The 174,751-nt window shown below is 71.6% G+C and carries 158 protein-coding genes, 2 pseudogenes and 1 riboswitch; of the genes and pseudogenes, 76 read left to right on the top strand and 84 right to left on the bottom strand.

Translation table 11 applies throughout. From position 1 onward, the window contains the following. Positions 1–143: 143 nt before the first annotated feature. Entirely contained in the window at positions 144–1,373 is a 1,230-nt protein-coding gene (locus tag AB0K36_RS10420) for an MBL fold metallo-hydrolase (protein WP_364591079.1), read from the bottom strand. A 247-nt stretch (positions 1,374–1,620) separates the two neighbouring features. On the opposite strand from AB0K36_RS10420, the gene AB0K36_RS10415 reads away from it, so the two are divergent. Together AB0K36_RS10415 and AB0K36_RS10410 are read left to right on the top strand one after the other, a co-directional pair. Then, positions 1,621–2,217, top strand: a complete 597-nt coding sequence (locus AB0K36_RS10415) for a carboxymuconolactone decarboxylase family protein (protein WP_364591076.1) — start codon at positions 1,621–1,623, stop codon at positions 2,215–2,217. Between the two features lie 114 nt (positions 2,218–2,331). Continuing rightward, positions 2,332–2,952 carry a TetR/AcrR family transcriptional regulator gene (locus AB0K36_RS10410; protein ID WP_189465010.1) on the top strand — a complete coding sequence of 207 codons (621 nt, stop codon included), beginning with the start codon at positions 2,332–2,334 and terminating at the stop codon, positions 2,950–2,952. 142 nt (positions 2,953–3,094) lie between these two features. On the opposite strand, the gene AB0K36_RS10405 is transcribed toward AB0K36_RS10410, so the two are convergent. Both AB0K36_RS10405 and AB0K36_RS10400 read right to left on the bottom strand, forming a co-directional pair. Further along, a complete protein-coding gene (locus AB0K36_RS10405; RefSeq protein ID WP_364591073.1) occupies positions 3,095–4,120 on the bottom strand; it encodes a DUF6745 domain-containing protein in 1,026 nt (341 codons plus the stop codon). A 64-nt stretch (positions 4,121–4,184) separates the two neighbouring features. Continuing rightward, positions 4,185–4,511 (bottom strand): DUF8820 family protein, encoded by a 327-nt coding sequence (locus AB0K36_RS10400; RefSeq protein ID WP_005308854.1) that lies wholly within the window; start codon positions 4,509–4,511, stop codon positions 4,185–4,187. 186 nt (positions 4,512–4,697) lie between these two features. On the opposite strand from AB0K36_RS10400, the gene AB0K36_RS10395 reads away from it, so the two are divergent. Genes AB0K36_RS10395 through AB0K36_RS10375 form a run of 5 tightly spaced genes read left to right on the top strand, consistent with a single transcriptional unit; the run spans position 4,698 to position 9,942 of the window. Beyond that, complete coding sequence (locus AB0K36_RS10395; RefSeq protein WP_364591070.1) at positions 4,698–5,657, top strand: STM4015 family protein; 960 nt, start codon at positions 4,698–4,700, stop codon at positions 5,655–5,657. Further along, a complete protein-coding gene (locus AB0K36_RS10390) occupies positions 5,654–6,799 on the top strand; it encodes an STM4014 family protein (protein ID WP_364591067.1) in 1,146 nt (381 codons plus the stop codon). Before AB0K36_RS10395 ends, AB0K36_RS10390 begins: the two co-directional genes overlap by 4 nt. A gap of 52 nt (positions 6,800–6,851) precedes the next feature. Further along, positions 6,852–7,658 carry an STM4013/SEN3800 family hydrolase gene (locus AB0K36_RS10385; RefSeq protein ID WP_364591109.1) on the top strand — a complete coding sequence of 269 codons (807 nt, stop codon included), beginning with the start codon at positions 6,852–6,854 and terminating at the stop codon, positions 7,656–7,658. Next, positions 7,655–9,034 (top strand): STM4012 family radical SAM protein, encoded by a 1,380-nt coding sequence (locus AB0K36_RS10380; protein ID WP_364591064.1) that lies wholly within the window; start codon positions 7,655–7,657, stop codon positions 9,032–9,034. Before AB0K36_RS10385 ends, AB0K36_RS10380 begins: the two co-directional genes overlap by 4 nt. A gap of 8 nt (positions 9,035–9,042) precedes the next feature. Next, positions 9,043–9,942 carry an STM4011 family radical SAM protein gene (locus AB0K36_RS10375; RefSeq protein WP_364591061.1) on the top strand — a complete coding sequence of 300 codons (900 nt, stop codon included), beginning with the start codon at positions 9,043–9,045 and terminating at the stop codon, positions 9,940–9,942. Between the two features lie 112 nt (positions 9,943–10,054). Here AB0K36_RS10375 and AB0K36_RS10370 read toward each other — a convergent pair whose 3' ends face one another. The 3 genes from AB0K36_RS10370 to AB0K36_RS10360 all read right to left on the bottom strand — a co-directional run bounded on the left by AB0K36_RS10370 (position 10,055) and on the right by AB0K36_RS10360 (position 14,713). Further along, positions 10,055–10,846, bottom strand: coding sequence for an SGNH/GDSL hydrolase family protein (locus AB0K36_RS10370; protein ID WP_435877826.1), 792 nt, complete (start codon positions 10,844–10,846; stop codon positions 10,055–10,057). 170 nt (positions 10,847–11,016) lie between these two features. Then, the gene (locus AB0K36_RS10365) at positions 11,017–11,934 is read right to left on the bottom strand and encodes a M23 family metallopeptidase (protein WP_364591057.1); all 918 of its coding nucleotides are present in this window, start codon (positions 11,932–11,934) and stop codon (positions 11,017–11,019) included. Between the two features lie 2 nt (positions 11,935–11,936). After that, a riboswitch (cyclic di-AMP (ydaO/yuaA leader) is annotated at positions 11,937–12,112 on the bottom strand. 510 nt (positions 12,113–12,622) lie between these two features. Next, positions 12,623–14,713 (bottom strand): alpha-galactosidase, encoded by a 2,091-nt coding sequence (locus tag AB0K36_RS10360; RefSeq protein WP_364591055.1) that lies wholly within the window; start codon positions 14,711–14,713, stop codon positions 12,623–12,625. Between the two features lie 199 nt (positions 14,714–14,912). Between AB0K36_RS10360 and AB0K36_RS10355 the strand changes: the two genes are divergently transcribed. Continuing rightward, on the top strand, positions 14,913–15,725 hold the full coding sequence (locus AB0K36_RS10355) for a tyrosine-protein phosphatase (RefSeq protein WP_364591053.1): 813 nt from the start codon (positions 14,913–14,915) through the stop codon (positions 15,723–15,725). A 10-nt stretch (positions 15,726–15,735) separates the two neighbouring features. Here AB0K36_RS10355 and AB0K36_RS10350 read toward each other — a convergent pair whose 3' ends face one another. From AB0K36_RS10350 to AB0K36_RS10265, 18 genes are all read right to left on the bottom strand, one after another. Further along, positions 15,736–15,900, bottom strand: coding sequence for a DUF6126 family protein (locus tag AB0K36_RS10350; RefSeq protein WP_189464988.1), 165 nt, complete (start codon positions 15,898–15,900; stop codon positions 15,736–15,738). A 14-nt stretch (positions 15,901–15,914) separates the two neighbouring features. After that, complete coding sequence (locus AB0K36_RS10345) at positions 15,915–16,508, bottom strand: helix-turn-helix domain-containing protein (protein ID WP_364591049.1); 594 nt, start codon at positions 16,506–16,508, stop codon at positions 15,915–15,917. Between the two features lie 65 nt (positions 16,509–16,573). Beyond that, positions 16,574–17,968: an aspartate aminotransferase family protein gene (locus AB0K36_RS10340; protein WP_364591046.1), complete on the bottom strand. Its 1,395-nt coding sequence runs from the start codon at positions 17,966–17,968 to the stop codon at positions 16,574–16,576. Positions 17,969–18,012: 44 nt separating this feature from the next. Continuing rightward, the gene (gene hpnH / locus AB0K36_RS10335) at positions 18,013–19,032 is read right to left on the bottom strand and encodes an adenosyl-hopene transferase HpnH (RefSeq protein WP_364591043.1); all 1,020 of its coding nucleotides are present in this window, start codon (positions 19,030–19,032) and stop codon (positions 18,013–18,015) included. Positions 19,033–19,037: 5 nt separating this feature from the next. Further along, the gene (locus AB0K36_RS10330) at positions 19,038–19,679 is read right to left on the bottom strand and encodes a phosphorylase family protein (RefSeq protein WP_364591040.1); all 642 of its coding nucleotides are present in this window, start codon (positions 19,677–19,679) and stop codon (positions 19,038–19,040) included. After that, positions 19,679–21,703 (bottom strand): squalene--hopene cyclase, encoded by a 2,025-nt coding sequence (gene shc, locus AB0K36_RS10325; protein ID WP_364591037.1) that lies wholly within the window; start codon positions 21,701–21,703, stop codon positions 19,679–19,681. Before shc ends, AB0K36_RS10330 begins: the two co-directional genes overlap by 1 nt. 135 nt (positions 21,704–21,838) lie before the next feature. Next, on the bottom strand, positions 21,839–22,915 hold the full coding sequence (locus AB0K36_RS10320; protein WP_364591106.1) for a polyprenyl synthetase family protein: 1,077 nt from the start codon (positions 22,913–22,915) through the stop codon (positions 21,839–21,841). A gap of 38 nt (positions 22,916–22,953) precedes the next feature. Next, the gene (gene hpnE / locus AB0K36_RS10315; protein WP_364591034.1) at positions 22,954–24,339 is read right to left on the bottom strand and encodes a hydroxysqualene dehydroxylase HpnE; all 1,386 of its coding nucleotides are present in this window, start codon (positions 24,337–24,339) and stop codon (positions 22,954–22,956) included. Then, a complete protein-coding gene (locus AB0K36_RS10310) occupies positions 24,336–24,488 on the bottom strand; it encodes a hypothetical protein (protein ID WP_364591031.1) in 153 nt (50 codons plus the stop codon). Before AB0K36_RS10310 ends, hpnE begins: the two co-directional genes overlap by 4 nt. Then, positions 24,485–25,438, bottom strand: coding sequence for a presqualene diphosphate synthase HpnD (gene hpnD / locus AB0K36_RS10305; protein WP_189464962.1), 954 nt, complete (start codon positions 25,436–25,438; stop codon positions 24,485–24,487). The genes AB0K36_RS10310 and hpnD overlap by 4 nt, the downstream gene beginning before the upstream one ends. Then, positions 25,435–26,355 carry a squalene synthase HpnC gene (gene hpnC / locus AB0K36_RS10300; protein WP_364591028.1) on the bottom strand — a complete coding sequence of 307 codons (921 nt, stop codon included), beginning with the start codon at positions 26,353–26,355 and terminating at the stop codon, positions 25,435–25,437. The genes hpnD and hpnC overlap by 4 nt, the downstream gene beginning before the upstream one ends. Positions 26,356–26,775: 420 nt before the next feature. Then, complete coding sequence (locus AB0K36_RS10295; protein ID WP_189464956.1) at positions 26,776–27,570, bottom strand: ABC transporter ATP-binding protein; 795 nt, start codon at positions 27,568–27,570, stop codon at positions 26,776–26,778. Next, a complete protein-coding gene (locus AB0K36_RS10290; protein WP_364591025.1) occupies positions 27,563–28,492 on the bottom strand; it encodes an ABC transporter permease in 930 nt (309 codons plus the stop codon). The genes AB0K36_RS10295 and AB0K36_RS10290 overlap by 8 nt, the downstream gene beginning before the upstream one ends. 88 nt (positions 28,493–28,580) lie before the next feature. Next, positions 28,581–29,426 (bottom strand): glycosyltransferase family 2 protein, encoded by an 846-nt coding sequence (locus AB0K36_RS10285; RefSeq protein ID WP_435877829.1) that lies wholly within the window; start codon positions 29,424–29,426, stop codon positions 28,581–28,583. A gap of 35 nt (positions 29,427–29,461) precedes the next feature. Next, positions 29,462–30,241: a CDP-alcohol phosphatidyltransferase family protein gene (locus AB0K36_RS10280; RefSeq protein ID WP_189464947.1), complete on the bottom strand. Its 780-nt coding sequence runs from the start codon at positions 30,239–30,241 to the stop codon at positions 29,462–29,464. Beyond that, on the bottom strand, positions 30,219–31,280 hold the full coding sequence (locus AB0K36_RS10275) for an iron-containing alcohol dehydrogenase family protein (protein ID WP_364591019.1): 1,062 nt from the start codon (positions 31,278–31,280) through the stop codon (positions 30,219–30,221). The genes AB0K36_RS10280 and AB0K36_RS10275 overlap by 23 nt, the downstream gene beginning before the upstream one ends. Further along, the gene (locus tag AB0K36_RS10270; protein ID WP_189464941.1) at positions 31,268–32,005 is read right to left on the bottom strand and encodes a phosphocholine cytidylyltransferase family protein; all 738 of its coding nucleotides are present in this window, start codon (positions 32,003–32,005) and stop codon (positions 31,268–31,270) included. Before AB0K36_RS10270 ends, AB0K36_RS10275 begins: the two co-directional genes overlap by 13 nt. Continuing rightward, positions 32,002–33,813: a DUF5941 domain-containing protein gene (locus AB0K36_RS10265; protein WP_364591103.1), complete on the bottom strand. Its 1,812-nt coding sequence runs from the start codon at positions 33,811–33,813 to the stop codon at positions 32,002–32,004. The genes AB0K36_RS10270 and AB0K36_RS10265 overlap by 4 nt, the downstream gene beginning before the upstream one ends. A 259-nt stretch (positions 33,814–34,072) precedes the next feature. Between AB0K36_RS10265 and galE the strand changes: the two genes are divergently transcribed. The 4 genes from galE (at position 34,073) to idi (ending at position 38,386) form a co-directional block, all read left to right on the top strand. Continuing rightward, positions 34,073–35,056 (top strand): UDP-glucose 4-epimerase GalE, encoded by a 984-nt coding sequence (gene galE, locus AB0K36_RS10260; protein ID WP_364591015.1) that lies wholly within the window; start codon positions 34,073–34,075, stop codon positions 35,054–35,056. A 143-nt stretch (positions 35,057–35,199) separates the two neighbouring features. Next, positions 35,200–36,141, top strand: coding sequence for a cation diffusion facilitator family transporter (locus AB0K36_RS10255; RefSeq protein ID WP_364591012.1), 942 nt, complete (start codon positions 35,200–35,202; stop codon positions 36,139–36,141). 246 nt (positions 36,142–36,387) lie between these two features. After that, a complete protein-coding gene (locus tag AB0K36_RS10250; RefSeq protein WP_364591010.1) occupies positions 36,388–37,635 on the top strand; it encodes a bifunctional class I SAM-dependent methyltransferase/N-acetyltransferase in 1,248 nt (415 codons plus the stop codon). 157 nt (positions 37,636–37,792) lie between these two features. Next, positions 37,793–38,386: an isopentenyl-diphosphate Delta-isomerase gene (gene idi, locus AB0K36_RS10245; protein ID WP_364591007.1), complete on the top strand. Its 594-nt coding sequence runs from the start codon at positions 37,793–37,795 to the stop codon at positions 38,384–38,386. A gap of 30 nt (positions 38,387–38,416) precedes the next feature. Here the strand turns inward: idi and AB0K36_RS10240 are convergent, their stop codons facing one another. Next, on the bottom strand, positions 38,417–38,893 hold the full coding sequence (locus AB0K36_RS10240; RefSeq protein ID WP_364591004.1) for an ATP-binding protein: 477 nt from the start codon (positions 38,891–38,893) through the stop codon (positions 38,417–38,419). Between the two features lie 133 nt (positions 38,894–39,026). After that, positions 39,027–39,710, bottom strand: a complete 684-nt coding sequence (locus AB0K36_RS10235) for an HdeD family acid-resistance protein (RefSeq protein ID WP_435877825.1) — start codon at positions 39,708–39,710, stop codon at positions 39,027–39,029. Positions 39,711–39,792: 82 nt separating this feature from the next. Between AB0K36_RS10235 and AB0K36_RS10230 the strand changes: the two genes are divergently transcribed. Further along, positions 39,793–40,563: an enoyl-CoA hydratase/isomerase family protein gene (locus AB0K36_RS10230; protein WP_364591002.1), complete on the top strand. Its 771-nt coding sequence runs from the start codon at positions 39,793–39,795 to the stop codon at positions 40,561–40,563. A gap of 16 nt (positions 40,564–40,579) precedes the next feature. On the opposite strand, the gene AB0K36_RS10225 is transcribed toward AB0K36_RS10230, so the two are convergent. From AB0K36_RS10225 to AB0K36_RS10215, 3 genes are all read right to left on the bottom strand, one after another. Continuing rightward, complete coding sequence (locus AB0K36_RS10225; protein ID WP_364591000.1) at positions 40,580–41,221, bottom strand: DJ-1/PfpI family protein; 642 nt, start codon at positions 41,219–41,221, stop codon at positions 40,580–40,582. 20 nt (positions 41,222–41,241) lie between these two features. Beyond that, on the bottom strand, positions 41,242–42,258 hold the full coding sequence (locus AB0K36_RS10220) for a GlxA family transcriptional regulator (RefSeq protein WP_364590997.1): 1,017 nt from the start codon (positions 42,256–42,258) through the stop codon (positions 41,242–41,244). A 114-nt stretch (positions 42,259–42,372) separates the two neighbouring features. Further along, entirely contained in the window at positions 42,373–42,984 is a 612-nt protein-coding gene (locus AB0K36_RS10215) for a TetR/AcrR family transcriptional regulator (protein ID WP_364590994.1), read from the bottom strand. Between the two features lie 163 nt (positions 42,985–43,147). On the opposite strand from AB0K36_RS10215, the gene AB0K36_RS10210 reads away from it, so the two are divergent. The 4 genes from AB0K36_RS10210 to AB0K36_RS10195 all read left to right on the top strand — a co-directional run bounded on the left by AB0K36_RS10210 (position 43,148) and on the right by AB0K36_RS10195 (position 47,849). After that, a complete protein-coding gene (locus AB0K36_RS10210; protein ID WP_364590992.1) occupies positions 43,148–44,107 on the top strand; it encodes an alpha/beta hydrolase family protein in 960 nt (319 codons plus the stop codon). 173 nt (positions 44,108–44,280) lie between these two features. Next, positions 44,281–45,144 (top strand): SCO6745 family protein, encoded by an 864-nt coding sequence (locus tag AB0K36_RS10205; protein WP_364590989.1) that lies wholly within the window; start codon positions 44,281–44,283, stop codon positions 45,142–45,144. A 91-nt stretch (positions 45,145–45,235) separates the two neighbouring features. Beyond that, positions 45,236–45,367 (top strand): LPFR motif small protein, encoded by a 132-nt coding sequence (locus AB0K36_RS10200; protein ID WP_268247290.1) that lies wholly within the window; start codon positions 45,236–45,238, stop codon positions 45,365–45,367. A 79-nt stretch (positions 45,368–45,446) separates the two neighbouring features. After that, positions 45,447–47,849 (top strand): Tex family protein, encoded by a 2,403-nt coding sequence (locus AB0K36_RS10195; RefSeq protein ID WP_364590986.1) that lies wholly within the window; start codon positions 45,447–45,449, stop codon positions 47,847–47,849. Positions 47,850–48,014: 165 nt separating this feature from the next. Here AB0K36_RS10195 and AB0K36_RS10190 read toward each other — a convergent pair whose 3' ends face one another. The 3 genes from AB0K36_RS10190 to AB0K36_RS10180 form a co-directional block, all read right to left on the bottom strand. Continuing rightward, on the bottom strand, positions 48,015–49,652 hold the full coding sequence (locus AB0K36_RS10190) for an ABC-F family ATP-binding cassette domain-containing protein (protein ID WP_364590984.1): 1,638 nt from the start codon (positions 49,650–49,652) through the stop codon (positions 48,015–48,017). 30 nt (positions 49,653–49,682) lie between these two features. Next, a complete protein-coding gene (locus tag AB0K36_RS10185) occupies positions 49,683–50,216 on the bottom strand; it encodes a TrmH family RNA methyltransferase (RefSeq protein ID WP_364590981.1) in 534 nt (177 codons plus the stop codon). Between the two features lie 117 nt (positions 50,217–50,333). Beyond that, entirely contained in the window at positions 50,334–51,359 is a 1,026-nt protein-coding gene (locus AB0K36_RS10180; protein ID WP_364590978.1) for an oxidoreductase, read from the bottom strand. A 62-nt stretch (positions 51,360–51,421) separates the two neighbouring features. Here AB0K36_RS10180 and AB0K36_RS10175 point away from each other — a divergent pair, with 62 nt between their 5' ends. Then, the gene (locus AB0K36_RS10175; protein WP_364590975.1) at positions 51,422–52,381 is read left to right on the top strand and encodes an FAD-dependent oxidoreductase; all 960 of its coding nucleotides are present in this window, start codon (positions 51,422–51,424) and stop codon (positions 52,379–52,381) included. 584 nt (positions 52,382–52,965) lie between these two features. On the opposite strand, the gene AB0K36_RS10170 is transcribed toward AB0K36_RS10175, so the two are convergent. From AB0K36_RS10170 to AB0K36_RS10145, 6 genes are read right to left on the bottom strand one after another with little or no spacing between them, the layout of a single operon-like run. Further along, positions 52,966–53,823, bottom strand: coding sequence for an ABC transporter ATP-binding protein (locus tag AB0K36_RS10170; RefSeq protein WP_364590972.1), 858 nt, complete (start codon positions 53,821–53,823; stop codon positions 52,966–52,968). Next, positions 53,820–54,869, bottom strand: a complete 1,050-nt coding sequence (locus AB0K36_RS10165; protein ID WP_364590969.1) for an ABC transporter ATP-binding protein — start codon at positions 54,867–54,869, stop codon at positions 53,820–53,822. Before AB0K36_RS10165 ends, AB0K36_RS10170 begins: the two co-directional genes overlap by 4 nt. Before the next feature lie 7 nt (positions 54,870–54,876). Next, positions 54,877–55,728: an ABC transporter permease gene (locus tag AB0K36_RS10160; RefSeq protein WP_364590966.1), complete on the bottom strand. Its 852-nt coding sequence runs from the start codon at positions 55,726–55,728 to the stop codon at positions 54,877–54,879. Next, positions 55,725–56,678 carry an ABC transporter permease gene (locus AB0K36_RS10155; RefSeq protein WP_364590963.1) on the bottom strand — a complete coding sequence of 318 codons (954 nt, stop codon included), beginning with the start codon at positions 56,676–56,678 and terminating at the stop codon, positions 55,725–55,727. The genes AB0K36_RS10160 and AB0K36_RS10155 overlap by 4 nt, the downstream gene beginning before the upstream one ends. 11 nt (positions 56,679–56,689) lie before the next feature. Continuing rightward, positions 56,690–58,330, bottom strand: a complete 1,641-nt coding sequence (locus AB0K36_RS10150) for an ABC transporter substrate-binding protein (protein ID WP_364590960.1) — start codon at positions 58,328–58,330, stop codon at positions 56,690–56,692. 42 nt (positions 58,331–58,372) lie between these two features. After that, complete coding sequence (locus AB0K36_RS10145) at positions 58,373–59,539, bottom strand: C45 family autoproteolytic acyltransferase/hydrolase (RefSeq protein ID WP_364590957.1); 1,167 nt, start codon at positions 59,537–59,539, stop codon at positions 58,373–58,375. Positions 59,540–59,652: 113 nt separating this feature from the next. On the opposite strand from AB0K36_RS10145, the gene AB0K36_RS10140 reads away from it, so the two are divergent. Then, positions 59,653–60,567 carry a MurR/RpiR family transcriptional regulator gene (locus AB0K36_RS10140; protein ID WP_364590954.1) on the top strand — a complete coding sequence of 305 codons (915 nt, stop codon included), beginning with the start codon at positions 59,653–59,655 and terminating at the stop codon, positions 60,565–60,567. A 247-nt stretch (positions 60,568–60,814) separates the two neighbouring features. Here the strand turns inward: AB0K36_RS10140 and AB0K36_RS10135 are convergent, their stop codons facing one another. Both AB0K36_RS10135 and AB0K36_RS10130 read right to left on the bottom strand, forming a co-directional pair. Further along, positions 60,815–62,569: a BCCT family transporter gene (locus tag AB0K36_RS10135; protein ID WP_364591097.1), complete on the bottom strand. Its 1,755-nt coding sequence runs from the start codon at positions 62,567–62,569 to the stop codon at positions 60,815–60,817. A gap of 112 nt (positions 62,570–62,681) precedes the next feature. Continuing rightward, positions 62,682–63,968: a M14 family zinc carboxypeptidase gene (locus AB0K36_RS10130; RefSeq protein ID WP_364590951.1), complete on the bottom strand. Its 1,287-nt coding sequence runs from the start codon at positions 63,966–63,968 to the stop codon at positions 62,682–62,684. A 369-nt stretch (positions 63,969–64,337) separates the two neighbouring features. Here AB0K36_RS10130 and AB0K36_RS10125 point away from each other — a divergent pair, with 369 nt between their 5' ends. Continuing rightward, positions 64,338–65,363, top strand: coding sequence for a LacI family DNA-binding transcriptional regulator (locus AB0K36_RS10125; protein WP_364590948.1), 1,026 nt, complete (start codon positions 64,338–64,340; stop codon positions 65,361–65,363). Positions 65,364–65,401: 38 nt separating this feature from the next. On the opposite strand, the gene AB0K36_RS10120 is transcribed toward AB0K36_RS10125, so the two are convergent. After that, complete coding sequence (locus tag AB0K36_RS10120) at positions 65,402–68,176, bottom strand: glycosyl hydrolase (RefSeq protein ID WP_364590945.1); 2,775 nt, start codon at positions 68,174–68,176, stop codon at positions 65,402–65,404. A gap of 241 nt (positions 68,177–68,417) precedes the next feature. Here AB0K36_RS10120 and AB0K36_RS10115 point away from each other — a divergent pair, with 241 nt between their 5' ends. From AB0K36_RS10115 to AB0K36_RS10100, 4 genes are all read left to right on the top strand, one after another. Next, positions 68,418–69,722 (top strand): ABC transporter substrate-binding protein, encoded by a 1,305-nt coding sequence (locus tag AB0K36_RS10115; RefSeq protein ID WP_360034205.1) that lies wholly within the window; start codon positions 68,418–68,420, stop codon positions 69,720–69,722. A gap of 108 nt (positions 69,723–69,830) precedes the next feature. Further along, on the top strand, positions 69,831–70,778 hold the full coding sequence (locus AB0K36_RS10110) for a carbohydrate ABC transporter permease (protein ID WP_189464861.1): 948 nt from the start codon (positions 69,831–69,833) through the stop codon (positions 70,776–70,778). Further along, positions 70,775–71,683: a carbohydrate ABC transporter permease gene (locus AB0K36_RS10105; protein WP_189464860.1), complete on the top strand. Its 909-nt coding sequence runs from the start codon at positions 70,775–70,777 to the stop codon at positions 71,681–71,683. The genes AB0K36_RS10110 and AB0K36_RS10105 overlap by 4 nt, the downstream gene beginning before the upstream one ends. A gap of 50 nt (positions 71,684–71,733) precedes the next feature. Next, positions 71,734–73,134 carry a GH1 family beta-glucosidase gene (locus tag AB0K36_RS10100; RefSeq protein WP_364590940.1) on the top strand — a complete coding sequence of 467 codons (1,401 nt, stop codon included), beginning with the start codon at positions 71,734–71,736 and terminating at the stop codon, positions 73,132–73,134. Here the strand turns inward: AB0K36_RS10100 and AB0K36_RS10095 are convergent. After that, positions 73,109–73,984 carry an oxygenase MpaB family protein gene (locus AB0K36_RS10095; protein ID WP_364590937.1) on the bottom strand — a complete coding sequence of 292 codons (876 nt, stop codon included), beginning with the start codon at positions 73,982–73,984 and terminating at the stop codon, positions 73,109–73,111. The two genes, AB0K36_RS10100 and AB0K36_RS10095, sit on opposite strands and share 26 nt — an antisense overlap. Positions 73,985–74,156: 172 nt before the next feature. Between AB0K36_RS10095 and AB0K36_RS10090 the strand changes: the two genes are divergently transcribed. The 3 genes from AB0K36_RS10090 to AB0K36_RS10080 all read left to right on the top strand — a co-directional run bounded on the left by AB0K36_RS10090 (position 74,157) and on the right by AB0K36_RS10080 (position 76,946). Further along, a complete protein-coding gene (locus AB0K36_RS10090) occupies positions 74,157–74,615 on the top strand; it encodes a GNAT family N-acetyltransferase (protein ID WP_189464851.1) in 459 nt (152 codons plus the stop codon). Between the two features lie 120 nt (positions 74,616–74,735). After that, positions 74,736–75,737 (top strand): sphingomyelin phosphodiesterase, encoded by a 1,002-nt coding sequence (sph, locus tag AB0K36_RS10085; protein ID WP_364590933.1) that lies wholly within the window; start codon positions 74,736–74,738, stop codon positions 75,735–75,737. 132 nt (positions 75,738–75,869) lie between these two features. Beyond that, positions 75,870–76,946 (top strand): S1 family peptidase, encoded by a 1,077-nt coding sequence (locus AB0K36_RS10080; RefSeq protein WP_364590930.1) that lies wholly within the window; start codon positions 75,870–75,872, stop codon positions 76,944–76,946. Between the two features lie 81 nt (positions 76,947–77,027). Here the strand turns inward: AB0K36_RS10080 and AB0K36_RS10075 are convergent, their stop codons facing one another. Next, complete coding sequence (locus tag AB0K36_RS10075) at positions 77,028–77,507, bottom strand: macro domain-containing protein (protein ID WP_364590927.1); 480 nt, start codon at positions 77,505–77,507, stop codon at positions 77,028–77,030. 407 nt (positions 77,508–77,914) lie between these two features. Here AB0K36_RS10075 and AB0K36_RS10070 point away from each other — a divergent pair, with 407 nt between their 5' ends. Continuing rightward, positions 77,915–78,646: a MerR family transcriptional regulator gene (locus AB0K36_RS10070; RefSeq protein WP_364590925.1), complete on the top strand. Its 732-nt coding sequence runs from the start codon at positions 77,915–77,917 to the stop codon at positions 78,644–78,646. 64 nt (positions 78,647–78,710) lie between these two features. Beyond that, positions 78,711–78,986 carry a DUF2087 domain-containing protein gene (locus tag AB0K36_RS10065; RefSeq protein ID WP_364590922.1) on the top strand — a complete coding sequence of 92 codons (276 nt, stop codon included), beginning with the start codon at positions 78,711–78,713 and terminating at the stop codon, positions 78,984–78,986. A 42-nt stretch (positions 78,987–79,028) separates the two neighbouring features. On the opposite strand, the gene AB0K36_RS10060 is transcribed toward AB0K36_RS10065, so the two are convergent. Genes AB0K36_RS10060 through AB0K36_RS10045 form a run of 4 tightly spaced genes read right to left on the bottom strand, consistent with a single transcriptional unit; the run spans position 79,029 to position 84,747 of the window. Further along, a complete protein-coding gene (locus tag AB0K36_RS10060; protein WP_364590919.1) occupies positions 79,029–81,203 on the bottom strand; it encodes a 3-hydroxyacyl-CoA dehydrogenase NAD-binding domain-containing protein in 2,175 nt (724 codons plus the stop codon). A gap of 36 nt (positions 81,204–81,239) precedes the next feature. Next, positions 81,240–82,454: an acetyl-CoA C-acetyltransferase gene (locus AB0K36_RS10055; protein ID WP_364590916.1), complete on the bottom strand. Its 1,215-nt coding sequence runs from the start codon at positions 82,452–82,454 to the stop codon at positions 81,240–81,242. A 20-nt stretch (positions 82,455–82,474) separates the two neighbouring features. Next, positions 82,475–83,617, bottom strand: coding sequence for an acyl-CoA dehydrogenase family protein (locus AB0K36_RS10050; RefSeq protein WP_364590913.1), 1,143 nt, complete (start codon positions 83,615–83,617; stop codon positions 82,475–82,477). Next, positions 83,614–84,747: a CaiB/BaiF CoA transferase family protein gene (locus tag AB0K36_RS10045; RefSeq protein ID WP_364590910.1), complete on the bottom strand. Its 1,134-nt coding sequence runs from the start codon at positions 84,745–84,747 to the stop codon at positions 83,614–83,616. The genes AB0K36_RS10050 and AB0K36_RS10045 overlap by 4 nt, the downstream gene beginning before the upstream one ends. A 246-nt stretch (positions 84,748–84,993) precedes the next feature. Between AB0K36_RS10045 and AB0K36_RS10040 the strand changes: the two genes are divergently transcribed. Further along, positions 84,994–86,193 carry a saccharopine dehydrogenase family protein gene (locus AB0K36_RS10040; RefSeq protein ID WP_364590907.1) on the top strand — a complete coding sequence of 400 codons (1,200 nt, stop codon included), beginning with the start codon at positions 84,994–84,996 and terminating at the stop codon, positions 86,191–86,193. A gap of 604 nt (positions 86,194–86,797) precedes the next feature. Beyond that, on the top strand, positions 86,798–87,283 hold the full coding sequence (locus AB0K36_RS10035; RefSeq protein WP_364590904.1) for a phospholipase: 486 nt from the start codon (positions 86,798–86,800) through the stop codon (positions 87,281–87,283). Positions 87,284–87,344: 61 nt separating this feature from the next. On the opposite strand, the gene AB0K36_RS10030 is transcribed toward AB0K36_RS10035, so the two are convergent. Beyond that, positions 87,345–88,040, bottom strand: a complete 696-nt coding sequence (locus AB0K36_RS10030; protein ID WP_364590901.1) for an endonuclease V — start codon at positions 88,038–88,040, stop codon at positions 87,345–87,347. A gap of 72 nt (positions 88,041–88,112) precedes the next feature. Between AB0K36_RS10030 and AB0K36_RS10025 the strand changes: the two genes are divergently transcribed. Further along, complete coding sequence (locus AB0K36_RS10025; RefSeq protein WP_364590898.1) at positions 88,113–88,412, top strand: YciI family protein; 300 nt, start codon at positions 88,113–88,115, stop codon at positions 88,410–88,412. A gap of 18 nt (positions 88,413–88,430) precedes the next feature. Here the strand turns inward: AB0K36_RS10025 and AB0K36_RS10020 are convergent, their stop codons facing one another. Beyond that, positions 88,431–89,534 carry a beta propeller repeat protein gene (locus AB0K36_RS10020; RefSeq protein ID WP_364590895.1) on the bottom strand — a complete coding sequence of 368 codons (1,104 nt, stop codon included), beginning with the start codon at positions 89,532–89,534 and terminating at the stop codon, positions 88,431–88,433. Between the two features lie 204 nt (positions 89,535–89,738). Here AB0K36_RS10020 and ssgD point away from each other — a divergent pair, with 204 nt between their 5' ends. The 4 genes from ssgD to AB0K36_RS10000 all read left to right on the top strand — a co-directional run bounded on the left by ssgD (position 89,739) and on the right by AB0K36_RS10000 (position 94,692). Next, positions 89,739–90,155, top strand: a complete 417-nt coding sequence (gene ssgD / locus AB0K36_RS10015; protein ID WP_189464814.1) for a spore wall synthesis regulator SsgD — start codon at positions 89,739–89,741, stop codon at positions 90,153–90,155. A gap of 392 nt (positions 90,156–90,547) precedes the next feature. Next, positions 90,548–92,191, top strand: a complete 1,644-nt coding sequence (locus AB0K36_RS10010; protein WP_364590892.1) for an ABC-F family ATP-binding cassette domain-containing protein — start codon at positions 90,548–90,550, stop codon at positions 92,189–92,191. 464 nt (positions 92,192–92,655) lie between these two features. Continuing rightward, positions 92,656–93,630: an acyl-ACP desaturase gene (locus AB0K36_RS10005; RefSeq protein WP_189464809.1), complete on the top strand. Its 975-nt coding sequence runs from the start codon at positions 92,656–92,658 to the stop codon at positions 93,628–93,630. A gap of 150 nt (positions 93,631–93,780) precedes the next feature. Next, positions 93,781–94,692 carry a chitosanase gene (locus AB0K36_RS10000; RefSeq protein WP_364591094.1) on the top strand — a complete coding sequence of 304 codons (912 nt, stop codon included), beginning with the start codon at positions 93,781–93,783 and terminating at the stop codon, positions 94,690–94,692. Positions 94,693–94,804: 112 nt separating this feature from the next. Here the strand turns inward: AB0K36_RS10000 and AB0K36_RS09995 are convergent, their stop codons facing one another. Both AB0K36_RS09995 and AB0K36_RS09990 read right to left on the bottom strand, forming a co-directional pair. Further along, a complete protein-coding gene (locus AB0K36_RS09995) occupies positions 94,805–95,056 on the bottom strand; it encodes a WhiB family transcriptional regulator (RefSeq protein ID WP_364590889.1) in 252 nt (83 codons plus the stop codon). A gap of 69 nt (positions 95,057–95,125) precedes the next feature. Then, a complete protein-coding gene (locus AB0K36_RS09990; RefSeq protein WP_364590886.1) occupies positions 95,126–95,935 on the bottom strand; it encodes a VOC family protein in 810 nt (269 codons plus the stop codon). 267 nt (positions 95,936–96,202) lie between these two features. Between AB0K36_RS09990 and AB0K36_RS09985 the strand changes: the two genes are divergently transcribed. Next, entirely contained in the window at positions 96,203–97,075 is an 873-nt protein-coding gene (locus tag AB0K36_RS09985; RefSeq protein ID WP_364590883.1) for a hypothetical protein, read from the top strand. Here AB0K36_RS09985 and AB0K36_RS09980 read toward each other — a convergent pair. Beyond that, entirely contained in the window at positions 97,072–98,064 is a 993-nt protein-coding gene (locus tag AB0K36_RS09980; protein ID WP_364590881.1) for a multicopper oxidase domain-containing protein, read from the bottom strand. The genes AB0K36_RS09985 and AB0K36_RS09980 overlap by 4 nt on opposite strands. Before the next feature lie 276 nt (positions 98,065–98,340). Here AB0K36_RS09980 and AB0K36_RS09975 point away from each other — a divergent pair, with 276 nt between their 5' ends. From AB0K36_RS09975 to AB0K36_RS09930, 10 genes are all read left to right on the top strand, one after another. Continuing rightward, a complete protein-coding gene (locus tag AB0K36_RS09975; RefSeq protein ID WP_364590878.1) occupies positions 98,341–100,752 on the top strand; it encodes a ThuA domain-containing protein in 2,412 nt (803 codons plus the stop codon). A 53-nt stretch (positions 100,753–100,805) separates the two neighbouring features. Further along, the gene (locus tag AB0K36_RS09970; protein WP_364591091.1) at positions 100,806–102,971 is read left to right on the top strand and encodes an OmpL47-type beta-barrel domain-containing protein; all 2,166 of its coding nucleotides are present in this window, start codon (positions 100,806–100,808) and stop codon (positions 102,969–102,971) included. Positions 102,972–103,169: 198 nt separating this feature from the next. Then, a complete protein-coding gene (locus AB0K36_RS09965) occupies positions 103,170–103,859 on the top strand; it encodes a hypothetical protein (protein ID WP_364590875.1) in 690 nt (229 codons plus the stop codon). Positions 103,860–104,072: 213 nt separating this feature from the next. After that, positions 104,073–105,095, top strand: coding sequence for a 3-oxoacyl-ACP synthase III family protein (locus AB0K36_RS09960; RefSeq protein ID WP_364590872.1), 1,023 nt, complete (start codon positions 104,073–104,075; stop codon positions 105,093–105,095). After that, positions 105,092–105,847 (top strand): glycosyltransferase family A protein, encoded by a 756-nt coding sequence (locus AB0K36_RS09955; RefSeq protein ID WP_364590869.1) that lies wholly within the window; start codon positions 105,092–105,094, stop codon positions 105,845–105,847. The genes AB0K36_RS09960 and AB0K36_RS09955 overlap by 4 nt, the downstream gene beginning before the upstream one ends. A gap of 324 nt (positions 105,848–106,171) precedes the next feature. Then, positions 106,172–107,647, top strand: coding sequence for a class I adenylate-forming enzyme family protein (locus tag AB0K36_RS09950; protein ID WP_364590866.1), 1,476 nt, complete (start codon positions 106,172–106,174; stop codon positions 107,645–107,647). Further along, positions 107,644–108,768 carry a cytochrome P450 gene (locus AB0K36_RS09945; protein WP_364590863.1) on the top strand — a complete coding sequence of 375 codons (1,125 nt, stop codon included), beginning with the start codon at positions 107,644–107,646 and terminating at the stop codon, positions 108,766–108,768. Before AB0K36_RS09950 ends, AB0K36_RS09945 begins: the two co-directional genes overlap by 4 nt. Beyond that, positions 108,765–109,679, top strand: a complete 915-nt coding sequence (locus AB0K36_RS09940; RefSeq protein WP_364590860.1) for an NAD-dependent epimerase/dehydratase family protein — start codon at positions 108,765–108,767, stop codon at positions 109,677–109,679. The genes AB0K36_RS09945 and AB0K36_RS09940 overlap by 4 nt, the downstream gene beginning before the upstream one ends. Positions 109,680–110,275: 596 nt before the next feature. Further along, positions 110,276–110,485 carry a hypothetical protein gene (locus AB0K36_RS09935; protein WP_364590857.1) on the top strand — a complete coding sequence of 70 codons (210 nt, stop codon included), beginning with the start codon at positions 110,276–110,278 and terminating at the stop codon, positions 110,483–110,485. A 487-nt stretch (positions 110,486–110,972) separates the two neighbouring features. After that, positions 110,973–111,458, top strand: a complete 486-nt coding sequence (locus AB0K36_RS09930) for a WapI family immunity protein (protein ID WP_364590854.1) — start codon at positions 110,973–110,975, stop codon at positions 111,456–111,458. A gap of 289 nt (positions 111,459–111,747) precedes the next feature. Here the strand turns inward: AB0K36_RS09930 and AB0K36_RS09925 are convergent. The 3 genes and pseudogenes from AB0K36_RS09925 to AB0K36_RS09915 all read right to left on the bottom strand — a co-directional run. Continuing rightward, a pseudogene (locus AB0K36_RS09925) lies at positions 111,748–112,032 on the bottom strand (transposase); the annotation flags it as partial. Positions 112,033–112,102: 70 nt separating this feature from the next. Next, a complete protein-coding gene (locus AB0K36_RS09920) occupies positions 112,103–112,684 on the bottom strand; it encodes a S1 RNA-binding domain-containing protein (RefSeq protein WP_364590851.1) in 582 nt (193 codons plus the stop codon). Positions 112,685–112,934: 250 nt separating this feature from the next. After that, entirely contained in the window at positions 112,935–113,399 is a 465-nt protein-coding gene (locus AB0K36_RS09915; RefSeq protein WP_364590848.1) for a DUF5958 family protein, read from the bottom strand. A gap of 731 nt (positions 113,400–114,130) precedes the next feature. Here AB0K36_RS09915 and AB0K36_RS09910 point away from each other — a divergent pair. From AB0K36_RS09910 to AB0K36_RS09900, 3 genes are all read left to right on the top strand, one after another. After that, on the top strand, positions 114,131–114,616 hold the full coding sequence (locus AB0K36_RS09910; RefSeq protein ID WP_364590845.1) for a hypothetical protein: 486 nt from the start codon (positions 114,131–114,133) through the stop codon (positions 114,614–114,616). Positions 114,617–115,618: 1,002 nt separating this feature from the next. Then, positions 115,619–116,161, top strand: a complete 543-nt coding sequence (locus tag AB0K36_RS09905; RefSeq protein ID WP_435877822.1) for a TetR/AcrR family transcriptional regulator — start codon at positions 115,619–115,621, stop codon at positions 116,159–116,161. Continuing rightward, positions 116,158–116,745 (top strand): DUF2867 domain-containing protein, encoded by a 588-nt coding sequence (locus AB0K36_RS09900; protein ID WP_364590839.1) that lies wholly within the window; start codon positions 116,158–116,160, stop codon positions 116,743–116,745. Before AB0K36_RS09905 ends, AB0K36_RS09900 begins: the two co-directional genes overlap by 4 nt. 58 nt (positions 116,746–116,803) lie before the next feature. Here AB0K36_RS09900 and ligD read toward each other — a convergent pair whose 3' ends face one another. Then, the gene (gene ligD / locus AB0K36_RS09895; RefSeq protein WP_364590836.1) at positions 116,804–117,817 is read right to left on the bottom strand and encodes a non-homologous end-joining DNA ligase; all 1,014 of its coding nucleotides are present in this window, start codon (positions 117,815–117,817) and stop codon (positions 116,804–116,806) included. A gap of 54 nt (positions 117,818–117,871) precedes the next feature. Between ligD and AB0K36_RS09890 the strand changes: the two genes are divergently transcribed. Continuing rightward, positions 117,872–118,942, top strand: coding sequence for an ATP-dependent DNA ligase (locus AB0K36_RS09890; RefSeq protein ID WP_364590833.1), 1,071 nt, complete (start codon positions 117,872–117,874; stop codon positions 118,940–118,942). Here AB0K36_RS09890 and AB0K36_RS09885 read toward each other — a convergent pair. From AB0K36_RS09885 to AB0K36_RS09810, 16 genes and pseudogenes are all read right to left on the bottom strand, one after another. Then, a pseudogene (locus AB0K36_RS09885) lies at positions 118,931–120,164 on the bottom strand (lytic transglycosylase domain-containing protein). The gene AB0K36_RS09890 and the pseudogene AB0K36_RS09885 overlap by 12 nt on opposite strands. Beyond that, positions 120,161–120,997 (bottom strand): hypothetical protein, encoded by an 837-nt coding sequence (locus tag AB0K36_RS09880; RefSeq protein ID WP_364590830.1) that lies wholly within the window; start codon positions 120,995–120,997, stop codon positions 120,161–120,163. Before AB0K36_RS09880 ends, AB0K36_RS09885 begins: the two are co-directional and overlap by 4 nt. 20 nt (positions 120,998–121,017) lie before the next feature. Then, entirely contained in the window at positions 121,018–121,545 is a 528-nt protein-coding gene (locus tag AB0K36_RS09875; protein ID WP_364590827.1) for an Rv1363c family protein, read from the bottom strand. A gap of 83 nt (positions 121,546–121,628) precedes the next feature. Then, positions 121,629–122,237, bottom strand: a complete 609-nt coding sequence (locus tag AB0K36_RS09870) for a hypothetical protein (RefSeq protein WP_364590824.1) — start codon at positions 122,235–122,237, stop codon at positions 121,629–121,631. A gap of 28 nt (positions 122,238–122,265) precedes the next feature. Then, on the bottom strand, positions 122,266–122,757 hold the full coding sequence (locus AB0K36_RS09865) for a hypothetical protein (RefSeq protein WP_364590821.1): 492 nt from the start codon (positions 122,755–122,757) through the stop codon (positions 122,266–122,268). Continuing rightward, positions 122,754–124,028: an MCE family protein gene (locus AB0K36_RS09860; RefSeq protein ID WP_364590818.1), complete on the bottom strand. Its 1,275-nt coding sequence runs from the start codon at positions 124,026–124,028 to the stop codon at positions 122,754–122,756. The genes AB0K36_RS09865 and AB0K36_RS09860 overlap by 4 nt, the downstream gene beginning before the upstream one ends. Then, positions 124,028–125,116 carry an MCE family protein gene (locus AB0K36_RS09855; protein ID WP_364591088.1) on the bottom strand — a complete coding sequence of 363 codons (1,089 nt, stop codon included), beginning with the start codon at positions 125,114–125,116 and terminating at the stop codon, positions 124,028–124,030. Before AB0K36_RS09855 ends, AB0K36_RS09860 begins: the two co-directional genes overlap by 1 nt. A 128-nt stretch (positions 125,117–125,244) precedes the next feature. Beyond that, the gene (locus tag AB0K36_RS09850; protein ID WP_364590815.1) at positions 125,245–126,354 is read right to left on the bottom strand and encodes an MCE family protein; all 1,110 of its coding nucleotides are present in this window, start codon (positions 126,352–126,354) and stop codon (positions 125,245–125,247) included. Further along, entirely contained in the window at positions 126,351–127,394 is a 1,044-nt protein-coding gene (locus AB0K36_RS09845; RefSeq protein WP_364590812.1) for an MCE family protein, read from the bottom strand. Before AB0K36_RS09845 ends, AB0K36_RS09850 begins: the two co-directional genes overlap by 4 nt. Then, a complete protein-coding gene (locus tag AB0K36_RS09840) occupies positions 127,391–128,422 on the bottom strand; it encodes an MCE family protein (protein ID WP_364590809.1) in 1,032 nt (343 codons plus the stop codon). Before AB0K36_RS09840 ends, AB0K36_RS09845 begins: the two co-directional genes overlap by 4 nt. Then, on the bottom strand, positions 128,419–129,657 hold the full coding sequence (locus tag AB0K36_RS09835; protein ID WP_364590806.1) for an MCE family protein: 1,239 nt from the start codon (positions 129,655–129,657) through the stop codon (positions 128,419–128,421). The genes AB0K36_RS09840 and AB0K36_RS09835 overlap by 4 nt, the downstream gene beginning before the upstream one ends. Further along, on the bottom strand, positions 129,654–130,457 hold the full coding sequence (locus AB0K36_RS09830) for an MlaE family ABC transporter permease (protein ID WP_364590803.1): 804 nt from the start codon (positions 130,455–130,457) through the stop codon (positions 129,654–129,656). The genes AB0K36_RS09835 and AB0K36_RS09830 overlap by 4 nt, the downstream gene beginning before the upstream one ends. A gap of 3 nt (positions 130,458–130,460) precedes the next feature. Continuing rightward, positions 130,461–131,306, bottom strand: a complete 846-nt coding sequence (locus AB0K36_RS09825) for an MlaE family ABC transporter permease (RefSeq protein ID WP_364590800.1) — start codon at positions 131,304–131,306, stop codon at positions 130,461–130,463. Continuing rightward, a complete protein-coding gene (locus tag AB0K36_RS09820; RefSeq protein WP_364590797.1) occupies positions 131,303–132,286 on the bottom strand; it encodes an ABC transporter ATP-binding protein in 984 nt (327 codons plus the stop codon). The genes AB0K36_RS09825 and AB0K36_RS09820 overlap by 4 nt, the downstream gene beginning before the upstream one ends. A gap of 236 nt (positions 132,287–132,522) precedes the next feature. Beyond that, positions 132,523–134,037 (bottom strand): DUF6801 domain-containing protein, encoded by a 1,515-nt coding sequence (locus AB0K36_RS09815; protein WP_364590794.1) that lies wholly within the window; start codon positions 134,035–134,037, stop codon positions 132,523–132,525. Positions 134,038–134,159: 122 nt separating this feature from the next. Beyond that, positions 134,160–134,729 (bottom strand): PraA/PraB family alkane oxidation protein activator, encoded by a 570-nt coding sequence (locus tag AB0K36_RS09810; RefSeq protein ID WP_364590791.1) that lies wholly within the window; start codon positions 134,727–134,729, stop codon positions 134,160–134,162. A 510-nt stretch (positions 134,730–135,239) separates the two neighbouring features. Here AB0K36_RS09810 and AB0K36_RS09805 point away from each other — a divergent pair. Both AB0K36_RS09805 and AB0K36_RS09800 read left to right on the top strand, forming a co-directional pair. Continuing rightward, positions 135,240–136,457, top strand: coding sequence for a PucR-like N-terminal domain-containing protein (locus AB0K36_RS09805; RefSeq protein ID WP_364590788.1), 1,218 nt, complete (start codon positions 135,240–135,242; stop codon positions 136,455–136,457). Positions 136,458–137,260: 803 nt separating this feature from the next. Beyond that, complete coding sequence (locus tag AB0K36_RS09800; protein WP_159684097.1) at positions 137,261–137,518, top strand: hypothetical protein; 258 nt, start codon at positions 137,261–137,263, stop codon at positions 137,516–137,518. A gap of 47 nt (positions 137,519–137,565) precedes the next feature. Here the strand turns inward: AB0K36_RS09800 and AB0K36_RS09795 are convergent, their stop codons facing one another. After that, positions 137,566–138,000, bottom strand: a complete 435-nt coding sequence (locus tag AB0K36_RS09795; RefSeq protein WP_364590785.1) for a YchJ family protein — start codon at positions 137,998–138,000, stop codon at positions 137,566–137,568. A 115-nt stretch (positions 138,001–138,115) separates the two neighbouring features. Here AB0K36_RS09795 and AB0K36_RS09790 point away from each other — a divergent pair, with 115 nt between their 5' ends. From AB0K36_RS09790 to AB0K36_RS09765, 6 genes are all read left to right on the top strand, one after another. Next, positions 138,116–139,906 (top strand): hydroxysqualene dehydroxylase, encoded by a 1,791-nt coding sequence (locus AB0K36_RS09790; RefSeq protein ID WP_364590782.1) that lies wholly within the window; start codon positions 138,116–138,118, stop codon positions 139,904–139,906. An 88-nt stretch (positions 139,907–139,994) separates the two neighbouring features. Next, positions 139,995–141,341: a 6-phospho-beta-glucosidase gene (locus AB0K36_RS09785; RefSeq protein WP_364590779.1), complete on the top strand. Its 1,347-nt coding sequence runs from the start codon at positions 139,995–139,997 to the stop codon at positions 141,339–141,341. 102 nt (positions 141,342–141,443) lie between these two features. Then, on the top strand, positions 141,444–142,511 hold the full coding sequence (locus AB0K36_RS09780; protein ID WP_364590776.1) for an NAD-dependent epimerase/dehydratase family protein: 1,068 nt from the start codon (positions 141,444–141,446) through the stop codon (positions 142,509–142,511). Further along, complete coding sequence (locus AB0K36_RS09775) at positions 142,505–143,191, top strand: glycosyltransferase family 2 protein (RefSeq protein WP_364590773.1); 687 nt, start codon at positions 142,505–142,507, stop codon at positions 143,189–143,191. The genes AB0K36_RS09780 and AB0K36_RS09775 overlap by 7 nt, the downstream gene beginning before the upstream one ends. Next, a complete protein-coding gene (locus tag AB0K36_RS09770; protein WP_364590770.1) occupies positions 143,188–143,838 on the top strand; it encodes a TIGR04282 family arsenosugar biosynthesis glycosyltransferase in 651 nt (216 codons plus the stop codon). Before AB0K36_RS09775 ends, AB0K36_RS09770 begins: the two co-directional genes overlap by 4 nt. Then, entirely contained in the window at positions 143,835–144,482 is a 648-nt protein-coding gene (locus AB0K36_RS09765; protein WP_364590767.1) for a class I SAM-dependent methyltransferase, read from the top strand. Before AB0K36_RS09770 ends, AB0K36_RS09765 begins: the two co-directional genes overlap by 4 nt. Before the next feature lie 310 nt (positions 144,483–144,792). On the opposite strand, the gene AB0K36_RS09760 is transcribed toward AB0K36_RS09765, so the two are convergent. After that, on the bottom strand, positions 144,793–147,222 hold the full coding sequence (locus AB0K36_RS09760) for a bifunctional serine/threonine-protein kinase/ABC transporter substrate-binding protein (protein ID WP_364590764.1): 2,430 nt from the start codon (positions 147,220–147,222) through the stop codon (positions 144,793–144,795). 380 nt (positions 147,223–147,602) lie between these two features. Further along, on the bottom strand, positions 147,603–148,460 hold the full coding sequence (locus AB0K36_RS09755) for a helix-turn-helix domain-containing protein (RefSeq protein WP_364590761.1): 858 nt from the start codon (positions 148,458–148,460) through the stop codon (positions 147,603–147,605). Positions 148,461–148,605: 145 nt separating this feature from the next. Between AB0K36_RS09755 and AB0K36_RS09750 the strand changes: the two genes are divergently transcribed. Continuing rightward, entirely contained in the window at positions 148,606–149,244 is a 639-nt protein-coding gene (locus AB0K36_RS09750) for an NADPH-dependent FMN reductase (protein ID WP_364590758.1), read from the top strand. On the opposite strand, the gene AB0K36_RS09745 is transcribed toward AB0K36_RS09750, so the two are convergent. After that, positions 149,132–149,626, bottom strand: coding sequence for a hypothetical protein (locus tag AB0K36_RS09745; RefSeq protein ID WP_364590755.1), 495 nt, complete (start codon positions 149,624–149,626; stop codon positions 149,132–149,134). The two genes, AB0K36_RS09750 and AB0K36_RS09745, sit on opposite strands and share 113 nt — an antisense overlap. Further along, positions 149,626–150,771, bottom strand: coding sequence for a molybdopterin-dependent oxidoreductase (locus tag AB0K36_RS09740; protein WP_364590752.1), 1,146 nt, complete (start codon positions 150,769–150,771; stop codon positions 149,626–149,628). Before AB0K36_RS09740 ends, AB0K36_RS09745 begins: the two co-directional genes overlap by 1 nt. Before the next feature lie 114 nt (positions 150,772–150,885). Here AB0K36_RS09740 and AB0K36_RS09735 point away from each other — a divergent pair, with 114 nt between their 5' ends. The 3 genes from AB0K36_RS09735 to AB0K36_RS09725 are packed head-to-tail and all read left to right on the top strand — an operon-like array spanning position 150,886 to position 154,777. Then, positions 150,886–152,316, top strand: a complete 1,431-nt coding sequence (locus AB0K36_RS09735; protein WP_364590749.1) for a glycosyltransferase 87 family protein — start codon at positions 150,886–150,888, stop codon at positions 152,314–152,316. Further along, entirely contained in the window at positions 152,313–153,608 is a 1,296-nt protein-coding gene (locus AB0K36_RS09730; protein ID WP_364590746.1) for an MFS transporter, read from the top strand. The genes AB0K36_RS09735 and AB0K36_RS09730 overlap by 4 nt, the downstream gene beginning before the upstream one ends. Beyond that, the gene (locus tag AB0K36_RS09725; protein ID WP_364590743.1) at positions 153,605–154,777 is read left to right on the top strand and encodes an anhydro-N-acetylmuramic acid kinase; all 1,173 of its coding nucleotides are present in this window, start codon (positions 153,605–153,607) and stop codon (positions 154,775–154,777) included. Before AB0K36_RS09730 ends, AB0K36_RS09725 begins: the two co-directional genes overlap by 4 nt. A 141-nt stretch (positions 154,778–154,918) precedes the next feature. On the opposite strand, the gene AB0K36_RS09720 is transcribed toward AB0K36_RS09725, so the two are convergent. Both AB0K36_RS09720 and AB0K36_RS09715 read right to left on the bottom strand, forming a co-directional pair. Continuing rightward, positions 154,919–155,155 carry a DUF397 domain-containing protein gene (locus AB0K36_RS09720; protein WP_364590740.1) on the bottom strand — a complete coding sequence of 79 codons (237 nt, stop codon included), beginning with the start codon at positions 155,153–155,155 and terminating at the stop codon, positions 154,919–154,921. Further along, on the bottom strand, positions 155,156–156,016 hold the full coding sequence (locus tag AB0K36_RS09715) for a Sco1979 family transcriptional regulator (RefSeq protein ID WP_364590737.1): 861 nt from the start codon (positions 156,014–156,016) through the stop codon (positions 155,156–155,158). A 126-nt stretch (positions 156,017–156,142) separates the two neighbouring features. Here AB0K36_RS09715 and AB0K36_RS09710 point away from each other — a divergent pair, with 126 nt between their 5' ends. Genes AB0K36_RS09710 through AB0K36_RS09700 form a run of 3 tightly spaced genes read left to right on the top strand, consistent with a single transcriptional unit; the run spans position 156,143 to position 157,399 of the window. Continuing rightward, on the top strand, positions 156,143–156,631 hold the full coding sequence (locus tag AB0K36_RS09710) for an ATP-binding protein (RefSeq protein ID WP_364590734.1): 489 nt from the start codon (positions 156,143–156,145) through the stop codon (positions 156,629–156,631). Positions 156,632–156,636: 5 nt separating this feature from the next. Then, positions 156,637–157,095: a hypothetical protein gene (locus AB0K36_RS09705; RefSeq protein ID WP_364591085.1), complete on the top strand. Its 459-nt coding sequence runs from the start codon at positions 156,637–156,639 to the stop codon at positions 157,093–157,095. A gap of 10 nt (positions 157,096–157,105) precedes the next feature. Beyond that, entirely contained in the window at positions 157,106–157,399 is a 294-nt protein-coding gene (locus AB0K36_RS09700; RefSeq protein ID WP_189464680.1) for a hypothetical protein, read from the top strand. Between the two features lie 165 nt (positions 157,400–157,564). On the opposite strand, the gene AB0K36_RS09695 is transcribed toward AB0K36_RS09700, so the two are convergent. Continuing rightward, positions 157,565–159,136 (bottom strand): FAD-binding oxidoreductase, encoded by a 1,572-nt coding sequence (locus AB0K36_RS09695; protein ID WP_364590731.1) that lies wholly within the window; start codon positions 159,134–159,136, stop codon positions 157,565–157,567. A 69-nt stretch (positions 159,137–159,205) separates the two neighbouring features. Between AB0K36_RS09695 and AB0K36_RS09690 the strand changes: the two genes are divergently transcribed. Next, positions 159,206–159,802: a TetR/AcrR family transcriptional regulator gene (locus AB0K36_RS09690; RefSeq protein ID WP_364590728.1), complete on the top strand. Its 597-nt coding sequence runs from the start codon at positions 159,206–159,208 to the stop codon at positions 159,800–159,802. Positions 159,803–159,841: 39 nt separating this feature from the next. Here the strand turns inward: AB0K36_RS09690 and AB0K36_RS09685 are convergent, their stop codons facing one another. Continuing rightward, positions 159,842–160,921 (bottom strand): helix-turn-helix domain-containing protein, encoded by a 1,080-nt coding sequence (locus AB0K36_RS09685; RefSeq protein ID WP_364590725.1) that lies wholly within the window; start codon positions 160,919–160,921, stop codon positions 159,842–159,844. A 249-nt stretch (positions 160,922–161,170) separates the two neighbouring features. Here AB0K36_RS09685 and AB0K36_RS09680 point away from each other — a divergent pair, with 249 nt between their 5' ends. The 5 genes from AB0K36_RS09680 (at position 161,171) to AB0K36_RS09660 (ending at position 166,388) form a co-directional block, all read left to right on the top strand. Beyond that, entirely contained in the window at positions 161,171–161,818 is a 648-nt protein-coding gene (locus AB0K36_RS09680) for a helix-turn-helix domain-containing protein (protein WP_307709490.1), read from the top strand. Between the two features lie 78 nt (positions 161,819–161,896). After that, complete coding sequence (locus tag AB0K36_RS09675) at positions 161,897–162,427, top strand: hypothetical protein (RefSeq protein WP_005309191.1); 531 nt, start codon at positions 161,897–161,899, stop codon at positions 162,425–162,427. 3 nt (positions 162,428–162,430) lie between these two features. Beyond that, positions 162,431–163,618 carry an MAB_1171c family putative transporter gene (locus AB0K36_RS09670; RefSeq protein WP_364590721.1) on the top strand — a complete coding sequence of 396 codons (1,188 nt, stop codon included), beginning with the start codon at positions 162,431–162,433 and terminating at the stop codon, positions 163,616–163,618. Further along, complete coding sequence (locus AB0K36_RS09665) at positions 163,615–165,060, top strand: FAD-dependent oxidoreductase (protein WP_364590718.1); 1,446 nt, start codon at positions 163,615–163,617, stop codon at positions 165,058–165,060. Before AB0K36_RS09670 ends, AB0K36_RS09665 begins: the two co-directional genes overlap by 4 nt. A 56-nt stretch (positions 165,061–165,116) precedes the next feature. Further along, complete coding sequence (locus tag AB0K36_RS09660) at positions 165,117–166,388, top strand: ROK family protein (protein WP_364590715.1); 1,272 nt, start codon at positions 165,117–165,119, stop codon at positions 166,386–166,388. A 278-nt stretch (positions 166,389–166,666) separates the two neighbouring features. Here AB0K36_RS09660 and AB0K36_RS09655 read toward each other — a convergent pair whose 3' ends face one another. From AB0K36_RS09655 to AB0K36_RS09645, 3 genes are all read right to left on the bottom strand, one after another. Then, positions 166,667–168,202: a 3-hydroxyacyl-CoA dehydrogenase gene (locus tag AB0K36_RS09655; protein ID WP_364590713.1), complete on the bottom strand. Its 1,536-nt coding sequence runs from the start codon at positions 168,200–168,202 to the stop codon at positions 166,667–166,669. A 155-nt stretch (positions 168,203–168,357) separates the two neighbouring features. Continuing rightward, positions 168,358–169,125: a CoA-transferase subunit beta gene (locus tag AB0K36_RS09650; protein ID WP_364590710.1), complete on the bottom strand. Its 768-nt coding sequence runs from the start codon at positions 169,123–169,125 to the stop codon at positions 168,358–168,360. Positions 169,126–169,202: 77 nt separating this feature from the next. After that, positions 169,203–170,120 (bottom strand): CoA transferase subunit A, encoded by a 918-nt coding sequence (locus tag AB0K36_RS09645; RefSeq protein WP_435877827.1) that lies wholly within the window; start codon positions 170,118–170,120, stop codon positions 169,203–169,205. Between the two features lie 133 nt (positions 170,121–170,253). Between AB0K36_RS09645 and AB0K36_RS09640 the strand changes: the two genes are divergently transcribed. The 4 genes from AB0K36_RS09640 (at position 170,254) to AB0K36_RS09625 (ending at position 174,703) form a co-directional block, all read left to right on the top strand. Then, positions 170,254–171,171, top strand: coding sequence for a LysR family transcriptional regulator (locus tag AB0K36_RS09640; protein WP_364591082.1), 918 nt, complete (start codon positions 170,254–170,256; stop codon positions 171,169–171,171). 198 nt (positions 171,172–171,369) lie between these two features. Beyond that, positions 171,370–172,593, top strand: a complete 1,224-nt coding sequence (locus AB0K36_RS09635; RefSeq protein ID WP_364590704.1) for an acetyl-CoA C-acetyltransferase — start codon at positions 171,370–171,372, stop codon at positions 172,591–172,593. 276 nt (positions 172,594–172,869) lie between these two features. After that, a complete protein-coding gene (locus tag AB0K36_RS09630) occupies positions 172,870–174,222 on the top strand; it encodes an MFS transporter (protein ID WP_364590701.1) in 1,353 nt (450 codons plus the stop codon). Between the two features lie 19 nt (positions 174,223–174,241). After that, positions 174,242–174,703, top strand: a complete 462-nt coding sequence (locus tag AB0K36_RS09625) for a MaoC family dehydratase (protein WP_364590698.1) — start codon at positions 174,242–174,244, stop codon at positions 174,701–174,703. Positions 174,704–174,751 lie beyond the last annotated feature (48 nt).

The following is a 174,751-nucleotide window of genomic DNA, read 5'->3' as shown; positions in this document are numbered from 1 at the left end:
GGGGCAGAGCCCCCGGAACACCGCGCGCAGCGCGGTGGCGGGTCCGGGCGGAGCCCGCCACGCGGCGGAGCCGCACATCGGTACAGCGGGAAGGGGCGGGTAGGGGAACAGCCGCCGCAGGCGCTACGCCGGCCCCGCGCCCGTCAAGCCGTCGGCGCCGTCTCCGGTGAGCCCGACTCCGGCGCCGCGTCACGCGCCGGCTTCGCCGCCGTCGCCTCCGCGGTCGCCGTGAGCGCCGACCAGCCTTCCGCCGGCACGGTGGACACTCCGCGCCACCACGGCACGGTGGGCACGGTCTCGGCCGTGGGTTCGAACGGTTCCCCGGGCCGCGGCAGCGCGATACGCGCTCCCGCCTCGGCCGCGGCCGCGACCGTGCCCTCGCCGGGCTCCGCCCACGGGTGCGGCGCCAGGTTGAACGTGCCCCAGTGGATCGGCAGCATCACACCGGACGGTGTGCCGCCCTGCAGGTCGAGATGGGCGCGCATACCTTCGGCCGGGGTCATGTGGATGTCGGGCCAGTACTCGGAGTACGCGCCGATCTGGATCATCGTCGCGTCGAACGGCCCGTGCTCGGCGCCGATGTCCTGGAAGCCGTTGAAGTACCCGGTGTCGCCGCTGTGGTAGATCCGGTGTTCGGGGCCGGCGACGGCCCAGGAGGCCCACAGGGTGTGCTGCTGGTTGCGCAGTCCGCGGCCGCAGAAGTGGCGTGCCGGGGTCGCGGTCAGCCGGATGCCGCCGATCTCCGTGGTCTCGTTCCAGTCGAGCTCGCGCAGGCGGTCCGGGGACACGCCCCAGCGTTCGAGGTGGGCGCCGACGCCGAGCGGCACGGCGAAGAGGGTGTCGGTCGAGGCCAGGGCGCGGACCGTGGGCAGGTCGAGGTGGTCGTAGTGGTCGTGGGAGATCACGACGACGTCGACACTGCCGAGGGCGGCGAGCGGCGCGGGCACCGGGTGCAGGCGCTTGGGTCCGGCGAAGGTGAAGGGGGAGCACCTCTCTCCCCAGACCGGGTCGAAGAGCACCCGGCGGCCGTCGATCTCGGCGAGGACGCTGGAATGCCCCATCCAGGTGAGCCGGAGCCCTGAGGCGGCGGGCCTGGTGAGGTCGGTGGCGGTGGTGGTGTGCAGCGGCACCGGGCGGGCCGGGACGCGGCGGGTCCTCGCCTCCTTGGCGAAGTACGTCCTGGCGAACTCCACCATGGAACCGCTGGACGGCCTCGTGCGCGTCCCTTCGGGGTTCTGGAAGACGCCGTCGGCGAAGTTGGGCGAGCTGTGGATGCGCGCCAGGCGCTCGCCGGCCGGGTCGGCCCCGAAGGCGGCAGGCCTCAGTGAGCGCAGCCGGGACCTCAGCGAGTGGGGGGAACCAGCGCCGGACACGGCACCTCCTGATGCTCGGGGTCATTCCATTATGTGCATTTCAAGACGGAAAGGAGCGGTCTGTGAGGCCGCCCTGACCCGGTCGGCCACCAGCCACTCCGTCATGACCAGCCAACGCCCGCCACGGTGCCGGTGTTCCTGAACGGTGCCCGTGTGGCCGGATCCGGTGCCGGTCCGTGTCACGTTTCCGGGCGTGCGCTCCGTCGTAGTGGTGACAGCACACGGCTTCCCCCATGAGGAGCACGTCATGGCCCGTATTTCCCTCGACCCGCGCCGCTCACTCTTCCTGCGCGCTGCCCAGTGGTACTCGAAGCGCGCCTACGGCAAGATCCTCGACCCGGTCCGCGCGCTGGGGCACAACCCCAGGGTGCTCCGGGCGGATCTGCGCTTCGAGATGGCGGTGGGCAGGTGGAACAAGCTCGACGCGGATCTCAAGGCGCTCGCGGTGATGGCCTCCGCCGCCTCGATCGGCTGCAGCTGGTGCATGGACTTCGGGCACTGGGAGAACAGGCAGCGCGGGATGGACGCCCGCAAGGTGCGCGATGTGCCCATGTGGCGGGAGAGCGACGCGTACACCCCGCTGGAACGGGACGTCATGGAGTTCGCGGAGGCCATGACGGCCAACCCGCCGGAGATCGACGACGATCTCGCCGGGCGGCTGGTCGCCGCGCTGGGCGAGGCGGCGTTCGTGGAGCTCACGGCGATGGTGGCGGTGGAGAACCTGCGGTCCAGGATGAACACCGCGCTCGGCCTGACCAGCCAGGGCTTCAAGGACCACTGCGAGATCCCGGCGCGGGAACAGGCCGCCGCGGGGGCCGCCGCCGGGGAGGTCCCCGCACGCTGACGGATGGCGGCGGCACCGGCCGGCGCACGGGGGCCGGCCGGTCGCAGAGGCCGCCTGAGGCAGCTCCTGTACAGGGCTGGACTTCATCCAAGATCAGCTGTGTACTGTGACGCCGTGGCCAGAGTTCGGTTGAGCGTGGCGGAGAGGCGCGAGGAGATCCTCGGCGCCGCCGTCGAGCAGATTGAGGTGCGGGGCGTGGCGGCCGTACGGATCGCCGACGTCGCCGACGCGCTGGGGGTGAGCAGCGCCCTGGTGCTCTACCACTTCTCCACCAAGGAGAAGCTGGTGGCGGCCGCCTTCACCTACGCCGCCGACGCGGATCTGGCCCATCTCCGCAGGCTTCTCGGGCGGCGTACCACCGCGCTGCGCCGGCTTCGCTCGGCGGTGCGCTGGTACGCCCCGACCGGGCAGGCCAAGGGCTGGCGGCTGTGGATCGACGCCTGGGCGGTCTCGCTGCGGGAGCCTGCCCTGCGGGACGTGTCCCGTGCGCTGGACCAGCAGTGGAAGTCCGCACTGACGGAGGTCATAGCCGAGGGGGCGGCCGCCGGCGAGTTCCCCTGCGAGGATCCCGCGGCGGCGGCCTGGCGGCTGACGGCGTTCCTCGACGGACTGGCCGTCCAGATGACGTCGTACGCGGGTTCGCTGTCCCGGGCGGCCATGCTCCAGTGGACCGACGAGGCCCTCGCCCGGGAGCTGGGCATCGACCACGCCGAGCTGACGGCCACGGCGCGCTGAGTCACCGGCCGCGCCCGGGGCGGTGACGGCGGACCGGGACGGCGACGGTGACGACGGCGAATCGGACGGCGAGACGGCGGCTCGGGACGGTGACGACGGCGGCTCGGTACGGCAACGGTGACAGTGACGACGGCGGCGCGCCTCAGGTCTGCCGCACCGGTTCGTAGACGGCGGCGTCCAGCCCGAACGTCCAGGCGACGCCCTCCTTCGCCGTGCGCGTCGTGGGCGGCACACGCAGCCAGTACGTCCGGTGCGAGCCGTCGGGCTCCGGCGTGGAGTTGACCACCTCGACCATCACCACGTCCTCGTCGTCCGCGAGCGCGATCCGCCACAGGATGCCGGTCTCGTCGCGGTGCACGGGCTCGGCGCCGGACTCCGCGAGATACCGGTCGTAGCCGTAGTACTCGAGCATCACGCGGCGCAGTTCCGCGTTCTCCTCGTCGCGTATCCGTTCCGGGGTCAGGGCCGTGAGCTCGCGGAGGAACTCGGCGGGCACGGGCATGCCGCGCCATGCGTAGAGGGCGAATCCGTCCGGGAACACGAGCGCGGGGCCTTCGCCGTTGTCGAGCCGGCCGGCCTCGTCGCGGTGCAGCCGGGCCGGCCGTTCGCAGATGACGACGGCGTTCTCGAAAGGCCACCACCAGCCGGCGTGCTCCGCGACCCGTGCCAGGCCGGTCAGTCGGTCGCTGCGGCCGTCGAAGGCGGCGAGCCACGCGGCGTCGTGCTGTCCGAGGACCGCGTCGAGCAGGACGCCCCGGATCCTCGTCTCCTCCGCGGCACGGTCGGCGGCGCCCTCCGGCGCCTTCTCGAGCAGCGCTTCCACGACGCCGGTGCGTATGCGCTCGGCCAGGGCGCGGGTGCTGTCCCACAGGAGCGCTCCCGTGCCGCTCCACAGCGAGGTCCAGCCCCCGGGTCCCAACTCGTCGTGGACGCGGCGCCGTTCGTCCGCCCAGGGGCGGGTACGCACCTCGTCGCGGACGGAGCGCCCCGGGGCCTGAAGCTTCTGGACGGCGTTCACGCCCGAGAGGGGCGAGTCCGCCCAGACGATCCGGTCGGGCGCGGTGAGCCCCGCCGCACGGTAGGCGAGCCGCACGCCCTCCTCCGCGGCGGACCGGTCCGCCGGTCCTGTCGCCGCCGCGATCGCCCGCCACTTGTCCGCATACTGCATGTGAAGTCCCGTCCCCTGTTGTCGTTCTGTCCGTCGTGCCCCGCCGCCTGCCGCCCGCCGCGGCTCAGTCTGCGACGATCCGCACCGCTCCCGGCAGGTACTCCCGCTGGCGCACGACCCGGTACCACCCCTTCGGCAGCGGTATCGCCGCGTGCTCCTCGTGCACCACCCGGCCCCCTTCCGGAAGGTGAAGGAGCATCGGGCCGAACGGCCCCGGCTCACGCACCAGTCGGCCGGGCCCCGTCACCGCGTGGGCATGGCCCGTGACCTCGCCGAGTGCGAGCACCATCCGGCCGCGTGCGTCCCGTGGCTCGCCCGGCGCGTCGGTCACGTGCGGTGGCACGGCGTGCTCCGCGACGGACACGATCAGGACGTCCCCCTGCCGGTACATGGCTCTCCCCTTCCCGCCGGCCGCCCACTGCGTCCGACCTGTTCCCGACGTTAAGGGGAGGGTCTGACAACGGCGGCGGGGCCGCCATCGCGGGCCCGGCCGCCCCGCGGGCGGAGTTGTCAGTGGCCCTTGGTAGAACTGCTCACACGTCAGCCGATCAAGCCGCACCGGTGTCTGGAGCCCGTCATGACCATCTCGAACCATCTGCAGGAGTGGTACGGCCTGCCCGCGTTCGACTTCCCCGACTCCGAGGCACAGTCCACGTCCGGGACCGCGCTGCCGGCGCCGGACGGTGTCGCCTGGCGGATCTCCGTCGACTCCTACGAGAGCGAGGAGGAGTGGGAGGAGGCGTTCGCCCGCTTCGCCGCGACGGTGGACACCACCCGGGTGCGCGCGCTGATCGTCGGCTCGTGGAGCGACGCGTACGACTCCGGTCCCGGAGAGGTCATCTCGGCGCTGCTCGGCGCGAAGGAGAAACTGCCGCGGCTGCGCGGGCTGTTCGTCGGCGACATCACGTTCGAGGAGTGCGAGATCTCCTGGATCAACCAGGGCGAGGTGACCCGGCTCCTCGACGGCTTCCCGCAGCTCGAGCACTTCGGTGTGCGCGGCGGCCAGGATCTGGTGTTCCCGGCGGTGAAGCACGAGCGGCTGGAGACCCTGGTCGTGGAGAGCGGCGGTCTGGACGTGGCCGTGGTCCGCGGTATCGCGGCGAGCGACCTGCCGGCGCTGGAGAATCTCGACCTCTGGCTCGGCACGTCGTGGTACGGCGCGAACGCGGACGTGTCGGACCTGGAGCCGTTCCTGTCGGGGACCAGGCTGCCGAGGCTGCGGTATCTGGCGCTCCGTAACAGCGAGATACAGGACGAGATCGCGGTGGCGTTCGCCGGCGCTCCGGTCGTGGCCCGCCTGGAGATGCTGGACCTGTCGATGGGCACCCTCGGCGACGACGGCGCGGAGGCGCTGTTGAACGGCCAGCCGCTGACGCACCTCAAAAAGCTCGATCTGCATCACCACTTCATGAGCGAGGCGATGGTGCAGCGCCTGTCCGACTCCCTCGTGCCCGCCGGGGTGGAGCTCGACGTCTCCGGGTCGGAGGGCAACGGTTCCGGCGACAGGGAAGACCGCTACACGGCCGTCGCCGAGTGACCGGCTCCGCCCGCCGTCCGTCCGGTCCTCCGCTCGCGGTCGTCGGCAATCCGGCCAATCGCCGTGTCGCCCTCTTCCAGGACGCGCTGTGCGGTGCCGGAGCGCCCGCCGCGCGGGTGGTGCCCTGGCTCGACGTCCTGCGCGGCCGGGCGGAGTTCCGTCCGGGCGAGCTGGTGCGGATCGACTCCCCTGGCGAGGACGCCGAGGTGGAGCGGGCGCTGCGCGGCGTCGACGACCCGACCCGTGTGGAGGGTTCGAAGCTGTGGTACGAGCGGTTCACCGCCGCCGTACGGGACATCGCGGTCCGGGCCGAGGCGGGCGGGGCACGGCTGCTCGACGATCCGGCGGAGCTCGCCGTGCTGTTCGACAAGCGGCTGTGCCATGGGGAGCTGCTCACGGCGGGCGTAGCGGTGCCCCGGTCACCGACCTCGGGAGCCGCCGCGCCCCCCGTGCGCGGCTGGGACGACGTGCGCTCGCTGATGGCGGCGACCGGCATGCGGCGGGTGTTCGTCAAACCGGCGCACGGCTCGTCCGCGTCCGGGGTGATGGCCCTCGAGACGGCGGGCGGGGGACGCGTGCAGGCCACCACGTCGGTCGAACGGGACGCGGAGGGACGCCTGTTCAACTCCCTGCGGGTGCGACGTTACGGCTCCGAACGCGAGGTCGCCTCGCTGGTCGACGCGCTCGCACCGGACGGCCTGCACATCGAGCGCTGGTTGCCGAAGGCCTCGCAGCACGGCCGGGTCGCCGATCTGCGGGTCGTGGTGGTGGCCGGCCGCGCCACCCATGCGGTGGTGCGGACCAGCCGCTCCCCCATGACGAATCTCCATCTGGGCGGCCTGCGCGGTGATCTCGCCGGGGCCCGTGCCGCGACGGAGGCGGCGGGCGGCAGTTGGGCCAAGGTCCTGGCGGTCTGTGAACGGGCCGCCGCCTGCTTCCCCGGCGTCTCCCGCGTCGGCGTCGATCTGCTGCCGGCGACGGGATGGCGGCGTTTCGCCGTCGGGGAGGTCAACGCCTTCGGGGATCTGCTCCCGGGGCTCACCGGACTCCCCGGCAGCGGCGCGGAAGGCCAGGACACTTATGCGGCGCAGGTCGCCGCCGTACTACGCGGGACGAGGAACCACCGAAGTGCAACACCCTGACATCACCGCCGGACGCGGCCGGGACGCCGCAGCCCCGTCCGGAACCCCCGACATGAACGAGGTCGTGGGGCGGGACGACCTGCTGCTCGTCACGCTCGACACCCTGCGTTTCGACGTCGCCGCCGAACTGGCTGCCGCCGGCCGGCTCCCGAACCTGGCCCGTCATCTCCCGGGCGGCGTCTGGGAGAAGCGGCACGCGCCCGGCAGCTTCACGTACGCCTCCCACCAGGCGATGTTCGCCGGGTTCCTGCCCACGCCGGCCGAACAGGGGCCCCATCCGAGGCTGTTCGCCGCCCGTTTCGCCGGCAGTGAGACCACCGCGGGACGCACGTTCGTCTTCGACACCCCCGACCTCGTCTCCGCCCTGGCCGGGGCCGGCTACCGCACCGTATGCGTCGGCGGAGTCGGATTCTTCAACAAGCAGGGCCCGCTCGGGTCCGTGCTGCCGGGGATGTTCCAGGAGAGCCACTGGGAGCCCTCGTTCTCCGTCGCCTCACCGACGTCCTTCGAGGCGCAGGTGGAACGGGCGGAGCAGGTCGTGGCCTCCCTGCCGCGCGAGCGCAGGCTGTTCCTGTTCGTCAACGTGCCCTCCCTGCACCAGCCCAACTGGTTCCACCTGCCGGGAGCGACCCGGGACGACGGTGACTCCCGGGAGACGCACGCCGCGGCGCTCGAGTACGTCGACCGTCACATCGGGCGGCTGTTCGCCGCCGCGAGCAGCCGCCGCAGGTGTTTCGCGATCGTCTGCTCCGACCACGGCACGGCGTACGGCGACGGTGGTTTCACCGGCCACCGCCTCGGCCACGAGGCCGTCTGGACCGTCCCCTACGCCCACTTCTTCCTTGAGGCCTCCGCATGAGCACCCCCGCGTCGCGCCCCGTGACAGCCCCGGCGACAGCCCTCTCCGGCCCCGGCTCTCCGCGCCCGTACCAGAGCTACGTCTACGCCTATCCGCACAAGACGGCCTACCGGCCCCTCGAGGACCGGCCGGCGCTGCGCGCACTGTGGGCACGGGAGCCCAAGGACGCTCTCTCGCTGTATCTGCACATTCCGTTCTGCGAGGTCCGGTGCGGTTTCTGCAACCTGTTCACCAGGATCGGCGCCCCTGACGAGCTGACCGGGCGCTACCTCGACGCACTCGACCGCCAGGCGGTCGCCGTGCGCGAGGCCCTCGGGGACGGCACCCCGGTGCGGTTCGCGGCGGCCGCGTTCGGCGGCGGCACGCCGACGTTCCTGACGGCCGCGGAACTGGAGCGGCTCTGCGACATCGCGGAGAAGCGGATGGGCGCCGACCTGACCGCGGTGCCGTTGTCGGTGGAGACGTCGCCCGCCACGGCGACCGCGGACCGGCTGGCCGTGCTCGCCGAACGCGGCACGACCAGGGTCAGCATCGGCGTGCAGAGTTTCGTCGACGCGGAGGCGAGGGCCGCGGTGCGACCGCAGCGCCGTGCCGATGTGGAGGCCGCCCTCGGACGGATACGGGAGGCGGGGATCCCCGTCCTCAACATCGACCTCATCTACGGCATCGACGGTCAGACCGAACGAACGTGGCTCTCGTCGCTCGACGCCGCCCTCGGCTGGGAGCCGGAGGAGCTGTATCTCTACCCGCTCTACGTGCGCCCGCTGACCGGTCTGGGCCGGCTGGGCGCGGCGGGCGACGCCGCCTGGGACGAGCAGCGGCTGCGTCTGTACCGCGCGGGCCGCGACCATCTCCTCGCCCGCGGGTACGAGCAGGTGTCCATGCGGATGTTCCGCCGCAGGGGCGCGCCCCCCTCGGCCTCCGACGACCACGCCTGCCAGACGGACGGCATGATCGGTCTGGGCTGTGGCGCCCGCTCCTACACCTCGGCCCTCCACTACTCCTTCGACTACGCCGTCGACATGGGCCAGATACGCCGCATCATCGACGACTTCACGACGACGGAGGACTTCTCCCGGGCGGAGGTGGGCCGGCGGGTCGACGAGGACGAGGCACGCCGCCGGCACCTGCTCCAGTCGCTGCTCCAGGCCGAGGGGATGGACGTGGCCGGCTACCGCGAGCGGTTCGGCGTGGTTCCCGCCGGCCATTTCTCCGCGGAGCTGGAGCGGTTCGCCGCCCGCGGCTGGCTCGACACGGCCGCCGCGCCCGGGCGGCTGAGGCTGTCGCCGGAAGGGCTCGCTCATTCGGACGCCCTGGGCCCCGAGCTGTTCTCGCCCGCGGTCCGGGCGGCCATGGCCTCGTACGAGCTGAAGTGAGCGGGTCCATGGATCTGACCGTGCTGTACCGGGGCCCGTTGTCGTCCTGCGACTACGACTGCCCCTACTGTCCGTTCGCGAAGCGCCGCGACAGCCGGGAGCAGCTGCGCGCGGACCGTGCCGCGCTGGAGCGCTTCGCGGGGTGGGCCGCCGCGCAGACCGGAGACCGGCTGTCGGTCCTGTTCACGCCGTGGGGAGAGGGCCTGGTCCGCTCCTGGTACCGGCGGACGCTGACGGAGTTGTCGCACGTGCCGCACATCCGCCGGGTCGCGATCCAGACGAATCTGAGCTGCCGGACCGACTGGCTGGCGGAGGCGTCTCCGGAGACCCTCGCCCTGTGGTGCACGTACCATCCCGGCCAGACGCCTTATGACCGGTTCATCAGCAAATGTCGGGATCTGATACGGCGGGAGATCCGTTTCAGCGTGGGCATCGTCGGCTTCCCCGGCCATCTCGAGGAGGCGCGCAGGCTCCGCGCCGACCTGCCCGGCCATGTCTATCTGTGGGTGAACGCGCCCGAGGGACACGAGCTCTCCGACGCGGAGGCACAGGCCTGGACGGAGCTGGATCCGCTCTTCCCCTACAGCCGCCACCCGCACCGTTCCGCGGGCCTGCCGTGCCGCACGGGCGAGAGCGTCGTCTCGGTGGACGGCGAGGGGACCGTGCGCCGCTGCCACTTCGTCCGCGCGGAGCTCGGCAATCTCTACGACGGCTCGTACCGCCGCGCACTGCGCCCCCGGGCCTGCCCCCTCGCCGTGTGCGACTGCCACATCGGGTACGTCCACCTGGAGACGCTGCCGCTGTACGACGTCTTCGCCGGCGGAGTCCTCGAACGGATCCCGTCGCCGACTCCCCCGGCGTCCCCGTCCGCCCCTCCTCGGCCAGGACCGGTCCGGCCGTTCAGGTGACCGGTCGGGGCCCATGTCGTCGCCCCGCACCCACATCGGTGCGCCGCCGGGCCGCTCCGCGCGGAGCATGGAGTAGTCGGCCGGTTCGACCCGTACGGGGTCGCCGTGGACCTCAGAGCGGCAGCAGGTCGGGGCGCTTGGCCTCCACATGATCACCGGAGCTCTCGCCGCGGAGCCGTCGCCCGATCCAGGGCACCAGATACTCGCGTGCCCACTGGATGTCGTCCCGGCGCACCTCGAACGTCCCTCGCGGGGGCAGCGGCGGCCACGGCTGATCGGGATCGGCGGGCACCTCGATCCCGAGGACCTGTGCGGCGCGCAGCGCGACCCTGGTGTGCCCCTCGGGTGACAGGTGGAGCCGGTCGGCGTCCCAAGCACGCCGGTCCTGGACGGACTTGAGCGACCACAGGTCCAGCACGGGGCAGTCGTACCGGTCGGCGATGGCCCGTACGTGGGCGGTGTACGTGGCGATCTTGCCGCGCAGATGCCGCAGGACCGGCACGTCCCGGGTGTCGAAACCGGTGGTCACCATGACGGTGCCGACGGAACCGGCGAGGTCGGCCACCGCGCGTTCGAAGCGTTCCGCGACGTCGTCGGGGTCGGAGCCGGGCCGGATGATGTCGTTGCCGCCGGCGCAGAAGGTCACCAGGTCCGGCGCGAGCTCGCGTGCCCTCGGCACCTGCTCCTCGACGATCTGGTCGAGGAGGCGGCCGCGCACGGCGAGGTTGGCGTACCGGAAGGAGTGCTCCGGCATCCGGTCGGCGAGCAGGACGGCGAACCGGTCCGCCCATCCGACGAATCTCCCGTCGGGGCCCGGGTCCCCCACGCCCTCGGTGAAGCTGTCACCGATCGCCGCGTACGACCCGAATGCGCCACTGTTCTCTGTTCTCGAATCGTCTGCCACGGGAGCACATCTTTCCTGCATGGATGTGACCTACGCGACCGTAAGGAGGGGTTGACGCGCCGTGATCTTTACCACCCGTCACGTTTCGGCCACACCGGAATACGCGGAAGCCCCCGCTCCACCTGAAGCGGAACGGGGACTTGCCGGCGAACGGCGTGCGGCGGGACGGCTCAGAGGGAGACGCCGTGCTCGCGCAGGTAGGCCAGCGGGTCGATGTCCGAACCGTAGGAGGGGCCGGTGCGGACCTCGAAGTGCAGGTGCGGACCGGAGGAGTTGCCGGTCGAACCGGACAGCCCGATCTGCTGACCACCGGTCACCGACTGGCCGCTGGAGACGGCGAGCGAGGAGAGGTGGGCGTACTGGGAGTAGGTGCCGTCCGTGTGCTGGATGACGACCTCGTTGCCGTACGCACCACCCCAGCCGGCGGAGACGACGGTACCCGCGCCGATGGCCTTGACGGAGCTGCCGGAGGCGGCGGCGAAGTCGACACCGGTGTGGTAACCGCTGGACCACATGGCACCGGAGGCCCGGTACTGGGTGGTGACGCCCGCGTCCACGGGGGCGCTGAAGCCGGAACCGGACGAAGCGGGCGCGGCCTCCTTGGCGGGAGCCTTCGCCTGCGGAGCCTCGGCCTCCGGCGCGGCGGACCGCGAGTCGTCGCGCGACGGGCGGGTCTGCGACTCGGAACGGGGCTCCGGGTCGTTCTTCGCCTTGTTCTTCGCGCCGATCGTCAGCTCCAGACCCGGGTGGATCAGCGACGGGTCGGCACCGATGACACGGCGGTTGTCGTTGAAGAGCTGCTTCCAGCCTCCGCGGACGTCCTGCTCCTCGGCGATCTTCGACAGGTAGTCCCCGGCGACGACCGTGTACGCCTTCGGGGCCTTCTTGGCGGCCGGGGCGGCCGCAGGCGCGGAGGCCGGAGCAGCGGCGGTCTTCTCCGTCACGGCCGGGGCCGCCGCCGGGGCGGCGTTGGCCGTGGTGGCGCCGAACAGCGGGAGCGCGATGGCGGCGCCACCCGTACCGGCGACGACGAAGCCGCGGGTGATCGGGTTGGTCTTGGGACGGCGGTGCTTACCCTTCGCGGGCATGGCGCATTCCTCTCCGGCGCCTACGAGGTGAGCTGTCGGGTTCGGGCTGGAGATGCCCGGTCGCGCACTTGGTGCGACTTCACCCCAAGCCGTCCGGATTATCCGGATACGGCGTACTACCTGGGTCCCCCGCTCCTGCCACGCGTGGATAGGTTCGAATTCCGGGCGGCGGCAGGATTAGGCGGTCCGTCCGGATTGAGCGTGACCGTAGGCGAGTCGGGCAGCGTGGGACAAGCCGCGATTTTCCACGATCAATGACCGCAGCCCCGCCCCCTGCGGATTCCCGGTCACCCTCCGTCGACAAGAGAGGGCCAATCACCTTGCCGGCAACGGAATTCACCTCAGCACCCCGGCCACGGAACGTCACGGATATGACGCTGCTCACGAGCCGGAACCCATCTCCCCTTGTTACGGGGCACGTTATGCGCAACCCGCCATTTCGGACAGAAGCAGCATTTAGACATCTAGTCCCGCACTTGCCCATCAAATCCCGCCACCCTTGCCCCACTTCGCCGCCTGGTGACGAGAGCCGTGAGACCGGTCACTTCCAGCTGCCCGGCCAGGGGCTCCTTCCCGTCTCCTTCCCCCTCGCCTTCCACGCGGCCGCCGTTTCCGTCACCGTCGGCCGCCGGGCCCGTTTCGCAATTCCCGCCGGTCCCTTACCGGTAAGGCGAATTGAGGCCGGTGATCACATTCGCCGTAGCCGGATCACCTTGGCGTCGAAATCGCCCTTCAGCCCGGTGTGAATTCCATGGTGAAGCAGCACCCCGCCCTGGTGGACCGTTCCGGTGTCCACGCACACGTAGGCCGCCGTCGCCTCGATGCCGCGCAGCCGGAGCGCCGGCGGCCGCTCGCCGTAGCGCTGGGCCTGGAGCAGCGCGAGCACCACCGTCTCCTCGCCCCGTACGTACTGCACGGCGCTGAGACCCCCCTCGGGGGCCCGCAGCCGGTACAGCTCGCCGTGCTGGACCAGCGGCCTGATCTCCTTGTAGAGCCGGACCCAGTCGCGTGCCTCTGCCAGCTCCGCCTCGCTCCATGCCGCGAGGTCTCCCCCGACGCCCAGCACCCCGGCCATGGCGCTCACGAACCGGAAGCGCAGACTGCTGCGGCGACCGTTGAGCTGGACGTTGGGGCTGTCGGTGACCCAGGCCGCCATGACCCGGGCCGGGTGCAGCTGGCTGAAGCCGTGCTGGACGGCCAGCCGGTCCAGCGGGTCCGTGTTGTCCGATGTCCACACCTGGTCGGTGCGGGCGAGGACCCCCAGATCGATCCTGCCGCCCCCACCGGAGCAGGACTCGAAGGCGACCGTGGGATGCGCCGCCCGCAGCCGGTCCAGCAGGCCGTAGAAGCCTTCGACGTGCTCGGTCCAGAGCTTCTGCGGGTACGGCTCCCCGGGCCAGCCCGCATCGGTGAAGCAGCGGTTGAAGTCCCACTTCACGTAGTCGACGGGCGTGCCCGAGAGCAGTGTGTCGAGCTGCTGCCACAGGTACGCCCGTACGTCTTCGCGCGCGAGGTTGAGCACCAGCTGGTTGCGGAACTCGGTTCTCGTCCGCCCCGGATGGTGCTGGACCCAGTCGGGGTGCGCCCGGTAGAGGTCACTGTCCTCGTTGACCATCTCCGGCTCCACCCAGATGCCGAACTGCATACCGAGCGCGTGGACTTCGGCGGCCAGCGGTCCCAGCCCCTCGGGGAAGCGGTCCGGGTTCGGCGTCCAGTCGCCGAGCCCGGACCGGTCGCCGGTGCGCTGCCCGAACCAGCCGTCGTCCACGACGAACAGCTCGACCCCCATCGCGGCGGCCCGCCGGGCGAGCGCCGACTGCTGCCGCTGCGAGATGTCGAAGCCGGTGGCCTCCCACGAGTTGTAGAGCACCGGCCGCACCCGGTCGGCGCCGGGAATCACGTGGGCCATCTGCCATGCGTGCCACGCCCTGCTCGCCCCGCCGAAGCCCCCCTCGCTCCGGAGTCCGGCGAAGACGGGTGAGGTGTACGTCCCGCCCGGGGCGAGCCGCAGGAGCCCCGAGTCGTCGTGTCCCGCCCCTCCGGTGATCTGTACGGCCCCGTCCGGCAGCCGCTGCACGGAGATCCGCCACGATCCGGACCAGCCGAGGGCGCAGCCGTACACCTCGCCGTGCTCCTCGGTGGCGCCTTCCGCGTCCAGGGCCACCCAGGGCAGGTGCTGGTGACCGGTGTGACCGCGCCGGCTGCCGATCGCCGTCTCCCCGTACGGGAGCGTGTCGCGCACGAGGCGCGACTCGGCGGCCCAGCGGCCGTGCAGCTGGGAGAGCCGCCATCCCTCCCGCAGCGGCAGCGTCCAGGCGGCGGCATCGGCCCGCAGCAGTTCGAGGTCCGGCCCGGTGCCCTCGTGGGCGACGGTGACCCAGCGTTCGATCACATCGCTGTCGTCGCGCATGCGGTAGTGGAGAGTCAGGCCCAGGCCCACCAGCTCGTCACGGAAACGCAGCCTCAGCTCGTCGTCCTCGGCGGTCCAGCCGGCGAAGGCCCATTGCGTGCCCCGGACGCCCTCGGTCCTGACCGACAGTGCCGGGCGCACGAAGCGCGGGCCGCCTTCGACGGGGTACTCCTCGCGGCCGTCGAGCGGCGACTCGAAGGGACGGTACGGCGGTGGACCCTCGGCCGCGAGGGCCTCCGCGGCGGCGGCCGTGATGCGCCCGCCCCAGTGGAGGTGCACCACCTCGTCCGTGTCGGTGAGGTGGAGGGCGTAGCTGCTCGCGGGACCGGAGAGGACCCAGGTACGCCCTTTGCCAACGTTCTCGATCATCTGACCCCTCGGATACTCACAGGTCCGCACAGGCCCGCACATCATCCGCCGGGGGGACCGCGGTGGCAACGGCGCACAGGGGTGGCCGGCCACCGTGCGGGACGGCCAGGATGATTGGCCGTTGAACGTGTGTCGTATGGTCGAGGCCGCGCCATCGCCCGGCGAACAGCGCCGGCGACTGTCCTCCGAAGGAGTCCCCGTGACGCAGCAGCTGCCGCAGGTCCCCTCTACTGAGCCCGAGCTGACCGGGGTCCGTAACTTCCGGGACGTGGGCGGCCTGCCGACGACGGACGGGCGGCGGGTGCGGCCCGGCAGGCTCTTCCGCAGCGGCCACCTGGCACACGCGACGGCGGCCGACGCCGCGTTCCTGTCGACCCTGGGCCTCCACACGGTCTTCGACTTCCGCAACGCGGCGGACCAGAGGCTCGAGGGTCCGGACATCGATCTGCCCGGGGTGCGCAACGTGAATCTGCCGCTGAGCGATCCCGCGGACGGCGCGGAGTTCTGGAAGATGGTCCGGGACGGGAATCTGGACGAGCTGAAGTCGATCCTCGCGGACGGCAAGGGCGCCGGACGGATGATCGCGTCGTACCGGATGATCATCAAGGAGCGGACGGCGGAGCACAGCCGGGTGCTGCACGCCCTGGCCGAGGACAGCGTCCCCGCCCTGATGCACTGCGCCGCGGGCAAGGACCGCGCCGGCCTCTCGATAGCGGTGTCGCTGCTCGCCGTCGGCGTGGAGCGCGACGCCATCGAGGCGGACTACCTCAAGTCCAACGACCCGCACCGCCGTTACAAGGTCCGGCGCAGTGGCAACGGTCCTGACGCGATGTCACCTGAAGTGATGGAGCTGCTCAGCCCGCTCTTCGACGCCCGTGCCGAGTACCTGGCCGCGGCCTTCGACGCGATCGAGGAGAACTGGGGCACGACGGAGCGCTACCTCACCGAGGGCCTGCGGCTGTCCCCGCAGACCCGTGAGCGTCTGCGGGACCGGCTGCTCGAGCAGGGCTGAGGCCCGCCTGTCACTGGTTCTGGCCGCCCACCAGGAACAGGAGGTAGAGGAACCCGGCGATGACGTGGCCGGCGATGAGGTAGGCGAAGAGCCGGATCACCAGTCCGCGGGGGAAGCGCTCCTCGCGCGGGCTCTCGTCGCCGGTGGTGCGCTTGTCCAAGGGGTCGTACGACATGCGGAACACGTTCCTCACCGGTCGGGGACGGGGTGCAGTTCGGGGGCCTGCAGCAGGGTGTGCACGAACAGTATTTCCGCCCCCTCGGGGCCGGCTGCCGCGATGCGGTGCGGGGTGAGCGAGTCGAAGTGCGCGCTGTCACCGGCGGCCAGCTCGTGGACGGCGTCCCCGAGGCCGAGCCGCAGCCGCCCGCTCACGACGTGGAGCCACTCCTCGCCGGGATGCACCCGTACGAGGTCGCCCTGCACACCGTGCGGCACGAACACACGCAGCGCCTGCATGGCCCGTCCCGGGTTGCCGGCCTGGTGGTAGTCCCAGCCGGCCGCCGCCACGGGCTCGCGGTCGCGGCCGCGGATGACCGGATCGCGTTCGGCGGGCTGTTCGCCGAGCAGCTCGGCGACCGTCGTACCGTAGATGCGGGCGAGGGCGAGGAGCATGGGCAGCGAAGGCTGCCGCTGCCCCGTCTCGAGCCGGGAGAGATGGGCGGGCGAGAGGCCCGCCCGCTGGGCGGCGACCTCGAGGGTGAGTCCACGACGGCGGCGCAGGTCGCGCAGCCGGGGCGCCATGTCGGGCAGCCCCTCGTCCGTCGGCTCGGCAGAGGTGGTCATGCCTCCATTGGGCCAGAGTATTGCCTGTGAGGCAAATTCCTTTGCCTCACAGGCAAAAGGGCCGGTCAGCGGTTGGCGACCGCCTGCTTCATCAAGGTCTTGCCGAAGTCCCACATCAGACCGCCCCCGCCGTGCGCGTCCTCCATCACGGCTTCGAACGCGCCGACGAAACGGTCGACCTCCGCCTCCCCGATGATCAGCGGCGGGATCAGCTTGATCACCTCCATGTGGTCCCCGGAGACCTGGGTGAGGATCCGGTGCCTCTGGAGCAGCGGCACGACCACCATCTGCGCGAACAGCCCTTTCCGGGCCGCCTGGAGAACGGTCCAGCGACTGCGCAGCTTGATCGACTCCGGTCGCCCGAACTCGATGCCGATCATCAGCCCGCGACCGCGCACGGCGTGCAGCAGCTCGTACCGGTCGACGAGCGACGCCAGGCGGGCCCGCAGCAGCTCGCCCGTCACCCGCGCGTTCTTCACGATGTGCTCGTTCTCCAGCACCGACAGCACGGCGAGCCCCGCCGCCATCGCCTGGGCGTTGGAGCCGAAGCTCGCGGAGTGCACCAGGACCCGGTCCATCGACGAGTAGACCTTCTTGAAGATCCAGTCCCTGCCGAGCGTCGCGCCGACGGGCACATAGCCTCCGGACAGCGCCTTGGCCACGCAGACGAGGTCGGGCTCGACACCCGCCTCGTACTGGAAGGCGTAGAAGTCTCCGGTGCGCCCGAGGCCCGTCTGGACCTCGTCCGCGATCAGCAGCGCCTTGTACTTGTGCAGCAGCTCCTGGGCGCCCCGCAGGAATCCGGGGGGTGTCGGATGGACGCCCTTGCCCTGGACCGGTTCGACGATGAACGCGGCCACGTCGCCGCGCACCAGCTCGCGCTCCAGTGCGCCGAGATCGCCCATGGCGACGGCGGTGTCCGGCAGCAGCGGGGAGAAGCCGTCGCGGAACCCGTCCTCGCCGTTGACCGAGAGCGCGCCGGTCGTCAGCCCGTGGAAGGCGTGCGTGCAGTACAGGATCCTGGGCCGGCCCGTCACGTACCGGGCGAACTTCAGCGCCGCTTCGACGGCCTCCGCCCCGCTGTTGCCGAAGTACACCCGGTCCAGGTGCGGGGTGTGCTCGAGCAGCTTCTCCGCCAGCAGCCCGGGCAGCGGCTGGCAGTCGAACCGGACCAGGTCGGCGAGCGAGGCGTCGATGACGTCGTGCAGCGCCTTGTTCACGACGGGGTGGTGCCGGCCGAGGCCCATCACCCCGAAACCGGCGAGCATGTCGAGGTAGTCGTTGCCCTCGGTGTCGTAGAAGTAGGCCCCCTCCGCCCGGTCGTAGACCTTGTCGAACCCGATGGTGCGCAGCATGCGCGGCAGTTGGTGGTTGAGGTACCGGGCGTGCAGCTCGTAGCGCTCGTCACCGCGCCGCGCCAGCAGTTCCGCCAGATCGAAGCTCTTGGGCTGCTCGGTCATTGCTCGGCTCTCCTGGTCCAGAGTGTCGGTCGGTCACATGCCGGTCACCGGGTCCCGGAGACCGTCTCGCGGGCGGCCCGGAGCGATTCCTTGAGCGACCCCATGGTGGCGAGGACCGCGGTGGGCTCGTAGCCGCAGTGGGCCATGCAGTTGGCGCAGCGCGGGTCCTTGCCGCGACCGTACTTGTCCCAGTCGGTGTCCTCGACGAGCTCGCGGTAGGTGGGGACGTAGCCGTCGCTCATCAGGTAGCAGGGGCGCTGCCAGCCGAAGAGGGAGTAGTTGGGGATCGCCCACGCGGTGCAGGGGAAGTCGGCCCTGCCCTCGAGGAAGTCCAGGAAGAGCGGAGAGTGGTTGAGCCTCCAGCGTCGCCGGTTGCCGCCGGCGAAGGCCTTCCTGAACAGTTCCCTGGTCTGCTCGACGCCGAGGAAGTGCTCCTGGTCGGGCGCCTTCTCGTAGGCGTAGGCGGGCGAGATCATCATCTCGTCGACCTTGAGGTCGTCGTTGAGGTAGTTCAGGACCTCGATGACCGTCTGCGGGGTGTCGGTGTTGAAGAAGGTCGAGTTGGTGGTGACCCGGAAGCCGCGGCGCTTGGCTTCCTTGATCGCCGCGACCGCCTCGTCGAACACGCCCTCCTTGGCGACCGATTCGTCGTGCCGCTCCCGCAGTCCGTCGATGTGCACGGCGAAGGCGAAGTACGGGGAGGGCGTGAACTTCTCGATCTTCTTGCGGAGCAGAACGGCGTTGGTGCAGAGGAACACGTACTTCCGGCGGGCCACCAGCTGACGCACGATCTCGTCGATCTGGGGGTGCATCAGCGGCTCACCGCCGGCGATCGAGACCATCGGGGCACCGGACTCCAGTACCGCGCCGACCGCCTGCGCCACCGGCATCCGCTGCTTGAGCACCCCGGCGGGGTGCTGGATCTTGCCGCAGCCCTCGCACGCGAGGTTGCACGCGTAGAGCGGTTCGAGTTCGACGATCAGAGGGAACTTGTCGCGCTTGCGGAGCTTCTGTTCGAAGAGATAGGTCCCGACCCTGACGGTCTGGCGGAGCGGCATGGCCATCTGGCTCACCTCCTGGGGAGCAGCAAAGAACGGTGCCATTCAAGAAATGCGGGCATTACGGCACGAAGAACACGGAAGGCTGATATTCCACCGCGAAGTGTGCCGATACGTACCAGTTCATGTTCCGGGGCGTCCACGACCACCCGGACGGCCGCAACGGGACGCGGCCCGGTCTCCATGGCGCTGTTCAGGGTCGCCGCGGACTCCATGTCCGCCGCGATCGCGCCGGCCGCGAGCAGTTCCGCACGCTCGTGGCCGCGCACGACGTGATCGACGCCGGTCAGCGGGCCCCGGTGCACCGTGTGCCCGGGGACCGCCCTGGCCACGGCCTTCACCAGCAGGTCCGTGTCGGTGCAGGAGGTGGAGAGCCCGCCGAGCCGGGCCTCCTCCACGACCACGAGGTCTCCCGGGTGCATGCCCGGGGCGAGCCCCGCGCAGAAGCCGGACGCCACGACCGCCGCCTCCCGGAAGGGCTCGGTGCCGCACGCGGCGCGCACGGCACGGCCGGCGTTCGCCGGCCCCATGCCGGTGCGCAGGACGGTCGCGCCGCTCCCGCGGCGCCGGTCACCGGCCCGCAGCGCGAACTTCTCGATGCCGAGCGCGCAGGCGATCAGCAGCGGGACGGCCGGCTCCTGTGGGTCCCCCATCAGCCCCCCTCACGGGCGGCCGCACGGCCCACGGGCGGTTCCCCGTGGAGGAAGCGGCCGAGCGCGGTGAGGGGGAAGACCTGCCGGTACAGGTGGTAGTTGATCGAGAAGTCCCAGGGGAAGCCGGTACCCGTGAAGTACGGCTCGTCCCAGGAACCGTCCGGCCGCTGGGTCCGCGCCAGGTAGGTGACACCCCGCTCGACGGCCTTGCTCTCCCGCTCACCCGCCGACAGCAGGGCCAGCAGCGCCCAGCCGGTCTGGGAGGCCGTGGAGGCACCCCGGCCGATCGACTGCTCCTCCCGGTAGGAGCGCAGGTCCTCGCCCCAGCCGCCGTCCTCGTTCTGGACGGACTCGAGCCAGCTGACCGCCCGGCGGACCGCCGGATGGGAGGCGGGCAGCCCCGCGGCGATCAGGGCGGGGACCACCGCCCCCGTGCCGTACACGTAGTTGACTCCCCAGCGGCCGAACCAGGCACCACTGGCCTCCTGTTCCTCCAGCAGCCACCGCACGCCGCGCCGGGTGCGCGGGTCGCCGGCCATGCCCTCGTGGGCGAGCATCTCGACGACGTGCGCGGTGACGTCCGCCGACGGCGGGTCGATGACCTCGCCGAAGTCGCAGAACGGCAGCCGGTTCGGGAACGGGCTGGTGTTGTCGGCGTCGAACGCTCCCCAGGCCCCGTTCCGTGACTGCATGCCGAGGTTCCAGCGCGTGCCGCGGGCCACGGCCGCCTCTACCCGCTCCGGGTCCGGATGCTTCACCCGCCGCAGGGCGAGGACCACCTCGGCCGTGTCGTCGATGTCGGGGTAGTTGTCGTTGTGGAACTCGAACGCCCAGCCGCCGGGACCGAGTCCGGGCCTGCGCACCGACCAGTCGCCGGGCCGCACGATCTGCTCGCTCAGCATCCAGTCCGCCGCCTTCACCAGTGCGGGGTGGTCGGCGGGCAGACCGGCGTCGGCGAGGGCGATGGTGGCGAGGCAGGTGTCCCAGACCGGGGACTGGCAGGCCTCGATCATCCGTACGGGGAGTCCGTCCTCCTCGTGGTGGACGGCGAAGCGGTCCAGCGACTCGAGTCCCGCCCGCATGACCGGGTGCTCGAGGTCGTAGCCGAGCAGATGCAGGGCGATCACCGAGTACACGGCCGGCGGCTGGATGCCGCCCCAGCAGCCGTCGTTCTCCTGCCGCTCGATGATCCAGCGGGCAGCGGCGTTCATGGCCGCCCGGCGCAGCCGGCGGGGCGCCACCTTGTGGTAGTGGTGCAGCGCCTTGTCGGCGCGCTGGAAGAAGCCGTCCCAGCTGGCCGCGGGGGCGAACCGCCTCTGCGGGTTGGGCCTCTCCGGGTCGGTGTGCAGCTCGTCGAGGGCGAACGGCGCGGGCCGTACCGGCCGCTTCGCGGAGACGACGGTCAGGGGCACGATGGTCTGCCGCGCCCAGCAGCCGAAGTCGTAGATGTTCAGCGGGAACCACTTGGGCAGGAGGACCAGCTCCGGCGGCAGCTCGGGCAGGTCGTCCCACTTCCACCAGCCGAACAGGGCGAGCCAGATCCGGGTGAAGACCCGGGCCGCCGCGATGCCGCCCCTGCTCCTGACCCAGGAGGCGGCTCGCTGCATGTGCGGGTCGTCCGGGCGGTCGCCCGCCAGCCGCAGGGCCACGTACGCCTCGATGGTGGTGGAGAGTTCGCCCGGGCCGCCGTAGAAGGTCGCCCACGTGCCGTCGTCCCGCTGCCGCCCGCGGATGAAACGGGCGGAGGCCTCTACGGTCGCCGCGTCCTGGATGCCGAGGAACTGCCGCAGCAGCAGGTCCTCCGCGTCCATGGTCACGTTGGTCTCGAGGTCGCCCTTCCACCACCCCTGGGCGTCCTGCCGTGCGAGCAGATGCTCGACGGCCCGTTCCGCGGCACGTCCGGCCGCTTCCCGTACGTCGGTGCCCGGCGCGGTGGTCCGGGCGGCGGTCGTCGTGGTCGTGTCGCCGGCAGTGGCAGCACCGGCCCGGACGGGCCCGCTGCTTCCGTCGGTCGTCGCTGTCATTGGTTCCCCTTCGTTGCAGTGGTCTCTGCTGAGCTGGGGTCTGACGTCGGCCGGTGACGATGACGTCACCGGCCGGCGACGCGCTTCATATGGTGCGGCTGTTGCTCCGGTCGGTCCTTGCGATGGTGATGGCGATCATCTCTTTCGTACGACGACGAAGTCCGCGAGCGCGACGAGCTGCGCGCGGACCCGTTCCGGCATGTCGACACCGTCGAGGGCCTCGATCGCGACGGCATGCTGACGGCGTGCCTCCTGGGAGGTCCACTCCCGGCCGCCGGCCTCCTCGATCAGGGCCGCCCGGGTGGCGAACTCCTCCTCGGAGAAGCTGTCGAAGTCGCTGCTCTTGGCGTCGGCGGCGAGCAGTTCGCCGAGCCGCTCGGAGGCCGGACCGCCGGCCGCGAGCGCCGCGACGACGGGCAGGGACTTCTTGCGCTGGCGGAGGTCGCTCCAGGTCTGCTTGCCGGTGGCGACCGGGTCGCCCCAGATGCCGAGCAGGTCGTCGACGGCCTGGAAGGCGAGCCCGAGGTGGTGGCCGTACGCCTCCAGCGTGTCGGCGGTCCTCTCGTCGGCCCCGCCGAGCACCGCCCCGATGGAGACGGCGCAGGCCAGCAGCGCGCCGGTCTTGTTGCCCTCCATCTCCAGGCACTCCTCGACGGTGACCCGCTCGCGGTGCTCGTAGGAGATGTCCTGGGCCTGGCCGTCGATGAGCTTGCGGGACGCGGTGGTGAGCCTGCGGGCGGCCCGGCCCGCCTCCACGGTGCCGCTCTCCAGCAGCACTTCGTTCGCCAGCGCGAACAGCGCGTCGCCGACCAGGATCGCGAGGGCGGGCCCGTGCACCTTCCAGACCGTGTCGCGGTGGCGGCGCTGTTCGTCGCCGTCCATCAGGTCGTCGTGCAGGAGCGAGAAGTTGTGCACCAGCTCCACGGCGACGGCCCCGGGAATGCCGACCTCGGGCGCGGCGCCCGCCGCCTCGGCGGACAGCAGCGCGAGCGCCGGGCGTACGGCCTTGCCGCCGTCGCCCTCGGAGGGCCGTCCCTGCGCGTCGATCCAGCCGAAGTGGTAGGCGGCGACGGTGTCCATGGGCGGCGCGAGCCGCTCCACGGCGGCGCGCAGCACCGGCGTGGACAAGGTCCGCCCGCGCTCCAGCAGGGCGGAGATGTCGACGCTCTCCGCGCTCTGTGCGGTGTCGTCAGCCGGGTACGCCGAGTGCACTGTCGGCACGCTTTCTCCTCTGGTTCCAGTACTGGTGCTCACGCCGCCTCCTTGAGGGGATGTTCATGGCGGCGGCCGAGCGCGGAGAGCGCAGCACCCGCGGCACTGAATCCGCTGCGCACGGCGCCCTCCATGGTCGCGGGCCAGCCGGTGGCAGTCCACGCGCCAGCAAGGTACAGGCCGTGGGCGCGTGTGTGCGCGGCCGGCCGCAGCCTGCCGACGCCGGGGGACGGCGCGAAGGTCGCAGTACGCTCCCGGGTGACGAAGAAATCCCGTACCCCGGCACCGCGTGCGGCGGGCAACAGCCTTTCCAGCTCCGGCAGATACCTCTTCCGCAGGACGGAGACGGGTTCGTCGATCTCGTTCTGCGCCGCGGACTGGGAGACCGCGAGGTACTGGCCCTCCTTGGCGCCCGACGCGTCCGTGCGGTCGAAGACCCACTGGACCGGCGTGCCGAGCGCGGCGAAGAAGGGCCGGCGCAGCACCCTGCGGTCGTAGAGCACATGGATGTTGAGGATGGGGGCGGTGCCGATGTCGAGCAGCCGGTCGGGGTCCTCCAGCGCGCCGGTGGGGAGCAGTGCGTGGGCCTCGCGCTGCGGGACGGCCAGCACGACGGTGTCGGCGTCCAGCTGCTCGCCGTCCACGTCGACCTGCCAGCGCCCGTCCGCCGGCCGGCTGATCCGCCGTACCCGGGTGGAGAGTTCGGTGCGCACCCCGGCCGAGTCGAGGGCCTTGCGGGCGAGCGTGTCGTGCAGTTCGCCGAGCGGCACATGGGCCCAGCCGATGTCGGCGGCGCCGGGCTCGGAGAGCAGCCCTGTCTTGAACACCATCGCCGCGAGACCCAGGGACGCCTGCGGTGCCCGGGCGTTGAGGGTCGCGACGCCGACGAGGTCCCACAGGGCGGCGACGGCGCGCGGCGACTGGCCGTGACGGCCGAGCCAGGTGGCGAAGTCGACGCCGTCCAGTGCCGGGTCGGTGGGGTCCAGGCCTTTCAGCGCGAGCGCGGCACGCCCGACGCCCGCCCGCTCGGCCAGGGACAGGTGCGGATAGCCGGCGAGGCTCCCGGCGAGGTGCAGGGGTACGGGCAGCGCGGAGCGGCGCAGGCGGCCGAGCCTCGGCCCCTTCCTGGCGGCGACGTCGAGTACGGGTACGTCCAGGCGGTCCTGGACCGGGGCGAGGTGCGCTCCGTCGATCCGGTCGAGGAACCAGCGGTAGGCGGTGCAGCAACGCAGGTACACGTGCTGGCCGTTGTCCACGGTGAGCTCGCCGCGGCGGAACGAGAACGCGAGCCCTCCGAGCCGTGGTCTGCCCTCGAGCAGGGTGACCCGGACCCCCGCGTCGGCGAGCTGGAGCGCCGCGGTGACACCGGCGATGCCGCCGCCGACCACCACCGCGTGCCGGGAGTCCATGCCGTCGGGCGTCATCCGCGTGCCTCCCTTGTCGACCGTACGGCGCGGGGCACGAGACGTGCCGCGGCCGCCACCGTCAGTGACGCGGCGGCGGGCCGGCCGGTTGCCCGCCGCGCGGGGGCGAGCAGCCGCGCCGGGTCCGTGATGTCCGTCGGGGAAGTCACCGGCGCCCTCCGTGGGTCTGGCGGCCGATGTGGCGGGCGTCCAGGCCGGACAGTCCGCGCACGGCGACGTACGCCTTCTCGCGTCCCGGCAGGGAGACCCGGCCGCGGAGCACGGCGTCCGGGTCGCGCTCGATGCGGTCGAGGAGGCGGCGGTAGATGCCGGCCATGGCCGCGACGCAGGCGCCGCTGCGACGGTCCAGCATGGGCAGCAGCCGGTAGCCCTCCGCGAACAGGGCGCGGGCGCGCCGTACTTCGAAGTGGACCAGGCCGGCGAAGTCGGAGCCGGGCGGCGGTGTCGTGCCGTGGAAGCCCTCGGAACAGCCGAACTTGGCGAGGTCGTCGGCGGGCAGGTAGGTACGGCCGTTGGCCGCGTCCTCGGCGATGTCCCTGAGGATGTTGGTCAGTTGCAGCGCGAGGCCCAGCGTGTCGGCGTACTCGGCGGCGCGGTCGGCTCCGCGCGCGCCGGGCTGGGTGCCGAACACGCCGAGCGAGAGCCGCCCGATCGCGCCGGCCACGCACCGGCAGTAGGCCTTGAGGTCGTCCCAGGTCTCGTACGTCTCGCCGCGGACGTCCATCAGCACGCCGTCGATGAGTTCGTCGAGGCCGCCGAGCGGCAGCGGGAAACGGCGTGCGGCGTCGCAGAGCGCGACGGCGACGGGATCGGTGTCGTCCTCGTCGACGGCGCCCTGCCGGATGCGCTCGAGCAGCTCGCGCGTGGCCTCCAGCCGGTCCTGCTTGGCCTCGGGCTTCAACGTGCCGTCGCCGATGTCGTCGACGCGCCGGGAGAACGCGTACAGCGCCGACATGGCCTGGCGCTTGTGCGGCGGCAGGAGCCTGATGCCGTAGGCGAAGTTACGGGCCTGCTGTCCGGTGACGGCCTCGCAATAGCTGTACGCGGCCTGCACCGGCGCGGTCGGCACCTGGGTCGGTCCCTCCATCGTCCGGCTCATCCCTCTCTACGCGCTCTTCGCAAGACGGTCCCCACTTCACGCAGCAGCCTGGGCCTTGTCGCTCTGGGCGGTGCGGGCAGCACATCATGTCCGGCGGCGGCGAGCGCGGCGAGCGCGGCACGCCCACCGCCGACGAAACCCGCCAGCAGCAGCCGCAGCCGCCCGTCGACGGAGCCGACCAGCCCGATGCCCTCGTCGAGGAGCGCGCGCGCCCGCTGCGCCTCGTAGGCGATCAGGGCGCGCACCGAGGCGCCCGTGGTCGGTGCGGCAAGGTCGGCCTCCGTGATGTGGAAACGTTTCATGTCCTCGGCCGGCAGGTAGATCCGGTCGCGGGCGAGGTCCTCCGCGACGTCCTGGAGATGTTCGACGATCTGGAGACCGGTGCACACGGCGTCGGAGCGGCGCAGCCGCTCGGGGCTCGCCGTGCCGGTGATGCCGAGGACGAGCCGGCCCACCGGGTTCGCCGACAGCTCGCAGTAGGCGAGGAGGTCGTCGTAGGTCTCGTAGCGGCGTACCAGCTGGTCCTGCCGGTTGGCGGCGATCAGGCCGAGGAACGGCTCGGGCGTGAGCGAGCGCCGCGCGACGGCGGGCCGCAGTGCGCGCAGCAGCGGGTGGCGCGGGGCGTCGCCGGAAAGGTCGAAGACGCGGCGCAGGTCGGCCTCGAAGGCGTCGAGGAGGGCGAGCCGGTCGTCGGCCAGGTCCGGTCCGACACCCAGGTGGCGGGCGTCGGCGCCGCCGGGCGCGAGGTCGCCGTCGCCGATGTCGTCGACGAGCCGGGCGTAGCCGTAGACGGCCATGAGGTCGTCGCGCCAGGCGCGGGGCAGGAAGAACGGGGCGACGGGGAAGTTCTCGTCGGCGGCCTTGTCGAGGGTGCCCCGGGCCGGGTCTTCGGCGCGGGGGTGCACGGTGCCCGTCACTGCGCGCTGCCGGGAACGGAGACGGCGATGGGCTCGCGGAGCTGGAGATTTCCCGTCATGGCCATCACATCTCCCGTTCTACACTGCCGACTCAATACATCCCATTTCGGACACGCCGCCGCATACTGCGCCGCTTGCCGACCGTCCGGCGATCAAAGGCCTGACCGGGCGGATCGCGGCATATCACCCCACTTGCCGCGATTCGGTCCCGGTACAGCTTACGTTGTACAACGCCGAACGACGCCCCGGGGTGCCGTACAGAACGGAACAACACCGCGTTCGGGTCCAACCTTCCCGCATCGCGGGCAAGTTGACTGCCCGTCGACGGACCGGTGCGCCGCCCCCGCGGAAGGACGGCGGCAAGCGGAAGGCCCTCGCCGGCCGACCGGCGAGGGCCTTGCGGGCGGTGGGGAGCGTGGGCTACCTGCCCGTCTCCTTCTCGTACGCCTTGATGACCTCGTCGGTCGGACCGTCCATCAGGAGTTCGCCCTTCTCCAGCCACAGGACGCGGTCGCAGGTGTCCCTGATCGACTTGTTGCTGTGGCTGACGAGGAAGACCGTGCCGGCCTCCTTGCGGAGCTCCCTGATGCGCTGCTCGGAGCGGATCTGGAACCGGCGGTCGCCGGTGGCCAGCGCCTCGTCGATCATCAGGACGTCGTGGTCCTTCGCCGCGGCGATGGAGAAGCGGAGCCTGGCCGCCATGCCGGAGGAGTACGTGCGCATGGGCAGGGTGATGAAGTCGCCCTTCTCGTTGATGCCGGAGAAGTCGACGATCCCCTGGTAGCGCTCGCGGATCTCCTCGCGCGACATGCCCATGGCCAGGCCGCCGAGTATGACGTTGCGCTCGCCGGTCAGGTCGTTCATCAGGGCGGCGTTGACGCCGAGCAGCGAGGGCTGGCCGTCGGTGTAGACCTTGCCGCTCTCGGCCGGCAGCAGACCGGCGATGGCGCGCAGCAGGGTCGACTTGCCGGAGCCGTTGGTGCCGATCAGGCCGATCGCCTCGCCGCGGTACGCGGTGAAGGTGACGCCGCGCACGGCGTGGACCTTGCGCACACCGCGCGCCTCGCCCTTCTCCCGGCGCACGATCCGGCTCAGCGCCGCGGTGGCGCTGCCCTTGCCGCCGCTGCCGGCGTTGACCCGGTACACGATGTGCACGTCGTCGGCGATGACCGTCGGGACACGCGCCCCGGCTCTGTTGTCGATGTTCTCAGCCACGGCCGTACCGCTCCTCAGCCTTCCAGAAGTACACGAAGCCCGCGAAGCCGACCAGGAGAGCCCAGCCCAGGCCGGCCGCCCAGACGTGCGAGGGCAGGTTCTCGGAACCGTAGCCGTCGATCAGCGCGAACCGGATGAGGTCCATGTAGACGGCGGCCGGGTTGTACATGAGAACGTCCGCGATCCAGGCCGGCTTGTCGGCGAGCATCACCGGGATGGAGAACATCACGCCCGAGGCGTAGAGCCACGTGCGCATGACGAACGGCATCAGCTGCGCCAGGTCGGGGGTCTTCGAGCCGAGCCTCGCCATGATCAGGGCCAGGCCGGTGTTGAACACGAACTGCAGCACGAGCGCGGGGAGCACCAGCAGCCAGGACAGGGACGGGTAGCTGCCGAAGCCGACCACCACCGCCAGCAGCACGATCATCGAGAACATCAGCTGCTGGAGCTGCTGAAGCGCGAACGAGATCGGCAGCGACGCCCGGGGGAAGTGCAGCGCGCGCACCAGCCCCAGGTTGCCCGAGATCGCCCGCACACCCGCCATCACCGAGCTCTGGGTGAACGTGAACACGAACACACCGGTCACCAGGAACGGGATGTAGACCTCGGTGCTGAAGCCCCGGTCGGCGTCGAGGATCAGGCCGAAGATCAGGAAGTACACCAGCGCGTTCAGCAGCGGCGTCGCCACCTGCCAGAGCTGGCCCAGCTTCGCCTGGCTGTACTGGGCCGTCAGCTTGGCCTGCGAAAAGGCCAGGATGAAGTGGCGGCGGCCCCACAGCTGCCTGATGTACGAGGCCAGGCCCGGGCGGGCGCCGCTGACGGTCAGGCCGTACTTGGCGGCGAGCTGCGACGGAGACAGGCCGTCGTCCGGCGACGGCGTGGGGCTCGTCGCGATGGCACCGTCATGGGTTGTGTCACTCACAAGTTGAAACTTTCGTGTTCAAGATGCGCGGCAGTTCGGGGCGCGGCCTGGACGGCTCGTCGCCCCGATGCTCTCAGAACCGAGCTTGTCAGATGACAGGAGGTCGGCCCAGCCTGGTGAGACGCCACACCGTACGCCACTTCATCGGGCGGCGCGGTCCGCAGGGGGTGCGCCATCCCTCCCGGAAACCGCCGAACCACGCCTTGAGCGCCGGCAGCGTCGGGCGCCGCAGGAGGGTGAGGAGCACCCACACCCCCACGTAGACGGGCACCAGGGGCAGGGGCAGGTTCCGCCGCGCCACCCACACCCGGTTGCGGGCCACCATCCGGTGGTAGACCGCGTGCCGGGAGGGGGGCATGGTCGGGTGGAGGAGCACCATGTCCGCGCGGTACTCGATGGACCAGCCGGCGTCCAGAGCGCGCCAGGCGAGATCCGTCTCCTCGTGGGCGTAGAAGAACTCGTCGGGCAGCCCGCCGACCTCGGCCAGCACCTTCGTGCGCACGGCGTTGGCACCGCCGAGGAAGGTGGTGACCCGCGAGGAGCGCATGGGGTCGGAGGCGCGCAGCCTCGGGACGTGGCGGCGCTGGGTGAGCCCGGTCTCGGGATCGGCGATGCGGAAGCTGACGATGCCCAGTCCCGGGTCCGCGTCGAAGGCCTCCCGGACCAGCTGGGCGGTGCCCGCCTCGGGGAGCAGTCCGTCGTCGTCCAGGAAGAGCAGGACGTCGACGTCGGAGCCGCCGGGTCCGAAGGCCTCGATGCCGACGTTGCGGCCGCCGGGGATCCCGAGGTTCTCCGGCAGGTCGATCGTGCGCACCCCCTCGGGCACGTCCACCACGGGAGCACCGTTGCCGACCACGACCACCTCGATCGGGTCGCCGTCCTGCTTGGCGACCGAGTCGAGGAGGGCGCGCAGCTCGTCGGGCCGGGTCCCCATCGTGATGACGACGGCGCCGAGCTTCAGCGGGGCGGTCACTTCAGCCTGCTCGAAGCGAGGACGGACACGAGGTGGAGCAGCGTCTGGAGCAGCGCGATCCCGGCCAGCACGGCGACGCCGAGGCGGGAGAAGAACAGGTCGCCCCGGGCCTCGTCGAGGACGGCCAGCACCAGGATGAGCAGGGACGCCTCGATGCCGAGGACCAGCCGGTGGAACTTCAGCGCGGCGGCGGCCCGGCGGGCGAGCGCCATGCCGGAGGAGCGCGGCTCGGCGGCCGCCTCCTTGACCGGCGGCAGTCCGCCCTGGTGACGGGCGACACCGACCAGGTCGGTCTCGGCCTTGATCAGGATCGCGCCGAGTGCGGCGAGGGTCCCCAGGAAGGCCCACAGCCAGTCGGTCCGGCCGCTGCCCCACAGGTCCGCGGCGCGCAGGCCGAAACCGACCAGGACCGCCGCGTCGCACAGGTAGGCGCCGACGCGGTCCAGGTACACGCCGGACAGCGAGAACTGCTTCTTCCAGCGGGCCACCTCGCCGTCGACGCAGTCGAGCAGCAGATAGAGCTGGACCGCCACGACGCCGAGTACGGCCCCCCATATGCCCGGCACGAGCAGGGCGGGAGCGGCGAGGACACCGGCGAGGGTCATCACGTAGGTCAGCTGGTTGGGCGTGACCTTGGTGGTGACGAGGAGGCGGGTGATGCGCAGGGAGATCTCTCGCATGTAGAGGCGGCCGCCCCAGTGCTCACCGCTGCGCCGGTCCTTCACACCCGCGGGGTGAACGACCGGGCGGAGTTCAGCTACTGATGGTCTTGGCATAGTCGGCGTACGCGTCCCTGATCTGGTCGTGGTTGAGGTCGAGGTGCTCGAGGATGGTGAAGCGGCCGGGGCGGGTCTGCGGCGCGTACTCCACGGCGCGCACGAACTCGTCCGCGGAGAAGCCGATCTCCTGCGGGAGCACGGGCAGGCCGTGCCGGCGCAGCACCTCGGAGAACAGGCCCGCCTGCTCGCTCGCACCGCGCAGGTGCATGGCGAAGGCCGCGCCCAGTCCGCACTGCTCGCCGTGGCTGGCGGCGCGCTTGGGGTAGAGCAGGTCGAAGGCGTGGCTGATCTCGTGGCAGGCGCCGGAGGAGGGCCGGGAGTCGCCGCTGATCGACATGGCGATCCCGGACAGCACCAGGGCCTCGGCGAGGACGGTGAGGAACTCGTCGTCGCCGACGCCGCCGGGGTGGCGCAGCACGGACTCGCCCGCGGTGCGGCCCATGGCGGCGGCCAGGCCGTCGATCTTCTCGCCGGTGAGACGGTGCGAGAGCTCCCAGTCGGCGATCGCGGAGATGTTGGAGATCGCGTCGCCGATGCCGGAGCGGACGAAGCGGACGGGCGCCTCGCGGATCACGTCGAGGTCGATGACCATGGCGATGGGCGTCGGGACGCCGTAGGAGCCGCGGCCGTTGTCGTTGTCGAGCGTGGAGACGGGCGAGCACAGGCCGTCGTGCGAGAGGTTGGTCGCGACGGCGACGAGCGGCAGGCCGACCCGCGCCGCGGCGTACTTCGCCACGTCGATGATCTTGCCGCCGCCGAGGCCGACGACCGCGTCGTACCGCTTGCCCCGGATGTCGTCGGCGAGCTTCACCGCGGCGTCGATGGTGCCGCCACGGACGTCGTACCAGTCCGCGCCGGGCAGCGCCGGGGCGAGCCTCTCGCGCAGCTTCTGGCCGGAGCCGTCGCTGATCGCGAAGGCGAGCCGGCCGGACGCGGAGATCCGCTGGTCGGCGAGGAGACCGGCCAGGTCGTCCAGCGCGCCGCGATTGATGTCGACGACGACCGGGGACGGGATGAGCCGGGTCAGTACTGGCACGCGATCCCACGGCCCTTCGCGAGGTCGTCGTGGTTGTCGATCTCGACCCACTTGACGTCGCCGATGGGAGCCACGTCGATGGTGAAGCCGCGGTTCACGAGCTCCTGGTAGCCGTCCTCGTAGTACAGGTCGGGGTCCCGCTCGAACGTCGTCTTGAGCGCGTCAGCGAGGTCCGCGGCGGCCTCCGGCTCGATGAGCGTGACGCCGATGTACTCGCCGGTGGCGGTGGCCGGGTCCATGAGCTTGGTGATCCGCCGGACGCCCTTGGCGCCCTCGGTGATGACCTTCATCTCCTCGTCGGCGAGCTGCTTCACCGTGTCGAGGGCGAGGATGATCTTCTGACCGTCGCCACGGGCGGCGAGCAGGGTCTTCTCGACGGAGACGGGGTGCACGGTGTCGCCGTTGGCGAGGATCACGCCCTCGGCGAGGACGTCACGGGCGCACCACAGGGAGTAGGCGTTGTTCCACTCCTCCGCCTTGTCGTTGTCGACGAGGGTGAGCTTCACGCCGTACTTCGCCTCGAGCGCCGCCTTGCGGTCGTACACGGCCTCCTTGCGGTAGCCGACGACGATCGCGGCCTCCGTGAGCCCGATCTCCGCGAAGTTGCCCAGCGTCAGGTCGAGGACCGTGGTCTCCCCGTCCACCGGCACGAGGGCCTTCGGAAGCGTGTCGGTGTAGGGGCGAAGACGCCGTCCGGCACCGGCTGCCAGTACGAGGCCGATCATGCGGGTTCTCCTTCGTCATGTACTGCGGGTGCCTGCGAGGACACCCAGAAGCGGATGCTCTCGACCAGCACCAGGACCGCCACGGCCACAGCGAGGACCGTCAGCGCGACGGTGATGTCCGCGGGCAGCAGGAAGGCGAGCACAGCGACTGCCAGGACCCGCCCCTCGTGCCCGCCGATCGCCCGGACCAGCCAGTGCGGCGGCGCGCCCGTGCCACCGCGGATGCGGTACACCGTGTCGTAGTGATGGTAGGCGACAGCCGCTACCAGCCCGAAAGCGGCGGGCAAGGCCCCGTTCACCTCGGCGTGGGCGGCGATGAGCAGGATCGTGCCGTACTCGGCGGCCCGGAAGACAGGGGGGACGAGCCAGTCGAGGGCGCCCTTGAGGGGCCGGGCGACGGCGAGCCCCGAGGTGGCGGCGTACACAAGGGCGGCGACCAGCGTCCAGACGCTGCCGAAGCCGGTGAACGCGGCGGTCGCCGACAGCGCGGCGGCGCCCACGGCGGCCGACGCGAGCGGCGCGATGCCCGGCAGCTTCCGTGCCGCGCGGGAGGTGGCACGGGCGACGGCCTCTGCCGCCGGCCCGGAGTCGGCGAGGTCGGCGAGCGCCTGGGCCGCACGGTCCGTGCGGTGCGCCTTGCGGGTCAGCGAACGGAGCACCCGGCCGGCGGTGGTGTAGCAGGCGGCGAGGGCGCAGCCCACGAGCAGGGCGTAGAAGACGATGCGCGGGGTGGCCACGGCGGTGAGCACGGCGATCATCGCCCAGCGTTCGCCGATCGGCAGAACTATCATCCGGCGCAGCCAGACCGTCCAGCCGACGCTGTCGAGCTTGCTGGACAGGGCGGCCGTGGGACTCGTGTTGGCCGTCGCGTCGTGGTTCGCCTCGTTGAAGGAGAAGTCGACGACGTGCCGGCAGGTCTGGAGCACCATCGCGCCGAGCGCGAGCGCCCATACGTCGTCGCCGCCGCGGGCGGCGCCGAGGGCGAGCCCCGCGTAGTAGGCGTACTCCTTGGCCCGGTCGAAGGTCGCGTCGAGCCAGGCGCCGAGCGTCGAGTACTGCAGGGAGTAGCGGGCGAGCTGCCCGTCGGTGCAGTCCAGGACGAAGGAGAAGAGCAGCAGCAGACCCGCGGCGATGTAGCCGGCGCGGGTGCCGGTGGCCGCGCAGCCGGCCGCGACGAGCGCGGTGAGCAGCGACGCGGTGGTCACCTGGTTCGGCGTCAGTCCCCGGCGGGCGCACCAGCGCGCGAGGTAGCGGGAGTAGGGGCTGATGCAGAAGGTGGTGAAGAATCCGTCACGCGCCTTCACGGCGGAGCGCAGGCGCACCGCCTCGTCGTCGACCTCTTCGACGGCGGCGCGCGTCCGGTGCCGTTCCTCCGCGTCGGAGGGCACGGCGGCGACCAGCGAACCGAGCTCGGGGTGATGGACGGACACACCCCGGGCCTCGAGCTCGGCGGTCACACCGTCGACGACGCCGTCGCCGGCGACGGCCCCCGCGCCGGCCGGCACGGTGGCGGAGACGGCGAGCACGGCGCCGGTCAGCGCGGCGCGTCCGGCCGGCTGGGCGGTGAGCGCGCCGGTGACGGCGGCGGTCGGGAAGCGCGGGTCGGTCAGCGCCAGCCGCAGGGCGTGCACATGACCCACGAAGCGCGGGTCGACCACGGCGACCCTCTCGGTACCGGGCACGGCCTCGATCAGGGCGGCGGTGTGCTCAGGGCCGTTGGCGACCCGCACGTCGAAGCCCAGCGACCGCAGATCGCCCTCGAGCGACGACCCGGGTACCGGCGGACCGGTGAGGATGGCGGTCGACAGACGAACTCACTCCTTGGCGCTGACGGTGCTGGTCCACGGCGGCTCGGCCCGGCACACGGGCGGCGGCACGTCGGCAGAGGCTATCGGATGTACGGAAGCGGGAGTTCACCGGCCGTTTACGCCCTGGCGGCCCGCCGGGATCATCATTGTCGATCCCTGCCCCGCCCTCCAAACCGCGGCCCTGGAGAGCGCCCGGGAGCCCGGCGGGGAAGGCCGGGACCGGCCGGGGCGCGGCCTGCCACACCATAGGGTGACCGTCATGACGTGGCTGATCACAGGTGGAGCGGGGTACATCGGGGCGCATGTCGTGCACGCCATGACGGCGGCCGGCGAACGGGTCGTCGTGCTCGACGACCTGTCCTCCGGATTCCCCGAGCGGCTGCCGGCCGGTGTGCCGCTCGTCCGCGGGTCGGTGCTCGACCGGGACGTGGTGGAGCGCACACTCGCCGAGCACGCGGTCACGGGTGTGGTGCACCTCGCCGCGAAGAAGCAGGTCGGCGAGTCCGTGGAGCAGCCGCTCAGGTACTACCGGGAGAACGTGTACGGGCTGACGGTGCTGCTGGAGGCGGTGGTGGCGGCCGGTGTGCGGCGCTTCCTCTTCTCCTCCTCCGCCGCCGTGTACGGGGTGCCCGACACCGGACTCGTCGCCGAGTCGGCGGCGTGCAGGCCGATCAACCCGTACGGGGAGACAAAGCTCACGGGTGAGTGGCTGGTGCGGGCGGCCGGCCGCGCCCACGGGCTGTCGACCGCGTGCCTGCGTTACTTCAACGTCGCGGGTGCGGCCGCCCCCGAGCTGGCGGACGTCGGCGTGTTCAACATCATCCCGATGTTCTTCGACCGGATCACCCGCCAGGAACCCCCGCGGATCTTCGGCGCGGATTATCCGACCCCGGACGGGACCTGCGTCCGCGACTACATCCACGTCGCCGATCTGGCCGACGCGCACCTCGCGGTGGCACGGCGGCTGGCCGGACGGGACGGCGGCGGAGATCTCACCGTCAACATCGGCCGCGGGGTCGGCGTCTCGGTCCGGGAGCTCGCCTCTCTGGTGGGCGAGGTCACCGGCCGCCGTATCGATCCGGTGGTGGAGCCGCGCCGGCCCGGGGACCCGGCGACGGCGGTCGCGTCCGTCGAGCTGATCGGCAAGGAGCTCGGCTGGTCCGCCTCGCACGGGGTGCGCGACATGGTCGCGTCCGCGTGGGCCGGCTGGCTGGCCAGACACCCCGAGATGACCCCGCACTGATCTCCCCGGCGCTCTGACCTGCAAGCATTTCCGCAGGTCAGAGCATATGACAACGGTGTTCAGTGCCGTGTTGCCCGATACCCCCCTCCCGTAGTTGACTGGGCCACGGCCGAGCGACGCGTACCAGAGCGAAGGGCATCGACATGGGGGCAGGGCACGACCACGGGCACACTCACGGCGGGCCTCCGCCCACGGGCACCGCGGCCGCCGCCCACCGGAGCCGGCTGCGGATCGCCCTCGCCATCACGCTCGGCGTGATGGTGCTGGAGATCGCCGGCGGGCTGCTGTCGGGCTCGCTGGCCCTGCTCGCCGACGCGGCCCACATGGCGACGGACGCGGTGGGCCTCGGGATGGCCCTGCTCGCGATCCACTTCGCCAACCGGCCGGCCGGGGTGAACCGCACGTTCGGGTTCGCCCGTGCCGAGATCCTCGCGGCGCTCGCCAACTGTCTGCTGCTGCTCGGCGTCGGCGGCTTCCTGCTCGTGGAGGCGGTGCAGCGGTTCATCGAACCGGCGGAGACCCGGGGCGGCCTGACCGTCGTCTTCGCGGTCGTCGGCCTGGCGGCGAACATGGTCTCGCTGACGCTGCTGATGCGGGGCCAGAAGGAGAGCATCAACGTCCGCGGCGCCTACCTCGAGGTGATGGCGGACGCGCTCGGCTCGGTGACGGTCCTGGTCTCCGCGGGAATCATCCTCGCGACCGGCTGGCAGTACGCCGACCCGATCGCCTCCCTGGCCATCGGCGTGATGATCGTGCCGCGCACCCTGCGGCTGCTGCGGGAGACGCTGAACGTGCTGCTGGAGTCGGCCCCCAAGGGTGTCGACATGGAGGAGGTACGCGCGCACATGCTGGCCCTGCCCGGGGTGGCGGACGTGCACGACCTGCACGCCTGGACGATCACCTCCGGGATGCCGGTGCTCTCCGCGCACGTGGTCGTGAGCCAGGACGCGCTGGACTCGGTGGGTCACGAGAAGATGCTGCACGACCTCCAGGGCTGCCTCGGTGAGCACTTCGACGTCGAGCACTGCACCTTCCAGCTGGAGCCGGTCGGGCACGCCGAGCACGAGGCGAGACTCTGCCACTGAGCGGGACCGCCCCTGCTAGGGTTTCCGCGGACGCAGGCGTCCCACGACCCTTGAAAGGAGCTGAGGTTGATGACCGTCGTAGCGGAGTCCCCCTACGCCTGGCGGCGTGGTGGTACCCCCAGCCCCGCGCGCGCCCGGTCCTTCCTCATCCTCCGGGCTTCCGTCCGACCCTGATCCGATCCCGTCCGGTATCCGCCGGTCCGATCGCGCACGTCGGCCGGAGCCCCGTGAACAAGGGTTTCCACGTTGTCCGACAACGCTTTGCACGACGCTTTCTTCGCCCTGCACCACGGTCTTCCGCGGCAGGGTCCCGGCTCCGACGACACCTCTCTGAGGCTGCTCGCGGCGGCGGGCCCCCTGCCCGCGCGGCCGCGCGTGCTCGACCTCGGCTGCGGTCCGGGCCGCTCGGCCCTGCTCCTGGCGGAGCGGGCCGGCGCACTGGTGACGGCGGTCGATCTGCACCAGCCGTTCCTGGACGAACTGCGGCACACCGCCGTGGCGCGCGGCCTCGATGACACGATCGTCACCGTCAACGCCGACATGGGCGCACTCCCCTTCCCCGACGGGTCGTTCGACCTCGTCTGGGCGGAGAGCTCCGCCTACAGCATCGGCTTCGACACGGCGCTCGAGAAGTGGCGGCGGCTGCTCTCCCCCGGCGGCAGCCTGGTCATGACCGAGTGCGAGTGGACGTCGGCCGCCCCCTCCCCGGAGGCCCGCGCCTTCTGGGACGCGCACTACGTGTTGCGCGGTACGGCCGACAACTGCTCGGCGGCCGTCGCGGCCGGCTACACCGTGCTCGGGCTGTACCGGCAGCCCGAAAGCGACTGGGACGAGTACTACGGCCCCCTGGGTGAGCGGGCCGACGCCGCGGATCCCGGTGCCCCGGGGATGCCGGAGGCGCTGGCCGCCACCCGCGCGGAGATCGCCATGCGCAGGAACCACGGCGCGGAGTTCGGCTACACCGGCTACGTGCTCCGCCCCGTCGATCCCCGCTGGCGTACCCGGCCGGAGACGGCGGCGGACATCCCGGCCGTACGCGCGGTCAACGCCGCCGCGTTCGCCACCCCCGAGGAGGCGGCCCTCGTGGACTCGCTCCGCCTGGACGCCGAGGCGTGGCTGCCGGGGCTGTCGTACGTGGCGGAGGCCGAGGACGGGTCGGTCGCCGCGTACGCGCTGCTCACCCGTTGCCGGATCGGCGGCACACCCGCGCTGGCCCTGGCGCCGGTCGCGACCGCGCCCCGCCACCAGCGGCAGGGGGCGGGAACGGCGGTCGTACGGGCGGTGCTCGACGCGGCGAGGTCACGCGGTGAAGGACCGGTCGTCGTCCTCGGACATCCCGGGTACTACCCGAGGTTCGGCTTCGAGGTCGCGGCGAAGCACGGGATCAGGACATCTTTCGAGGTACCGGAGGAGGCCCTGATGGTGCTGGCGCTCGACGGCTGCGAGGACGTGCCGAAGGGCATGGTCCGCTACCCGGCGGCGTTCGGCGTCTGACCGGCTGTCCGCCCCGACCCTGCCGGCAGGGTCGGGGCGGACATGCCAGGAGGCCACCGAAGTACGGACAAGCCGCTTTTGTACGGCAGACTGAGCGGGGCCCAGGGGCCTTCCTCCGGAAGGACCGCAGGGCCGAGAACCGATGCGAAGGACGGTTATGCCGATCACACCAGCCACCGCGGCGACCAGTTCGTCGAACGGCACATCACCAGCGATCCTGCTCGAGCTGGTCGACGAGGAGGGCAACACCATCGGCACGGCGGAGAAGCTCTCCGCCCACCAGGCGCCCGGTCAGCTGCACCGCGCGTTCTCGGTGTTCCTCTTCGACGAGCAGGGGCGGCTGCTGCTGCAGCGCCGCGCGCTGGGCAAGTACCACTCCCCCGGTGTCTGGTCGAACACCTGCTGCGGCCACCCGTACCCGGGTGAGGCGCCGTTCGCGGCGGCCGCCCGGCGCACCTACGAGGAGCTGGGGGTCTCCCCCTCGCTGCTCGCCGAGGCCGGCACGGTCCGCTACAACCACCCGGACCCGGAGTCCGGGCTGGTCGAGCAGGAGTACAACCACCTCTTCGTCGGGATGGTGCAGAAGCCGGTGCTGCCGGATCCGGGGGAGATCAGCGAGACGGCTTTCGTCACGCCGGACGAGCTGACCGAGCTGCACGGCCGGGCGACGTTCTCCGCCTGGTTCATGACGGTGCTGGACGCGGCCAGGCCCGCGGTCAGGGAGCTGACGGGGCCGGCCGGAGGCTGGTGAGAGTCGTCGCCCGCTCCACGGCGCGGCGCCTCATACGGGCGCCGCGCCGTCCTGGAACGCGGGCACCAGCGGCAGCTCCGCCCAGATGATCTTTCCGCCGCTCGCGGTGTGCTCGACGTCGCAGATGCCGCCGGCCTCCCGGGTGATCTCGCGGACCAGGAGGAGACCTCTGCCGCCCGTCTGCGCGGCGTCGGTCTCGAGAGCCTTGGGGCGGTAGGGGTGGTTGTCCTCGACCGAGACCCGCACCCAGTGCGTGCCGATGGCGACCTCGACGGCGACCTCGGGCGAGAGCAGAGCGGCGTGCCGCACGGTGTTGGTGACCAGCTCCGACACGATCAGCAGCAGGCCCTGCACCACGTCGTCGGCGACCGGGACGCCCTGACGGGCGAGCAGGTCCCGCACGGCGTGCCGGGCCTGCGGGACGGACACGTCGAGTGCGGGAGCGGTGAACCGCCAGACGCCCTCGTACGACAGCGGCCGGGCCGGCACGCTCCCGCGGCTCTCCATAGTCCGGCACCCACCTTCGGCTCGTCCCACTGACCTTCGGGTAACAAGTGTTGGTAGTCAGTTGGTCCGTGCCGTACCGCTGAACGGAAGTGAACGCCGATCGACGCGTTTTGACCGGGTGCGTATGACAGCGTCAGTTGTGTGACTGGTCGGAACCGTCTTCTGCCCGCTTCCCCGGATCGATCGTTTCAGCACTCTTATCAGCGTTTTCCCGGCTCTCCCGCGGCCCCTGCCCCTGCTCCGTGACCATGCTGACGACCCGCCGGCCGCCGACCCCCATCGCGATCAGGCCCAGACCGTCGAAGAGCAGCGCCAGCGAGAAGAAGGTGCCGAGGACGTAACGGCTGCTCTCCGGCCAATCGGCCAGCACCAGCACACCCAGCAGCAGCCCGAAGGCCCCCTGCACGAGGGTCCAGCCGAACTGCGGTCCGCGGACCACCATGCTGCCCACCAGCCGGAAGAGTCCGCCGGTAAGGAACAGCAGGGCGGCGAACATGGTGAGGCCCGCCGCCGCGGTCTCCGGGTGGCGGATGACGATCGCGCCGGCCGCGATGTTCAGCGCGGCGACCACGACGGCCAGCCAGAAGAAGTTGCTGCCGCGCGACTCGACCGCGTGGAGCAGGCCGACGATCCCGCAGATCAGCAGCAGCCAGCCGAAGAGGAGCATCGAGGTGAGGGTCGCGACGCCGGTGTAGACCAGGCCGACCAGACCGCCCGCGGCCAGGATCGCGCCGAGCGCGGCCAGTCTCCCGAAGCCGCGGCGAAGGCTCTTCTCCCGGCGGCGGTGGTCCATGTCGTCGTACGCGGTACCAACCATCAAACGCCTCCTCGGCGAACCCCCGTGTCAGCGGCACCCCTTCTTGATCATAGGTTCGGGCCTGCCGGATAGCATCCGGCGCATGGAGTCCTCGCACGCGCGTCCGCCCCGGCTCAGGCACACCGTCACGGACGGAGTCGCCACCGTCGTGATCAGCAATCCCGCCAAGCGCAACGCCATGACCGCGGACATGTGGCGGGCCGTGCCGGAGCTGCTCGGGGAACTCGCGATGGACCCGGCCGTACGGGCGCTGATGCTGACCGGCGAAGGCGAGACGTTCTGCGCGGGGGCGGACATCTCGTCGCTGCGGCTGCCCGGCGAGGACCCGCAGGCACTGGCGGTGCGAGCCGAGGAGGCTCTCGCCGCGTTCCCCAAGCCGACGCTCGCCGTCGTACGCGGCTACTGCGTGGGCGGCGGCTGTCAGCTCGCCGCAGCCTGCGACCTGCGCTTCGCCGAGCGCGACACGCTGTTCGGGGTCACTCCGGCCAAGCTGGGCATCGTCTACCCGGCTGGTTCGACCCGCCGGCTCGCCGCGCTGGTGGGTCCGGCCGCGGCCAAGTACCTCCTGTTCTCCGGTGAGTTGATCGGCACGGAGCGGGCGCTGCGGACCGGGCTCGTCGACGAGGTGCTGCCGGGGGACGAACTGGGCCGGCGGGCGGCCGACTTCACCAGGATCCTGGTGTCGCGCTCGCAGCTCACGCAGTGCGCGGCGAAGGAGTTCGCCGCCGGCCGTACCGACCGGGACGCGTACTGGGCGGAGCAGGCGCGCGGCAGCGGCGACACCGCGGAGGGCGTCGCCGCCTTCCTCGAGCGGCGTGCGCCGCGCTTCTCGTGGGCGCCGGGAGCCGGCTGACGCCGGCCGCACCTGCCTATCGGAGGACGAAGCGGCTCTTGGCGCGGAACTCCTCCACCAGGTGCGCGGGGGCCTTCAGCGGCGAGCCGGCGTCGTAGGGCGGCTGCGGGTCGTACTCGGTCAGCAGCTGCACGGCTCGGGCATGCTCGTCACCGGCCAGCCTGCCGACCAGGGTGAGGCCCATGTCGATGCCGGAGGAGACGCCGGCGGCCGTGACGTACTTGCCGTCCGTCACGACCCGGCGGCCGGTCGGCCTGGCGCCCAGCCGCTCCAGCTGGTCCAGGGCGAGCCAGTGGGAGGTCGCCTCACGGCCCTTCAGCAGTCCGGCCGCGGCGAGCAGCAGCGAGCCCGTGCACACCGACGTGGTCCAGGTGCTGGTGGCGTCCACCGCGCGCAGCCAGTCCAGCAGGGTCTCGTTCCCCATCTGGGCGTCCTGGCCGGGGCCGCCGGGGACGAGGACGATGTCCGGCGCCGTCACCTCGTCGAAGGTACTGGTGGCAACAAGCGAGAGCTGGTCACGGTCGTTCGCCACGGGACCCTTCCGTTCGGCGACGAAGACGACGTCGGCGTCAGGGAGGCGGCAGAGCATTTCGTAGGGGCCGACGGCGTCCAGTGACGTGAAACGGTCGAAGAGCAGGACGGCGATCTGCGTGGGCACGGGCGTTCCCTTCGTAGGGTTCAGCGGGCGGATCGTACGGGTCCGCGGAAGCGGCGGCGGTACTCCGCCGGGGCCACGCCGAGGGCCTTGACGAAGGCCCTCCGCATCGCCTCCGGGGTGCCGTATCCGCAGGCGCGGGAGATCTTCGTGACTCCGTCGGCGGTGTCCTCCAGGAGCCTTCTGGCGTGCTCGAGGCGCACCCGTTCCACGTAGCGGCCGGGTGTCGTGCCCGTCTCGGCCTGGAAGGCGCGGGCGAAGTGCCGGGGCGACAGGCCCGCACGGTCCGCGAGCGACTCGACGCAGAGGTCGGCCTCGGGGTGCTGGGTGACCCAGTGCTGCACGGAGCGCAGCGGTTCGCGGCGCGCGGTCTGGGCCGCGAGCTGGGCGCTGAACTGCGACTGGTTGCCGGGACGCCGCAGGAAGACGACCAGATGGCGGGCCACGGTGAGGGCGACGTCCCGGCCGAGGTCCTCTTCCACGAGTGCCAGCGCCAGGTCGATGCCCGCAGTGACGCCCGCGGAGGTGGAGAGTCTGCCGTCCCGGACGAAGATCGGGTCGGGCTCGACCGCGACCTCCGGATAGGCGCCGGCGAGGTGGTCGCATGCGGCCCAGTGGGTGGTGGCGCGCCGCCCGTCGAGCAGCCCGGCCTCCGCCAGGAGCAGCGCGCCGGTGCAGACGGACACCAGGCGCGCGGCATGCGGCGCCCGGTCGCGGAGCCAGTCGATCAGGCGCGGATCAGGGCGGCGGGTGCCCTCGCCGCCGGGGACGAGAAGCGTGTGCGGCGCGGGTTCACCGGCGAGGTCCCCGTCAGGGACCAGCGTGAGACCGCTGGAGGTCCGGACCGGCGAGCCGTCGAGCGAGGCGGTACGGATCCGGTACGCGGACCGGTCGCCACAGGCCCGGCGGGCTCCCTCGAACACCTCGACCGGTCCCGTCACATCGAGGCTCTGCACGTCGTCGAAGAGGACGACGAGCAGTGTCCGCCCCGTCGTCGGCCGCTCCACCGGTTCTGCTGTCGGCTCCGTCACGAGCCCCATCCTTCTCGCGGCGGGGCCGCGTCCGCAATGACGAGAAGCCCACCTTTCCTGCCATCACCGCCGACGGGCCGGTCCCCGCACCCTGGCGCATGAGCCACGCCGAATCGCTCTGGTCTACCCCGCCTCGACGCCGGGTGACTGCGATGGGCGCAGCCCCCGGAGGAGCAGTTCGATCAACCGGCGGGGGTCGTAACGGGGGTCGCTGTCCCGTCCGATGCAGAGGTTCCCGATGCCGCGCATCAGTTCGTAGGGCCGCACCCCGGGTCTGACCTCGCCGGCTTCGACCGCGGCGTCGAGCAGTTGGGCGCAGACAGGCATCAGGCGGTCGAGGAAGTGGGTGTGCAGCGCGGCGAAGCGTTCGCTGTCGGACTGCAGGGCGTCGGCCAGCCCGTGCTTGGTGACGAGGAAATCGACGAAGAGGTCGATCCACCGGCGCAGTGCGTCGAAAGGGGAATCGGTGTCGGCCAGCAGCTTGGGGCCGGCCTCGGCGCATGCCTCGATCTGGTGGCGGTAGACGGCCGTCACGAGGTCCGCCCGGGTCGGGAAGTGACGGTAGATCGTGGCCATCCCGACGCCCGCCCGGGCCGCGATCCGGCGGATGGGCGCATCGACGCCGGAGGTGACGAACTCCTCGGCGGCGGCGGCGAGCACTGTCTGCTGGTTGCGCAGGGCGTCGGCCCGCTTTCCCCGGGTCTGCTCTCCTCCGGACCGGTCCGCAGTGGGCACGACGCTCTCCTTCCCTTGACCGTTGACGAAGCGGAACAGTGCTCCGTATATTAAACGGAACAGCGCTCCGCTTCAGGATAGCCGAAGCCGGGCGCTCCGGACCGCCTCGCCCGCCTGGCTGATCGAGGGCGGCGGCAGAGGCCATCGAAGGGACATCTGCGTCATGAGTGAACCTGCTCGCACGACCGACACCTTGAGTTCTCCGACGCCCGTGCTCTCGGTCAGCCCGGTGGTACTGCCGGCTCCGGGCCGTGCCGTGGACCTGGAGGTGCGGGTCTCCGCCCCGGTGACCGGGAGCGAGCTGCCGGTCGTCCTCCTCTCGCACGGTCTCGGCTTCTCGAACAACCTCTCCTCACTGAACGGCTACGCCCCCCTCGCGAACTTCTGGGCAGCGCACGGGTTCGTCGTGATCCAGCCGACGCATCTGGACTCCAGGACGCTGAGCTCGCTTCCCGACACCCCCGGGGCACCTCCGCACTGGCGCTCACGGGCCGAGGACATGAAGCGCATCCTGGACCAGCTCGACGTGGTCGAAGCCGCCGTCCCGCAGCTCCTCGGGCGCCTCGACCGGAGCCGGGTCGCCGTGGCCGGGCACTCGATGGGCGGGCACACCGCGAGCCTGCTCCTGGGGGCACGGCTCACCGATCCGCACGACGGAACGACAGTGGACCTGGCCGAGCCCCGGATCACGGCGGGTGTGCTGCTTGCCGCGCCCGGCAGGGGCGGTGACGCCCTCACCGGGTTCACGGTCGAGAACTACCCGTTCTTCCTGACCACGGACTTCTCCGAGATGACGACGCCGGCGCTCGTGGTCGCGGGCGACAAGGACGACTCCGCCTTCCTGACGGTCCGAGGACCGGACTGGCACGCCGACCCCTACGCACTCTCCCCTGGCCCCAAGTCCCTGCTCACCCTGTTCGGCGCGCAACACGGGCTCGGCGGAGTCTCCGGATACGACGTCGCCGAGACCACGGACGAGAACCCCGAGCGGGTCGCCGCCGTCGCCGGGCTCACCTGGGCCTACCTGCGCAGCGAGCTCTACCCCGGGGACTCCTCCTGGCAGGCGGCGCGAGACGCGCTGGCCGCCGACCCCGACCCGTTCGGGCGGGTCGAATCCAAGTAGTCCCAAGAGACGCCGCCTCCGCGCCGGTCAACGCCACCGTGCGGCCTGACCGTCCTTCTCCCCGCCTACCGCCGGCCTCCCTCCGTACTGGTTCGCGGTACGGTGCGGCCCCCCTTCCTCTCTCCCGTTCCCGCCGACTTCCCTCCGTACCGACCAGTCGGTAACGTGCGGCCATGACTTCTCTGCATCCGCGCGCGGGACGCCGCTGCCACAACGCCGTCAACCCGCTGCACTCGACGGTCTACTTCTCCCCCGACTTCACCGCCGAGATGGCACGGATCGGTGTCGAGGACCCCAGAGCGGCCTACTTCGCGGGACGCGGCGCCGCGATGGGCGCGGTCGGACCGGGTGCCGTGGCCGCCGCGTTCTACAACTTCAACCACGAGCTGATCGCCAAGCATCTGCCGGCCGTGTGGGACACCGCCTCGCCCGAGGCGGTGCTCGCGGCCCGGCTGCGTGCCGTTGACACCACTCTGCGGCGGCTGCTCGGCGACGACGCCGTCGCCTCGGCCGAGATGGCGGAGGCGGCGGCTCTCGCGCTGCGCGCGGCCGAAGCGTGCACCCGGCACGCCCGTCCGCTCTACGCGGCCCACGCAGACCTGCCCGTCCCGGCCGAGCCGCACCTGGCGTACTGGCACGCGGCGACCCTGCTGCGCGAGCACCGTGGCGACGGACACCTCGCGGCGCTGCTCGTGGCCGATCTCGACCCGCTCGAGGCGCTGGTGAGCCACACCGCCACGGGCAAGGGCATGGCGCCGCGCTGGATCCTCGCCACCCGCGGCTGGGGACGGACCGACTGGGAGGCCGCGCAGTCGCGGCTGCGGGAGCGTGGGCTGATCGACGCGGACGGCGAGTTGACGGAGGCCGGCACCGCGCTGCGGGCCGAGCTGGAGGAGCACACCGACCGGCTCGACCGGGCACCGTACGAGCACCTGGGCGCGGAGGGCGTCGAGCGTCTCACGGAACTCGGCCGCGGCTTCCTGACGACGGCGGCGCTCGCGGGCGCGTTCCCCGAGGACCTCACGGGCAAGGGCTGAGACACCGGGACGGGGGCGAGCGGGGACGTTTACGGAGAGGCGATCCCGGCTACCCGACGTAGTCCAACGCCCCCGTCACTGGAGGTCAATTGTGCTCAGCGCGATAGCAGACGCACTTCGTACGGTCGGCTCGGCGATCGCCACCGTGGTGACGCTGCCGTTCCGGCTCCTGGCCCGGCTCTTCGGCGGAGCGTCACGCGGCGGCAGGACACGGCGCGTCTGAGGCACGCGACACGGCCCCCGGCCACCCGGCACAATGCACTCTCAAGCACAGCGAGCACGAGAAGGCGAGTCGGGAAACCGTGACGACGTCCATCGAAGGCAGGATCGCCGAGGAGCTCGGCGTACGTGAGCGGCAGGTGAAGGCGGCCGTCGAGCTGCTCGACGGCGGGTCGACCGTGCCGTTCATCGCTCGCTACCGCAAGGAAGCGACCGAGATGCTCGACGACGCGCAGCTGCGCACGCTCGAGGAACGGCTGCGTTATCTCCGGGAGCTGGAGGAACGGCGGACCGCGATCCTGGAGTCCGTGCGCGAGCAGGGCAAGCTCACGGACGAGCTCGAGGCCCGGATCGGGGCCGCCGACACCAAGGCGCGGCTGGAGGACATCTACCTGCCCTTCAAGCCCAAGCGGCGCACCAAGGCGCAGATCGCCCGTGAGGCGGGGCTCGAGCCACTGGCCGAGGGCCTGCTGAGCGACCCGTCGGTCGACCCGCTCGCGGCCGCCGCGGCGTTCGTCGACGCGGACAAGGGCGTCGCGGACGCCCCCGCCGCCCTCGACGGAGCGCGCGCGATCCTGACGGAGCGTTTCTCCGAGGACGCCGACCTCATCGGCGAGCTGCGCGAGCGGATGTGGACCCGCGGCCGGCTGGCCGCCAAGGTCAGGGACGGCAAGGAGGAGGCGGGCGCGAAGTTCGCCGACTACTTCGACTTCTCCGAAGGCTTCACCGAGCTGCCTTCCCACCGGATCCTCGCGATGTTCCGCGGTGAGAAGGAGGAGGTCCTCGACCTCGTCCTGGAACCGGAGGAGCCGACCGACGGGCCCTCGTCCTACGAGGGCATCGTCGCGGCCCGCTTCGGTGTCGCGCAGCGCGGGCGGCCCGGCGACAAGTGGCTCGGCGACACCGTGCGCTGGGCCTGGCGCACCCGGATCCTGGTGCACCTCGGCATCGACATGCGGCTGCGGCTGCGTACGGCCGCCGAGGACGAGGCGGTGCGGGTCTTCGCGGCCAACCTGCGCGACCTGCTGCTCGCCGCCCCCGCGGGCACCCGCGCCACCCTCGGTCTCGACCCCGGCTTCCGTACCGGGGTGAAGGTCGCCGTCGTCGACGCGACCGGCAAGGTGGTCGCCACCGACACGATCTATCCGCACGTTCCCGCGAACAAGTGGGACGAGTCGCTCGCGAAGCTGGCCCGTCTCGCCAAGGAGCACGCCGTCGAGCTGGTGGCGATCGGGAACGGCACCGCGTCCCGCGAGACCGACAAGCTGGCCGGCGACCTGATCACCAGGCACCCGGAGCTGAACCTGACCAAGGTGATGGTGTCCGAGGCGGGCGCCTCCGTGTACTCCGCGTCGGCGTTCGCCTCGCAGGAGCTGCCCGGTCTGGACGTGTCGCTGCGCGGCGCCGTCTCCATCGCGCGCCGGCTGCAGGACCCGCTGGCGGAGCTGGTCAAGATCGACCCGAAGTCGATCGGCGTCGGCCAGTACCAGCACGACCTGTCCGAGGTGAAACTGTCACGGTCGCTCGACGCGGTGGTCGAGGACTGTGTGAACGGCGTCGGCGTCGACGTCAACACGGCGTCCGCGCCGCTGCTGTCACGGGTGTCGGGCATCGGCGCCGGACTGGCGGAGAACATCGTCGCGCACCGCGACTCCAACGGCCCCTTCCGTTCCCGCAAGGCGCTGAAGGACGTGGCGCGGCTCGGCCCGAAGGCGTACGAGCAGTGCGCGGGCTTCCTGCGCATCCGCGGCGGTGACGACCCGCTGGACGCCTCCAGCGTGCACCCGGAGGCGTACCCGGTGGTGCGGCGGATGGTGAAGACGACCGGCGGAGAGGTGGCGTCCCTCATCGGCAACACGTCGGTGCTGCGGTCGCTGCGGCCCGCCGAGTTCGTGGACGAGACCTTCGGCCTGCCGACCGTGACGGACATCCTGCGGGAGCTGGAGAAGCCCGGCCGCGACCCCCGTCCGGCGTTCCGGACGGCCACCTTCAAGGAGGGCGTCGAGAAGATCGGCGACCTGGCCGCGGGGATGGTGCTGGAGGGCGTGGTGACCAATGTCGCCGCGTTCGGCGCCTTCGTGGACGTCGGTGTCCACCAGGACGGTCTGGTGCATGTGTCGGCGATGTCCCGGAACTTCGTCAAGGACCCGCACGACGTGGTCAAGTCGGGCGACGTGGTGAAGGTGAAGGTGCTCGACGTCGACATCCCGCGCAAGCGGATCTCGTTGACGCTGCGGCTGGACGACGAGGCGTCGGCGCAGCCGACGGAAGCGGGAGCGCCCCGGCGCGAGCGCGGCGGGCGTCCCCCGCAGCAGCGCCAGGGCGGAGGCGGCGCCGCCCGCGAACGCCGTGGTGCCGGTGGCGGGGGCGGCAACGGCGGTGACCGCCGTGGTACCGGCACGCCGCGCCAGGCCCCGGCCCCGTCGAACAGCGCGATGGCGGACGCGCTCCGCCGCGCGGGCCTGGTGGACCCGAAGAGCCGCTGACGTGCGCCCGGGGCCGGGGGCATCCCCGGCCCCGGGAGCGGCCGTCCCGCGCCGGGCCGCGCCGGAGCGACCGGGCCGGCGGGAGCGTGTGACGGCGGCATCGTCGGGGCGACCGGCCCGGACGGGGACGGGGCGCGCGGGCCGGGGCGTCAGGGGGCCGGGGCGTCAGAGTTCGGTGATCTTGCCGTCGGTCACCTCGACACGGCGGGTGACATGGACGGCGTCCAGCATCCGGCGGTCGTGGGTGACCAGCAGCAGCGTGCCCTTGTACGAGTCGAGCGCCGCCTCGAGCTGTTCGATGGCGGGCAGGTCGAGGTGGTTGGTCGGCTCGTCCAGCACCAGGAGATTGACGCCGCGTCCCTGGAGCAGGGCGAGCGCCGCACGGGTCCGCTCCCCGGGTGACAGGGTCGTCGCCGGACGCATCACGTGGGCGGCCTTGAGCCCGAACTTGGCCAGCAGGGTGCGGACCTCGGCCGGCTCCGTGTCGGGGACGGCCGCGCAGAACGCGTCCAGCAGCGTCTCGGTGCCGTAGAAGAGCCCGCGGGCCTGGTCGACCTCGCCGACGACGACACCGGAGCCGAGCGACGCGTGTCCCGCGTCGAGGGGAAGGCGGCCGAGCAGCGCGGCGAGCAGCGTCGATTTGCCGGAGCCGTTGGCGCCGGTGACGGCCACGCGGTCCGCCCAGTCGATCTGCAACGACGCCGGGCCGAACCGGAAGCCGCCGCGCCGCACCTCCGCCTCGCGGAGGGTCGCGACCACCGAGCCGGAGCGCGGGGCGGCGGCGATCTCCATCCGCAGCTCCCACTCCTTGCGGGGCTCCTCCACCGTGTCGAGCCGCTCGATCATGCGCTGCGTCTGACGTGCCTTGGCGGCCTGCTTCTCGCTCGCCTCGCTCCGCATCTTGCGGCCGATCTTGTCGTTGTCGGTGGCCTTGCGGCGGGCGTTCTTGACGCCCTTGTCCATCCAGTTCCGCTGCATCTGGGCGCGGCCCTCGAGAGCGGCCCGCTTGTCGGCGTACTCGTCGTACTCCTCGCGGGCGTGCCGGCGGGCGGTCTCGCGCTCGTCCAGGTAGGCCTGGTAGCCACCGCCGTAGAGGGTGATCTGCTGCTGGGCGAGGTCCAGCTCGAGGACCTTGGTGACGGTCCTGGTGAGGAACTCGCGATCGTGACTGACCACGACCGTGCCGGCCCGCAGGCCTTGGACGAAGGTCTCGAGGCGCTCGAGACCGTTCAGGTCGAGGTCGTTCGTCGGCTCGTCGAGCAGGAACACGTCGTAGCGGGACAGCAGCAGCGAGGCGAGACCCGCGCGCGCGGCCTGGCCGCCCGACAGGGACGTCATCGGCAGGTCGAGGTCGACGGTGAGGCCGAGCGACCCGGCGACCTCCTCGGCCCGCTCGTCCAGGTCCGCGCCGCCGAGGTCGAGCCAGCGCTCCAGGCCGGTGGCGTAGGCGTCGTCCGCTCCCTCGACGCCGTCGGCCAGGCCCTGGGCGGCGGCGTCCATGGCGGTCTGGGCGGCCGCGACGCCGGTGCGCCGGGCGAGGAAGGCCCGGACGGTCTCCCCTTCGCGGCGCTCGGGCTCCTGCGGAAGGTGGCCGACGGTCGCGGTCGGCGGGGAGAGCCGCAGCTCGCCCTGTTCCGGCCGGTCGAGTCCGGCGAGCAGACGCAGCAGGGTGGACTTGCCCGCTCCGTTCACGCCGACGAGACCGATCACGTCGCCGGGTGCGACGACGAGGTCGAGCCCGGCGAACAGCGAGCGGTCGCCGTGTCCGGCGGCGAGGTCCTTGGCGACGAGGGTTGCAGTCATCAGGGAGTGAATCCTAGGGCTTCTTGCGGGTCAGAGGAGTCCGGCGAGTTTGTACAGGGCGAGGGAGCCGGCGACGGCCACGTTCAGGCTCGAGCCGGTGCCGATCATCGGGATCTCCACGCATTCGTCGAGCAGGTCGAGCGCCTCCGGCGGAATCCCGTGCTGCTCATGGCCGAGGACCACGACGGTCGGCCCGCGCGCCGGCGCGAGGTCGGCGAGGCGTACGGCCTCGTCGGCCAGTTCGACGCCGACGATGCGCGCTCCCCGCTCCCGTTGCCGGGCCAGCCATCCCAGCGGGTCGCCGGTCCGGTGGGTGCACACCGGTTTGCGCAGGGTGTTGCCCCGGGCCAGTGCTTCGGGTACCCACGGGAAGCGCGGGACGGTGATGCAGGCGCCGACCGCGTCGCAGGTGCGGGCGAGAGTGCCCAGGTTCGCGCCGTGCAGGGGCCACAGGGGTGCCGCGTAGAGATGGTCCCAGCAGGAATGGGCCCGCGGGCGCCGGCTTCGGCGCAGCTCGTCCGGGGCACGGGTGCGGAAGGCGGGTCCGCCGCTCCTCGCGCTCATGGGCGCGGGGAGGCGGACCTCCGGTTCAGGGACGCACACGTGCGAGGCGTGTGATGTACGTGACGTGAGTGATGCATGCGTCGGCGATTCAGCGGCTCGCCCGGGCCTCTTGTCGGATCATCGCGCCACCGGCGTGACCAGCACGCCCCCCATGGTCCGTGCCACGACGAAGGATCGTCCCTTGACCGCCTTGGCGTCCAGTGGAATTCGGTGCGTCCCGGGCTGCAGCGTGCCGTCGAACAGCTCCCGGACACGGGTGCGGTACAGCGCGTCGAGACGGTAGGCCACCAGCCGGACGCGGCATTCCGACGCCACCTCGACCACCGCCTCCCGGCCCTGCGCCCCGAGTCTCCGCAGGCGCCGCTGCCCGACCGGGCTCCGGTCCAGGGCCAGTTCGATCTGAGCAACCAGCAGCGGGACGATCGGCGCGAGCCCGTCCACGTACTCCACCTGCGTGCCGGCGTGGGCGAACGCCTCCCGCACCGCGGACCGGTCCGCCTCCGTGACCGCACGGCCGAAGGCGACGACCTGGTACGCGCCGAGCTCCTCGGCCGGAACACCGGCCGCGTCGTGGGCGATGTCGGCGCCGATGCCGATGGACCGCAGGGCGGCGGCGAGCTTGGCGAGGACCGCGACGCGCGCGCCGATCAGCAGGACGCGGCGGCGGGCCGCGGCCTCCTCCCGGCCCGGCAGCAGCTGCTCCAGCGCCGCCCGGTACTCCTCGCCCCGGAATCGGAAGGGTCCGATGCCGTGGTATCCGTTGAGTTCCAGATCGGCCGTACCGTCGGTCTGCCAGGCGAAGTCCCGCCAGACGACGTCGTCGCCGTCGCGCTCGATGACGGCGGTGACGGCCCCGCACTCGAGCCCTTCGCATTCCGGGCAGCCGTAGATCACATACCTGCCGGCGCTCAGCGGTGCCTCCGCGTCGAGCAGGAACCGGCGGAGATGGTCGGTGAAGACGGCGGGAGGGATGTCGGAGGCCAGCGGCGAGACCGCGTCGAGGTCACTGAGCCGGTGGAGCAGCGGCCGGCCGTCGACGATGAAGTCGGTGAAGTCCCGGTGCACTTGGTAGGCGCCATCGGCGAGGACTCCCCCGGTCCGCATCGCCGGCGCCAGCCCGAAGGTCGCGTACTCGGCAGACATGTCGTGAGTCTGCCCAATCGCGCGGTCTTCTGAGCATGAACGCCATGGGTTACGGTCCCGGCATGAACGGCGACGTACTGGTGCTGGGCGGCGGGGCGGTGGGACTGACCACGGCCATCGTGCTGGCGGAGAGCGGCAAGCGGGTGCGGGTGTGGTCCCGGGATCCCGCCGGCATGACCACGTCGGCGGTGGCGGGCGGGCTGTGGTGGCCGTATCGCATCGAGCCGGAGAAGCTGGTCGGCGAGTGGTCCCTGGAATCGCTTCGGGTGTACGAGGCGCTGGCGGACCGGCCGGAGGAGACGGGCGTACGGCTGGTGCCGGGCGTCCATGCGGAGACCCGGCTCGCGGAGCTCGGTCCCTGGGCCGCGAGGGTCGAGGGAATGCGGGAGGTGGGCGGCGACGAGCTGCCGCCGGGATTCGCTTCCGGTCTGAAGGCCCGGATGCCGCTGATCGACATGCCGGTCCATCTCGATTGGCTGCGGCGGCGGCTGGAGGCCGCGAGCGGCACCGTGGAGGCGCGCGAGGCCGGCTCCCCCGCCCGGGCGCTGTCGGAGAGCGGGGCGTCCGTCGTGGTCAACTGCACCGGTCTCGGCGCCCGCGAGCTGGTACCCGATCCGTCCGTACGGCCGGTGCGCGGGCAGTTGGTGGTGGTGGAGAACCCGGGCGTCGAGGAGTGGTTCACCGCGGTCGACCACGCGTCGAGCGCGACGACGTACCTCCTTCCGCAGCCGGGGCGGCTGCTGTTGGGCGGCACCGCCGAGGAGGACTCCTGGGACCTGGTGCCCCAGGAGGCCACCGCGGCGGCCATCGTCGAGCGGTGCGCACGTATCCACCCGGAGGTCGGCCGGGCCAAGGTGCTCGGGCACCGGGTGGGTCTGCGGCCCGCACGGGACACCGGTGTGCGGATCGAGTCGGAGCGCCTGCCGGGTGGGGCGCTGCTGGTCCACAACTACGGCCACGGCGGCGCCGGCATCACCGTCGCCTGGGGTTGCGCGCAGGCGGCGGCCGCGCTCGTCGGGTAGGCCGCGTCCCGGGCCTCCGGGGCGGCTTGGTGGCGAGCGTGGTGGCCAGGTGCGCGCCGAGGACCGGTGAGGACGATCAGGTGCGGAGCCGGATGACACGGCCGCGCCGAGCGCGGGCACCCGCCCGGCAAAGAGCCCTGATTTTTCCCTTTCACCCCTTTTTACGGCATGTGCGGAGCGTTACTCTGGTAGTGGCCTACGAGGCGAGCGAGGGAGTTCGACCGGAGTAGCCGACTTCGGCGGAGATAGCCGCCGGGGCCGACGTCGACGGTCGGGCTGAGAGGTCCGAAGGTCCAAGGACCGGAGGACGACCCCCATCACCTGATCCGGACAATGCCGGCGCAGGGAGCCCGTCTCGTAGGTTCTCGCATGTCGCGGCCCGAACGGCGGGCAGCCGGCCATGGTCCTTGGACCGGTTTCGGCCCGGCAGCGCGGAGGGAGCCGCTTCGTCGTTCCGGGCGAGGGATGCGCGCCCGGGTAGTGGCGTTTGCCGCGCGACGCTGTGGGGAGCGGTCCCGGACGTAGGTCACCCGGGCCGGACCGCGCACCGCGACCGCCCGGCGCGTCCCTGGGCCGGCCGTCTCTCAAGCCGCCTCCGCCTCCGCCGCCTCGGCCCGGGCACGGACCACGTCCGAGGGGTCCCAGTCCTGGTGCGGGACGGAGGTGAGCAGCAGCCGTGTGTACGCGTGCCGCGGTGTGCGCAGCACACGGTCCGTCGGCCCCTGTTCGACCACGGTGCCCCTGCGCATGACGACGGTCTCGTCCGTGATGTGCTGCACCACGGCGAGGTCGTGGCTGACGAAGACCAGGGCCACACCGGTGTCCTCCCGGATCTCGGCGAGGAGTTGGAGGATCTGGGCCTGGATGGACACGTCGAGCGCCGCGACCGCCTCGTCGAGCACCAGGATGCGCGGGTCGACGGCGAGGGCGCGTGCGATGGCGAGTCGCTGGCGCTGTCCGCCGGAGAGCTCGTGCCGCCTGGCCTCGGCCTCGCGGGCGCCCAGGCCGACCCGGTCGAGCAGTGACCGGATACGGTCCTCCACCGCGGGGTGCCCGTGCAGCCGCAGGGCGGTGCGGAGGCACTGGCCTGCGGTGAGCCGAGGGTCGAGGGAGACGTAGGGGTCCTGGAAGACCATCTGGATCTCGCGTGCGCGGGCCAGCCGGTCGCGCCGGGAACGCCCGCCACGGCGCGCGGAGTGCCGGTCCCGGCCGTTCACGGTGACGCTGCCCGCGTCCGGTCTCTCGAGACCGGCGAGCATGCGGGCCACGGTGCTCTTGCCGGAGCCCGACTCGCCGACGATGCCGACGGAACCGCCCTCCGGCAGAGTGAAGGAGATCCGGTCGGCCGCGGTGAGAGTGCCGCCGCCCGGCAGCCGGAAGGTCTTGCGGAGCCCTTCGACCACGAGCAGGGGCGCGCCGTCCTGGGGGCTGTTGCCGTTCATGGTGTGCTCCTGACGGCCGCTACGGCCGGTTGTACGGGGTCCTCGGCGGTGCCTGCCGCCGGATTGCCGAGCGGACCGCCTGGGAGCGGTTCGCCGATCCGGCGGCAGGCGGCCGTGCCGCCGCCGGCGAGGGGCAGCGGCTCGGGCGTCCAGGTTTCGCACGCGGGCTCGCTGTGGGCGCAGCGTGCCGCGAAGGGGCAGCCGGGGAAGGCGTCCGCGAGCGACGGGGGCCGGCCGGGGATCGGGCGGATCGCCCGGGGTGTCCCGCCCAGTTCGGGCGAGCAGTCCAGCAGGCCCCTGGTGTACGGGTGCCGGGCGTCGGCGAACAGGCGTCGCGCCTGCTGTTCCTCGACGACACGGCCCGCGTACATCACGTACACCCGGTCGCAGTAGGCGGCGGCGAGATGCAGGTCGTGGGTGATGAACAGCATGCCCAGCTCCCGCTGTTCGCGCAGCTTGCGCAGCAGGGCGAGGATCTCCGCCTGGGTGGTGACGTCCAGGGCGCTGGTGGCCTCGTCGGCGAGCAGCAGACGCGGCTCGGCGGCGAGCGCGCCGGCGATGACGACACGCTGCAGCATGCCTCCGGACATCTCGTGCGGCCGTTGCCTGACGCGACGTTCGGGGTCGGGCAGGCCGACCGCGTCGAGGAGTTCGACCGCGGTCCCCAGCGCTCGGCGCCTCTCCTTCCCGGAACCATCACCGGGGCGGACCAGCCTTTCGACGAGGAAGTCACCGACCCGGCGCACGGGGTTGAGGGCGGAGCGCGGGTCCTGGTGGACCATGGCCACCGTGCCGGCACGGTGCTCACGCAGGCGTGTGCCGGTCATCGACAGTACGTCCGCTCCGTCGACCAGCACCCTCCCTTCCGTCCGCGCGCCGTCGGGCAGGATGCTCAGCGCGGCCTTGGCGGTGGTGGACTTTCCCGAGCCGGATTCACCGACGAGGCCGACGACCTCGCCGGTGCGGACCTGGAGGGACACCTCCGCGAGCAACGGGCGGGCGGCGCCCGGCAGATGGACGGTCAGGTTCTCGATGTCGAGCAGCATGGCGCGGCTACCTCCTGGATCCGAGCCGGTCGGCGGCGCGGACCCCGACGACGTTGAAGGCCACCACGACGGCAGCGATGGCGGTGCCCGGCACCAGCGCGGGCAGCAGGGCGCCCTGCACGATCGCCGACTGCCCCTCCTGCACCATCAGCCCCCAGTCGGAGCTGGGCGGCTGGGCGCCGAAGCCCAGATAGCTGAGCGTCGCGAGGCTCATGAGCGCCTCGCCGAACAGGACGACGAGGTAGCCGGCGATCGACCGTGCGAGATTGGGGACGAGGTGGCGCACACAGATCCGCGCACCTCCCATGCCCTGCACCCGGTAGGCGTCGATGTACGGCTTCGCCCGCTCGGAAAGGGCGACGCTGCGGGTGTACTTGGCGATCGTGGGGGCGAAGGCGAGCCCGAGTCCCAGCACGGACGTGGTCATACCGGCGCCGAACACGGCGATGATCAGGACGACGAACAGCAGGCCGGGGAAGGCGTACATCACGTCCGTGGCCCGCGACACCAGTGTGTCCACCCAGCCGCCGCGCCAGGCGGCCAGGGTGCCCAGCGCGACACCGAGGACGGACGCGAACGCGAGCAGCAGGACCGGTGCTATCAGGCTCGTCCGAGCGCCGTACAGCACGCGGGAGAGCAGGTCCTGGCCGGAGGCGTCGGTGCCGAGCGGATGTTCCGGGCCGGTACCGACGAGGGACGACGAGAGGTCGACGGCGTCCGGCGGGTACGGGGCGAGCAGCGGGGCGAACACGGCGGCGAGGACCACCAGTCCGAGGAAGCCGGCCGCCACCGCCGCTCCGGCGGAGCGGCGGGTGCGCTTGCCGACGGGCAGCAGCCCGCCGGCGGGGAGGGCGGTCATGCGGGACTCCTCACGGCCTCGAGACGGGGGTCGAGCAGCGGGTGCACCAGGTCGACGACGGTGGTGACCACGACATAGCCGGTGACCATCAGCAGCAGGACCGCCTGGGCGACCGGGAAGTCATGGCTGTTGATCGCGCCGACGAGCAGCGAGCCGATGCCGCTCAGCCCGAAGACGGTCTCGATGGCGACGGTTCCGGCGAGCATTCCGGCGGTGACCAGGCCGCACATGGTGATGATCGGGCCCAGCGCGTTGCGCAGGACGTGCCGGCGGACGATCTCGCGCTCCGGGATGCCGGAGGCGCGGGCGACGGCGACGTGGTCGGCCGCGCCCGCGTCCACCATGGCCTGGCGGGTGACCCGGCTGATGACGGCGAGCGCTCCGAGCGCCATGGCGACGGCGGGCAGGGTGAGGTGGTGGAGCGTGCCGGCGAAGCCTTCGCCGCTGCCGGTCACCGGGAACCAGCCCAGCTGGACCCCGAACAGCGCGACGAGGGCTATGCCGCCGACGAACGAGGGGACGGACGCGGCGAGGGTGGTGCCGCCGACGACCGCGGAGTCCACCCATCCGCCGCGGCGGACGGCTGCGAGGATCCCCGCGCCGACGCCCAGGACCACGAAGAGGACGGTGGCGTAGGCGACGAGGGCGAGGGTGGTGGGGAACCGCGCCGCCAGCAGATCGGCGACCTGGTCCCCGTACTGGAAAGAGCGTCCGAGATCGAGGTGGAGGCAGTCCCAGAGCCAGCGGCCGTACTGGACGACCAGCGGCTCGTCGAGGTGGTACTGCTCCCGGACGGCGGCCAGCCGCTCGGGGGTGAGCTTGTCGCGGCCCCCGGCCAGGAAGACGGCGGGGTCACCGGGGGCGGCGTACACGGCGGCGAAGATCACGAAGGAGGCGGCCAGCAGTGTGGCGAACAGTCCTGCGAGCCGTCGCCCGATTGCGGCGATCATGGTGGCTCAGCTCACTTCGCACCGAGGGCTGCGGCCCAGGGGTAGTAGAGGTACGCCATGGACGCCGGCGGGCCGGTCAGCTTGTCGTCGATGACGAGGGCCGTGGGCATCTGCGCGACGGGGATCCACACCGCGGCTTCGCTGAACCGGCGCTGTACATCGATCACGAGCGCGGCGCGCTTCTTGTCGTCCAGCGTCCGCATCGCCTCCTTGACCTTGCTGTCGTACTCCGGACTGCGGTATCCGACCCAGTTGTTGGAGCTGTCGGAGAGGCCGTTGTCGTAGAAGCCGATGGGGTCGCTCTTGGAGATGTACCAGTCGGCGACGAGCACGTCGATGCCGGCGCGGGCCTCCTTGTCGCCGTAGAACTCTCCGTACTCGGCGGGCGGGACGGTCTTGATCTGGCCCTTCAGGCCGATTTGCTGGAGCGCGGCGCGGACGGCGTTGGCGATGACCAGGCGGCCCTGGCTGCTGTCCGTGCCGATGACGATCGGCTTGTCGGGAGCCGCCTCGGCGTTCTCCACGAGCTTCTTCGCCTCGGCGATGTCGTCGGCGCCGGGCCGGGCCGGGGCGCCCGTGAGCTGCTCCTGGGCGGCGGCGAAGGCTCCCTTCTCGTAACCCCAGGCGCCTGATCCGACGGGGGTGGCCCACGGCTCCACGAGACCGCCGTAGCCGGAGCGGGCGATGCCCGCGCGGTCCAGGGTGAGCGCGAGTGCCCTGCGGATGTCCGGGTCGGCGAGGCCGCCGCGTTCCGTGGGGATCAGGGCCAGGGCGGCGGTGCTCGGTCCGTAGTGCTGGTCGAGTCCCTTGGTGCCCCGCAGGGCGGCGGCCGTGCTGATGGAGTCCGCGTACGTGCCGTCGGCGGCGCCCGTCTTCAGCGCGTTCACCATGGCGCTGTCGTCGGCCCAGCGGAAGACGACCTGCTGGGTGAGGGGCTTCTCGCCCCAGTAGGTGTCGCTGCGGTTGATGACGATCGAGTCGCCGGACTTCCAGTCGCCGAGCCGGTAGGGGCCCGAGCAGGCATCGGGCTGTCCGGGGGTGCCGAAGTCCTTGCCGGACTTCTCGACCTGCTCGCGGTTGTAGACCAGTCCCGCGTCACCGGCCAGCGCCTTGGTGAACAGCGCGTCCGGCTGCTTGAACGTGATGGTGATCTCGAGGTCGCCGGTCGTGGTCATCCCGGCGACGTTGTCGAACTCGTCGGACTGCTCCATGTCCGGCCGGGCGTGGCGCTGGAGACTGAACAGGACGTCGTCCGCCGTCATCGCGGAGCCGTCGTGGAAGGTGACGCCGTCGCGCAGGGCGAGGACGAGGGTCCTGGCGTCAGGTCGGGTGGCCTGCCGCACCAGGGAGGGCTGCACGGACATGTCGGGCTGGAGCTGGTACAGCCGCTCGCACACGTTGCTGAGGACGGTGCGGCCGGCGCTGCCGCCCTGGGTGTCCAGGTCGAGGGAGTCCGGCTCGTCCTCCAGCAGCCAGTTGACGGTGGGGACTTCGCCCTTGGCCTTCGCGGTGGTGGGTGTGAGTGTGAGCTGTGCGGCGTCGGCGGTGGCGCCGGATCCCGCCGGGCGGGTGGTGTCGGCGCCGCTGCACGCGGTGGTGAGGGCCATCGCCCCGGCGAGGCCGGCGGCGGCGACGGTGGTTCTGAGCTTCATGCTGGGCTCCTGAGCGGGGAACGAGGAAGAACGGAAACAGCGTCAGTTCGGGGCGTGGGGGCCGTCGTAGAGATTCCAGGGCAGGTGTTGGTAATCGCGGTCGCAGGGCGTGCCCGCCGTGACGTGGTAGTCGCCGGTGGTGAGGTCGACGCACGAGGAGACGAGCGTCTGCCACTGCTTGACCTGCGGTCTTCGGGGGTCGATGTGGGTGCACAGCGACTCGGGCCGGCCCAGGTGGTCCGACATCGCCTGCTTGATGAGCTTGCGCGACTCGTCCGCGCCGGTGGACCCCCGCAGCAGGCGCAGACCCTCCTCCGCCCGGGGAACCCGCACCAGGGAGTCGGCGGCCATCGGGCGGTAGCCCGCGGCGAGGGCGGCGGGGACGCCTGCCTGGTAGTGGTTGCCGTGCACCAGCAGGCCGTCGGTCGGGTACATCCAGCCGTGTCCGGCCGGCGTGGTCTCCAGATCGATGGCGAATCCCTCGCGACATGTCAGCAGGGCGTTGCTGGCGATGTGCGCGCGGGTGCGGCAGAGCTCGTCGAGGGCGTCGGTGATCGTGGAGCGGTCGAGGACGCTGCGCCGGATCACGGTCTGCGGGATGCCGACCGTGTCGTCGAAGCGGCCGCCGAGCCCGTTGGCGTTGAGCGCGATGCCGGCGGAGTTGGCGCCCTGGCGGCCGACCTGTCCGGCCTCCACCTGCATGACGACGGTCGGTTTCGGCGGCTGGATCACGCGGATCATGACGACGGTGTCCGCGACCCCGGCGCGCCAGTCCCAGTTCTGGCCCGCCCATACGTGGCCGTCGCCGCTGGCGGGGCCGTACGCGGCGAACGAGGTGCAGCCGTCCGGCGGCTCCTCTTCCGGGACCCGCGCGCCGGGGCCGTCGTGCTCCCGCATCCGCGCGAACGAGTCGTCATAGATGACCTCGCCACGGGCGTTGAGTGCGAGGACGTCGAGCAGGCCGACTCCGGCGCCGTCGGCGATCCCCTGCATCTCCTCCAGGAGGTGGGGTGCGTAGTCACGGACGGGCTCGAGCCAGCGGGCCGCCCGGGAGGTGACCTGCTGCCAGGTGAGCCCGGAGGACGATCCGAACGCCTCCGCGTAGTAGGCGAGAGCGGTCCCGATCTGTGGCGCGACCGCTGCTCCGTACTGGCGGCCGCGCTCGACGGGGGTCCCCGACACTTCGATGACGGGAAGGGCGTGTTTCATCGCGAGGACTCCTCGGGACACATGCGTGCTGTAATGTTCGTTCCGAGAACACGAGATCCTGGAACGGAATACACAAGAGCGTAACGGCCGTAACGTAGGAGTCAATACCTGTAATGAAGAATCCAGAATCCGGCAGCGCCGCACCCGGCGGTCTGACCCGCCTGCGCGCCACGGTGCGCGACCAGTGGGACGAGCTGTCGGCCGCCGAGCGCACCGTCGCGCAGTACCTGGTCAGCGCGCCCGCCGAGCAGGTGATGTTCGCCAGCGCCCAGGAGCTGGGGACGGCCAGCGGCACCAGCAACGCCACGGTCGTGCGCGCCCTCCAGCGCCTCGGTTACGCGGGTCTGCCCGCGCTGAAGCGGGAGCTGGCGGCGGACTTCACCTCGGCGCTGGCTCCCGAGGTCCGGCTGAAACAGCGCATCGCGCACGTCGGCCAGGATCTGCAGACCATCTGGAACGACGTCTTCGACGAGACCCAGGACCGCATCGACCAGTGCCGGCGCCTCACCGGGACCGACGCCCTCCAGCAGGCCGTGGCCGCTCTCGCCGACGCCCGCGAGGTGTTCTGTTACGGGGTCGCCGCGTGCGAGCTCGCGGCGCGGCATCTCGCCCTGGCTCTCGGCCGCATCGGCCGCCGCGCGCGGTTCGTGGGCGCCACGGGGTTCGCGCTCGCCGATCCGCTGCTGTCACTGGCGCAGGGCGACACGGTGGTCATCTTCCAGCCCGGCCGGCCGCTGTCCGAGCTCACGGTGCTGGTGGAGCGGGCGCGGTCGGTGGGGGCGAAGGTCGTCTTCGTGACGGACGAACTGGGCGAGGCCTTCGAGGACCGGGTCGACGCGATCCTCACCGCTCCCCACACACCGACCGGCATCACCAACGAGGCGCTGACCGGGCTCGTCGTCGCCGACGCGCTGCTGCTGGCCCTCACGACCCTGGACGAGACCCGTGCGGTCGAGCACTCGCACCAGCTCACGGCCCTGAGGGAACAGCTGCTTCCCCCGCGCGAGCAGCGCTCCAGAAAAGCCTGACGGCGGGCATGACGGCGGCGATCGGTGAACAGGGCGTCGGCGGGCAAGCCGAGGGCGGAGCCACCGGAAGGCCGCGGAAGACGGCCGGGCACGTAAGCGGTGGAAGACGGCCGGGCAGCCGGAAGGCCGTGGGTCACGAGTGCGTGTTTCACGCACCGTGACCCACGGCCTTCCCGCTCGGCCGCGGTCGTATCCCCGGACGCCGGACCGGTGACTCCTCGTCAGCCCGATGCGTCAGCCCGATCCGTCAGCCCTCCTCCGGCCGGTCCTTGCGTCGTTCCGGGTCCTCGTCCGACTCCGGCGGGGTCTCCTCCTCCACGGGGATCTGGCCCGCCTCCGGGCCGGTTCCCGGACCGATGCGGATCTCGAACTCGCCCGCGTACTTCTCGTGCCCCGCGATCACCGCGGTCTCCACCGCCTCCTCGGCGATCTCGCCCCGGACGATCAGCGGGTCCTGGCGCAGGTCGCGCATGAGGGCCACACACATGCCGATCATCACCAGTACGAAGGGTGCCGCGACAAGGATGGTCAGGTGCTGAAGACCGGCCAGCGCGTCGCCCTTCCCCTCACCGACGAGCAGCATCACGGCGGCCACCGCGCCGGTCACCACGCCCCAGAAGATGACGACGACCCGAGCCGGTTCGAAGGTGCCCTTCTGGGAGAGCGTGCCCATCACGATCGAGGCCGCGTCGGCGCCCGACACGAAGAAGATGCCGACGAGGATCATCACCAGCAGGCTCATCACCGAGGCGATCGGGAACTCCTGGAGCACACCGAAGAGCTGACCCTCCGGTGTCGTCTCGTCGCCCAGTTTGCGCTGTTCCTGAAGCTTCATCGCGGTGCCGCCGAAGACGGCGAACCAGACCAGGCTGACCGTGCTCGGCACCAGGATGACGCCGCCGACGAACTGACGGATGGTACGGCCGCGGCTGATGCGCGCGATGAACATGCCGACGAACGGCGTCCACGAGATCCACCAGGCCCAGTAGAAAACCGTCCAGCTGCTCAGCCAGTCGGCGACGTCACCGCCGCCGGTCGCCGCCTCGGTCCGGCCGGCGAGCTGCGGCAGTTCTTCGAAGTAGGAGGCGAGCGAGGTGGGAATCAGATCCAGTACGAGGATGGTGGGGCCGGCGACGAAGACGAACAGGGCGAGCACGATCGCCAGCACCATGTTGGTGTTGGACAGCCACTGGATGCCGCGCTCCACACCCGACACGGCCGAGAAGACGAAGCACACGGTCAGCACCGCGATGATGGAGATGAGCAGTCCCGTACCGGCCTTCTCCATCCAGCCGAGCTCCTGGAACCCGCTGCCGATCTGCAGGGCGCCGAGGCCCAGCGACGTCGCGGAGCCGAAGAGCGTGGCGAAGATCGCCAGGACGTCGATCACCCGGCCCGGCGCCCCCTCGGCCCGCTTCTTGCCCATCAGCGGCTCGAAGACGGCGCTGATGTTCTGCCGCCTGCGGCGCCGGAAGGTGCTGTAGGCGATGGCAAGGCCGACCACCGCGTAGATCGCCCATGGGTGCAGGGTCCAGTGGAAGAGCGTGGTGGCCAGCGCGGTCTCCATGGCGTCCGCCGAGTCGATCGGGTCGGTGCCCGGCGGCGGCGTCGTGTAGTGCGCGAGCGGTTCGCTCACTCCGTAGAACATCAGGCCGATGCCCATGCCCGCGCTGAACATCATCGCGACCCAGGAGACGGTTCGGAACTCCGGTCCCTCGTGCTCCTGTCCGAGCGGGATCCGGCCGTAGCGGCTGATGGCGAGCCAGAGGGCGAAGACGACGAAACCCGATGCGGCCAGGACGAACGCCCAGCCGCCGTTGTGCATCAGGCCGTTCAGCAAGGTGTCGGAGGCGCTCTCCAGCGTCTCGGTGAACACCGAGCCCCAGAACACGAAGGCGAGCGTGAGCACCGCCGTCACGCCGAACACCACCCGGTCCGTGACGGGTGCTCTGTCTTCGTGCGGATGGCGGCCCGGTAGCGCCGCCTTGACGGGATACCACAGCCGTTTGCCCGGCTTTTCTACGTCGCGCGACACGGGGCACCTTTCATGATTCCGCGGAGCCTGATTTCACTCCCCGCTACCCCCTACCACACGAGTCACTCTCCTCCCGGTATCAACAGGCTTCCACCGGTTCTCCCGTGGTGATGCGATAGGCCGCACGGGTGTCGAGCAGCAGCGGGACCAGATTCCGCAGGGACTGCCGCAGCGGTACGACGGCGCCGTCGGCGACGGGCCGGGCGAAGACCCCGTGGAGAGCCAGTTCGTCCTTGACCGCGGCGTACCGGCCGGCGTCGAGACGGTAGGCGCACGGCGGGTCCGCGATCGTCTCGTCCGGTCCCGCCGGGTCGTTGTCGGCGCCGCCCAGGTACACCGGCCCGCGGTCCGCGAAGCCCGCGCGCCGGGCCGCTGTGGTGGCGGCCTCGATCCGGCCGAGCCGGTCGGCGCTGAAGGTGAACAGCCCGCCCAGAGCCGCGAGCTGGCTGTCGACCCGGCGGCGGTGATTGAGCGCGGGGTCTGCCTTCTCCTGCGGGGTCAGTGCGTCGACGCGGCTCTCGATCAGCAGTCCCACGGCGTGCTTGACGCCGCTCGCGTTGCGCAGGATGCGCTCCTGTCCGTCGCCGGCGGTCTGCCGGAGCGGCTCGCCGGTGACGGGGTCCGTCCAGATGCCGTACGTGCCGGTGGAGTGGCCCGCACGGTGCGCGGCCGGACGGACGTACGTCCCGGACAGGGTCCGCGCCTCATGGTGCACGGCGGCGTCGGTGTTGAGGTTCCGGGGCCACAGGTCGAAGAGGTCCTTGTCGTAGTAGGGCGGCGTGGCGCCGTACTCGTGCAGGTCGTAGATGATGTCCGGCCGCCGGTCGCGTACGACCGCCGCGACGGCCCGTCCTTCCGCCGTCCTCAGCGCGATGTGGTCGCGGTTGACGTCGACACCGTCCGCGTTGCCACGGGTGCCGGCGGCACGGCCGTCGGGGTTGGCGGTGGGCAGGACGAGCAGGCGGGTGCGGGACAGCAGCCGGCGGGTCCCGTCGTCCCGGGCGAAGGCGAGGTCGCGGACCGTGGTCAGACAGGCTTCGCGGCCCGCCGGCTCGTCGCCGTGCTGACTGCAGATCAGGAGCACGGTGTGCGCGGACGTCTCGTTCCCCAGGTGGACGAGCCGCAGCGGGCGGCCCTGTCCGGTCGTGCCGATCCGCTCCACGGACATCCGCCGGCTGCCGCGGTCGACGGCGGCGAGGAAGGCCCGTTCCTCGTCCTCGCCGGTCCACCGCGCGCCGCCGCTGTCCTCGAAGCCCGTGCGGGGCGTGGTGTGCGCCGCTTCGGCGGGGCCGGTGACCAGCGGCACCGCGAGCGCAGCGGCGGCTGCCGTCAGGGCGAGCGTGCGGACACGGATTCGGGACGTCATCGGATACTGCCTCCGGGGATCCGGTCCGGTACACGTATCGGCATGGCCCGGGAAACGTACTCCGGCCGGCTGCGCCGCGACAGGGGGCGGTCAACGTCGGCTGCTCGCGGTGTGCTTGGGACAGGCGGGGCCCGTCCGGCTCGCGGCAGATGTCCCGCCCTGGAACAGTCTGCAGGTCTTGGCCCGGTATGGCCGGCATCCGCGCCCGGACGGTTCGCCGTGCCGCCGGGCCGGCCCGTCCACGCACCAGAGCCGGCACCCGATCTGGGAGCGCTCTCAGACTGTCGGCCGGGGCGGATATCCTGTCGGTATCGGATCATGCCACCGACCGGCGTGCCGGAGCACCGGAGCAGACGAGGAGCGCCCGCCTTGACCGAGCAGACCACGGGGTCCCGCCCCACCCTGGAAGCCGTCGCGGCGCGCGCTGGCGTCTCCCGTGCCACGGCCTCCCGGGTCGTCAACGGCGGTGCGGGCGTGCGCGCACCCCTGGTCGACAAGGTGCGCAAGGCGGTCGAGGAGCTCGGGTACGTACCGAACCACGCGGCGCGCACCCTGGTCACCCGGCGCAACGGCGCGGTGGCGGTGATCATCGCGGAGCCGGAGTTCCGGATCTTCTCCGACCCCTTCTTCGAGCAGCAGGTCCGCGGGATCAGCCGCGAGCTCACGGCGCACGACTCCCAGCTGGTGCTGCTGTGGGTGGAGGGCCCCGGGGACCATGACCGGATCGCCCGCTACCTCGGCGGCGGCCACGTCGACGGCGCGCTCGCCTTCTCCCTCCACAACGACGACCGGCTGCCCGCGCTCATCGGCAGGACGAAGATCCCGACGGTCTTCGGCGGGCGTCCCGCCGCCGGTTCCGACCTCGCCGTGCCGTACGTGGACGCCGACAACCGCGGCGGCGCCCGGGAGGCGGTGCGCCACCTGGTCTCGCTGGGCCGCAGGAACATCGCGCACATCGCCGGCCCCCGCGACCAGACCTCCGCACTGGACCGCATAGACGGCTACCACGACGTCCTGGTGGACGCCGACCCCGGTCTCTTCTGCCAGGGTGACTTCACCGAGGAGAGCGGCGCGCGGGCGATGGCCGAGCTGCTCGACCGCCGCCCGGACGTGGACGGCGTCTTCGTCTCCAACGACCTGATGGCGTCGGGCGCGCTGCGCACCTTGCGTGAGCGCGGCGTCCGGGTGCCGGAGGACGTGGCCCTGGTCGGGTTCGACGACATGGCCTCGGTCGTCGGGACGACCGAGCCGGCCATGACCACGGTGCGCCAGGACGTCGAGGGCATGGGCAGGCTGATGGTCCGGCTGCTGATGCGGCTGCTGAACGAGGCGGGCGGCGACGCCCCCGCCTCTGTCATCACCCCGACCACACTGGTGCGGCGGGCATCGGCCTGACTTCCGACACCCGCCGCGTTCCTGTGGGGGGGAGCGATTCAGCTGTAGGGGATCACCAGCACCGACTTGTCGGTGCCGGTCTGGAGCTTTGCGGTGCCGTTGCCGATGGCGCTCCACACCTCGAGGCGTACGGTGCCGCCGTCGAGGTTGCCGAGCGCCCCGGTGGAGGCCTTGAGGCCACGGGAGTGCGCGTACTCCTCCCAGCCGGTGACCGGGTCGGTCGCGAAGTAGTGGTACGTCTCCGTCCGCTCGAAGGTGCCGTCACCGGTGAGGTCGTAGCTGATACGCGCCTGCTGGCCGAGTCCGACCGTGCTGCCCGCGTCGACCTGGAGACGGAACGCGGTGGAAGCGCCCGCGGTGAGGGTGCCGTTGACGCCCCGGATCTCGTAGACGAGCGGCTGGTGCGGTGTGCCGTCGTGGTTGGCGCCGCCGGCGGAGGCGATGGTGTCGCTGCCCGCCGTGCCACCGGTGGCCGTGGTCAGCGCGCCTCCGCTGCGCAGCTGGAAGGTGTTGCCGGTCGGCGGCTCCGGGTCGGGGTCGGGCTCGCCGCCGGTGCCGGTGCCCGTCGCGGTGGAACGGGCGGGCACGGAGAGGGTCTTGCCGTCGGAGAAGGTCACCGTGCGGGCCGTGGCGCCGTGGTTGTGCGCGGCGTAGATCCGGGTGGTGCCCTTGGTGAAGGCGGCGGACGTCGGGATGTTGCCGGTCACCGTGGTGTCGGGCGCGCCCAGCCGGTCCAGCGTGGAGATCCAGTGGTACGTGTGGGCCTTGGACTCGCCCTGCTCGGGGGTGTAGCCGGCGTGGCCCGCGTCCCACTTGGCCTTGGCGGCCGCGGGGTCGGCCAGCGACTGGAACTCCCAGAGGATGTCGCGCCATTCGACGGCCGGGCCGCCGTTCTCACGCTCCATCTCGGCGATGTTGCGCCGGATCGCGGCCTTCTCCCCACCGAGGTGGAGCGAACCGCCGGTCACGGGGAGGACGTTGATGCCGTGGATCTCCTCGGGGTTGGCGGTCCACCAGGTGGCGTAGGCGGCACCGCTGCCCCAGACCATGCCGGCCGTGTCGTGGCCGAAGGAGGACGGGAAGACCTGCTCGTCGGCGTCGAACCAGTACTGGGCGATCGACTCCGCCTCCGTGGTCAGCAGATACGTGCCGAGATCCCGGAGCGAGGTGTCACCGGTGGCCGAACCCCACAGGACGAGGGCGGCGCTGAGGTTGGTGGACTCGGAGGAGGACTCCTGGTTGTTGCCGGCGGCGAAGCCCTGGTGACCGGAGGCCCAGCTGTGCCCGGCGTAGATGTCGAAGCCGCGCAGGAAGGGGAAGGCCGTGTCGGTGCGGCTCGGGTTGGCGGCGTCCCGCACCAGGGTCTTGACCATCCCGCCCCAGGCGGAGTCGGCGGCCCAGGCCTGGTCGTACTGAGCGACGATCGCCGCGGCGTACACGTAGTAGCTGTAGTGGAAGTGGTGGTCGTTGAGTTCGGTGTCGCTGCCGTAGGAGGCCGGGTAACCGGTGAGGGTCTTCCAGTCCCTGTCGTAGCTGAACTCGTTCGCGCCGCCCGCGGTGAACCAGTCCTGGAGCCTGCCCTTGATCAGGCCGAGGAGCTTGTCGCGGGTGCCGGTCTCACCGATCTGCTCGGCCACGGGCACGAGCTGGGCGAGCCGGCCCAGCGCCTTGCCGGTCCAGTACGTGTCGGTGGCGCCGGAGAACGGGTCGGAGGCGTTCGCGACCTCGTTCAGGTAGCCACGCAGCCGGGCCGTGTCGACGGCGTCCGACTTCGGCAGGGCCGGCAGCACCGGGGATGCCTTCTGGCTGGTGGTGAAGGAGGCGGACTCCCGCACCTTCATGGTGCCGCGCGGCGAGACGTAGGTGTGGCTCGTGAGCGGGTCCGTCGTGTTCAGCCACTGGTGGCGGTAGAGGGCCTGGAGCGTGCCGCGCTCGGTGCCCTCCTTGGCTTCCGTGGTGAGCGTGTACGTGGCCTTGACCGTGCCGCCGGTGTAGCTCCACGCGGCCTGGGAGCCGGTGACGAAGCTGTAGGCGTACTTCTTGTACGTCGCGAGCGCCCCCGTGGAGGGCAGGACCGCCACGGAGAAGTAGTCCTTGGAGCCGAGGCCCGCGGTGACGGTGGATCCCGAGACGTTCCAGTCGCTGCCGGTCGGGGCGAAGAGGGCGTAGTGGTGTCCGGCGACGGTGATGCCGAGGACGTTGCCCTGGTCGGCGAAGACGGCGGGTGCGGCGGCGGTGGTGATCTGGGCGTTCCCGCCGGAGCCCTTGGCGTATACGAACGGCATGCCGTGGCCGATGGTGGTCCGCAGGGTGCGGGTGCCGTCGGACCAGTAGGGGGTGACGGTCCAGTCGGACCAGTCGTCGGCCTTGGTGTCGGGAGAGTTGAGGCCGGTCAGGCCGATGGTGAGGTCACGCTTGTGGGCGAACTCGTACTGGCGGCCGTCGCCGACGATCGCGGGGGCGGTGGGGTAGCCCACGTCGAGCCCGCCGGCGGTGGCCTGGTAGGTGAGGGGGTGCCCGTACATGGGGGTCGAGTACGGGTTGTCGCCGTAGCGCTGGAAGGCGAGGGAGGACCACCAGTCGTTGGTGGGCACCGGCCGGCTCTTGGCCGCGGCGGTCACCTTGGGGGTGACCGGTGCTCCGGTGTTGGTGGTCGGTCCGGACGTTCCGGCGGGTCGGGTGTCGGAGTAGCTGCCGGAGCCTATGGGGACGGTGGCGGCGGCCGCGGGTGCGGCGGCCGGGCCCAGGCCGACAGCGGCCAGGGCTGAGGCCAGGACCAGCGCGGCGGCCGGCCTGGTGCGGGGGGCTGGCATGAACGGCACCTCAAGTCATCACGGGTAGGGGTGGCTGAGAGCGCTCTCAGATGGCCGAAACGTAAAACCCCCGAAACACAAGTGTCAATAGACCGAACACAGCCGGGAGTTGATCCCCGAGTCCAGACCGTTATGTCTTCGAGTCTTGACGCGAAGAGTCACCGGAGGGCACGCTCCAAGCGCATATTTGAGAGCGCTCTCAAACGCTCTCGTCCCACCCCGAAGCCAAGGGAGGCTTCCCATGCCCATAGCCAGAGCCGCCAAAAGGGCCGCCGTCCGCCTGGGTGCGGTCGCGCTCGCCGGGGCCCTGCTCGCCGCCTGCGGGTCCGGCTCCTCGGACACCGCCTCCGACGGCGAGGGCGGGAAGGTCACGCTCACCGTCGACCTCTTCGGTTCCTTCGGCTACAAGGAGGCCGGCCTCTACGCGGAGTACCAGAAGCTTCACCCGAACATCACGATCAAGCAGACCGACACCGAGGACGAGGCCGACTACTGGAAGTCGCTGCAGACCCGGCTCGCCGGCGGCGGCGGTCTCGCCGACGTCCAGGGCATCGAGGTCGGCCGGATCGCGTCGGTCACCCAGCAGCAGGCCGACAAGTTCGAGGACCTGAAGAAGTACGGCGCCGACAAGCTGAAGAGCCAGTTCGCGGACGCCAAGTGGGCCGCCGCCACGACGAAGGACGGCGCCGTCCTCGGTCTCGGCACCGACGTCGGCCCCGAGGCCATGTGCTACCGCACCGACCTGTTCAAGCAGGCCGGGCTGCCGACCGACCGCGAGGAACTCGCGAAGAAGTGGTCGACCTGGGACGGCTACCTCGAGCTGGGCAAGCAGTACAAGGCCAAGGCCCCCGCCAAGAGCGCCTGGCTGGACAGCGTCGGCAGCCTGTTCTCCATCATGATCGGCCAGGAGGAGGAGCGTTACTACGACGCCTCCGGAAAGCTGATCTGGGAGACCAACCCGGCTCTGAAAACCGCGTGGGACACCTCGGTCAAGGCGGCGGAGGGCGACCTCAGCGCCAAGCTCGACCAGTGGTCACCCCAGTGGAACCAGGCCTTCGCGGCCGGTTCCTTCGCCACCATCCCCTGCCCCGCCTGGATGCTCGGCTACATCAAGGGCCAGGCCGGTGACGCGGGCAAGGGCAAGTGGGACATCGCGAAGCTGCCCGGCGGCGCGGGCAACTGGGGCGGCTCCTACCTCTCCGTGCCGCGCGCGGCCAAGCACAAGAAGGAGGCGTACGAGCTGATCCAGTGGCTCACCGCCCCCGAGCAGCAGGCCAAGCTCTTCCAGAAGCAGGGCAACTTCCCCTCCTCCACCGGCGCGATCGAGAAGGTCGCCGGCGCCACCGACCCCTACTTCTCCGGCGCGCCGATCGGGCAGATCTTCGGTGACGCGGCCAAGGCGGCCCCGGTCCAGGTCCTCGGTGTGCACGACCAGAACGTCAACCAGCAGATCACCAACGCGCTGAGCGAGGTCGAGCGCAAGGGCATCTCGTCCGAGAAGGCGTGGGGGAACGCGAAGAAGGGCGTCGAGAACACCATCGGCTGACGCCCGCAGAGCAGCTCCTTCGGGCCGGTCCGCATCCCGACCACTCCCCGCACCGGCCCGGCCCGAAGGCCCCCGCCCCGTACCGACTCATCCTCGAAGGGCCGCACCGTGACCCTCACCGCTTCCGCGAAGCCGGTCTCGCCGCCCCGGCCGCCGGCCGTGCGGCGCGCCTGGCGCAAGGTCTCGCCGTACGCCTACATCGCCCCGTTCTTCACGCTGTTCGCCGCCTTCGGGCTCTTCCCGCTGATCTACACGGCGTTCGTCTCGCTCTACCGGGTGGAGCTGCAGACGCCGGGGGACATGGAGTGGCGCGGGCTCGGCAACTACACCGCTCTTTTCGGCGACGAGTTCTTCTGGACCGCGCTGCGCAACACGTTCACCATCGGTGTGATCTCCACCGTGCCGCAGCTGGTGATGGCCCTCGGACTGGCCCACCTGCTCAACTACCGGCTGCGTGGCCGCACCTTCCTGCGGACCGCGATGCTCCTGCCGTACGCCACCTCCGTGGCCGCCGCCACGCTCGTCTTCGCCCAGCTGTTCGGCCGTGACTTCGGGCTCATCAACTACGTGCTGGGACTGGTCGGTTTCGGGCCGGTCGACTGGCAGACCGGCACCGTCGCCTCGCAGATCGCCGTCTCCACCATCGTCATCTGGCGCTGGACCGGCTACAACGCGCTGATCTATCTGGCGGGCATGCAGTCGATCCCGAGCGAGCTGTACGAGGCGGCGGAGGTGGACGGCGCCTCACGGTGGCGGCAGTTCTTCCACGTCACGCTCCCGGGACTGCGCCCCACGATCCTGTTCACCGTGGTCGTCTCCACGATCGGCGCCACCCAGCTCTTCGGTGAGCCGCTGCTCTTCGAGGGTTCCATCTCCGGCGGCATCTCGCACCAGTACCAGACGCTCGGCCTGTACATGTACGAGCAGGGCTGGGGCTTCTTCCACCTGGGCCGTGCCGCCGCCATCGCCTGGGTGATGTTCCTGCTGATCCTGGTGCTCGTCGGGGCCAACGCCCTGATCGCGCGCCGCCGTTCCCGCAAGGAGGCCGGCCGATGACCGCGCTCGCCGCACCGCCGACGAAGCAGCCGGCCACCGAGAAGGCGCAGGTGCCGGGGCGCCGCAGGCGGAAGTCCGGCGCGGGCCGCACGATGAAGGGCGGCAAGCTCGCCTACGCCATCCTGATCGCCGCCGTACTGGTCTCCGCCTTCCCTTTCTACTGGACGATCGTCGCCGCCAGCCGTTCCAACGCCGACCTGGCGAAGGTCCCGCCGACCCTGCTGCCCGGCCCCAACCTGATCCGCAACTTCGAGGCGGTGATGGAGGAGGCGGACATCGGCAAGGCGCTGGTGAACTCCTTCATCGTCTCCGGCTCCATCACCGTCGGCACCGTCCTGTGCTGCACGCTCGCCGGCTTCGCCTTCGCCAAGCTGCGCTTCCGCGGCCGCGGCGCACTGCTCGCGATCACGGTCGGCACCATGATGATCCCGCCGCAGCTGGGCGTCATCCCGCTGTTCATGCTGATCGCCGAACTCCAGTGGGTGAACCAGCTCCAGGCGGTGATCCTGCCCGGGCTGGTGTCCGCCTTCGGTGTCTTCTTCATGCGCCAGTACCTCGTGCAGTCGCTGCCGGACGAGCTCATCGAAGCGGCACGCGTGGACGGCGCCTCCACCGCCCGGATCTTCTGGTCGATCGTGGTGCCGATCGCCCGGCCCGGCATGGCCGTGCTCGGCATGCTGACCTTCATGGCCGCCTGGAACGACTTCTTCTGGCCGATCGTCGCGCTCTCCTCGCAGGAACCGACCGTCCAGGTGGCGCTGCGCCAGCTCGGCGGCGGCTACGTCCACGACCAGTCCGTGATCATGGCGGGCACCCTGCTGGGCACGCTCCCCGTGCTGCTGGTCTTCGGCCTGCTCGGCCGCCAGATCGTCGGCGGCATCATGCAGGGCGCGGTCAAGGGCTGACCGATCCACCGCCTCCGCACCGACGTCTCACTCCTTGGGAGTTCCACCTCATGACCGCGCTCGACGCACGCCCCGACGCCACGACGACACTCCGGTTCCCCGCCGGATTCCGCTGGGGCACCGCCACCGCCGCCTACCAGATCGAGGGCGCGGCCGCCGAGGACGGCCGTACCCCCTCCATCTGGGACACGTTCAGCCGTACCCCCGGCAAGGTCCGCAACGGCGACACCGGCGACATCGCCGCCGACCACTACCACCGGATGCACGAGGACGTCGCCCTGATGCGCCGCCTCGGCGTCACCGACTACCGGTTCTCGATCGCCTGGCCGCGGGTCCAGCCCACCGGCCGCGGTCCGGCCGTGCAGAAGGGCCTCGACTTCTACCGCAGGCTCGTCGACGAGCTGCGCGGCGCCGGCATCCGGCCGGTGGCCACGCTCTACCACTGGGACCTGCCGCAGGAGCTGGAGGACGCCGGCGGCTGGCCGCAGCGTGAGACCGCGCAGCGCTTCGGCGACTACGCGGGGATCATGGCCGAGGCGCTCGGCGACCGGGTCGCGACCTGGACGACGCTCAACGAGCCGTGGTGCGCCGCCTTCCTCGGCTACGGCAGCGGGGAACACGCCCCCGGCCGCACCTCTCCCCTGGCGTCGCTGCGCGCCGCGCACCACCTGAACCTGGCGCACGGCTGGGCCGCGCAGGTGCTGCGCGCCGAACTGCCGCCGTCCGCCGAGGTGTCCCTGACGCTCAACCTCCATGCCGTGCGGGCGCATTCCGACTCGCCCGCCGACCTGGACGCGGCCCGCCGTATCGACGCCGTGGGCAACCGCATCTTCCTCGACCCGGTGTTCCGCGGCCGGCTGCCCGAGGACCTCGTCAGGGACACGGCGCCGGTCACCGACTGGTCGTTCGTCCTCGAGGGGGACCTGGACGTGACGTCCGCCCCGATCGACTCGCTGGGCATCAACTACTACTCCCCCACCGTCGTCGCCGCGGGTTCCGGCGCGGCGGCCCCCTCCCCGTGGGCGGGCGCCGAGCAGCACGTACGGTTCCTGCCCGCGCCCGGTCCGCGCACCGCGATGGACTGGCCGGTCGACGCCGACGGGCTGCACGAGCTGCTGATCCGGCTGCGCGACGACCTGCCGGGCGTACCCCTGGTGATCACCGAGAACGGCGCCGCGTACGACGACTACGCCGACCCGTCCGGCGAGGTGAAGGACCCCGAGCGGGTGGCCTATCTGCACGCGCACCTGTCAGCCGTGCACCGGGCGATCGCGGACGGCGCCGACGTGCGCGGCTACTTCCTCTGGTCGCTGCTCGACAACTTCGAGTGGGCGTACGGCTACAGCAAGCGGTTCGGCATCGTGCACGTCGACTTCGCCACCCAGCGCCGCACGTTCAAGGACAGTGCGCGCTGGTACGCGTCGGTCATCGAGCGTGGAGGCCTGATCTGAGCCGCTCCGCCCGGCGCGCCTCGCGGGCCAGGGGCAGGTAGCGCAGCCGCTCGGGGAGTACGGGCACCACGGCCCGTACGACCCCGGCGAAGCGCCGCAGTCGGCGCTCCTGCGCGTCGGTCCAGGGCAGACCGATGGCCTGGCGGGCGTCCGGCGGCATCAGTCCGATGGTCATGAACCGGCGGAACCGGGCCAGCGGCGGGCGCAGCAGCGGCCACAGTGCGCGCAGCAGCACTCGGACGGCTCGCGGTCCCCGGTCGGGCGGCGGGACCGGCTGGTCCACGTCCACCAGTTCGCGGACGACCACGGTGGCCTCGAGTTCGTCCGCCAGGACCTTGCGGTAGTACGGCCAGAACTCCTCGATCGTCTGCGGCATGTCCCGGTCATGGATGCCGAGTATCCGGCCGACCTGGAGCCATTCCGCGTAGAGCTGCCGCTCCTCGGCCTCGGTGAGACCACGCACCAGATAGCGCGCGGCGTGCCGGTACACGGGGAAGCCGGTGGCGTGGACCCAGGAGTAGTAGGCGGGACTCAGCGCGTGGTAGCGGCGGCCGTGCGCGTCGGTGCCCTGGATGGTGCGGTGCAGTTCGCGGAGCCTGCGGCCCTCCGCGGCGGCCGCCTCACCGCCGTAGATCCACAACTGGAGCGAGCGCAGGGACCTTTCACCGCGTCCCCAGGGGTCGGTGCGGAAGACGGAGTGCTCGTCGACACCCGCGCCGACGGCGGGATGGGCGACCTGCATGGTGAGCGCCGCGGGCAGCATCAGCAGGGCGCGGACGTCACCGGCGAGGCTCCACAGAACACCGCCCGGCGGTGGTGGCTGGGGCTCGTCCGCGGCTGCCCTGCTCATGTGCTTCCACGCTGCTCTCTGCTCGGCCCGCCTGTCACCTCTCAGTATGCGCCGCGCGGATCACCGGCCCCACCGGCCTCCGCCGCCGGCCCATTCCCGCCGGCCGGTCCCCCTCCCCACCTGCGCTCGGCCGCGCCCGGTGGCGAACGCCCGTGCGGATAGCATGCGGCGCATGACGGATATCATGATCAGGTCCGCCGTCGCGGACGACATCCCTGCCATCGTGGCCATGCTCGCCGACGACGCCCTGGGAGCGACGCGTGAGTCGCCCGACGACCTGAGTCCCTATCTGACGGCGTACGAACGACTGCGGACCGACCCGAACCAGCTGCTGATGGTGGCCGAGCGCGGTGACACCGTCGTCGGCACGCTCCAGCTGACCGTCGTTCCCGGTCTGTCCCGGCGCGGCAGCACCCGTTCGATCATCGAGGGCGTACGCGTCCACAGCTCCGAGCGTGGCCAGGGGCTCGGCCGGCAACTGATCGAGTGGGCGATCGAGGAATCCCGTAAGCAGGGCTGCCAACTGGTCCAGCTGACCTCGGACGCGGCCCGCCCCGACGCCCACCGCTTCTACGAGCAACTCGGCTTCACGGGCTCGCATGTGGGCTTCAAGCTTCCGCTCAACCCCTGACCGCCGTGCGGGATACAGAATCCGGGCACCTAACCATTACCAGAAGGTAACTACGGCTGCTTTGATGTGCGGCGCCGGTCCGTCGACCGGTGGAACCCCCCACCACGAACGGGAGATTCTGTGCCGCACTCCGAGCTCCGCCGTGTCCCTCGCGCCGCCGTGTCCGCCGCCCTGTCCGCCGTGCTCGCCGCCACCGCCCTGGCCGCCGCCGCGCCCACGGCATCGGCCGCACCGGCCGGGGCGGCACCGGGCCTGAAGGTCCTCACGTACAACGCGTTCCTGTTCAGCAAGTCCCTCTACCCGAACTGGGGCCAGGACCACCGGGCCGCCGCGATACCGGCGGCGTCGTTCTTCCAGGGCAACGACGTCGTCGTGCTCCAAGAGGCGTTCGACAACTCCTCGTCCGACGCGCTGCTGCGCAACGCCGCCGCCCAGTACCCGCACCGTACGCCGGTGATGGGCCGGAGCAAGGACGGCTGGGACGCGACCGGCGGCTCGTACTCGTCGACCACCCCGGAGGACGGTGGGGTCGCGGTCCTCAGCAAGTGGCCGATCATCCGCAAGGAGCAGTACGTCTACAAGGACGCGTGCGGCGCGGACTGGTGGTCGAACAAGGGCTTCGTCTACACCGTCCTCGATGTGAACGGCACCAGGGTGCACGTGGTGGGCACGCACGCGCAGTCCACCGACCCCGGCTGCGACGCGGGTGAGGCGGCGGAGATGCGCAGCCGTCAGTTCCGGGCGATGGACGCTTTCCTGGACGCGAAGAACATCCCGGCGTCCGAACAGGTCGTCGTGGCGGGCGACTTCAATGTTGACTCCCGCTCGCCCGAGTACACCTCGATGCTCGCCGACGCCGGCCTGGCCGGGGCGGACGCGCGGACGGGGCACCCGTACTCCTTCGACACCGAGGAGAACTCGATCGCGGCGGAGCGCTACCCCGACGACCCGCGCGAGGACCTCGACCATGTGCTGCACCGTGCGGGGCACGCCCGGCCCTCCGGCTGGACCAATGAGGTGATCAAGGAGGTCAGCGTGCCGTGGTCCGTCTCCAGCTGGGGCACCACGTACACGTACACGAATCTCAGCGACCACTATCCGGTGATTGCCTCCGGCCAGTAGGCGCAAGCCGCCGACGGCGGTCTTGTGCCTGTGTCAGGGCCATGCCACATTGAGTCCGCACTCCGGACTGGTCCAGTCCACTTTGCCGTCAGGCAACCCCCCACACGGACTCGAATGAAGGAGAAGCCCCCCATGAGACGCACGCTTCGCGCGCGCATCTGCCTCCCCGCCCTGCTGGCCCTGACCGCCGTCGGCCTCGGCTCCGGAACGGCCGGCGCCGCCGGGACCGACTCCGCCGGGAACCCGAGCCCCGGCGTCGCCGCCTCACCCGCCCAATACACCCTGCACACCTCCCTCGAACGCGACCTCGGCGACCGCACCGCGGGTTCGTACCTCGACGCCGCCAGCGGCGAACTCGTCGTGACCGTCATCGACGCCGCGGCCGCGGAGGAGGTGCGGGCCACGGGAGCCCGCGCCGAGGTCGTCACCCGCAGCATGGCCCAGTTGCGGGCCGCCATGGACACCCTCGAGTCCAAGGCCAAGATCACCGGGACGTCGTGGGGAATCGACCCGTCGACCAACCAGGTCGCGGTCGAGGCCGACAGCACCGTGTCCGCGGCCTCCATGGCGAAGCTGCGGGGCGTCGCCGCCCGGCTCGGCGACGCCGTGAGCATCAAGCGCGTCGCCGGCGCGTTCAAGAAGGAGGTGGCGGGCGGCGACGCGATCTACGGCGGCGGCTACCGCTGCTCCGCCGCATTCAACGTGTCGAAGTCGACGACCCGTTACTTCCTGACCGCCGGGCACTGCACCAACTCGGCGAGCAGCTGGTCCGCCACCTCCGGCGGGCCCTCGATCGGCACCCGGGAGGGCACCAGCTTCCCGACCAACGACTACGGCATCGTCCGCTACACCGACGGCTCCCAGCCCGCGGGGAACGTCAACCTGTACAACGGCAGCCACCAGGACATCACCTCCGCGGCGGACGCGATCGTCGGCCAGTCCATCCGCAAGAGCGGCTCCACCACCCGGCTCACCAGCGGCACGGTGACCGCTGTGAACGTCACCGTGAACTACGGCGACGGACCGGTGTACAACCTCGTCCGCACCACCGCCTGCTCCGCGGGCGGCGACAGCGGCGGCGCCCACTTCGCCGGCTCGACGGCGCTGGGCATCCACTCCGGCAGCGCGGGCTGCACGGGATCGAACGGCTCGGCACTCCACCAGCCGGTCAAGGAGGCGCTCGCCGCCTACGGCGTCGCCGTCTACTGACCCCCGCTGCGAACCGGCTCCGCACACCAGGGCGTGCCCATTCCCCGGGCACGCCCTCGGCGTGCCCGGCGCGGGCCGGGGTCAGTCCCCGTGGTCGTAGACCGTGACCGGTATGGAGCGGGCCGTCAGCCGGGCGGCTATCAGCGGTTCGATCCGCGACCATGTGCCGCCCGCCAGCCCGCAGCCGATGCGCGGCATATGGACGGAGGCGCCCAGCTCGACGGCCTTGTCCCCCACCGCCGCCAGGGCCCTGTCGATAGCCTCGTACCGCACGGGCACCCCCTTGCTGCCGGTCCGCATGCCGCGCTGGCCCACCATGTTGCCCACCCACACATACGGGTCGACCTGGACGAACTGCGCGGCGCCCAGCGCGAAGTCGTTGCCCGCGCGGCCGCGGTGCCAGCGGCGGTACGCCGCCTCGGGCTCCGGCCAGCGGCGGGACAGGGCGAGGACGAAGCCCTTGCCCCACCCGCCCAGGTCGTTGCACACGTGCACGATCAGCTTGACGCCTTTCGCCTGCGGCGCGGTGGCGTCCCCCCGGACGTATCTGATCTCGGACATGGCACCACCGTAGGCTCCGCCACTGACATCGGCCCCGACCAAGTGCCTGCCGGGCCGCTCGGTGCCGAGCGGCATCCCGCGCCGCTGGTTGTCCGGGCCGGTCGCTACGGTGACGCGACCGGGATCACATGAGGTTCGAACAAGGATGGGCATGGTGGTCGAGAACGTCTGCACGGTGGAAGTGACGTACTGCGAGGGCTGGGATCCCGTGGCGCGCGCGGCAAGCACATCAAGAGTCAGATGGCCGACATCGTCGAGTTTCATCGGGAGCTCCGAAGCCGCCGCCTGTACTGACCGGCTCCGCCTGGTCACCAGACGCTGCGGTCGGCTTCGTCGGCATCTTTCACAACACCGGTGAGACAGCAATACTGTTGCACCGGGTGTTGTTCAGCGCAGAAGGAGGCCTCATGGCGACCGGGACCGAGGAGCCGACGCTCACCGTCGACGAACTGGCCGCGCGCGCCGGGGTCACGGTGCGCACCATCCGCTTCTACAGCACGCGGGGGCTGCTGCCCCCGCCCGTGATCGGCCCCCGCCGGGTCGGGCACTACGGCCCGGACCATCTCTCCCGGCTGGCCCTCATCGAGGAGTTGCAGCACCAGGGCATGACCCTCGCCGCGATCGAGCGCTACCTGGAGCAGCTGCCGCCGGACCTGAGCGCCCAGGACCTGGCGATCCACCGTGCGCTGGTCGCATCCTGGGCCCCGGAGTCGGCCGAGGAGGTCACCCGGGAGGAGCTGGAGCGCAGGGCGGGCAGGGTGCTGTCCGACCAGGACGTCGGCCGGCTGGCCGCCATGGGGGTGCTGGACCGGTCCACGCCGGACACCTACCGCCTGGACTGCGGTCTGCTGCGGCTCGGCGTGGAGCTGCTCGACGTGCCGATCGCGCACGAGACGATCCTCGCGTCGCGCACCGTGCTGCTGGAGCACGCGCGGGCCGCCGCGCAGGACCTGAGCCGGCTGTTCCGTGACGAGGTCTGGGGCCCCTACCGCGAACGCGAGTCGGACCCGGACCATGTGGCGGCGATGAAGTCGCTGTCCGCCCATATGCAGCCGATGGTCATCCAGGCATTGGTGACGGCGTTCCAGCGTTCGCTGCGGGAGGAGCTGCGGGCAGCGTTCGACACGGAGGCGGATTGAGCCAGTTCCCGGGGCCCGCGTAAACAAGTTGCCCGGGGCCGGGTGGTGCAGGAGGCTTCCGGCCATGTCCGATCAAGGAACCACCACCGCTCACAGCGTGCACGCGCTCTTCTCCCACGGCCGGCTGACCGCGATCCCCCGCAAGCCGGCCCGCCGCGAGCAGTTGCTCGTACACCTGACCGAGACGCTGTTCGACCAGGGCCGCGATTACACCGAACGCGAGGTCAACGACGCGCTGCGCACCGTGCACGACGACTGCGCGGCGCTGCGCCGCTACCTGGTCGTGGCGGGTCTGCTGACCCGCACGAAGGACGGCGGCAGCTACCGGCGGGACCGGTGACTGCCGCCGTCGTGGCGGTCCTGCGTCAGACGTCGTGGGGCGTCACGCGTCGGTGAAGACCTCGCCCCGCTCCGCCTTCTCGACCAGCAGCGCCGGCGGCCGGAACCGGTCGCCGTAGCGCTCGGCCAGCTCACGGGCGCGGGCCACGAAGCCCGTCAGGCCGCCCTCGTAGCCGTTGATGTACTGCAGCGCGCCGCCCGTCCAGGCCGGGAAGCCGATGCCCATGATGGAGCCGATGTTGGCGTCGGCGACCGTGAGCAGGACGTTCTCCTCGAGGCAGCGGACCGTGTCCAGGGCCTCGGAGAAGAGCATCCGCTCCTTCATGTCGTCGAACGGGATCTCGGTGCCCGGCTCGGTGAAGTGCTCACGCAGCCCCGGCCACAGACCGGCGCGCTTGCCGTCCTCGTCGTAGTCGTAGAAGCCCGCGCCGCCGCTGCGTCCGGTGCGGCCGAACTCGTCGACCATCCGGTCGATCACGGTGTCGGACGGGTGGCCGGCCCAGGTGCCGCCCGCTTCCTCGACGGCGCGCTTCGTCTCGTTGCGGATCTTGCGCGGCAGGGTCAGGGTCAGCTCGTCCATCAGGGAGAGCACCTTCGCGGGGTAGCCGGCCTGCGCGGCCGCCTGCTCGACGGAGACGGGGTCGACGCCCTCGCCGACCATCGCCACGCCCTCGTTGATGAACTGTCCGATGACCCGGGAGGTGAAAAAGCCGCGGGAGTCGTTGACGACGATCGGCGTCTTGTTGATCTGCCGGACCAGGTCGAAGGCGCGGGCCAGCGCCTCGTCACCGGTGCGCTCGCCCTTGATGATCTCCACCAGCGGCATCTTGTCGACGGGCGAGAAGAAGTGCAGGCCGATGAAGTCGTCGGGCCGCGAGACGCCTTCGGCGAGCACCGTGATGGGCAGCGTGGAGGTGTTGGAGCAGAGGAGCGCGTCCGCTTCGACGACGTCCTGGATCTCCTGGAAGACCTTGTGCTTGAGCGCGGTGTCCTCGAAGACCGCCTCGATCACCGCGTCGCAGCCCGCGAGGTCCGCGGCGTCGGCTGTCGGGGTGATCCGGGCGAGCAGCGCGTCGGCCTTCTCCTGGGTGGTGCGGCCGCGTGACACGGCCTTGGCGCACAGCTTCTCCGAGTAGTCCTTGCCCTTGGCGGCGGCCTCGGCGCTGACGTCCTTGAGGACGACCTCCATGCCGGCCCTCGCGCAGGAGTACGCGATGCCGGCGCCCATCATGCCGGCGCCGAGGACGGCCACCTTGCGGACGGGCCGCGGCTCGATGCCCTTCGGCCTGCTGGCGCCGGAGTTGACGGCCTGCAGGTCGAAGAAGAAGGCCTGCATCATGTTCTTGGCGATCCGGCCGGTGACCAGCTCGGTGAAGTAGCGCGCCTCGATGACCTGCGCCGTCTCGAAGTCGACCTGCGAGCCCTCGACGGCGGCCGCGAGGATGTTGCGCGGCGCCGGGTAGGGGGCGCCCGCGGTCTGCTTCCGCAGGTTCGCGGGGAAGGCGGGAAGGTTGGCGGCGAACTTCGGGTTGGACGGGGTGCCGCCGGGGATCTTGTAGCCCTTGACGTCCCAGGGCTGCTGCGAGGACGGGTTCGCGTCGATGAAGGCGCGGGCCTTGGCCAGCATCTCGTCCCGGGTGGCGGCCACTTCGTGGACCAGGCCGTTCTCCAGGGCGCGCCGCGGGGTGTACTGGGTGCCCTGGAGGAGCACCTTCAGCAGCGCGTCGGCGATGCCCATGAGCCGTACGGTGCGGGTGACGCCGCCGCCGGCGGGCAGCAGGCCGAGGGTGACCTCGGGCAGGCCGATCTTGGAGCCGGGCGCGTCGAGGGCGATGCGGTGGTGGCAGGCGAGGGCGATCTCGTAACCGCCGCCGAGCGCCGCGCCGTTGACGGCGGCGACGACGGGCTTGCCGATGGTCTCGATACGGCGCAGGGCGCGCTTGATGCCCATGCCCGCCTCGAAGACGAACTGTGCGTCCTCCGGGCCGGCTTTGATCATCTCCTTGAGGTCGCCGCCCGCGAAGAAGGTCTTCTTCGCGGAGGTGAAGATGATGCCGCGGATGGACTCCTGCTCGGCCTCCACCCGGTCGGCGATCGCGGCGATCGAGGCCTTGAAGGCCTGGTTCATCGTGTTGGCGGACTGGTTCGGGTCGTCGAGGACGAGCGTGACGATGCCGGTCTCGTCCTGTTCCCAGCGGATGGTGGTGGACTCGCTCATGGTCTGGCTGCTCCGTATGGCGGGTGAGGACGGGGGTCAGAGACGCTCGACGACGGTGGCGATGCCCATGCCGCCGCCCACGCAGAGGGTGGCGAGGCCGTACCGCTTGTCCTGGCGTTCCAGTTCGTCGATGAGGGTGCCGAGGATCATCGCCCCGGTCGCGCCCAGCGGGTGGCCCATGGCGATCGCGCCGCCGTTGACGTTGACCTTGTCGAGGGAGAGACCCATGTCCTGGGCGAAGCGCAGGACGACGCCGGCGAAGGCCTCGTTGATCTCGACGAGGTCGATGTCGTCGATGGTCAGCCCCGCCTTGGCGAGCGCCTTGCGGGTCGCGGGCGCCGGTCCGGTGAGCATGATCGTCGGCTCGGAGCCGGAGACGGCGGCGGAGACGATCCGGGCGCGCGGGGTGAGCCCGTGGCGCTCCCCCACCTCCTTGCTGCCGATGGCGACGAGGGCGGCGCCGTCGACGATGCCGGAGGAGTTCCCGGCGTGGTGGACGTGGTCGATCTTCTCGACCCAGTGGTACTTCTGCAGGGCGACGGCGTCGAAGCCGCCGAGGTCGCCGATGCCCGCGAAGGACGGCTTGAGGGACGCGAGGGAGTCCGCGGTGGTGCCGGGGCGCATGTGCTCGTCGTGATCGAGGACGACGAGGCCGTTGCGGTCGCGGACGGGGACCACCGAGCGGTCGAAGCGTCCGTCCTTCCACGCGGCGGCGGCCCGCTCCTGCGACATCGCCGCGTACTCGTCGACGTCGCGGCGCGACCAGCCGCCGAGGGTGGCGATCAGGTCGGCGCCGATGCCCTGCGGGACGAAGTTGGTCTCGAAATTGGTCATCGGGTCGGCGAACCAGGCGCCGCCGTCGGAGGCCATCGGCACGCGCGACATCGACTCGACCCCGCCGGCGAGGACCAGGTCCTCCCAGCCGGAGCGGACCTTCATCGCGGCCATGTTGACGGCCTCGAGGCCCGAGGCGCAGAAGCGGTTCTCCTGTACGCCGGCGACGGTGTCGGGGAGCCCGGCGGCGATGGCCGCGATCCGGGCGATGTCGGACCCCTGGTCGCCGACCGGTCCGACGACGCCGAGCACGATGTCGTCGACGGCGGCGGGGTCCAGGCCGGGGAACCGGGCCTGGATCTCGTGGATCAGTCCGACGACGAGATCGATCGGCTTGGTGCCGTGCAGGGCCCCGTTGGCCTTGCCGCGACCGCGCGGGGTGCGGATCGCGTCGTACACGTACGCTTCGGTGCTCACTGGTCAGCCTTTCAAGAGGGTTAGCCGAGCAGGGAACGACCGATGATCTCCTTCATGATCTCGGTCGTGCCGCCGTAGATGGTCTGGATGCGTCCGTCCGTGAATGCCCTGGCGACGCGGTACTCGTTCATGTAGCCGTACCCGCCGTGGAGCTGGAGGCAGCGGTCGGCGGCACGCTTCTGGAGTTCGGTCGCCCACCACTTGGCCATCGAGGCGTGGACGGCGTCCAGCTCCCCGTTGGTGTGGTCGGTGATGCAGCGGTCGAGGAAGGCACGGGTGACCGCGCATTCCGTCGCCAGCTCCGCGATCTCGAAGCGGATGTGCTGGAGCCCCGCGAGCGGCCGGCCGAAGGCCTCGCGCTCCTTCACGTACTCGGTGGTGATCTCCAGCAGGTGCTCGGCCGCGGCGATGCCGGCGACGGCGATCGCCATCCGCTCCTGCGCGAGGTTGGTCATCAGGTGGATGAAGGCGCCGTTGAGCTCGCCGAGCAGGTTCTCCTTGGGGACGCGGACGTCGTTGAAGAACAGTTCGGCGGTGTCCTGCGACTTCTGGCCGATCTTGTCGAGGTTGCGGCCGCGCTCGAATCCCTCCGCGCCCCGCTCGACGACCAGCAGCGACAGTCCGTGCGCGCCGCCCTCCGGGGTGGTCTTCGCGACGACGATCACCAGGTCGGCGAGGATGCCGTTGGAGATGAAGGTCTTGGAGCCGTTCAGCAGCCAGTGGTCGCCGCGGTCCTCGGCCGTGGTGCGGATGCCCTGGAGGTCGGAGCCCGCTCCCGGCTCGGTCATGGCGATCGCGGTGATGATCTCGCCGCTGCAGAAGCCCGGCAGCCAGCGCCGCTTCTGCTCGTCGGTGGCGAGGGAGGTGAGGTAGGGGCCGATGATGTCGTTGTGCAGGCCGATGGCCAGGCCGGGCGCGCCCGCGCGGGTGAACTCCTCGTGGAGCACCGCGGCGTAACGGAAGTCGTCGTTGCCGCCGCCACCGTACTCCTCGGGTACGGCGAGTCCCAGCAGCCCTTGGCGGCCCGCGGCCAGCCACGCGTCGCGGCTGACGATCCCGTCCTTCTCCCACTGTTCGTAGTGCGGCTCCACCTCCTTGGTGAGGAAGGTGCGCACGGACTGACGGAACGCCTCGTGCTCGGCGGTGAAGATCTGGCGCTTCAACGGTCCTCCTGGGGCCGGATTGCGGGCACGTCCCAGTCCCTGGCGACCTCCGCGGTGTCCGCGCCGGGCTGGGCGGGTCCCCGGGTCACGGCCGTCGGGGTGGCGGAGAAGCGGGGCGCGGGGGCGGGCTGGGTGATGCCGCCCTGGTCGACGTACGTCCCACGGGCGGCGAGGTGCGGGTGGCCGGGGGCCTCGCGGAGCGAGAGCACGGGGGCGACGCAGGCGTCGGTGCCTTCGAACACGGCCGTCCACTCGGCGCGCGTACGGGACCTGAACCGGTCGGCGACGGCCTGGCGCAGCTCCCCCCAGCGGTCGAAGTCCTTGCGGGCCGGGACGTCGTCCTTGATGCCGAGCAGTTCGACGAACTGGTCGTAGAACTGCTGCTCCAGGGCGCCGACGGCCATGTACTGGCCGTCGGCGGTCTCGTAGGTGCCGTAGAAGGGGCAGCCGCCGTCGAGGAGGTTCGCGCCGCGGCGGTCCTGCCAGCCGCCGGCGGCCATCATCCCGTGGATCATCGTGGCGAGGTGCGTGGCGCCGTCGACGATGGCCGCGTCGACGACCTGTCCGCTGCCGCCTTCGGCGCGTGCGTGCTGGAGGGCCGCGAGCACGCCGATGACCAGGTAGAGGGAGCCGCCGGCGTAGTCGCCGACGAGGTTGGCGGGTACGGTGGGCGGCTCGCCGGAGCTGCCGATCATGGAGAGTGTGCCGGTCAGGGCGATGTAGGAGATGTCGTGGCCGGCCCGCTGGGCGAGCGGGCCCTGCTGGCCCCAGCCGGTCATCCGCCCGTAGACCAGGCGTGGGTTGCGTGCGAGACACTCGTCGGGGCCGACGCCGAGGCGCTCGGCGACGCCGGGCCGGAACCCCTCGATCAGAACGTCGGCGCGCTCGACGAGATCGAGGACCCGGGCGGGGCCGTCGGCCGACTTGAGGTCGATGAGCACGGAGCGCTTGTTGCGGTTGGTGAGGTCGTACGCCGGGTCGATGGCCAGCCCGGCACCGCCGGGGCGGTCGACGCGCACGACATCGGCCCCGAGGTCGCCGAGGAGCATCGCGGCGAACGGGCCTGGCCCGATGCCTGCCAGCTCCACCACTCGTACCCCGGCCAGCGGGCCGTTCCCTGACGCTGTCATCCAGCCCCCAGCTATGTGACACAACTGATGTAACACCAGCGATGGTAAGAACGCGTTCCAGTTATGACAAGGGTTTGGGCCGAGCAAGCGCTTAGACGGCTCGAACCCGCTTGATCACCGGTGGATCACCAACGGAAACCGGATCTTCTGCGCGGCCGCTCCGCGCGCTAGCCTCAGCCACCGACAACGGCGTGGGGCAGGTCTGCCGCCCTGATCCGCCGGTACAGCCTGACGGCGGAGGAGCCAGTGAACAGCCAGAACGGGACGGACCGCGCACAGCGCCCGTACGACATCGTGCTCTTCGGGGCCACCGGATTCGTCGGGCGGCTCACCGCCGAGTATCTCGCGCGGCACGCGCCCGAGGGCTGCCGCTGGGCCGTCGCGGGACGCAGCCGCGACAAGCTCGAGCACCTGAGGGAGTATCTGGCCGTCATCAACCCCTCGTGCGCGGCCCTGGCCCTGATCGAGGCCGACGCCGCCGACGCCGGGTCGCTGCGGGAGCTCGCCGGGTCCGCGAGGGTCGTCGCCACGACGGTCGGCCCGTACGTCTGGTACGGCGAAGGCCTGGTCGCGGCCTGCGCCGACGCCGGGACGGACTACGTCGACCTCACGGGGGAGCCCGAGTTCGTCGACCTGATGTACGTGCGGCACGACGCACGCGCCCGCGAGACCGGCGCACGTCTCCTCCACGCGTGCGGCTTCGACTCGGTCCCGCACGACCTCGGCGTGTACTTCACCGTGCAGCGGCTGCCCGAAGGCGTTCCGCTCACCGTCGACGGCTTCGTCCGCTCCAACGCGATGTTCTCCGGCGGGACACTGGCCTCGGCACTCAACGCCATGGGCCGCGGCCGTGAAACGCTGCGCGCCGCACGCGAACGCCGGCTCCACCAGCCGCGGCTGGTCGGCCGCCGGGCGCAGGCCCCCCTCGGCGGGCCTCGCTTCAGCCGGGAGACCGGGGCGTGGGCACTGCCCCTGCCGACGATCGACCCGCAGATCGTGGTCCGCTCGGCGCGCGCGCTGGAACGCTACGGCCCCGACTTCCGCTACCGCCACTACGCGGCGGTCAAGACCCTGCCGATGGCACTCGGCGGCCCCGCGGCCGTCGGCGCGGGCTTCGCCCTCGCGCAGATCCCCGCCGCCCGGCGGTGGCTGACGGACCGTTACGCCCCGGGTGACGGCCCCAGCGCCAAGCGCCGGGCCGAGAGCTGGTTCTCCGTCCGCTTCGTCGGCGAGGGCGGCGGGCGCCGGGTCTTCACCGAGGTGAAGGGCGGCGACCCGGGCTACGACGAGACGGCAAAGATCCTGGCGGAAGCGGCGATGTGCCTGGCGGGCGACACGCTGCCGAGGACTTCCGGTCAGGTGACGCCGGCGGTCGCGATGGGCGACGCGCTGCTGACGCGGCTTCAGCGGGCGGGCATCCACTTCCGGGTGGCGCACACCCGGTAGCGGCCGCCGCGCGCGGCGGCCTCCGGCGAGCTTTCCGGGTGGGGCCCGGCGGAACCGGGCGCGTGAACGTCCCGGGGCGGAACGGGCGGTTCGGCGTTGAAGCGGCAGCCGCCCGCCCTACTGGTCGTCGAGTTCCAGGGTGTCGGGCCGGCCTGAGGGCGGATCTGCCGGACCGCCGGCGACGCCCGCCGTGGTGCCACCCACGTCGACGGGCGCGACGGCATCGCACCGGTGCTCCGGGCGGTGGGCGCTCCGGAGATCACCCACGCCGTCCAGCGGCTCGTCGACGGCCGGCCGTTGAGCGGACCTCGCATCCCCGCCCCTCGCGGGACGCGCGTGGGGTGGGCAGGTCCCCGGCCCGGGCCCGCCCTGGGCCGGGGCCGACGGCACGGGCGCCGAGGCGGTTCCGGCATCCACCCTCCTGTGCCGATGTGCTCACTCTTGTCCACGGAGCGGCGGGTTCACGGCCGGCGGCCACAAAGATTTCACCCGTTGCATGTGACGCAAAGGCTGTGCAGGACGCGCGTATAGCAGGACTCTGGTCCTGCCCGTGGACAGGCCACGTGGCGCGCACCAACCCCCGTCCACACGTGGAGGTTTCTGCATGCGTCGCCGTTTCGCCCTGCCGCTCGTGTCGGCCGTACTGGCATTGCCCGCCGCTCTGATCCCCGCCGGGTCGGCCGCCGCCGCCCCCGCCGACAAGCTCCAGGTGCTCAGCTCCTGGACCCAGACCAGCGCCACCAGCTACAACGCCTGGGCCGCCGCCCGGGCCAACCAGGGCGCCTGGAGCGCCTACGGCTTCAACTGGTCCACGGACTACTGCTCCACGTCGCCGGACAACCCGTTCGGCTTTCCCTTCAAGATGTCATGCGCACGCCATGACTTCGGCTATCGGAACTACAAGGCCGTCGGTAGCTTCGACGCGAACAAGTCCAGACTGGACTCGGCGTTCTACGAGGATCTGAAGCGCGTCTGCAACCGGTACTCCGGTGCCACCCGCACCGCGTGCAACTCGACGGCGTGGACGTACTACCAGGCCGTGTCCGCCTTCGGGTACTCGGCGGTGGTCGACGGCGGCAAGGCCGCCTGACCAAGGGTGAGGCCCCGTCACCTCCGTGACGGGGCCTCACTCGACGCGGGTGCCGCAGCCGTCATCCGCCTGTCGCCTCCAGGAGCGCCCTCCGGCACAGGGCGTCCGCGCGCCGCGTCGTCTCCGGGACCCGGAACTCAGGTGCCAGCCGCAGCGTGTGGGCGCATGCCGCGTCGAGGGTCACCCGGTGACCCGCGGAGACGAAGACCGGCTTCACACCCCGCTGCGTGCGCAGGGCCCTGCCGACCTCCTCGCCGTCGTCGGCGAGAAGGGGCGCGAAGTCGCCCCGCAACTCCCCGAGTTCACCGTAGGTGAAGACGAACGGGTTCTTCGCGACGCCGATCGAGGGCAGCCCCGTCAGCACCCCGAGGTGGCTCGCCAGCCCGAACCGCCGGGGGTGCGCGCGGCCGTAGCCGTCGCAGACGACCAGGCCGGGCCCGGCCGTGAGCGACTCGAGCGCGGCCAGCACCGTCGGGATCTCGCGGAAGGCGAGCAGCCCGGGCACGTACGGGAAAGAGATCCGGCCGATCGCCGTGACCTCCTCCACCACGGTCAGCGTCGCCGCGTCGAGCACGACCGCCGCCGCGGCGACGACATCGCGTTCGTCGTCGTACGCCACGTCGACGCCGGTCACCAGCCCGGTGCCGACGGGCGGGCCCGGCTCGTCCAGGACGACGCGGGTGCGCAGTTCGTCCTGGACGGCCAGGGCCTCTTCCTCGTTCACGGGCCAGCCGGGGGGCGCTTCGACGATCTTCATGGTGCCGCCCACTTTATGTCCTGCCCCGGAGCGGCCGCCGCCCCGTGGCAGGGGCCCGGTAGCGTGGCTGCCATGTTTGTGATGGAACTGACCTACACCGCGCCGGTCGAGCGCGTCGAACCGCTGTTGGAAGCCCATGTGGCATGGCTGGACGGCCTGTACGAGGAGGGCGTCTTCATCGCGTCGGGCAGGAAGAAGCCGCGCGACGGCGGGATCATCCTCGCGGTCGGGGACGATCGCGCCGGCATCGAGAAGATCGCGGCGACCGACCCCTTCGTCGTCGGGGCCGTGTGCACCTACCGGATCACCGAGTTCATCGCGACCAAGACCGCGCCCGAACTGGCCCCCTACCGCCAGCAGCCGGCTGTCTGACGGCCCGACCGCCCCGTCTCAGAACTCCAGACGCGCGACCCGGCCCTTCTCCCCGGAGGCCCAGCAGCCGAAGTCAGGGGTGCAGTCGACGGTGTCGAACGAGCCGGTGTCGAACGAGCGCCAGCTCCGGCCGCCGTCCGTCGTCAGGTCCGTGCCGGTGGGTCCGACGGCGAGGGCGGCGGACCTGCTGTGCGGGAGCCAGGCCACACCGGAGCGGTACGCGGGCGGCGGGGTCTGCGCCTGTCCCCAGCTGCGGCCGCCGTCGCCCGTGACGGCCGCGGCCCGGGGGGAGGCCTGGTCGGCGCGGTAGTCGCCGCCCACCGCGAGGCCGTGCGTCCGGTCGCGGAACGCGAGGGCGAAGACACCGCGTGCCGGATCCCCGGCCGGGATCGTCGACTCCGCGACGGTCCAGTTCAGCCCTCGGTCCGCGGAGTGCAGCACGCGCGCCGTGGCGCCGCCTCCGGTGGCCAGCCAGACGTCTTTCCGACCGGAGCTGACGAGGCACTGGCCGCTCGCGGCGAAGCCCGCCTCACCCGGCAGGGCGGGCGGCATGCCGGCGTCGGGGAGGACCTTCCAGGACCGCCCGCCGTCGCCGGTGGACAGGATGCGGTACTTGCCGTCCACGGGGTCGCTCATCGCCAGGCCGTGCCGGCTGTCGAAGAAGGTGATGCAGTCGTAGAACGCCCTGGCGTCGGTGTTGCGGAACGACTCGGTCCAACTCGCACCGCCGTCCTCGGTCCGCAGCACCCGGGACGCCTCGCCCTCGCCGATGGCGAGGACCACCGCGCGCCGGCCGTCGAACGCCTCGACGTCACGGAACTCGAGCGCGTCGGCCCCGGGTGGTGAGACGTCCAGCCAATTCCGGCCGCCGTCGGTGGTGCGCAGCACCGTGCCCTTGGAGCCGGCCACCCATGCGGTCTTCCGGCTGACGGGCGCCAGGCCTCGCAGCCGCACATCTGTCCCGGTGTCCTTCAGGCTCCAGCCGGGGGTACCGGCCGCCGCGGGCCGGTCCGCCGCCGTCGCCGCCTGTTCCGCATGCGCCGGTGCGGCGGTCGCGGCCGCCACCGCGATGGCACACAGCCCCACGGTCAGCGTTCGTCTCGTCTTCCCCAAGGACCTCATGGCGCTGGAAGCTAGCCCACGCACCGGGGCCCGTCCAGGGTGCGTGGCGCCTACTTCGGCATGGGGTGATCCGAGCATGCGGCGGACGGCGGGCGGTGACACATGTCACTCTCTTCCCCGGTGCACGGAATCGGTCCTTCCGACGTCTTCTGAGATAGACCTGCGCCATCAGGACCCAGCGAGCCGCACACGAAGGAGCGGGGCTTGTCCACCGTCATCGAGCAGACCGTCCAGGCCCGACTCGTCGCGTCCGCACCCCAGATGGAGTCCGTTCCCGCGACGCTGCACTACGACCGCCGTGACCCTTTCGCCGTCCGTATCGACTTCCCCGGCCCGGCCACCCTGGAGGGCACCGATGTGTCCTGGGCGTTCTCCCGGGAGTTGCTGGCCGAGGGGGTCCATGAACCTGCCGGTCTCGGTGACGTGCGCTTGCGGCCCTACGGTTACGACCGGACGGTGCTGGAGTTCCACGCTCCGGAGGGCATGGCCATGGTCCACATCCGCACCGGGGATCTGCGGCGCTTCCTCGAGCGCGTACAGGAGGCGGTCCCGGCCGGGCGCGAGCACCTGTATCTGGGGCTCGACCAGGACCTGACGGAGTTGCTGCGCGACGCCGCCTGACGCCTGACGCCTTCCGCCGCGCCCCGCGACGGCCACCGCCGCCACCTCCACGGCCACCGCCGCGACCCCTGCCACAGGTCGCGCCGGACGGCTCGCTCCCCCGGGCCGGACGAATGCCGTTGACACGATCCCGGGCGCCCTATACAGTGTATGACGGTTCTGTTGTCGTCGATCGGAGTAGGACGTTGCTCGTCTGAGGTCTTGAGACACCGTGCAGCACGGCTCATGCCGTGCGCTTCGCGTGCGACCTCGACGACTCATGCCGTCCGCTCCCCCGACCGGGACCTTCCTTCCCGTCGTCTCCGGGATTTTCCGGCCCGTTTCCGGCATCGTCACGTCGCACAGGTGTCTCCACCGTTGCTCCCAGCCCGTACCCAGCAACCGGAGGCCACGTGTCTACTTCCCCCACCTATCTCACCTGCTCCGCGCTCGGCTTCGCATGGCCGGACGGCACCGTCGTCTTCGAGGACTTCCACCTCGCGGTCGGGCCGGGCCGCACCGGACTGATCGGCCTCAACGGCTCAGGGAAATCAACTCTGTTGCGACTGCTCGCCGGCGAGCTCGTACCGTCCGAGGGGTCGGTCCGCGCCATGGGAGAGATCGGCTACCTGCCGCAGAACGTGGTGCTCGACACCGGCATGCGGGTGGACGAGGTCCTCGGCATCGCACGGACCCGCGCCGCGCTGCACGCCATCGAGGCAGGCGATCCGAGCGAGGAGAACTTCACCGCGGTCGGCGACGACTGGGACGTCGAGGAGCGTGCGCACGCCACCCTGGACCAGCTGGGCCTCGGCCACATCGGTCTCGACCGCACCATCGGCGAGGTCTCCGGCGGCGAGGCGGTCCTGCTGCGGCTGGCGGCGCTGCTGCTGGCCCGTCCCGACGTGCTGCTGCTCGACGAACCCACCAACAACCTCGACCTGTTCGCCCGCCGGCGCCTCTACGACGCGGTGACCCGGTGGTCCGGCGTGCTGGTGGTCGTCAGCCACGACCGTCAACTGCTCGAACTGGTCGACCAGATCGCCGATCTGCGTGACGGTGAGGTCGCCTGGTACGGCGGCAACTACTCCGCCTACGAGGAGGCACTCGCCGTCGAACAGGAGGCGGCGGAAAGGATGGTGCGTGTCGCGGAGGCCGACGTACAGCGCCAGAAGCGTGAACTGGCCGATGCGCACATCAAGTTGGCCCGGCGCAAGCGCTACGGCCAGAAGATGTACGACACCAAGCGGGAGCCGAGGATCGTGATGCGCTCCCGTAAGCGCACGGCCCAGGAGTCCGCCGGGAAGCACCGCATCATGCACACCGAGAAACTCGCGGAGGCGAAGGAGCGCCTCGACGAGGCCGTGGAGGCCGTACGCGACGACGACGAGATCCGTATCGAGCTGCCCAGCACCCAGGTCCACCCCGGCCGCGGGGTCCTGCGGCTCCGCGACCTGCGGCTGCAGTACGGGGCAGAGGTGAAGGGGGAGTTCGAGGTACGCGGACCTGAGCGGATCGCGCTCGTGGGACGCAACGGCGCGGGCAAGACGACCCTGCTGCGCACGATCGCCGGCGAGCTGGAGCCGGTGGCGGGCGAGGCGGTTCCCGATGTCCCGCTCCGCTTCCTGCCGCAGCGCCTCGACCTGCTCGACGACGGGCTGAGCGTCGTCGAGAACGTGGCCCGGTTCGCACCCGGCGCCACGAACAACCAGATCAGGGCGCGACTGGCGCGCTTCCTCTTCCGGGGCGCCCTGGCCGACCAGCCGGCCGGGACGCTGTCGGGCGGCGAGCGGTTCCGCGCGGCGATCGCGGCGCTGCTGCTCGCCGAGCCCGCGCCGCAGTTGCTCATGCTGGACGAACCGACGAACAACCTCGACATGTCGAGCGTGCGCAGCCTGACGGCGGCGCTGGAGTCCTACCAGGGGGCGCTCATCGTGGCCAGCCACGACGCACCGTTCCTCGATTCGATCGGCGTCACGCGGCGGCTGCTGCTCGACGGCGAACTGCGGGACGTCTCGGCGGAGGAACTGCGGGAAGGAGCGTTCCCGATGGGATGAGCGTTGGTCCCGATGGGATGAGCGTTGGTCCCGAAGGGGTGAGCGTGTGGTTCGGAAGGGGTGAGCGTGTGGTTCGGAAGGGGTGAGCGTGTGGTTCCGAAGGGGTGAGCATGCGGCGCGGCCGGAGGGGAGGCACCGGGAGACCGGTCCGACCCGCCCGGCCGCGCCGCGCCGCACGGCGGAATCGCCGGGACGCCCCGGCGGACGGACGCACACGCCGTGGGCCTGCCCCGACCCGCCGTGCGCCTGCCCCGACCCGTCGGGGCGGACGGAAAAATTCCGGCCGCTCAGGCAGCAGCGGGAGACCGTGACACAGCTCTCCGCACACCACTGGAGCTGCCCTTATAACGGTACGTAATCGGGCATCGCGGATCCGGGCTTGGACGGGGGCTTATGACGTGCTTAACCTACGGTTTCGTAACCTACGAGTACGTAGGTAACTCTCCCGTCCCCCAGGAGCCCCCGTGACGATCACCTCTCCCCACCTCGGCAGTTCGGAAGCGTGGACCGACGCGCGACTTCTGTACGCGCTGGAAGAGGTCGTGGAGAAGGAGCTCAACCGCCATCTGAAGGTCGCCAAGGACTGGATGCCGCACGAGTACGTCCCCTTCTCCGACGGCCGCAACTTCCCCGGCTTCTTCGAGGACGGAGAGGCCTGGGACCCCGCCCAGTCCAAGGTCACGGACATCGGCAAGATCGCGCTGGTGGTGAATCTCCTCACCGAGGACAACCTCCCCAGCTACCACCACGAGATCGCGACGCTCTTCGGCCGCGACGGCGCCTGGGGCACCTGGGTGCACCGCTGGACCGCGGAGGAGGGCCGGCACGGGATCGTGATGCGGGACTACCTGCTCACCTCGCGCGCCGTGGACCCGGACAAGCTCGAGCAGTTCCGGATGGCCCACATGGCGGAGGGCTTCGAGTCCGACAACCGTCACTCGATGCTGCACTCCGTGGCGTACGTCGCCTTCCAGGAGCTCGCGACGCGCGTGTCGCACCGCAACACCGGCCACCAGTCGGGCGACCCGGTCTGCGACCGGATGCTGGCGCGTATCGCCACCGACGAGAACCTCCACATGGTCTTCTACCGCAACCTTCTGGGCGCGGCCTTCGAGATCGCCCCCGACCTGACCATGCAGGCCGTGCGGGACGTGGTCGTGAACTTCCGGATGCCGGGGCACGGAATGCCCGGTTTCGAGCGGGCCGCCGCGCAGATGGCCATCGGCGAGATCTACAACATGCGCATCCACCACGACGACGTGCTCCAGCCGGTGCTCCGCTTCCTCAAGGTCCTGGAGATCGACGGCCTCGGCCCCGAGGGGCTCAAGGCGCAAGAGGAGCTCGGCCTGTACATGAACGGGCTGGACGCGGAGGCGCTCAAGTTCGACGAGAAGCTCGCTGCCCGCAAGGCCCGGATGGCGGCGCGCGCCGCCGGCTAGGGCGTTCCGCACCGCCGGTGCCGGTGGCCGTCGCCCGGGGCGACGGCCCGCGACGACGGCGGGCGGGACCGGGCCAGGCCCGCACGGGCGGCCCGAACCCGGGACTACTGGGGCGCGGGGCGGCACCGTACGCTGTCCCGCGTGAAACCCCTGACGCGCGTCGTCCTCTTCGGCGCTCCTATAGCTGTTGCCGCCTCCGTCTACTTCGGCGGGGGCGGCGAGTCGCTACGCCCCAAGGACGACCCGAGCCTGCGCGTCAGCCCGACCGCCTTCGCCCCCGACCCGCTCAAGGCGGGCAGCCCGTCGCAGCAGCGCGAGCGGGACGACCGCATCGACGCGCTGCCGCCGGGCCTCGCGGACCCAGCGAAGAAGGAGATCGCCGCCCAGCTGGTGGCGAGCGCGGAGAACTCGACGCTGGACTGGAAGAGCCAGTACGGCGCCATCGAGGACATCGGTGACGGCAACGGCTACACGGCCGGGATCATCGGCTTCTGCTCGGGTACGAACGACATGCTCCAGCTCGTCGAGTACTTCACGGACAAGCACCCGGACAACCCGCTCGCCGGGTACCTCCCGGCGCTCCGCAAGGTCGACGGCAGCGACTCGCACGAGGGTCTGGGCGCACCCTTCGAGGCGGCGTGGGCGAAGACCGCGGAGGACCCGGAATTCCGCAAGGCCCAGGACGTGATGCGCGACCGGATCTACTTCGACCCGGCCGTCCGGCTGGCCAAGATGGACGGACTGTCCACGCTGGGCCAGTTCATCTACTACGACGCGATGGTGCTCCATGGGCCGGGGCTCGGCGCGGACGGCTTCTACGGCATCCGTGAGGCCGCGATGAAGGCCGCCGACACCGCGGCGGAGGGCGGCGACGAGAAGGCCTACCTGAATGCCTTCCTCGACGCCGGCCGGACCGTGATCGGCCGCCAGAAGACCGAGCAGACCAGGGACTCCTCGCGGATCGACACCGCTCAGCGGGTGTTCCTGCGCGAGGGGAACATGGACCTGGACACGCCGCTCACCTGGCGGGTGTACGGAGAGACGTTCCGCATCGGCTCGTGAACCGCGGCGTCGCCCGGTGACGCGCTCGGCCTCGCGGGCCGCGCTGGCCCAGCGAGCCGCGCTGTCCCCTCGTGGGCCTGCCGCGCCACGTGTGCGCGGCGGGGCCGCCGGGTCAGCGGGACGTGCGCTTGAGGCGGTGGCGTTCCTTCTCCGAGAGGCCGCCCCAGACGCCGAACCTCTCGTCGTTTGTCAGCGCGTACTCCAGGCAGGCCACCCGGCCCTCGCACGCTCCGCAGAGCTGCTTGGCCTCACGGGTGGAGGAGCCGGGGGTCGGGAAGAAGAACTCGGGACCCGCCTGGGCGCACAACGCGCTCTCCTGCCAGGAGAGTTCGTGCTCGGTGGTGAGTGTGGTGTTGATCGGCATGCGGGACACGCTGCCCGTCGCCGATAAACATCGTGTCAACGAACGTTCAACGACCGCTCGGCGGGCGGGTCAACCACCGGTCGTTCCCGCGGCGGCGAAGCCCTGGACGACGGCGAACCGCGCGCCCGTTGGATCGGCCAGCTTCGCGTACGTGCCGACGCCTTCCACGCCGACGGGCGCCAGCCTGATCTCCGCGCCGAGCTCCTGTGCCCTGGCCACCGAGGCGTCACAGTCCTCGACGGCGAAGTACGGCAGCCAGTAGGGACCGCCCGCGGCCTCGAGCGGATCGGCGTTCAGCGGGAGCACTCCGGCGAACGTGGCGTCCTGTGCCGCGCCGCCGGGGCGGACCATGGTGTAGGTGCCGCTGCCGTCCGGCATGGGCATCTCGGAGGCTTCCCAGCCGAAGACGTCGCCGTAGTACTCCAGGGCGGAGGCGGGCTCGGGGGTGAACAGCTCGAGCCAGGCGAGCGACCCGAGTTCGCTGACCCGGTCGAGTCCCTTGTTCCCGCCCGGTTCCCAGCCCGCGAAGGCCGCGCCCGCCGGGTCGAGGCAGACCGCCATCCGTCCTTGGTCGAGAACGTCCATGGGCCTGACCACGACGCTTCCGCCGCGCTGTTCCACGGCCTTCACCATGGCGTCGGCGTCCGGTGTCCGGAAGTAGACGTTCCAGCTCGGCGTGCCCTGCTCCGGCGGCACGGTCATCACGGCCGCGACCGTCCTCCCGTCGAGCCGGAACATGCCGTAACCGCCGGCATCCGGCCCCGCCGACACGAACGTCCAGCCGAACACCCCGCCGTAGAAGGTCTTGGCGGCGTCGACGTCGGGCGTGCCGAGGTCGATCCAGTTCGGGGAGCCGGTGACGTAGGGAGCGCTGAGCACAGGTCCTCCTTCGGATGCGGCCGCCGTCGATCCCCGAGTCTCCTACCGATCCCGCCCGAAACCTTCACGGCGCGCCCGGCGAAATCGCCGTACGCCGCACGGAAGTGCGTTGCGGCGGCGGCGCGTCGTCCGGCAGGATCCGTGTCCATGACGACCAGAAAGGCCCATGGCGCCTAGGGTCTTGAAGCCGCAGGCCCCGGCCCGCGCGCCGCCGGACCGTGTGCACCGCCGCCCCAGCCCGCACACGTCCCCGCCGAGGAGCACCCCATGGACGCCCTGTCCCTCGTCCCCTTCGCCCGGCTGCCGCGCGCGCATGCGCGCGGCGAGATCCTGCACAGCACCGTGGACGCCTTCGGGCGCGCACACTGGCTGTCGGGCCGACGCCGGGACGACCGTCCTTATGACGCCACCGTCGTCACTGTCGACGACGGTCAGGTCCAGGAGACCCGTCTGAGCGCCGTGACGGCGCGGAGTCCGAGGCTCGACGCGCTGCCTGACGGCGGCTTCGTGGTCGCGGACGCGCACCGCCGCGACAGCGACGACCACGTCCAGGTGTTCGACGCACTGGGGCGGCCTTCCTGGTCCTTCGCCGTGGGCCACGGGATCTCGCATCTGCTCACCGACGAGTCGGGGCACCTGTGGGTCGGCCACAACGACGTCGGCATCTTCGGCGACGACCCGCTGAGCGCACCCGGAGTGCGCCGCTGGTCGGCGACCGGTGAGGCGCTGTGGGCGCTGGCACCGGCGACGGACATCGGGCTCGTCGCGGAGTGCTATGCCCTCAATGTGGACGGGGACACGGCCTGGGCCTACCTGTACACCGACTGGCCGCTGCTGCGGATCCGCGACCGGGAGCCGGTGCGGGTGCGGGTGCGGAGCACCAACGTCGCGGGGGCGCAGGCCGTGGCGGTGCACGGCGGCGGTGCCGCCCTCTTCGGAGGGTACGGGGACGACGCCGACCGGCTCGTCCTGTGCACCCTCACCGGCACCGCCGCCGAGTCCTGGGCGGTCACCGCACTCGTGCGGCCCGACGGCTCGGCCATCGGCCGCCGCCGGGTGGTGTGCCGCGGCCCGCGAATCTACGTGCAGGCCGCGCCGTGCACCACGTGGGAGGTGTGGGACCTGAGCACCTCGCCCTAGTGGGCGTGGCCCTCTTCCGAGGCCGTGTGGTGCGGTTCGTGGCCCGGGATCGTGCCGTCCTCCTTGGCGACGAGGAACAGCCCGGCCATGCCCATGTCGGAGTGACTCTGGACGTGGCAGTGGTACATCCACGCGCCCGGGCCCACGTGTTCGCCGGCGATCACCTGGAAGCCGAAGGAGTCGGCCGGGCCGGTGATCTTGTTGTCGATCACCCGGCTGACGTCCTCGGGGCCGGACAGCAGGCCCGTCCGGTTGTCGGCCCAGCGGTGACCGTGCATATGGAACGTGTGGTAGTACTCGCCGTGCGTGATCATGATGATCTCGACGCGGTCCCCCACCGTGGCAAGGAAGTTGGGCGGGTCGGCCGCGGGCCGGTTGTTGATGGTCATGTCGTTGAAGACGATCGTGAACTGCTTGTCGGGAAGGATGTCGTCCTTCCTGCGCACCACCATCGGGCCGTAGAGGCCCTTGCGGATGCCGCCGGTGCCGTGATCGGTGCCGACGGCATGGTCGTGGTAGTGCCAGTAGCCCGCGCTGCCCGGCCGCCAGGTGCCGTCGGCGCGGCGGCCGGGTGCGTGGGTGCGCCAGGTGTAGGTGCGAGTGGCGCCCGGTTCGACATGGCTGCGGCTCATCCTGGTGCCGTCGTTGGAGATGTCGTAGTCGACGCCGTGCGGATGAAGGCTGACCGGAACGTCCATCAGGTTCTCGAACTCGATGTGCAGCGTGTCGCCTTCGACGAGTTCGATCAGCGGCCCGGGGACGGTCGCCTTGCCCTTCTCCAGGCCGTAGCCCATCGATCCGTCGGCCCGCTTCTCGGCATACATCTTGAGGTGTCGCACCTGGCCGCCGGCCGGGGCGGTGCGAGGCGCGCCCTTCGCCGGGGCCGGGGCCGCGTTGGAGGCGGACGTGATCGACAACGATGTCACGCCCGTGGCCGCCGCGGCCGCGCCGCCCGCGAGCAGACGCCGGTTGAAGCTCCGTCTGTCCATGTCGAACTCTCCAGTCGTCGGCAGAGATTGACGGGGCGAAGTGACCCCGGGGACGGCCACACGGTAGCCGGGTGATCCTCGTTTATCCACGGTCAGGACAAAGTTAGTCGTATTGCAGTCATACCTATTGGCGAACCGCAAAAAGAGGTCTAGCTTCAACGGCTGTTGTTGTGACCACAGAGGGGTGGGTGACCCATGCAGCGCGCACCACATCACAGGTCCGGAAGAACGAGATCCCGAAAGCGCCTCCTGGCCGCGGCACTTGGCGTCGGCGCCATGACCGCGTCGCTGCTCGGCGGCGGCAGCGTCGCCAGCGCCGAGCCGTATCCGAGGCCACCGGCGACAACGTTGTCCCTTCCGTCGCCGCCCGGCGGCGCGAACGTGAAGGTGCTCGTCTTCCACGGCTCCGCCACGGCGGAGTCTCCGGCCGTCGAGGCCGGCATCGCCGCGATCGAGACCATCGGACTGACCGGCCCCGCCGCGAGCCGGTTCAGGACGGAAGCCACCGACGATCCCGCGGTGTTCACCAACGCCAAACAGCTCGGCCGGTTCAACGCGGTCGTGTTCCTGACCGGCGGCGGCGACGTGCTCGACCCCGATCAGGAGGCGGGCCTCGAGGCCTACCTGGAGGCGGGCGGCGGGTTCCTCGGCATCCACGAAGCCGCGCGCACCGAGCCGTACTCCGACTGGTTCACCGGCCTGATCGGCGCCCGGCCGACGGGCGCACCCAGCAGCACCCAGCGCGCCGTCGTCGAGGTGGGCGACCGCGTGCATCCGGCCACCAAGTCGCTGCCCCTGCAGTGGAAGCGGCCCGACAAGTGGTTCAACTGGGCGGAGAACCCGTCGGGCAAGGTGCACACGGTGGCCCGGGTGAAGGAGGACTCCTACACGCCGGCCGCGAAGGGCAACGGCTGGGACCATCCGATCTCCTGGTGCCGTGACTACGACGGCGGCCGCTCCTTCTACACCGCCATGGGCGGCACGGCCGACAGCTTCGCGGAGACCGACTTCCGCGACCATCTGCGCGGCGCGCTCGCCTGGACGACCCGGCTCTCCCAGGCCGACTGCAAGGCGACCATCGACGCCAACTACACGGCCGAGCGGGTCACCCAGGCCAACCAGCCCGGCCAGAACGACCAGATCGGCGAACCGCACGGGCTGGTCGTCGCACCCGACGGCCGTGTCCTGTACATCGGGCGCGGCGGCGCCGACTCCTCCCGGCCGGTCGTCACCGACTGGAACAACCCCGACATCGGCAAGGGCCAGGGCGAGATCCACGTCTACGACCCGCAGACCAAGAAGGTCACCAAGGCCGGTGCGCTGACCGTCTTCGGCAACAAGGGCGGCGGCGACGAGCTGGTCAAGAACGAGGAGGGGCTGCTCGGCATCGAGCTGGACCCGGACTTCATGACCAACGGCTGGGTGTACCTGCACTACACACCCCACTCGCGGATCGACCGCGAGACCCACATGGCCGAGCGCCGCGTCTCCCGCTTCACGTTCGACCTGGCCACCAACCGGCTGGACCTTGCGAGCGAGAAGGTGCTGCTCGACTGGCCGGTGCAGATCCACAGCTGCTGCCACTCCGGCGGCGGCATGGCCTGGGACTCCAAGGGCAACCTCTACATCGCCACGGGCGACAACAACTCGTCCGGCTTCAGCGGCGGTTACTCGGGCAACAACCCGCAGCCGAACTTCAAGGGCGTGTCCTTCGCCGACGCGCGCCGCACCGCGGGCAACACCAACAACCTCAACGGCAAGATCCTGCGGATCCACCCCGAGGACGACGGCACGTACACCCTCCCCGAGGGCAACCTGTTCACGGGTGAGGAGACGGCCGAGGGCGGCGGCAAGACCCGCGGCGAGATCTATGTGATGGGCGTGCGCAACCCGGCACGCATCTTCGTCGACAAGAGCACCGACATCCTCTACGCGGGATGGGTCGGTCCGGACGCAGGCGCCCCCTCGACGACCTGGGGTCCGGCCAAGTACGACACCTTCGCCGCCATCACGCAGGCCGGCAACCACGGCTGGCCGTACTGCATGGGCAACAACCAGCCCTACCGCGACCGCAATCTGCCCGACCCGGCCCAGCCGCTCGGCTGGTACGACTGCGACGCACCGAAGAACGAGTCGCCGAACAACGACGGACTGGTGAACCTGCCGCCCGTCACGCCCAACACCATCTGGTACTCGCCGCAGGGCGGCGGCGTGGACTACCCGCGTGACGCGAACGGCGTGCCCAGCTACAAGCAGGAGGAGCAGAAGCTGCTGCTGCCGTGGCTCAAGGGCGGCGGCCAGGCCACCATGAACGGCCCCGTCTACCGCTTCGACGCCGCGAGCGACTCGGCGGTCAAGTGGCCCGCGTACTGGGACGGCAAGTGGTTCGTCGGCGACTTCTACGACGGCGACCAGCCGCGGCACGCGGTGCTCACCGATCCGAGGACGGTCGGCAAGGGCGGGCTCCCGGTGCACGCCGAGTCCCTCAAGAAGATCATCCCGACCGGCACCGGTGGCATCCGCAACCTCATGGACTGGAAGTTCGCGCCCGACGGGTCGCTGTACGTCCTGGACTACGGGCGCGGCTTCTTCACCTCCGACTCCAACTCCGCGCTGTGGCGCGTGACCTACAAGGGCGGCGGGGCGACCCCGGCCGCGGACCAGCTGGCGAGGAAGGCGGCGCAGTGACCGTGAGACACAGAACCGCGAGCGTGTGGACGGCTGTGCTGGCCGCCGTGGCGATGGTGGTCGGGCTGATGTCCGCCGCCGCGTACGGCAAGAGCGCCGACGGCCGGACGAACGCCCCGCAGGCCGCCGCGGAACAGGTCCTGACCTGGACCGCGGGTGACCCCATCGACCGCTACCTGTCCTTCCCGACCACCGCGGTGGCCGGTCCCGCGACGATCGTCTTCGAGAACAGCACGGCCACCGGGAACACCACCGGGATGCCGCACACCCTGACGTTCTCGGTCTCCGACGTCGAGTTCAACAACGACGTCCAGCTGAACCTCCTGGCCAACCCGAACGACGACATGGGAGGCAAGCACACCGCCCAGGTCAACCTGACGGAGGGCCGGTACTTCTACCACTGCACCATCCCCGGCCACGGCTCCATGCAGGGCATCCTGACCGTCACCGCCGGCAGCGGCGAGGACACCACCGCGCCCGTGACCACGGCGAAGGTGGAAGGTGACAAGAACGCCGACGGCGCCTACATCGGCCAGGCCGCGGTCACTCTGGCGGCGACCGACGAGGGCGCGGGCGTCGACAAGATCGAGTACGCGCTCGGCGCCGACGGCCCCTGGCAGCCGTACACGACGCCTGTCGTCGTCGACGAGGTCGGCGCCCACACCCTGCGCTACCGGGCGTACGACAAGGCGGGCAACGTCGAGGCGGAGAAGTCGGTCGACTTCACCGTCGCCGCGCCGCCCACGGACGACACCACCGCACCGGAGACCTCGGCCACGGTGAGCGGGGAGAAGGACGACCAGGGCCGGTACGTGGGGATGGCCACGGTCACCGTGACCGCCTCCGACACGGGCTCGGGCGTCAACACCGTCGAGTACGCGATCGGTACCGGCGCCTGGCAGCCGTACACCGCCCCGGTGATGGTCCACGAGACGGGCGCGCACACCGTCAGATACCGGGCCACCGACAAGGCGGGCAACGCCGCGGCCGAGAAGTCCGTGGACTTCACGGTCGTCGCACCGCCGGCCGAGGACAAGGAGCCGCCGCAGACCACGGCGGGGATCTCCGGCGAGCAGAACTCCGACGGCGCCTACATCGGCCGGGCCACCGTGACGGTCGTCGCGGTCGACTCCGGCGGCTCGGGCGTCGACAAGGTCGAGTACTCCCTCGACGGCGGCCCCTACCTCGCCTACACGGCACCCGTCGTCGTCGACCGGGTCGGCTATCACACGGTCCTCTACCGGGCGACCGACAAGGCCGGCAACACCTCGCAGGCCAAGAGCCTGGCGTTCTCGGTCGCGGAGGGCGGCGGTGTCCCCGCGCCCGTGTGCCCCGAGTACGACGAGCGGTCGACGGTCATCGTCGGGACGGTCGACACCGGTATCCCGAACCGCATGACGGGCAGCCGCTGCACCGTCAACGAGCTGATCGAGGACGAGAAGGACTGGTCGTCGCACGCGCTGTTCCTCAAGCACGTGGACGAGGTCCTCGACCGGCTCCTCGACGAAGGCGTCATCGACAGCCGTGAGCACCGGCAGATCACCCGCGCGGCCAGGGAGTCGGGCATCGGCAAGCCCGGGCAGACCAACGGCTACCGAGACATCTTCGACGGCACCGAGGAGACCTTCGCCAAGTGGCAGCACGTCGGCGGCGGCAAGTTCTCGCTCAGCGAGGACGGGGCCATGACCAGCAGCACCACGGTGCCGGGCATGGGCATGCTGTGGTTCCCGCAGCGGCAGTACGGTGACTTCTCCCTGAAGCTCCAGTGGCGGGACGACGCCCCCGGCGCCGGCAACGCCAACGGCGGTGTCTTCGTACGCTTCCCGTACGTGCACGACAACCCGGAGGAGTCCCGCCCGGAGTGGGTCGCCATCAAGTACGGCCACGAGGTGCAGATCCTGGACCGTCCCGACGGCGACATGTACAAGACCGGCTCGGTCTACGGCTTCGACCGCGTCGGCCTCGGCGGCGCGGGTGTGACGCCGAAGGGCACCTGGAACGACTACGAGATCCGGGTGGAGGGCCAGCACTACTCGGTCTTCCGCAACGGCAAGCTGATCAACGAGTTCGACAACACCGGCGGTCAGGTCTTCCAGCCGCCCCGGTCCGACGACCCGGGCACGGACGGCCGCCGGTACGCCACCGGCTATGTCGGCCTCCAGGTCCACGGCACGACGGACGTGATCTCCTACCGCAACATCAGGATCAAGGAGTTCTGATCCCCACCGGGTGAGCCGCCGCGGCTTCCCTGAACCGACTGCCCCACCGTCCCAAGGCGGTGGGGCGGTCGGCCGTTCCGCCCACGCCGCTAATGTGTCCGAGCGCCCGGGGTGATCCGGCGCGGGTTCGGAGCCGGGCCCGGCAGCACACGGCGCGGTCCCGGCGCCGACGGGACGGACCATGAAGGAGCATGCAGAGTGACAGCTGTACTGACCATGAAGATCCCTCCGGTGAGACGCAAGGACATGCACGGAGGCGCTGTCCCTCCTCCCCCTGTCAGGAACGTGGTCGAGTACGCCGACGGTTCGGGACCGGCCCGGGCCGTCGCGTACGTGGAGCGCGAGCTTCCGCCCGGCGGCATACCCGCTTACCTCGCGGCGCGCGGCAGCGGCGCCCGCTCGTTCGTCCTGTGGGGCGACGAGAACCGTGGAAGCCGGGTTGCCACCGTGGTGACCGAGTCGGCGCGCAACGGAGTCGCCACATATCAGGTGCTCGGCGCGCACGGTGAGGTCATCGGCACCATCGTCCGCGAGAAGGCGCTCAGCGGCCGGGGCCTGCGGACCCGCTGGACGGTACGACAGCCCGGCCTCCCGGACGCGGTGGGCTACAAGGGCCGGATCTTCTGGTGGCTCGTGGTCTGGCTGCTGTCCCCCATGGCGCCGTTCGCCCTGGTGATCGCCGCCTTCGAGAACGGCGACTTTCCCCGCGGCCCCCGGCGCATCATCTGGCGTGCGAGCGGGCAGGTCCCGCTGGAGTTCAAGGCGTTCGGGGACAAGCTGCGCCTCTGCGCGCCGGAGCTGGACCGGCGGCTGGGGTTCGGTCTGATCGCCCTGCTCCGTTCCTTCGACGGCTGGCTCGGCAATTCGTGGGACGACCGCAAGAAGTGAGCCCTGCCCGCCCCCGGGGGTGCCGGCGCGGGCCGACCGGCCCGCGTCCTGGGCCGGGGACCGGCCCGCGTCCTGGGCCGGGGCCGGGCCTTGGGCCGGGCCGCGTCCTGGCCCGCGTCTGGGCCGGCCGGGTCCCGGCTACTCAGCCGCGCTTCCCGGCAATTGAGCATGCGTACTCAGGCGACGCCGAACATGGCCTGAAACCATCGCCACATGCTCAAACACACGAGCGATCCGCGTCCGCGGGTCGGCATCACCGGCGTCGGCAGCGCGCTCCCCGACGCGGTGCTGACATCGCACAGCCTGCAGCGCGAGGCGACCCGTCACCTCGCCAAGTCCCTGCCCGGCACCCTGCTCGCGCAGGCCACCGGCATCGAGAGCCGGCACGTCGCGGCCGACGACGAGTACGCCTCGACGCTCGCCCTGCGCGCCGCGCGCCGGGCGCTGGCGAACGCGTCGCTCGGTCCGCACGACATCGACCTCCTGCTGTTCGCCTCCGCGTCACGCGACATGGTGGAGCCCGCGACGGCGCACATCGTGCAGGCCGAGCTCGGCTCGAAGGCCCACGCCCTCGATGTCACCAACGCCTGCAACAGCTTCGTCAACGGTATCGACGTCGCCCGCAGCACGATCCTGGCCGGACGGGCGCGGCGCGCCCTCGTCGTCACGGGCGAGACCCCGACCCGCGCGATACGCCGCTCACCGGCCGACTTCGCCGAATTCCGGGACGGCTTCGCCGGCTACACCTTCGGTGACGCCGGCGCGGCCGTGGTCCTGGAAGCGGTGCGGCACGGCGGCATCCTCGACGTGGACACCGAGACGCACTCCGAGCACTGGGAGGTCGGCGGCATCCCCGGCGGCGGCTCCCGGCACCCGCGCGGGGACGAGCACACCTACTTCCGCGGCGACGGCCACGAACTGCGCGGCGTCTTCGAGAAGGTGGGCGCCTCGGTCGTGGAGCGGACACTGCACCGCGCCGGCCTCGACTGGGACGGCTTCGCCAAGGTCCTGGTCCACCAGGTGACCGTGCCGTACCTCGAGCGGTTCGCCGAACTGACCGGCGTGCCCGCGGACAAGCTCGTGATCACCGTCCCCGAACTGGGCAACATCGCCAGCGCGAGCATCGGCGTTCAACTGGAGCGGGTGTACGGCGAGTTGACGGCCGGGGACCGGGTGCTGTTCGTCGGTCTCGGTGGCGGCATCAGCATCATGACGATGATCTGGGAGAAGTCATGAGCGCAGTCGGTGATCTGTGGGTGGTCGTACCCGCGTACCAGGAGGAGGAGCGGCTGGCCGGTACCCTGCGGGCCCTCGCGGCGCAGCGGGACCGCGACTTCACGCTGCTCGTGGTCGACAACGCCTCGCCGGACGGCACGAGCACGGTCGCCAAGGACTTCGCAGCCGAGGCACCGTTCCCGGTGGAGGTGCTCGTCGAGCCGGAGAAGGGGGTGGGCTGCGCCGTGGACACCGGTTTCCGCCACGCCATCGAGCGGGGCGCGACCCTGCTCGCCCGCACCGACGCCGACTGCCTGCCCCGGCCCGGCTGGACGGCCGCCGCCCGCGCCGCGATGACGGCCCGGCCGGGACCGGTCCTGGTGTGCGGGCGTATCGTCGCCCGCCGCGACGAGCACGGCCCGCTCGGGCGGGCCGGCTTCTCGGCCCTGGTCCGACTGGCCGCACTGTTCGGCAGACTCCGGCCCGCACACGCCCGCAGGAACGGCTACCTCGCCCCGTACCGCATGCACGCCGGGAACAACATGGCCGTCACCGCCGACCTGTATCTGGCCTGCGGCGGCATGCCCCGCCGGCCGTCGCCGACGGACCGGCTGTTCCTGAACCGGGTGCGGCGGCAGACGGACCGGATCGTGCGCTGCCGGGCCATGGTCGTGGAGAACTCCACCCGCAGGCTCCGGGCGTACGGCATCCGGGGCGCGGCCCGCTGGTATCTGGACCAGGGCAGCGGCGGCCGCGGGGACGACCCCCGCTGACGCGGCCCGTTGCCGACCCTGCCGACCACGCCTGCTGCCGCCGGCGGCTGCGCGACCTTCGCTCAGCGCTGCCCGCCACCTGTACGGTCCCCCGCCGACGTGGCCCCCGCGCCACTGCGGTTGCCCCCGACGTGGCCCCCGCGCCACTGCCGTTGCCCCCCCGACGTGGCCCCCGCGACCACAGCCGCTGCCCCGCCGCCCGGGACGATCCCCACCGGACGTGGCTTCCGCGACCACCGCGGTTGCCCCGTCCCGCCGCCCGCTGTACCGCCTGCCGCCCCCGCGACTCCGGACGTACCGTCACCTACCGCTGGATGGCCACTGATGCTCGACCTCCTCGACCATGCCCTGCGCGCCGCGCCCGAGAAGCCGGCCGTGCTCGGGGCCACCCGCACCGGGCGATCCCGGGTCCGTGCCACCCGCGGCGAACTCGCGGGCCTGGCCGACGCGTACGCCTCCTCTCTGTACGCGCGCGGGCTGCGCCCGGGCGACACCGTCGGTGTCGCGGTGCGTCCCGGCCCCCGCGCGCTCGCCGTCCTGCTCGCTCTGTGGCGGCTCGGCCTGCGGGGCGCGGTGCTCGATCCGGGCGCGGGTCCTGATGTGCTGCGCGCCCGTCTCGCGTCGGCCCGGCCCTCGCTCGTGCTGGCAGACGCCGCGGCGCAGGCGGTCGCCGGGTGGGCGCGGCCGTTGGCGGCGCGGGCACGGCTCGCCCTGCCCGCCCTCGACGAGTTCGGCACGGTGGCGACGGTCGGCCGCAGGCTCCCGGGCTGTGCCCCCGCGCTCGGCAGGGCCGCGGTCCGTGTCCCCACGCGGGACCACGCCGACGGTGACGCCGTCATCGTCTTCACCTCCGGCACGACCTCCCGGCCGAGGGCCGTCGTGCACACCCGCTCCGGACTCGCCGCAGGGATGGAGACGGTCGCGGCCCTGATCGGCGCCCGGCCGGGCGAACCGGTCGTCGGGGGGACCTTCTTCGTCCTCGTACCGTCGCTCGCCCAGGGAGCGCCGGTGGCGCTTCCCGCCCGTTCGCCCAAGGTCCTGGCACGGCAGCTGCGGCGGCTGTGCCCCCAGGACACCTACCTGACACCGCCCCAGTTGCGGGACGCCCTCCGCGCGGGCGCGCGGTTCACGGGCAGGGTGTGGACGGGGTCGGCGCCGGCGAGTGCCGACCTGCTGGGCCGGATACGGGACGCGGGCGCCGCGGAGGCCTGGGGGGTGTACGCGCTCACCGAACTGTTCCCCGCCGCGGCCGTCGAGTCGCGCGACAAGGCGGCCTTCGAGGGGGCGGGGGACCTCGTCGGCCCTCCGCTGCCGGGCGTCGAGGTACGGACGGAGGGCGGCGAGCTGCTGCTGACCGGTCCGGCGGCCAGACACCGCTACCTCGGCGAGGCTCCCGACCGCTGGGTCCGCACCGGCGACCGGGCGCATCTGGACGTCACGGGCCGCATCGTGCTGGAGGGCCGCTGCAAGGACATGGTGCTGCGGCGTGCGGAGAACATCTACCCGGGCCTGTACGAACCCGCCCTTCAGGTGCCGGGTGTCGAACTCGCGGTACTCGTCGGCGTCCCGGCGGGCGACGGCGACGAGCGGCTGGTGGCCGTCGTCCAGCCCCGAGCCGGTCACGCGGAGGCACAGCTGCGTTCCGCTCTCGCCGGACCGCTGCGCAGGATGGGCTCCGCTCGGCCGGACGCGCTGGTGTTCGCGGAGGTCCCGCTGTCAGGCCGGTCCCGCAAGCCGGACCGGACGGCGACGGCGCTGCTCGCGGCGGAACGTCTCGCGGCGAAGGAGGCCGCCCGATGACTGCCGCCCGCTCCGGACTCGCGCGGGCGAGGCGGCGCGACCGCCGGGTCTATCTGCGCTCCCACCCGTTCCTCTTCGCCCTGCTCGCGGCCACTCGCGGCCGTGCCGTCCGCCGGATCGGGCGCACGGTGCTCGTCCACGACGCCGACGCCTACCGCCAGGTGCTGACCGGCCTGCCCCTCGACCGTACGGCCTCCGGGACGACGGGAGGCGCGGCGCGCTCGGCCCTGCGCGCGGCGGGCCACCGCGACGCCGGGGTGCTGTTCGACCAGGAGGGCGCGGGGCACCGGGCCGGGCGACGGGCCCTGGCCCAGGGGCTCGGCGCGGCCGGCGTCGAGGAACTGCGGGGCGTCTGGAGGCCGTTGCTCGCCCGACGGCTCGAACCGCTGGCCGAGGGTGGCGAGGTGGACCTCGTCGCACTCGCCGGCGAACTGTCGGGCACGGTCGTCTGCGCGCTGCTCGGGTGCGGGGCGCCTCCGGCCGCGGTGGCCGCCGCCGCTGCCGATCTGGCCGCCGCCTCCGTCCGCAGTGAGCTCCCCGGCCCCCGCCGGCCGGGCGCGCACGCCGCGTCGGCCCGTGCGACGCGGCGCCTGCGGCGACTGCTCGGTGAAGGGGACGGCGCACTGTCCGCGATGGTGGCGGTCGCCGCCGTCAACACGACCGTCGCGGCGCTGCCCCGGGCGGTGGCCTGGTGCGCGGACGCCGGTCTGTGGGACCAGGCGGCGGACGAACGGCTGCGCCTGCCCCTGGTGGACGAGTTGCTGAGGGTCACGGTCGCCTCACCGTTGCTGCCGCGGGTCGCCGCGGCGGACGGGGTGGTGGCCGGCTGCCCGGTGCGCTCGGGCGACCGTCTGCTGCTGGTCGCCCGCCACGCGGTGGACGCCCACCGCAGCGACCCCGACGCCGAGCGGCCCGCCGCCCCGGACCTGGCGCATCTCGTCTTCGGCGCCGGCCCACACACCTGCCCGGGGGCCCGACTCGCCCGCCTCCAACTGGCCGACGTGCTGGCGGTGTTGGCGGCACATCGCCCCGTCGTCGTCCGTGCGCTCGTGGACCGTGGCGCCGCTCTGCCCAGTTGGCGGAAACTGGTCGTCCGCTCCTCCGTGGAGGTGGCCCGATGACCCGCCGCCCGCGCATCGCGGTGACCGGCGCATCCGGCTTCTGCGGCGGCCACGTCGCGCGGGCCGCCGCGGCGCGGGGCGTCGACGTGGTGTGCCTGGGCCGCCGCCCGGGACCGGTCGGCGAGTTCCGCTTCTGGGACGCCGCATCGGGCCCGCCGGACCTGTCCGGCGTCGACCGGGTCGTGCACTGCGCGGCCGCGGTGGGCGACCCGGCGCCCGGTTCCGGCGCGGAGGCGCAGATGCAGGCGGTCAACGTGGACGGCACCGCACGGCTGCTGGCAGCGGCCGGGGACCTGCCCGTGGTGTGGGTGAGCAGCGCCAGCGTCTACGACCCGCGCCTCGACCGTGGCCTGGTCCGCGAGGACCATCCACGGACCGGGCACCTCAACGCGTACGGGCGCACCAAGGCGGCCGGTGAGGAACTCGCCCTCCGGGCGGGCGCCGTGGTGCTGCGTCCCCGTGCCGTGTACGGCCCGGGTGACACCCAGCTCCTGCCGCGCCTGCTGTCCCGGGTCAGGGCGGGCACGCTGCTGCTCCCGGGCCCGGACGTACGGCTGAGCCTCACGGCGGTCGAGAACCTGGCCGACGCGTGTCTCGCCGCGAACGGCTGGCCTCCCGGCGCGTACAACATCGCCGACCCCCAGCCGTACGCCCGGGACGCGGCCCTGCACGAGGTCCTGCGCGCCCACGGGGTGACGGCCCGTCTCCGGCATCTGCCCCTGGGCCTCGCGAAGGCGGCGGCCCGCACCGCGGAGGCCCTCGCACGCCGCGCCGGCACCGAGCCGGCACTCAGCCGCTACGCGGTGGACCAACTCGCCCACTCGGTCGTCCTGGACGTGTCCCGCGCCCGCGCCCAGGGCTGGATCCCCCGCCGATCCTTGAGCGACTACCTGTCGAGCCGCACCGATTGATGGGGGCCCGGCCCAGGCCGACGACGGCGCGACGCGGTGGTCGTTCCAACCTCGGGGGGCTGGGGCCGGGTTCTGCTTCACGGAATTGGGCAGCCCCCTGGAGGAACCAGGAAGCTCGGGCCCACATCCGGCCTACCGGGGTGTGCCCGTCCTCACTCCGCGTCCTCACCCCGCGGACTCAAGGTCGACCTCATGACCGGCTCCATCCAGTTGCACCCCACCGGGAGCGAACTCGTCGGCCCGGAGATCGCGATGCTCAACGGCGTTGACGATCAGCCCTGGATGGTCTGGCGGCCCGGAGCAGAGGCCCAGGGGAAGCTTCGGCCCCCGAGGCGCCCCAGAGACCCCAGAGTCGGGCAACCCGCACCAACAGCGCGCCCCCGAAAACCCGGAGGCCCAGGAGAACTCGTTCTCCGGACTCCCAGAAGGCTGCTCAGCCGGTCGTGGTCCATCTGTGGAACAGCAATCCGCTGGCCAGAACGCCTCGTGACCCCCACGATGGCGGCAGGCCGTCGGTCATTGAGACTCCACCGACCTCAGCGGGCCGGCTCAAATCCCCAAGGCATCATGAGCCGATACGAGCGGGAGGGGCCGGGATGAGCTGGGCAGCAGTGGGGTTCGATCTGGTCGTGGGAGCGGCGATGCTGGCGGTGGCCTGCAACGTCCAGGACTCCGCATGGCGGGTACATGGCTACCTCGCGGACAATGTCGGGGTGAACCGGCTGCTCACGCCGATTACGGTACAGCTCACCTGCGGCGTACTCGCAGCCGTCATGGCCGGCCAAGTCATCATCGCCTTGACGTAACCCGCAAGGCCCGAGGCGTGCCCGATCAGCCGGGGAACGAGCGGGGAAGTGCAGGGTCACCGACACACATGCCCAGGTCAGTCCCCCGCAGGTGGGCGGGCATCCGCATACGACGTCTTCCATCCAAGCGCGCTGGATCCGGTTGCCGCACGGGACTGCGGGGCGAGATGGCTTCGCCGCGCGTGACCGTGCCACTTCCTGAGGGTGCCGTCCTACTATCAGCCTCTGCTGGAGACTTGAAGAGACCGGGCTGGCTGTTGCGGTGTACCTCAGTGAGCTTCCGCCAACCTGAAGCTGCAGGTCAAAGGGCTGGTGGGACCGGCTCTGGCGGTGCTCACGCTACTCGTGGGCAGGAGTCCATCGAGAAGACCGTCTGACAGAGGTCGGGATTGTCTCCGAAACGGAGTCCGGGGCGGCGCTCTGGCGCGTGCTCCTGGGCTGGATGGCGCAGTCCGTCCCGCTGGCCGGCGCATGACATCCTCGACCAGTGCTCCTGAACGATCTCTCCAGCAGTGTCGACCTCCGCCCAGTGCGCTATCAGTTCGCCACGGTGGGGGGCGACTCGTACGACGACAACTGGCTGGTCATTGACGGCACGGTGATGACTCCTGAGGGAAACTGGTCCTTCGCCGATCCGTGTCTGCTCACCGATGAGGCCCGCCAGGTGTCCGCCTGGTTGCGCGCGGTGGCCGCGGGGACGGTGGACGTCACCGAACCAGATGCCGAAGGTGAGCTGTCGCCGGACACGTGGTTCATCGAGCCGGTCGTGGCTTTCAGCCTCGCCAATCGAAGCGAGGACGGGGCGGCGGTGATTCGCGTTCATCTGTCCCTCGAGGCGGCACCCCCGTGGCAACAGGGTGATGACGGGGCTGACATCTACCAGTACGTTGTGGAGGTCAGGTTGGACGCCCCAGCGCTGCTTTACGCAGCTGACCAGTGGGACCTCTCTCTGGCTCCTCTTCCACCCCGCTGATCCAGCCACCTGGCGAGACCGGACTCCACCGGCGGAGCATTAACCTGCACGCCATGGACTCTCCCGCCCGGCCTGACGGCCCTCTGTCCGACCTGGAGTTTGATCAGTTTCGCGACCTCCTCCGCCGGTACTGCGTACACGAACTCGACCAGTGGGAGAGCTTGCAGACCGAAACACCGTATGGCCCTGTGTACGTGCTGTTCGCACGCTCCCTGCCGCCCGATACCTCTCCGGAGGCGTACAGACCGTTCTGACCCACCTACGTGCGAACCACCGTCACTACTTCATCAGCGCGGGCTGGTGCGCGGACAATGGTGGAGTCGACAGAGATGTCCCAGTCGATCTCGCCTGCTGCATCCGCTGCGGCCTGGACCTGCTGGAGCAGACGCTTCCAGGTCCCGTCGGCCGACCACAGGCGGTGGCGTTCAAAGACGGTCTTCCACGGTCCGAATCTCTGGGGCAGGTCACACCACTGCACCCCGGTCCGTACCCGGTGCAGAATCCCGTCGATCACCTGCCGGTGATCCCGTCATCTGCCACAACGCCTATTGCTGACCGGCACGAACGGCCGCAGACGTTACCACTTGGCATCCGTCAGATCGCCCCGCCCCATGCTCACATCAACGACTCGGGAACTGGGGCTGTCACGTGGGCACGACACCTGCGTGCTGGGCGCTCCCTGGCCTGGAGAGGAACACCCGTCGGGTTTGCCGCTCGATTTCCGCGACGACGACAGCGATCTCCTCCCCGACCTCGAAGTCCTCTCCCGGACTTGCCGCAGGCCGGCCGTGGACCTCTCTGAAGGGGACCAGACCGAAAACCCCGTCCCCAAGGTCGACGAAGATGCCGATGGGAAGCACCTTCTCAACCGTCCCACGGAGTTCCTGGCCCATCACTGTGCGGTCGGCGAAAGCCTTGAGGGGGTCGGGCTTCAGTGCCTTCAGAGACAGTCTGGCCTCCGCGTTGAAGGTGTCGAACTGGAGGAACTCGCACGAGATTCGCTGCCCTACTTGGACAACATCGGTGGGAGCATCGATGTGCCGCCACGACAGTTCGGGGATGACGATGAACCCGACACCGGGCAGGGTGGGATGGCCAGGCCCGTCGTCCAGGGCTACGAAGACCCCGAACCGTTCGATCGCCGCGACGGTGCCGGACAGGATGTCGCCGCGGTGCAGGGACTCCAGGAACGCCCAGAGTTCCGGGCTCTCAGACTGCCAATCCATATCCGCCACCCTGGCACACGACCTCATGCGCCAGCCATGTCCTCAGGCTGAAGCGACCGTCCGCAGTCCCGCCGTGCCTCAGCCGCCGACACCTTGATCGCCCGGACAAGTCCACGGCCTTCCGGGCATGCCCTCACTGCTCGACGAAGCCGGCACTAGGTGCGCGTGAGGCTGACCTCCGCAGGTGGCATCAGTCGTGCTGGACGCCAGCACACTTGCAGGCCCCTGCATGGGCCACATCACCGCCGAACTACACGGCCCAACCGAACGCCGATCGAACGTGCAAAAGCGAGTGTCGGCGGTTCGGATCCTGCCGGAGCACGAGGCAACAACCATCTCTAGGTGCCTTCTTGTGGCGGCGTGACAGATTGTGCCACTCGTGACTACACCCGCCGGCGCAGTACAGCGTTCGTCTGCGGGTGTCCGCGATGCTGAAGAGGGCGACGAGCAGGCGAAATGACTTCGTGAGTTCATAGGCCGGAAGGTCTTCCATCCCGAAGCGCCACTTCGTGAGCATCACCGCAGGGGTGTGGGTGGGCCGGATGCCAGAGAGAGCGATGCTCTCTGGCACATCCTCCTCGCGTGCGCGGGCCTGCCCGCAGAACAGCACCAGAGCGTGCAGGGTCTTCCGCTGGTCGCCCTCCGGCAGGCTCTCGAACCACTCGACGCCCTCAGCCGTCGATCGCAGCCCTTGCGCGAGTTCATTCAGGATCACCTCGTGTGCGTACAGCAAAGCCTCCACCCCCATGCGATTTTGGCCGACGGTACGCCTACGATGCCTGTGGGCGGCAGGTATTGCGTGTTCGACGTGCCCCTCCCTGCCCGTTTCGGTGCCCGACAGGTGTGTAACCAGCTCAACAGCGGTTGGCCGGAGGGGCATCACGGGTGACCTTGGCCCATTGAGCAGTGTGCATCGTGAAGTTGCAGGTCACGGCTCTGGTGTGTCCGGAGTTCTCCATGCTCGGGCTGGTCGCGGGCGGATGCCGTCCGTAAGGATCGTCAGCCCTCGGGAGACTTCGCGGTTCGTCAGGACCAGCAGGGCCTCCACCAGGACAGTCGCCCACTTCGGGTCGGTTCGGACCTTCCCCAGGACCCGCCAGTTCTGCAGGTGCGCGAAGCTGTACTCGACCGGCGCCCGGATCGCGGCGGCGCCTTGTCGGACCGTTGCTGTCATCGGGTCAGGGGCCGGTTTCGGGGGCCTTGTAGCCGGTGATCACGATCGGGTCGGCGTCCGGGCCGCTGTCGTCGAGACCGACGAAGGCCAGGTCGGCGATGGCACCTAGCCGGGCCGCCCGCAGTTGCGGTGAGCTCGTCGAGCCGGCAGGCGGTGATCTCCGAGGACCGTCGGGGGAGGGCCGCCGATTACCGCTGAAATCTCTACCGGGACCCTGACCGCTCTACCGGGACCCTGACCGCTCGGCGCGGCTTCTGGAAGAATCTGGACTCGTGACTGAGACAGAAGTGGCACTGCTTGTCGCAGCCATCGGCGCCGGAGCCGCGATAATCGCGGGCATGATGGCGCATAGCGCAACGATGCGGCAACCAGAGAAGAGTTTCAGTGCCCAGAGAGAGCAGGCCCTTTGGGCACACCGCCGAGATTTATACACGCAATTCCTGCTCACGGCGAAAGAGTACATTCGACTGTACGACCGTACGGGCGGCAGGTATGAGGGAATTCCTGCCAGCATTGAAAGGCTGGAGGATCTTTATTCACAGATGGAGCTTGAATCTACAAGTAGAGAAATCCTGTCCATGGCGAGAAGCATCATCGAACACTTTCGGGAAATTAGATCGCTCGCGAGTACCTACGAAAGGGAGACCGACCCGCCCTATGTTGACACGTTACGAACTCGTTTGCGCGACGAAAATAGCGACCTTAGGAACAGTGTGAGATTTATGCAAAGCGCGGTGCATTCCGAATTAGATCGATAGGCGTGGTAGTGAGACCCATGTACCGTGATTCCCGCAGATTCTGGTGATCGTACCGTCCGGCGACGGCTCGGTGCAGGCCAGGGCGGTGGGCGAGGAAGTCGGCCACACCTTCCTCGACATGGCCACGGGCGAGGAGCTCGTCTCCTACGGCCTCGACGGGGTCTACGGCGCCGTCCGTTCGCCCGCAGCGGTTCCGGCTTCCCGCCGCACCGCCGCCCCCCAAGCCCGTGGACGTGGCGTTCAGACGTCACGACTCCAGGAGTCACGACGCGCGTTCGGGGTTGCACGGCTGTTCGGGAGTCTCGGCGCGGCCGGTATGGCCGTCGTTGACCGATCCGGCTAGAGCTACCGAGCAGAAGGCGTGCCGGATCCATGCCCGACAGGCCGGTGTGCCACGGTCAACAGCGGGTGCCAGGGAGGGCTCAAAGCTTTGGCCTGGCACCCGTTGCCGCTGGTCGGCTCGCCAACTACGTCCAGAAGCGCGGTGATTCCCAAGCTGAGCGCGGGTCGAACCCCGTATTGCGCTCCACCCAGAAGGCCCCAGGTCAACGGACCGGGGCCTTCTGCGTGATACCTGGCCCCGTCCAGGCATCCCGTGCCGCATGCGAGCCGGATGTTCGGTCATCCCCTCTCCACCACGCCGCTGCCGGACCAGCGTCGGGCCGGCCGGCCGCGGCGTCGCCGGGCTGTCGCGACGCGCCGGCGACAAGGGCACCGGCGTCGTCCCGACCGCCTGGCAGGCGGGCAGGCGGTGCCGGTGGACCCCCGCCTCAACGTCCTGACGTGCACCAACGGCTCCGGAACAGGGGCGCGCGCGGACAGCTGCCGAGCCCTCGGTAAGATACGTACATGCATGTATGTGAGGACGGACCAAGCCGGTCAGGCGGAGGGGACCCCCCGAGCCCACGTCGTTCCACGCAGGCCGAGCGCCGGGAACGCACGCGCAATGCGCTTCTGGAGTCGGCCGCTCGGGGGCTGTCCCGTTACGGCTACAGCAACCTCGTGCTCGAGCAGGTGGCCAGAGAGGCCGGATACACGCGGGGCGCGCTCTACCACCAGTTCAAGGACAAGCAGGACCTGGCGCTGGCCGCACTCCAGTGGGTTCTGGACACCTGGGAGCAGGAGGTCGGCCGCCAGGTCGAGCAGGAGTCGGATCCGGTCGCGGCGCTGCTCACGCTCGCGCGCGCCCACACCGTCTTCTGCCGTCGCGACATCGCCCGCGTGGCGATGGCGCTGCGCCTGGAGTTCTCCGGGCAGGACCATCCGATCGCGCACGAGGTGGAGAAGGGCTACCACGCGCTCACCGGCACCTGCGTCGGCTTCGTCGAGGCCGGACGCGAGGCGGGGTCAATTCCCGACGGACCCCCGGCCAGGGACGTCGCACTCGCCTACATCGGCGCGATCGAAGGCACGTCCATCGCTCTGGCCGGCCAAGTCCCGCAAGACGCGGCGCTCGTGGCCGCAGCCGCTGCCGGCGCCCTCGGGCTCGATCCCCGTGCCATGTACCCCTCGTACGCCGCCGCACCGAAGGAGACACACTCGTGAAGCTCCCCGACACCGCGCACACGTCCCGCCCGTGGCGGATACACGAGATCGCGGACGACTTCCGCCTCTACGACGTCTGGGCACTGCCGACACCCGGCGGCCCCGACGACTTCCCGCGACTGGTGCGGAACATGTCCGTGGGAGACACCTCGGACAATCCCTCGCGGGTTGCCCGCACGCTCTTCGCGATCCGCTGGAAGCTCGGGAAGCTGCTCGGCTGGGACAATCCGAAGTCGGGGGTGGGCTCCCGGGTTCCGACCTTGCGTGACCGGCTGCCACAGGATCTGCGCGACGGCCGGACCGGGCCGGAGTTCGACCTCCTGCCCTTCACGTCGGTCTACCTGACGGACGACGAGTGGGCGGCGGAAATGGCCAACCGGACCATGCACGGGGTGATGCACCTGAGCTGGGTCCCGGACGGCTCCGGTGGTTACCGCGGTCAGATGGCCGTGCTGGTGAAGCCCAACGGGCTGTTCGGCAAGGCGTACATGGCGGCGATCGCGCCCTTCCGGCACCTGCTCGTCTACCCGCCGCTGATGCGCGGTATCGGGCGCGAATGGCTCGAGTCGGCGCCGCAGCCGTGACGCCCCACCGCCGGGCAGGGGGCAGAAGGCGGCGGCCGGGCCCGGCGCGTGCGCCGGCTCAGCCCGCCGGCTTCTTCGCGCGGCTCGGCTGCACCCGCTTCGGCTCCCCCGGCATCTTCGGATAGTCCGGCGGATACGGCAGGTCGCTCAGCCCGTGGTCGCGCTCGTCCTTGCGCGACAGCTCCAGCAGGCTGTCCAGCGAGAACGCGTGGTCGTCCATGTCGGCGTGCACGTCCCCCAGTTCGGCGAACCGCCCGGGCATCGTGGCGAGGTCGAAGTCCAAGGGCGACACGTCCTCGAGTTCGTCCCAGCGCAGCGGGGCGGACACGAGCGCCTTCGGGTTCGGGCGTACGGAGTACGCGGACGCGATCGTGCGGTCGCGGGCGGTCTGGTTGTAGTCGACGAAGATCCGCTCGCCGCGCTCCTCCTTCCACCAGGCCGTGGTGACCCGGCCCGGCATCCGCCGCTCCAGCTCTCTGGCCGCGGCGATGGCGGCGCGGCGCACTCCGGTGAACTCCCAGCGGGGTTCGATCGGCACGAAGACGTGGACGCCGCGGCCCCCCGAGGTCTTGGGCCAGCCGCGCAGGCCGTGCTCCTCCAGCAGGGGGCGCAGTTCGAGGGCGGCCTTGACGGCGTCCTTGAAGTCGGTGCCGGGCTGCGGGTCAAGGTCGATGCGCAGCTCGTCGGGGTGGTCGACGGCGTTCCTGCGCACGGGCCACGGATGGAACGGCAGCGTGCCGAGGTTGGCGGCCCAGATCACGGCGGCGACCTCGGTGGGGCAGATCTCGTCCGCGGTGCGACCGCTGGGGAAGGAGATGTGGGCGGTCGGGATCCAGTCGGGGAGGTACTTGGGGGCGCGCTTCTGGAAGAAGGACTCGCCCTCCACACCCTCCGGGTAGCGTTCGAGGGTGGTGGGCCGGTCGCGCAGCGCGCGCAGGATGCCGGGCCCGACGGACAGGTAGTACTGGGCCACGTCCAGCTTGGTGAAGCCCCGCGCGGGGAAGTAGATCTTGTCCGGATTGGACAGCCGTACGGTCCGCCCGCCTGCTTCCAGTTCCACCGCTGCACCCATGTGGGCCACGGTAGGCCGAGCACGGTTATGCCGCATATCGGGCAGAATCGACCTATGGATCTGCCCGTGATGCCGCCCGTGAAGCCGATGCTCGCCAAGGCCGTCAAGAAGATTCCGCCGGGAATGCACTACGAGGCCAAATGGGACGGCTTCCGGGCGATCGTGCACCGTGACGGCGACGAGCTGGTCATCGGATCCCGCACCGGCAAGCCGCTCACCAGGTACTTCCCGGAGCTGGTGGCCTCGCTCTCGGACAATCTGCCCGCGCGCTGCGTCATCGACGGGGAGATCGTCATCGCGCACGAAGGGCGGCTGGACTTCGACCGGCTCACGGAGCGTATCCACCCCGCGGACTCCCGGGTGCGGATGCTCGCCGAGCGGACACCGGCCAGCTTCGTCGCCTTCGACGTGCTCGCGCTGGGCGACGAGTCGCTCATGGACGCCCCGTTCAGGGCCCGCCGGGAACGGCTCGAGGAGGCCCTCGCGAACACCCGGCCGCCGGTCCACCTCACGCCGACGACCACCGACACCGAGGTCGCGCAGCAGTGGTTCGACCAGTACGAGGGGGCGGGGCTCGACGGGGTCGTCGCCAAGCCGCTGGACCTGCCGTACCGGCCGGACACCCGGCTGATGTACAAGGTCAAGCACGAGCGCACCGCCGATGTCGTCGTCGCCGGCTACCGCTTCCACAAGAGCGGCCCGGTCGTGGGTTCGCTGCTGCTCGGGTTGTTCGACGACTCGGGGTCGCTCCAGCACGTCGGCGTCTGCGCGGCGTTCTCGATGAAGCGGCGCGAGGAGCTGGTGGCGGAGCTGGAGCCGCTGCTGATGGACCCGGTGGACGGTCATCCGTGGGCCGCGTGGGCGGAGGAGAGCGCCCATGCGAGCGCCCGGCTGCCCGGCGCGCCGAGCCGCTGGTCGGGCAAGAAGGACCTGTCCTGGGTGGCTTTGCGGCCCGAGCGGGTGGTGGAGGTGGCCTACGACCACATGGAGGGCGACCGTTTCCGGCACACCGCGCAGTTCCGGCGGTGGCGCCCGGACCGGGACCCCTCCAGTTGCACGTACGCGCAACTGGAGGAGCCGGTGAGCTACGACCTGGCCCAGGTGCTGCCGCCGTCAGGCGGGTGAGCAGGGGTCGTCGCCGGGAGCCGGGCCGTCGCTCGGGCCGGGCGGCGGTGTGACGGGCGGAGCCGGTGACTCGCCCGGCGGCTCGGACGGCGACGGGGACTGCGTGGGGCAGTCCGGGTCGGAGGGACCGGGGTCGGGTGACGGATCGGGGGACGGGTCCGGTGAGGGGTCGGGGCTCGGGTCCGGGGAGGGATCCGGCGACGGGTCCGGCGAGGGGTCGGGCGACGGATCCGGGCCGGGCACGCTCGGACGCGGCCGGGGAGCGGGGTCTCGGGTCGGCGTGGGCACCGGGGCGGGCGGACCGCCCGGCGGCCCGATGATGATCTCGCCACCGCCCTCTCCCCCGTCGTCGCCGCCGTCGCCGACGGGCCGCTCGGCCGGTGTGCCGCCGCCGGCGCCCGGGCTGGTGGGGAGCACCCCCCCGGCCGTCCGCCACCGGATGGACACCCTTGCGGTAGAAGTCGAGCCAGGCGAGCACCGTCCGCAGATATTCCCGCGAGTGGTTGTAGCTGAGGATCGCCCGGTCGAGATGGGCCTTGACCGCGAGGCTCCGCTCGCCCGCACAGAGATAGCGGCCGGCGGCGAGCGCGGCGTCGTGGATGTTGTTGGGGTCCCTGCGGCCGTCGCCGTTCGCGTCCTGACCCCAGTTCGCCCAGGTGGACGGTATGAACTGCATCGGCCCCACCGCACGGTCGTACCGGATGTCGCCGTCCCAGGCGCCGTTGTCGGTGTCGGCGATGTGCGCGAAGCCGTTGCCGTCGAGGACCGGGCCCAGGATCGGCGAGAGCGTGGTGCCTGCGGCGTCGACACGGCCGCCGGAGGCCTGCCCGGACTCCACCTTGCCGATGGCGGCGAGCAGTTGCCACGGCAGCCGGCAGCCGGGATCGCTGCGCCCGATCCGGGCCTCGGCGCCGCGGTAGGCGGCGAGGACGGTGGCGGGGATGCCCGACTCGGCGCGGACCGGGTCCACCTGTACGGCCGGTCCGGAGCCGGGTACCGGCGCGGGCGGGACCGGCACGGGCAGCGGCGGCAGCTCCACGTGGTACGAGTCGTCGTTGGGTGTGACCGGCCAGGTACCGGCGTCCGCAGCGCTGTTCCCGTCCGCGGTCGGAAGGGGCGGTACGAGTCCGGGCGCCTGCGAGGCGGTGAGCGCCGTCATGGCGGCGACGGCCGCCGCGGTCCCGGCCAGTCCCCGCCGCAGCCGCCTCCTGCCGGGCCTCATGAGCCGGACCCGAAGGTGTCGATGCCGGCGATGCGCCAGGTGCCGTCCTCGTGAACGGCGTCCACGGCGAGCATGGCGGCGGCGTACGTCGTCTCTTCCTTGGCCGCGGTGCGCGTGTTGCTCTGGTCGGCGTAGACGAGGACACGGGCCCGGTCCTTGGCGATCTGTTCCACGCCGCTCGCGGTGACGGTGGTGGTCAGCACCAGCTTCTGCTTCGGGCCTTCCTTGACGACGGTCGCGAGCATCTCGCCGTGCTGCTGGACCGCGCGGCCGGTCAGGTGGGTCTTCGCGGCCTGGTCGAGGGCGCCCGCGTCGGCGAAGTTGTAGGAGAAGACGGCTTCGACGGCCGTGGTGACCTGTCCCTTGACCTCGCTGGTGCGGGCGATGTCGGTGAGGGCCGTGTTGCGCGCGGCGGGCCGGTCGCGCAGGTCGGCCGCGCGATCGGCGGCGAAGGCGGCGAAGCCGCCGAGGAGGAGGGTCAGCACGGCGAGGACGGCCGGCGGTCCGGCGCGGCGGGCCCGCGCCCCGCGCGAGGGGCTTCCGCCGTCCGGTTCCGCACGGCCGGGTGTCCCCTTCACGGCGGCGCGTGCCTTGCCGGGTGTCCCTTTCACCGCGGCGGGTGCCTTGCCAAGTGACCCTTTCACGGCGGCGGTTGTCCTGCTCTGGGCCCGTTTGCCGCCCGCCCGGCCGGCGTCGCGGGCGGGGGCCCGCTCCCGGTCCTGGTCCGACGTCGTCGCATCGCCGGACGGCGGCGCGGCCGTGGGGCCGGCGGTGCGCGAGGCGGCGCCGGCAAGCCGGCGCTGTCTGTTGATGAGGTGCCGGGTCGTCGACATGTCGGGAGTCCTCTCGGTGGTTACTCGGCCGCGGTGTTGCCGACGGGTGCCTGACCGAGCGCGCTGAGCTTCCATCCCTGCGGTGTGCGGGTCAGCTCGCCGAGCATCCGGCTCTCCTTGCGGGCCGGTTCGCCCTTGGGAGCGGTCACCGTGATCCGCAGGGCGACCATCACGCTCGCGCGGCCGGCCCTGTCGTCGAGTTCCGTCACCGCCGCTGAGAGCACCTTGGCGCTGGTGACCGTCTTCGCCTCCTGGATCTGCCGCTCGAACTCGCGGCGGCCGTCGACGAGTTGCCGGTGGAGGTCGCCGGTGGCGGAGTCCTCCCAGGTGTCGAGGCCGCCCTTGAGGTCCCGGTGGTCGAGGGTGTTCATGTTCTGTACGGCCTGCCGGCCGGCGGCCAGGGCCTCGTCGCGTTGCTGCGCGAAGGCCAGGGAGTCGTCGTGCGCGGCCCCGTACCAGGACCAGCCTCCCCAGCCGGCGAACGCCGCCGCCACGACGGTCAGCGCCAGAGCCGCCGCGACCACCGGGTTCCTCGTCGTCCGTGCCATGTGCCCCTCTTCCTTCCCTGTCGGTGCACCGCTGCCGGGGTGCACCGCTGCCGGGTCCACCGCTGTCGTGCCGCTCCCGGGTGTCACCGGGACGTGATGTCGAGGATCCGCCAGTGCCCGTCGCCGAGTTCGGCCGTGACGGACAGCTGGGCGGGGGCGGTCGCGGGTGCTCCGCCCTGCCGCTGGGAGACCTGGTCGAGGAAGACCAGGAGCTGTGCGCTGCTGCCGTTCAGCCGGGTCACCCCGGCGCGTACGACATGGGTGGTGAGCGTGAGCTTCTGTTCGGCGGCGCGCTTCTCGACCTGGCCGAACAGCTCCGCGTACTGGCGGGCCGCCTTGCCGGCGAGGAGTTGGCGCGCCGCCTCTCGGGTGGCTCCGGTGTCCCCGGGGGTGTAGGAGAAGACGGACGTCAGCGCGTTGCTGACGTCGCCGGTGACGCGTGCGGTGGCTTCGGTGTCGGTGAGCGCCAGGTTGTCCGCGGAGGGGGCTCCGGTCAGCTGCCCCGCCTTCAGCAGGAACAGCGACCCGCCGGTCAGCAGCGCGAGCACCAGTGCGGCGACCGCCGGGGCCCGCCAGCGGCGGTGTCCGGCCGGGCGGGCACCGGCGGACGGCCCGGCCGGAGGTTCGCTGTTCCGCGCGGGCCGGTGGCCCGGCCCGGGCACCGCCGTGGTGACGTCCTCGCTGGTGCTCATGACCGCTCCCGCCTCGTCGCCTCGCATGTCACACCCCGCCGACCGGGACCGCCGCCAGGGACCGGACCTTCCAGCCGTCGGCGGTGCGGGCCAAGGTCGCTTCCAGACGCTTGCGCTCGGTGTCCGGCGGCCCGCCGCCGGCCGTGTCCGTCTCCACCTCGACGGTGGCGATCAGCTCGGCGGTACCGGTCCGGTCGTCCAGCACGGTCAGGGCCGCGTCGGTGATCCGGGCACGCGCCGTCGGGCCCGCCTTGGTCTTCGCCTCCCGCAGTTCCTCGCGCAGCGGTCCGGTGGAGGCGTCCAGCCATCGCCGGAGCGCCGCTTCGGGCTTTCGGCCGTCGAAGCCGGTGAGGGTCTCGACGTGCCGCTTCCCGTCGTGGAGGGCAGCGTCGCGGGAGGCGGCGAAGGCCAGGGACTCGTCGCCCTCGGCCTGCGTACAGCTCCAGGCGCCGAACGCGCAGAACAGCAGGGCCAGTACGACGGAGGTCCGGGCGGCGAGCGCCGCTCCGCCTGTCCTCATGGCGCGACCTCCAGGCCCAGCAGACCGCTCATGCCGGAGGCCGAGCCGGTCACCGGCGGCAGGCCGAGCGCCCCCGGCAGCGTCGCCGTTCTGTCGCCGCCGCCGGTGCCCGTACCGGACGCCGATGACGCGGTGCCGGGCCGTGCGGGATCGGGCACCGGGCCGCCGGTGGGCGCGTTGGCGCTGCCGCGGACGTTCTTGCCGCTGCTGGGCGGTGAGGTGCAGCGCGCGGCGGTGTCGACGGCCGTGGCGGGCGAGGTGTCGAGGCCGTTGCGGTAGACGGTGGAGCCGTATCCGTCGGTGCACGGCAGCGGCTCGAAGAAGGTGACCGACATGCCGAACCGTGCCCCCTCGCCGGTGACGGCGGTGGCTCCGGCGGCGGCGACAGCCGGCAGTTTCACCAGGAGTTCCTCGATGCCGTTCTGCCGGGTGACGGCGACCTCGGCGGTGGTGAGGAGGTTGGCCACGACGACGCCGAAGGCCGGGTCGAGGTCGCGGAGCAGTCCGCTGATCTGTCCTGCGGCGCCGGGTGCGGCGGCGATGAGCTCGCGCAGGTCGGTGTCCGAGCCCTTCAGTTTGGCCGCGAGTTCCCTGGCGCCGCCCGCGAAGTCCTTGAGCGCCCTGCCGTGTTCGATCTGGGTGCGTAGTACGGTCTCCCCTTCGATCATCAGCCGGGTGTTGACGGGCAGTGCCTCGTCGGCGGCGACGACGAACTCGTTGCCGTTGTCGAGCAGCACCTGGAGGTCGTCGCCGCGGCCGTTCAGTGCCGTGCCGAACTCGTCGACGACGGTGCGCAGGGACTCCAGGTCGACCGAGGAGGCGAGGTCGTCGACGCCGGTGAGGACGTCGGTGACGGGTGCGGGCAGGCGGGTGGAGGCGCGGGCGATGACCGAGCCGTCCTCCAGGTAGGGGGCGTCGTCGCTCGCGGGCCGCAGGTCGATGTACTGCTCTCCGACGGCCGAGAGGTTGGCGACGACCGCTTCGAGGTCGGCGGGGATGCGCGGGGCGTCGTCCTTGATCCGCAACTCGGCCTCGACGCCGTCCGGAGTGAGCTCGATGTCGCCGACCCGTCCGACGGACACTCCCCGGTAGGTCACGTTGGAGTGGGTGAACAGGCCTCCGGTCTGTGCCAGTTCGACCTTGACGGTGTAGTGGTCGCGCATGCCGACGAGGTGGCCGAGGTCGGCGTAGCGGACGCCCACGAAGCCCAGGACCAGGACGGCGATGACCAGGAACGCGACGTTCTTCAGGCGGATGGCGGTCGTGATCATCAGCGGGTCCCTCCGCCCTGCCCGGTGGTGCCGGTGACCGCGGGGAGCGGCAGGGGCGCGGTGCCCCTGGTCCGCGCGGCGGCCGGCTCCTCGTCGTCGGGCACGAACTCGGGGATGATCGTCGTGCCGGGTGCGGCCGTCACATCGAGGTAGACGTTGAGGTAGTCGCCCTTCACGCCGCGCAGCACCTCGTCGGTGAACGGGTAGGTGAGCAGCACCTGGAGGGAGTCGGGCAGGTCCTGGCCGGAGTCGGCGAGCGCCTTGAGGGTCGGCGCGAGGGCTTTGAGGCTCGCGATGGTGTCGGCCTTGGACTTGTCGATGGTGTCGACGGCGACCGTGGACAGGGTGCCCAGCGCCCGCAGCATCGTGAGCAGCGAACCGCGCTGTTCCTCCAGCACCTTCAGCCCCGGGCTCAGACCGGTGAGGACGGTGCCGACCTGCTGTTTGCGGGTGGCGAGGGTGGCGGCGAGCCGGTTCACCCCGTCGAGGGCGGCGGTGATGTTCTCCTTGTTGTCGTCGAGGCTGGTGACGAGCGTGTCGAGTCGCTTCAGCAGGGAGCGGACCTTCGGTTCACGGCCGCCGATCGCCTTGTTGAGCTCGGTGGCGATGGTCTTGATCTGGTTGACGCCGCCGCCGTTGAGCAGCAGCGACAGAGCGCCGAAGACCTCTTCCACCTCGGGGTTGCGGTTGGTGCGGCTCATCGGGATGGCGGCGCCGTCGGCGAGGGCGCCCTGTGCGGCCGCGGCCTTGGCGGGCGGGGTGAGCTGGATGTACTTCTCGCCGAGGAGGCTGGACTGTTCCAGGTGGGCGTAGGCGTTGGCGGGCAGCTTCACGTCTCCGGCGACCCTCATGGTGACCTTCGCGGACCAGTCGTCCCGGTTGAGCGTGATCTTGGTGACCCGGCCGACGGCGACGTCGTTCACCTTCACCGACGACTGGGGGACGAGGCTGAGCACATCGGCGAACTCGGCGGTGATCTCGTACGGGTCGCTGCCGAGGTCGGCCCCGCCGGGCAGGGGCAGTTGCTCGATGCCGGAGAACTCGGGCACCGAGCAGCCGGCCGCCGACAGGGTGAGGCCGAGCGTCAGCGCGAGGACGGCGGCGCCATGCCGGCGGGCTCGCGCGTCGGCGGGACGGGCAGCGGCGGGCGGGGCGTCAGCGGGGCGGGCGGCAGCGGGGCCGGCGACCGTGCCGGTCCGGACGGTTCGGGCGCGGTTCAACGGGAGTCCCCCTTCCGGTTCTCGGGGGTGCCGTAGACCGTGCCGACCGGCGGCAGCGGCAGGGCGGGCAGCGCCTCGCGCCGTGAGCCGTCCACCGGCACGAGTCCGGCCGTGGACACGGTGTCGGGCGGGACGGTGATCTCGGGGCCGTAGCTGAGTTCGTTGATGTCGGCCCGGCCGTTGAGGGTGCGGTTCACCGGGTCGTAGGCGTTCAGCGCGTTGCCGGCGGCGAGCGGGGCGGTGTCCATGGCCTCGGCGAGGGACGCCCGCTGGTCGACCAGGGTCCGGGTCAGCGGTACGAGCGCGTCGACGTTCTTCTTCAGGCTGCCGCGGTTGTCCTGGATGAAGCCCTTCACCTGGCCGAGCGCCGTGCCGAGTTCCTTGAGCGCGGCGCCCAGGTTCTCCTTGTCGTCGGCCAGGAACCCGGTGACGGAGGCCAGTTGCTTCTCCGCCTTGGCGACGTTGCCGTCGTTCTTCTTCAGCATGGCGGTGAAGGACTGGAGGTAGGAGAGGGTGGCGAACAGGTCGCCGCTGCTGCCGTCGAGTGTCTTGGCGGCCTTGCCGAACTGCTCGATGGAGTCGCCGATGGCCTTGCCGTTGCCCTCGAGGTTGGCCGCGCCGGTGTCGAGGAGGCCGGCGAGCGCGCCGTCGGCGTTGGCTCCGTCGGGGCCGAGGGCCGTGCTGAGTTCGGTGATCGACGCGTACAGCTGGTCGACCTCGAGGGGCATCGCGTTCCTCTCGGCGGGAAGCACGGCGCCGTCCTGGATCCGTTCGCCGCCGGTGTACGCGGGGGCGAGCTGGATGTAGCGGTCGGCGACGACGCTCGGTGCCACGACGACGGCGTGCGCGTCCTTCGGGACGGGGACGTCCTCGTCGAGCAGCAGGGTGACCCTCACCCGGTCGCCCTCGGGCCGCACGCTGTCCACGGTGCCGACCTTCACTCCGAGGACGCGCAGGTCGGATCCTTCGTAGACGCCGGTGGCCCGTTCGAAGTAGGCGGTGATGCGGGTCGTTCCTGCTTCCTTCAGGGCCATGGCCCCGGACGTCCCGGCGACGGCCACGACGGCGAGGCCCGCGCCGATGCCCACGATGCGCTTGAGGTTCACGATCCTCCGCCCTTCGCGGTCGGCTTCGGGGGCATGCAGCCGGTGGCCGGTGGTGTGCCGGCCGGGAGGTAGTTCTTGGGGACGAGGCCGCAGACGTAGGTGTCGAACCAGCGCCCGTTTCCGAGGGTGTTGCCGACGAGCCGGTAGTACGGCCCGGCGAGGGCGAGGGTCCGGTCGAGCTGCTTCCGGTTCTGCAGCAGGACGGCGGTGACCTTGCCGAGCGCGTCGAGGGTCGGTTTCAGCTGCCGTTTGTTGTCCTGGACGACTCCGCCGAGCTGGATGCCGAGGCTCTTGGTGCCGGTGAGCAGCGCGTGGATGGCGTCGCGCCGGGCCCTGATCTCGCCGAGGAGGTCGTTGCCGTCCTCGAGCAGCAGCTCGAAGCTGCTCTTCTTCCCGTCGAGGGTCTTGGTGAGCTGCTTGCTGCCTTTGAGCAGTTCGGCGAGCTGCGCGTCTCGTTCGGACACGGATCTCGACAGGGCGGAGAGCCCGGTCGCCGCGTTGCGGACGTTCGGCGGGGAGTCCTTGAACGTGTCGGTGATCGTCCGGAAGCTCTCGGCGAGTTTCTCCGTGTCGATCTTCCCGATGGTCTCGCCGAGCCCGTTGAAGGCCTGGGTGACGTCGAACGGGGAGGTGGTGCGGCTGCTGGGGATGGGTTCGGCGGGGTCCTGGGTGCGGGTGCCGAGCGGGTCGACGGCGAGGTACTTGTCGCCGAGGAGGGTCTTGATGGCGATGGCCACGGTGCTGGAGTTGCCGATCCAGGCGTCCTTCACCGAGAAGTCGACCCTGACCCTGGCCCCGGCAAGGGCCACAGCGGTGACTTCGCCGACCTTGACGCCGGCGATGCGCACCTCGTCGCCCTCGTCGAGCCCGGCCGCCTCCGTGAAGTCGGCTCTGTAGGTGGTGCCGCCGCCGACGAAGGGCAGGGCGTCCGCCTTGTACGCGGTGATGCCGAGCAGGGCGAGGACGAGCAGGCCGACGAGGGCGACGGCGACGGGGCTGCGTTCCTCCACCGACCGCGGGCGGAAGCGGAAGCTTTTCATCCGCGACACCTCGACTCGGTGATCCCGATGCCGGTGGGCGGCGGGCTGCCGTCCCACGTGGCGACGTCCCTGACCTTCGCTTCGCAGAGGTAGAGGTTCAGCCACGATCCGTAGGAGGCCAGGCGGGTGATGGCCTGCATCTTGGCGGGAGTCCGCTGAAGGAACTCCTCGACGCGGGGCGAGCCCTTGTCCAGCTCCCGGGACAGGCGGCCCAGCTCCGCGATGTCCTTCTTGAGGGGTTGCCGGCCGTCCTTCAGGAGGTCGGCGGTGACGGTGGTGAGGTCTGCCATGGCCGCGACGGCCTCCCCGAGAGGTTTGCGGTCGCCGGAGAATCCGCTGACCAGCTTCTGGAGGGTGACCACGAGTTCGTCGAAGCCGGCCTCGCGGTCGTTGACGGTCTTCAGGACGGTGTTGAGGTTCTTGACGACCTCGCCGATGACCTTGTCCTTCGCGGCGACGGTGCCGGTCAGCGAGCCGACGTGCCGCAGGATGCTGTCGACGGTGCCGCCCTCTCCTTGGAGCACCTGGACGATGGAGCCGGCGAGGTCGTTGATCTCACCGGGCGACAGGCCTTCGAACAGCGGCTGGAAGCCGTTGAACAGCTGGGTGAGGTCGAGGGCGGGGGTGGTGCGCTCCAGCGGGATGGTGCTGCCCGCGGCGAAGACGCGGCCGACCGGCCCCGTCCCCTGGTCGAGGTCGATGTAGCGCTGCCCGACCATGTTGAGGTACTTGATCGACGCGGTGACCGAGGCGGGCAGCGTGCGGCCCTTCTGGACGGTGAAGGCGACCTCGGCGATCCGGCGCTCGACGACCTTCACCGACTCGATCTGGCCGACCTTGACCCCCGCGATGCGCACGCTGTCGCCGGTGACGAGCCCCGTCGCGTCGGTGAAGCGCGCCTTGTAGGAGGACGTCTCGCCGACCGAGGTGTTGGCGATACCGAAGGCGAGGGCGGTGGTGGCGAGGACGGTCACCACGATGAACGCGAGGGACTTGACCAGCGGTCCCGCGAGAGAGCGGCGTTTCACTTGAGCGTCACCTCCGCACCGCGGTAGACGGGGCCGGTCAGCACGCTGCTCCAGTCGGGCAGCTTGTCAGGGGTCCTCTTCAGCTCCGGCGCCATCAGTTCGTTGACGAGCCGGTTCTCCTGCGGCGAGTTGGGCAGGCCGAGGCTCTCCGCGGCCGCCGGCGCCGCTGAGGGGGCGGGCCTGCCGGTGTAGGGGACGGCGTAGCAGTGCGGTCCGCCGCCGCTGTCGTAGACCGGGGCGTCCCTGCCGGGCACGTACTTTCCCAGTGAGCGCACGGCGGTCACGTCCACATGGAGCCCCGGCTCGTCGGTGCCCTTGCCGAGGGCCTTGTCCATGGCGGGTACGAACCCGGCGAGGGTGCGCAGGGTGCACGGGAAGGAGGACGAGTACGCGGCGAGCAGTTCGAGGGTGGGCCGGCCGGCGGCGGCCAGCCGGATCAGGTTGTGCCGGTTCTTCCGCAGGAAGGAGGTGAGGTCCTGCGCCGAGGTGGTGGCCGAGCCGTAGAGTCCCGCGAGCTGTGCCTGCTGGTCGGCGATGGTGCCACTGGTGGTGGTGAAGTCGGTGAGCGCCTGGAGCACGTCGGGCGCGGCGTCCGCGTAGAGATGGCTCACCTTCACCAGGTGGGCGATGTCCCGGTTGAGCACCGGGAGTTGCGGGTTGAGCTTCTTCAGGTGGCCCTCGAGGGTGACGAGCGTTTCGCCGAGCTGGTCGCCGCGGCCCTGGAGTGCCTGGGAGACGGCGGTGAGGGTGGCGGAGAGCTTCTCCGGCTTGACGGCGGTCAGCAGCGGGAGCACGTTTTCGAGGACCTGTTCCAGTTCGACGGCGTTGCTCGAGCGGTCCTGGGTGATGGTGTCCCCCGCGCCGAGCGTGCGTGCGGAGGAGTCGCGGGCGGGCGGCACGAGGGCGACGAAGCGCTCTCCGAAGAGGGTCGTCGGCAGCATCTGCGCGGTGACGTCGGCGGGCACCCGCCGGAGTTCGTCCCGGTCGACGGCGAGGGTCAGCCGGGCTCCGGTGCCGTCGGCCCGGATGTCGCGGACCTCCCCGATGACGACGCCGCGCAGTTTGACCTCGGCGCCCCGGTGCATCTCGTTGCCGGCCGCTCCGGTGAGGACGGTGACGGTGGCGTCGTCGGTGAACTTCTTGTCGTAGACGGCCACCGAGAGCCAGATCAGCAGCACGGGCACGAGCAGGAAGGCCACGCCCGCGAGCCGTCTTCTTGCCGTGTGCGCGGTCATCCGGCCACCTTCACCGTCGTGGTCGCGCCCCAGATGGCGAGCGAGAGGAAGAAGTCGGTGATGCTGATGAGCACGATGGCGTTGCGTACGGAGCGGCCGACGGCCACGCCCACACCGGCGGGGCCGCCCGAGGCGCGGAAGCCGTAGTAGCAGTGCGCGAGGATCACCATCACGCTGAAGATCAGCACTTTGAGGATCGACAGCAGGACGTCGTCCGGGGAGAGGAAGAGAGCGAAGTAGTGGTCGTAGGTGCCCGCGGACTGGCCGTTGAACAGCACGGTGACCCAGCGGGAGGCGAGGTAGGAGCTGAGCAGTCCGATCGCGTACAGCGGGATGATGGCCACGACGCCGGCGATGATGCGGGTGGTGACGAGGTACGGCATGGACCGCACGCCCATCGCCTCGAGCGCGTCGACCTCCTCGTTGATGCGCATCGCGCCGAGCTGGGCGGTGAATCCGGCGCCGACCGTGGCGGAGAGTGCGAGGCCGGCGACGAGCGGCGCGATCTCCCGGGTGTTGAAGTAGGCGGAGACGAAGCCGGTGAAGGCCGAGGTGCCGATCTGGTTGAGGGCCGCGTACCCCTGGAGTCCGACGACGGTGCCGGTGAACAGGGTCATGGCGATCATCACGCCGATGGTGCCGCCGATGACGCCGAGCCCGCCGCTGCCGAACGCGACCTCGGCGAGGAGCCGTTGGACCTCGCGCAGATAGCTGCGCAGGGTCTTCGGTATCCACAGGAGGGCCCGTACGTAGAAGATGAGCTGGTCACCGCCGCGGTCCAGCCGTCCGAGCACGGACATCGCTCAGCCCCCCTTCGGGGGGACGATCTGGAGATAGATCGCCGTGAGGACCATGTTCACGAAGAACAGCAGCATGAAGGTGATGACGACGGACTGGTTGACCGCGTCGCCGACGCCCTTGGGGCCGCCGCGGGGGTTGAGTCCGCGGTAGGCGGCGACGATGCCCGCGATGAAGCCGAAGATCAGGGCCTTGAGCTCGCTGATGTAGAGGTCGGGCAGTTGCGCGAGGGCGGAGAAGCTGGCGAGGTAAGCGCCGGGGGTGCCGCCCTGCATGATCACGTTGAAGAAGTATCCGCCGAGGGTGCCGACGACGGAGACCATGCCGTTGAGGAGTACGGCGACCAGCATGGTGGCCAGCACCCGCGGCACGACCAGGCGCTGGATCGGCGAGACGCCCATGACCTCCATGGCGTCGAGCTCCTCGCGGATCTTGCGGGAGCCGAGGTCGGCGCAGATCGCCGAGCCGCCGGCGCCGGCGATCAGCAGGGCGACGATCAGCGGGCTCGCCTGCTGGATGACGGCGAGGACGCTGGCGCCGCCGGTGAACGACTGGGCGCCGAGCTGCTGGGTGAGCGAGCCGACCTGGAGGGCGATGACCGCGCCGAACGGGATGGACACGAGGGCGGCCGGGAGGATGGTGACACTGGCCAGGAACCAGAACTGCTCGATGAACTCGCGCAGTTGGAACGGCCGGCGGAAGATCGCCCGGGTCACCGCGGCGGCGAGCGCGAACAGCTTGCCCGTCTCGCGCAGGGGCGCGAGCAGCTTCGAGGGCTGTCTCGCCGCCGGGACGCCGGCTGCCCTGTCGTCGGGCGGTGCGGGTGGCCGCACCGGCAGCGGGGCGGTCATCCGGTGACTCCGCCGCCGGCGGGGCTGTAGCTCCGCATGATCGCGGTGCGGGCCGCCTCCGGCAGTTGGGCCATCATGCCGAGCACCCGTTCCCTGCGGCGCAGCGCACCCTGGCGGACGGGCATACCGGGTGAGGGTTCCAGCTGGGGGACGACGGTCCGCGGCTGTCCGGCGTGGTCGCCGCCGGACAGCTGCTCTCTCGCGAGGGTGGCGGCGTCCTTCTCCTCCGACATCCCGATGGGGCCTTCGCGCCGCCCGCCGAGGAACTGGGCGACGACCGGTTCCTCGCTGGTCAGCAGCACTTCGCGGGGTCCGAAGGTGACGAGGTTGCGGCGGAAGAGCATGCCCATGTTGTCGGGAACGGTGGCCGCGATGTCGAGATTGTGGGTGACGATCAGCATCGTGGCGTCGATCTGCGCGTTGAGGTCGATCAGCAGCTGCGAGAGGTAGGCCGTGCGCACGGGGTCGAGACCGGAGTCGGGCTCGTCGCAGAGGATGATCTGGGGGTCGAGGACCAGGGCGCGGGCGAGCCCGGCGCGTTTGCGCATGCCCCCGGATATCTCGCCGGGGAGTTTGCCCTCGGCGCCGAGGAGCCCGACGACCTCGATGCGCTCCATCACGATGCGCCGGATCTCGGACTCCTTCTTGCGGGTGTGCTCACGCAAGGGGAAGGCGATGTTGTCGAAGAGCGTCATCGACCCGAAGAGCGCGCCGTCCTGGAACATCAGGCCGAACAGTTTGCGCGTCTCGTAGATGTCGCGTTCGGGGCTGCCCACCATGTCGACGCCGTCGATGAGGACGCGGCCGCGTTCCGGTTTGAGCAGTCCGATGAGGGATTTGAGGAAGACGGTCTTCCCCGTTCCCGAGGGTCCGAGCATGACGCTGACTTCTCCGGCGGGGAGGGTGAGCGTGACGTCCTGCCAGATGTTCTGTTTGCCGAAGGACTTGGTGAGGCCTTCGACGACTACCTCGATTCCCATTTCACCTCCCGTTCGGTGGTCCGTGGGCAGCGGGCTGCACACAGGTGTCGAAAGTGGCGGAAGTGCACCGGGCGCCCGCACGTTACGTTCGGGTACGCAGCCGGGGCAATGGCTGTGACCAGCGCATTCAGGCCGAACTCGGTGGTTTGTCACGTCATGACAACGCGGCGGGGAAACCTTGTCCCCGGGTGCGTACGGGCGCCGGCCCGGCCGCGCCCGGGCGATGCGGGACGCGGTCACGGGGAGGACGGGTCCTGGGCCTCCTGGCCGGGGAGCGGTGGAATCGTGGGCGGGCATTCGTTGTTCGGGCTGTTCGGGATGCACAGCGGGCCCTGCCTCATGGCGATCAGGTTGTCCGGCCCGGACAGTGACGCGCTGAACAACTGGTCGAGGTCCTCACCGCCCGTACCGCAGCCGGAGAACTCGGGGATCGTCACGGTGCCTCGCATCGGCCCGCCCTTGAAGACGTTCTCGTAGTCGGGGAACTTGCCGTGCAGGACCACCCGGTAGGGGCGTGCCGTCCGGCAGGCGGGGCCGACGTCCAGCGGTGTGCCGTTGACCTCGACGTCGTGGACGCGCAGCGACTGGTAGAAGCCCGCCTGGGCGAAGTTGATCCTGTTGGGCGGCGAGCCGATGGTTCCGGTGGAGATGGTGACGGGACCGTTGGTGAACTCGACCTTCGCGGTGACGGGCTGGAACCCGAAGGTGAGGAAGGTCGATGTGGCGTCCGGCAGCGGGAGTTCGCCGTAGGAGTCGGCGCGGAAGTAGCTGCCGCCGGGCCGGGTGCCCGGGCGGGACACCGACCGGGTGACGGCCAGCACGTTGATGAGCCGTGGAGCGTCGGAAGGGTCGTTGACGATCATCGCGCCGCCGAGCTTCTCGACGTTGGCGAAACCGACGGCGTACGCGCAGCCGAGCCTGCCGGGCAGGATCGTGACGCGGGGAGGTTCGCCGCCGGGCGGGGGCTGGGGCACGAAGCTCTCGTCGATCGCGCCGGCGGGCTTCTCCGTCGGGCAGGGGCTTCCCGGGTCGGACGGGGAGGGTTCTACGGCGATGTCCTCCGGCCGCACGGGCTCCTCGGCGGTGGGGGACGCAGCGGGGTCCGGCTCCCGCGAGGGGTCGGGACGGGTGCCGCCGGGTACGGGCACGGGAACGGTCGCCAGGAGGGCGTCCTGTCCTTCGGCCGGCCGGCAGTCGATGGGGGCAAGCGCCGCCGGCTGCGTCTCCTCGTCCGTCCGCGGCCGCAGTTCCAGCTTCATGGCGGCCGCGGTGAAGGTGATGTCGCCGGGGGCGGTGACGGTCACGGAGGGGACGGCGCCGCTGTGTTCGAGGACCAGGTCTCCCGAGCCGTCGGGTACGGGGACGGCCGGTGCGGCCAGAGCTCCCCAACGGGCCTCGGCAGAACGCCCTTTCTGCGCGACCAGCACGGTGAGATCGGCGGCGCCGGCGACGGCTGTCGTGCCCTCGGGCAGCACGCCGTCGAGCGCGGCCGGCCCGATCGTCAGCCGTACGGACGCCTCACCGGGCCGGACGGGCCGGTTCACCACGCCCGCGTCGGGAAACGCGCCGGTGATCTCGGCGGTCACGGTATGCGTACCCGACGGGAAACCGCACTCGTACGCCCCGGTCACCTCGGTGTCCTGCGCCCGGGCGGCAGAACCGGGACCTGCCAGAATTCCCGCGACCAATCCCGTGGCGCCGAGAAAGGCGACACGGGAAATGCGAGGAGGACGTTTTACAACGCCCGTCATGGTGCCCCCATTGACTCGTTTCGGCTTTATTGCCGGGGAAATCGATCCGCTCGGAGATCCGCCGCGGGTACCCCGTGCCCGGCCGGACCGGGTCACGGGGCGCGCCCGCGGCTGCCGGGGGGTCAGTCCGGGGAGATCGTGTGGCCGCCCGAGACCGCGTAGACGGCCTCGTACAGCGCTTCGTCACCGTCGTTGATCAGGCCGAGACAGTCGGCATTGGAGGCGACCAGGCTGCCGCCGTTGATCACCAGCTGCTTGGTGTCGTTCTTGTAGTGGCCGGTGACCGTGCCGGCGAAGTCGGCGGTGCAGCCGGAGCCGCTGATGCTCGCGTCCACGCCGGTGATCGAGCCGTCGACCGCGTTCGGCACCGCGCTGACGCCGGTGGCGTTCAGGCTCCACGGGAAGTTCTTGCTGGTGACGTCGAACGGGATGCCGATGACCGAGCAGTCCTCGAACGTCAGACTGGCGATGGTGCCGATGCCTTCGCCGGCGTTGCCGGAGCCGGAGACGAGCGAACCCGAGGCGTTGGACGAGGCGCAGTCCAGCGTGGCGGCGGGCACCGTGAGGGTGGGGTTGGTCGCGACGGCGGTGAACGCTCCACCGGGGGTGACCGTCCAGGTGACCAGTGACGTGGCCGAGGCCTGCGTCACCGTCATGCCGAGTGCGGCGGTGAGCGCCGCCGTGGCGATCATGGCGTTTCTGGCAATTCTGGCAATTCTTCGCACGGGTAGTTCCCTTCAGGGGGATGGGCTTGCCTGATGGACCTTTTTCGGCCCTGGCGGACGGGCCGAAAAGCGTTGCGGCTCAGTTCTGGAACGCGGGTCGAATTCTCATGGCCACCCGGTCGTGCATCTTTCCGAAGTGAACGCTACGAGCGGGTAACCAGAGGCGCAATACTGGTTCGGCAGATTCCCGCAATGCCGCTACCAGCCGGTATTTTCTTGTCGCCGGCGCCACAGGCCGCCGCGGATTCTTGTCCGGAAGTGAGCACTCCCCTCGCGGCGCGCCGCCCGCTCCCCCGGCCGCTTCGCGCCCACGCCGCCCCGTGGCCGCGCACATGCCGCCCCGTGCCGACCGCTGTGCAGGCGCTCCGCGCTGGACTATGTTCAGCACCCACGAAGTCGTCACGCCTGTCGGTCCGTGGGAGCGCTTCCCCCACAGCCCCCACCCCCACCGGACACCCGGAGATCGAGGGGACAACCATGCCGAGAACGACCACCCAGCCGTCGGACGCCGGAGAGCCGCTCGGGCCGCTGCCACAGGAGTTCGCCGCCATCATCAGGCCCGAACTGCCCAGCCTGATCCAGGAGATCGGCATCGAGGTGACCCGTGCCTACCCCGAGTACGGGCGATTACTGAAGGGCCCGTACGGGCAGGCCATCCAGATCGGCGTCGAACAGAACATCTCCGTCTTCGTCGACCAGGTGGCGTCCCCTTCGACGCCGTCACCGCTGCGCGACGAGATGCTGCGCCGCTTCGGCCGGTTCGAGGCGTACGAGGGCCGCAGCCTGGACTCCCTCCACGGGGCCTACCGGCTCGGTGCCCGCGTGGCCCTGCGCCGCGCCAAGCGGATCGGCCGGCGCTACAACCTCTCCCCCACCCTGATGCTGAGCTTCGCCGACGCCCTCTTCGCCTATGTGGACGAGCTCGAGGCGCTCACCAGGGAGGGCTATCTGGAGGTGCAGGCGAGAACGGTCGAGCAGGACGCGACCGTCCGGCGCAGGCTGCTGCACCTGATCATGGCGGGGCCGCCCGTGCCGCGCTCCGCGATCGCGGAACTGTCCGAGCAGGCGGGGTGGCCGCTCCCCGAGAAGGTCACGCTCGTCGCCCTGCGCACGTCCCCGGATTTGGCCGGAACGGAGCTCGACAACGATGTCCTCTCCGAACTCGGCGGACCGCACCCGCACTTACTCGTCCCGGGACCGGTCGACGACCAGCGAAGACACACGCTGGAACACGCGCTGACCGGCCACCGGGCCACCGTGGGACTGACCGTACCGACCGCCGAGGCCGCGGACTCCATCCGATGGGCCCGCCGCCTCCTCGACTTCATCGACTCGGGTGTCGTGGACGACGCCCCACTCACCTTCTGCTCCGACCACATGCTCACCCTGTGGCTGCTGTCGGACCCCGCCCTGCTGAACCAGCTGGCGGAGCGCGAACTCGCCCCCCTCGCCGGGCTGACGCCCACCCGCCGGAACCGGCTGATCGAGACCCTGAGGATCTGGCTGGACACCCGTGGCACCGCCGCCCGGATGGGTGAGCTGCTCGATGTCCACCCGCAGACCGTCCGCTACCGGTTGCGCAATCTCGAATCCATCTTCGGTGATCAGCTCACCGACCCAGAGAGCCGGTTCGCGACCGAGGGCGTGCTGCGCGCGCTGCATCTGCGGGAGCGCCGCGACGGCGGCGCCCGCTGAGACCCGTGCCCCCGCTCCGTGAACGGCGTCTCCGCGACTGTTCCGGACCGCAAACCGCACCACCGGTCCATGCCCGCCGTGGGCGGCGCGTCCCTGATCGTCGAAGGCGACAAGGACGTACCGTCCACGCGGGGCGATCACCGGGCGTCCGTCACAAGCGACGGGACACGGGAGGGTCCGTCAGGCCGGACGATCTCCTCGCCGGGGGCGTCCCGGCCGAGTGTGTCCAGTGTCACCCTCGGGCACGCGGCACAGCGGCCGGGCGGGGTCCGGCAGGTCCGCCCTCCCGCCGGGCCCGGCGGCGGGCAGGACGCTCCGAGCCAGAACCGCGAAGGCCTGACCTGCACTTTTGCCTCGCTGACCGCCGGGCCTCCGGGCCGCGAAGGAGGCGGCGTAGATCGACAGGGGACGGCCGCCGACGGCCCCGACCGCAGGAGGGCGCACGCCGCGCCCGTCACCGGACCGGCGCGGCGTGGCGACGCGCCGGGCTCTGCGCAGCCCCGCGATGATCGACCCGCTCGCCGTTTCACCCACTTGAGCTGCGCTTTCGGCTCCAGCGGCCCGGATATCGGCCGCATGGCGTCCTTTTTGCGCCGCAAGGCCGCCGATTCGGGTGCTTCGGCGGCGTTCGCGTAAGGTATGTCGGCGGTGCCGCTGGGGACGGACGGCCGGGCGAAAGGTGCGGTGCGCGCCTCTCGTACGGCGCCCTCGTCCCCTCTGAGCGGCTCCGCCGGGACGCGGTCGACTCACTCCCGCGTAACGAGAGATCACGGGGCGACCCGTACGGTAAAGAAGGACTTCACGTGACCGCCTCCCCCCTCGTCCCGGTGCCGATCCCCGACCGCGTCGCGGCGCTGATCGGGTCCTGCATGCCGGTCCACATCCTCCAGGCGGAGATCGACGCCGAGTGCGCGGCGCGCGAGGTGAGCCTGTTCCGCGGGCCGCTGTGCGCGGAGGACCGGGCGGACCGGGAGCACGCGCTCGCCACGCTCGCGCGGGCCAACAAGGTGCTGGCCGCGTACGACCCCCGGCTCACGGTCATGCCGCGCCGGCACCGCTGACCGCCGGCGGCCCCACTCGATCCGGCGGCCTCACTCGGTCCGGCGGCTCACTCGATGAACGTGCCGTCGACGTAGACCCAAGCGCCGTTCTCGCGCTCGAAGTTGCTGTGCTCGTGCAGCTCGCCCCGTTTGCCGTGGTGGCGGTAGCGGGCGCGGAACGTCACGGTGCCTTTCGAGTGGAAGGCGCTGCCGTCCGTGGTGGCGACGATCTCGAGCGAGGTCCACTGCATGCCCGGGTCCAGCTCGAGGTGCCGGGGCCTGGTCGACGAGTGCCAGGTGCGCAGCAGGTACGCCGCGTCATGGGCGACGAAGGCGCTGTAGCGGGAGCGCATCAGCAGCTCGGCCGTGGGCGCGGCCCCCTCCCCGCTGTGGAACCGGCCGCAGCACTCCCCGTACGGGGCGGGCAGCCCGCAGGGGCAGGGCGACTCGGCGGTGAGGGTGGGGGGCGTGGTGCCTCTGGTGTGTTTGGTTCGTCGGGCCATGGCTTCATTTTCCAGCCATTGAGCAAAGGCGGCGCACGCGTGGCTTCCGAGTCGTGAGGGACCTCCGTATGCTCCAGCGCCGGATGCGAAAGTTACCGTCGGTAAGGGGCTTCGGATGGATCGTTCCGGCACGTCACGACGTACCTCACGGCCTACCTCACGACGCACGTTCATCGCGGGAGCCGCGGCCGTGGGCGGTACCGCGGCACTCGCGACCGCCTCGGCCACCGGGACCGCGACCGCCGCGCCGGCACCCTCCGTCGCCGTCCTCGGCGGCGGTGTCGCCGGGCTGACAGCGGCTCATGAACTCGCCGAGCGCGGGTTACGGGTCACGGTCTACGAGCGCCGGGCGCTCGGCGGCAAGGCCCGCAGCATGGACGTACCCGGCAGCGCCAAGGGCGGCCGCAGACCCCTGCCCGCAGAGCACGGCTTCCGCTTCATCCCCGGGATCTATCACAACCTGCCCGACACCATGCGCCGCATCCCCTTCCCGGGAAAGCCGGGCGGCGTCCGGGACAACCTGGTCGCGCCGGCCGAGATGTCGTTCAGCCGCACCGGCCGTGAGGACCTGCGCATCCCGCTCCCCTGGCCCGGCCACCGGCCGCCCGGCCTCACCCTCGACGACATCCGCCGCGCCCTGACCGCGATGGTGGACACGGCCCTCGGCATCCCGTTCCACGAGACCGCGTACTTCGTGAACCGCGTGATCGTCTTCCTCACCAGCTGCGACGAGCGCCGCGACCGGACCTGGGAGGCCACGCCCTGGTGGGAGTTCATCAGGGCGGAGGAGATGAGCTACGACTATCAGCGCATCCTCGCCGTCGGGCTCACCCGCAACATCGTCGCGACCAAGGCTGAGGAGGCCAGCACCCGCACCGTCGCCACCCTGCTCGAGGCCTTCGTCCTCAACGCGCTGGGCCGCGGCGCCGACGGCCCGCTCGACCGTATCCTCGACGCCCCCACCAACGAGGCCTGGATCGACCCGTGGGTGACCCATCTGCGGTCCCTCGGCGTGGAGTTCAAGGTCGGCTGGACCGTGCGGGAGGTGAAGTACGCCGCCGGACGGGTCACCGCGGCCGTGATCGAGAACCCCCAGGGCGGGCACGAGTCGGTGACCGCCGACCACTACATCTCCGCGATGCCGGTGGAACACGCCCGGCGCACCTGGGGACCCGCGCTGCGCGCCGCCGACCCGCAGCTCGCGCGCTGCGACAAGCTGCGGACCGACTGGATGACCGGCATCCAGTTCTATCTGACCGAGCGCGCCCCGCTGCTGCACGGGCACCTCAACTGCATCGACTCACCGTGGGCGCTGACCGCGATCCAGCAGGCCGCGCACTGGCCCGGCCGCGACTTCCCGGCCGACTACGGCGACGGTGTGGCCGTGGACTGCCTGTCGGTGGACGTCTCCGAATGGGACCGGCCCGGCATCCTGTACGGCAGGACCGCGAAGCAGTGCACCCGCACCGAGGTCGCCAAGGAGGTGTGGGCGCAGCTGAAGGCGGCGCTGAACGACACCGGCAAGGTGGTCCTCAAGGACAGTGCCCTGCACTCCTGGTTCCTCGATCCCGGCGTCGACGGGCTCGGCACCCCGCACCCCACCAACGACGACGAACTCCTCATCCACCCGGTGGGGACGTTCCACAACCGCCCGCAGGCGGCGACCCGGATCCCGAACTTCTTCCTCGCCGGCGACTACGTCTCGGTCGACATCGACCTCGCGACCATGGAGGGCGCGAACGCCTCCGCCCGCGCCGCCGTCAACGCCCTGCTGGACAACGCCGGCTCCACCGCGCCGCGCTGCACGATCACACCGCTGTTCCGTGCACCGGAGACGGAGCCCTTCAAGCGGCACGACCGCACCCGCCACCGGCTCGGCCTGCCCAACGCGTTCGACCTCGGCTGACGCCCCCTCGGCCCGGACGCGTCCGGCCTCGCCCGACCGTCCGTCCCGCACGACGGGCCCGCCCGCGGCCGCCGAGTAGCGTACGGGCATGAAGCTCACCATTCTCGGCGGCGGCGGATTCCGGGTCCCTCTGGTGTACGGGGCACTGCTCGGCGATCAAGGAGAGGGCCGGGTCACCCGCGTCACCCTGCACGACGTGGACGGCGGCCGGCTGGACGCGGTGTCCCGAGTGCTCGCCGAACAGGCGGCCGGGCACCCGGACGCACCCGAGGTCGACGTGACCCTGGACCTCGACGAGGCCGTGCGCGGCGCGGACTTCGTCTTCTCCGCCATCCGGGTCGGCGGGCTGGAGGGCCGGGCGGCGGACGAGCGCGTCGCCCTCGCCGAAGGCGTGCTCGGCCAGGAGACCGTCGGCGCGGGCGGCATCGCCTACGGGCTGCGCACCGTGCCCGTGGCCGTGGGCATCGCCCGCCGGATCGCCACGCTCGCCCCGGACGCGTGGGTCATCAACTTCACCAACCCGGCCGGCCTGGTCACCGAGGCGATGAGCCGTGTCCTCGGCGACCGGGTCATCGGGATCTGCGACTCGCCCGTGGGGCTCGGCAGGCGGGTGGCCAAGGTGCTGGGCGCCGACCCCGCGAACGCCTGGATCGACTACGTGGGCCTCAACCACCTCGGCTGGCTGCGCGGACTGCGCGTCGGCGGACGCGACCACCTGCCGCGGCTGCTCGCCGACGACGACGCCCTCGCCTCCTTCGAGGAAGGCAGGCTCTTCGGGCCGGAGTGGCTGCGGTCGCTGGGAGCGGTGCCCAACGAGTACCTGCACTACTACTACTTCAACCGCGAGACGGTGCGCGCCTACACGGAGGCCGAGCAGACCCGGGGCGCGTTCCTCGGCCGCCAACAAGCCCGCTTCTACACGGAGATGCAGCGCCCCGAGACGCCGGCCCTGAAAGCCTGGCACCGCACGCTCGCCGAGCGGGAGGCCACGTACATGGCCGCCAACCGGGACGCGGCGGGCGTCGGCGAACGCGACGAGGACGACCTGGAGTCCGGCGGCTACGAGAAGGTGGCGCTCGCCCTGATGCGGGCCGTCGCCCGCGACGAGCGCGCCACGCTGATCCTCAACGTCCGCAACCGCGGCACCCTTTCCGTACTGGACGCCGACGCCGTCATCGAGGTCCCCTGCCTGGTCGACGCCGGCGGCGCCCACCCCGTGAGCGTCGACCCCCTGCCGTACCACGCGGTCGGGCTCGTCACCGCGGTCAAGGCGGTCGAACGGGAGGTGCTCGCCGCGGCCGAGAGCGGTTCGCGGGCGGGGGCGGTGAAGGCCTTCGCGCTGCATCCGCTGGTCGACTCGGTGAGCGTGGCCCGCCGCCTCCTCGACGGCTACCGGGCCGCGCATCCGGGGCTGGCGTACCTGACAGCCCCATAAGGCGGAGCGGGGCACCTGACCGGAGCAGTGCACTCCTTACGTACCTGTGACGGCACGGCGCGGACCCGCGATCCGCGGGTCCGCGCGCCGTAGCGTCGCAGCATGCGTGTACTAGTCACAGGTGGCGCGGGCTTCATCGGCTCGCAGATCGTCACGGCGCTCACGGCGCGGGGCCACGACCCGGTGGTCCTCGACGCCCTGCTCCCCGCGTCCCGTTCCGCGGCCCGCCCCCGGCCGCCCCTGCCGCCCGGCGGTGCGTGGATCCACGCGGACGTGCGGGACCCGGCGGCGGTGGCCGACGCACTGCGCGGCGTGGACGCCGTCTGCCACCAGGCGGCGATGGTCGGCCTCGGCACCGACTTCTCCGACGCCCCCGACTACGTCAGCTGCAACGACCACGGCACGGCCGTGCTGCTCGCCGCGATGGCCGACGCGGGCGTCGCCGACCTGGTGCTCGCCGGGTCGATGGTCGTCTACGGCGAGGGCCGCTACGACTGCGTCCGGCACGGCCGGGTACGGCCCGGTCCGCGCGCCGCGGCCGATCTCGAGGCCGGCCGGTTCGAGCCGCTGTGCCCCACGTGTGGCGACGCGCTCGTCCCCGGTCTCGTCGGCGAGGACGCGCCCGTCGACCCGCGGAACGTGTACGCCACGACGAAGCTGGCGCAGGAACACCTGGCGGCGGCCTGGGCCAGATCGACGGGCGGACGCGCCGTCGCCCTGCGCTACCACAACGTGTACGGCCCCGGGATGCCGCGCGACACCCCCTACGCGGGCGTCGCCGCCTTCTTCCGGTCGGCGCTCGAACGCGGCGAGGCACCCCGGGTCTTCGAGGACGGCGGCCAGCGCAGGGACTTCGTCCATGTGCGGGACGTGGCGGAGGCGAACGCCGTCGCCCTGGAGGCGGTCCACGGGCGGGCGCCGGGAGTGCTCACCGCGTACAACACCGGGAGCGGCACCCCGCACACGGTCGGGGAGACGGCGGCCGCGCTGGCCGCCGCGCACGGCGGGCCCGAGCCGGTCGTCACCGGCGAGTTCAGGCTCGGCGACGTACGGCACATCACCGCCGACTCGGCACGGCTGCGCGCCGAACTGGGCTGGAAACCTCGCGTCGGCTTCGACGAGGGCATGGCCGAGTTCGCCGCGGGCGGACCGGAGGATGCGGCATGCTGACCGCCGACGTGGTCCTGCCCTGTCTCGACGAGGCGGAGGCACTTCCCTGGGTGCTGTCCCGCATCCCGGCCGGCTGGCGGGCGATCGTCGTCGACAACGGCTCGACGGACGGCTCCGCCGAGATCGCCCGTGCGCTCGGCGCCGTCGTCGTCCACGAGCCCCGGCGTGGCTTCGGTTCCGCCTGCCATGCGGGGCTGCGGGCGGCGCAGGCCGAGTACGTGTGCTTCTGCGACTGCGACGCGTCGCTCGACCCGGGACTGCTCACCGGGTTCGTCCGGCGGATCGCGGACGGCGACTCGGACCTGGTGCTGGGGCGGCGGCGACCGCGGCAGCGTGGGGTGTGGCCCGCACACGCGCGGGCCGGCAACGCCGCACTGTCCCGCATGCTGCGCCGGCGCACCGGCCTGCGACTGCGTGACCTCGGCCCCATGCGGGCCGGGCGCCGCACCGACCTGCTGGCCCTCGACCTGACCGACCGCCGCAGCGGCTACCCCCTCCAAATGGTGGTCCGTGCCTGCGATACGGGGCTGCGGGTGACGGAGGTCGACGTCCCCTACCTGCCGAGATCGGGGAAGTCCAAGGTGACGGGCACCTGGCGGGGCACCTGGCACGCCGTACGGGACATGAGCGCCGTACTGGCGGAACAGCCGCGGTCCCTGGTGAACGGCGGCACACGATGAACGGCACCCTGCTGGTGATCGCGAAGGCGCCGGTGCCCGGCCGGGTCAAGACACGGCTCACTCCCGCCTACACCCCGAAGGAGGCCGCCGCGCTCGCCGAGGCAGCGCTGCGGGACACCCTCGACGCGGTCCTCGCCACCCCCGCCCGGCGGCGGATCCTGGTGCTCGACGGCGAACCGGGGGCGTGGCTGCCGCCGGGCCTCGAGGTCGCGCCGCAGTGCGGCGGCGGCCTCGACGCGCGGCTCGCGGCCGCCTTCGCGCTGTGCGGGGACGAGGGGCCGGCCCTGCTGATCGGCATGGACACCCCACAGGTCTCCCCCAGCCTCCTCACCACCGGGCTGGAACCGGGCCCCGGCGAAGCCGCGTTCGGCCCGGCGGACGACGGCGGGTTCTGGGCACTCGGTCTCGGCTCACCCGCGCTGCACGGCCGGCTCGTGCGCGGTGTGCCCATGTCGTCTCCCGACACGGGCGCCGCACAGCGGGAACGGCTCGTCGGAGCCGGACTGACGGTGCGTGAGCTGCCGACGCTGCGGGACGTCGACACGCCCGACGACGCCCGTGCGGTGGCCGCCGCCGCGCCGCACACGCGGTTCGCCGCCGCGCTGGTCGCGACGGCCGGGGCCGGATCCGGGGCGGGGGCGCGGTGACCGCGCCGCCCTGGCAGGCCGACCCGTACACGGACGCCCTGCGCACCGGCCGCGGACCGCTGTTCCTGCGCCGCCCCGACGGCCGGCTGCTGCCCCTGGAGGTCGAACGCTGGTGCGCGGAACCCGACGCCGCCGACCGCACGGTCCTCTCCCACAGCCACGGCGCCGTCCTGGACATCGGCTGCGGCCCAGGCCGCCTGGTCGCCGCGCTCGCCGCGCGCGGACGGACCGCGCTCGGCATCGACATCAGCCCCGAGGCCGTGGCCCGCACGATACGCATCGGCGGCAGCGCGCTGCTCCGCTCGGTGTTCGACCCGCTGCCGCGGGAGGGCCACTGGGACACGGCTCTGCTGATCGACGGCAACACCGGCATCGGCGGCGACCCGCGCGCGCTGCTGTCCCGGGTGGCCGAACTCGTGAGGCCCGGCGGCCTGTTGATCGCCGAGGCCGCGCCGCTCGACGTGGACGAACGCACCGTGGTCCAGGTCTTCGACGGCACGACGGCGGAGGGCTCCGCGTTCCCCTGGGCCCGGGTGGGCACGGAGGCGCTGCTGCGGTACGGGCGGGGGGTGGGGTGGGTGCTGGAGGACGTGTGGTCGGCGGCCGGGGGGCGACGGTTCGTGGCGCTGCGACGAGGGGCGTAGCGCCTGCGGCGGGCGATCCCCTGCCCTCTCCCCCGGCCTGGCGGAAGTGGGGGTACCCCTACTTCCCCAACCGGGCTCCGCCCTCACCCGGTACCGCGCTTCGCGCGGTGCTCTCCATCGCCGGAGGGGCTGATGTCGCGCAGCTTCCTGGCCCCACCCGTCGGCAGGAGGGGACACCGGCCGTGCACATCTCCGCTCGTACGTGGGCCGCCTCCGGGCGCCACGGGACCGTGCGGCCAGTGGCGCGCAGGAGACCACGCGAGTCACGGCGCCCGAGAACTGCTTCCGGGTCGCGTCGCCCTGACGGGCGTCAGCGGGTGACGGGTCCGCTCGTCACAGTCGCCCAGGAGCCGTCGTTCACCGCGTACACCGTCAGCCGGCGGTTGACCGTGTCGCCGTTCCCGTCGAAGGCGACGCGGCCCGTGACACCGTCGAAGGCCAGCCGCGCCACGGCCTGCGGCAGTTTCGCCCGGGTGTTGCCGGGGAGGGTGCCGCCGTTGGCCGTCACGACGGCCTTCACCGCCTCGATGAGGGTCCAGGTCGCGTCGTACGCGTAGGGGCCGTACCAGCCGGCCGCCTCCCGGTACCCCGCCTTCCCGTATTGGGCGAGGAAGTCCTGCCCTGCCGCCGACTCCTCTGCGGGTTCGCCGATGTTGGTCGCGAGGTCGCCCTCGGCCTTCGGGTTCGCAGTGGGGTACTGCTGGTCGAGGATGCCGTCGCCGCCCATCAGGGGGACGTTCACTCCCGCCTGCTTGAGCTGCTGGGAGAGCGGCGCCGCGGCGTCGTAGTAGCCGCCGAAGTAGACGGCGTCCGCGCCCGAGGACCGGACCCTCTCGGCGAGGCCCGCGAAGGCGCGTTCCGCGGGGTCGACCTGCTCGGTGCCGACGACGGTCCCGCCGAGCTTCGTGAACTCCGCCGTGAAGCCGGAAGTGAGGGCGGCGCCGTAGGCGCTCGCGTCGTCGACCACGTAGAGCTTGGTCTTCTTCGCCTCGCCATGCAGGTACCGGGCGGCGAACGGCCCCTGGTCGACGTCCGTGGCGATGGTACGGAAGTAGGTGGGGTGCGGACGGGTCTTGGTGCCCGCGGCCCAGTCGGGGCCCATCGTCAGCACGGGGTCGGTGTTGCCAGGTGACACGTTGACCATGTCCGCCCGCGCGAGCGGTGGCACCAGGGTCTCGGCGACGCCGGAGTTGAGGGGTCCGACGACCCCCAGCACCTTCTCGTCGGACACGAATTGGGCGGCGTTGGACCCGCCCTGGGCGGGGACGGCCTCGTCGTCCAGGGCCTTGATCTCGAAGTTCACCCCGGGGACGTGCCGGGTTTCGTTGGCGGTCCTGGCCGCCAGGTCGGCCGCGTTCCTGATACCGAGGCCCATCGAGGACAGCCCGCCGCTGAGCGGTGCGTCCACCCCGATCACCACCGTGACGGAGGAGGCTCCCGAGCCGCTGCCCGCCGCCCCGCCGCCGGGTTCGTCGTCGTCCCGGGTGAGGGTCCAGGTCAGGACGGAGCCGGCGGCGAGCGTGGCCAGCGCCGTGCCCAGGACCACGGAGCGCCGGGTGAGGGCCCGCCGCCGGGCGGACGCCCGCTCGCCGTGCTTCGTCTCGGGCGTCGCCCCGAGCGTGACCGGGTCCTCGGCCGGGGGCTCGGGCGCGGGCTCGGGCGCGGGCGGGCCTGTCGGCCGGTCCGGCACGGGACGCGGCGGGGTGCCGGCCGCGGACCCGGAGTCCAGGACGGTGGGGGTCCGCGGTGACGGCGTCGTCGATGGTGCCTGCTCCGGCGCGGTCGAAGCGGGCGCGTGCTCCGCCGCCGCGTCCGGTGCCGGTACGGGGGTCGCCCTCGGATCGGGCGTGGGTGTGGGAGCCGGCTCGGGTTCGGGCACGGGCCCGTGCCCGGCCGATGAGTCGGCCGGAGGCGGGGAGGTCCGCAGCACCGACGCCAGCATCTCGGCCGCTTCCGCGGCGCCCACGCGCTGCGCCGGGTCCTTGGTGAGGAGCGCGTCCAGTACGGGCGCCAGCGGGCCGGCATGGACCGGCGGCCGATGTGGGCGGGTGAACACGGCCACGGCGAGGGCGTGGAGCCCCTCCGCATCGAACGGCGGATGCCCCTCGACGGCGTGGTAGAGGGTGGCGCCGAGCGCCCACAGGTCGTTGGCGGGGGTCGGGCGCTTGCCCTCCAACTGCTCCGGCGGCATGTACTGCGGCGTGCCGATGACGATCCCGGTGTGGCTCAACTTGGTCGTGGCGTCCGCGAGGTGGGCGATGCCGAAGTCGGTGAGCACGACACGGTCCTTGGTCAGGAGCACGTTGTCCGGCTTGATGTCACGGTGGATGATCCGCGCTCCGTGCGCCTCGGCCAGCGCGTCGAGCATGGCGGCGCCGATCTCGGCCACCCGCCGCACGGGCAGCCGTCCCCGGCCGCGGATGGCGGCGGCGAGGGACTGCCCGCGGATCAACTCCATGACGATGACGGGGGCGCCGTTGTGCTCCACGACGTCATGGATGGTGATGATCCCGGGGTGGCTGAGAGTGACCGCCGCGCGGGCCTCGCCGGTGAACCGCCGGAGCAGCGCGGCACGGTCGCCGTCCTCCATACCCGGCGGGAAGAGGATCTCCTTGACGGCGACCTCGCGTCCGAAGAGCTGCTGGTCGAGGCCACGCCAGACCCGACCCATACCGCCCTGGCCGATGCGTTCGACCAGCTGGTACCGGCCCGCGATGAGTTCGGGATTCTGCTCGGTCACGCGCACACTCTAGGTCCTGCTGAGCCGATCGGGTGACGGAAAGACAGCTTGATCACGCCCACTGTTAGCTGCGCTGCCGGGGACCAGGCGCCGCTAGGCGAACGCAGGAGCCTGGCTTCGCCCCTTGGCCAGGCCGGCCGGAACCGGTGGCTCCGCCCCCGGACCCCCGCGCCTCAAACTCCCCCGACGGCCTGGCGTCCGTGGGAGAGGCCCCCAGCGGGCCTGATTTCGCGGAGCGAAATCCAGCCTGCCCGGCGCTCGAGGGCACCGCGCGAAGCGCGGTACGGGTCCGGGCAGAGCCCGGTTCGGAAAGGGCGGGGTGGGGAAACGGCCCCGCGCAGCGGCCACGCCCCACCCGCACCCGTCCTCGTGCCGGCCCCTCAGCCGCCCGACACCGCCCGCAGCGCCCCCGGCCGACGCCCCGTCAGCGCGTCCAGCGCCGCCGCGGACGCCGCGTCCGCGGGCACATGGACCAGCAGGCGCTGGTCGTCGTCCGCAGGCAGTTCCAGCGTCTCGTACGCGAGCCGCAGCTCCCCCGCGTCCGGGTGCACCACTCGCGTGACGCCGCTCGCCCGCGGCAGCCCCGGCAGTCGTTCCACCCGGTCGGTGAAGACCGTGCCGACCGTCACGGTCAGCTCGTCCGCCAGCGCGGCGATGTACGGGTCCGCGCGGAACGGCCCTTGTTTCAGCGACGCGACCTGTTCGTCGGCGACGCGTTCCCAGTCGGGGTAGGCGGCGCGGGCCCGGTCGTCGGTGAGGACGAAGCGGGCCGCGTTCGGCGGGGTGCCGTCGAGCATGCCGAGCGGGCCGACCAGCCGCTCGTACCCCTCGGTCCAGGCCAGCAGCTCGCTCAGCCGGTTGACGAGCACCGCGGGCGCGGGCTCGAGCCGTTCGAGCAGGGCCCGCACGGTGGGGCGGACGTCACGAGCCGGCCTCGCGCCGCCCATGCAGTTGAAGCCGGCGTCGGCGGACTTGGTGAGCCGGTGGAGGTGGATACGTTCGCCGGCCGAGAGCCGCAGCGCGTCGGCGAGCGCGGAGAGCACGGGCGGGGAGGGCCGCCGGTCCCGGCCCTGTTCGAGACGGGTCACGTACTCGACGCTCACGCCGGCGAGCGTCGCCAGTTCCGATCGGCGCAGGCCGGGTGTACGGCGGCGGGGGCCGGCGGGCAGGCCCACGTCGGCGGGGGTGACCGCCTCGCGGCGCGTGCGCAGGAACAGGCCCAACTCGTTGTCGCTCACCGTTCGAACGTAACAGCCCGGACCGCCGGGATGGTGGCCCTGTCACTACCAGCCTCGGCCCGGCCTTCCTCGGTGCCGCACCGGACGGCAGGTTGAGAGACGTCGGCCCCGAGGGGGGCCGTCCCGTCCCTTGAGGAGTACACCCGTGTCCGAGAAGCACGCCGAGAAGCACGTCGAGAAGGACTCCACGAAGAAACTGGAGCTGGTGGTGATCATCGGCAGCGTCCGCCAGGGCCGCTTCGGTCCCGTGGTCGCCGAATGGTTCGTCGAGCAGGCCCGGCGGCACGGCCGGTTCGGTGTCGAGGTGGTGGATCTGGCGGACATCCCGCTGCCGCTGGACCTGCCGCCCCTGCCGCCGGCGCTGCAGCCCGACATGGAGCGGCCCGCGGACATGGCCCCGCTGACGCGGCGGCTCGCGGCGGCCGACGCGATCGTGGTGGTGACCCCGGACTACAACCGCAGTTTCCCGGCGTCCCTGAAGGCCGCGATCGACTGGCACTACACCGAGTGGCAGGCGAAGCCGATCGGTTTCGTCGGCTACAGCGGAGGCAGCGGCGGTCTGCTGGCGATCGAGCAGCTGCGCCAGGTGTTCGGTGAGCTGCACGCGCACACGGTCCGCGACATGGTCTCGTTCCCCCGCTACTACGAGCTGTTCGCTCCTGACGGCACGCTCATCGACCCCGACGGCCCCACCGGCGCGGCGAAGACGATGCTCGACCAGCTCGACTGGTGGGGTTCCGTGCTCCACGACGCGCGCCGTGACCGGCCGTTCGGAGCCTCCTGACGCCGGCCGTCCCGCGCAGCCGCCGCACGAGCGCCACCGCCGCGGTGGCGAGCACCACCGCGGCGAGGGACAGCAGCCAGTTGCGCGGATAGTCCAGCGGAAGGACGGAGGGGTTGTGGGGCGTGCCGGGTGCGAAGAGGACCGGCAGGGCGATCAGTGTCAGGCAGCCCGCGGTGACGAGCGCCCCGCGCAGCGGTCCCCGGCCGGGGAGCCGTGCGAGCAGCAGCCCGGCGGCGAGCACCAGCGGGGCGAGAAGGAGGTCGTGGAGGACGACCGCTCCCGCCAGCCAGAGGACGACGTCCCGGGCCTGCCCGCCGCGGAGGAGGAGGAAGACGCCGACGCCCATCAGGGCGACGCCGGCGGCCCCTGTCGCGATACGCATCACAGCACCTCGATCCTTCCGACCCACTTGGTCTGCCATACGCCGGGACGGTTGGGGGCGATGATCCGGGCGGGGTAGCCGTGGTCGAGGGTGAGGATCTCGCCGTTGAGGCGCAGCGCGAGGAGGGTGAGCGGGTCGTCGGTGTATCCGCCGCCCATCTCCATCACCCGGTAGGCGCCGCGCCGCTCCAGCGAGACGACCCTCAGCGCCGTGCCGGGCGGTGCGCCGGCCCGTTCCACCAGGTCCTGGACGCGTACGCCGGTCCAGCGCGCGGACTTGCTCCAGCCTTCGACGCAGGCGATGGGCAGTGTCACGGTGTGCTGGGGCAGTGCGGCCAGTTCGTCGAGGGTGAGCGCGTAATGGCGGGGACCGGTGACGGTGAGCCGCCAGCCGGCGAGGGCCGGGACGCTGACCCGGGCCGCGGCGGCGGTGCGGTTGACGGGCAGGTGCTGCGGTCCGTGGTCGGGGTGGCGGGGGGCGAGCAGGTCCAGGCGCCCCAGTGGTGTGAGGGACTGGCCGACGGTGGTGAGGGTGACAGCCCCCACGGCCGCGACGACGCCGGTGAGGAGGGAACGCCGGTCCGGTCCGTCCGCGGCGGGCAGTTCGAGCGTTCCGGGTGAGCGCCGGCTCCAGTGGTCCCTGATCTTCGGGTATTTCACGGCGATGTGCAGGACCAGGGCGCCTGCCAGCAGCCAGGCCACCGCGAAGTGGACGGGCACGAAGGAGAACGGCCACGGGTACCACTGGGCGGTGTTCAGCAGTCCCGTGGTGAGCTGGAAGAGGGCCGCGGCGACGAGCACGCCCACCGACAGCCGTTCGAGTGCATGCCCCAGGGACCGCAGCGCGGGCCGTACGAAGAGCCTCGGATAGACCGTCCACAACTTGGCGAGCAGCAGCGGGACGGCCGCGATGCCGCTCGCGACGTGGAGCCCCTGGTTGAGGCGGTAGCCCCAGTACGGCCGACTGGGCAGCGAGCCGGCGAGCCAGTCCGGCGGCCGTTGCAGGTAGTGGCTGATCACCCCGGTCACGAAGCACACGGCGATCGCGGCGCCGAGCAGGCGGCCGACGGCGGTGGCCGTGCGGGCGTCGTGCAGCCTGCCGGTGAACCTCGGCGGCCGGAGGGTGATCGGTGGTCGGATCCTCATGTCTCCATGAGACCTCCCCCGAGGGCCGGGGCGAGGGATCCGACACCTTACGGAATGCGGACGTCAGGAGGCGTCTCCCCCGTTCGGGCCGCCGTGGCTGGAAGGCTGGAGTCCGTGATCAACACGCGCTCACTCACCGCTTGTCTCCTCGTCGCCGGCCTGACGGCCGTGCTGGCGGCGACGGTCCTCAAGGACGGCTACATCACCGATCCCGGCGGCCTCGCGTGGTGGTACGCCGCCTGCTGGCTGCTGTTCGCGGCGGCCGTCCTCGCCGTGCGCAGGATGCCCGTGCGGCACGCGGTGGCGCTGGTCCTCGCGGGTGGTGTCGCGGTCGCGGCGACGGGCCTGCTCGCCCCGCCGCGTACGAGCACCGACTCGTACCGCTATGCCTGGGACGGCAGGGTGCAGGCGGCCGGGATCTCGCCGTACGACCATCCGCCCGCCGATCCGGCACTCGCCGGTCTGCGCGACGACTGGCTGTTCCCGCGCGGCGCGGACTGTGCGCTGCCGGAGCGGTCGCGCATCGGCGGGCCGGCGGGCGAGCTCCACTGCACGCGGATCAACAGACCGCAGGAGCACACGATCTATCCGCCGGTGGCGCAGGGCTACTTCCTGGTCGTGCACGCGCTGTCGCCCGAGAACGCCCGTCACAAGGCGCTGCAGACGGGCGGCGCGCTCCTCGCGGTCGGCACGACCGTCGTGCTCGTGCTGGTGCTGCGCCGTCGTGGTGATCCGCGGCAGGCCGCGCTCTGGGCGTGGTGTCCGGCGGTGCCGGTGGAGGCGGTGAACAACGCGCACGCGGACGTGCTGGGGGTGCTGCTCGCGGTGCTGGGCCTGTGGGTGGTGGTCCGCGGGCGCTTCGAGGGCGGTGTGCTGCTCGGCGCGGCGGTGGCGACGAAGCTGCTGCCCGCGGTGGTGCTGCCGGGGGCGCTGTCGGGCGTCCGGCGGTGGCGGGACGCGGCGGCCGTGCTGGTGCCGGCCGCGGCGGTGGTGGCGGTGACGTACCTGCCGCACGTGCTGCTGTCGGAGAGCTCCGTGCTCGGCTATCTGGGCGGCTACACCAAGGAGGAGGGCTACGACGACCCGTCTGCCCGCAACCGCTACGCGCTGCTGCGGCTGGTGCTGCCGGACGCGTGGGCGCTGCCCGCGGCCCTGCTGGTGACGGCGGTGGTCGTCGTGCGCGTCATGCGCCGCGGCGACCCCGAACGGCCCTGGAGCGGCGCACTGTCGGTGACGGGCACGGTGTTCCTGCTGATGACGCCGGGCTACTCCTGGTACGCGCTGCTGCTGGTGGCGCTGGTCGCGCTGGACGGCCGGTGGGAGTGGCTGGGCGTCGCGGCGGCGGGCACGGCCAAGTACGTGGCGGTGCACCTGGACGGGGACAGTTCGGTGGTGGGCACGACGGCGTACGCCCTCGCGGCCGCCGCGGTGGCGGCCGGGGCGCTGGTCCGCCGGAACCGGGGCATGCCCGCGGATGCCGCCGGCGTACCGAGGTCCGTGCGAGGGGAGTCCGCGCGCGTCGCGGTGGGCAGAAAGGGGGAATGACCACCTCCGCCGAACGGTCCGAACCCGCGCCCGTCCGCTCCCGCCGTGCGCTGCTGGCCGGTTCGGTCGGCAATTTCGTCGAGTGGTACGAATTCGGTGTCTACGGCTACTTCGCCACGATCATCGCCGCGAACTTCTTCACGCCGGAGGGCGGCAGCGACGTCGAGGCGCTGGTGAAGACCTACGCGTCGTTCGCGCTCGCGTTCTTCTTCCGTCCGGTCGGGGCCGCGCTGTTCGGCCGGATCGGTGACCGGATCGGGCGCCGCCCGACGCTGATCCTGGTCATCGGCCTGATGACGCTCGCCACCACCCTGATCGGTCTGCTGCCGACGTACGCCACCGTGGGTGCCCTGGCGCCGTGGCTGCTCACCCTGCTGCGGATCCTCCAGGGACTGTCCGCGGGAGGCGAGTTCGGCGGGGCCGTGTCGTTGATGACGGAGTTCGCGCCGCCCGGCAGGCGCGGCCTGTACGGGTCGTGGCAGTCGTTCACGGTGGCGCTCGGGCTGCTCGGCGGCGCGGGTGCGGCGGCGCTGCTGGCGACCGTGCTGTCGGAGGCGGCGCTGAACGACTGGGGCTGGCGGCTGCCGTTCCTGCTGACGCTCCCCCTCGGCGCGGTCGCCCTGTGGCTGCGGCTGCGTCTCGAGGAGACGCCCCGTTTCCAGGAGGCGGAGGCCGCGCCGGTCGCGCCACCGCCGACCGGGGAGGTCGTGAGGGCGATCGTGCTCGGCGCGGGCCGGATCATGGGCTGGGCGGCGGCCGGTTACACCTTCCTGGTGGTGCTGCCGTCGTATCTGCAGTCCAGTCTGAACGCGTCGTTCCGGGAGGCGCTGATCGCCACGGTCCTGGCGAACCTGGGCTTCGCGGCGTCGATCATCCCCGCGGGGCTGGTCAGCGACAGGGTCGGCCGGCGGCCGGTGATGCTGACGGGAGCGGTCCTGGTGGTGCTGCTGGCCCTGCCGCTGATGAACCTCCTTCAGGACGAGGGGGCTTCGGCGGCGGCCAAGGGCGCCGCGGTGTTCGCCGCCGGCGCCGTCGTGGGCCTGCTCGCGGGACCGGGGCCCGCGATGCTGGCCGAGATGTTCCCGACATCGGTGCGCTGCACGGGACTCGGCCTGGCGTACGCGCTGTCGAACGCGGTCTTCTCGGGGTGCGCGGGCCTCGTCATCACGGAGCTGATCAAGCGCACCGGCAGTGTCGACATCCCCGCCTACTACGCGGCCGCGACGTGCGCGGTCAGCGTGTTCGCGCTCCTGACGCTGCGCGGCGACGACCACCGCAGGGCGCTGCGGTGAGGGTCGTCGGGCTGATGTCGGGGACGTCGTACGACGCGATCGACGCCGCGGCCGCCGACATCGTCCTCGAGGACGGCACGCTGAAGCTGTCCCCGCTCGGCCTGATCGGGGAGCGGTACGACGAGGAGCTGCGGGCGGCCCTGGCGGGAGCGCTGCCGCCCGCCGCGACCACGCTCGAGCGGGTGTGCCTGCTGGACACCCGCATCGGGCAGGCGTTCGCCGCGGCGGCGGTCCGCGCGGACCGTGAACTGTGCGCGGGGCGCGCGGAGTTGGTCGCCTCGCACGGGCAGACCGTGTACCACTGGGCGGAGGGCGGCCGGGTCCACGGCACTCTCCAGCTGGGGCAGCCCGCGTGGATCGCGGAGGCGACCGGCTGCACGGTGGTGTCCGACTTCCGTCCGAGGGACGTGGCGGCGGGCGGTCAGGGCGCCCCGCTGGTCGGCCTGGTGGATCTGCTGTGGCTGCGGGGCCGGCCGGGCGTGCCGGCGGCACTCAATCTGGGAGGGATCGCCAACGTCACCGTGGCGGGCGGGGCGGGCGGCCCGGTCGCGTTCGACACGGGACCGGCGAACGCCCTGGTGGACGCTGCTGTGGTGGAGCTGACGGGTGGGCCGCTCGGCTACGACGTGGACGGGGCGCTGGCCGCCGCGGGCCGGGTCCATCGGCCGCTACTGGACCGGCTGCTGGCGGAGCCGTACTACCGGCTGCCTCCGCCGAAGACCACCGGCAAGGAGCTGTTCCACGTGGACCATGTGCGCGAAGCGCTGGCCGGCGTCGGCCCGTTGCCGCCCGAGGACGTGATCGCCACGCTCACCCGGCTGACCGCGCGGACCGTGGCGGACGCGCTGCGGCCGCTGGGCGCGACCGAGGTCGTCGCGTCGGGAGGCGGCACGCGTAACCCGACGCTGATGGGGGCGCTGCGGGCCGAGCTGGCCGGGACCCCGCTGCGTACCTCCGACGAGCTGGGGATGCCGGCCGCCGCGAAGGAGGCGTACGCCTTCGCCGTGCTCGGCTTCCTGACCGTGCACGGCCTGGCGGGCACCGTGCCCGCGTGCACGGGTGCCCGAGGGGCGCGCGTCCTCGGGTCGATCACCCCGGGCGGCCGTGTTCCGGTGCTCGCGTCCCCGGCGGAGCGTCGGGTCGACTCCCTGGTCGTCGTGGACCGTTGACCGTGGTGGTGCGGTGGACCGTGGTGGTGCGGTATGTCCGCACCACCACGGCCTCGGCGAGCGTGTTCCGGGCCGCCGGAGCGCCGCTCCCGTGCCCGTACTCCTGATGCGGTGCCGGCCTGCTGCCCCCGCGGCAGCAGGTCAGCCGACCAGGAAATCCGCCTTGCCCGCCTTCGCTCCCTGTATGAAGGCCTCGATCTCCCCGGAGGTGTAGATCAGGGCCGGTCCGTCGGGGTCGGCGGACTGGCGCACCGCGACCCTGCCGTCGGCCAGCTTCATGGTCTCGACGCAGTTGCCGCCGTTGCCGCCGCTCCAAGGCTTGTGCCAGCCCTCCTCACCCAGCTCGGCGGCCGGCATTCCGTTGTATATGCGTTCCATTCACAGCTCCTTGCGGAGATCGTCGAGGATCTCCTTCGTGCGTTGTACTGTCGCGGCCTGAGCCGCCATGCGGTCCATGACCTCCAGGTGCGTGGCGACCTCGGGGCGCGCGTCGAGATAGACGGCGCCGGTCAGGTACTCGCTGTAGACCATGTCCGGGAGCTCGGCCACAGCGAACCGGAAGAGGACGAAGGGCCCGTACGTGCCGGGGTGGTGGCCGGCCGCGAACTCGGCGATCTGCAAAGTGACGTTGGGCAGCCGTGCGCCCTCGAGCAGCTTCTCGATCTGGGCCTTCATCACGCCCGGCCCGCCGACGGGTCTGCGCACCACCGTCTCGTCCATGATCACCCAGAGCCTGGGGGCGTCGGGCCGGGTCAGCAGGGACTGGCGCTCCATGCGCAGCGCCACATGGCGTTCGACGTCGTCCGGCTCCGTGTGGCCGATGGCTCCGCCGAGCATGATGGCCCTGGCGTAGTCCTCGGTCTGGAGCAGACCGGGCACGAAGTGGGGTTCATACGCACGGATGAGGCTTGCGGCACCCTCCAGGCTGACGTACATGCTGAACCAGTTGGGCAGGACGTCGTGGAAACGCTGCCACCAGCCGGGCTTGTTCGCCTCCTCGGCCAGCTCGACGAAACCGCGGGCCTCCTCGTCGCCGATCCCGTAGGCGCCGAGGAGCAGTTGGACGTAAGGGATCTTCAGCGCGACCTCGGCGGTCTCCATCCTGCGGATGGTGCCGGGGGCGACGCGGAGGACCTTGGCCGCTTCCTCACGCTTGAGGCCGGCGCGCTCCCGCAGATCCTGCAGGCGCTTGCCGAGAACGACCTGCCCCACGGTGGGGGCGGACCGCGGTTCACTCACTTCGAGACCTCCCCACGTGCTTGATTGCGAGCAGTGTGCCACGGCACCCAGTCGATGAATATGCCCACTCTGGATTTTTCATAGTGGGGGTTGCCAATGTGATGGGTGCAGCGGGAGAGTGGTCGTGTGAACCGTGACGCGCTCGCCACCGAGCTCCTGGACTCCCTTGCGGGGACCGATCTCACCCGGTACGCCTTCGAGTTGCCGGCGCGCGCCGAACAGGTCTCCCGAGCAAGAAAGATGGTCTCCGCACGGCTGGAGAGCTGGGGCGTCGAGGGAGACGCGCACGACACCGCACTGCTCGTCCTGTCGGAGCTGTTCACCAACGCCATCGTGCACACCGGCGGTCATCTGGTCGGCTGCGAACTCCTCGCCGGCGCCGACCGGTTGCGCGTCACGGTGCAGGACCAGGGAGCCGCCGCCACCGGCCCGCGTGTGTGCCACGGCGCGGAGGGCGAGCGCGGGCGGGGCCTGCTGCTCGTGGAAGCGGTGAGCCGCGCCTGGGGCACGTACGACGCCGCGCCGGGAGTGGGCCGCGTCGTCTGGGCCGAACTGCCGTACATACCGGGTGCCGCGTCCAGGGAAGGGGCGTCGGCGTCGGAGTGGCCGTGCTGAGGAACCTGGCGCCGCTCCTGTCCCGGGGCGTGCGCCACGACGACGCCGACCGCCTGAGCAGACTCGAGGTCCCCGCCGCGCTCCCCACCACGCTGGGGTGCGACGCGGTCGGCGTCCCCGCACACTACGGAATCCGCCTGCTCGCCCGGATGCGGAGCACCGGCTGCGTGTTCGCCGACGGCGCCTGGTGGTGGTGGATCGTCCCCGCGGGATCCGACCTCGACCTGATCTGGCCGCTGCCGTCCCACTACGCCCGCGGGGCGCGGGTGCCCGCCAGCGGCGCCCGGCTGATCCGCCGGCCGGACGGCCCGAGCCCGTACACGCCTCCCATCCCGCTGTACCTGATGACCTGTCAACTCACCGGCACCGCGCCGCGTTGGCCGGTCGGCGTGACCGGCTCGGCCCGGGGCTGGGCGGAGCGCCCGCGGAGGTCCGCCGGGCCGCCGGACGATCCGCCGGGATAGGCTTCCTCGCATGTCAGAAGCGAATACCGGCCCCGAACGGCAGGGCCTCACACCGCGCCAGGCCCGCCGGGTCCGGATAGCCCTGTCGGCCGCCATCATGATCGCGGTGGGTGCCACGCTGGCGCTGCGACTGGGCAGCACCCATTCCGTGCTCACCGTGGGCTTCTACGGCATCGCCCTGATCCTCTCCGGCAGCGCGCTGGTCCTCAGCCGCGCCGGACGCACCCGGTGGGCCACCCTGGTCCTGGGCGTCGGCGTGGCGGTGGCGCTCGTCGCGGAATGGGCGATCGCCTCGATGCGCTGAGCGGCGGGGCGTCCTCGTTCCGGGCCGGTCACACGGGGCGAGCCGTCGGCCGGCCGCGGGATCGCCGGACACCCTCGGCTACCCGTCAAGCCGACCGGCGTCGCGGCCCGTTCGGCGTCGCGGCAGCCCGGATGTGGCCGACCGGATCGGCAGCCGGGTCGTCTTTCACGGCGCGGGGACCAGCACACCGGGATTGAGGATTCCGGCGGGGTCGAGTGCCGCCTTGGCGGCGGTCAGCGCGGCGGCGAACGGGTCCGGGCGCTGGATGTCGTACCAGGGGCGGTGATCGCGGCCGACAGCATGGTGATGGGTGATCGTGCCGCCGTTGCCGGTGATCGCCTCGGAAACGGCCGCCTTGATCTCGTCCCACTGGGCGACGGTGCTGCCCCAGCGGCCGGGCGCGTAGACCCCGAAGTACGGTGCCGGGCCGTCCGGGTAGACGTGGGTGAATCGGCAGGTCACCACACCGTCCTGGCCGGTGACCTTGCGGACGGCGACCCGGGCCGCCTGCGTGACGGCATGGTGAAGGTCTTCGTACCGGTCCCAGGTGCACGCCGTCTCGAAGGTCTCGGCGATCACCGAGTGACGGGCGAGCGCGTCACGCTGATAGGGCATCCGCAGGAAGGAGGAACGCCATGTGTCGCCCGTGCTTTCCCCGGCGGCACCGGCGCGGATCTCGCCGCCGTGGTCCCGGCACAGTTCCTCGGCCCGGTCCAGGGACGTGCCCACCGGATGGTCCGCCGACTCGAACCCCAGGATCAGCACGCCGCCCCCGACGGCGACACCCGCGTTGACCAGCGCCTCGGCGGAATCGAGCAGCCGGCAGTTCGCCGGGTGCAGCCCGCTCTGCGCGACCGCCCTGGTCGCCGCCACCGCCGCCGCGTGGTCGGCGAAGTGCACAGAGGCCGTCGCGCGCCAACGGGGCCGCTCCTGCAAGCGCATCCACGCCTCGGTGATGACGCCCAGGGCACCTTCGCTGCCGAGGAAGAGCCGGTCGGGCGACGGACCCGCCCCCGAACCCGGCAGCCGCCGCGACTCGTTGATCCCGCTCGGGGTCACCACACGCATCGACTCGACCAGGTCGTCGATGTGGGTGCGCAGCGTCGCGTAGTGGCCGCCCGCCCTGGTGGCCAGCCAGCCACCCAGGGTGGAGAACTCGAACGACTGCGGGAAGTGCCTCAGCGTCAGACCGGAGGGCCGGAGCTGGTCCTCCAGGCGCGGGCCGAACACACCCGCCTGGATGCGCGCCGCCCGGCTCACGGGGTCGATCTCCAGCACGCGGTCCAGCCGCCCGAGGTCGATGGTGACGGCCGCACGGTCGTCGTCGAATCGGGGCTCGATCCCGCCGACGACGGAACTGCCGCCACCGTAGGGGATCGCGGCGATCCCGTCGCGGGCGCACCAGTCGAGCAGGTCGACGAGGTCACGTTCCCGTCGGGGCCGCGCCACCAGATCGGGCACGTGGCGCAGGTCCCCGTGCAGGTTGCGCACCACGTCCCGGAACGCCTTGCCATGTGCGTGCCCGGCCCGGTCGGCCGGGTCCGCGGAGCAGAGATCCGCGAGGGCGGTGGGGGCGGACACCCGGGGAGCGAGCAGCCCGAGCGCGGAGACGTCCGGAGGTTCATGGCCCGTCAGGTCGCGGGGCGCCAGCATCCGGACCCTGCCCAGCAGGGCTTCCAACTCCGCGCCCGTCACGGCCTCCTCGACCGTGCCCCAGCCCCACCATGACCGTGTCATCGCCCGCCCTTCCGTAATTGACCTATGGGTAAATTACTCATCGGTCATACAGGGCGCTAGAGTGGACGCGTGAACAAGGCCGGAACCAAGGGCGTTGCCCGTGCCGAACGAGAACGACAGATCATCGGCATCGCGATCGAAGAGCTGGGCGAACGAGGCCACGCCCGCGCCTCCGTCGTCGACATAGCCCGGCGCGCGGGCATTTCCAAGCCGCTGGTCTACGGCTACTTCGGCTCCAAGGACGGCCTGTATCTGGCCTGTCTGAGCCATGTCGGTGACCTGCTGGTCGAAGCCGTCGACGCCGCCCGAGCCCGCAGCGGCTCGCCCGACCAAGCCCTGGACACCCTCGCCGCGCTCTTCGACGCGGTCGGCACGTGCCGTTACGCCTGGTCCGTGCTCTACGACCCGACGATTCCGCCCGCCGGCGTGATACACGACGCCGCGATGCGCTACCGGGCCCGGCTCGCCGATATCGGCGCCGCGGGGAGCACCGACCTCCTCCGCCGCGCGGGGCACCACGCCCCGCTCGACCACGCGTTGCTCAACCACATATGGCAGTACGCCGTCACAGCCGTCATGCGCTGGTGGACCGACCACCCCGAGCAGTCACCCGCGGACATGACGGCCCGCTGCGCACGTGTCCTGTCCGCTCTCACGCCGAACTGACGGAGTGAGGATCCGAACGGCCTGCCCGGGCAGTCGGATTCAGCCGCCGGAGACGGCCCGCAGGTGGGCCTTGCCCCGGCGCACTCCGGGGACCGCGCTCGACTGGTTCTCCCTCAGGACCAGCGTCATCCGGGTGTACTCCTTGTCCCGCAGGGTCGTCGGCGTCTCGTCGATGATCCTGCACTGGGTGCGTCCCCAGCGGGGGTCCGGATGGTTCACGGGCCGAACGGCTCCGTCGTGGTGGATCGCCGGCGCCCCCACGGCGCTCATCCAGTGCGGCAGCCCGCACCGGTAGGCGGCGTCCATGATCGGGTCGTCGGCGATGTCGTCACGAATGGCTTGAAGGGCGTCGTCGTCGCCGTGCTTGTCGAGGGCCGCGGCCAGCTGTGCCATCAACGGCAGGCACCAGCTCGTCTCGTGCTCGCCGAGCACGGTGCGCGCGTCGGGATGGAAGAGCACGAACCGCAGGAAGTTGCGGTCCGGCATGGCGGTCGGGTGGGGTCCGATGCCACGGAAGAGGGCATCGAACGCGGGGTTGGCGTGGGCGACGTCCCAGCGCCGGTCGAAGAGCACGGAAGGCAGCGGCACCGCGTCCATCATCGTGGCGTAGTCCCGCAGATAGGCCAGCGTCTCGGGGTCCGGGGGCCCCTCCGGCCGCGACGGCGGCTGCGGCTCGGGCGGACGCACGGGCACCGGCGGCGGGACGGGCGCCGTGGGCCCGGACGGTGCCGGGCGGCGCACCGGACGCGAGGGCGGCACCGGACCCGACGGCCTGACGGGCGTCTCGCCGCCGAAGGAGTCGTACCGCACCGGCGCGTCCCGGTCGACGGCGAGGCGCAGCAGCCGGCCGCCCTGCTGGTCGTTGAGCTCCAGGGCGTCGATCAGGGCGCAGAGCGTGTCCTCCGACCACTGGCGGCCCGGCGTGCGTTCCCACGTGGCGTAGGTGTAGGCGCTGATGCCGAGGCGGGCCGCGACCTCCTCGAGGCTCAGGCCCAGTTCCTCACGGCGTCGCTTGAGGGCGTCCCCGAGCCGCTTCGTACGGGCCGTGGCCCGTGCGGCGCCGACGGGGCTGAGACGTCCGTGGACACCCCGGCGTTCGACGCCCGCCTCATGTGTCATCGAGAACGCCACCCTTCTCGGAGCCGGCCGCAAGTCCCGCTGCGCCGACACCCTTTGGATCTTCACACCGCTTGGCGATCCTGCTACCGCGAACAAGGGGATGTCAACTATCGTGGCATTCCACGCCGCTGAGCGCTCAATTCGCGCCACAGCTGTGGCAAGACCTTGGCTGCCGTGACCTGAATAGGGTTAACTTCCGGCAGCCCCATAGGATGCGGGGCTATCTCGCGTGATCTAGGAGACCTACTGGTGACAGACGGCTTCTCGGTTCCGGGTCCGACGGCCACAGGCCCTCTGGCGGCATCGGTTGCCCGGGTCGCCGAACTTGCGGACAAGCTCGGAATGAGCCACAGCGAGGTCTTCGACGTCCAGAAGCTGTCCGAGGCGTCGGGGGTTCCCGCCGACGTCGTGCGGGCCCTCCTCGACGGACGGCCCGCCGGCGAACCGGACCTCCAGGCGCGTTTCCTGCAACGCTTCGACCTGCTGCGACGTACCCGGCTCAAGGCCAACGGCCGCCGGTACACACAGCAGGAGATCGCCGACGGCGCGGGGATGTCGCGCCAGCAGGCGGGCGCGCTCATCAACGGCGACCGCCGGCCGACGATGGAGCACTGTGACGCGATCCAGCGCTTCTTCAAGGTGCACGCCGGGTTCCTGACCGCCGACGACGCCGACGCGCTCGACAGCGCCCTCCAGCGCACGGAGCAGAGCCTGCTCCAGGACTACGCGGGCGACGGCGACCCGCTGGAGCGGCTGCTCCAGGACCACGGCGTACGCGGCATCGCCTGGCGCGCGGCGCAACTCCCCACCGACAAGCACCGGGACAAGGTGACCGAATGGCTCGACATGCTTCTGGAGAGCGTGAAACCGGCGCCTGACACCCCCACGGAGCCCTGATTTCCGGACAGGCTTGCATTTGTACGTGTCTCAACAGGTTCTGACGGGGAGGGGAGAACGGTGAGCATAGGCAAAGAGATGCGCCGGCTGTGCGGCGAGCTGGTCGGCGGAATCGATCTGCCCGCACCGGCAGAACCCGCAGACCTCTACTCCGCCCTGTGCCGGGGCATGAGCAAACGCCGTGGCAGGCCCGTGCGTTACCGCATGGCGTCCTTCCCCCCGGGCACCGCCAGCGGGCTGTGGCTCGACATGGCCGAGCAGGACCTCGTGGTGATCGAGGAGCGCACGGCTCCCGACCATCAGCTGGTGATTCTCGGCCATGAGCTGTGGCACATGAAGGCCGGACACTGCAGCCACCACGTCGAGGGCGCCGCCGTCGCCGCACGGCTGCTGTCCGACGAGGCCGACCTCCAGGCGACCGTCCTCAAGGTCGCCGCCCGTACCCGCTTCGACCAGGCCGAGGAGAACGAGGCCGAGAGCTTCGGCCTGCTGCTCGGCAGCAAGTGCCGTGCCTGGCTGGCCGGTTCGAACGGCAGGGGTCCGGTCCGGCGCGACGGGCTGGCCGGCCGCATCGAGGCGTCGCTGGGATACCGCGGGCCACAGGGCTGAGGCGTGAACGGACCGGACTACTACATCCCCGCAGCCGCCCTCGGAATCGCACTCGCGTTCAAAATCCCGGGAATGCGGCGCGACTGGCGCGACCCGCTCCTCCGGTCCGTCTGCGCCCTGCTCGTCCTCGGCGCGTCCACGTTCTTCTTCGCCGCGCCGCCCACCATCGCCGAGGTCAACCGCATCACCGGCGTCCCCAACATCTCGGCCCCGCTGGTCTACTGCATCCTGTCCGCGTTCAGCGCGTCCTGCCTGGTCCTCCTCGTCAACTGGCGCGGCGGACCGCCCGAGGAGACCCGCCGTATCTCCCTGCGCTGGATGGGCGCGTACAGCGTCGTCGTCGTGGCGCTCATCGTCCTCTTCGCCCTGGGCGACGCCCCGGTGGAACGGCTGCGGGACCTGGACACCTACTACGCCAGGACGCCGTACATCCGCGAGATGATCGCGCTCTACCTGGCCGCCCACAGCGTCGCCGCCGTCGGCATGACCGTGCTGTGCTGGCGCTGGTCGCTCAAGGTCCGCGGCTGGCTCCGCGGCGGGCTGGTGACCATCGTCGTCGGATCGCTGTTCAACCTCGCCTACGGAGTCACCAAGTCGTCCGCCGTGGCCGCGCGCTGGGCCGGACACGACTGGGACTACCTGTCCACGTTCGCCGCGCCGCCGCTCGCCTCGGTCGGCGCGCTGCTGAGCGCCGTCGGCTTCGTGCTGCCGCTCGCGGGCCAGCGGCTGTCCGACAGCTGGCACGCCTGGGCCGCCTACCGGCGGCTCGGAACCCTGTGGCGCGAGCTGCGTTCCGCCGCTCCGGACCACAGCCCCTCGGTGCGGATCTCGTGGCTCTCGCCGGTCGAACTGCGTGTGACGCAGCGGGAGTCCGACATCCACGACGGCATGCTGCAGCTCGACCCGTACTTCGACCGCGCCCTGCGGACGAACGCCTACGACCAAGCCGTCGCCGAAGGGGCGGACCCCCGGCAGGCGGACGCGATCGCGGACGCGGCGATGGTCGCCGCGGCGCTGCGGGCCCGCGCCGCCGACCCCGAGGGGCGGATCGTCAGGTCGGCAGAGGCCTACACCTCCGTCGCAGCCGCGGGACCGCGTGATCTGGTGCGCATGTCCCTCGCCCTGCGTCATTCACCCGTCGTCGCGGCAGCGCGCCTGCGTACGGCCAGGTCAGAGAGCGGCACCCTATGAGCAGCGATCCCGTGAGAACCAGCAGGAACAAACCCCGCAGAGCCGTGGTGATCGGCGGTGGTCTGGCCGGCATGCTGACGGCCGGCGTCCTTCGCGAGTACGCGGAGGAGGTCACCGTCGTCGAGCGCGACGTCCTGCCGGAGGGGCCGCTGCCGCGCAGGAGTCTCCCCCAGGCGCACCACGCGCACCTGCTGTGGTCGGGCGGGGCGCGGGCGATGGAGTCGTTGCTGCCGGGCACCACCGACCGCTGGCTCGCCGCGGGCGCCCGCCGGATCCCGCTGCCGACCGGGCTGGTGTCGATGTCGGCACAGGGCTGGTTCCGCCGCTTCCCTGAGATGCAGTTCCTGATCGCCTGCAGCCGGGACCTGCTCGACTGGGTCGTACGGGACCAGGTGCTCACGAGCCCCCGGGTCACCGTCCTGCGGCGGACCGAACTGCTCGGCCTCGAAGGCGGCGCCGGCCGGGTCACCGGCGTACGGGTGCGCGGCGAAGACGCCGGCGAACGGGTGCTCCCCGCCGACCTGGTCGTCGACGCGAGCGGCCGGGGGTCGCGGGCCCCGGAGTGGCTGAAGGCACTCGGCGTCGGCGACGTCCGGGAGGAGAAGGTCGACTCCGGGCTCGCCTACGCCAGCCGGATCTTCCGCGCCCCGGTGGGCTCGGAGGAGTACCCGGTCGTCAATGTGCAGGCCGACGCCCGTGAGCCCAGACCGGGCTGCACGGCCACGATCGTGCCCATCGAGGGCGGCCGGTGGCTGGTGACGCTGTCCGGCACGCGCGGCGGGCAGCCCACGAACGCCGCCGACGAGTTCCAGGACTTCGCCCGCTCCGTCCGCCACCCCGTGGTCGCCGACCTCATCGCCCACGCCGAACCCCTGACGGACGTCGTCGTCTCCCGCAGCACCGTCAACCGGCGGCGCTACTACGAGAAGCTGCGCGACTGGCCGGAGGGATTCGTCGCCGTCGGCGACTCGGTCGCCACCTACAACCCCGTCTACGGGCACGGCATGTCGGTCGCCGCGCAGGGCGTCCTCGCGCTGCGGCGGGCGCTGGCCCTGCACGGCATGGGCTCCCCCGGGCTCGCCCGGCGCGTGCAGCGCTCGCTCGCCGGACCGGTCGGCACGGCGTGGGACCTGGCCACCGGACAGGACATCCTCTATCCCGGGGCGATCGGCAAGGACCCCGGCGCCGCGGCGAAGGTGCTCCGGCACTACGTCGACCGGCTGATGCTCACCGCGACGGGACGGCCACTCGTCGCCAAGGCCCTGTTCGACGTGATGACACTGTCCGCGCCGACCGGTTCGCTGCTGAAGCCGGAGATCGCGCTCGCCGTGCTGCGCGGCCCGGCACTGAAGCCGCTGAGCGGGCCGCCGCTGAGCGACGACGAGCTGCGCATCGCGAAGGAACCGCGCGGCGAGCGGGAGGCGGACCCGGCCGACGCCTGACGCGGCGGGGATCGGCGAGTGGCACGTCACAGGCATCGCCTAGGCTCAGCGGCAATATGAACGGCAATCACTCAGGCAGCACCCGCGCCGGGACGGGCGGCCGGACTCCGATGGAGCCGAAGGCCGACCGCGAGACGGTGCGCCGGCACAACCTCAGCCTGGTCCTGCGGACGGTCCGTGACCAGGTCGAGGCCACCCGCGCCGGTGTCGCGGCACGCGTGGGGCTGACCCGTGCCGCCGTCTCCTCGCTGGTCGAGCAGCTGATCGAGAGCGGCTTCCTGTCCGAGTCGGGCAAGACGTTCAGCGGCCAGGCGGGCCGGCCGGGCACGGTGCTCAAGGTGGCGCGCACCGGCCTCGCGGGCATCGGCGTCGAGATCAACGTCGACTACGTCGCGGTGTGTGTCGTCGACCTCGCCGGCACCGACCGGGTGCGGCTCGTGGAGCATCTGGACAACCGGGGCGCCGAACCGGCGGAGGTGTTCGGCCGCGCCGCCCGGATCGCGGCCCGCGCGCTGGCGTCGGCGACCGAGCAGGAACTGCGGCCGGTCGGAGCGGAGCTGGCGCTGCCGGGACTGATCTCCGGCGGCTCGGTGCTCCACGCGCCCAACCTCGGCTGGACCTCCGTCCCGGCGGAGACCCCGTTCGCCGAGGCCCTCGCCGCGCTGCGGCCGGGGCCGCCCGCCCTGCCGGTCCGCTCCGAGAACGAGGCGAACCTCGCCGCGCTCGCCGAACTGTGGTTCGGCGGCCTCGGCGACGTGCGCAGCTTCCTCTACCTGACCGGCGAGATCGGGGTCGGCGGCGCTCTGGTGCTGGACGGCGAACTGCTGCGCGGGGCGAACGGGTTCGCCGGAGAGATCGGCCATGTCTCCGTCTCGGACGACGGCCCGCTGTGCCGCTGCGGATCCCACGGCTGCCTGGAGCAGTACGCCGGCCAGGCCGCGCTGCTGCGCGCCGCCGGCCTCGACGAACGCGCCGGCGCGGCGGGCATGGCGGAGCTGGAACGCCGTGCCCGCGCGGGCGACGACGCGGCGCTCGCCGCACTGTCCGGGGCGGGCAGGGCGCTGGGGCGCGCGCTGTCCGGCGCGGTGAATCTCTTCGACCCGGACGCTGTCGTGCTCGGCGGCGTCTACCGACCGCTGATGCCGTGGCTGGGCCCGCCGACGGGCGCGGAGCTGGAGGCCCGCGTGGTCTCGGGCCTGTGGTCCCCGACGAGTGCCCGCCTGCGGGCGTCCTCCCCCGCGGCGGACGCCGCCCGGGGGGCGGCGGCGCTCGTCGTCCAGGACGTCCTGGCCGACCCGGTGGCGTACGCGCCGCGCCCGCCGGCGTGACGGGGGCCCGGCCCGGCGCTGCGGTTCGGCGACCGGGTTCCGCCTCGCGTGGTCTGCCCGGCCGGATCCGTCTTTCATGATCGCTGACTCTGGCGGGCCGGTCCGGCCGCGGTGCGGGATGTGCCCGCGGGCCGGACGGGGAGGCTCCTGCCGGTCCCCCGCCGCCCGGCCCGCCCGCGGCCGATGGGCTGCTGACGGGCCTCTTCACGGGGATGGCGGCACCGACCGGCAGCCGACGCCCCCTGGCAGGGTGCAACGGGTCGGCGTCCCCTCCGGCGTCACCTCGCGGCATGCGGCGGCGCGGCCCCCGCTTCCGTCAAGGGAAGGCCGAGCTGGGCCCGTTCGGTGACCCACCGCGTCGGGCGGTAGCGCGGATCGCCCGTCGTCCCGTACAGGGCGCGGTGCAGCGCCAGCATCCGCGCCGCGCCGGTCCGGTCGCCCCAGGCGAGCGGGCCGTGCGGGTAGCCGAGGCCGATGGTGACGGCGAGATCGATGTCGGCGGGCGCGGCGATCGCGCGCTCGGCGATCGACGCCGCGACCGAGACGATGGAGGCGAGCAGCCGCTGGGCGACCGATCCGGCGGTGTCGCGCACGACGGACACGGACACAGGCACGGCGGCGTCGCAGGACCGGGCCAGCACGGCGCGCGCGTCGCGCACCGCGTCCGGGTCGCAGGCGGGTGTCATGGCGAGCACCCGCCGGCGCGTGTCCATGGCGAGCGGGTCGACACCGAGCGTGCGCCCCGCGGGCAGGCCGAGCTCCGCGACGGCTGCCGCGACGGTGGTGCCCCACACGGGCACGAGCACCACGGCGTGTTCGCCGGGCCGTGCCCCCTCGTCGAGGACGGCGCCGACGGCACGCAGGGCGCGGCGTAGGTTCTGCGCGTCCGGCGCGTCGCCGGGCACATGGACCGGTCGGGAGGCGTCCCCGGTGACCGGCGGCTCCGTGGGGGTGCCCGGGGCGTCGGGACCGTAGTCGTAGAAGCCGCGGCCGGTCTTGCGGCCGTGCAGCCCGGCGGCCACGCGGTTCGGTGTGAGGTACGACGGGCGCAGACGCTCCGAGTGGCGGAATCCCTGCCAGACGGTGTCGATCACGGAGGCGGTGACGTCGAGCCCGGTGAGGTCGGTGAGCTCGAAGGGGCCCATGCGCAGCCCGAGTACGTCGCGGGCGATCCGGTCGATGCCTGCCGCATCGGCGACGTCCTCCTCCAGCAGGGCCAGCGCCTCGGTGATCAGGCCGCGCCCCGCGTGGTTGACGAGGAAGCCCGGGGTGTCGGCGACGACGACCGCGCGGTGTCCGCTCTTCTCCACGAGATCGACGAGGAAGGGCACCACGGCGGGGCGGGTGGCGGCGCCGGGGATCACCTCGGCGATCCTCATCAGCGGTACGGGGTTGAAGAAGTGCAGCCCGGCCAGCCGGGTCGGGTCGGCCAGGCCGGCCGCGATCCGGGTGACGGACAGCGAGGAGGTGTTGGTCGCGAAGACCGCCGATGCCGGCAGGACCTTCTCCAGGCCGGTGAAGAGCTCGGTCTTGACCGCCAGGTCCTCCAGCACCGCCTCGACGACGAGGTCGACACCGTCGCCGGGAGCCAGCGGGGACCGCAGCGGCACCAGCCGCTCAGCCGCGGCGGCGGCGTCCTCGGCAGAGGTGCGCCCCTTCTCGACGGCGCGGCCGAGCATCCCGGTGATGAACCCGACGGCCTCGTCCACCGAGTCCGGCCGGGCGTCGGCCAGTTCGACGGTGTGTCCGGCGGTCACGGCCCACTGGGCGATCCCCCGGCCCATGACCCCGGCTCCGACGACCCTGATGCGCATAGGTTCCCTCGTCCCTTGTTCCTCGTGTCCGCACGTGTACGGGCGGCGGTGTGTCCCGACGCCTGCGCGGGCCGACGCCTGCGCGGCCCGGGCTCTGCGCGACCGGGTCCGCGCGGCCCGTCGGCTGCGCGGCCTGCTGTATTCGCGGCCGTGTCTCAGCGCAGATAGACCCGGCCCGGGTCGACGTCCTCCCGGAGCAGCCGCAGTTCGGCCGCGGTGGGCGGCTCGACGGTGGCGACCTCGTCGGCGACCTGGAGGTCCCAGCCGGTGGCGGCCCGGACCCGGTCGACGGTGACGCCCGGATGGACGGCGACCAGCCGCAGCTCCTCCCCCGCGCCCGCGCGGGCGAGGATGCCCAGGTCGGTGATGACGCGGGTGACTCCCGCGCCGCGCGGCGTGATGCCGTCGGCGAGGGCCCGGTCGGGGCCCGGTGAGGTGCAGAAGTCGAGTTCGGCCATGAACGAGCGGGGGTCGTGACGGCGCATCACCACGAACACCTCGCCCGAGTTGGCCATGACCTCCATGGCTCCGCCGGAGCCGGGGAGGCGGACCTTCGGCCTGTCCCAGTCGCCGATGACGGAGGAGTTGAGGTTGCCGTGGCGGTCGATCTGGGCGGCGCCGAGGAAGCCGACGTCGATGTGCCCGCCCTGGAGCACGGAGCCGAAGAGGGTGGCCATGGACAGGACGGCCTCGGCGCCGGTGATGAGGACCGCGTCGGCGATCGTCTCCGGCAGCTGTGAGGGGTGCGCGCCGCAGACCCCCGACTCGTAGACGATCTCGAGGCGTGGCGCGACGGTGAGGTGGGCGAGCGAGGCGGCCAGGGTGGGCAGGCCGATCCCGGCGAACACGGTCCGTCGCCCGGCGAGTTCACGGGACGCGACGACGGAGAGGAGCTCCGAGGAGGTCGCGGTGCCAGCTGTCATCTTCGTCTCTCCGTCGTAAGGTCCGTCGGTCGGTCCGTCGTTCGGTCCGTCGTTCGGCGCGTCGTTCGGTGGCGCGGTCACAGCCGTCGTCCGTAGTTCACGGGCAGGCTCATCGCCTCGCCCACGGCCAGCTCCGCCCAGAACTCCTCGCCCTGCTTGGCGACGTACTCGGCGTGGTCGCGGGTGCCGTACACCCACTCGGCCATCCAGTCCCGCAGCCGGGCGGGGTCCTTGCTGATGTGCGACCAGGACCGGTAGAAGGCGTTGTCCCGGTCGTAGTAGCCCTGTGCGAAGGACGGGTGGGCGCCGCGCGGGCAGGCGACGACGGCGTGGACCGCGTGCGAGGGGATGACGGTCCGGTTGGGGTCGGAGCGCACCACCTCGTCCTCGACGATCTCCTCGACCACCACGACGGCCTTCTTCGCGGCGTAGACCGCCTCTGCCTGGACGCCGGTGAGGCCCCAGACCTGGGTGTTGCCGGAGCGGTCCGCGCGCTGCGCGTGGACGATGGTCACGTCCGGGTTGACCGGCGGCACGACGTAGATCTCCTCCGCGCCGCCGTCCGGACCGGGATAGGGCGAAGTGACCTTGCGGATCCCGGGGTTGACCGAGGGGAGGTCGCTTCCGGCGTAGGAGCGCAGCGGGTGGAAGGGCAGGCGCTGGGCGCCGGCGAGATAGCGGCAGATCATCCCGTAGTGGCTGTACTCCTCGAACTCCAGCGGCTCGGGGTCGGCGGACTCGATGCGCCGCCGCAGCTCTCCGAGCGAGCCGGCCGACGAGTTGCCGACGAAGGAGGAGACCAGCTTGGTGACGCAGCCGCCCGCGAGCAACTGGTCCACCACGATGTCCGCCGTCATCCGCACCACCGTGAGGTTCCTGCGGCCCTGGCGGATGATCTCGTGGCCGGCGGCCGTCGGGATGAGATGGGTGAAGCCTTCGAGGGACACCGTGTCGCCGTCGTGCACGAACGAGGCGATCGCGTCCTTCATCGTCATGGTCTTGTCCACGGCCCACACGCTGCCAGCACCATTGATTAGTGTCCAATACCAAATTAAGGTCGCATTGAGACGTCAGGAGAAATAGCCACCGGGCGTCCAGTGAATCCGGATGGAACGGAACGGGACGGCCGTGGAACTGCGCTATCTGACCTCCTTTCTCGCGGTCGCCGAGGAACTGCACTTCGGCCGCGCCGCCAGACGCCTCCAGATGGCTCAGCCGCCGCTGAGCCAGCAGATCCGCCAGCTGGAGCGGGAGCTCGGCGTGCAGCTGTTCGAGCGCAACACCCGCTCGGTACGGCTCACCAGCGCGGGCCAGTCCTTCCTCAAGCCGGTGCGCACGGTCCTGGACGATCTGGACATCGCCGTACGGGTGGCGAAGGCGGCGGGCCAGGGAGAGTACGGGCGGGTCACCGTCGGCTTCGCCGGCGCCTCCTCGCACCACACCCTGCCCCTGCTCACCCGGGCGGTCCGCGCCGCCCATCCCGGCCTGGAGCTGGTCATGCAGGGCCAGACCTACGCGGACGTCGCCCTGGCCAAGGTCGCGGACGGCTCGCTCGACCTGGGCTTCGTGCGGCTGCCCGCCGGCCGGCCCGGCGTCGAGACGCGGGTCATCGGCGAGGAGGAGCTGCTGTGCGCGCTGCCGCAGGACCATCCCCTCGCGAGCCGGGAGCGGATCGCGGTGGCCGACCTGGCCGCGGAGCCGTTCGTCAGCTTCCCGGCCAACGCCGGCTCCACGCTGCGCGACGCCACCTTCCGGGCCTGTGAGGACGCCGGGTTCCATCCGCGGGTGGTGCAGGAGGCCCCGGACTCGTACACGATCCTGGCGCTGGTGGCGGCGGGCGTGGGCGTCACGCTCACCCTCTCCTCCTGTCTGCACATCCAGCAGACGGGCCTGGTGCACCGGCCGCTGGCCGGCCCGCCGACCCGTCTGCAGGCCGCGCTCGCCTGGCGCACCGACAATCCGTCGGCGGCCCTGCGCAGTGTGCTGGCGGTGGCCGCCGAGGCGCTGCCTACGCCCGCCGGACCGGCGGGCGTGCCGCGCGACTGATCCCCCTACCGCCCTGCACGACCGATCCCACCGTCCTGCGCCACTGATCCACCGCCCTGCACGACCGATCCCCCACCGCCCTGCGCGATTGATTCGCCCGCCGTCTCAATCGGCCCCCGATCGGATATTGGACCGGACGCGACGGCCGGTGGAAGGGTCGGCAGAGCATCACCCGCCCGTACCCAGGAAGGCCACCGCATGTCCGGTCAGCCCGATGTCGTCATCTGTGAACCGCTCCGCACCCCGATCGGCAGGTTCGGCGGCGCCCTCTCGAGCCTGCGTCCCGCCGCTCTCGCGGCGCACGTGATCGCGGAGGTGGTCCGCCGTACCGGCATCGCCCCCGACCAGGTCGACGAGGTGATCCTCGGTCACGCGTACCCGACGTCCGACGCCCCGGCGATCGGCCGGGTGGCCGCCCTGGACGCCGGGCTGCCGGTGTCCGTGACCGGGGTCCAGGTCGACCGCCGCTGCGGCTCGGGCCTTCAGGCCGTGCTGGACGCGGCCATGCAGATCCGGGCCGGCTTCAGCGACGTGGTGATCGCCGGCGGCGTCGAGGTGATGAGCGCGGCGCCGTACTACACGCATGACGGCCGGTGGGGCATCAAGGGCCCCGGCCTTCAGCTGCACGACTCGCTCGCGCGCGGCAGGGTGACCGCCGGCGGCGTCAACCACCCGGTGCCCGGCGGCATGATCGAGACCGCGGAGAACCTCCGCCGCGAGTACGGCATCAGCCGGGAGGACCAGGACGCCCTGGCGCTCCGCTCCCAGCAGCGGGCCGGGCGGGCCATGGGGACCGGGCTGTTCGGCGACGAGATCGTGCCCGTGCCCGTACGTGGCCGCAAGGGCGAGACGCTGGTCGCCGCGGACGAGCATCCGCGCCCGGACACCACGGCGGAGAAGCTGGCCTCGCTGCGGCCCCTCACCGTCGGCTCCGACCCGGAGGCGACGGTCACGGCGGGCAACGCCAGCGGGCAGAACGACGCGGCGGCGGCCTGCCTGGTGACCAGCGCCGGGACCGCGGAACGGCTGGGCCTGACCCCGATGGTGCGACTGGTCTCGTTCGCCCGGGCCGGGGTGCCCGCCGGGACGATGGGCATCGGGCCCGTACCGGCGACCCGTGCGGCGCTGGAGCGGGCCGGGCTGAAGCTCGCCGACCTGGACCTGATCGAGCTGAACGAGGCCTTCGCCGCGCAGGTCCTGGCCTGCACCCGGGAGCTCGGCCTGTCGGAGGCCGACCACGAGCGGATCAACGTCAACGGCTCCGGCATCTCGCTGGGGCACCCGGTGGGCGCCACCGGAGGCCGCATCCTGGCGACCCTGGCCCACGAGATGCGCCGCCGCGAGGCCCGCTACGGGCTGGAGACCATGTGCATCGGCGGCGGGCAGGGCCTGGCGGCCGTCTTCGAGCGCGTGACGGCCTGACGCACGGACGGGAGCCGGAAGAGCGGCACCACAGCGCCCACGCGCACCGGCGAGGCCCGGGTGACACGGTCACCCGGGCCTCGCCGGTGCCGGCCTGGAACGATGCGTTCCGGCCGCCCGATCCAGACGCGGAGCCTCTTACTGCGGCAGCTATTCGGTATTGGACCCGTCTAGGTCCCGCCTGGCAGCGTTACGCCCGTCACGACGGGAGGCCCCACACGCCGGGACGGCGCCCCCTCCCGCTCCCCCTGATCACTGTCCCCTGGGAGCCGCAGCATGAGTGCGTCCACCGCACGCGAGCAGAAGAGAACCGCCAACCGCGCGGGGCTGGGAGCCTTCATAGGCTCCACCATCGAATGGTTCGACTTCTACATCTACGGAACGGCCGCGGCCCTCGTCTTCGACGAGGTCTTCTTCCCCGAGCTCGAAGGCCCGTTGGGCACCCTGGTCGCGTTCGCGACGTTCTGGGTGGGCTTCCTCGCCCGCCCGCTCGGCGGCATCATCTTCGGCCACTTCGGCGACCGGCTCGGCCGTAAGAAGACCCTCGTCATCACCCTGCTGATGATGGGCATCGCCACGACCCTCATCGGTCTGCTGCCCGGCTACTCCTCGATCGGTGTCGCGGCCCCGATCCTGCTCGTGTGCATCCGCATGGTGCAGGGCATCGGACTCGGCGGCGAGTGGGGCGGCTCCGTACTGATCGCCTCCGAGCACGCCCCCAAGGGCAAGTCCATCCTCTACGGCGCCTTCGCCCAGCAGGGCTCCCCCGTCGGCAACACCCTCAGCACCATCAGCTTCCTGGCGATCAGCCAGCTGCCGAACGACGACTTCGTCTCCTGGGGATGGCGCATCCCCTTCCTCGCCTCCGCGGTCCTCGTCTTCGTCGGCCTGTTCGTGCGGATGCGGGTCGCCGAGTCCCCGGCCATGGCCAAGGCCATCAAGACCAGGACCGTCTCCAAGCTGCCGCTCACCGAAGTGCTGCGCACCCAGCCGACGCTGATCCTGCTCGGCATCGGCGCCTGCACGATCGGCCTCTCCGCCACCTACTTCAAGTCCACGTTCGCCCTCTCCTGGGCCACCAGCACCCTGGACTTCGACCGCAGCTCGTTCCTCACGATCATCCTGGTCGCCAACGTCGTCCAGGTCCTGGTGCAGCCCTTCGGCGCCGTGCTCGCGACGCGGATGAAGAGCATGACCCGGGCGGTCTGCGTGATGCTGCTCCCCGAGATCGTCCTCCTGCCGCTGATGTTCGTCCTCATCGGCACCGAGAACTACACCCTCGCGATGATCGGCGTCTCCGTCGCGACGATCCCGCACTGCCTCTACTACGCGGCTCTCGCCGGAATGCTGGCGAGCCGCTTCCCGGCGAACGTCCGCTACACCGGCATCTCCCTCTGCTACCAGCTGTGCGGCACGATCCTCGGCGGCACCACCCCGATCGTCGGCCAGTCCCTGCTGAACTGGACCGGCTCGATCACCGCGGTCATCTTCTACGCGGTCTTCCAGATACTGCTGACCCTCGGCTGCATGGTGCTGATCCTGCGCCGCCCCAACCACGACGAACTCGCGCACGAACCGGCGTCGCAGCCCGCACCGGGCACGACCGCCGCCGTCACCACCTCGGTCTGAACGGGAGGCGGCAGACACCATGAGCCCCCTCATCGTCGACGGCATCCCCGAGATCAGCGCACTGGACGGCCGGGACCTCGGCCACTCCCGGTGGCGGGAGGTCACCCAGGACCTGATCGACATGTTCGCTGCCGTCTCCGGCGACCACCAGTGGATCCACACGGACACCGAGCGCGCGGCGCGAGGCCCCTACGGCGGGACCATCGCCCACGGATACATGGTCCTCAGCTGGGGCATCCCGATGTTCGCCGAACTGCTCCAGGTCACGGGAGTGGGCATGGCGCTCAACTACGGCGTCAACAAGGTCCGTTTCCCCTCCCCCGTCCCGGTCGGCAGCCGCGTCCGCCTCCACGCCACGGTCACGTCGGTGGTACCGGTCAAGCGCGGCGGGGTCGGCATGACGCGGGCCTTCACGTTCGAACTGGAGGGCGCGCCGAAGCCGGCGTGCGTGGCGGAGTCCCTGACGCACTTCTATCCGTGACGGTGTCCTCGAACGCCGGACGGGCCCGATCTGCCAGGCAGATCGGGC

The sequence above is a fragment of the Streptomyces kurssanovii genome, from assembly GCF_040677245.1.
Classification (GTDB): domain Bacteria; phylum Actinomycetota; class Actinomycetes; order Streptomycetales; family Streptomycetaceae; genus Streptomyces; species Streptomyces kurssanovii.
Note: the sequence above shows the minus strand (reverse complement) of the source record. Positions and strands in the feature narration are given on the sequence as shown.

Coding starts and splice junctions, on each gene's coding strand:
- AB0K36_RS10415 (WP_364591076.1), top strand. CDS start 1,621: ATGGCCCGTATTTCCCTCGACCCGCGCCGCTCACTCTTCCTGCGCGCT.
- AB0K36_RS10405 (WP_364591073.1), bottom strand. CDS start 4,120: ATGCAGTATGCGGACAAGTGGCGGGCGATCGCGGCGGCGACAGGACCG.
- AB0K36_RS10400 (WP_005308854.1), bottom strand. CDS start 4,511: ATGTACCGGCAGGGGGACGTCCTGATCGTGTCCGTCGCGGAGCACGCC.
- AB0K36_RS10395 (WP_364591070.1), top strand. CDS start 4,698: ATGACCATCTCGAACCATCTGCAGGAGTGGTACGGCCTGCCCGCGTTC.
- AB0K36_RS10385 (WP_364591109.1), top strand. CDS start 6,852: ATGAACGAGGTCGTGGGGCGGGACGACCTGCTGCTCGTCACGCTCGAC.
- AB0K36_RS10380 (WP_364591064.1), top strand. CDS start 7,655: ATGAGCACCCCCGCGTCGCGCCCCGTGACAGCCCCGGCGACAGCCCTC.
- AB0K36_RS10375 (WP_364591061.1), top strand. CDS start 9,043: ATGGATCTGACCGTGCTGTACCGGGGCCCGTTGTCGTCCTGCGACTAC.
- AB0K36_RS10365 (WP_364591057.1), bottom strand. CDS start 11,934: ATGCCCGCGAAGGGTAAGCACCGCCGTCCCAAGACCAACCCGATCACC.
- AB0K36_RS10360 (WP_364591055.1), bottom strand. CDS start 14,713: ATGATCGAGAACGTTGGCAAAGGGCGTACCTGGGTCCTCTCCGGTCCC.
- AB0K36_RS10350 (WP_189464988.1), bottom strand. CDS start 15,900: ATGTCGTACGACCCCTTGGACAAGCGCACCACCGGCGACGAGAGCCCG.
- AB0K36_RS10345 (WP_364591049.1), bottom strand. CDS start 16,508: ATGACCACCTCTGCCGAGCCGACGGACGAGGGGCTGCCCGACATGGCG.
- AB0K36_RS10340 (WP_364591046.1), bottom strand. CDS start 17,968: ATGACCGAGCAGCCCAAGAGCTTCGATCTGGCGGAACTGCTGGCGCGG.
- hpnH (WP_364591043.1), bottom strand. CDS start 19,032: ATGGCCATGCCGCTCCGCCAGACCGTCAGGGTCGGGACCTATCTCTTC.
- AB0K36_RS10330 (WP_364591040.1), bottom strand. CDS start 19,679: ATGGGGGACCCACAGGAGCCGGCCGTCCCGCTGCTGATCGCCTGCGCG.
- shc (WP_364591037.1), bottom strand. CDS start 21,703: ATGACAGCGACGACCGACGGAAGCAGCGGGCCCGTCCGGGCCGGTGCT.
- hpnE (WP_364591034.1), bottom strand. CDS start 24,339: ATGACGCCCGACGGCATGGACTCCCGGCACGCGGTGGTGGTCGGCGGC.
- hpnD (WP_189464962.1), bottom strand. CDS start 25,438: ATGAGCCGGACGATGGAGGGACCGACCCAGGTGCCGACCGCGCCGGTG.
- AB0K36_RS10285 (WP_435877829.1), bottom strand. CDS start 29,426: ATGGGGACCCGGCCCGACGAGCTGCGCGCCCTCCTCGACTCGGTCGCC.
- AB0K36_RS10280 (WP_189464947.1), bottom strand. CDS start 30,241: ATGCCAAGACCATCAGTAGCTGAACTCCGCCCGGTCGTTCACCCCGCG.
- AB0K36_RS10270 (WP_189464941.1), bottom strand. CDS start 32,005: ATGATCGGCCTCGTACTGGCAGCCGGTGCCGGACGGCGTCTTCGCCCC.
- galE (WP_364591015.1), top strand. CDS start 34,073: ATGACGTGGCTGATCACAGGTGGAGCGGGGTACATCGGGGCGCATGTC.
- AB0K36_RS10255 (WP_364591012.1), top strand. CDS start 35,200: ATGGGGGCAGGGCACGACCACGGGCACACTCACGGCGGGCCTCCGCCC.
- idi (WP_364591007.1), top strand. CDS start 37,793: ATGCCGATCACACCAGCCACCGCGGCGACCAGTTCGTCGAACGGCACA.
- AB0K36_RS10240 (WP_364591004.1), bottom strand. CDS start 38,893: ATGGAGAGCCGCGGGAGCGTGCCGGCCCGGCCGCTGTCGTACGAGGGC.
- AB0K36_RS10235 (WP_435877825.1), bottom strand. CDS start 39,710: ATGGTTGGTACCGCGTACGACGACATGGACCACCGCCGCCGGGAGAAG.
- AB0K36_RS10230 (WP_364591002.1), top strand. CDS start 39,793: ATGGAGTCCTCGCACGCGCGTCCGCCCCGGCTCAGGCACACCGTCACG.
- AB0K36_RS10220 (WP_364590997.1), bottom strand. CDS start 42,258: ATGGGGCTCGTGACGGAGCCGACAGCAGAACCGGTGGAGCGGCCGACG.
- AB0K36_RS10210 (WP_364590992.1), top strand. CDS start 43,148: ATGAGTGAACCTGCTCGCACGACCGACACCTTGAGTTCTCCGACGCCC.
- AB0K36_RS10205 (WP_364590989.1), top strand. CDS start 44,281: ATGACTTCTCTGCATCCGCGCGCGGGACGCCGCTGCCACAACGCCGTC.
- AB0K36_RS10190 (WP_364590984.1), bottom strand. CDS start 49,652: ATGACTGCAACCCTCGTCGCCAAGGACCTCGCCGCCGGACACGGCGAC.
- AB0K36_RS10185 (WP_364590981.1), bottom strand. CDS start 50,216: ATGAGCGCGAGGAGCGGCGGACCCGCCTTCCGCACCCGTGCCCCGGAC.
- AB0K36_RS10180 (WP_364590978.1), bottom strand. CDS start 51,359: ATGTCTGCCGAGTACGCGACCTTCGGGCTGGCGCCGGCGATGCGGACC.
- AB0K36_RS10175 (WP_364590975.1), top strand. CDS start 51,422: ATGAACGGCGACGTACTGGTGCTGGGCGGCGGGGCGGTGGGACTGACC.
- AB0K36_RS10170 (WP_364590972.1), bottom strand. CDS start 53,823: ATGAACGGCAACAGCCCCCAGGACGGCGCGCCCCTGCTCGTGGTCGAA.
- AB0K36_RS10165 (WP_364590969.1), bottom strand. CDS start 54,869: ATGCTGCTCGACATCGAGAACCTGACCGTCCATCTGCCGGGCGCCGCC.
- AB0K36_RS10160 (WP_364590966.1), bottom strand. CDS start 55,728: ATGACCGCCCTCCCCGCCGGCGGGCTGCTGCCCGTCGGCAAGCGCACC.
- AB0K36_RS10155 (WP_364590963.1), bottom strand. CDS start 56,678: ATGATCGCCGCAATCGGGCGACGGCTCGCAGGACTGTTCGCCACACTG.
- AB0K36_RS10150 (WP_364590960.1), bottom strand. CDS start 58,330: ATGAAGCTCAGAACCACCGTCGCCGCCGCCGGCCTCGCCGGGGCGATG.
- AB0K36_RS10145 (WP_364590957.1), bottom strand. CDS start 59,539: ATGAAACACGCCCTTCCCGTCATCGAAGTGTCGGGGACCCCCGTCGAG.
- AB0K36_RS10140 (WP_364590954.1), top strand. CDS start 59,653: ATGAAGAATCCAGAATCCGGCAGCGCCGCACCCGGCGGTCTGACCCGC.
- AB0K36_RS10130 (WP_364590951.1), bottom strand. CDS start 63,968: ATGACGTCCCGAATCCGTGTCCGCACGCTCGCCCTGACGGCAGCCGCC.
- AB0K36_RS10120 (WP_364590945.1), bottom strand. CDS start 68,176: ATGCCAGCCCCCCGCACCAGGCCGGCCGCCGCGCTGGTCCTGGCCTCA.
- AB0K36_RS10115 (WP_360034205.1), top strand. CDS start 68,418: ATGCCCATAGCCAGAGCCGCCAAAAGGGCCGCCGTCCGCCTGGGTGCG.
- AB0K36_RS10105 (WP_189464860.1), top strand. CDS start 70,775: ATGACCGCGCTCGCCGCACCGCCGACGAAGCAGCCGGCCACCGAGAAG.
- AB0K36_RS10100 (WP_364590940.1), top strand. CDS start 71,734: ATGACCGCGCTCGACGCACGCCCCGACGCCACGACGACACTCCGGTTC.
- AB0K36_RS10095 (WP_364590937.1), bottom strand. CDS start 73,984: ATGAGCAGGGCAGCCGCGGACGAGCCCCAGCCACCACCGCCGGGCGGT.
- AB0K36_RS10090 (WP_189464851.1), top strand. CDS start 74,157: ATGACGGATATCATGATCAGGTCCGCCGTCGCGGACGACATCCCTGCC.
- AB0K36_RS10080 (WP_364590930.1), top strand. CDS start 75,870: ATGAGACGCACGCTTCGCGCGCGCATCTGCCTCCCCGCCCTGCTGGCC.
- AB0K36_RS10075 (WP_364590927.1), bottom strand. CDS start 77,507: ATGTCCGAGATCAGATACGTCCGGGGGGACGCCACCGCGCCGCAGGCG.
- AB0K36_RS10070 (WP_364590925.1), top strand. CDS start 77,915: ATGGCGACCGGGACCGAGGAGCCGACGCTCACCGTCGACGAACTGGCC.
- AB0K36_RS10065 (WP_364590922.1), top strand. CDS start 78,711: ATGTCCGATCAAGGAACCACCACCGCTCACAGCGTGCACGCGCTCTTC.
- AB0K36_RS10060 (WP_364590919.1), bottom strand. CDS start 81,203: ATGAGCGAGTCCACCACCATCCGCTGGGAACAGGACGAGACCGGCATC.
- AB0K36_RS10045 (WP_364590910.1), bottom strand. CDS start 84,747: ATGACAGCGTCAGGGAACGGCCCGCTGGCCGGGGTACGAGTGGTGGAG.
- AB0K36_RS10035 (WP_364590904.1), top strand. CDS start 86,798: ATGCGTCGCCGTTTCGCCCTGCCGCTCGTGTCGGCCGTACTGGCATTG.
- AB0K36_RS10030 (WP_364590901.1), bottom strand. CDS start 88,040: ATGAAGATCGTCGAAGCGCCCCCCGGCTGGCCCGTGAACGAGGAAGAG.
- AB0K36_RS10025 (WP_364590898.1), top strand. CDS start 88,113: ATGTTTGTGATGGAACTGACCTACACCGCGCCGGTCGAGCGCGTCGAA.
- AB0K36_RS10020 (WP_364590895.1), bottom strand. CDS start 89,534: ATGAGGTCCTTGGGGAAGACGAGACGAACGCTGACCGTGGGGCTGTGT.
- AB0K36_RS09995 (WP_364590889.1), bottom strand. CDS start 95,056: ATGCCGATCAACACCACACTCACCACCGAGCACGAACTCTCCTGGCAG.
- AB0K36_RS09985 (WP_364590883.1), top strand. CDS start 96,203: ATGGACGCCCTGTCCCTCGTCCCCTTCGCCCGGCTGCCGCGCGCGCAT.
- AB0K36_RS09980 (WP_364590881.1), bottom strand. CDS start 98,064: ATGGACAGACGGAGCTTCAACCGGCGTCTGCTCGCGGGCGGCGCGGCC.
- AB0K36_RS09975 (WP_364590878.1), top strand. CDS start 98,341: ATGACCGCGTCGCTGCTCGGCGGCGGCAGCGTCGCCAGCGCCGAGCCG.
- AB0K36_RS09970 (WP_364591091.1), top strand. CDS start 100,806: ATGGTGGTCGGGCTGATGTCCGCCGCCGCGTACGGCAAGAGCGCCGAC.
- AB0K36_RS09960 (WP_364590872.1), top strand. CDS start 104,073: ATGCTCAAACACACGAGCGATCCGCGTCCGCGGGTCGGCATCACCGGC.
- AB0K36_RS09955 (WP_364590869.1), top strand. CDS start 105,092: ATGAGCGCAGTCGGTGATCTGTGGGTGGTCGTACCCGCGTACCAGGAG.
- AB0K36_RS09950 (WP_364590866.1), top strand. CDS start 106,172: ATGCTCGACCTCCTCGACCATGCCCTGCGCGCCGCGCCCGAGAAGCCG.
- AB0K36_RS09945 (WP_364590863.1), top strand. CDS start 107,644: ATGACTGCCGCCCGCTCCGGACTCGCGCGGGCGAGGCGGCGCGACCGC.
- AB0K36_RS09940 (WP_364590860.1), top strand. CDS start 108,765: ATGACCCGCCGCCCGCGCATCGCGGTGACCGGCGCATCCGGCTTCTGC.
- AB0K36_RS09935 (WP_364590857.1), top strand. CDS start 110,276: ATGAGCTGGGCAGCAGTGGGGTTCGATCTGGTCGTGGGAGCGGCGATG.
- AB0K36_RS09920 (WP_364590851.1), bottom strand. CDS start 112,684: ATGGATTGGCAGTCTGAGAGCCCGGAACTCTGGGCGTTCCTGGAGTCC.
- ligD (WP_364590836.1), bottom strand. CDS start 117,817: ATGGGTGCAGCGGTGGAACTGGAAGCAGGCGGGCGGACCGTACGGCTG.
- AB0K36_RS09890 (WP_364590833.1), top strand. CDS start 117,872: ATGGATCTGCCCGTGATGCCGCCCGTGAAGCCGATGCTCGCCAAGGCC.
- AB0K36_RS09880 (WP_364590830.1), bottom strand. CDS start 120,997: ATGTCGACGACCCGGCACCTCATCAACAGACAGCGCCGGCTTGCCGGC.
- AB0K36_RS09875 (WP_364590827.1), bottom strand. CDS start 121,545: ATGGCACGGACGACGAGGAACCCGGTGGTCGCGGCGGCTCTGGCGCTG.
- AB0K36_RS09870 (WP_364590824.1), bottom strand. CDS start 122,237: ATGAGCACCAGCGAGGACGTCACCACGGCGGTGCCCGGGCCGGGCCAC.
- AB0K36_RS09865 (WP_364590821.1), bottom strand. CDS start 122,757: ATGAGGACAGGCGGAGCGGCGCTCGCCGCCCGGACCTCCGTCGTACTG.
- AB0K36_RS09860 (WP_364590818.1), bottom strand. CDS start 124,028: ATGATCACGACCGCCATCCGCCTGAAGAACGTCGCGTTCCTGGTCATC.
- AB0K36_RS09845 (WP_364590812.1), bottom strand. CDS start 127,394: ATGAAAAGCTTCCGCTTCCGCCCGCGGTCGGTGGAGGAACGCAGCCCC.
- AB0K36_RS09835 (WP_364590806.1), bottom strand. CDS start 129,657: ATGACCGCGCACACGGCAAGAAGACGGCTCGCGGGCGTGGCCTTCCTG.
- AB0K36_RS09830 (WP_364590803.1), bottom strand. CDS start 130,457: ATGTCCGTGCTCGGACGGCTGGACCGCGGCGGTGACCAGCTCATCTTC.
- AB0K36_RS09825 (WP_364590800.1), bottom strand. CDS start 131,306: ATGACCGCCCCGCTGCCGGTGCGGCCACCCGCACCGCCCGACGACAGG.
- AB0K36_RS09820 (WP_364590797.1), bottom strand. CDS start 132,286: ATGGGAATCGAGGTAGTCGTCGAAGGCCTCACCAAGTCCTTCGGCAAA.
- AB0K36_RS09815 (WP_364590794.1), bottom strand. CDS start 134,037: ATGACGGGCGTTGTAAAACGTCCTCCTCGCATTTCCCGTGTCGCCTTT.
- AB0K36_RS09810 (WP_364590791.1), bottom strand. CDS start 134,729: ATGATCGCCACGGCGGCGCTCACCGCCGCACTCGGCATGACGGTGACG.
- AB0K36_RS09805 (WP_364590788.1), top strand. CDS start 135,240: ATGCCGAGAACGACCACCCAGCCGTCGGACGCCGGAGAGCCGCTCGGG.
- AB0K36_RS09795 (WP_364590785.1), bottom strand. CDS start 138,000: ATGGCCCGACGAACCAAACACACCAGAGGCACCACGCCCCCCACCCTC.
- AB0K36_RS09790 (WP_364590782.1), top strand. CDS start 138,116: ATGGATCGTTCCGGCACGTCACGACGTACCTCACGGCCTACCTCACGA.
- AB0K36_RS09785 (WP_364590779.1), top strand. CDS start 139,995: ATGAAGCTCACCATTCTCGGCGGCGGCGGATTCCGGGTCCCTCTGGTG.
- AB0K36_RS09780 (WP_364590776.1), top strand. CDS start 141,444: ATGCGTGTACTAGTCACAGGTGGCGCGGGCTTCATCGGCTCGCAGATC.
- AB0K36_RS09775 (WP_364590773.1), top strand. CDS start 142,505: ATGCTGACCGCCGACGTGGTCCTGCCCTGTCTCGACGAGGCGGAGGCA.
- AB0K36_RS09770 (WP_364590770.1), top strand. CDS start 143,188: ATGAACGGCACCCTGCTGGTGATCGCGAAGGCGCCGGTGCCCGGCCGG.
- AB0K36_RS09745 (WP_364590755.1), bottom strand. CDS start 149,626: ATGCGTATCGCGACAGGGGCCGCCGGCGTCGCCCTGATGGGCGTCGGC.
- AB0K36_RS09740 (WP_364590752.1), bottom strand. CDS start 150,771: ATGAGGATCCGACCACCGATCACCCTCCGGCCGCCGAGGTTCACCGGC.
- AB0K36_RS09730 (WP_364590746.1), top strand. CDS start 152,313: ATGACCACCTCCGCCGAACGGTCCGAACCCGCGCCCGTCCGCTCCCGC.
- AB0K36_RS09720 (WP_364590740.1), bottom strand. CDS start 155,155: ATGGAACGCATATACAACGGAATGCCGGCCGCCGAGCTGGGTGAGGAG.
- AB0K36_RS09700 (WP_189464680.1), top strand. CDS start 157,106: ATGTCAGAAGCGAATACCGGCCCCGAACGGCAGGGCCTCACACCGCGC.
- AB0K36_RS09695 (WP_364590731.1), bottom strand. CDS start 159,136: ATGACACGGTCATGGTGGGGCTGGGGCACGGTCGAGGAGGCCGTGACG.
- AB0K36_RS09685 (WP_364590725.1), bottom strand. CDS start 160,921: ATGACACATGAGGCGGGCGTCGAACGCCGGGGTGTCCACGGACGTCTC.
- AB0K36_RS09675 (WP_005309191.1), top strand. CDS start 161,897: ATGCGCCGGCTGTGCGGCGAGCTGGTCGGCGGAATCGATCTGCCCGCA.
- AB0K36_RS09665 (WP_364590718.1), top strand. CDS start 163,615: ATGAGCAGCGATCCCGTGAGAACCAGCAGGAACAAACCCCGCAGAGCC.
- AB0K36_RS09660 (WP_364590715.1), top strand. CDS start 165,117: ATGAACGGCAATCACTCAGGCAGCACCCGCGCCGGGACGGGCGGCCGG.
- AB0K36_RS09655 (WP_364590713.1), bottom strand. CDS start 168,202: ATGCGCATCAGGGTCGTCGGAGCCGGGGTCATGGGCCGGGGGATCGCC.
- AB0K36_RS09650 (WP_364590710.1), bottom strand. CDS start 169,125: ATGACAGCTGGCACCGCGACCTCCTCGGAGCTCCTCTCCGTCGTCGCG.
- AB0K36_RS09645 (WP_435877827.1), bottom strand. CDS start 170,120: ATGACGATGAAGGACGCGATCGCCTCGTTCGTGCACGACGGCGACACG.
- AB0K36_RS09635 (WP_364590704.1), top strand. CDS start 171,370: ATGTCCGGTCAGCCCGATGTCGTCATCTGTGAACCGCTCCGCACCCCG.
- AB0K36_RS09630 (WP_364590701.1), top strand. CDS start 172,870: ATGAGTGCGTCCACCGCACGCGAGCAGAAGAGAACCGCCAACCGCGCG.
- AB0K36_RS09625 (WP_364590698.1), top strand. CDS start 174,242: ATGAGCCCCCTCATCGTCGACGGCATCCCCGAGATCAGCGCACTGGAC.